Annotated in this window: 192 protein-coding genes, 7 tRNA genes, 1 pseudogene and 2 riboswitches (2 of these 202 cut by a window edge); of the genes and pseudogenes, 109 read left to right on the top strand and 91 right to left on the bottom strand. The window is 62.7% G+C overall.

Annotated elements, in window-relative coordinates; all coding sequences use genetic code 11:
• Positions 1 to 2,402 carry the 5' portion of an AAA family ATPase gene (locus NFI08_RS11715; RefSeq protein WP_108449696.1) on the bottom strand. Its footprint begins 913 nt before the window's first position, so the window shows 2,402 of its 3,315 coding nt (coding positions 1-2,402); it begins with the start codon at positions 2,400 to 2,402; its stop codon lies off the left edge, out of view.
• Positions 2,399 to 3,724, bottom strand: coding sequence for an exonuclease SbcCD subunit D C-terminal domain-containing protein (locus NFI08_RS11710; protein WP_108449695.1), 1,326 nt, complete (start codon positions 3,722 to 3,724; stop codon positions 2,399 to 2,401). The genes NFI08_RS11715 and NFI08_RS11710 overlap by 4 nt, the downstream gene beginning before the upstream one ends.
• A gap of 124 nt (positions 3,725 to 3,848) precedes the next feature.
• Here NFI08_RS11710 and nfi point away from each other — a divergent pair, with 124 nt between their 5' ends.
• Both nfi and NFI08_RS11700 read left to right on the top strand, forming a co-directional pair.
• Positions 3,849 to 4,529 carry a deoxyribonuclease V gene (gene nfi / locus NFI08_RS11705; RefSeq protein ID WP_045991905.1) on the top strand — a complete coding sequence of 227 codons (681 nt, stop codon included), beginning with the start codon at positions 3,849 to 3,851 and terminating at the stop codon, positions 4,527 to 4,529.
• 33 nt (positions 4,530 to 4,562) lie between these two features.
• Positions 4,563 to 5,123, top strand: a complete 561-nt coding sequence (locus NFI08_RS11700) for a DUF1415 domain-containing protein (protein ID WP_108449694.1) — start codon at positions 4,563 to 4,565, stop codon at positions 5,121 to 5,123.
• Between the two features lie 40 nt (positions 5,124 to 5,163).
• Here the strand turns inward: NFI08_RS11700 and NFI08_RS11695 are convergent, their stop codons facing one another.
• On the bottom strand, positions 5,164 to 6,039 hold the full coding sequence (locus NFI08_RS11695) for an aldo/keto reductase (protein ID WP_108449693.1): 876 nt from the start codon (positions 6,037 to 6,039) through the stop codon (positions 5,164 to 5,166).
• A 249-nt stretch (positions 6,040 to 6,288) separates the two neighbouring features.
• Between NFI08_RS11695 and NFI08_RS11690 the strand changes: the two genes are divergently transcribed.
• The gene (locus NFI08_RS11690; protein ID WP_045991908.1) at positions 6,289 to 6,717 is read left to right on the top strand and encodes an OsmC family protein; all 429 of its coding nucleotides are present in this window, start codon (positions 6,289 to 6,291) and stop codon (positions 6,715 to 6,717) included.
• 112 nt (positions 6,718 to 6,829) lie between these two features.
• On the opposite strand, the gene NFI08_RS11685 is transcribed toward NFI08_RS11690, so the two are convergent.
• Positions 6,830 to 7,558: a gamma-glutamyl-gamma-aminobutyrate hydrolase family protein gene (locus tag NFI08_RS11685; protein ID WP_349589513.1), complete on the bottom strand. Its 729-nt coding sequence runs from the start codon at positions 7,556 to 7,558 to the stop codon at positions 6,830 to 6,832.
• The gene (locus NFI08_RS11680; RefSeq protein ID WP_108131539.1) at positions 7,551 to 8,546 is read right to left on the bottom strand and encodes an amidoligase family protein; all 996 of its coding nucleotides are present in this window, start codon (positions 8,544 to 8,546) and stop codon (positions 7,551 to 7,553) included. The genes NFI08_RS11685 and NFI08_RS11680 overlap by 8 nt, the downstream gene beginning before the upstream one ends.
• Before the next feature lie 105 nt (positions 8,547 to 8,651).
• Between NFI08_RS11680 and NFI08_RS11675 the strand changes: the two genes are divergently transcribed.
• Positions 8,652 to 10,997 carry a mechanosensitive ion channel domain-containing protein gene (locus tag NFI08_RS11675; RefSeq protein WP_213230335.1) on the top strand — a complete coding sequence of 782 codons (2,346 nt, stop codon included), beginning with the start codon at positions 8,652 to 8,654 and terminating at the stop codon, positions 10,995 to 10,997.
• A gap of 259 nt (positions 10,998 to 11,256) precedes the next feature.
• Positions 11,257 to 11,532, top strand: coding sequence for a glutaredoxin family protein (locus NFI08_RS11670; protein ID WP_052704282.1), 276 nt, complete (start codon positions 11,257 to 11,259; stop codon positions 11,530 to 11,532).
• 226 nt (positions 11,533 to 11,758) lie between these two features.
• Here the strand turns inward: NFI08_RS11670 and NFI08_RS11665 are convergent, their stop codons facing one another.
• Entirely contained in the window at positions 11,759 to 12,163 is a 405-nt protein-coding gene (locus NFI08_RS11665) for a VOC family protein (protein WP_108449691.1), read from the bottom strand.
• A 566-nt stretch (positions 12,164 to 12,729) separates the two neighbouring features.
• Between NFI08_RS11665 and NFI08_RS11660 the strand changes: the two genes are divergently transcribed.
• The 3 genes from NFI08_RS11660 (at position 12,730) to NFI08_RS11650 (ending at position 16,730) form a co-directional block, all read left to right on the top strand.
• On the top strand, positions 12,730 to 15,309 hold the full coding sequence (locus tag NFI08_RS11660; protein ID WP_108449690.1) for a hypothetical protein: 2,580 nt from the start codon (positions 12,730 to 12,732) through the stop codon (positions 15,307 to 15,309).
• 501 nt (positions 15,310 to 15,810) lie between these two features.
• Positions 15,811 to 16,257: an Xre family toxin-antitoxin system antitoxin gene (locus tag NFI08_RS11655; RefSeq protein ID WP_045991913.1), complete on the top strand. Its 447-nt coding sequence runs from the start codon at positions 15,811 to 15,813 to the stop codon at positions 16,255 to 16,257.
• Complete coding sequence (locus NFI08_RS11650) at positions 16,257 to 16,730, top strand: RES family NAD+ phosphorylase (RefSeq protein ID WP_108131542.1); 474 nt, start codon at positions 16,257 to 16,259, stop codon at positions 16,728 to 16,730. The genes NFI08_RS11655 and NFI08_RS11650 overlap by 1 nt, the downstream gene beginning before the upstream one ends.
• A 110-nt stretch (positions 16,731 to 16,840) precedes the next feature.
• Here the strand turns inward: NFI08_RS11650 and cdd are convergent, their stop codons facing one another.
• The 6 genes from cdd to NFI08_RS11620 form a co-directional block, all read right to left on the bottom strand.
• Positions 16,841 to 17,281 carry a cytidine deaminase gene (gene cdd, locus NFI08_RS11645; RefSeq protein WP_349589506.1) on the bottom strand — a complete coding sequence of 147 codons (441 nt, stop codon included), beginning with the start codon at positions 17,279 to 17,281 and terminating at the stop codon, positions 16,841 to 16,843.
• Positions 17,278 to 18,024, bottom strand: coding sequence for a purine-nucleoside phosphorylase (gene deoD / locus NFI08_RS11640; protein ID WP_045991916.1), 747 nt, complete (start codon positions 18,022 to 18,024; stop codon positions 17,278 to 17,280). Before deoD ends, cdd begins: the two co-directional genes overlap by 4 nt.
• Positions 18,025 to 19,281 carry a phosphopentomutase gene (locus NFI08_RS11635; protein WP_213230322.1) on the bottom strand — a complete coding sequence of 419 codons (1,257 nt, stop codon included), beginning with the start codon at positions 19,279 to 19,281 and terminating at the stop codon, positions 18,025 to 18,027. It lies immediately after the preceding gene.
• Complete coding sequence (gene deoA / locus NFI08_RS11630; RefSeq protein ID WP_108449686.1) at positions 19,278 to 20,618, bottom strand: thymidine phosphorylase; 1,341 nt, start codon at positions 20,616 to 20,618, stop codon at positions 19,278 to 19,280. Before deoA ends, NFI08_RS11635 begins: the two co-directional genes overlap by 4 nt.
• Positions 20,618 to 21,406 carry a deoxyribose-phosphate aldolase gene (gene deoC / locus NFI08_RS11625; protein ID WP_108131547.1) on the bottom strand — a complete coding sequence of 263 codons (789 nt, stop codon included), beginning with the start codon at positions 21,404 to 21,406 and terminating at the stop codon, positions 20,618 to 20,620. Before deoC ends, deoA begins: the two co-directional genes overlap by 1 nt.
• Positions 21,407 to 21,486: 80 nt before the next feature.
• Positions 21,487 to 22,752 (bottom strand): NupC/NupG family nucleoside CNT transporter, encoded by a 1,266-nt coding sequence (locus tag NFI08_RS11620; protein ID WP_045991920.1) that lies wholly within the window; start codon positions 22,750 to 22,752, stop codon positions 21,487 to 21,489.
• Between the two features lie 392 nt (positions 22,753 to 23,144).
• On the opposite strand from NFI08_RS11620, the gene NFI08_RS11615 reads away from it, so the two are divergent.
• The 7 genes from NFI08_RS11615 (at position 23,145) to NFI08_RS11585 (ending at position 30,409) form a co-directional block, all read left to right on the top strand.
• Positions 23,145 to 23,909, top strand: a complete 765-nt coding sequence (locus NFI08_RS11615; RefSeq protein WP_253029265.1) for a DeoR/GlpR family DNA-binding transcription regulator — start codon at positions 23,145 to 23,147, stop codon at positions 23,907 to 23,909.
• Between the two features lie 814 nt (positions 23,910 to 24,723).
• Positions 24,724 to 25,701, top strand: a complete 978-nt coding sequence (gene cyoA, locus NFI08_RS11610) for a ubiquinol oxidase subunit II (RefSeq protein WP_045991922.1) — start codon at positions 24,724 to 24,726, stop codon at positions 25,699 to 25,701.
• Between the two features lie 3 nt (positions 25,702 to 25,704).
• On the top strand, positions 25,705 to 27,687 hold the full coding sequence (cyoB, locus tag NFI08_RS11605) for a cytochrome o ubiquinol oxidase subunit I (RefSeq protein ID WP_045991923.1): 1,983 nt from the start codon (positions 25,705 to 25,707) through the stop codon (positions 27,685 to 27,687).
• A 2-nt stretch (positions 27,688 to 27,689) separates the two neighbouring features.
• Positions 27,690 to 28,319 carry a cytochrome o ubiquinol oxidase subunit III gene (locus NFI08_RS11600; protein WP_045991924.1) on the top strand — a complete coding sequence of 210 codons (630 nt, stop codon included), beginning with the start codon at positions 27,690 to 27,692 and terminating at the stop codon, positions 28,317 to 28,319.
• A 1-nt stretch (position 28,320) separates the two neighbouring features.
• Positions 28,321 to 28,647, top strand: a complete 327-nt coding sequence (gene cyoD / locus NFI08_RS11595; RefSeq protein WP_045991965.1) for a cytochrome o ubiquinol oxidase subunit IV — start codon at positions 28,321 to 28,323, stop codon at positions 28,645 to 28,647.
• 14 nt (positions 28,648 to 28,661) lie between these two features.
• Positions 28,662 to 29,561 carry a heme o synthase gene (gene cyoE, locus NFI08_RS11590; protein WP_261394999.1) on the top strand — a complete coding sequence of 300 codons (900 nt, stop codon included), beginning with the start codon at positions 28,662 to 28,664 and terminating at the stop codon, positions 29,559 to 29,561.
• A gap of 242 nt (positions 29,562 to 29,803) precedes the next feature.
• Positions 29,804 to 30,409 carry a Yip1 family protein gene (locus NFI08_RS11585; RefSeq protein ID WP_083970270.1) on the top strand — a complete coding sequence of 202 codons (606 nt, stop codon included), beginning with the start codon at positions 29,804 to 29,806 and terminating at the stop codon, positions 30,407 to 30,409.
• 217 nt (positions 30,410 to 30,626) lie between these two features.
• Here the strand turns inward: NFI08_RS11585 and NFI08_RS11580 are convergent, their stop codons facing one another.
• Positions 30,627 to 31,754: an aminotransferase class V-fold PLP-dependent enzyme gene (locus tag NFI08_RS11580; protein ID WP_045991926.1), complete on the bottom strand. Its 1,128-nt coding sequence runs from the start codon at positions 31,752 to 31,754 to the stop codon at positions 30,627 to 30,629.
• A 463-nt stretch (positions 31,755 to 32,217) separates the two neighbouring features.
• Between NFI08_RS11580 and NFI08_RS11575 the strand changes: the two genes are divergently transcribed.
• The gene (locus tag NFI08_RS11575; RefSeq protein ID WP_349589497.1) at positions 32,218 to 33,168 is read left to right on the top strand and encodes a hypothetical protein; all 951 of its coding nucleotides are present in this window, start codon (positions 32,218 to 32,220) and stop codon (positions 33,166 to 33,168) included.
• Between the two features lie 192 nt (positions 33,169 to 33,360).
• Here NFI08_RS11575 and NFI08_RS11570 read toward each other — a convergent pair whose 3' ends face one another.
• The 8 genes from NFI08_RS11570 to NFI08_RS11535 all read right to left on the bottom strand — a co-directional run bounded on the left by NFI08_RS11570 (position 33,361) and on the right by NFI08_RS11535 (position 42,127).
• Complete coding sequence (locus NFI08_RS11570; protein ID WP_045991928.1) at positions 33,361 to 34,182, bottom strand: IclR family transcriptional regulator; 822 nt, start codon at positions 34,180 to 34,182, stop codon at positions 33,361 to 33,363.
• Between the two features lie 227 nt (positions 34,183 to 34,409).
• Positions 34,410 to 35,189, bottom strand: a complete 780-nt coding sequence (locus tag NFI08_RS11565) for a GntR family transcriptional regulator (RefSeq protein ID WP_162197827.1) — start codon at positions 35,187 to 35,189, stop codon at positions 34,410 to 34,412.
• A 202-nt stretch (positions 35,190 to 35,391) separates the two neighbouring features.
• Complete coding sequence (locus tag NFI08_RS11560) at positions 35,392 to 35,874, bottom strand: universal stress protein (protein ID WP_045991929.1); 483 nt, start codon at positions 35,872 to 35,874, stop codon at positions 35,392 to 35,394.
• A 161-nt stretch (positions 35,875 to 36,035) separates the two neighbouring features.
• Positions 36,036 to 37,574, bottom strand: a complete 1,539-nt coding sequence (locus NFI08_RS11555; RefSeq protein ID WP_205254724.1) for an AMP-binding protein — start codon at positions 37,572 to 37,574, stop codon at positions 36,036 to 36,038.
• An 11-nt stretch (positions 37,575 to 37,585) separates the two neighbouring features.
• The gene (gene sauS, locus NFI08_RS11550) at positions 37,586 to 39,028 is read right to left on the bottom strand and encodes an acylating sulfoacetaldehyde dehydrogenase (RefSeq protein ID WP_213230308.1); all 1,443 of its coding nucleotides are present in this window, start codon (positions 39,026 to 39,028) and stop codon (positions 37,586 to 37,588) included.
• Between the two features lie 124 nt (positions 39,029 to 39,152).
• Positions 39,153 to 40,130: a tripartite tricarboxylate transporter substrate binding protein gene (locus NFI08_RS11545; protein WP_108449683.1), complete on the bottom strand. Its 978-nt coding sequence runs from the start codon at positions 40,128 to 40,130 to the stop codon at positions 39,153 to 39,155.
• Between the two features lie 13 nt (positions 40,131 to 40,143).
• Entirely contained in the window at positions 40,144 to 40,590 is a 447-nt protein-coding gene (locus tag NFI08_RS11540) for a tripartite tricarboxylate transporter TctB family protein (protein WP_045991932.1), read from the bottom strand.
• On the bottom strand, positions 40,577 to 42,127 hold the full coding sequence (locus NFI08_RS11535) for a tripartite tricarboxylate transporter permease (RefSeq protein WP_045991933.1): 1,551 nt from the start codon (positions 42,125 to 42,127) through the stop codon (positions 40,577 to 40,579). Before NFI08_RS11535 ends, NFI08_RS11540 begins: the two co-directional genes overlap by 14 nt.
• Positions 42,128 to 42,739: 612 nt before the next feature.
• Here NFI08_RS11535 and xsc point away from each other — a divergent pair.
• The 3 genes from xsc to NFI08_RS11520 all read left to right on the top strand — a co-directional run bounded on the left by xsc (position 42,740) and on the right by NFI08_RS11520 (position 46,566).
• A complete protein-coding gene (xsc, locus tag NFI08_RS11530) occupies positions 42,740 to 44,560 on the top strand; it encodes a sulfoacetaldehyde acetyltransferase (protein ID WP_045991934.1) in 1,821 nt (606 codons plus the stop codon).
• 182 nt (positions 44,561 to 44,742) lie between these two features.
• Positions 44,743 to 45,750 (top strand): phosphate acetyltransferase, encoded by a 1,008-nt coding sequence (gene pta, locus NFI08_RS11525; RefSeq protein WP_108449680.1) that lies wholly within the window; start codon positions 44,743 to 44,745, stop codon positions 45,748 to 45,750.
• Positions 45,751 to 45,777: 27 nt separating this feature from the next.
• Positions 45,778 to 46,566, top strand: a complete 789-nt coding sequence (locus NFI08_RS11520; RefSeq protein WP_205254722.1) for a TSUP family transporter — start codon at positions 45,778 to 45,780, stop codon at positions 46,564 to 46,566.
• A 44-nt stretch (positions 46,567 to 46,610) separates the two neighbouring features.
• Here NFI08_RS11520 and NFI08_RS11515 read toward each other — a convergent pair whose 3' ends face one another.
• Entirely contained in the window at positions 46,611 to 47,543 is a 933-nt protein-coding gene (locus NFI08_RS11515) for a LysR family transcriptional regulator (RefSeq protein WP_108449679.1), read from the bottom strand.
• A 142-nt stretch (positions 47,544 to 47,685) separates the two neighbouring features.
• Here NFI08_RS11515 and NFI08_RS11510 point away from each other — a divergent pair, with 142 nt between their 5' ends.
• Both NFI08_RS11510 and NFI08_RS11505 read left to right on the top strand, forming a co-directional pair.
• Positions 47,686 to 49,098 (top strand): sodium:solute symporter family protein, encoded by a 1,413-nt coding sequence (locus NFI08_RS11510; RefSeq protein ID WP_197037056.1) that lies wholly within the window; start codon positions 47,686 to 47,688, stop codon positions 49,096 to 49,098.
• Positions 49,099 to 49,286: 188 nt separating this feature from the next.
• Entirely contained in the window at positions 49,287 to 50,567 is a 1,281-nt protein-coding gene (locus NFI08_RS11505) for an NAD(P)/FAD-dependent oxidoreductase (protein WP_108449678.1), read from the top strand.
• Between the two features lie 207 nt (positions 50,568 to 50,774).
• Here the strand turns inward: NFI08_RS11505 and NFI08_RS11500 are convergent, their stop codons facing one another.
• Positions 50,775 to 52,520: a cobaltochelatase CobT-related protein gene (locus NFI08_RS11500; protein ID WP_205254721.1), complete on the bottom strand. Its 1,746-nt coding sequence runs from the start codon at positions 52,518 to 52,520 to the stop codon at positions 50,775 to 50,777.
• Positions 52,517 to 53,566: an AAA family ATPase gene (locus tag NFI08_RS11495; protein ID WP_108449677.1), complete on the bottom strand. Its 1,050-nt coding sequence runs from the start codon at positions 53,564 to 53,566 to the stop codon at positions 52,517 to 52,519. Before NFI08_RS11495 ends, NFI08_RS11500 begins: the two co-directional genes overlap by 4 nt.
• 213 nt (positions 53,567 to 53,779) lie before the next feature.
• Between NFI08_RS11495 and thiO the strand changes: the two genes are divergently transcribed.
• The 3 genes from thiO to NFI08_RS11480 all read left to right on the top strand — a co-directional run bounded on the left by thiO (position 53,780) and on the right by NFI08_RS11480 (position 56,966).
• On the top strand, positions 53,780 to 54,970 hold the full coding sequence (thiO, locus tag NFI08_RS11490; protein ID WP_108449676.1) for a glycine oxidase ThiO: 1,191 nt from the start codon (positions 53,780 to 53,782) through the stop codon (positions 54,968 to 54,970).
• A gap of 121 nt (positions 54,971 to 55,091) precedes the next feature.
• Positions 55,092 to 55,484: a nuclear transport factor 2 family protein gene (locus NFI08_RS11485; RefSeq protein WP_045991941.1), complete on the top strand. Its 393-nt coding sequence runs from the start codon at positions 55,092 to 55,094 to the stop codon at positions 55,482 to 55,484.
• A 33-nt stretch (positions 55,485 to 55,517) separates the two neighbouring features.
• On the top strand, positions 55,518 to 56,966 hold the full coding sequence (locus tag NFI08_RS11480) for an NAD(P)/FAD-dependent oxidoreductase (RefSeq protein ID WP_108449675.1): 1,449 nt from the start codon (positions 55,518 to 55,520) through the stop codon (positions 56,964 to 56,966).
• A 102-nt stretch (positions 56,967 to 57,068) separates the two neighbouring features.
• On the opposite strand, the gene NFI08_RS11475 is transcribed toward NFI08_RS11480, so the two are convergent.
• Complete coding sequence (locus NFI08_RS11475; protein ID WP_108449674.1) at positions 57,069 to 57,971, bottom strand: LysR family transcriptional regulator; 903 nt, start codon at positions 57,969 to 57,971, stop codon at positions 57,069 to 57,071.
• A 117-nt stretch (positions 57,972 to 58,088) separates the two neighbouring features.
• On the opposite strand from NFI08_RS11475, the gene NFI08_RS11470 reads away from it, so the two are divergent.
• From NFI08_RS11470 to NFI08_RS11460, 3 genes are read left to right on the top strand one after another with little or no spacing between them, the layout of a single operon-like run.
• Complete coding sequence (locus tag NFI08_RS11470; protein WP_108449673.1) at positions 58,089 to 59,603, top strand: sodium/glutamate symporter; 1,515 nt, start codon at positions 58,089 to 58,091, stop codon at positions 59,601 to 59,603.
• Complete coding sequence (locus NFI08_RS11465) at positions 59,603 to 61,222, top strand: amidohydrolase (RefSeq protein ID WP_108449672.1); 1,620 nt, start codon at positions 59,603 to 59,605, stop codon at positions 61,220 to 61,222. Before NFI08_RS11470 ends, NFI08_RS11465 begins: the two co-directional genes overlap by 1 nt.
• Positions 61,212 to 62,192 (top strand): CobW family GTP-binding protein, encoded by a 981-nt coding sequence (locus tag NFI08_RS11460; RefSeq protein WP_162816515.1) that lies wholly within the window; start codon positions 61,212 to 61,214, stop codon positions 62,190 to 62,192. The genes NFI08_RS11465 and NFI08_RS11460 overlap by 11 nt, the downstream gene beginning before the upstream one ends.
• 17 nt (positions 62,193 to 62,209) lie before the next feature.
• On the opposite strand, the gene pdxR is transcribed toward NFI08_RS11460, so the two are convergent.
• Positions 62,210 to 63,703: a MocR-like pyridoxine biosynthesis transcription factor PdxR gene (gene pdxR, locus NFI08_RS11455; protein ID WP_108449670.1), complete on the bottom strand. Its 1,494-nt coding sequence runs from the start codon at positions 63,701 to 63,703 to the stop codon at positions 62,210 to 62,212.
• A 288-nt stretch (positions 63,704 to 63,991) separates the two neighbouring features.
• Between pdxR and NFI08_RS11450 the strand changes: the two genes are divergently transcribed.
• The 4 genes from NFI08_RS11450 (at position 63,992) to NFI08_RS11435 (ending at position 67,664) form a co-directional block, all read left to right on the top strand.
• Entirely contained in the window at positions 63,992 to 65,080 is a 1,089-nt protein-coding gene (locus NFI08_RS11450; RefSeq protein WP_240184288.1) for a TRAP transporter substrate-binding protein, read from the top strand.
• Positions 65,081 to 65,202: 122 nt separating this feature from the next.
• A complete protein-coding gene (locus NFI08_RS11445; protein WP_213228486.1) occupies positions 65,203 to 65,754 on the top strand; it encodes a TRAP transporter small permease in 552 nt (183 codons plus the stop codon).
• A gap of 3 nt (positions 65,755 to 65,757) precedes the next feature.
• Positions 65,758 to 67,098: a TRAP transporter large permease gene (locus NFI08_RS11440; RefSeq protein WP_349589477.1), complete on the top strand. Its 1,341-nt coding sequence runs from the start codon at positions 65,758 to 65,760 to the stop codon at positions 67,096 to 67,098.
• An 83-nt stretch (positions 67,099 to 67,181) separates the two neighbouring features.
• Positions 67,182 to 67,664 carry a universal stress protein gene (locus NFI08_RS11435; protein ID WP_162816514.1) on the top strand — a complete coding sequence of 161 codons (483 nt, stop codon included), beginning with the start codon at positions 67,182 to 67,184 and terminating at the stop codon, positions 67,662 to 67,664.
• A gap of 107 nt (positions 67,665 to 67,771) precedes the next feature.
• Here NFI08_RS11435 and NFI08_RS11430 read toward each other — a convergent pair whose 3' ends face one another.
• From NFI08_RS11430 to NFI08_RS11415, 4 genes are all read right to left on the bottom strand, one after another.
• Complete coding sequence (locus NFI08_RS11430; protein ID WP_108449666.1) at positions 67,772 to 68,545, bottom strand: IclR family transcriptional regulator; 774 nt, start codon at positions 68,543 to 68,545, stop codon at positions 67,772 to 67,774.
• A 95-nt stretch (positions 68,546 to 68,640) separates the two neighbouring features.
• Positions 68,641 to 69,918, bottom strand: coding sequence for a TRAP transporter large permease (locus NFI08_RS11425; protein WP_045991950.1), 1,278 nt, complete (start codon positions 69,916 to 69,918; stop codon positions 68,641 to 68,643).
• 10 nt (positions 69,919 to 69,928) lie between these two features.
• Positions 69,929 to 70,516 carry a TRAP transporter small permease gene (locus tag NFI08_RS11420; protein ID WP_349589472.1) on the bottom strand — a complete coding sequence of 196 codons (588 nt, stop codon included), beginning with the start codon at positions 70,514 to 70,516 and terminating at the stop codon, positions 69,929 to 69,931.
• Positions 70,516 to 71,748: a TRAP transporter substrate-binding protein gene (locus tag NFI08_RS11415; protein ID WP_197037057.1), complete on the bottom strand. Its 1,233-nt coding sequence runs from the start codon at positions 71,746 to 71,748 to the stop codon at positions 70,516 to 70,518. Before NFI08_RS11415 ends, NFI08_RS11420 begins: the two co-directional genes overlap by 1 nt.
• A 225-nt stretch (positions 71,749 to 71,973) precedes the next feature.
• Between NFI08_RS11415 and NFI08_RS11410 the strand changes: the two genes are divergently transcribed.
• Positions 71,974 to 73,605, top strand: coding sequence for a GMC family oxidoreductase (locus NFI08_RS11410; RefSeq protein ID WP_349589469.1), 1,632 nt, complete (start codon positions 71,974 to 71,976; stop codon positions 73,603 to 73,605).
• 183 nt (positions 73,606 to 73,788) lie between these two features.
• On the top strand, positions 73,789 to 74,838 hold the full coding sequence (locus NFI08_RS11405; protein WP_108131570.1) for a YeiH family protein: 1,050 nt from the start codon (positions 73,789 to 73,791) through the stop codon (positions 74,836 to 74,838).
• Between the two features lie 93 nt (positions 74,839 to 74,931).
• On the opposite strand, the gene pta (NFI08_RS11400) is transcribed toward NFI08_RS11405, so the two are convergent.
• From pta (NFI08_RS11400) to NFI08_RS11375, 6 genes are all read right to left on the bottom strand, one after another.
• A complete protein-coding gene (gene pta / locus NFI08_RS11400; protein WP_349589465.1) occupies positions 74,932 to 77,094 on the bottom strand; it encodes a phosphate acetyltransferase in 2,163 nt (720 codons plus the stop codon).
• A complete protein-coding gene (locus NFI08_RS11395; protein ID WP_349589462.1) occupies positions 77,091 to 78,305 on the bottom strand; it encodes an acetate/propionate family kinase in 1,215 nt (404 codons plus the stop codon). The genes pta (NFI08_RS11400) and NFI08_RS11395 overlap by 4 nt, the downstream gene beginning before the upstream one ends.
• Positions 78,306 to 78,589: 284 nt before the next feature.
• A complete protein-coding gene (thiC, locus tag NFI08_RS11390; RefSeq protein ID WP_349589459.1) occupies positions 78,590 to 80,542 on the bottom strand; it encodes a phosphomethylpyrimidine synthase ThiC in 1,953 nt (650 codons plus the stop codon).
• 77 nt (positions 80,543 to 80,619) lie between these two features.
• Positions 80,620 to 80,754, bottom strand: a riboswitch (TPP riboswitch).
• A gap of 154 nt (positions 80,755 to 80,908) precedes the next feature.
• Positions 80,909 to 81,577, bottom strand: a complete 669-nt coding sequence (tenA, locus tag NFI08_RS11385; protein ID WP_349589456.1) for a thiaminase II — start codon at positions 81,575 to 81,577, stop codon at positions 80,909 to 80,911.
• Between the two features lie 81 nt (positions 81,578 to 81,658).
• A riboswitch (TPP riboswitch) is annotated at positions 81,659 to 81,811 on the bottom strand.
• A 63-nt stretch (positions 81,812 to 81,874) separates the two neighbouring features.
• Entirely contained in the window at positions 81,875 to 83,776 is a 1,902-nt protein-coding gene (mdoH, locus tag NFI08_RS11380; protein ID WP_349589453.1) for a glucans biosynthesis glucosyltransferase MdoH, read from the bottom strand.
• Positions 83,776 to 85,362 carry an OpgD/OpgG family glucan biosynthesis protein gene (locus tag NFI08_RS11375; protein ID WP_349589450.1) on the bottom strand — a complete coding sequence of 529 codons (1,587 nt, stop codon included), beginning with the start codon at positions 85,360 to 85,362 and terminating at the stop codon, positions 83,776 to 83,778. Before NFI08_RS11375 ends, mdoH begins: the two co-directional genes overlap by 1 nt.
• A gap of 351 nt (positions 85,363 to 85,713) precedes the next feature.
• Here NFI08_RS11375 and NFI08_RS11370 point away from each other — a divergent pair, with 351 nt between their 5' ends.
• Positions 85,714 to 85,968 (top strand): AbrB/MazE/SpoVT family DNA-binding domain-containing protein, encoded by a 255-nt coding sequence (locus NFI08_RS11370; protein WP_349589447.1) that lies wholly within the window; start codon positions 85,714 to 85,716, stop codon positions 85,966 to 85,968.
• The gene (locus NFI08_RS11365; RefSeq protein ID WP_349589445.1) at positions 85,965 to 86,306 is read left to right on the top strand and encodes a type II toxin-antitoxin system ChpB family toxin; all 342 of its coding nucleotides are present in this window, start codon (positions 85,965 to 85,967) and stop codon (positions 86,304 to 86,306) included. Before NFI08_RS11370 ends, NFI08_RS11365 begins: the two co-directional genes overlap by 4 nt.
• Before the next feature lie 38 nt (positions 86,307 to 86,344).
• Here the strand turns inward: NFI08_RS11365 and NFI08_RS11360 are convergent, their stop codons facing one another.
• The 4 genes from NFI08_RS11360 to NFI08_RS11345 form a co-directional block, all read right to left on the bottom strand.
• Positions 86,345 to 86,701, bottom strand: a complete 357-nt coding sequence (locus tag NFI08_RS11360; protein WP_349589442.1) for a DUF4870 family protein — start codon at positions 86,699 to 86,701, stop codon at positions 86,345 to 86,347.
• The gene (locus NFI08_RS11355) at positions 86,698 to 87,639 is read right to left on the bottom strand and encodes a lysophospholipid acyltransferase family protein (RefSeq protein ID WP_349589439.1); all 942 of its coding nucleotides are present in this window, start codon (positions 87,637 to 87,639) and stop codon (positions 86,698 to 86,700) included. Before NFI08_RS11355 ends, NFI08_RS11360 begins: the two co-directional genes overlap by 4 nt.
• Position 87,640: 1 nt before the next feature.
• Positions 87,641 to 88,033: a DUF4870 family protein gene (locus NFI08_RS11350; RefSeq protein WP_045994904.1), complete on the bottom strand. Its 393-nt coding sequence runs from the start codon at positions 88,031 to 88,033 to the stop codon at positions 87,641 to 87,643.
• A 98-nt stretch (positions 88,034 to 88,131) separates the two neighbouring features.
• Positions 88,132 to 88,518, bottom strand: coding sequence for a VOC family protein (locus NFI08_RS11345; RefSeq protein ID WP_108131577.1), 387 nt, complete (start codon positions 88,516 to 88,518; stop codon positions 88,132 to 88,134).
• A 41-nt stretch (positions 88,519 to 88,559) separates the two neighbouring features.
• On the opposite strand from NFI08_RS11345, the gene NFI08_RS11340 reads away from it, so the two are divergent.
• On the top strand, positions 88,560 to 89,198 hold the full coding sequence (locus tag NFI08_RS11340) for a class I SAM-dependent methyltransferase (RefSeq protein ID WP_349589437.1): 639 nt from the start codon (positions 88,560 to 88,562) through the stop codon (positions 89,196 to 89,198).
• Between the two features lie 198 nt (positions 89,199 to 89,396).
• Positions 89,397 to 90,887 carry an MFS transporter gene (locus NFI08_RS11335; RefSeq protein ID WP_349589434.1) on the top strand — a complete coding sequence of 497 codons (1,491 nt, stop codon included), beginning with the start codon at positions 89,397 to 89,399 and terminating at the stop codon, positions 90,885 to 90,887.
• A 101-nt stretch (positions 90,888 to 90,988) separates the two neighbouring features.
• Here NFI08_RS11335 and NFI08_RS11330 read toward each other — a convergent pair whose 3' ends face one another.
• Together NFI08_RS11330 and NFI08_RS11325 are read right to left on the bottom strand one after the other, a co-directional pair.
• The gene (locus NFI08_RS11330; RefSeq protein WP_156088597.1) at positions 90,989 to 91,141 is read right to left on the bottom strand and encodes a hypothetical protein; all 153 of its coding nucleotides are present in this window, start codon (positions 91,139 to 91,141) and stop codon (positions 90,989 to 90,991) included.
• 175 nt (positions 91,142 to 91,316) lie between these two features.
• Positions 91,317 to 92,651, bottom strand: coding sequence for a replication-associated recombination protein A (locus tag NFI08_RS11325; protein WP_349589431.1), 1,335 nt, complete (start codon positions 92,649 to 92,651; stop codon positions 91,317 to 91,319).
• A 226-nt stretch (positions 92,652 to 92,877) separates the two neighbouring features.
• Between NFI08_RS11325 and NFI08_RS11320 the strand changes: the two genes are divergently transcribed.
• The 4 genes from NFI08_RS11320 (at position 92,878) to NFI08_RS11305 (ending at position 100,813) form a co-directional block, all read left to right on the top strand.
• The gene (locus tag NFI08_RS11320) at positions 92,878 to 93,420 is read left to right on the top strand and encodes a hemerythrin domain-containing protein (protein ID WP_045994910.1); all 543 of its coding nucleotides are present in this window, start codon (positions 92,878 to 92,880) and stop codon (positions 93,418 to 93,420) included.
• Positions 93,421 to 93,745: 325 nt separating this feature from the next.
• The gene (gene murI, locus NFI08_RS11315) at positions 93,746 to 94,558 is read left to right on the top strand and encodes a glutamate racemase (RefSeq protein ID WP_045994899.1); all 813 of its coding nucleotides are present in this window, start codon (positions 93,746 to 93,748) and stop codon (positions 94,556 to 94,558) included.
• A 93-nt stretch (positions 94,559 to 94,651) separates the two neighbouring features.
• Positions 94,652 to 95,758 carry a tRNA (uridine(54)-C5)-methyltransferase TrmA gene (trmA, locus tag NFI08_RS11310; protein WP_253555700.1) on the top strand — a complete coding sequence of 369 codons (1,107 nt, stop codon included), beginning with the start codon at positions 94,652 to 94,654 and terminating at the stop codon, positions 95,756 to 95,758.
• Between the two features lie 213 nt (positions 95,759 to 95,971).
• Positions 95,972 to 100,813 carry an NAD-glutamate dehydrogenase gene (locus tag NFI08_RS11305; protein WP_349589427.1) on the top strand — a complete coding sequence of 1,614 codons (4,842 nt, stop codon included), beginning with the start codon at positions 95,972 to 95,974 and terminating at the stop codon, positions 100,811 to 100,813.
• 175 nt (positions 100,814 to 100,988) lie between these two features.
• Here NFI08_RS11305 and NFI08_RS11300 read toward each other — a convergent pair whose 3' ends face one another.
• Complete coding sequence (locus tag NFI08_RS11300; RefSeq protein WP_045994896.1) at positions 100,989 to 101,360, bottom strand: hypothetical protein; 372 nt, start codon at positions 101,358 to 101,360, stop codon at positions 100,989 to 100,991.
• A gap of 396 nt (positions 101,361 to 101,756) precedes the next feature.
• The gene (gene mgtE / locus NFI08_RS11295) at positions 101,757 to 103,109 is read right to left on the bottom strand and encodes a magnesium transporter (RefSeq protein ID WP_108131584.1); all 1,353 of its coding nucleotides are present in this window, start codon (positions 103,107 to 103,109) and stop codon (positions 101,757 to 101,759) included.
• A gap of 101 nt (positions 103,110 to 103,210) precedes the next feature.
• Here mgtE and NFI08_RS11290 point away from each other — a divergent pair, with 101 nt between their 5' ends.
• Together NFI08_RS11290 and NFI08_RS11285 are read left to right on the top strand one after the other, a co-directional pair.
• The gene (locus NFI08_RS11290) at positions 103,211 to 103,501 is read left to right on the top strand and encodes an encapsulin-associated ferritin-like protein (RefSeq protein ID WP_045994894.1); all 291 of its coding nucleotides are present in this window, start codon (positions 103,211 to 103,213) and stop codon (positions 103,499 to 103,501) included.
• Positions 103,502 to 103,629: 128 nt separating this feature from the next.
• Positions 103,630 to 104,646, top strand: coding sequence for a quinone-dependent dihydroorotate dehydrogenase (locus NFI08_RS11285; RefSeq protein WP_349589422.1), 1,017 nt, complete (start codon positions 103,630 to 103,632; stop codon positions 104,644 to 104,646).
• Between the two features lie 81 nt (positions 104,647 to 104,727).
• Here NFI08_RS11285 and rmf read toward each other — a convergent pair whose 3' ends face one another.
• A complete protein-coding gene (gene rmf / locus NFI08_RS11280; RefSeq protein WP_045994893.1) occupies positions 104,728 to 104,934 on the bottom strand; it encodes a ribosome modulation factor in 207 nt (68 codons plus the stop codon).
• Positions 104,935 to 105,230: 296 nt separating this feature from the next.
• Between rmf and rlmKL the strand changes: the two genes are divergently transcribed.
• Positions 105,231 to 107,531, top strand: coding sequence for a bifunctional 23S rRNA (guanine(2069)-N(7))-methyltransferase RlmK/23S rRNA (guanine(2445)-N(2))-methyltransferase RlmL (rlmKL, locus tag NFI08_RS11275; RefSeq protein WP_349589418.1), 2,301 nt, complete (start codon positions 105,231 to 105,233; stop codon positions 107,529 to 107,531).
• A complete protein-coding gene (locus NFI08_RS11270; RefSeq protein ID WP_349589415.1) occupies positions 107,531 to 107,890 on the top strand; it encodes a glutaredoxin family protein in 360 nt (119 codons plus the stop codon). Before rlmKL ends, NFI08_RS11270 begins: the two co-directional genes overlap by 1 nt.
• A gap of 91 nt (positions 107,891 to 107,981) precedes the next feature.
• Here NFI08_RS11270 and NFI08_RS11265 read toward each other — a convergent pair whose 3' ends face one another.
• Together NFI08_RS11265 and NFI08_RS11260 are read right to left on the bottom strand one after the other, a co-directional pair.
• The gene (locus tag NFI08_RS11265) at positions 107,982 to 108,332 is read right to left on the bottom strand and encodes a hypothetical protein (RefSeq protein WP_349589412.1); all 351 of its coding nucleotides are present in this window, start codon (positions 108,330 to 108,332) and stop codon (positions 107,982 to 107,984) included.
• Positions 108,333 to 108,334: 2 nt separating this feature from the next.
• Complete coding sequence (locus NFI08_RS11260; RefSeq protein ID WP_045994908.1) at positions 108,335 to 108,616, bottom strand: hypothetical protein; 282 nt, start codon at positions 108,614 to 108,616, stop codon at positions 108,335 to 108,337.
• Positions 108,617 to 108,802: 186 nt separating this feature from the next.
• Here NFI08_RS11260 and pdxB point away from each other — a divergent pair, with 186 nt between their 5' ends.
• Positions 108,803 to 109,987, top strand: coding sequence for a 4-phosphoerythronate dehydrogenase PdxB (gene pdxB / locus NFI08_RS11255; RefSeq protein ID WP_349589408.1), 1,185 nt, complete (start codon positions 108,803 to 108,805; stop codon positions 109,985 to 109,987).
• Between the two features lie 165 nt (positions 109,988 to 110,152).
• On the opposite strand, the gene ggt is transcribed toward pdxB, so the two are convergent.
• From ggt to msrB, 5 genes are all read right to left on the bottom strand, one after another.
• On the bottom strand, positions 110,153 to 111,892 hold the full coding sequence (ggt, locus tag NFI08_RS11250) for a gamma-glutamyltransferase (RefSeq protein ID WP_349589405.1): 1,740 nt from the start codon (positions 111,890 to 111,892) through the stop codon (positions 110,153 to 110,155).
• Positions 111,893 to 112,111: 219 nt separating this feature from the next.
• Positions 112,112 to 113,011, bottom strand: coding sequence for a protease HtpX (gene htpX / locus NFI08_RS11245; protein WP_045994888.1), 900 nt, complete (start codon positions 113,009 to 113,011; stop codon positions 112,112 to 112,114).
• Positions 113,012 to 113,196: 185 nt separating this feature from the next.
• Positions 113,197 to 114,426, bottom strand: coding sequence for a pyridoxal phosphate-dependent aminotransferase (locus NFI08_RS11240; protein WP_045994887.1), 1,230 nt, complete (start codon positions 114,424 to 114,426; stop codon positions 113,197 to 113,199).
• A gap of 108 nt (positions 114,427 to 114,534) precedes the next feature.
• On the bottom strand, positions 114,535 to 115,569 hold the full coding sequence (gene ylqF, locus NFI08_RS11235; protein WP_349589401.1) for a ribosome biogenesis GTPase YlqF: 1,035 nt from the start codon (positions 115,567 to 115,569) through the stop codon (positions 114,535 to 114,537).
• 271 nt (positions 115,570 to 115,840) lie between these two features.
• Positions 115,841 to 116,239, bottom strand: coding sequence for a peptide-methionine (R)-S-oxide reductase MsrB (gene msrB / locus NFI08_RS11230; protein WP_045994885.1), 399 nt, complete (start codon positions 116,237 to 116,239; stop codon positions 115,841 to 115,843).
• Between the two features lie 305 nt (positions 116,240 to 116,544).
• Here msrB and NFI08_RS11225 point away from each other — a divergent pair.
• The 12 genes from NFI08_RS11225 (at position 116,545) to NFI08_RS11170 (ending at position 121,745) form a co-directional block, all read left to right on the top strand.
• A tRNA-Glu gene (locus NFI08_RS11225) sits at positions 116,545 to 116,620 on the top strand.
• Between the two features lie 40 nt (positions 116,621 to 116,660).
• Positions 116,661 to 116,735: transfer RNA gene (locus NFI08_RS11220), tRNA-Gly, on the top strand.
• Between the two features lie 4 nt (positions 116,736 to 116,739).
• A tRNA-Glu gene (locus tag NFI08_RS11215) sits at positions 116,740 to 116,815 on the top strand.
• 27 nt (positions 116,816 to 116,842) lie between these two features.
• Positions 116,843 to 116,917, top strand: a tRNA-Gly gene (locus tag NFI08_RS11210).
• Positions 116,918 to 116,920: 3 nt separating this feature from the next.
• Positions 116,921 to 116,996, top strand: a tRNA-Glu gene (locus NFI08_RS11205).
• A gap of 53 nt (positions 116,997 to 117,049) precedes the next feature.
• Positions 117,050 to 117,124: transfer RNA gene (locus tag NFI08_RS11200), tRNA-Gly, on the top strand.
• A 394-nt stretch (positions 117,125 to 117,518) separates the two neighbouring features.
• The gene (locus tag NFI08_RS11195; protein ID WP_124802432.1) at positions 117,519 to 118,463 is read left to right on the top strand and encodes an ABC transporter ATP-binding protein; all 945 of its coding nucleotides are present in this window, start codon (positions 117,519 to 117,521) and stop codon (positions 118,461 to 118,463) included.
• Positions 118,460 to 119,233 (top strand): ABC transporter permease, encoded by a 774-nt coding sequence (locus NFI08_RS11190; protein ID WP_045993708.1) that lies wholly within the window; start codon positions 118,460 to 118,462, stop codon positions 119,231 to 119,233. The genes NFI08_RS11195 and NFI08_RS11190 overlap by 4 nt, the downstream gene beginning before the upstream one ends.
• 68 nt (positions 119,234 to 119,301) lie before the next feature.
• A complete protein-coding gene (gene queF / locus NFI08_RS11185) occupies positions 119,302 to 120,156 on the top strand; it encodes an NADPH-dependent 7-cyano-7-deazaguanine reductase QueF (RefSeq protein WP_349589396.1) in 855 nt (284 codons plus the stop codon).
• Positions 120,157 to 120,278: 122 nt separating this feature from the next.
• Complete coding sequence (locus NFI08_RS11180) at positions 120,279 to 120,839, top strand: nitroreductase family protein (protein ID WP_045993706.1); 561 nt, start codon at positions 120,279 to 120,281, stop codon at positions 120,837 to 120,839.
• Between the two features lie 51 nt (positions 120,840 to 120,890).
• Positions 120,891 to 121,493 (top strand): YiiD C-terminal domain-containing protein, encoded by a 603-nt coding sequence (locus NFI08_RS11175; protein WP_349589392.1) that lies wholly within the window; start codon positions 120,891 to 120,893, stop codon positions 121,491 to 121,493.
• Positions 121,494 to 121,657: 164 nt separating this feature from the next.
• Positions 121,658 to 121,745: transfer RNA gene (locus NFI08_RS11170), tRNA-Ser, on the top strand.
• Positions 121,746 to 122,062: 317 nt separating this feature from the next.
• Here the strand turns inward: NFI08_RS11170 and NFI08_RS11165 are convergent.
• Genes NFI08_RS11165 through NFI08_RS11145 form a run of 5 tightly spaced genes read right to left on the bottom strand, consistent with a single transcriptional unit; the run spans position 122,063 to position 127,986 of the window.
• A complete protein-coding gene (locus NFI08_RS11165) occupies positions 122,063 to 122,989 on the bottom strand; it encodes an SMP-30/gluconolactonase/LRE family protein (RefSeq protein ID WP_349589391.1) in 927 nt (308 codons plus the stop codon).
• A complete protein-coding gene (locus NFI08_RS11160) occupies positions 122,986 to 124,890 on the bottom strand; it encodes a TRAP transporter permease (RefSeq protein ID WP_349589389.1) in 1,905 nt (634 codons plus the stop codon). Before NFI08_RS11160 ends, NFI08_RS11165 begins: the two co-directional genes overlap by 4 nt.
• A 27-nt stretch (positions 124,891 to 124,917) precedes the next feature.
• Positions 124,918 to 125,922, bottom strand: coding sequence for a TAXI family TRAP transporter solute-binding subunit (locus NFI08_RS11155; protein WP_349589387.1), 1,005 nt, complete (start codon positions 125,920 to 125,922; stop codon positions 124,918 to 124,920).
• Positions 125,923 to 125,968: 46 nt separating this feature from the next.
• The gene (locus NFI08_RS11150; protein ID WP_349589386.1) at positions 125,969 to 126,814 is read right to left on the bottom strand and encodes a citryl-CoA lyase; all 846 of its coding nucleotides are present in this window, start codon (positions 126,812 to 126,814) and stop codon (positions 125,969 to 125,971) included.
• Positions 126,811 to 127,986: a CaiB/BaiF CoA transferase family protein gene (locus tag NFI08_RS11145; RefSeq protein WP_349589383.1), complete on the bottom strand. Its 1,176-nt coding sequence runs from the start codon at positions 127,984 to 127,986 to the stop codon at positions 126,811 to 126,813. Before NFI08_RS11145 ends, NFI08_RS11150 begins: the two co-directional genes overlap by 4 nt.
• 117 nt (positions 127,987 to 128,103) lie before the next feature.
• Here NFI08_RS11145 and NFI08_RS11140 point away from each other — a divergent pair, with 117 nt between their 5' ends.
• Positions 128,104 to 128,766 (top strand): IclR family transcriptional regulator, encoded by a 663-nt coding sequence (locus NFI08_RS11140; RefSeq protein WP_286984826.1) that lies wholly within the window; start codon positions 128,104 to 128,106, stop codon positions 128,764 to 128,766.
• A gap of 115 nt (positions 128,767 to 128,881) precedes the next feature.
• Here NFI08_RS11140 and NFI08_RS11135 read toward each other — a convergent pair.
• The 3 genes and pseudogenes from NFI08_RS11135 to NFI08_RS11125 form a co-directional block, all read right to left on the bottom strand.
• Positions 128,882 to 129,151: pseudogene (locus tag NFI08_RS11135) on the bottom strand (tripartite tricarboxylate transporter permease); the annotation flags it as partial.
• 146 nt (positions 129,152 to 129,297) lie between these two features.
• Positions 129,298 to 129,495 carry a tripartite tricarboxylate transporter TctB family protein gene (locus NFI08_RS22880; RefSeq protein WP_502881069.1) on the bottom strand — a complete coding sequence of 66 codons (198 nt, stop codon included), beginning with the start codon at positions 129,493 to 129,495 and terminating at the stop codon, positions 129,298 to 129,300.
• The gene (locus NFI08_RS11125) at positions 129,492 to 130,478 is read right to left on the bottom strand and encodes a Bug family tripartite tricarboxylate transporter substrate binding protein (RefSeq protein ID WP_349589381.1); all 987 of its coding nucleotides are present in this window, start codon (positions 130,476 to 130,478) and stop codon (positions 129,492 to 129,494) included. Before NFI08_RS11125 ends, NFI08_RS22880 begins: the two co-directional genes overlap by 4 nt.
• A gap of 670 nt (positions 130,479 to 131,148) precedes the next feature.
• On the opposite strand from NFI08_RS11125, the gene NFI08_RS11120 reads away from it, so the two are divergent.
• Entirely contained in the window at positions 131,149 to 131,481 is a 333-nt protein-coding gene (locus NFI08_RS11120; protein ID WP_349589378.1) for a gamma-glutamylcyclotransferase family protein, read from the top strand.
• Positions 131,482 to 131,871: 390 nt separating this feature from the next.
• On the opposite strand, the gene NFI08_RS11115 is transcribed toward NFI08_RS11120, so the two are convergent.
• Both NFI08_RS11115 and NFI08_RS11110 read right to left on the bottom strand, forming a co-directional pair.
• A complete protein-coding gene (locus tag NFI08_RS11115; RefSeq protein WP_348827782.1) occupies positions 131,872 to 133,524 on the bottom strand; it encodes a thiamine pyrophosphate-binding protein in 1,653 nt (550 codons plus the stop codon).
• An 18-nt stretch (positions 133,525 to 133,542) separates the two neighbouring features.
• Positions 133,543 to 134,283: a FadR/GntR family transcriptional regulator gene (locus NFI08_RS11110; RefSeq protein WP_348827783.1), complete on the bottom strand. Its 741-nt coding sequence runs from the start codon at positions 134,281 to 134,283 to the stop codon at positions 133,543 to 133,545.
• Positions 134,284 to 134,418: 135 nt separating this feature from the next.
• On the opposite strand from NFI08_RS11110, the gene NFI08_RS11105 reads away from it, so the two are divergent.
• The 5 genes from NFI08_RS11105 to NFI08_RS11085 are packed head-to-tail and all read left to right on the top strand — an operon-like array spanning position 134,419 to position 138,568.
• Positions 134,419 to 135,357 (top strand): NAD(P)-dependent oxidoreductase, encoded by a 939-nt coding sequence (locus tag NFI08_RS11105; RefSeq protein WP_348827784.1) that lies wholly within the window; start codon positions 134,419 to 134,421, stop codon positions 135,355 to 135,357.
• Positions 135,358 to 135,414: 57 nt separating this feature from the next.
• A complete protein-coding gene (locus NFI08_RS11100) occupies positions 135,415 to 136,386 on the top strand; it encodes a TRAP transporter substrate-binding protein (protein ID WP_124802376.1) in 972 nt (323 codons plus the stop codon).
• 58 nt (positions 136,387 to 136,444) lie between these two features.
• Positions 136,445 to 137,731: a TRAP transporter large permease gene (locus tag NFI08_RS11095; RefSeq protein ID WP_349589371.1), complete on the top strand. Its 1,287-nt coding sequence runs from the start codon at positions 136,445 to 136,447 to the stop codon at positions 137,729 to 137,731.
• Positions 137,728 to 138,225, top strand: coding sequence for a TRAP transporter small permease (locus tag NFI08_RS11090; protein ID WP_253028975.1), 498 nt, complete (start codon positions 137,728 to 137,730; stop codon positions 138,223 to 138,225). The genes NFI08_RS11095 and NFI08_RS11090 overlap by 4 nt, the downstream gene beginning before the upstream one ends.
• A gap of 1 nt (position 138,226) precedes the next feature.
• Positions 138,227 to 138,568: an NIPSNAP family protein gene (locus tag NFI08_RS11085; RefSeq protein WP_124802370.1), complete on the top strand. Its 342-nt coding sequence runs from the start codon at positions 138,227 to 138,229 to the stop codon at positions 138,566 to 138,568.
• A 509-nt stretch (positions 138,569 to 139,077) separates the two neighbouring features.
• On the opposite strand, the gene NFI08_RS11080 is transcribed toward NFI08_RS11085, so the two are convergent.
• Positions 139,078 to 140,523, bottom strand: coding sequence for a sulfatase family protein (locus tag NFI08_RS11080; RefSeq protein WP_253028973.1), 1,446 nt, complete (start codon positions 140,521 to 140,523; stop codon positions 139,078 to 139,080).
• Between the two features lie 135 nt (positions 140,524 to 140,658).
• Here NFI08_RS11080 and NFI08_RS11075 point away from each other — a divergent pair, with 135 nt between their 5' ends.
• The 5 genes from NFI08_RS11075 (at position 140,659) to NFI08_RS11055 (ending at position 144,999) form a co-directional block, all read left to right on the top strand.
• Positions 140,659 to 141,663, top strand: a complete 1,005-nt coding sequence (locus NFI08_RS11075; protein WP_286984833.1) for a LacI family DNA-binding transcriptional regulator — start codon at positions 140,659 to 140,661, stop codon at positions 141,661 to 141,663.
• A gap of 440 nt (positions 141,664 to 142,103) precedes the next feature.
• Positions 142,104 to 142,769: an amino acid ABC transporter permease gene (locus NFI08_RS11070; protein WP_253028971.1), complete on the top strand. Its 666-nt coding sequence runs from the start codon at positions 142,104 to 142,106 to the stop codon at positions 142,767 to 142,769.
• Between the two features lie 4 nt (positions 142,770 to 142,773).
• Positions 142,774 to 143,430 carry an amino acid ABC transporter permease gene (locus NFI08_RS11065; RefSeq protein ID WP_124802362.1) on the top strand — a complete coding sequence of 219 codons (657 nt, stop codon included), beginning with the start codon at positions 142,774 to 142,776 and terminating at the stop codon, positions 143,428 to 143,430.
• A gap of 66 nt (positions 143,431 to 143,496) precedes the next feature.
• Complete coding sequence (locus NFI08_RS11060; RefSeq protein WP_221621126.1) at positions 143,497 to 144,243, top strand: transporter substrate-binding domain-containing protein; 747 nt, start codon at positions 143,497 to 143,499, stop codon at positions 144,241 to 144,243.
• Between the two features lie 21 nt (positions 144,244 to 144,264).
• Complete coding sequence (locus NFI08_RS11055; protein ID WP_124802358.1) at positions 144,265 to 144,999, top strand: amino acid ABC transporter ATP-binding protein; 735 nt, start codon at positions 144,265 to 144,267, stop codon at positions 144,997 to 144,999.
• A gap of 130 nt (positions 145,000 to 145,129) precedes the next feature.
• On the opposite strand, the gene NFI08_RS11050 is transcribed toward NFI08_RS11055, so the two are convergent.
• Together NFI08_RS11050 and NFI08_RS11045 are read right to left on the bottom strand one after the other, a co-directional pair.
• Positions 145,130 to 145,615 (bottom strand): hypothetical protein, encoded by a 486-nt coding sequence (locus tag NFI08_RS11050; RefSeq protein ID WP_286984834.1) that lies wholly within the window; start codon positions 145,613 to 145,615, stop codon positions 145,130 to 145,132.
• A gap of 48 nt (positions 145,616 to 145,663) precedes the next feature.
• A complete protein-coding gene (locus NFI08_RS11045; RefSeq protein WP_286984835.1) occupies positions 145,664 to 146,539 on the bottom strand; it encodes an SDR family oxidoreductase in 876 nt (291 codons plus the stop codon).
• A 263-nt stretch (positions 146,540 to 146,802) separates the two neighbouring features.
• On the opposite strand from NFI08_RS11045, the gene NFI08_RS11040 reads away from it, so the two are divergent.
• Positions 146,803 to 147,690, top strand: coding sequence for an AraC family transcriptional regulator (locus NFI08_RS11040; protein ID WP_349589362.1), 888 nt, complete (start codon positions 146,803 to 146,805; stop codon positions 147,688 to 147,690).
• 191 nt (positions 147,691 to 147,881) lie between these two features.
• On the opposite strand, the gene NFI08_RS11035 is transcribed toward NFI08_RS11040, so the two are convergent.
• From NFI08_RS11035 to NFI08_RS11025, 3 genes are all read right to left on the bottom strand, one after another.
• The gene (locus NFI08_RS11035; protein ID WP_349589359.1) at positions 147,882 to 149,471 is read right to left on the bottom strand and encodes an ABC-F family ATPase; all 1,590 of its coding nucleotides are present in this window, start codon (positions 149,469 to 149,471) and stop codon (positions 147,882 to 147,884) included.
• A gap of 223 nt (positions 149,472 to 149,694) precedes the next feature.
• The gene (locus tag NFI08_RS11030) at positions 149,695 to 150,339 is read right to left on the bottom strand and encodes a GntR family transcriptional regulator (RefSeq protein WP_213228402.1); all 645 of its coding nucleotides are present in this window, start codon (positions 150,337 to 150,339) and stop codon (positions 149,695 to 149,697) included.
• A gap of 104 nt (positions 150,340 to 150,443) precedes the next feature.
• The gene (locus tag NFI08_RS11025) at positions 150,444 to 152,027 is read right to left on the bottom strand and encodes a BCCT family transporter (protein ID WP_349589356.1); all 1,584 of its coding nucleotides are present in this window, start codon (positions 152,025 to 152,027) and stop codon (positions 150,444 to 150,446) included.
• A 382-nt stretch (positions 152,028 to 152,409) separates the two neighbouring features.
• Between NFI08_RS11025 and NFI08_RS11020 the strand changes: the two genes are divergently transcribed.
• From NFI08_RS11020 to NFI08_RS11005, 4 genes are all read left to right on the top strand, one after another.
• Complete coding sequence (locus tag NFI08_RS11020) at positions 152,410 to 154,068, top strand: GMC family oxidoreductase (protein ID WP_349589353.1); 1,659 nt, start codon at positions 152,410 to 152,412, stop codon at positions 154,066 to 154,068.
• Positions 154,069 to 155,178, top strand: a complete 1,110-nt coding sequence (locus tag NFI08_RS11015) for a mandelate racemase/muconate lactonizing enzyme family protein (protein ID WP_286984839.1) — start codon at positions 154,069 to 154,071, stop codon at positions 155,176 to 155,178.
• Positions 155,175 to 156,662, top strand: coding sequence for an aldehyde dehydrogenase family protein (locus NFI08_RS11010; RefSeq protein ID WP_349589350.1), 1,488 nt, complete (start codon positions 155,175 to 155,177; stop codon positions 156,660 to 156,662). The genes NFI08_RS11015 and NFI08_RS11010 overlap by 4 nt, the downstream gene beginning before the upstream one ends.
• A gap of 460 nt (positions 156,663 to 157,122) precedes the next feature.
• Positions 157,123 to 158,061, top strand: a complete 939-nt coding sequence (locus tag NFI08_RS11005) for a LysR substrate-binding domain-containing protein (protein WP_349589347.1) — start codon at positions 157,123 to 157,125, stop codon at positions 158,059 to 158,061.
• Between the two features lie 187 nt (positions 158,062 to 158,248).
• On the opposite strand, the gene NFI08_RS11000 is transcribed toward NFI08_RS11005, so the two are convergent.
• The 4 genes from NFI08_RS11000 to NFI08_RS10985 form a co-directional block, all read right to left on the bottom strand.
• Entirely contained in the window at positions 158,249 to 159,886 is a 1,638-nt protein-coding gene (locus NFI08_RS11000) for a BCCT family transporter (RefSeq protein ID WP_349589343.1), read from the bottom strand.
• Positions 159,887 to 160,056: 170 nt separating this feature from the next.
• Positions 160,057 to 160,644, bottom strand: a complete 588-nt coding sequence (locus tag NFI08_RS10995; protein ID WP_213228390.1) for an HD domain-containing protein — start codon at positions 160,642 to 160,644, stop codon at positions 160,057 to 160,059.
• Positions 160,645 to 161,787, bottom strand: a complete 1,143-nt coding sequence (locus NFI08_RS10990) for a TauD/TfdA family dioxygenase (RefSeq protein WP_349589339.1) — start codon at positions 161,785 to 161,787, stop codon at positions 160,645 to 160,647.
• A gap of 207 nt (positions 161,788 to 161,994) precedes the next feature.
• Positions 161,995 to 162,900: a LysR family transcriptional regulator gene (locus NFI08_RS10985; RefSeq protein ID WP_349589336.1), complete on the bottom strand. Its 906-nt coding sequence runs from the start codon at positions 162,898 to 162,900 to the stop codon at positions 161,995 to 161,997.
• Between the two features lie 181 nt (positions 162,901 to 163,081).
• Between NFI08_RS10985 and cuyA the strand changes: the two genes are divergently transcribed.
• The 14 genes from cuyA to NFI08_RS10915 all read left to right on the top strand — a co-directional run bounded on the left by cuyA (position 163,082) and on the right by NFI08_RS10915 (position 179,316).
• The gene (cuyA, locus tag NFI08_RS10980) at positions 163,082 to 164,125 is read left to right on the top strand and encodes a D-cysteate sulfo-lyase (protein WP_286984844.1); all 1,044 of its coding nucleotides are present in this window, start codon (positions 163,082 to 163,084) and stop codon (positions 164,123 to 164,125) included.
• A gap of 283 nt (positions 164,126 to 164,408) precedes the next feature.
• Entirely contained in the window at positions 164,409 to 165,602 is a 1,194-nt protein-coding gene (locus NFI08_RS10975) for a DegT/DnrJ/EryC1/StrS family aminotransferase (protein ID WP_286984845.1), read from the top strand.
• Between the two features lie 96 nt (positions 165,603 to 165,698).
• Complete coding sequence (locus NFI08_RS10970) at positions 165,699 to 166,664, top strand: TRAP transporter substrate-binding protein (protein ID WP_286984846.1); 966 nt, start codon at positions 165,699 to 165,701, stop codon at positions 166,662 to 166,664.
• Positions 166,665 to 166,739: 75 nt separating this feature from the next.
• Positions 166,740 to 167,303: a TRAP transporter small permease gene (locus NFI08_RS10965; RefSeq protein ID WP_349589331.1), complete on the top strand. Its 564-nt coding sequence runs from the start codon at positions 166,740 to 166,742 to the stop codon at positions 167,301 to 167,303.
• A complete protein-coding gene (locus NFI08_RS10960) occupies positions 167,303 to 168,583 on the top strand; it encodes a TRAP transporter large permease (RefSeq protein WP_286984848.1) in 1,281 nt (426 codons plus the stop codon). The genes NFI08_RS10965 and NFI08_RS10960 overlap by 1 nt, the downstream gene beginning before the upstream one ends.
• Positions 168,584 to 169,235: 652 nt before the next feature.
• Positions 169,236 to 171,650 carry an FAD-dependent oxidoreductase gene (locus tag NFI08_RS10955; protein ID WP_349589327.1) on the top strand — a complete coding sequence of 805 codons (2,415 nt, stop codon included), beginning with the start codon at positions 169,236 to 169,238 and terminating at the stop codon, positions 171,648 to 171,650.
• Between the two features lie 55 nt (positions 171,651 to 171,705).
• Positions 171,706 to 172,458: an electron transfer flavoprotein subunit beta/FixA family protein gene (locus NFI08_RS10950; RefSeq protein ID WP_349589325.1), complete on the top strand. Its 753-nt coding sequence runs from the start codon at positions 171,706 to 171,708 to the stop codon at positions 172,456 to 172,458.
• Positions 172,459 to 172,469: 11 nt separating this feature from the next.
• The gene (locus tag NFI08_RS10945) at positions 172,470 to 173,399 is read left to right on the top strand and encodes an electron transfer flavoprotein subunit alpha/FixB family protein (RefSeq protein ID WP_349589322.1); all 930 of its coding nucleotides are present in this window, start codon (positions 172,470 to 172,472) and stop codon (positions 173,397 to 173,399) included.
• A gap of 32 nt (positions 173,400 to 173,431) precedes the next feature.
• Complete coding sequence (gene purU, locus NFI08_RS10940; RefSeq protein WP_349589319.1) at positions 173,432 to 174,289, top strand: formyltetrahydrofolate deformylase; 858 nt, start codon at positions 173,432 to 173,434, stop codon at positions 174,287 to 174,289.
• A gap of 16 nt (positions 174,290 to 174,305) precedes the next feature.
• Positions 174,306 to 175,259, top strand: a complete 954-nt coding sequence (folD, locus tag NFI08_RS10935) for a bifunctional methylenetetrahydrofolate dehydrogenase/methenyltetrahydrofolate cyclohydrolase FolD (protein WP_349589316.1) — start codon at positions 174,306 to 174,308, stop codon at positions 175,257 to 175,259.
• Positions 175,246 to 176,910: an electron transfer flavoprotein-ubiquinone oxidoreductase gene (locus tag NFI08_RS10930; protein ID WP_349589312.1), complete on the top strand. Its 1,665-nt coding sequence runs from the start codon at positions 175,246 to 175,248 to the stop codon at positions 176,908 to 176,910. Before folD ends, NFI08_RS10930 begins: the two co-directional genes overlap by 14 nt.
• Positions 176,911 to 176,993: 83 nt before the next feature.
• Positions 176,994 to 177,266, top strand: a complete 273-nt coding sequence (locus tag NFI08_RS10925; protein WP_349589308.1) for an aspartate/glutamate racemase family protein — start codon at positions 176,994 to 176,996, stop codon at positions 177,264 to 177,266.
• Between the two features lie 145 nt (positions 177,267 to 177,411).
• Positions 177,412 to 177,957 carry a MarR family winged helix-turn-helix transcriptional regulator gene (locus NFI08_RS10920; protein ID WP_349589305.1) on the top strand — a complete coding sequence of 182 codons (546 nt, stop codon included), beginning with the start codon at positions 177,412 to 177,414 and terminating at the stop codon, positions 177,955 to 177,957.
• Between the two features lie 87 nt (positions 177,958 to 178,044).
• Positions 178,045 to 179,316 carry an NAD(P)-binding domain-containing protein gene (locus NFI08_RS10915; protein ID WP_286984857.1) on the top strand — a complete coding sequence of 424 codons (1,272 nt, stop codon included), beginning with the start codon at positions 178,045 to 178,047 and terminating at the stop codon, positions 179,314 to 179,316.
• 210 nt (positions 179,317 to 179,526) lie between these two features.
• Here NFI08_RS10915 and NFI08_RS10910 read toward each other — a convergent pair whose 3' ends face one another.
• Together NFI08_RS10910 and NFI08_RS10905 are read right to left on the bottom strand one after the other, a co-directional pair.
• A complete protein-coding gene (locus NFI08_RS10910) occupies positions 179,527 to 179,961 on the bottom strand; it encodes a hypothetical protein (protein WP_045990950.1) in 435 nt (144 codons plus the stop codon).
• 276 nt (positions 179,962 to 180,237) lie between these two features.
• The gene (locus NFI08_RS10905; RefSeq protein ID WP_286985647.1) at positions 180,238 to 181,143 is read right to left on the bottom strand and encodes a LysR substrate-binding domain-containing protein; all 906 of its coding nucleotides are present in this window, start codon (positions 181,141 to 181,143) and stop codon (positions 180,238 to 180,240) included.
• A 381-nt stretch (positions 181,144 to 181,524) separates the two neighbouring features.
• Between NFI08_RS10905 and NFI08_RS10900 the strand changes: the two genes are divergently transcribed.
• The 5 genes from NFI08_RS10900 (at position 181,525) to NFI08_RS10880 (ending at position 186,766) form a co-directional block, all read left to right on the top strand.
• On the top strand, positions 181,525 to 183,219 hold the full coding sequence (locus NFI08_RS10900; RefSeq protein ID WP_349589300.1) for a hypothetical protein: 1,695 nt from the start codon (positions 181,525 to 181,527) through the stop codon (positions 183,217 to 183,219).
• Between the two features lie 515 nt (positions 183,220 to 183,734).
• A complete protein-coding gene (locus tag NFI08_RS10895) occupies positions 183,735 to 183,881 on the top strand; it encodes a hypothetical protein (protein WP_349589297.1) in 147 nt (48 codons plus the stop codon).
• Positions 183,881 to 185,302, top strand: a complete 1,422-nt coding sequence (locus NFI08_RS10890; RefSeq protein WP_286985650.1) for a CaiB/BaiF CoA transferase family protein — start codon at positions 183,881 to 183,883, stop codon at positions 185,300 to 185,302. The genes NFI08_RS10895 and NFI08_RS10890 overlap by 1 nt, the downstream gene beginning before the upstream one ends.
• Positions 185,303 to 185,476: 174 nt before the next feature.
• The gene (locus NFI08_RS10885; RefSeq protein ID WP_502881066.1) at positions 185,477 to 186,316 is read left to right on the top strand and encodes an enoyl-CoA hydratase-related protein; all 840 of its coding nucleotides are present in this window, start codon (positions 185,477 to 185,479) and stop codon (positions 186,314 to 186,316) included.
• A gap of 81 nt (positions 186,317 to 186,397) precedes the next feature.
• Positions 186,398 to 186,766: a tautomerase family protein gene (locus NFI08_RS10880; RefSeq protein WP_045990948.1), complete on the top strand. Its 369-nt coding sequence runs from the start codon at positions 186,398 to 186,400 to the stop codon at positions 186,764 to 186,766.
• Between the two features lie 219 nt (positions 186,767 to 186,985).
• Here NFI08_RS10880 and NFI08_RS10875 read toward each other — a convergent pair whose 3' ends face one another.
• Positions 186,986 to 187,720 (bottom strand): FadR/GntR family transcriptional regulator, encoded by a 735-nt coding sequence (locus NFI08_RS10875; protein WP_108449868.1) that lies wholly within the window; start codon positions 187,718 to 187,720, stop codon positions 186,986 to 186,988.
• A gap of 290 nt (positions 187,721 to 188,010) precedes the next feature.
• On the opposite strand from NFI08_RS10875, the gene NFI08_RS10870 reads away from it, so the two are divergent.
• Positions 188,011 to 189,357, top strand: coding sequence for an APC family permease (locus NFI08_RS10870; RefSeq protein ID WP_108449869.1), 1,347 nt, complete (start codon positions 188,011 to 188,013; stop codon positions 189,355 to 189,357).
• A 118-nt stretch (positions 189,358 to 189,475) separates the two neighbouring features.
• On the top strand, positions 189,476 to 190,414 hold the full coding sequence (locus tag NFI08_RS10865) for an acetamidase/formamidase family protein (protein WP_045990938.1): 939 nt from the start codon (positions 189,476 to 189,478) through the stop codon (positions 190,412 to 190,414).
• A gap of 96 nt (positions 190,415 to 190,510) precedes the next feature.
• Here NFI08_RS10865 and NFI08_RS10860 read toward each other — a convergent pair whose 3' ends face one another.
• The 8 genes from NFI08_RS10860 to NFI08_RS10825 form a co-directional block, all read right to left on the bottom strand.
• The gene (locus NFI08_RS10860; protein WP_108449870.1) at positions 190,511 to 191,200 is read right to left on the bottom strand and encodes a DsbA family oxidoreductase; all 690 of its coding nucleotides are present in this window, start codon (positions 191,198 to 191,200) and stop codon (positions 190,511 to 190,513) included.
• Positions 191,201 to 191,342: 142 nt separating this feature from the next.
• Positions 191,343 to 192,143, bottom strand: coding sequence for an SDR family oxidoreductase (locus NFI08_RS10855; protein ID WP_349589291.1), 801 nt, complete (start codon positions 192,141 to 192,143; stop codon positions 191,343 to 191,345).
• A 253-nt stretch (positions 192,144 to 192,396) separates the two neighbouring features.
• Positions 192,397 to 193,266 (bottom strand): ABC transporter ATP-binding protein, encoded by an 870-nt coding sequence (locus NFI08_RS10850; protein ID WP_108449872.1) that lies wholly within the window; start codon positions 193,264 to 193,266, stop codon positions 192,397 to 192,399.
• Positions 193,266 to 194,306 (bottom strand): FecCD family ABC transporter permease, encoded by a 1,041-nt coding sequence (locus NFI08_RS10845; protein ID WP_349589287.1) that lies wholly within the window; start codon positions 194,304 to 194,306, stop codon positions 193,266 to 193,268. The genes NFI08_RS10850 and NFI08_RS10845 overlap by 1 nt, the downstream gene beginning before the upstream one ends.
• A gap of 74 nt (positions 194,307 to 194,380) precedes the next feature.
• The gene (locus NFI08_RS10840; protein ID WP_349589284.1) at positions 194,381 to 195,397 is read right to left on the bottom strand and encodes a FecCD family ABC transporter permease; all 1,017 of its coding nucleotides are present in this window, start codon (positions 195,395 to 195,397) and stop codon (positions 194,381 to 194,383) included.
• Between the two features lie 73 nt (positions 195,398 to 195,470).
• The gene (locus NFI08_RS10835) at positions 195,471 to 196,466 is read right to left on the bottom strand and encodes an iron-siderophore ABC transporter substrate-binding protein (RefSeq protein WP_045990933.1); all 996 of its coding nucleotides are present in this window, start codon (positions 196,464 to 196,466) and stop codon (positions 195,471 to 195,473) included.
• Positions 196,467 to 196,590: 124 nt separating this feature from the next.
• A complete protein-coding gene (locus tag NFI08_RS10830) occupies positions 196,591 to 198,813 on the bottom strand; it encodes a TonB-dependent siderophore receptor (protein ID WP_349589281.1) in 2,223 nt (740 codons plus the stop codon).
• 422 nt (positions 198,814 to 199,235) lie between these two features.
• Entirely contained in the window at positions 199,236 to 200,582 is a 1,347-nt protein-coding gene (locus NFI08_RS10825; protein WP_349589278.1) for an MFS transporter, read from the bottom strand.
• A gap of 1,174 nt (positions 200,583 to 201,756) precedes the next feature.
• On the opposite strand from NFI08_RS10825, the gene NFI08_RS10820 reads away from it, so the two are divergent.
• Positions 201,757 to 203,406 (top strand): sodium:solute symporter family protein, encoded by a 1,650-nt coding sequence (locus tag NFI08_RS10820; RefSeq protein WP_483234338.1) that lies wholly within the window; start codon positions 201,757 to 201,759, stop codon positions 203,404 to 203,406.
• Positions 203,407 to 203,460: 54 nt separating this feature from the next.
• Complete coding sequence (locus NFI08_RS10815; RefSeq protein WP_213228344.1) at positions 203,461 to 203,589, top strand: putative transporter small subunit; 129 nt, start codon at positions 203,461 to 203,463, stop codon at positions 203,587 to 203,589.
• A 124-nt stretch (positions 203,590 to 203,713) separates the two neighbouring features.
• Here the strand turns inward: NFI08_RS10815 and kdgR are convergent, their stop codons facing one another.
• Positions 203,714 to 204,499, bottom strand: a complete 786-nt coding sequence (gene kdgR / locus NFI08_RS10810; protein WP_108449877.1) for a DNA-binding transcriptional regulator KdgR — start codon at positions 204,497 to 204,499, stop codon at positions 203,714 to 203,716.
• Between the two features lie 357 nt (positions 204,500 to 204,856).
• On the opposite strand from kdgR, the gene NFI08_RS10805 reads away from it, so the two are divergent.
• The 11 genes from NFI08_RS10805 to NFI08_RS10755 all read left to right on the top strand — a co-directional run bounded on the left by NFI08_RS10805 (position 204,857) and on the right by NFI08_RS10755 (position 222,215).
• A complete protein-coding gene (locus NFI08_RS10805; protein WP_108449878.1) occupies positions 204,857 to 205,630 on the top strand; it encodes an SDR family NAD(P)-dependent oxidoreductase in 774 nt (257 codons plus the stop codon).
• A gap of 112 nt (positions 205,631 to 205,742) precedes the next feature.
• Entirely contained in the window at positions 205,743 to 207,920 is a 2,178-nt protein-coding gene (locus NFI08_RS10800) for a heparinase II/III domain-containing protein (protein WP_108449879.1), read from the top strand.
• 65 nt (positions 207,921 to 207,985) lie between these two features.
• Positions 207,986 to 210,079, top strand: a complete 2,094-nt coding sequence (locus NFI08_RS10795) for a heparinase II/III domain-containing protein (RefSeq protein WP_162816531.1) — start codon at positions 207,986 to 207,988, stop codon at positions 210,077 to 210,079.
• 198 nt (positions 210,080 to 210,277) lie between these two features.
• Positions 210,278 to 212,050, top strand: coding sequence for a sodium:solute symporter family transporter (locus tag NFI08_RS10790; protein ID WP_108449881.1), 1,773 nt, complete (start codon positions 210,278 to 210,280; stop codon positions 212,048 to 212,050).
• A 316-nt stretch (positions 212,051 to 212,366) separates the two neighbouring features.
• Entirely contained in the window at positions 212,367 to 213,074 is a 708-nt protein-coding gene (locus tag NFI08_RS10785) for an oligogalacturonate-specific porin KdgM family protein (protein ID WP_162816532.1), read from the top strand.
• Positions 213,075 to 213,262: 188 nt separating this feature from the next.
• A complete protein-coding gene (locus NFI08_RS10780) occupies positions 213,263 to 214,981 on the top strand; it encodes a sodium:solute symporter family transporter (protein WP_108449884.1) in 1,719 nt (572 codons plus the stop codon).
• A 160-nt stretch (positions 214,982 to 215,141) separates the two neighbouring features.
• Positions 215,142 to 217,334: an OsmC domain/YcaO domain-containing protein gene (locus tag NFI08_RS10775; protein ID WP_108449885.1), complete on the top strand. Its 2,193-nt coding sequence runs from the start codon at positions 215,142 to 215,144 to the stop codon at positions 217,332 to 217,334.
• A gap of 414 nt (positions 217,335 to 217,748) precedes the next feature.
• Positions 217,749 to 219,422, top strand: coding sequence for a BCCT family transporter (locus NFI08_RS10770; RefSeq protein ID WP_349589268.1), 1,674 nt, complete (start codon positions 217,749 to 217,751; stop codon positions 219,420 to 219,422).
• A gap of 48 nt (positions 219,423 to 219,470) precedes the next feature.
• Positions 219,471 to 220,847, top strand: a complete 1,377-nt coding sequence (locus NFI08_RS10765; RefSeq protein WP_108131703.1) for an NAD(P)/FAD-dependent oxidoreductase — start codon at positions 219,471 to 219,473, stop codon at positions 220,845 to 220,847.
• Positions 220,848 to 220,970: 123 nt separating this feature from the next.
• Entirely contained in the window at positions 220,971 to 221,402 is a 432-nt protein-coding gene (locus NFI08_RS10760; protein WP_124802286.1) for a nuclear transport factor 2 family protein, read from the top strand.
• 183 nt (positions 221,403 to 221,585) lie between these two features.
• Positions 221,586 to 222,215, top strand: coding sequence for a helix-turn-helix domain-containing protein (locus NFI08_RS10755; protein WP_185696352.1), 630 nt, complete (start codon positions 221,586 to 221,588; stop codon positions 222,213 to 222,215).
• Between the two features lie 234 nt (positions 222,216 to 222,449).
• Here NFI08_RS10755 and NFI08_RS10750 read toward each other — a convergent pair whose 3' ends face one another.
• The 7 genes in view from NFI08_RS10750 to NFI08_RS10720 are tightly spaced (at most 42 nt apart) and all read right to left on the bottom strand, a layout consistent with a single transcriptional unit that may run on beyond the window.
• Positions 222,450 to 223,412, bottom strand: a complete 963-nt coding sequence (locus NFI08_RS10750; RefSeq protein WP_124802282.1) for a C-terminal binding protein — start codon at positions 223,410 to 223,412, stop codon at positions 222,450 to 222,452.
• Between the two features lie 12 nt (positions 223,413 to 223,424).
• Positions 223,425 to 224,201 (bottom strand): SDR family NAD(P)-dependent oxidoreductase, encoded by a 777-nt coding sequence (locus NFI08_RS10745; protein ID WP_124802280.1) that lies wholly within the window; start codon positions 224,199 to 224,201, stop codon positions 223,425 to 223,427.
• Complete coding sequence (locus NFI08_RS10740) at positions 224,198 to 225,217, bottom strand: zinc-dependent alcohol dehydrogenase (RefSeq protein WP_124802278.1); 1,020 nt, start codon at positions 225,215 to 225,217, stop codon at positions 224,198 to 224,200. Before NFI08_RS10740 ends, NFI08_RS10745 begins: the two co-directional genes overlap by 4 nt.
• Positions 225,218 to 225,259: 42 nt before the next feature.
• Positions 225,260 to 226,402, bottom strand: coding sequence for a mandelate racemase/muconate lactonizing enzyme family protein (locus tag NFI08_RS10735; RefSeq protein WP_124802276.1), 1,143 nt, complete (start codon positions 226,400 to 226,402; stop codon positions 225,260 to 225,262).
• Between the two features lie 7 nt (positions 226,403 to 226,409).
• Complete coding sequence (locus NFI08_RS10730) at positions 226,410 to 227,390, bottom strand: ABC transporter permease (RefSeq protein WP_045995138.1); 981 nt, start codon at positions 227,388 to 227,390, stop codon at positions 226,410 to 226,412.
• A 1-nt stretch (position 227,391) separates the two neighbouring features.
• Positions 227,392 to 228,405, bottom strand: a complete 1,014-nt coding sequence (locus NFI08_RS10725) for an ABC transporter permease (RefSeq protein WP_349589261.1) — start codon at positions 228,403 to 228,405, stop codon at positions 227,392 to 227,394.
• Positions 228,402 to 229,204: the 3' portion of a sugar ABC transporter ATP-binding protein gene (locus tag NFI08_RS10720; RefSeq protein ID WP_221621124.1), read on the bottom strand. The gene runs 784 nt beyond the window's last position; only the last 803 of its 1,587 coding nucleotides appear in the window; its start codon lies off the right edge, out of view — the gene reads right to left on this strand; the stop codon is at positions 228,402 to 228,404. The genes NFI08_RS10725 and NFI08_RS10720 overlap by 4 nt, the downstream gene beginning before the upstream one ends.

Below are 229,204 nucleotides of genomic sequence, written 5' to 3'. Positions count from 1 at the left end.
GCGTCCAGGCGGGTCTTTTCGTCCTCCAGCACCGAGAGCGCCTTGCCCTCGTGCTCGATCCTCTGGGTCAGGCTCAGCACCTGACGCTGGGCCTGGTCATGGGCCTGGCGGGCCTGCTCGTGGTCCTGACGTGCCTGGCGGACCTGGGCTTCGAGGCGCTCGAGCCAGGCATCCGCCGAGCGGTCATCGCCGAGCGCCTCGGCCAGGCGTCGTCTGTGCTCGTCGATGCTGCGGGTCAGCTCGGGACGCTGGTCGTCGAGACGCTTGAGTTCCTCGTCGAAGGTGGTGGCGCGCAAGGTGAGCGCCTGACGCTCTCGCTCGTCTTCCTCGATGGCCTCTGCCAGCGGGGCAAGCTGGCGTTCGGCGTCGTCCAGTGCCTGGAGGCGCTCGCGAGCCTGTTGCTGGCGCTGGCGGGCCTTTTCGCTGTGCTCGGTGAGCCAGGCTTGGCGGGCCTCAGCGTCGAGGGCGCGCCACTGCTCGGCGAGCGCCGGGTCGTCGAGCCTGGCCTGGGCTTCTTCGAGACCGGCCTGGGCCTCGTTCCTTCGAGGTTCAAGCGCGAGCAGGCTGGTCTCGGCCTGTTCGACGCTGGCCTTCAGCGCCTGAAAGCGACCGAACAGGGCGTCACGCTGCTCGCGCAGCTCGCCGAGTCGGCTTTCGGACTCGGCGAGCTGATCATCCTCCAGTGCGATCTGGGCGGCGAGCTGGGTGGCCTCCGGGGTGGCGGGGGGCGAGTCGCGCCAGGGGTGATCGTGACTGCCACACACCGGACAGGCGGTGTCCGGTTCCAGGGTGGCGCGCATGTCGGCGACGCTGTCGCTTCGGGTGGCGCGGGCGCGCTGGATAAAGCGCGTGAGCTGCTCGTGCTCCGCCGAGGCGTGGTCCAGGCGCGCCCGCGCCTGCTTGCCCTGGTCCAGCAGTTCGTCGCGCTGTGCGCTGTCGCGGCGGCGCTCGGCGTCGAGCCGGCGCTGCTGCTCATCGAGCTGGCGCAGCAGACGCCAGCGCTGCTCCAGCTCGGACAGCGCCAGCAGGCGATGGCCGGCGTCCTCGAGGTGCTGCTGGGCCTCGGCCCTGGCCGTTGCGACCTGCTGATGCTGGCCCAGATGGCGTGACAGGGTGCGGGTGGCGGCGTCGCGCTGCTCCAGATGGCGGCGATGGCGCTCTGCCAGGGCTCGCTGCTGCCCGTCGAGATCCTCGCGCTGGCGTTTGCGCTGGTGGTGTTCGTCCTCCAGCTGTCGATGCTGCTGTTCGCGGCCCTTGAGCTCGCTGGCAATTTCACGGGCCTGGGCGATGGCGGGACGGGCCTGCTCGAGCGCCTGCTCGCTGTCCTCCAGGGTCTGGCGGCGACGGCTGGTTTGCTGGTGCTGTTGTTCCAGGGCGGTGCGTGCCTGGGCCAGGGCTGACGTGGCTAGTTCGAGCTGCTGGCGCTGGTCCGGCAACTGTCGGGACAGGCTACGCTGGCGCAGCAACTGGGGGCGCCAGGGTGCGACGCGCTCGAGCATCTCGCACTCACGGCGCTGGTCGCTCAGTGCCTCCCATCGGGCCTCTGCCTCGACCAGGCTGGCGTCGGCTTGTTCGCAGCGCTGGCGCCACTGGGCGTCCTGGGCGAGCCACTGGGCCTCTTCGTCCAGCGCCTTCATCTGCCGCTGGCAGGTGTCCAGCTCGCCTTCGGCCTCGGCGAGTTCCTGCTCCATGGCCTGGCGTGCGGTGTCGTCGCTGGGCGCGTCCTCGGCGAGCAGCGCCTGCTGGCGGGCCACCGCGTCGCGGGCCTCCTTGGCCCGGGCGTAGCTTTCGACCGAGATGCGCGAGTATTCCTGGGTATTGGTGAGCTTCTCGAGCAGGTCCGAGCGGGCGTTGTCGTCGGCCTTGAGAAAGGCCGCGAACTCGCTCTGGGCCAGCAGCACGGCGCGGGTGAACTGCTCGAACGATAGCCCCAGGCGCTCGGGGATCAGCTCGGCGAATTCGCGCTTCTGGGCGGTCAACAGGCGTTCGTCGTCCAGGTCGGTCAACGATTGCTCCACCGCCTGCAGCTTGCCGTCGGCCTTGTCCCGGGCGCGCCGCACGGCCCATCGCGCGCGGTAACGGCGAGCGTCGCGGCCGATGAAGTCGACCTCGGCGTAGCCGCTGGCGGCGCCGCGCCTCAGCAGGCTGCGGGGGTCCGCGGTGGCGATCCGAGAGCCGTCCAGGTCGTCCAGATGGGAGTCGCGCCCCGGGGCGTGGCGAAGCCTGGGCGTATTGCCGAACAGCGCCAGACACAGGGCGTCGAGCAGGGTGCTCTTGCCGGCGCCGGTGGGGCCGGTGATGGCGAACAGGCCGGCATCGGCCAGTGGCGCCGCGGTAAAGTCCAGCTCGACTGGACCGGGCAGGGAGGCCAGTTGGGACAGGCGCAGGGCGAGAATCTTCATGGCTGCGTGCCCCCTTCGGTGGTGTGCTGGACTTGCGCATCCGCGCTCTGGTCTTCGGCATCCGCGTCCTGGACGCGCTGGCACAGCCAGTCGAAGTCGGCGATCACGCTGTCGTCCGGCGCCTCGCCCCAGCGCTCTTTCCAGGTGCGCGAAAACAGCTCACGGGGTCCGATGTCCTCGAGGCGCTCGCCACCTCCGGGTGCCTGTGACTCAGTGATCGGCAGCTCGCGCTTCAGTCGCAGCAGGCGTACCGCCCGGTCGCCCAGCGCCTGCTCGATGCGCGAGCGCAACTCCGGCATCGGGGCGTCCAGGCGCACGTTGATCTCGAGCCAGTCCCAGCGCTCGACCGGGCCTGCCCCGTCGCGGGCCGGCAGCGCCTCGATCGCGCCCAGGATCTCTTCCAGCGGGGCAGGGCCGAGGCGACGCATGGCCACCGCCCGCGGCACGCTGATGGGCTCGACATGGGCAAGGGCGCCATCGGCGAAGTCCGCCATTAGCACCTGGTGGGGGTAGTCGACCTCGCTGAAGTCCAGCGGCAGCGGGCTACCGCTGTAGCGTATGCGCTCGTCGCCGACCCGCTGGGCGCGGTGCAGGTGCCCCAGGGCGACGTAGTCGATGTCCTCGGGAAACAGCGAGGCCGACAGCGATTCCTCGCCGCCGATGACGATAGGGCGTTCGCTGGCCTCGGAGACGGCGGCGCCACGCAGGTGGGCGTGGCTCATGGCGATCAGCGCCTGGCCAGGCTCGCGCTTTTCCCGGGCGGCCGCGATCAGTTCGCGATGGACCCGCTCGACGCTGGCCACATAGTCGTCGCCGGCGTTCGTCTCTCCTCCTGCTGCGCCCGCCGCTTGTCTGCTCTGCCGGCCACGACCGGTGATCTCCGCTGGACGCAGGAAGGGCAGCGCCAGGCACCAGGCGCGGACCTCACCCTGGGCATCGCTCAAGGGCACCAGCAGGCGATCGCTGTCCAGCGCGCCGTCATCGACGAAGCGCACCCGGCCAAGGGCATGGGTGCGCAGGTGCTGCATCAGCGGGGCGGGCAGCTCGATGCGGCTGCCGCTGTCGTGATTGCCGGCGATCAGCGCAATGGTCAGGTCAGGGCAGCGCTGGTGGACCCTGACGATAAAGTCATAGAGCAGCTCCTGGGCGCGCAGCGACGGATTGACCACATCGAAGACGTCGCCGGCGACCAGCAGCGCGTCCACCTGGCGTTCGGCGAGGATGTCGACCAGCCAGTCGAGGAAGGCGCGATGTTCCTCGTGACGTTCCTGGCCGTGAAAGCTCTGGCCCAGATGCCAGTCTGCGGTGTGGATGATCCTCATCCGTCCTCCCTGATGGAGCGCCAGGCCCTGCGGCCGGCAGCTTGTTGATCCCCGTGACTGGCGCGTAGTCTACCGCGAGCGGGTGGTGTCTTCAGCCACCGCAGGTCATCAACAGGGAGGTGACATGACCCAGCACCCCAGGACACGAGAGACTGCGCTGCACGACTGGGACCTGGCACCGAAGGAGGCCATCGCCTTGCAGCGTACCCTGGCAGGACGCCTGATACGCGAGGACGCCCTCGGTGAAGTGGAACACATTGCCGGAGTGGATATCGGCTTCGAAGATGGAGGCGACACCACCCGCGCCGCGGTGGTGGTGCTGTCCTGGCCGGGGCTTGCGCCGATCGAGCAGGTGGTGGCGCGTCAGCCGACGCGCATGCCCTACGTGCCGGGGCTCCTGTCCTTTCGTGAGATACCGGCGGCCCTGGCGGCCTTCGAACGACTCGACAGCCGCGTGGATCTGGTCATGGTGGATGGCCACGGCATCGCCCATCCCCGGCGCCTCGGGGTGGCGGCGCACCTTGGACTGTGGCTGGATCTGCCCACCCTGGGCGTGGCCAAGAAACGCCTGACCGGGCGCCATGGCGAGGTCCCCGAGGGGCGTGCGGAAAGTACCGACCTGATGGACGGCGACGAGCGCATCGGGGTCGTGCTACGCTCGCGCGCCGGCGTCAAGCCGGTGTTCGTGTCGCCGGGCCACCGGCTGTCGGTGGATTCGGCCAGGGCCTGGGCGGTGGCCTGCCTCGGCCGCTACAAGTTGCCCGAACCCACAAGGCTGGCCGACAGGCTGGCGTCACGGCGCTGAGCCGGCCTTCACTCAAGCATCCGAGAACTCGCCATGTCCGACACAGAGGTATCACCCGGCGTTGCGGCCACCGCAGCCTGGGTCGAGGAATTCGTGGTTGGCCTCAACGTCTGCCCCTTCGCCGGGCGTGAGGTCACACGCGGATCGATTCGCTATATCGAGGTCGACGGGCGCAGGCTCGAGGACGCCCTGGTGGCGCTGATGGAGGCCTGCCACCACCTCGAGACGACACCCGAGGTGGAGACCAGTCTGCTGGTGTTCACCCGAGGGCTTGCCGACTTCGACGACTATCTCGACGCCCTGGCCATGGCCGAGGCATTGCTCGCCGACCGTGGCTACGAGGGCGTCTTCCAGCTGGCGAGCTTCCACCCTGACTATGTCTTCGACGGCGTGGATGATGATGATCCGGCCAACTTCACCAATCGTTCTCCCTGGCCGGTCTGGCATCTGCTGCGTGAAGAGGGTCTGGAAAGGGCGCTGGCCCACTATCCCGACCCCGAGGCTATCCCCGAGCGCAATATCGAAAGGTTGAGGGAGATCGGCAGCGACAGTCTGGCCGAGCGGCTGGCGGAATTGAAAGCGCGCTTTCGCTGAGCCGAAGGCGCACTCAGCTCTCTCATCAGGTTGGACCCACCTAGACGATATCCAGCGGCACCTTACGCTGTGGCGCCGGATACAGGGCGTCGAGTCGCGCAAGTGTTGCCTCGTCCAGGGTTACCTCCAGCGCCCTGGCGTTGTCGTCGACGTGCTCGGGGGAGGCGGCCTTGGGAATCGCGATGACCTCGTGCTGGCCCTCGACCGGTCGGATGGCCCAGGCCAGCAGCAGTTGCGCCGGGGTCAGGCCGAGGTCCGCGGCGAGCTCACCAAGTTGCGGGTCGGCCAGGGGATCTGCGCCGACGGCGCCGGCCTGGGCCAGCGGACAGTAAGCCATCAGCGGCATCCGTTGCCGGCGTTGCCATGGCCTCAGGGCAATCTCGATTCCCCGCGACGCCAGATGGTAGAGGACCTGGTTGACCGCGCAGTCGCCGCCACCGGGCAGGCGAGCCAGCGTCTGCATATCGTCCACGTCGAAGTTCGACACACCGAAGCGACGAATCTTGCCGGCAGCGACCAGGCGATCGAAGGCCTCCAGCGTTTCGTCCAGTGGGATGCTCCCCGGCCAGTGCAGCAGGTACAGATCCAGGTAATCGGTGCCCAGGCGCTCAAGACTCGCTTCGCAGGCGGCGATGGCGCTGTCGCGACCGGCGTTCCAGGGGTAGACCTTGGAGACCACAAACGCCTGGTCGCGGCGACCCTGGATGGCCTCGCCGACCAGGCGTTCGGCGGCACCGTCGCCGTACATTTCGGCGCTGTCGATCAGCCGCAGACCTCGCTCCAGCCCACGTTGCAGGGCGGCGATTTCCTGTCGCCGGGGCGCACGCCCTTCACCCATGTACCAGGTGCCCTGGCCCAGGGCAGGCAGGGCCTCGGCGGTGCTTCCGGTTTCCAGCAGAACCTTGGCAGTCGTCATGTCGCACACCTTTGCGGAATAGTTTTCCAGAGATGCGATCGACTATCGCAGCCATGACCGTCGGCGCGCAAGACGAGGCTGGACAGACCTCGGTACAAGATGCATGGTGAAGTCATCAGTTGTCCCGCCAGGGATGATTGGCCCCGCAGGTACCGCCCATCGATGGGAGGTGGCGGGGCGAGCGCCTCAGGAAGAGGCGCCACCGTAGTGTGTTTACCAGCCCGTGTATCTCAACTGGAAGGAGTCGTCATGAGTATCACCAACACCGCATCCGCGCAGTGGAAGGGCAGTCTCAAGCAGGGCAAGGGCGTTGTGTCCACCAACAGCGACGCGCTCAGCGATGTTCCCTATGACTTCAAGCAGCGCTTCGAAGGCCAGGCCGGGACCAATCCGGAAGAGCTGATCGGTGCGGCCCACGCCAGCTGCTATTCCATGGCACTGTCGATGATTCTGGGCGAGTCCGACCTTGAAGCCGACAGCATCGACACCAGCGCCGAGGTGACCCTCGATGAGGTCGACGGTGGCTTCGCCGTGACCAAGGTGCATCTGACCACTCGCGCCAGCATCCCCGGCGCCGACGAGTCGGTGTTCCAGGAGGCCGCCGAGAAGGCCAAGGCCGGCTGCCCGATCTCCAAGCTGTTGAACGCCGAGATCAGCCTGGACGCCAAGCTGGCCTGATCCGGCCGGGTCGCGTCAGCGACGTCGTTGCCACGATGTTGTTGCCACATGGAAAAGCCCGCCGATTGGCGGGCTTTTTCGCGCAGCTGCATTGACCCTCGAAGGCTCGTGCTCAGGAGGCGTTTTGCGTGGGACGTTCGGCGCGGGGTTCCGGTGGCACCTGGCGCTCGGCGTGGGGCTTTCTCGCCGCGTCGACCAGAGCGCGGATGAGTCGTTGCTGGGGGCGATTGAAGATCAGGAATTCCGGGTGCCACTGAACCCCCAGCAGGAAGTCGTGCTCACGGGACTCGATCCCCTGAACCAGGCCGTCCCGGTCACGTGCCACGATATCGACACCGCGACCGGTGTGTTCCACCGCCTGGTGATGAAGGCTGTTGATGCGACACCAGCTGACCCGCAGCAGCTGATGTAGTCGGCTACCCTCGACGATGTCAACGGTCTTGCGTGGCAGCACGGTGCGCCGGCGCTTGAGCCCTTCGTGGGTGGTGTAGATGTCGCTGTCCAGGGTGCCACCCAGGTGGACGTTGATCAGTTGCGAGCCGCGGCAGATACCGAGTACCGGTGTATTGCGCGGGATCTCGCGGGCCAGCAGCTCGAGTTCCAGTTCGTCACGTTCTGGATCGACGCGCACGTCGAGCTGCATCTCGCCGCCGTACAGATGCGCCTGGATGTCATCACCTCCGCCGACGATCAGGCCATCGAGCCGGTCCGGTCGTGGCCGCGACGGCGATAGCCTGAGCGGTTTGCCTCCATGGCGCCACACCGCGAACCAGTCGAAGCACCAGGCCAGCAGGCTCTTGTGGTCGGAGGTGGAAATACCGATCACCGGGCGTTCAGCCATCCTTGGAGTCTCCCTTGAGCTTGTGCTTTATCTTTTGCCACAGCGAGCTGTCGAGGTGACGGGCTCGATACTCCGCCATACGCTCATGCAAGGTCTCGGGCGCGCAGGCCAGGCGTTCTACCTCGAGCCAGCGGTTCCATTCGGTCACCGCGCCCCAGTCGGCTTCGGAAAGCTGAGCGTTGGGCAGACGGTAGTGAAAGGTGGGTCGCGGCTGGACAAGTTCCTTGCGAAACAGCTCGTGGGGATGGTCGGGCCTCAGGTGGGCGAACAACGGCAGCATGTCCAGATCGCGGTTGCGAGTGTCGTTGTCGGCCAGATAGTCATCGATCAACTGGTCGATATCGGGAGCATAGTCCTCGTCGAACAGCTTGAGGCAGTAGCGTTTGTGGAAGGGATTGGCGTGGGGCAGCACCTCCCGGGTGATATCGACCCGGATCTGTTCGCGCAGCCAGTCGGCGGACAGCAGGTAGGCGCGCAGATAGCGCAGGATGTCCTCGGCCTCGAGACTCGGGAGCTCCGGATTCAGATGCAGACCGAAACCGTACATCAGGCTGGCCTCGGTGCCCTTGGCGCCGTGCTCGCGCAGTCCGTCGAACAGCGCGTCGAGCTTGTCGAGCTCATCCCAGGGGACCGGGGGGCAGACGATCTCCGTCGGCACCAGTCCGGTGACCATGTCGCCAAGCAGCTCGCGAGAGCGACGGTCGAGGTCGCGGCGCATGCGATCCCAGTCGTCGCCGGGTGTCTTGGCCGCGTCCTCGGGTGATTCGGGGTGGACGTACTGAGAGTCCAGTTCGATCTTGAAGTCGCCCCACTGGGTGTCGCTGACCTTCATCCGGTGGGCGCTCTGGACCTCGATACGACCGTCGAACAGGGACTGGACCATCTCTGCGGTGGCCATGGGGTCCAGGCCGGCGAACTCGATTTCCACTCCCACCTTGCGGATGTCTCCGTCGGCGGTGGTGGGCTCGGGTGGCGCTTGAGCTTTCATGGCGGCATCCTGATAAGGCATTAGTGGGACGTTACTTCGCAGACTACCATAGGCGGTCACTTTTCATCGGCGGCGGCGCCGAGTCCTCACCGGCAGGGAGCACGAATGTTGCTGCATAGAAGTAAAATAGTTCACATATTTCAATGGTTTGTGCTTCTCTTTCTCATTGGGGCATGTATTTTGCCCGTTCAGGCGTCGGCCCAGGGCCTGGCGCTGGAGGCCCTGGCCGGGGGCGGTGAACAGGCCCCACAGGAAGCCTCCTCCGAAGAGCTGCAGCGATCCCTGGATACCCTGATCCAGACGCTGGAAAGCGACCAGAGCCGTCAGGAGTTGCTCGATAGCCTCAGGTCACTGCGCGACGCGGGCCAGGCCGCAGCGGAAACCGGCACCAGTTCCCAGGGACTGCTGGGGGCGCTTGCCGATACCTTCACCGAGCTTGGCGAGCAGGCCGAAGGGGCCGGTTCGCCCATGGCCCAGTGGCGCGCCAAGCTGGCGGAGGGCTGGCGCGATATCAATGGCCTGATCGCCGACACCAGCCATAGCGAGCTGGCCCAGTTCGCCGTGGAGTTCAGCATCCTGCTGACGATCTGGGGTGGCATGGTGATCATCCTGGTGGCGCTGGGGCGTTTGATCGGGTCCCGCCGGGGCTGGCCGATGGACCTGCCGAGAGAGCCCAAGGCGTGGCTGCTGGCGGCTCACTTTCTGCGCCGCATGCTGCCCTGGGCGCTGGCCTTTCTGGCGGTGCTGGGGGTGTCACAGCTGGTGCCCGGCAGCGCCGGGCGCACCGTCGTATCGGTGATCGCCTACGCCGCACTGTGCGGGCGCATCCTGTCGGTGGTGGTCGAGATCGTCATCTCGGTGTTCACCCGCGGGCATCGCTATACCGCGGTCAAGCTGCTGCAGCAGCGGGCTCTGCGTCCGCTGTTCGTCATCGGCGCACTGATCGCCCTCGGCGACGCCTTCAAGACCGAACGTCTGGTGGACCTGCTGGGGGTCGACCTGTCCTCGCTAGCCTCGGTGCTGGCCAATATCCTGGCCGCGGTGCTGACCTTCCGCTTCATCGTTCGCTTCAAGCGGCCGATCAAGCATCTGATTCGCAACCGCACCTACACCATCCGCAGCGATTGCTCGAGTCCCACCGAGGTCACTCGGGTGATCGGTCGGCTGTGGCATATTCCCGCGTTGCTGCTGGTGGGGGCCTCGCTGGTGGCGATCTTCGTCACCGGAGGCGATGTCGGTACCGCACTGGCCCGTTCGATCATCAACGCCGCCCTGCTGGTGCTGACGCTGGTGGTCACCGCGCTGCTGCGCCGCCAGAACGAGCGTCATGACCACAGCCGGGGTCGCCACCGCCACCACAGCGAGTATCGCCGCCGGCTCGAACGTTTCGCCTATACCCTGGGGCATGTGCTTGCCTGGCTGGTGTTCGCCGAGCTGTCGCTGCAGGTGTGGGGCGGCTCGCTGGTGGGCATCGGCCGCGAAGGGGTGGCCAGCGTGCGCATCGGCCAGGCGATCCTGGCGATCGCCTTTACCGTATTGCTGGCCTGGCTGGTGTGGATCTTCGCCGATACCGCCATCCAGCGGGCGCTGACCTCCTCGGCGCGCTCGCGCGGGCGTCGGGTCAACCAGGCGCGGGCCCAGACCATCACCCCGATGATTCGCAACGTGATCTTCGCAGCCATCGTGATCATCGCCTCCATCGTCGGCCTGGCCAATCTGGGGGTCAACGTGACGCCGCTGCTGGCCGGTGCCGGGGTGATCGGTCTGGCCATCGGCTTCGGCGCCCAGACCCTGGTGCAGGACCTGATCACCGGCATCTTCATCCTGATCGAGGACTCCCTGGCGGTGGACGACTTCGTTCAGATCAATGGCCACATGGGCACGGTGGAAGGGTTGACGCTCAGGACCGTACGCCTGCGTGACCTGGACGGCATCGTGCATATCCTGACCTTCTCGCGTATCGACTCCATTCATAACATGTCGCGGCAGTTCGGCGTGGCGCTGATGAAGATCCGCATTCCCTTCGACATGAAGATCGACGACGCCACCACCCTGATGCAGGAGACCGCCCGGGATCTGCGCCAGGATCCGATCATGCGCCACCACATCTGGTCACCGCTGGAAATGCAGGGTATCGATCGTTTCGAGGATGGCTGCGCGATCCTGCGGATGCGCTTTCGCACCTCGCCGGAAATGCAGTGGGACGTGGCCCGTGCCTTCAACATGCTGCTCAAGCAGCGCATGGAGGAGATGGGCGTCGAACTGGGCGCGCCGCGCCTCAGCGTCAGCATGGAAGGCCGTGGCGGCGGGCGTCTCGATGGTACCACCAGCGAGGGCGAGGCCGACCACCAGGGGCGCGATGCCAGCGGGCGCGCCCGAGGCCAGGCCGGGGTGGCAGACCCCCATCATCAAACCAGTGCTACCGGCGCCTCGCCCGATCCGGGGACCTGACGGCGTTGTGCTGTACCCCGCATACATTGCACTGAGGTGAGAAAAGTCGGGAAAGGCTGTCAGGAACTCGTGAGTGTCGACACCAAGTTAGCAAGTCGGGCGGCGGCAAGGTCTGGTACCAAGGCTCAGCGCCAAGGTTGAACCTCCGGAACGCGCCGTCGCCTGCACCAACTGTTTCGGGTGTCGTCGACTCTTGAAGGGAGTGACGTCACCGACCACATCGTCAACGAGCGGTATCACCCACGAGGGAGTCGTCACCATGACCGTTGCCAAGGATCTCGCGCTTTACCATTTCGCCCACTGCCCGTTCTGCGCCTTTGTGCGCCGTGAACTCGACAAGCTCGGCGTCGAGGTGGATATCCGCGACGCGGGCGCCAACCCGGCGCACCGCAAGGCACTGAAGGAAGGCGGCGGCAAGATTCAGGTGCCGTGCCTGCTGATCACCAATGAAGACGGCAGCGAGACCTGGATGTACGAATCCATGGACATCGTCGCCTACCTGAAGAAGCGCTTCAGCAAGGGAAAGGTGGCCTGAAGCAAAGCGTCTGACGTCGTGGGGCTCATGAACCCAAAGCGGCCTGAAGCAAGCGCGGCCACCACTTGGGACAAACGAGCCTTCGAATCGCGTGGCGTCACCGCCAGTCTCGCCACGCGAAAGACACTACAGCACGTCTGATGGAACCGATCTCAGGCAAGTCCAGCAAGCCTTGTGGCCACCAGTGGTGGCCTTTTTTGCGTCCGGCTGGCTGCGGCAGCTGCAGTCAATCGACTCCGTTTTCCAATCTCACATCGTCGGGGGGCGAGTCATCGGCGGGTGACACCAGGTGGATGATATTGCAGGGGCTGGTGATCCAGAACGAGTTGAATTCTTTCGGCAGCTGCTCGATCTCGTCGCAGCGCTGACAGCCACGCTGTTCGAGGTAGCTCGAGGCGGCCTGGATGTCGCTGGCCAAGATCTGAAGCCAGATCTCCGCCTGGCTCAAGTGCGGCTCGCGATCCAGCCACAGTATCTTGTCGCCGAAGGCAAAGCGTGGCGTCTCCCGGTCACCGGGGGGCGTCAATTCCTCGAACTTCAGGATCTCGCGGTAGAAGGCAACGGTCGCCTCGTACTCGTGGGCCGGAATCTTCATGGCGATATTTTCGCCGGGAGAGAAGTTGGCATTCATCTGTGAGACCTCGATGCCAGCAGCGGGCGTGGGTGAGATCTGAACACGGCTGGCCCCTACCCGGGTGGCGATGGGGAACTCCCAGGTAGCAGTGCTTCAGAGATCGCCCGGCGGCGCCCCATCGCCACAGGATGGTCGGGGCAGATGAAGCTGCTGCAGGCGGTAGGCAAGGACATTGGTGAGTATAGCCCTGTCGGGCCATCGAGACTCGGCGGGGCGTCTTTGCGGAGAAGCGTTCTTGAAAGGAAAGGAGGCTGCAGAGAATCTGGCCCATAATTTCCGCTACCTAGTAGGCAAAGGTAGCGATGGACGCAATTTCATCTTCGCTGGTGCATCGATTGTAAGCCTAGACTTTGTCGGTGATTCCCCGGCATGACCGAGCCCGGCGAGCACTGTCAGGCTGGGCAGGTCGTCGTGCAAGTAACTGCAATGCCTTGGTCAACGACTATGAGGTGGAAGGCGGAAAAGTCCGTGGACGAGCTCCAGCGGATGTTGGATGACGCTAAACTTCATGAAAGCTGACGGAAACGGCTGCCCGTTCGAGCTTCAACTCAGGAGTGAGGCCTATGGCAGATAGACGCGAACTGCCCTCAGAGATTTCTTTCTCGCCTACAGACACTCTGTCTGGGCTGGGAAGTGCAAACCGTGAGCTTCTCGCTACCTGCTTAGCATTGTTCGATGACAGTCATTGGCAACGCCGTCTGGCTAAGCGCGCTGAACAGAATAGCGAACGCGCGGGAGCTATCGGCCGGCAGCTTGGCCAGTGGGTTAAGCGGAGGCGCGGAAGCCAGTCCCAAGACGTGCTGCCACGCTTGAGCGCGCCTGAGGCAGTGGAAGGGGCCAGAGAGCTCAGCGAACGTCAGCGCTACTGGCTAGAATCCGAGCACAATGATCATTTGCTTAGGCTGCTGCTATGGGTTCGCTTGCGAAATGCGTTGGGTCTGCCCGCGCGGCTGACCACTACTTTCCGAGGCTGCGGTTTCCTGGCGGATGATCTGACGGCGCGATTGATTCATGTGTTGGACCCACCCAAGTTGGTTGACTCGGGGCGTCGTTGGCTCCAACAGCGGGGCTGGTTGGCGAAGGGGCAGCACGCCATCACCCTGGATGATGTGGTTTTTCCGGTCTTGGACGAACTGCTTGAGCAGACGCTTACGGATGAGGAAGCTCCGCCCACCGCTGAGCAGCGTCGTGAACTGCTTAGACGCGCTGTCGCTTCGCTCGATGCGCTGGATGAACAAAGTCACCAGCGGCTTTTGGACGAGACACAGGCAAATCGTCATAACGATGCTGCGCTCCGCAAGGCGCTGCTGCTTGGAGGCTCTCTTGGCACTTTTGGTGCCGGCGTTAGTGCGGCGGGCTTTTCGGCCTACATCTTGGCCGCTCAGGCCTCAGCCTTTATTCCTCTGGCCAGTGGGCCTCTCCTGGTCTCGATCGTTTCTGTGCTGTCCAACCCGATCACCATTCTGACCGTTGCGGGTGGGGGCGGGTGGTTGTTCCTGCGCTCTGCACGCGACAAGATCAGGGCTGCGGTGGCGGCAAGAGTGGTCGCTATGCTCACGCTGCAGGGTAAGCTGCAAGGCCCATCCGGCCTCGACTCCGCCAGGAGTTGCTTTGCTCTGGCGCCGCATCTGTCCAGCGTTGTAGGAATCCGTGATGAGGAGTTCCAGCGCTATCGCGATGAGTGGCAGCGCCTAGCTGTCGTAGCCACTCACTCTGTCGCATTACCGCCCGATGACGTACTTGAGGCCATGGCCCAGCCATTGCCATCGTTTATCTCTGATGATGATATCGCCATTGACCCTCGGATTAGCGGGGAAACGCACCAGGTAAGCGAGCGCTCGACAGTAGCCGCGATGGCAACGCTCACGGTGGGTGATGTGCTCTATTCGGTAGCAGCCGTTGATCCCACTGTGCTCGAGGCGGCCAACTTTGTGCGCAGTGAGGATATTGATGGAAGCCTCAGCTTCGCTGAGATGGCTGTTCAACTGCTTTCTGGCGGTGAGAGGGAAGTATTGGGTGGTGTCAGCCAGCTCAAGGGCTACGTGGCAGAGCGGGCTGTCGCTGCCCAGTTGACGGCCGCAGGTCATACCGTCAGCCTACCGGAGACCGCCAATCAGCCGGGCTGGGATATCTTGGTCGATGGTCAGCCATTTCAAGTCAAGTTTCATGCCACCTTGGATGGCTTGAGAGAACACTTCGAACGGTATGACTATCCTGTTATCGCAAATGCTGAACTGGCCTCCCAGATACCCGAGGAGTGGGCAGACAACGTCTTTTTCATCGAAGGCTTGAGCAACGAGGTGGTTAATCAGGTCACCCGCGACTCCTTGGGCGCCGGTGTGGAACTGCTCAACCCCAGTGTAATCAGTCTCGCCGGCACAATCAGCGTCGCAAGGGGCCTCATCGCTTACCGGCGCGGTCAGCTTACCGGAAAGCAGGCCGTGGAGCAGGTGCTGTTCGACGGTATGGTACGTACGGGACTAGCCGCTGGTGGAAGCGTGGCAGGTGCTTCCCTGGGTATGCTGCTGTTCGGCCCTGCCGGCGCTTTGGTGTTTGGATCAGGGTCGCCCGCGCTGGCACAGATGACGGCCCCCCAGTTGACCGAGCAACTGCGGCGGATCAAGGCGAAGGCCCACCGTGAGTGGGAGTTGCAAGCTCACCGGGACCTGGATGCCCTTCAGCAGCGCGTCGTGAAAGCATTGGCTGATAAACAAACTCAGTTGAACCAGAAGCTTGGTTGTCTGCCTGATAGCCGGGAGGGAGGCTACTTGGCTTGGCGCCTTGAGGATGACCACGCCTTTTGCGGTGAGTGCCTCCAGCGACTGAGTCTTCTTGCTGGCTCGGGTAGGCTGTATCCAGAGCAAAGGTTAGCCGACACTTTGCGAGTAATAGCCATGTGCGGTGTACACCCGGCGATCTATCAGACCGAACTCCACGCCGTAAATGACAGGCTCAAGGTGCGCCCTGGCATGATGGAGTGGTTGAGCAAGCAGCAACTTGTTGAGGTCGCTAATGCAAGCCGAGGCCTTGCCGAAGGAGCATGGCAGTCTGCCAAGGGCATGGCAGAGGAGCACGAGTTGCGTGGAAAGGTGCAAGAGATTTCGAATGGGTTGTCGGAACGCCTTCGTCGTAGGAGAAAGTAGCGGGATGGGTAGACGGTGCTGACACCAGTGAGCGAAGACGCAATCAAGTGATAGAGAGCGCAAGCCGAAGTGCGTGATGTCGCTGCCAGTCTCGCCACGCGAAAGACTCCACCGCACATCTGATAGATCCGATCTCAGGCTAGTCCAGCAAGCCTTGTGGGCCACCCGTGGTGGCCTTTTTTGCGTCCGGTGGGCTGTGGCAGCCGCATGCGGTTGGCTCAGTTTTCCTTTGTCATATCGTAGGGGGGCGAGTCATCGGCGGGTGACACCAGGTGGATGATATTGCAGGGGCTGGTGATCCAGAACGAGTTGAATCCCTCGGGCCGGTGCTGCCCGCTGGCGGTGACGCGTTCAGCTGTGCGGTGGCGAGTCGGCGAGGGGGCACCCTTGCTGGGCTTAGGTCATATTGATGTTGGTAAAACTTCGATCTGAGGTATGCTGAAGCGTACAGGTGGGAACGTTGCTGGCGCCGTGCCAGCGAGTGAGCGCCGGGAGACCGCGATGGAGCTTCTCGAAAAGGACCGTGCAGCGGGTGGCGGGGTGATGGCGCAGATCGACCTGCCCCGCGAGGTGTACACCGATTCAGCCGCTTTTATCAGAACCGTCAGGCAAGGGCTGCCGGGAAGCGTGCTCAAACAGGCGATTGATGCACTGTCGGCCGACCGCGATCTCTTTGTACGACTGCTGGAGACGGACTCCGGCAATCTGCATCGCTTCTACAAGCGCAAGGCGCTGGGGCGTGCGCAAAGCGAAGAAGTGCTCGACACGCTGAAGTTGTTTGTCGAGGTAGGTGAGGTGTTCGCTGACGAAGCGGTCGGTCATCAATGGCTGCACGCCGAGGTACCCGCACTCGCCGGCTCGCGCCCGATCGAACTCCTGGATACCTTTGCTGGCCGTGAACTGGTACGACAGGTGCTGCGCAAGATCAGTCACGGCGACTTCAGTTGATGAGGCTGTACCGTATCGCTCCTGAGCGTTTTCTGGCCAACCTGTCCGGGCGCGGTGCCAGCTATCACGATGGAGCGCGCTGGAATGACCCCGGCCATCCGGTGCTGTATTTCGGTACCAGCGCCTCCGTCGCCATGCTGGAAATGGGTAACTATATTCCAGACCCGCGATTGGTCCCGAAGGATTTTCGCCTGGGCATCTATGACGTACAAAGCAGCGCCGTCGAGAAGGTCGGAGTCGATGAATTGCCTGATGGCTGGGACCTGTTTCCCCCTCCTGAACACACGCGGCGACTCGGTACCGCGTTCCTGTCGGCGGCCCGCAACTTGATACTGCTGGTGCCAAGTACCGCTGCTGCGGGTATTGATCAGGTGGCGGTGGTGAATCCGCTGCACCCGGACATGGATAAAGTCTCGCTCATCGACATCCGGGCACGGATCTACAATCCGAGGTTGTTTCAGGGCATCCAGTAGGGCTCCGGTTGCCGAGTCAGTTCGTTTGGCGCTCCGGCAGGTCTGCCAGGCAAATCGAGCCGATTCGGCAATGCCAGAGCGGACAACTCCGAGGAAGTGAATTCGCTCGCCTAGCTGGCGAAGGCGGAGTCCTTGCCCAGGTTTTCCGGCCCGAAGGAGTCCGGCAGCAACTCGTCCATGGTGTAGCGCTTGAGCAGTTGGCCGTCCGCGTCCACCACCCGGATCAGGGTCTCGGGGGAGGAGAACTCGCGCAGGCGCTGACGGCAGTCACCGCAGGGGGTGCACAGATGCTCGCCGGGACCGATGACGTAGACCTCCTTCAGCCGGGTCTCGCCGCTGGTGACCATGGCGGCGATGGCCGAGGCCTCGGCGCACAGCCCCTTGTAGTGGGCGACCTCGACGTTGGCGCCGACGTAGCGGGTTCCCGAGTCACTGATCAGCAGGGCGCCCACCGGGTGGCTGGAGTAGGGCACGTAGGCGCGGCCGCGTACCTCGATCAGCGCCTTGACGATATCGGCGTCGACGGTCTCTGGCGTCCTTGGATCGCTCATCGGGTAGTCTCCTGGCGGCTGGTTTGCTGGCGGTCGTCCTCGAGCACGGCCTCGAGGGCGATGGTCATCATCTCGTCGAAGCTGGTGGCGCGCTCGTCGCTGGAGAGGCTGTCGCCGTTGACGATATGGTCCGATACCGTGCAGATGGTCAGGGCGCGGGCGCCGAATTCGGCGGCGACGCCGTAGAGCCCGGCGGCCTCCATCTCGACGCCGACGATGTCGAACTTGCGCAGGCAGTCGATTAGCGCCGGGTCCGGGTGATAGAACAGGTCGGCAGAGAAGATGTTGCCGACCTTGACCGGGGTGCCCTGAGCGCCGGCAGCGTCCACGGCGGCGCGGGTCAGGTCGAAATCGGCGATGGCGGCGAAGTCGAGGCCGCGAAAGCGCGAGCGGTTGACGCCGGAGTCGGTGCTGCCGCCGAGGCCGATGATCAGGTCACGTACCTTGACGTCGTCGCGCACGGCGCCGCAGGAACCCACGCGGATCAGCCGTCTGGCGCCGAATTCGGTGATCAGTTCCTTGGCGTAGATCGATACCGAGGGGATGCCCATGCCGTGGCCCATGACAGAGATCTCGCGTCCCTTGTAGCGGCCGGTGTAGCCGTACATGTTGCGCACCTCGTTGACCAGGCGCGCATCCTCGAGAAAGGTCTCGGCGATGTATCTGGCGCGCAGGGGATCGCCGGGCATCAGCACGGTGTCGGCGAAATCACCACGTTCGGCCTTGATGTGGGGGGTAGCCATCTAAGCTCCTCGTCTATCCAATGCTCGTTTGCGCTCGATAAAGCTCTCACCGTCGGCCATGGGGGCAAGACCGAAATAGCTCGCCAGGCTCTGGCCGATGTCGGCGAAGCTCTGCCGACGCCCCAGCGATCCCGCCGGAAGCCCGGCGCCGCTGGCCAGTACCGGGATGAACTCGCGGGTGTGGTCGCTGCCTTGCCAGGTGGGGTCGCAGCCGTGGTCGGCGGTGATCACCAGCAGATCGTCGTCGGTCAGCCGTTCGAGCAGCGCCGGCAACTGTCGGTCGAAGGCTTCCAGCGCCGCCGCATAGCCGGAGACGTCGCGGCGATGGCCGTAGACCATGTCGAAGTCGACGAAGTTGGTCATGATCAGGCGCTGGGTGTCGCTCGCCACCGGTTCATCCATGGCCGCCAGGGTCGCCGCCATCAAAGCGTCATGGCCCGACGCCTTGATCAGACGACTGATGCCGCAGTGGGCGTAGATGTCGGCGATCTTGCCGATGGCCACGACCTCGCCGCCGGCGTCGTGAAGCTTCGACAGCACCGTGGGCGAGGGCGGCTCGACGCTGTAGTCGCGACGATTGCCGGTGCGCTGGAAGCTCGCGGCGTCGTCACCGACGAAGGGGCGCGCGATCACCCGACCGATATTGTAGGGCTCGAGCAGCCGCCGGGCGGTCTCGCACAATGACAGCAGGCGCTCAAGGCCGAAGCTGTCCTCATGGGCGGCGATCTGGAAGACGCTGTCGGCGGAGGTGTAGACGATGGGCTTGCCGCTGGCGCAGTGTTCTTCACCCAGACGGGCGATGATCTCGGTGCCTGAGGCGTGGCAGTTGCCCAGCACACCGGGTAGCGCCGCCTCCTCGATCAATGCCTTGAGCAGTAGCGGCGGAAAGCTCTGCTCCCTGTCCTCGAAGTACCCCCAGTCGAAGCGCACCGGGACCCCGGCGATTTCCCAGTGCCCGGACGGGGTGTCCTTGCCCGAGGACACCTCCATGGCGTGGGCGTAGGCGCCGTCGACCTCGCCCAGCTGGATGCCTGCGGCGCTGGCGCCGGTGGCCTCGCGGTGGGCGTGATAGAGCCCCAGGCGGGCCAGGTTGGGAAGTTGCAGCGGGCCGCGGCGGCCACGGTCGTCGGCCTGCCCGCGGGCACAGGCCTCGGCGATATGGCCCAGGGTATCGGCGCCGGCGTCGCCGAAGCGCTCGGCGTCGGGGGCAGCACCGATGCCGAAGGAATCCATCACCAGCACGATCGCGCGGCTCATGGTGTCTCTCCCGTTATCGAAGGATCGCACAAGGTCTCGTGCACCAGTGGCGGGGGCGTGCCCTCGTCGCCGAAGGTGAAGGCCTCGCGTACCCGTGCCGCGAGTCTGTCAGCGTCCGCCTGGCTGGCGGCGTGAATGCGCGCCAGCGGGGTGTGACGGTCGACCGTCTGGCCGATGGCGGCGATGGCGTCCAGTCCGACACGATGGTCGATGGCGTCGCCGGCACGGCGGCGCCCGCCGCCCAGCTCGACCACCGCCATGCCCAGCGCCTTGACGTCCTGGCGTGCCACCCGTCCCGGATGCTCGGCCAGGACGTCCTGGATCACCGGGGCCGGGGCGGGCAGGGCGCCTGCGTTTTCCAGCAGGTCGGTCGGTCCGCCAAGACCTGCCACCATGCGCTCGAAGCGCTCGGCCACGTCGCCGCTGGCCAGGCGTGCCTCGAGCTGGCGTTCGGCGTCCTCTTTGGACGTCGCCAGTCGGCCGGCCAGCAGCGCTTCCACCGCCAGGCGGCGGGTCAGCGTCAACAGCCGCGAATCGCGCTGCTCACCGCGCATGATCGCCAGGCACTCGCGTACCTCGATGGCGTTGCCGGCGCTTTCGGCCAGGGTCTGGTTCATGTCGCTGAGCACCGCCGTGGTCGGGGTGCCGGCACGTCGGGCGACGTCGGCGATGGTGGCTGCCAGGGTTCGGGTCTCGTCGTCGTTCGCCATGAAGGCGCCGTTGCCGATCTTGACGTCCATGACCAGGGCATCGAGGTTTTCGGCGAGCTTCTTGCCGAGGATCGAGGCAACGATCAGCGGCAACGAGGCAACGGTGGCGGTGACGTCGCGCACCGCGTAGAGGCGCTTGTCCGCCGGCGCCAGATCGCCGCTCTGTCCGACGATGGCCACACCGACGTCCTTGAGCAGGCGCTCGAAGGTGGTGCGCCGAGGAGTGACGTCATAGCCGGCGATGGCCTCGAGCTTGTCCAGGGTGCCGCCGGTGTGGCCCAGACCACGACCGGAGATCATGGGCACGTGGGCTCCGCAGGCGGCGAGCCAGGGGCCGAGGATCAGCGATACCGGGTCGCCCACGCCGCCGGTGGAATGCTTGTCGAGGATAGGCCCCGGCAGGTCCAGCTGTCGGTAGTCCAGCACGCTGCCGGAGTCCCGGGTCGCCTCGGTCAGCGCCACCGTCTCATCCAGCGTCATGCCGTTGAGATAGGTGGCCATGGCGAAGGCGCCGATCTGCTCCTGACCGGCGCTGTCATCGGCGATGGCCATCACGAATTGGCGGATGGCCTCGCTGGACAGCGCCTGGCCGTCACGCTTGGCGGCAAGAATATCCTGCAACAGCATCAGTAGCCTCCGGACTGGCCCCCGCCGTCGACACCGACACCGGCGGTCATCAGCAGGTTGTCGAGCAGGCCCGAGGCGCCGAAACGGAAGGTCTCGGGACGGGCCCAGTTGGCACCCATGATCTCGGCGGCAAGCTCCAGATAGACGGCGGCGTCCTCGACGCTGCGAACGCCCCCGGCGGCCTTGAAGCCGACCGGGCGGTCCGCGTCGCGGATGACTTCCAGCATCACTCGGGCGGCCTCGGGCGTCGCGTTGACGGCGACCTTGCCGGTGGACGTCTTGAGGAAGTCGGCACCACCGGCGATGGCCTGCTCGCTGGCCCGGCGGATCAGCTCGGCGTCCTTCAACTCGCCGGTTTCCAGGATCACCTTGAGGGTGCGGCCGCTGGCGGCGGCCTTGCACATCTCGACCAGCTCCTGGCCGATCTGATCATCGCCATTCATGAAGGCGCGGTAGGGGAAGACCACGTCCACTTCGTCGGCACCGGAAGCCACCGCTTCGCGGGTAGCGCGGGCGGCTGCCATGACATCGTCTTCGCCGTGGGGGAAGTTGGTCACGGTGGCGATCTTGACCTGGCCGCTGAGGTTGTGGGCGGTGAGGGCGCGCCGCGCCGGCACCACGAACTGCGGATAGATGCACACCGCAGCAGTGTGGCCCAGCGGCGTCTTGGCCCGCTGGCACAGGGCCTCGACGACATGGTCGGTATCGTCATCGTTGAGGCTGGTCAGATCCATCAAGGACAGTGCCTGGCGAGCGATCACGGAGGGGTTGGTCGACTGGGGGGACATGGGAGGCTCCTGGAGTGGGACAGGCCGCCGCCTCGGGCGGCCGAAGATATGAGGGCGGGCGCTGGATCCGCGACGTGGGATCAGGCGCCCAGGGTCATGAAGAAGCCGGCGATGCAGGCCGACATCAGGTTGGACAGGGTGCCGGCCAGTACCGCCTTGAGGCCATAGCGGGCGATGTCGTGACGACGGCTCGGGGCAATGCTGCCGAGCCCGCCCAGCAGGATGGCGATGGAGGACAGGTTGGCGAAGCCGCACAGCGCGAAGGACAGCACCGCGGCGGTATGGTCGCTCATCACCTCGCCGGTGGCGGCCACGAGCTGCTCGCCGTCGATATAGGGGGCCAGGTTGATGAAGGCGACGAACTCGTTGACCACCAGCTTCTGGCCGATGAAGGACCCCGCCAGGGTCGCCTCTTCCCAGGGAATGCCGAGCAGGAAGGCCAGCGGCGAGAACACCCAGCCCAGGATCAGCTCGAGGCTGAGATCCTCGAATCCGACCCAACCACCGACGCCACCGAGGATACCGTTGAGCAGGGCGATCAAGCCGATGAAGGCCAGCAGCATGGCGCCCACGTTGGCCGCCAGCTTGAGGCCAGACGAGGCGCCACCGGCGGCGGCGTCAAGCACGTTGGCCGGCTTGTCCTCGTCCTCGATGACCTCGGAGACGCGGTCGGCCTTGTCCGCCTCGGGATCGGTCTCCGGCATGATCAGCTTGGCGAACAGCAGGCCGCCGGGGGCCGCCATGAAGGAGGCGGCCACCAGGTATTCCATGGGGATGCCGAGTGCGGCGTAGCCGGCAAGCACCGAGCCCGCCACCGAGGCAAGGCCACCGCACATCACCGCAAATAGCTGGGAGGCGGTCATGCGGGCGATAAAGGGCCGCACGACCAGCGGCGCCTCGGTCTGGCCGACAAAGATATTGGCGGTGGCGGACAGCGACTCGGTGCGTGAGGTGCCGAGCAGCTTCTGCAGCGCGCCGCCGAGCAGCCGCACGACCCATTGCATGATGCCCAGGTAGTAGAGCACCGCCGTCAGCGACGAGAAGAAGATGATGACCGGCAGCACCTTGACCGCGAACACGAAGCCGACGCTGTCGGCGTTGGCCAGGCCGCCGAACAGGAAATCGATGCCGTCGTTGGCGTACAGCACCACCTGGCTGACGGCGTCCGATACGGTCTTCAGGACCTTCTGGCCAAAGGGCACGTAAAGGACGAAGGCCCCGAGACCAGCCTGGATCAGGAAGGCGCCCCCCACGGTTCTCAGGCGAATGGCACGGCGGTTGTAGGAGAACGCGACGGCGATGGCGATCAGGGTGGCCATGCCGACCAGGCTCATCAGGAGTGTCATAGGTTCCTTCGCCTCATCAAAATATGAACGTTGAAGAATAGATCATCGCACTTCGGGCCTGGTCTGGCGTCCCGCATCGCGTTGATAGCGGGCAATTGCCTCGAACGGGGCGGAAATCTCTTATGCCGAATGGGGTATCAGAACAGGAATTATAGAGGTGATGGGGCATGGCGGCGGCTCGTGTCGAGTGATTGTTGTCGAGCGGAATTGGCCGGCACGGGCTGGGCCCATCCGTCAATGAGTGTATAGTAACACTTGATGTGAGAAAAATAACATTTGTGCAGTGGCGTTTTCTTACCTGCCCGGGCACTGGCTGAACCCGGTAGTTCAGGGCATGCTTATTGAAAAACGACGGCAGCAAGCCATGACCGTCGAGGCGCGGGGGAGAATCCATGAATCAGCGCAGTATTCAGCGACAGGAGCGCCTTTTGCAGGCGCTCGCCGGAGGCGGCAGCCTGAGGCTGGCGGACGCCGCCATCCTCTGCGGTGTGTCAGAGATGACCCTGAGGCGCGACGTGTCCACCAAGGACAGCCCTCTGATGCTGATGGGCGGGCATCTGGTTCGCCGCGACGACCCCCACTTCACGCCAGTCTACGACCTGGAAACTCAACAGGATCGCGGCGCCGATATCAAGGCGCGTCTGTGTCGCCGCGCCAGTGGCTACGTGGAAGACGGCGATACCCTGTTTATCGATTGCGGCACCACCCTGGTGCCGATGATCGCAGAACTGGCCAGCCGACGAGACCTGACGGTGGTGACCTACGCCCTTAACGTGGCCAATGCGGTCAGCCATTTCGATGGTATCCGACTGATCCTGCTGGGCGGCGTCTATCAGGGCGTCTCCCAATCCTTCGACGGCGAGGATATCGCCCGCCAGGTCCGGGGACTCGGCATCAATCGCGCCTTTCTCTCCGCCGCCGGGGTGCATGCCGCACGGGGCCTGAGCTGCTTTCACTTTCATGAAGTGGCGCCCAAGCAGGCCGCCATCGAAACCGCCGCCCAGCGGATCCTGGTATTCGACGACAGCAAGTGGGGCGTGCTGCGTCCCGCCTTCTTTGGCGCCCTGATGGACGCCGATGTCATCATCACCCACGGCGAGGGTGCCGCAGGCCTGTCACGTACGCCGGAAGTGGCGTCTCGGCTGGTTCATCCCTGATTCCCCGGTTTCGGTTTCTTGCCCAGCGTGGATCCTTGGCTTGTGGATTCTTGGCTTTTCAGTCACTGACGGCCTTACTCGATAGCGGTCCCCTGGGCGCACGGTTGCGCCTCTCGTTGTGGTCTATCCCTTCTGCTCGAGCCTTCCCTTGGCCCCCTTGCTGATCTGGCCCTCGTCGCCGATTCGCTCTTTCATGACCAGGCCCACGGTGAGCCGGCCCTTCCTTATCTGACACTTCACAGTCTGGCTCTCTCGGCATCGTCATCGCTTTCGTCCTGGCGTTGGGTCGATGGCGTCTGGTAGATGGCGTCGGGGGAGATAACGTCAGACGATAGCGCGGCGCAGCTTATCGTTTTTTTCCATCAGACCGCCTTTCCCATGGGGGCGAGGTCGGGCCTCGCTGATACGGTTCCTGGTGGTGCTTGCTGGGTGTGGTGTTGGGTCGCAGGGCAGGTTCTGCTGGCTCAGGCAATTGGCCATTTGTGCACTGTTGCGACGTCTGGGTGCGACAGATCAAGGAAAGGTGCGACACCCCTGCGGCAAATCGTCGCTTCTCAAGTCTGGTCGCTCTGTCGACAATACGCCCCGGTCGCATTCCATCTACTTCTTTTGTTCAGGTGTCGACGTCTTGTCGTGGTACCGAGGCAGGGTAGGGGATGCGAAATTTTGCGGGTCTAGTCCGTGGTTCGGCACATTTCATGCAACTTTTGCCAAAGGTGCATGCAATGTTCCACCTCAGCGGCCCCTGCACATCGCGCGAGCCTGAGCTCGTAATCTCTGGTATTCCGCCTCCAAGCCCTGACGAGGTTGCTACATGAGAAGAAAGTCGTACCTGCGCGTGCTCAGCGTTGTGCTGATGCTGGCGCTGCCCCTGTTGCTGGCGGGCTGCGAATCGGCGCTGCTCGACCCCAAGGGGGAGATCGGCCGTGAGCAGCGTACCTTGATCCTCACCGCCTTCGGTCTGATGCAGATCGTGGTGGTGCCGGTCATCGTGCTCACCCTGTGGTTTGCCTGGCGCTATCGCCGTGGCAACACCGATGCCACCTATTCACCCGACTGGGCCCATTCGACCAAGATCGAGGCCATCGTCTGGTTCATTCCCTGCGTCATCATCGTCTTCCTGGCGCTGTTGACCTGGTACACCTCCCACAGTCTCGACCCGCACCGCAGTCTCGAGGCCAAGGAAGGACAGAACGAGCCCATGGAAATCCAGGCCGTATCGCTGGACTGGAAGTGGCTGTTCATCTACCCGGAGCAGGGCATCGCCACGGTCAACGAACTGGCCTTCCCCGAGGACACTCCGGTGCGCTTCCGGGTGAGCTCCGGTTCGGTGATGAACTCTTTCTTCATTCCGCGCCTGGGTAGCCAGATCTACGCCATGGCCGGCATGGATAACGACGTTCACCTGATCGCCGAAGAGCAGGGCGTCTATCCGGGCCGCTCCACCAACTACAGCGGTGCAGGCTTCTCCGAGATGACCTTCGACGCCCACGTGGGTTCCGTCGAGGACTTCGAAGAGTGGGTGGAGAAGGTGCGTTCCTCGTCCGATACGCTGACCTTCCCCGAGGAGTACTACGATCTCGCCACGCCAAGCGAGGACAACGAGGTCCAGTACTTCTCCGAGATCACCCCGGCGCTCTATGAGCGCATCATCAAGAGCTTCCTGGCCGGCGGCAAGCATGCCGAGTTCGTCGAGACCTACGGCGGCGTGGTCAACGGGCACGGCGCAGGCGGCCATGGCGACGAGAGCGAGTCTCACGGCGAGTCCATGAGCGCAGAGGCAGCGGAGTAAATCATGTTTGGAAAACTGACGTTAGACTCGATTCCGATCCAGGAGCCCATCATCATGGTGGTGGCGATCGGTATCGCCCTGGGCGGGATCGCCGTGGTCGGCGGCCTGACCTACTTCAAGAAGTGGGGCTATCTGTGGCGCGAGTGGATCACCTCCGTCGACCACAAGAAGCTCGGTATCATGTACTTCCTGGTCGCGCTGGTGATGCTGATCCGTGGCTTCGCCGACGCCATCATGATGCGTACCCAGCAGGCCATGGCCTCGGCCGGAGCCGAGGGCTATCTACCGCCTGACCACTATGATCAGATCTTCACCGCCCACGGTGTGATCATGATCTTCTTTGTCGCCATGCCCATGGTCATCGGTCTGATGAACCTGGTGGTGCCGCTGCAGATCGGCGCGCGCGACGTGGCTTTCCCCTTCCTTAACAACTTGAGCTTCTGGCTGTTCGTTGCCGGTGTCATCCTGGTCAACGTCTCGCTGGTGGTCGGTGAGTTCGCCGCGACCGGCTGGCTGGCCTACGCGCCACTATCGGGGATAGAGTACAGTCCCGGCGTCGGGGTGGATTACTGGATATGGGCGTTGCAGATATCGGGGATCGGTACGACCCTGACCGGTATCAACTTCTTCGTCACCATCCTGAAGATGCGCACCAAGGGCATGACCCTGTTCCGTATGCCCATCTTCACCTGGACGTCGCTGTGCGCCAACGTGCTGATCATCGCGTCCTTCCCGATTCTGACCGCGACCATCGCGATGCTGACGCTGGATCGTTACCTGGGGACTCACTTCTTCACCAACGATTTTGGCGGCAACATGATGATGTACGTCAACCTCATCTGGGCCTGGGGCCATCCTGAGGTGTACATCCTTATCCTGCCGGCATTCGGGGTGTTCTCCGAGGTCATCGCGACCTTCGCTCGCAAGCGGCTGTTCGGCTACGGCACCATGGTGTGGGCGACCATCGCCATCACCTTCCTGTCGTTCATCGTCTGGCTGCACCACTTCTTCACCATGGGGGCCGGGGCCAACGTCAATGCCTTCTTCGGCATCATGACGATGATCATCGCCATCCCCACCGGGGTGAAGGTATTCAACTGGCTGTTCACCATGTACCGCGGTCGTCTGGAGTTCACCTCTCCGGTGCTGTGGACCATCGGCTTCATCATCACCTTTACCCTGGGTGGCATGACCGGTGTGATGCTGGCGGTACCGGCGGCCAACTTCGTGCTGCACAACAGCCTGTTCGTCATCGCCCACTTCCACAACGTCATCATCGGCGGCGTGGTGTTCGGCATGCTGGCGGGTCTGACCTACTGGTTCCCGAAGGCCTTCGGCTTCACCCTCGACGAGAAGTGGGGCAAGCGCTCCTTCTGGTTCTGGCTGACCGGCTTCTACGTGGCCTTCATGCCGCTGTACGTTCTCAGCTTCTTCGGTGCCGTGCGTCGCATGCAGTCCTATGACAACGGCGCCTGGCAGCCGTGGATGATCATCGCCTGGATCGGCGCCGTGCTGATTCTGTGTGGTATCGCCTGCACCGTGATCCAGTTCTACGTCAGTATCCGTGATCGCAAGAAGAACCAGGACGTCACCGGCGATCCCTGGGATGCGCGTACCCTGGAGTGGGCGACCTCGTCTCCCGCACCGTTCTACAACTTCGCGCATCTGCCCGAGATCAAGGACATCGACGACTTCTGGAACCAGAAGCAGGCCAACGGCGGCAAGGCCGGCGTGTCCAAGGGACCGTACAAGGACATTCACATGCCCAAGTACACCTGGGAAGGTCCGGTGATCGGTCTGATCTCCGCGGTCTTCGGCTTCGCCCTGGTGTGGCATATCTGGTGGCTTGCCATCGTGACCGCACTGGGCATGTTTGCCACCTTCATCGCGCGTATCTTCAACGATGACGTCGACTACTACGTGCCGGCCGCGGAAGTCGAGCGTATCGAGCGCGAACACCAGAACCGTGTGGAGATGCAGGCATAACCATGGCAACCGACACCCTCAACCAGCAAGGTCATGCCCACGGGCATGACCATGATCACGACCACGACCATCATGATGCCGCGGGCACCAAGGTCTTCGGTTTCTGGGTCTATCTGATGAGCGACCTGGTGATCTTCGGGTCACTGTTCGCCACCTACGCCGTGCTCCTTCGGGGCACGGCCGATGGTCCGACCCCGGGCGAGATCTTCCAGCTCCCGTTCATCCTGGTCGGGACCTTCCTGCTGCTGTTCTCGAGTTTCACCTACGGCATGGCGGTGCTCGCCATGAACGCCAATCAGGCATCCAAGGTGATGAAGTGGCTCGGGATCACCTTCCTGCTGGGCGCGGCCTTCGTGGCGCTGGAACTCTATGAGTTCCGTCACCTGATCCATGAGGGCTTTGGTCCGGATCGTTCAGGCTTCCTGTCGGCCTTCTTCCTGCTGGTCGGTACCCACGGTCTGCACGTGACCGCCGGTCTGATCTGGATCCTGGTGATGATGATCCAGGTGAAGCAGCGTGGTCTCGACGATATGGTGCGTCCGCGCATCATGTGTCTGAGCCTGTTCTGGCACTTCCTGGACATCGTCTGGATCTGCGTCTTCTCCTTCGTCTACCTGATGGGAGCCCTGTGATATGAGCGGACACGCCAACGACCATCACAGCCATGGCAGCGTCAAGTCCTATGTGATCGGCCTGATCCTGTCCATCGTGCTGACCGTCATTCCCTTCGGGGCGGTGATGACCGGCGCCTTCGACACCTTCGCGACGTTGATCGTGATCGTCGGTACCGCGGTGGCTCAGGTGCTGGTGCAGCTCGTGCTGTTCATGCACATGAACACCAAGGCCGATGAAGGCTGGAACTTCATGTCCTTCGTCTTCACCGTGGCGATCCTGGTTCTGGTCATCGGAGGTTCCCTATGGATCATGTACCACCTGCATCGCAACATGATGATCGGCTGACGCCGACTCGCATGATGTTCAGGGACACTCTCAGGGACTACCTCACCATCACCAAGCCGGGCATCATCGGCGGCAACGTGATCTCTGTTCTGGGCGGCTACTTCCTGGCCGCCCAGGGCCAGTTCGATGCCATGGTGTTCCTGTCGGCGCTGTTGGGTCTGGCCCTGGTAATCGCCTCGGGCTGCGCCTACAACAACGTCATCGACAAGGACATCGATGCCTTGATGGAGCGCACCCGCAACCGCCCGCTGGTGCAGGGGCGGGTCAGCGAAGCGGCGACACTTCGGTTTGCCACCCTGCTGGGCATCGCCGGCTTCGGTCTGCTGGCGCTGGGGACCAATGCGTTGACGGTGGGTCTGGCGGCCTTCGGCTTCGTCATCTATGTAGGGGCCTACAGCCTCTACATGAAGCGCAATTCCGAGTTCGGCACTCTGGTCGGCAGCCTCTCCGGGGCAGTGCCGCCGGTGGTGGGCTATTGCGCGGTGACCGGCAGCTTCGATACCGGCGCCTTGACCCTGCTGGTGATCTTCAGCCTGTGGCAGATGCCGCACTCCTACGCGATCGCGATCTTTCGCATGGAAGATTACCGCGCCGCCAACATTCCGGTGCTGCCGGTGGTTCGCGGTATCGGTACGGCCAAGCACCATATCCTGGGCTATATCCTGGCCTTTATCGGTGCGACGCTGTCGCTGAGTCTGGCCGGCTACGCTGGACCCGGTTACTTCATCGTTGCCCTGGTGCTGGGCGTCTACTGGCTGTATATCGCGGCCAAGGGCTACCGTACCGACGACAACGTGCGTTGGGCGCGACAGGTATTCGGCATCTCGATCCTCACCATCACGGCGCTGAGCCTGATGATGTCACTGGACGCGACGCTGATGCCAAGCACGCCGATGTGGACCTCCATGTCCTGATCGGGTGGCGCTGAAACCGAAACCCCGCATCTTCACCGATGCGGGTTTTTTTTTGTGTTTATCAGTCGTATGGGTGAAGCGTGACTAGAGGTCAAGTGTTGTACAGGACTTGTATAGTATGTACGGTAACGTTGGTAGCGAAGCGAAAAATCGCTTCTATACTGCAAGTTAAGGACAACGGAGTCGCGGGCGCCGAGTGCCGGTCTCGGGACTTACTTCAGCGGTAGCAGGAGGGAGTCAGTATGCTGACACACGTCTGGGGATTGATGGCCCACCCGAATCGCGAATGGAAGCAGATCAAGCAGGAAAGGGAGACGATAACGCACCTGTACGCGCATCACGTGTTGTTGCTGGCCGCCATACCGGTGATCTGCTCGTACATCGGTACCACCCAGGTCGGCTGGAGTCTCGGCGGCGGCACGACCATCAAGCTCAGTTATCTAGACGCCCTCGGGGCGGGGATCGCCTTCTATCTGGTGATCCTGGCGGCGGTCTACATTGTCGGCAAGACCATCCGCTACTCGGCCAAACGCTTTCCCAAGACACCCAGCCAGAGCCAGTGCATCATCTTTGCCGGCTATGTGGCGACCCCGATGTTCCTGAGCGGCATCGTGGCGATCTACCCGATCATCTGGCTGTGCCTGCTGGCCGGCGTTATCGGCCTCTGTTACACCGCCTACCTGCTGTATCTGGGCATTCCCTCCTTTCTCGATATCAGCGAAAAGGAAGGCTTCGTCGTCTCCAGCACCACCCTTGCGGTGGGGGTACTGGTGCTCGAAGGCCTGCTCGGCATGACCGTCCTGCTGTGGGGCTACGGAGAGCGCATCATTCTGTCGCTGCTGGGGTGACTAGAGGGTGACTGGAGGGTGACAAGAGGTCGATTAAAGGTCGGCTAAAGAGTGACAAGTCGACGGGGATGACCCGAGAGCACTGAAACTCGAGGCGTGCAGGACTTGGCCGTTCAGTCCGACAACACGGGTAAGACAAAAGGGGCGACGCTGATGCGTCGCCCCTTTTTCTATCTGGGCCTTTCTGTGCGGCCCGATCTGGTGGGTGTCAGCCCGTTTACCCCTTGATACTGTCCAGCGCCTTGCGCAGGTGGTCGATGCTGCGCTCGGGCTGATGCAGCTTGTCCAGGCCGAACAGGCCAATGCGGAAGGTCTGGAAATCGTCGCCTTCATCGCACATCAGTGGGACCCCGGCGGCGACCTGGACGCCGGCTGCGGCGAACTTGCCGACCAGCCCCGGGTCGTTGTGGTAGCAGACCACCACACCGGGCGCCTCGTAACCCTCGGCGGCGACGCTCTTGAAGCCGTACTCGGCCAGCAGGCTGCGCACTCCCTGGCCCAGGGCCCACTGTTCCTGTTTCACCTTGTCGAAGCCGTAGGCGTCGGTCTCGCGCATGATCTCGCGTAGCTCGCGCAGGCTGTCGGTGGGCATGGTCGCGTGGTAAGCGTGGCCGCCATTCTCGTAGGCCTCCATGATCTCGAGCCACTTCTTGAGATCGGCGGCGAAGCTGGTGCTGGTGGTTTCCTTGATGATCTCTCGCGCCTGGGCCGAGAGCATCACCATGGCGCAGCAGGGTGAGCCGCTCCAGCCCTTCTGGGGGGCGCTGATCAGCAGGTCGACGCCAGTGTCCTGCATGTCCACCCAGACGGTGCCCGAGGCGATGCAGTCCAGCACCATCAGGCCGCCGTGGGCGTGCACCGCATCGGATACGCGACGGATGTAGTCGTCCGGCAGGATCATGCCGGACGAGGTTTCTACGTGGGGGGCGAAGACGATGTCCGGCTGCAGTCGCTCGATGGCCTGCTCGACTTCCTCGATGGGGGGCGGGGCGAACGCTGAGGTCGGATCGCTGTCCTGCTGACGTCGGGCCTTCTCCACGCACAGTTCGGCCGGGATCTTGCCCATCTCGAGGATCTGGTGCCAGCGGTAGCTGAACCAGCCATTGCGGATGACCAGGGCGCTGCGGTTCTGGGCGAACTGGCGGGCTACCGCCTCCATGCCGAAGGTGCCGCTCCCGGGCACGATGACCGCGCTGTGGGCGTTGTACACCTGCTTCAAGGTGGTGGAGATGTCGCGCATTACGCCTTGAAAGCTCTGCGACATATGGTTCAGGGCGCGGTCGGTATAGACCACGGAGTATTCCAGCAGGCCATCGGGATCGACGTCCGGGAGCAAGCCAGGCATGAGGCGCATCCTTACAGTGGGCGTTGAACAAGCCGAAGACGCGGACTGCGTCAGCGACGACGGCGCCGAGCGGCTAGGGCTCGGCGCTCATTATTCTCTACAGCATAAGGTCAAAGGGCGGTGGCGGCCAGAGGACGGCGGCTCGCGCGTGGCGCGGTCATTTTCCTTGTGTGACTGTCGTTACATCCGAGTCCGTCGTGATATGTGTTTTTGTACTGATTCGAGTAAAAAACGGCCTAACCCGCCAATAAGGATTTTCATGAGACTTATCAGCCATTTCGCGTAGAGGTCTTCTCAGTAGCTGAAGCAGCGCGGTATGACCGATGGCTGGCAAAGCAAACTTTGACCATGCTGAGAAGACCGCTGCCAATAAGGCGTCGCAGCGTGTTTCGTCTAACGCCGTCGGTGACGCCGGGCGGTCCGGCCGGCGGAGCACGATCTTCCCAGGTGGAGGACGTCGATCATGAACGAACCATCATCATGTACGTGTCAGGCCGCTGGACTGAGGCCTGAGCAGCTCGACGCGCTGCTGGCGCGAAACCCGCAATTGGCACAGGAACTGGCGGCACGATATCAGCAAATACTGGCTGAGCCGGCAGAGCTGGATAGGCCAGATGACCTGGCCGCGGTGGGACTGGGGCCGGATGGGGCGCCGCTGGTCAGCGGTCCTGCGGAGCCCATGCCGCTGGCCCGTTTCGATCTCAGCAACGGCAACCGCATCGAATTCGTCGGGCTTAGAGGCGACGACAAGGAGGCCCAGGTAGGCATGCGGGAGTTGGGCGTGAGCGATCGTGCGACCCCGCGAACCTTTGCAAGCGAAGTTGGCAAGTCCGCGCTGGATCACTACCTTATGCTCGCCCCGCAGGAGGTGCCCATCCCGAAGATGCTGCTCGAGCTGAATCCCGACATCGACCGCAAGGCGTTCAAGAATCGCACCGTGGAGCGGGTGGAAGAACCCATCGAGGTGGATCTGGACGAGTTGGGCATAACGCCGGACACTGCCAGGGCAGGGTCCTCGGCAGGAGGCGGACCAGGCCAGCAATACTGTGTTTCGGGCGATGGTTATCATCTGTTTCGCAACCACAACTGCGAGACCGTCTCCTTCCCGAGCAACACCTGGTGGTGGTGTGACCCGGAGGCCCACTATTCCTTCCGGGATCGCTGGACCTCTGACCACAAGCGTCGCAACTCTCTTGGTGTCACCACTGCCTGCCATGGGCCGGCGGCCACCCTGCACTACTACAAGAATGTCTTTGGCAACTGGAAGCATCTACATACCTTTCACCTGCCTTCAGGCTACTGGCAGTGGACCCGGTATGAGGGGCTATCCAAGCGAGACCGCTGGATACGACATCGCTGTGTGACCGCGGGAGGCAGCAGCTTCGTGCGCTGCGTCAGCTTCTTCTACAACTGAGGCCTGTGTCATCTGCGCAGCGCTCGCAGCTTTCGTTGCAGGAGGGGGGGCAGGGCAACAGGGTCGGCGATCAAGGGAGCGACTCGTCGAACCATCTCGGCGCCATCACCGTTGTCGCGGTGGTGGCGCCTTGCTGTTTGGCGTCTGGTTTGGTGAGGGTTCCGGCCATGCGGGGTTGCTGCGGCTAGGGCGTCAGGCAGAGGTTTCGGACTCTGCGATGGGCTCGGGCAGGGCGCCCTGGTTGATCCGCGCGATGGCGGCGGCGGCGCGCTCCAGCGCGGGCAGGCAGTCCAGTGCGCGCTGTTTATCCATGCGCATCACCGGTGCCTGGATCGCCAGGCCGACGTTGGAGACCCCGGTGGGGTTGGGGGCCAGCACCGCGATGCACAGAAGCCCCGGCAGGAATTCCTCGTCGTCGAAGGCGTAGCCGTCGCGCTTGACCTGCTCGATCTCCGCTTCCAGGGCGTCGATGTCGGTAAGCGTGTTTCGGGTGAAGGCCTCCAGGGTGGCATCGGCGAGCAGCCGACGGCGCTGGGAGGCACTCATCTGCGCCAGAAACAGCTTGCCGCTGGCGGAGCAATGGGCAGGCACCCGGGAGCCGGGGTGAAGATAGAAGCGCAGCGGTGCCGACGTCTCGACGCGGTCCAGATAGAGCACCTCGCTGCCGGATAGGGCAGTGATGTTGCAGCTTTCCCCGACCTCACGCACCAGCTCAGCCAACACGCCGTGACGTGCGCCCTGAACGGTGTCGTTGAGCAGCAGGGTCTCGGCCAGCCGGCGCAGGCGGCTGCCCTTGCTGTAGTGGCGGTTGTCCGCTTCGCGCTGCAGCATGCCGGAGTTCTCGAGCTGCTGCAGCATCCGGTGCAGCGTCGGCTTGGGCAGGCCGGTCTCGTCCACCAGGCTCTGCAGGGTGAAGTACTGGTCCTTCTCCGCGATCACCTCGAGCAGCGCCAGCAGGCGCTGGGCCGGGGTGTCGCCCTCGATGATCCGGGTGTCAAAGCTTGCTGTGCTCATGGCGGGGTCTCCTCGATACTACAAGCCTATACGTATCTAAAAATTAATCAATGTGTATCGGAAAACGGAATTCGCCGAGATCACTGTCGTCTCTGACTGAAGCACGTCGGCGTCGGGAACCGGGCGGCGGACGTGAGTGGACAGGCACCCATGAGCCAGGACTCGGCCATGGCCAACCGGTTGTCGCGGTATCCGGCATAGGCTGCCCTGTCTGAGCTTGCACCGAGTCAAAAGTCCGAGCGGATTTCGGCACGGTAGCTGAAGCGGTCGGCCCTTCCCTTGGTGGTACGGACTTCCACGATACGGTCGTGGCTGGTGTAGGTCATCCGCTTGAGCACCACCACCGGGGTGCCGGGAGCGATGTCCAGCAGGGCGGCGGTGTGGGTATCGGCGGCTTCTGCGGTCAGGGTTTCGTCGGCCCGGACGACGGGGATGCCGAATCGGTCGAGGATCAAGGCATAGAAGTAGTCGGGAATATAAAGCTCGGAATCTTCCAGCCCCGGCACCAGTACGCTTGGCCACCAGCTGTACTCCACCAGGGTCGGGGCGTCATCGACCACTCCCAGGCGTTCGATATAGGTGACTGGACTGGTCTGGCTCAGGCCGAGGCGGGTATATACGTCATCGGGAGCCTGGCGGATAGCGCGATCGGTGGTGGTCTTGTGGATACGCACGTCCTTGCCGTCGGCGTCCCCGTAGCTGACAAAGCGAAACAGGGTTTCCTCGAAGTCGGTCCGCGAGACATAGGTGCCCTTGCCCTGATGGCGGAACAGCAGTTTTTCCCAGACCAGATTGGAGATGGCCTTCTTGACCGTTCCCTGACTGATCTGCAGCCGGTCGGCGAGCTGCCATTCGGGTGGAATGAGGTCGCCCGGGGCCAGGTCCCCCCGTTCGATCAGGCCGCGAATATGGTCCTGCAGCAGTCGGTACAGCGGTTTCCCCGGCTGTGCCACCATCACCTCGGGGGAGAAGAGGCCAAGGCGATCAGATTCGTTTTCACTGGTCATTCGCAAGATCCCGCTGCTGGCAAGGTCGGAAGGGGAGGCTGCTCGGGTCAGGCGCTTGTCTGACTCGCCGCTGCCCTGCAGCAGCGTGACGGCGCTCGCCTCTTTCACACCTTGATTCATCCGTTTCATTCTTAAGTGGTATTTCATCAATCTATCACGGGGCTCCTGTGCAGACACCTTTCCGGCCGTGTGACCCCTGGCCTCAGACCGGAAAGAGAAACAGCGGGCGGCGGGTGCGACGACTGATCTTGCGCGCCACCGAGCCAAGCACCATATGACCCAGCCCGGACTGGCGCTGTGTTCCCATGACGATGCAATCGGCATCGATTCTGTCGGCCTCCTGCAGGATGATTCGGGATGGCTTGCCAATGCGGACGTGAATCTCCTTCAGAGAGGCGTGGTAGCTGTCTTCCGAGGCCAGCGTCGAGTGGCCGAAGTCTTCAAGGCGGCGCTTGATTTCGTCGATGGCCTGCCGGGTCGCTCGTTCGCGATAGTTGTCCAGCGGGGAAACGGCGGTATAGCGGCTGGCCAGGCTGTCTTTCAACAGTGCCGGATCTTCGATGACGTGCAGCAGGTGGACCGCGGCGCCGAAGCGTTCGGCGATACCGATGGCCTTGCGGAAGACGTCGGGGCTGTGGGCGCTGAGGTCAGTGGCATACAGCAGCCGGGATATCTGGAAGCTCATGGCTTCATCCTCACAAAGGTTGGATGGCGCAGGCGGTGAGCCGACGTGGCCGAGGCACCTTCGACGCCAAGGCCGGGCTCGCCGGCGCCAGGCCCGGCCGAAACATCGATCAGGCAGGACCCTGGGTACCGCGAGCGCAGGCCAGGGCATCGGGCGCCAGGCTAGGCCGGTGCTTGATGCAGATGGTCGATCATCTCCGCAATCTTGAGGCGCTGGACCTTGCCGGAGGGCCCTCTGGGCAGCCATTTCACGATGTGAACATGTTCAGGCGCCTTGTAGTCACCGACCTCCTCGCGACAGTAGTCGAGAAGTTCTTGCTGGGTCGCCCGATGGCCTTCCTTGAGCACCACGACGGCCTCTACGACCTGCCCGTAGTGCCGGTTTTCCATGGGATAGGCGGCTGCCTCCAGCACCGCCTCATGGGCCAGCAGGGCGTCATCGATCTCGCGCGGGGCGATGTTCTCGCCACCCTTAATGATCAGCTCCTTGATGCGGCCCGTGATGAAGAAGAAGCCTTCCTCATCGCGATAGCCAAGGTCGCCGGTGTGCAGCCAACCCTCGTTATCGATGGTGTCTGCTGTGGCCTCGGGATTCTTGTAGTACTCCTTCATGACGTTGTCGCCGCGGACCACGATTTCACCGGTCTGGTGGCAGGGCAGTACCTGTCCTGTCGAGTCGAAGACACTGACCTCGTTGCGGTAGGCGATACCGGGGGATCCGTAGCGAGATTCGAAAGGGGGCAAGGGGTTGGACAGGATCTGGGCCGCGGTTTCGGTCAGTCCCATGGTTTCCACCAGGCTGACACCGAAGGTGGTCTCGAAACGGCGGTGGCTCTCCGCCGGCAGTGCCGAAGAGGCAGATCGCCCGAAACGCACCTGACGCATGCGCGGATCCTCGCGCAGGTCCTTCGACTCTGGCTTCTCGGCATGCTCCAGCAGGTAGGCGACAATCGTCGGCACGATACTGAACCAGGTGCACTGGTTGTCGAGCAGCCAGTCCCAGAATGCCGAGACACTCAGCTTCTCCGGCAGCACCACACTGCCGCCACTGATCAGTGGCGCCATGATGGTGACCACCTGGGCGTTGATATGGTAAAGCGGCAGAACGCAGAGGGCGCGATCCTTCTGGCACAGCGAGTGGGCCTCGATGGTGCACCTTCCCCCCGCGATCAGATTGGCGTGGGTCAGCACGACGCCCTTGGGCTTGCCTGTTGTGCCCGAGGTATACATCAACAATGCCGTGTCGTCGGGCGCTACCACGGGCAAGGGCGAAGACGCGATACGCTCTTGCTGCCGCGGCCCGTTGCGAGGACAGGCGACCAGAATTTCCTTCTCGCTCCCGTCGAGCAGGCCATCAAGGCGCTGCTCGTAGTGGGGCGATACGATGACAGTGGTGGCATCACAGTGCTCCAGCACGTAGCGCAACTGGGCCTCCCCTGCGATGGCGTTCAAGGAGACCGCGACACGACCACTGGCCATGATCGCCAGCAGCAGTGAGGCGGTCCACAGTCCGTTGTCCATCAGCATGGCCACATGGTCGCCGGGCTGGCAGCCGCGCGCCTGAAGAAGGCCATGCACCCACTCGACGCGCTCCTGGAGTCGGGACATCGAGACCGTCTCGCCAGTGTCGGGACAGATCAGGAAATCAGTGGCGGGTTGGCGTTCACACTGATGCTTGATGGTGTCTTGAATGGTCATCATCTGGCCGGCCTCTAGAAGGGATTGGCGATGCCGTGCTTGTCGAAAAAACCGGAAAACAGATCCTGGGGCAGAGGGGGAGAGGCCTCGATGGTTCGCACGATGCGGGTCGTGTTGAGGTAGTGGCGGTAGTTCATGTTGTCGGAAATGCTGTTCTTGCCCCAGCTACCGCAGCCCATCGACAAGGAAAACGGAAGGGCGTTGTCGAAGTTGCCACCATTGCCGAAGGCGTGGGCCTGATTGACGATCACCCGGCAGACCGGCATCTCCAGTCCCAGCTTCTCGATGTGCTCATCGGTGGTGCTGTGGATACCGCAGGAGTGCCCCTTGCCCTGGTATTCGAGCAGTTCCCTGGTGATCGCAAAGGCACCCTCGAAGTCTCTGGCCCGGTAGAGGGTCAGCACCGGTGACAGCTTTTCGCCCGAAAAGGGGTAGTCCGCCCCGATGCCGCTTTCTTCCACCAGCAGGATCGAGGCGTCGAGACACGCCGGACGATCGAGCCCCACGGTGCTGGCGATACTGCCGGCATCCCGGGCGATCACGTCACGACTGAGGTTGCCATCCGTCCACATGCGACCTTCGAGAATCCGCTTTTCCTGTTCGGTCAGCAGTACCGCCGCGTGGTCTCGCAGTGCCGAGACCATGCTGTCGTAAACGCTGTCGAGGATGACCAGGCTGTTCTCCGAGCTGCAGCTGGTCGCATTGTCGAAGGTCTTGGAGGCAAGAATCTTGCGCGCGGCATCTGCGATATTGGCGCTTTCATCGATGATGACCGGGACATTGCCTGCCCCGACGCCGATGGCCGGGGTGCCACTGGAATAGGCGGAGCGCACATTGTTCTGGGAGCCGGTGACGACGATCAGGTCGACCAGTTGCATCAAGGCATGGGTGCTCGCCTTGGTCACCGGGTCCGGTAGCAGTTGCACCAGATCCCGGGGGGCTCCGATACGGGCGAGCTCGTCCTGCATGTAGTTCACCAGCCGTTCGCACACGGCGTAGCCCTTGGGCGAGGGAGCCAGCACGATGGCGTTGCGACCCTTGAGTGCGTTGATCGTCTTGTTGGTGGGCGTAGCCGCGGGGTTGGTGGAAGGCACCACGGCGCCGACCACGCCGATCGGGCGGGATATCTCGACGATACCTGTGCTCGGGTCTTCGGAGACGATACCCACGGTGCGCTTGCCCTCGAGGTTGGCCAGCAATCCAAGGGTCTTGCGGTGGTTCTTGGCGATCTTGTCGGAAACCTTGCCAAGCCCGGTGGTGGCCACCGCGAGTTGTGACAGCTCCTCATTTCGCGTGGGCTCCATCAACGCCCAGGCGGCGGCCAGCACGACTTCATCGACTTGCTGCTGGTCGTATTGCTCGAACCGTCGCTGGGCTTCTCGGGCTCGTTCGACAATGGGGGCTACCAGCCGGTAGGCGCTATTGTCGTCAGAAGAATGCTTATGGTTGGTGTTCATGTTGCTACCTCGACGTGTCGATGGGGTAAGCAAGGGCGGCTCCCGGCGGTGCAGGGGAATGAGGCCTGAGTTCCACGCGTCGCTACCCTTGCTTTCGTTGCCGTTGGCCTGAAATCCGCAGAGGTCACGGTGTCTCGAGCTGAGCGAAGAGTTCAGTCAGGTACGCTTGCTGTTGTTTCCACAGCGCCTCGAGGTCGGACGCTTCCATGACACGAAGGGTCGATCCGCCTTCTTTCATCTGCTCGGCGATTCCCTCGTCCTGGAACATGTCGATGAAGTTCGAAGAGAGGTAGTCGACCGTTTCCGCGTCGACCCCTCTGGGAACCATGATCCCCCTGAGGTTGAGGCTGGTGTCGTCGACGTCGTATCCCGCCTCGATAAAGGTGGGCACATCCGGCAGGAAATCGTCGCTTCTTTCGAGATCGGCAATGCCGAGGATCTTGATGCGGTCCTGGTTGCGGAAGGCGTCGGACAAGTTGTTGAATCCCGCCATCACCTGACCACCGACAACAAACCTGAGGGCGTCCACTCCTCCTGAGGTAGGAAGGTACTTCAGGGTCACCTCGGCGCTTTGCTGAAGCTGAAGGGCAGCAATATGGTGTCCGACGTAGAGCCCGGCGCCCGAGACCGTCAACTTTCCAGGATTGGCTCTGGCGTACTCCACCACGTCATCGATGGAATCGAACTCACTGTCCTTGCCGACGATGAGTACGGCAGGGTCTGCGCCCCAGTTTGCAATGGGCTGCAGGTTCTCGATGCTGTAATCGGTGTCGTACATGATCGACTGAGCGATGAAGTGCGGCACGTTATAGGCCGCAATATCGTAGCCATCGGTGGCGCCGGTACTGACAAACTGATTCCAGCCGATCTGTCCGCCTGCACCCGGGCGGTTGATCACCGTGACCGGCTGCCCGAGGTACTCATCGCCCTTCGAGGTGACGATCCTGGCCTGGAAGTCTGTCGCACCACCAGCCGAATAGGCGACCGTCAGATTCAAGGGCTTTTCCGGGAAGTCCGCCAGGCTGGGGAGGGGAGCAAGCAACAGACAGACCGCGAGGGTTGACGCTGTTTGACGCTTTACTGAGGTGGCGTGAATAGTCATTGTTTTATGCCTTCTACAGAAGTAGGCCTTTGGGAAACTGCACCTTTAACAGGGCAGTGAATACGCCGAAGAGCACCGCCAGAAAGCCGGTACCGATGACGATGTTGAGAAGGATCTTTCGGCTCGAGGAAAGCCCGGGCATATAGACGCTACTGATGACGACGAACCCCACCAGGGTGGTGACGTAGAAGCCGAGAATTCGTAGTGCGAGCAGCAGCAGGAAAAAGATGGCAAGCGCCGGGATGATGCTGCCCCAGGGGATGGAGATGGCGCCTTCCTCGGCCTGGCCTGGGGCCAGGATTTCCACCGCGAGCAGCACGACTGCCAGAGTCAGTACGATCAGTGACACCACTCGGGGAAAGCTGTAGCCGTATGCCCCGCCTGCCCAGGAGGCGGCTACCAGGCCAAGTGCAATGATCAGTGCGCCGAGGGCCACCTGACGCGGTTTAGTGAGCATCATGGTTGGCCTCCGGATGTACCTGGACTCGATGATCGGGCGTCGCACGCTGGCGGGTCTTGCGGGCCTGCCAACTGGCGTAGAGGCTGTAGGCCACCGACAGCAGGCACAGCGAGACCAGCAGGATATTGAGCCAGCCACCGAACATGTAACGCAGCATGCCGTCGCCGGCCTGGGCCAGCATCTGACTCTGCAGGAAGTTGGTTTCGGCAATAGGGCCGAGAATGATGCCGAGTACGATGGGCCCGGGGGTGAAGCCGTACTGCATGCCGAAGTACATCAGGGAGCCCATGGACATCATGATGATGACGTCGGAGAAGCTGTTCTGGACGCTGTAGGTGCCGAAGATGGCCAGCGTGGTCACCGCCGCCGCCATGATGTGGCGAGGAATCCGAATGACGTACTTGCCGATCCCGCTGATCCACAGCCCACACACCACCAGCAGAATCTGGCTGATCAGCAGTGCTCCCATGAAGGTCCAGGCGACCGAGGCATGCTGGGTGAACAGGTCTGGTCCGGGAAAGAGGCCTTGAATCAACAGGCCGCCGAGCAGCACCGCGGCGGTGGGGCTGCCCGGTATGCCAAGCGACAGCATGGGCACCAGTGACGCCCCGACCATGGCGTTGTTGGCACTTTCTGCAGCGATGATGCCCTCCGGCTCGCCCTTGCCGAAATTGTCCTTGTTGTGACTGAATTTCTTGCACTGGTCGTAGGCAATCAGCCCGGCAATCTGGCCACCGGCGCCGGGAATGATGCCGACGATGATGCCGGACAGGCTGCCGATCACCAGCGCCTTGACCTTCTTCAGGTTGAAGATGATCGCCTTGATCACGGAGGTGGGTGCCATGTCGAAGCGTTCGCCGCCGTTGGCACCCTTGGCGCCCTCTACCATCTGCAGCACCTGGGGTATCGCAAACAGGCCGATCAGGGCCGGGATGATGGTGATGCCGCCCTGCAGGTGCTCGCTGAAGACGAAGCGTTCGGTGCCGGTCACCGGGTTGAAGCCGATCAGCGAGATCCAGACGCCGATCGCACCGCCGAGCAAGCCCTTGAGTACCGAGGCGCTGCCCAGAGAGCCGATGACGGTGATGCCGAGGATGGCCGTCCAGAACAGCTCCGGGGGGCCAAACTTCAGCGCCACATTGACCAGGTAAGGGGTCAGGAAGATCAGCACCAGGACCCCCAGCACGCCCCCGACGGCGGAGCTGATAAAGCAGTAGTACAGCGCCTGGGTCGCCTTGCCGGCCTTGGCCATGGGGTGGCCATCCAGCATCGTTGCAATGTTGGCGGGCGCCCCGGGGATGTTGATCAGGATGGCGCTGACCGCGCCGCCGGCGACCGTCGAGGTATACAGAACGCCGAGCAGGATCAGCCCCGAGGTAGCGTCCATCTTGAAGGTGAAGGGGATCAGTAGCGCCACCGCCATCGTCGGACTGAGCCCCGGCGTCGCCCCCAGAATCAATCCGACGATCGTGCCGCCGATCAGGATAAGCAGGTTCCAGCCGCTGAGAACCTGCGGAAGGTAATGCAGTAGTTCCACCTTGAGCCTCCCGTGACGCCACAGGGGCGGGCGTCTGTTGTCGTTGTCATTCAGTTGGGATAAGCGCGTTTGCCTTTGGCGTGCTTTCTTTCACGGGCTTGATGGCGGTCGCATCAAGGTTGGTGAGCGTGTAGAGGGTCTGGATCAAGTCATTTAACAGATGTACATGAGTTGTATGTCTAGAAGTCTCCCGCGGGGCTGTCAACGTATTTTTCCCTCCGAAATGCCGCTGCAATGCAGCAATGGCGGGCCTTTCAGCGGGTGCGGGTGTTCGGCAAAAGGCGCGTGATCGATCCTGCAGGCAAGGGTGCAAGGGGCGCGGATGGAGGGGCGGGCGAGCGGCGGGAGGCGCTGCAGGGGCTTGGCGGAGCAAACAGGGTGGCACGACGACGGTCTGTTTTTATAAAAAACGAACCGTAACGTATCAAATAATGAAATTCGTCTTGACCGGGCACGAATCGGCCGCTACCTTTGGATCAAGTTTCGCAAATCGGAACTTATGGTATCGAAAAGCTTGAGGCGACCGATCCGGAGCGGCTCAAGCCAAGACAAGGCCCGAGGCCCTGATGGCCGACGCCGCCAGCATCCGCTTTTGTTCCCTGGAGGAGCCCCATGAGTCACAACGACAACACCAACAAGCGCCAGGTCGTGAAGGGTAAGCAGAAGATGACGCCCTCCGAGGCCTTCGTCGAAACCCTCGTCGCCAATGACGTCACCGACATGTTCGGGATCATGGGCTCGGCCTTCATGGACGCCATGGACATCTTTGCCCCTGCCGGCATTCGTCTGATTCCGGTGGTACACGAGCAGGGCGCGGCCCACATGGCCGACGGCTATGCCCGTGTTTCCGGCCGCCATGGTGTGGTCATCGGCCAGAATGGCCCCGGCATCTCCAACTGCGTGACCGGCATCGCGGCGGCCTACTGGGCCCACAGCCCGGTGGTGATGATCACCCCGGAAACCGGCACCACCGGTATCGGCCTGGGCGGCTTCCAGGAGTGCAACCAGCTGCCGATGTTCCAGGAGTTCACCAAGTATCAGGGCCACGTCACCCACCCGGCGCGCATGGCCGAGTACACCGGTCGCTGCTTCGAGCGGGCCATGTCGGAGATCGGTCCGACCCAGTTGAACATTCCGCGTGACTACTTCTACGGCGAGATCGAGGCCGAGATTCCCGAGCCGCGTCGCATCGACCGCGGCCCCGGTGGCGCTCAGTCACTGGACGAGGCGGCGGCCCTGCTGGCCGAGGCCAAGTTCCCGGTGATCGTTTCCGGTGGTGGCGTGGTCATGGCCGACGCGGTGGAAGAGTGCAAGGCCCTGGCCGAGCGCCTCGGCGCGCCGGTGGTCAACAGCTACCAGCACAATGACTCCTTCCCCGCCAGCCATCCGCAGTGGTGTGGTCCGCTGGGCTACCAGGGTTCCAAGGCCGGCATGAAGCTGATCTCCCAGGCCGACGTGGTGCTGGCGCTCGGCACCCGTCTCGGGCCCTTCGGTACCCTGCCGCAGCACGGCATGGACTACTGGCCGAAGGACGCCAAGATCATCCAGGTGGATGCCGACCACAAGATGCTCGGTCTGGTGAAGAAGATCTCTGTCGGCATCTGCGGCGACGCCAAGGCCGCCGCGGTCGAGCTGAGCCAGCGCCTCGAGGGTCGCGACCTGGCCTGCGACGCCTCCAAGGACGAGCGTCTTGCCAAGATCAAGGCCGAGAAGGACGCCTGGGAGAAGGAACTCGACGAGTGGACCCACGAGCGTGATCCGTTCAGCCTCGACGCCATCGAGGAAGCCAAGGACGAAAAGCCGTTCTCCGGCGGCGAGTACCTGCACCCGCGTCAGGTGCTGCGCGAACTCGAGAAGGCCATGCCGGAAGACGTGATGGTCTCCACCGATATCGGCAACATCAACTCGGTGGCCCACAGCTACCTGCGCTTCGAGAAGCCGCGCAGCTTCTTCGCCCCGATGAGCTTCGGCAACTGTGGTTACGCCTTGCCGACCATCATCGGTGCCAAGACCGCCGCGCCGCATCGTCCGGCCATCGCCTACGCCGGTGACGGTGCCTGGGGCATGAGCCTGATGGAGACCATGACCGCCGTGCGTCATGGCATCCCGGTCACCGCGGTGGTGTTCCACAACCGCCAGTGGGGCGCCGAGAAGAAGAACCAGGTCGACTTCTACAATCGCCGCTTCGTGGCCGGCGAGCTCGACAACGAGAGCTTCGCCGAGATCGGCCGCGCCATGGGTGCCGAGGGCATCACCGTGGACCGTCTGGAAGACGTGGGCCCGGCGCTGAAGAAGGCGGTGGACATGCAGATGAACGAAGGCAAGACCTGCATCATCGAGATCATGTGTACCCGCGAACTGGGCGACCCCTTCCGCCGTGACGCCCTGAAGAAGCCGGTGCGTCTCTTGGAGAAGTACCAGGACTACGTCTGATACCGGCGGCGAAGGACTCCCCTGTCTGACTCGCCACGCAAGACTCTCTCGTCCGGTATGACGACATTGCCCTGGCCTGGTGCCAGGGCTTTTTTCATTCGCCAGAGGGTTACAAAGAGCCCAGGCCGAGTGAAGGGATGGGCGGAGTCTCCGATAACAATGACCCCGGGAGAGCTGTTCCGATGAAAGCGCTCAATCATATACGCGACATGGCCCGCCAGGACCCCAGACGTATCGTGCTGTGCGAGGGCGACGATGCGCGGGTGCTCAAGGCAGGACTGGCGGCAAGCCAGGCCGGCTATGCCCGCATCTTGCTGGTGGGGGATCGTCAGGCGATCGACGCCCGGGCCGAGGCCGAAGGGCTCGAGCTTGGCGCGATCGAGCTGATCGATCCCGCCGACTCCGAGCACACTGATCGCCTGGCAACGCTCCTTCTGGAACTGCGCGGGCCCAGGGGCATGACGGCCGAGGATGCCGCCCAGCGGGTACGTGAGCCGCTGATCTTTGCCAACCTGATGGTCCGCGACGGCCTGGCCGACGGCTGTGTGGCCGGGGCGGTGCACACCACCGCCGACGTCGTCCGCGCCGCGATCCAGTTGATCGGCAAGGCGCCAGGGGCGAGCCTGGTGTCGAGCTTCTTTCTGATGATGTTGTGCAAGGAGTTCCATAGCCTGAAGGGAGGCATGATCTTCTCTGACTGCGGGCTGGTGGTGGACCCCGACGCCGAGGCGCTGTCGCAGATCGCCATGGCCGCCGCCGACAGCGCCGAGGCGCTGCTCGACGAACCGGCACGGGTGGCGATGCTGTCGTTCTCCACCAGCGGCAGCGCTCATCACGCCTCGGTGGACAAGGTCGTGGAGGCGGCGCGCAAGGTCAAGAACGCGCGCCCGGGCCTGGCCATCGACGAGGACGTGCAGCTCGACGCCGCCATCGTCGCCGAGATCGCCGAGCGCAAGCTGCCGGACTCCAGGGTCAAGGGCAACGCCAATGTGCTGATCTTCCCGGACCTTGAGGCTGGCAATATCGGCTACAAGCTGGCCGAGCGGATCGGCGGCGCCGAGGCTATCGGTCCGCTGCTGCAGGGCCTGGCGCGGCCTGCCAATGACCTCTCGCGGGGCTGCAGCGAAGAGGATATCGTCAACGTGATCGCCGTCACCACGGTCCAGGCCCAGCGCCTGTCGGTGGCGTAACATTCATCTGGCCGGCCGGGAGGGAAGATGACACTGGTACCCGAGGGAATGGAGCTGTCTGGCCTTTTGGCGGTGATACTGATCACCGTTCTGGCAGGCTACCTGCACACGGTGTCCGGGTTCGGTATCGGCATGATCATCATCGGCGTGGCCAGTGGCTTCGAGCTGGTCAGCGTCGCCACCCTGGTGGCGGTGGTCAGTCTGGTGACCCTGGTCAACAGCGCCGTGGCCCTGCCCGGCAAGCTGCATCATCTCGACCGGCGCCACCTGCTGGCACTGGGGCTCGGCATCGTGCCGTCCATCGGCCTCGGGGTGTGGGCGCTGAACTGGCTGAGCGTCAGCGCCGAGGCGCTGTTGATGCTGATGCTGGGGGCGCTGGTGTTCTACGGCGGGCTCAGCGTGGGCCTGCGGCCGCGCCCACGCGCGGCCGTATCGTCCTCGGCAGGCTTCGCCGCGAACGGCGTCATGACTGGGCTGCTGGCCGGAATGTTCGGCATGCCGGGGCCGCCGGTCATCTACCACTGCTATCGCCAGCCGCTGCCCACCGAGACCATCCGGCTATTGCTGATCGCCTGCTTCGCCATGACCTCGGGGGTGCGCACCCTGTATGTCGGCGCCGCCGGCGGGCTCGATGCCCAGGTCTGGCTGCTGGCGTTGTGGACCCTGCCGGCGGTGGCGCTGGCCACCTGGGCCGGACGCCGCTATCCGCCGCCCTGCAGCGCCGTGCTATTGAGACGAGTGGCCATGCTGACGCTGATGGTGATAGGCGTGGGGCTGATGCTCGACGGCAGCCTGGCGCTGTGGACCAGGGCGTGAGGCCGAAGCAGGGAGCGAAGGTCGGCCGTTTACCCTTGTACGATTCACAGCGTAATCGGTGACAGGGCCCGTTCGCGCCAGCGTTCGAGCCCCGCCTCGAGATAGGGCAGAAAGTGCTGACCTTGCCTGGATAGAGCGTGAAAGCGCGAGGTGATCACGGCGATATCGAGGTCGATGGCGGGAACGAAGGGTAGGATCGCTACGGCGCAGTCGCGACGCATCAGAAAGCTCCAGGCCGAGACCGGGTCCACCAGGGCATGGCCGATGCCGGCATTGACCAGGCTGATGGCGGAAGGGAACAGGTGGGTTTCGGCGGCGATCTGCCAGTCGGCGCTGGCCTGTCTGAGCGCCTGCTTCAACTTGAGTGTGCTCTGGTGGTGCTCGTCCAGGGTCACCAGAGCCTTGCCGTCAAGATCCGCCGCCTCTACCTGAGCAAGGCCCGCCAGCGGGCTGTGGCGCGGTACCGCCAGGTGCATGCGCAGGGACAGGTGGCGGGCATCGAGGTCGTTAAGGTCATCCTGGCGTTCAATCACGCCGACATCGAACTGGCCCTCGGCCACCCAGTCCCGGATCTTGCGCGAGCTGAAGGTCTGCAACGACAGCCGGGTATCGGGATAGTCGGCCAGGTACTCGGCCATGATCCCGGGCATGGCGGTGGGCGAGAGCCCCGGCATGCAGCCCAGGATCAGCTTGCCCGCGCGGCCCTGGCGCAGGCCATCGGCGAGTTCGTCCAGATGTGACACCGACGCCAGTACCTTGTCGACCCCCTCCATCAGATAGTGGGCCTCGGGGGTCAGCTCGGTGCCGTAGTTGTTGCGGCGAAACAGCAAGAACCCCACCTCCTGCTCGAGATTGGCGATGGCCGAACTGACCGCCGGCTGGCTGAGCTCCAGACGACGGGCGGCCTTCGACAGGCTGCCGGTGTGCACAACCTCGCGAAATATCTGGAGCTGGCGAAGCTGGTGACGAACCTTCATGGGCGTCCCTCCGGGCGCCCTCAGGAAGTGAGCGAGCGCCTCTAAATTGTATTTATGGTTTCATAGTTATCTCAAAGTTGTCTTTATGGCAATGGCGGTCGATGCTGACACCACCCCCAACAACCATAACGAGGGTAGTTCCATGAATCCCATCGACCTCGGCGGTCTGCTTCTGTATTTCGCGATACTGATCTACATCGGCTATCGCAGCGCCAAGAAAGTGTCCGGCAGCGCGGACTTTGCGGTGGCCGGCAACAAGATCATCTGGCCGGTGCTGTTCGCCACCCTGGCGGCTTCCTTCCTCGGCGGCGGCGCCTCCATGGGGCGTGCCGGCAAGTCCTTCGACGAAGGCTACGCCTTCATGGTCGCCGCCTCGGCCTTTCCCCTGGCCACGGTACTGGCGGGTCTGTTCATCGCCCCCCGGCTCAAGCGCTACGTCAACGCCCAGACCGTAGGCGACATCATGGCGCAGCACTTCGGTGCCAGCGCGCGACTGTTCACCGGCATCTTCTCGCTGGTGTTCTGCATCGGCATCCTCGGCGCCCAGGCCCTGGCGGTAGGCACCGTGTTCCACGCCATCCTCGGTATCGAGGTCTCCACCGGCATCCTGATCGGCATGGCGGTGGTGCTGTTGTATTCCACCGTGGGTGGCATGTGGGCGGTGATCCAGACCGACGTGGTGCAGTTTCTGATGCTGGCGGTGTTCCTGCCGGTGACCATGCTGATCGGCATCCATGATCTGGGCGGCCCCCAGGCGCTGGTGGAGCGGTTGCCCGAGGGCCACTTCAGCCTGATGGGCGACTATTCGGTGGGCATGTTCCTGTCGATCTTCATCGCCTTTCTGCTCGGCGAGACCCTGGTGCCGCCCTACACCCAGCGCGCCCTGTCGGCCCCTGACTCGCGCCACGCCCGCATCGGCTATTCGGTGGCCGGCGGCTTCGGCTTCCTGTTCTATCTGGTCAGCGCCACCATCGGGCTGGTCGCGCTGGTGCTCTATCCGACCATCTCGCCCGACCAGGCGATGCCGACCCTGATCCGCGACGCCCTGCCGGTGGGCATCACCGGATTGGTGCTGGCCTCGCTCCTGGCCGTGGTGATGTCCACCGCCGACTCCTACCTCAACTCGGCGGCGGTGATCTTCGTCGGTGACATCTACAAGCCCTTTATCGAGCCTGACGTCAGCGAGAAGAAGCGGCTGTGGATCGAGCGACTGGTCAACCTGCTGATTGGCCTCGGTGCGGTGGTCTTCGCCCTCTACGCCACCTCGATCATCGATGCGCTGCTGCTCAGCTACGCGCTGTGGGCGCCGACCATTCTGCTGCCCTTCGTGTTCGCGGTGCTGTTCGATCTGCGCTGCACCCGCTCGGCGGTCGCCGCCATGCTCGCCGGCGCCCTGGTGACCATCCTGTGGAAGTGGGGGCCCTTCGACCTGCAGGCGGCGACCGGTCTGACCGCGCTGATCGCCGGCGTCATCGCCAATGTGCTGGTGTTTGTACTGGTCTACCGGCTGTTCCGCTCGGTCCCCGACGCCCCTGTCGCCGCCAAGGCTCAGTGAAGGAGATTCCCATGACTCTGTACGCTCTTGCTCTGTATACCGTCAGTGCCGTCAGCATCCTTACCGCGGTGGGGGTGGGTATCGCCTCCTGGCGCTTCTACCGCGACAACTGAACCCACGATATCGCCCACAAGACGCGGCTGGCCCCATAGACGGGCCGGCCGCCCTCGTCCAACAGGAGACAGTGCATGAATACCATCGCCGTCGTGGGTGCCGGCATCGTCGGGCTGGCCGTGGCGCGTTCGCTGGCGGGACGTGGCCACCGGGTACAGCTTTTTGACCCGGGCCCGCCGGGGGAGGGCACCTCCTTCGGCAATGCCGGCCTGATCGCCAACTACGCCACCTCGCCCATGGCCAGTATCGATACCTTGAGGCAACTCCCTGGAGAGCTGTGTCGGCGTGACGCCTCGCTGTCGGTTGACCCTCGCTATCTGGCCCGCCTGGCGGGCTTTGGTCCGCGCTTTCTCAAGGCGGCGACGCCGTCGCGTTTTGCCCGCCACAAGTCGGATCTGGTGGCGCTGATTCAGGATGCGGTCAAGGCTCAGCACGCGTTGCTGGAGTCGCTCGAGGCGCCGGATCTGTACGCCGACACCGGCTGTCTGCAACTCGCCCGCCAAGGCGACCCCCTGGCCGCGACCCTGGAGGCGTCGGCCCGTGCCAAGCGGGCCGATGGGGTGGCCTGTGAGGCGCTTACGGCGCAGGAGGTGCGCGATCTGGAACCCGCGATCCATCCCGCGGATCTCGTCGGCGGCCTGTACTTCCCCGAGACGCGCCACCTCAAGGATTCCCTGGCGGTGAGCCGAGCCCTGTGGCAGCGCCTGGAAGGCGAGGGCGTGGTGCAGCATGGTACCCGCATCAAGAGGCTGGTGCCGCTGGCCGCGGGGGGCTGGCGCCTGATCGGTGAGGACGGCGAGAATGGTGAGAACGGCGAGAATGGCGAGAATGGCAAGCCCCGTGAGTACCAGGCCGACCAGGTCGTGCTGTGCGCGGGCATCGCCAATGATGCCTTGCTCAAGTCGCTCGGTGTGTCGCTGCCGGTGGTGAGCGAGCGCGGCTACCACGTGCGGCTTGAAACGCCGCTTTCGCTGTCGCGCCCGGTGGGCTGGCTGGCCCGCCACTTCTATGCCACCCCCATGCATGGCGGCGTTCGCCTGGCCGGCACCACCGAGTTTACCGCTCCTGACCGCGCCGCCGACGAGCGCCGCTGGGAAAGGCTCAAGGGCTGGGGGGAAGCGCTGTTCGGACGGCCCCTGAGCCTGGCGGAGCGCTGGATGGGCGTGCGCCATTCGACACCGGACGGCCTGCCGGTAGTGGGGCAGGTGACGGGCAGAGAAGGGCTCTTTGTGGCCTACGGCCACGGCCACCTTGGGCTGACCCAGTCCGCCCACACCGGCGAATTGATCGCGGCCATGATCCACGGCGAAGCCTTGCCTGACTACGTCGCTAGCCTGTCCCCCGCACGGTTTTAGCAAAGTCGATTCTAGACGAGCAATTCTAGACGAGCACTTTGAGATCAGCACTGATAGACGAGCGCTAGGCTCAGTCCGAAAAGTCGGCGAGCGAAGGTTAGACAAGGCAAAAATCGGTGAGACAGCGCAGTTTACGGGGTGTAAATGAGCATGTTGATCCGATTTTTAACGCCGTATTGCCGAGCGTAGGCACTTTTCAGACAAGCCCTAGTAACGACGCCTCGACAGCATCAGCTCCACCACTTCGTCGAGCAGGGCGTTGTCGAGGGTCTGGTCCAGGGCGATGACCCGGTGGCGGGCGTAGTAGGGACTCAGGTCCAGGCCGACGCCGAGGCCGATGATATCGATGGGGCCGGGGCGACGGCCGTTGCCACCGCCGAAGGTCGCGACCACCGAGCGCAGGTGGTTGTCGAGGTAGTGGCGGTCGTTGGCCAGGTTGGTGGCGCTGTCCGAGGGGCTGCCGTCGGAGATCACCACCAGCAGGCGGCGATTGACGTCTGCCGCCATCAGGCGCTGGCAGGCCCACTCGACCGCTTCACCGTCTATCCCTTCCTTGTACAGGTCGGCCTTGAGCAGGGCGGCGAAGCGCTTCCGCGCGCGTCGCCACGGCTGCTGGGCGTCCTTGAAGATCAGATGACGGGCCTCGTTAAGCCGTCCCGGCGCGGCGGGACGCCCGGCCTTGAGCCAGTCGCGCTGGGCTCGGCCGCCGTTCCAGGCGGCGGTGGTGAAGCCCAGCACCTCGCTGTCGACGCCGGCCATGTCCAGCGCCCGGGTCAACAGCTCGACCAGCATGGCGATGGACTCGCCGTGGGCCTTCATCGAGCCGGAGCAGTCGATCAGCAGGGTCACCTGGGCGTCGCTGACCGGACGGTAGCGCTCGCGCCGAAAGACGCGCCGCTCCTGAGGGGAGGAGACGATCTGGGACAGCCGGCGGCCGTCGATGACGCCGCTTTCCTCGCCGTCCTGCCAGCCATCGCGATCGGCCACCGACAGGTGGCGGCGAAACTGACGGGCCAGACGACGCACATTGACCTTCTGGGCGTGCAGGCGCTCGTCCAGGCGCGCCCGATACTCTTCCAACTGGGCCTGACGCACCAGGCTGTCGGCCTCGCGCTCGCTGTCGTAGGCGGTGGTGAAGGCGCGATAACGATGGGCGCCGTCGGCCAGGGTGCGGCTCTGGCCGGTGGCGGCCAGGGGCACCTCGTCGTCGAGCTCGTCCTCGCTGTCGAGTAGCAGTGCCAGCGCCCGGCGTGGGTCCTTGGCTTCGTCCTCGCGCTCGCCCTGGGGCTCGTAGCCTTCGAGCTGGGCACCGATCCAGTCGGTGATATCGCGGGCGTGACGCTGGAATCCTTGCTGGTCGTGGCGCTCGCGCCGCAGTCCCGCCAGGGCGTGGCCCAGCGCCGGTACGATATTGGCGCGGGTCGCTTCCAGCAAGTCCTCGAATTCCTCGAGCATGGGCGCCGCCATCAGCCGTGACCGGCTGATCTGGATCACGCAGAACAGCAACAGGCCCAGCGCGCTCTCGGTGAGCTGGGCGTGGTGATAGTCCAGCGACCAGCGCTCGAAGCGTGCCTTCAGGTTGCGCGCCATGCCTGGGGCAGGCCCGTCCAGCAGGGCCTCGACCCGACACTGCTCGAGCCAGTCGTAGATCAGTCGCGGCTCGGGTTCCTCGGGGCGCAGGCGCTGGTGCAGCCGGTCGTCGCTGAAGCGCTGGCGCAATGCCAGGGCGTCGCTGACGGCGCGATAGTCGGCGAGTGACAGGCAGTCCTCGGCAAGCTTGAGGTGAGGCGCGCGCAGGGCCACCCGGGACGCCCCTCGGTAGAGCCTGCGACCGGCGTAGAACCAGTCGTGCTCACCGGTATGGGCGCGCAGCACGGCGGCCTCCAGCTCCTCCAGGTACTGCTGGCGGCGCTGGCGGGCGAGCGCCAGCGCCGCCTCGCCCGCTGCGCTCATGGCGCCTCCCCGGCGTCTTCTTTCTTGTCCAGTGAATCGCTGGCCTGTGAATCGTCGTCTGACAGCACACTGGCCACGGATTCGCTGAGTTCGGCATCGAAGCAGCGCTGGTAGAACTCGGCGACCAGGGGCCGTTCGTGCTCGTCGCACTTGTTGAGAAACGATAGCCGGAAGGCCAGCGCCGGGTCGCGGAAGATCTCGCAGTTCTCGGCCCAGGTGATGACGGTACGCGGCGACATCAGCGTCGACAGGTCGCCGTTGGCGAAGCCCTTACGGGTCAGTTCGGCCACCGCCACCATGGCGTCGATGTGGCGTCGGCCACGTTCGTTGTCCTTGCTCGGCACCCGGGCGAGCACGATCTTCACTTCCTCGTCGCGGCGCAGGTAGTCGAGCTTGGCGACGATGTTCCAGCGGTCCACCTGGGCGTGGTTGAGCAGTTGGGTGCCCTGGTAGAGGCCGTCCTGGTTGCCCAGCCCCACGGTATTGGCGGTGGCGAACAGACGAAACATCGGATGCGGGCTGATGACCCGGTTCTGGTCGACCAGGGTGAACTGGCCGTCGCGCTCCAGAATGCGCTGGATTACGAACATCACGTCGGGACGCCCGGCGTCGTACTCGTCGAAGATCAGCGCCACCGGGCGCTGCAGCGACCAGGGCACGATGCCTTCCTGAAACTCGGTGACCTGGACCCCGTCGCGAATGACGATGGCGTCCTTGCCGACCAGGTCGAGGCGGCTGATATGGCCGTCCAGGTTGACCCTGACGCAGGGCCAGTTGAGGCGGGCGGCCACCTGCTCGATATGGGTCGACTTGCCGGTGCCGTGCAGGCCCTGAACCATCACCCGGCGGTTGCGGGTGAAGCCGGCCAGGATCGCCAGGGTCACGTCGGGATTGAAGCGATAGGCGTCATCGATGGCCGGCACATGGTCGTCGCGCGTCTCGAACACCGGGACTTGGAGGTCGGATTCGATGCCGAAGATTTCCCGGGCGCTGTGCCAACGCTGGGCGGGGAGGGCGTCGTCGAGCAGGGGTGAGGCGTCGGCCATGGTCGTCAATCCTGAAACGCGGTGGAAAGGTGTGACGTCACTATAGACCTGTTTTAAAAAATCACGCAAATTGTATCGAAAAATGAGATTTTGTGGATGTTGTGTCGCTGCGACGATTGGCCTTTGGCGGTGATAACAGCGGTGATAACGGTGGTGGCAGCGGTCGCGATAGCGGCGCTGAATTGACATGGGCAGACGAGCGAGGAGGCGAGCATGAGCGATGTAGTGGTGATAGGCGGCGGGGTCATCGGCCTGATGAGCGCCTGGCAGTTGGCCGAGGCGGGGCTTTCGGTGACCCTGGTGGAGCGCGGGCGCTGTGCCCGGGAAGCCTCCTGGGCCGGTGGCGGTATCGTCTCGCCACTCTACCCCTGGCGCTACAGCGCCCCGGTGTCGGCGTTGTCGGCACTATCGGAAGAGGTCTATCCGGGGCTCTGCGATGAACTCAGGGAGACCACCGGCGTCGACCCTCAGTTCAGCCGACACGGGCTTCTGTACCTGGCGGTGGAAGATGCCGACGCGGCGCGTCGCTGGGCCAGGTGTCAGGCCAAGCCGCTCGAGGACATCGACGCCGATGCCATCCGCCGGATGGAGCCGGCGTTGGCCGACACCCAATGGGTCCGCCAGGGCCAGGGCGGACTGTGGATGCCGACCCTGGGTAGTCTGCGCAATCCGCGCCTGGGCCGTGCCCTGCGTGCGCGGCTCGAGCGGCATCCGGGGGTCGAGCTGCGCGAGGGCTGTGAGGTGACCGGCTTCAAGGTCGTGGCCGGGCAGATCCAGGGCGTCGACACCGCCACCGGCGTGCTCACCGCGTCCAGGGTGCTGGTATGCGGCGGCGCCTGGAGCGGTGCCCTGCTCAAGCACCTCGGGGTCGGCATGGCGGTGGCACCGGTCAAGGGCCAGATGATGGTGCTGCGACCGGCTCCCGGCACGCCGCGGCCGCTGTCGCGGGTGGTGCTGGGCGATGGGCGCTACCTGATTCCACGGCGTGATGGCCGCATCCTGGTGGGGTCCACCCTTGAGCATCAAGGCTTCGACAAGCGCACCACCAGCGAGGCCCGGGTGTCGCTGTATCGCAGTGCCGTGCGCCTGCTGCCGGCGCTCGCCCGGGCGTCGATCGAGCACCACTGGGCGGGCCTGCGTCCCGGCTCCCCCGGGGGGATACCCTTTATCGGTGAGGTGCCAGGATGTCGTGGCCTCCACGTCAATGCCGGGCACTTTCGCAACGGCCTGGTGCTGGCGCCGGCGGCGGCGCGGCTGGGCGTCGAGCTGATGCTGGGGCGTACCCCTTGCGTGGATCCGGCCCCCTATCGCATCCAGCGCGAAGAGCCGGCGGGCCCTGTCTCTACCCCTGGCTCGATGTCCGTGTCGGGGCTGGCCCAATCGACGGCGGGCAACTGGTGCTAAGTGGCAGACGACCGGCCCCTATAGGCTCAAGGTGAGTCGAGGCGCGCTGCGCCTCGCCACCACTTTGCTGACACAGCGTGAGCGACACCCACCCGCGCTGCCAATAACAAGGAGTCTCACCATGAGCCAGCCCGACGCCCAGTTTCTCGCCGACTTCGCCGACGCCCTCAACCGTCACGATATCGATGCGGTGATGTCGATGATGACCGACGACTGCGAATTTCATGCAGTCGCAGGTCCCGACCTGCTCGGCAAGACCTTTCGTGGTCAGCAGGAGGTTCGCGCCGGGCTGCGTGCCGCCTGGGAAAACGCGCCGGACGCCCAATGGCTCGACGGCGTGCATCAGGTCGTGGGAGATCGCGGCTACAGCGAAAGCACCTATAGCGGCACCACCGCCGATGGCATGCGCTCCGAGGCGCGGATGATCGACGCCTTCACCTTCCGTGACGGCAAGATCGCGGTGAAGAACGCCTACCGCAAGCAGCGCCCCGCCACGCCGGTCAATAACGGCTGAGCGACCTCGGATACCTGACTCGGGAGCTTCGACATGCTGGATCTACAGACCCCGCTGGCCGCTTCGTCGGACGATGCCGCCCGGGCCACTCCGGCCCAGGCCCCCTATGATCCCGCCTATGATCCGTTGACCGCCAGGCAGGTCGGTACCGGCTGTGACTATGCGCCGACCTACTGGATCGCCACCGCCGGCGAGCCCCCGGCCGACGATGGCCCGATCGTGGCGGACACCGACGCCGACGTGGTGATCATCGGCTCCGGGTTCACCGGCCTTACGGCGGCGATCTTTCTGGCCGAGCGCTACGGCATCAAGGCCACGGTGCTCGAGGCCAACCGTGTCAGCTGGGGATGCAGCACCCGCAATGGCGGCCAGGCCCAGTGCGCCTCGGGGCGGCTCAAGCGGTCTCAGTGGATCCAGCGCTATGGCCTCGATACCGCGCTCAAGTTGCACCGCGAGTGTGTCGAGGGCATGCAGACCTTCAAGTCGCTGATCGCCGATATCGACTGCGACCCGCAGCCCGGCGGGCACCTGTATATCGCCCACAAGGATAGGGTGATGCCGAGCCTGGAGAAGGAGGCGCGGCTTCTGCGCGAGACCTTCGACTACGACGCTCGCATCATCGACGGCGACACCGTCAAGCGCGAGTGGGTGGGTGACAGCGAGGCGGCCGGCGCCATGCACGAGCCCGAGGGCATCGGTATCCACGCCGCCAAGCTGGCCTTCGGCTACCATCGCAAGGCGCGCGCCCTGGGGGTGAAGATCCACCCGGCGAGCCCGGTGCTGGGCTGGGAGACCCATGGCGACGTGCACCATCTGCGCACGCCAGGCGGCGTGGTCAAGGCGCGGGCGGTGGGCATGGCCACCGGCGGCTACGTCACCGGCCAGCTGAGCCCCCACCTCAAGAACCGGTTGCTGCCGATTCTGTCGAACTCCATGGTCACTCGGCCGCTGACCGAGGCCGAGATCGAGGCCACCGGTTTCCGCACCCGACAGGTGCTGACCGACACCCGAATCCTGCGCCACTACTATCGGCTGCTGCCGGACAACCGCGTGCAGATCGGCAGTCGCAGCGCCATCAGCGGCCGCGATGCCCCCAGGGAGCGCTACGCGGCGGTACTCAGGGGCGATCTGGAGCGCAAGTTCCCGGCGCTCGCCGGCATCGAGATCGACTACTCCTGGTGGGGCTGGGTCGACGTCAGCCACGACATGATGCCGCGCATCCATCAGCCGGACCCGAAGGAGAGCGTCTTCTACGCCCTGGGCTATGGCGGCAACGGGGTGATGTACTCGGCCCAGGCCGGCAAGCGCCTGGCCCAGTGGATCGCCGGGGAGGGCAGGTCGCTGGATCTGCCGATCTTCACCTCGAAGCTGCCCTTTCCCAACCTGCGCGAACGTATCGAGTCGGAGGCCTTCGCCCCCTTCCGCCGATTCGGCCAGCGCTTCCTCTATCGCTACTACTACTTCAAGGACGAGGTGCTCTGAACCTGATCGGTCCCGTTCTGGATATGGGTAACCCTCACGACGATGCCGCGACCTTGGGGTCGCGGCTTTTCAATGTCTGTGGTGCTGCGGCGGGTGCTGCGGCTACTTCACTTCCTCCGGTGGCAACATCTTGTCGAGGCGGTCGAGAAAGGCCTGCTGAACCGCTGTCACGCCGTCTTCCCGCCAGGCCACCTCGGTGACCAGGCACTCCTTTACCCCCTCCAGCGGCAGCAGGGTGACGCCCTTGCGCACATAGTTGGTGGCGCACTCCAGGTGCACGGTGACGCCGAAGTCGCAGGCGACAAAGGCAAACATGGTCTCGCTGTTGAAGGTCTCCTGGGCGACATGGGGTTCGAAGCCCGCCTGCCGACAGATCTGCTCGAGCATCTGGCGAAAGTGCAGCCACATGCTGCGGGCGCCAAGAATGAACGGCTCCCGGGCCAACTCCTCCAGCCGGATGCTCTTGCGCCCGGCCAACGGGTGGTTGTCACCGACCGCGGCGATAAAGTGATCTCGCTGGATGGGACGGGAACGCAGCCCCGGGGTCAGCACCGGGCCGGTAACGAAGCCGAAGTCCAGGCGTCCCTCGGTCAATTCGTCGAGCTGCTGGGCGGTGGAGCCGAAGCTCAGGTCGAAGTGGATGTCCGGATTCTGGCGGCGAAAGTCGTCCAATAGTGCCGGCAACTCACCGGTGATGGCGAAGTCGGTGTAGCCGATGGCAAGCCGGCCCAGTTCTCCACGGCCCGCTCGCTGGGTCTTGAGCACCGCATCATCGATCTGTCGCAGTATCTGGCGGCTCTCCTCGAGCATGATGCGTCCCGGATCGGTGAGGCGGACCTGGCGATTGTTGCGCACGAACAGCGCTTCACCGATGGCGTCCTCGAGCTGAACGATAGTCCGGCTCAGCGCCGGCTGGGCGACGTTGAGACGCTCGGCGGCGCGGCGAAAGTGCAGGCTGTCGGCCACGGCGACAAAGGCGTAAAGGTGGCGAAGCTCAATGCGCATTGATGCCTCACGGGTATCAAGTGAACGTTAAATGATATTATACGCGCAACGATGGCGTGCCTAGGCTGGAAGTGTTCGCTTCACTTCCAACAACGACAACGTCGAGGTGACTCCATCATGCAAGACTCCTTTCACGGGGTGATCGCCTTCGCGCTGCTTGCCCTCATGCTGTGGGTCGGCAGCCAGCTGCGAAGCCGGCTGAGCTGGCTTCGGGCCTCGCTGGTGCCGGCCAGCATCGTCGGTGGCCTGATCGGTTTTCTGGCGCTTTCGCTGGATCTGCTGCCGGGCTATTCACCCGCCGACTTCACCGCTTTGACCTTTCATTTCTTCACCCTGAGCTTCATGTCGCTGTGCCTTACCGGGGGTGGTCGCCAGGACGCGCCCGGTGGTGGCGGCAGTATCGTGCGCGGCGGGCTCTGGCTGACGCTTGCCTGGAGCATCAGCCTGGGCATGCAAGGTGCCATCGGCTTTCTGGTGGTGACCGGCTACGACGCCGTGACCGGCAGCGACGTCAGCGGATTTCTGGGAGCCATCGTGACCCACGGCTTTACCCAGGGGCCGGGCCAGGCGCTGACCTACGGCACCATCTGGGAGACCGAGTACGGCATCGCCAATGCCGCCCAGGTGGGGCTGATCTATGCCTCTCTGGGATTCTTGATGGCGTTTGCCCTGGGCGTGCCGCTGGCCCGGCGCTACCTGACCAAGGGGGTGAACGCCAATCGTGCCTCGCGCCTGGATGACAACTTTCGCCTGGGCTTCTTTACCCGGGCGGGCGACGACGAGGGCAACCAGCAGGCTCCCGGGATGGGGCGCATGGTGTCGCACCCGGGCAATCTGGATTCGCTGGCCTACCATCTGGGCCTGCTTGCCATCGCCTACGTGATCACCCACCTGTGGCTGACCTTCGTGCAGGGCATCATCGGCAATGCCTCGCCGTTCGGCATCAACGTCGGGGTGCTGTTCAGCCACAACCTGTTCTTTCTGCACGGGCTGGGTGTCTGCGTGCTGATGCGCATGGTGATCGATCGGCTCGGGCTTTCCCACCGTGTCGATGACGAGACGCTCAAGCGGATCACCGGCAGCGCGGTGGACTTCATGGTGGTGGGGACCCTCATGAGCATCCAGTTCGCGGTGCTCTACGCGCTGCTGGCGCCGATCCTGCTGGTGACCGTGACGGTGACGATCGCCACCCTGGTGGGCTGTCTGTTGATCGGGCGGTTGAGCGGCAATCTGGGACCAGAGCGTACCGTGACCTCCTTTGGCTGCTGCTGCGGCTCCACCGGTACCGGGCTCTTGCTGCTGCGCATGATGGACGCCGACTTTTCCACCTCGGTGCCCAAGGAGCTTGCCTTCTTCAATCTGGCCATCGTGGTGGTCAACCTGCACATCCTGATGATCTTCGCCCCCATCGTGCCGTCGCTGACGCCGGCGATCTATCTGCTGGTATTCGGCGGCACCGCCATCGCCCTGATCGCCTGCATCCCGCTGATGCTGATGTGGGGGCGGCACGGCAGAGCCTCATCGCCCTCGTCGGGCTGGGCCGAGGGGGTTCCCACCCAAGGCCATGCCGCCGCCCAGTCAGACTCAGCCTCCGCGTCTTCGCCCACCATCAGCAAGGGAGCTGCCTCCTGATGAGCATCACCGTCTATCCCGCTCGACGCATCCTGACCATGAATCCGTCCCAGCCCGAGGCGACCCATGTCGCGGTGCAGGGAGATCGCATCCTGGCGGTGGGGGATGCGCAAGCGATGCCGCCCGACGCCCGCATCGATGATCGCTTTGCCGACAAGGTGATCCTGCCGGGTTTCGTCGAAGGCCACAGCCACGCTCTGGAAGGCGCCATGTGGGACTACCTCTATCTCGGGTATTTCAGCCGGGTCGATGCCGAGGGCAAGGAGTGGCCGGGGCTGAAGAGCGTCGCCGAGATGCAGGCCCGGCTGCGCCAGCATGCAGATAGCCTGCCGCCAGGCGAGCCGCTGGTCGCCTGGGGCTTTGATCCGGTCTACTTTCCCGGCCAGCGCCTGAGTCGCCACCAGCTCGACGAGGCGGTGGGAGATCGACCACTGGTGGTGCTGCACGCAAGCCTGCACGTGATGACCGTCAATTCGGCCATGCTGGCACTGTCCGGCATCAGCGAGGGGCCGCGGGTCGAGGGCATCATGCTCGACGAGGACGGCCAGCCCAATGGCGAGCTCCAGGAAATGGCCGCCATGTTCGTGGTGTTCGATGCCCTTGGCAGGAATCTGTTCGAGGCGGTGGCGTCACCCGAGGTGCTCAGGCGCTACGGCGCCATCGCGGCGGCCAAGGGCGTCACCACCATCACCGATCTGTACAACCCCTTGAGCGATGACGCCATCGCCTCGATGGTCGAGGTGACCCGGGAGGCCGATTTTCCGGTGCGGCTGGTGCCGGCCATGGGGGTGCTGGCGTGGTCGGCCGAGGAGGGCATCGCGCGGCTCCAGGCGGCGATGGGCCACAGCCATGAGCGGCTGGTGTTTGGCCCGGCCAAGCTGATGACCGACGGCTCGATCCAGGGCTACACCGCGCGGCTGAAGTGGCCCCACTACCATGACGGTCATCCCAACGGGCTGTGGAACGCCGAGCCAGAGGGACTGGTGGCGCTGGTACACGCCTACCACCAGGCGGGGCTTCAACTGCACATTCACACCAACGGTGACGAGGCCGTGGAGTTGATGCTGGACGCCCTGGAGGAGGCGCTGACCCTGTGGCCGCGCTTCGATCACCGCCATACCCTGCAGCACTGCCAGATCATCGACCATGCTCAGCTACATCGCGCCGCCCGTCTTGGACTGTGCCTGAACATGTTCGCCAATCATCTCTACTACTGGGGCGATGTGCACCTGGAACGCACCCTGGGACCGACGCGCTGCCAGCGCCTGGAGCCGCTGGCCTCGGCCCGCCGACTGGGCATCGTCACCGCTATCCACAGCGATGCGCCGGTGACCCCGCTGGGGCCGCTGTTCACCGCCTGGTGTGCGGTCAATCGCCAGAGCGCCAGTGGTCAGACGCTGGGCCACCACGAGGCGGTGAGCGTGGAAGATGCACTGGAAATGATCACCCTGGGCGCTGCCATCACGCTGGGTATGGACGACCGTGTGGGTAGCCTGGACGTCGGCAAGTTTGCCGATATGGCGGTACTGGATGACGACCCATTGCAAGTTTCAGCACAGGATTTGCGACACATCCGGGTACACGCCACGGTGTCGGGAGGACAGGTGCATGAGGTGTGATGATCGGGTGCCGGTGACGGTGATCGCAGGTTTCCTGGGGGCGGGCAAGACCAGCTATCTCAACCGTCGGCTGGCGTCGGGGGATATCGAGGATGCTCTGATTCTGGTCAACGACGTCGGCGAGGTGAACGTCGATGTGGCGGCGATCGACTACCGCGACGATCGCGTGCTGTCGCTGTCCAACGGCTGCGTCTGCTGCACCCTGGGGGGCACCCTGGCCGAGCAGCTGTCCCAGGCGCTGCGACTCAAGGCCAGGCCAACGGAAATTCTGATCGAGGCCAGCGGCGTGGCCAATCCTCAGCGGATCGCCGATATCGCCAGGCTGGCGCCGGGGCTTGAGCTTGCCGACATCGTGGTACTGGTGGATGCGAGCCAGGCTGGCCGTCTGGCGCTGGACGCCCAGGTGGGGGAGCTATGGCGCGCCCAGGTGCACGCCGCCCATCGTCTGCTGGTCAATCGTCTGCCTCAAGAGGACAGCGCGCGCGACCAGCTGCTCGGATGGCTGGGACAGCTCGCCCCAGGTGCGGCGGTGGTGACAGAGCCGGTCCAGGTGGCTCCCGCGTCGTCCAGGACGACGTCCTCTGGCCCGGCCTTTTGGCAAGCGAATGGCGCCGGGCCATCGGCGGAGCCGTTCGCCGAGCGTGCCCGACACTCGGGGCTGACCGATGCCACCCTGCACCTTCGCCACTCCCTGGTGGCCGAGGAGCTGCAAGTGCTGCTCGAGCGCTACCGCGACTGCCTGTTTCGCGCCAAGGGTTTTGTCCGCTGTCGGCTGGCGGACGGGGAAGAATGGCGAAGTCTGCAGTTGAGCGGGCAGCGCCTCGCCTGGCAGAGCCACGGGCCGCCCGCCACCGGCGCCGTGCTGGTGTGCATCGGTCGCCGGGGCGAACGCTTTACTCGGTTGATGGAGGAGCTTGCGCAGCTCGACAGCGAGACTGATACGGCGCCGATGGCACCGATCGGGCGCTAGCCCAGTGCCTCCCGGATTCAGCTGGTGCGACGTGCCTGGGGCAGCAGGGCCGCCAGGCGTTCGATGCCGCGCTCGATGCGGGTCTCGTCGATGGCCGAGAAGCCGAGCCTCAGGGTGGGGCGATGCGCCGGGGTCAGGAAGTGCACCTCGCCGTTCTCGATCAGGATGCTGTGCTCCTCGGCCAGCCGTTTCAGCAGTGCCACGTCGGTGTCGGCGGGGGCCTCCAGCCAGAAGCAGGAGCCGCCGAAGGTGGAGCGGATACGCAGCTCGGGCAGGTGGGATGCGAGGGCGTCACGCATCAACAGCCAGCGGCGCTGGTAGGTCTGGCGAATCTGGCGCAGCAGGGCGTCGTGGTAGCCACGGTCGAGAAACAGCGCCACGCTGCGCTGGTTGTTGGTGGCGGGGTGGCGCAGCATCAGCCGGCGCAGGGCGCGCGCCTCGGCGATAAAGGCGGGGGGCGCCACCATGTAGCCGAGCCGAAGGCCCGGCGCCAGGGTCTTGGACAGGCTGCCCACGTAGATCACCCGGCCATCGCTATCGAGGCTCTTGAGTGCCGGCGTCGGGTTGTCGACGAAGTTGGTCTCGCTCTCGTAGTCGTCCTCGATGACCAGATAGTTGTTGGCGCTGGCGCTGTCGAGCAGGTCGCGGCGGCGCTGCATCGGCAGGGTCACGCCGGTGGGCGACTGGTGGCTCGGGGTGACGTAGGCCAGGTGGCAATCGGCCAGGCGCTGGTCGATCACCAGGCCCTGGTCGTCCACGTCCACCGCGACGATATCGTCGGTGAAAGTGCGGGCGATATTGACCATGTCGACGTAGCCAGGGTTCTCCATGGCGAAGCGTCGCCCCGACCCCAGGATCAGCATGGCGGTGATCCATAGCGCCTGCTGGGCGCCCACGGTTATCAGGATCTCCTCCGGTCGGGCCCAGACGCCACGGCGGGGCAGCAGTCGCTGGTGGATCTGTTCGATCAGCAGCGGGTCGTCTTCGCTCAGGTGATCTGCCGACCAGCGGCGGATGGCCGGCACGCTGACCGAGTCGCGGCTGCACTCCCGCCAGTGCTGGGTGGGAAACAGGTTGGGATCGATCTGGCCGTAGAGGAAGGGGTAGTCATAGTCGAGCCAGTTGGCCGGCTTGACGATGGTCGGCTGGCGCGAGGGTCGCATCGTCAACAGCTCGTCCCAGGGCGTCGCTGTGCCGGAGTGGGAGGTGGCGCTGGCGGCTGGGAGGGCGATGTCGGCCGGGGGCGTGACGCGTCCGGCGAGGATATCCGGATTGACGAAGTAGCCGCTGCGCTCCCGGGCGACCAGGTAGCCGTCGTCCAGCAGTTGCTCGTAGGCGATCATCACCGTGTTGCGGGCCACACCCAGCTCCTTGGCGAGCTTGCGGCTCGAAGGCAGCGCCTCACCGGTGGGCAGGTGCCCCTCGAGGATGGCGTGGGCGATCTGCTCGCGAAGCTGGCACTGAAGGCTTTCCTGACGCTTTGCGTCGAGTCGAAACAGGGGGGCGCTCATACCGACGACGGGTTCCCGGATGTTGGTTGTTGGACGAGTTCCGGCGTGGCCCAGGCCTGGCGGCCACGCCCGCCTACGATCTTACAGCGTCGACGTCTTGTCGAGGGCTCGCGGGTGCCTGGCCCAATCGATGTGGGGCCACTGGTCCTATGGCGTCGATGCTCGACGGGGGAGAGTGAGTCACATGGCGGGTCGGACCTGACGGCGCTCGCCAGCCAATGACGATCAAGATGTGACACCCGCAACAAGATTCCGCTTAAAGCGGCACAACAATGATGGGAGTTCCGCATGCACACCAAGTCCCCTTTTCTCCGTACCATGCCCCCGCGCAACATGACTCCTGCGGCTCTCGGCGCTGCCGCCTCGGCCCGGCGCTTCGGCCCACGCCCGCTGGTGGCGGCGGTCGCTCTGGCGCTGCTGGGCGCCGCTGGCTCGGCCCAGGCGGCAACCTGGAAGATGGCGCTGGGCGACGCCGCCGGTGGCACCCAGCACGAGATGGGACAGACCTTCGCCAAGTTGATCGAGGAAAAGTCCGGCGGCGACGTCAGCGTGGACCTGTTTCCCAACGGCCAGCTGGGCAGTGAGCAGGACACCGTCAACAACGCCAGCATGGGCCTGCTCGACCTGTCGGTACTGGCGATCAACAACATCACGCCGTTCTCGCCCACGGTCGGGGTGATGACGCTGCCCTACGTGATTCAGAGTCCCGAGGACGCCCGCACCCTGACCCAGGGCGAGATCGGCCAGGAGATGGTCGACAACACCATCCGTGACGCCGGCGTGCGGATACTGGGCTGGGCCTACTCCGGCTGTCGCCGTCTGACCAACTCGGCGAGGCCGGTGGCGAGCCCCGAGGATCTGGATGGCCTGGTCATCCGGGTGCCCAAGAACGAGATCATGATCTCCGCTTACCAGTCCTGGGGCGTCAACCCCAACCCGCTGGCCTGGTCGGAGACCTTTACCGCCCTGCAGCAGGGCGTCGTCGACGGCCAGGACAACCCCTACATCACCATCGACGCGATGAAGTTCTACGAGGTCCAGGATCACGTCACCGACAGCTGTTATGTGTTCTCCATGGAGCCGTTGATCATGGGTGAAGGCATGTTCCAGAGCCTGTCCGAGGAGCAGCAGCAGTGGGTACTGGAGGCCGCTCAGGAGGCCACCGATCACAGCTACGAGTATCTGCTGGCCCAGGAAGACGCGATCAAGACCCGGCTGGTGGAAGAGCACGGCATGGAGATCACCGAGCCCGCCGACGGCGAGCAGGCGTGGATCGAACAGGCCACCGCCATCTGGCCCGACTTCTACGACAGCATCGGCGGCAAGGCCAAGCTCGACGAGGCGCTCGCCGCGCTGGGACGTGAGCCAGCTCCCTGATCTGTCACGACATCGCTATCGTCTTGAACCCTCCCGGCGCCTGACTCCAGGCGCCAAGAATCATGGCACCGCCGGACGTCTGCCATTGGACGCCAGGTGGTGCCTGCTCAGAGGTCGTCGTGATGAATCGTCTATGGAAGCTCGTGGACAACCTCGAGAACTGGCTGTGCCAGCTGTTGCTGGTGACCTTCGTGGCGCTGCTGTTTGCCCAGATCATGCTGCGCAACCTGTTCAGCTATTCGCTGCCCTGGGCCGATGAGCTGGCTACCTACGCCTTCGTCTGGTTCGCCTACCTGGGGGCGGTCTACGCCGCCAAGAAGTCGGCCCATAACCGTGTCACCTTCCAGTTCCGTTTCTTCCCGCGCTGGGTGGAGCTGGCCTGCGGTGCGCTGACCGACCTGATCTGGATCGGCTTCAACCTGGTCTTCATCTGGCTCAGTTACGACTTCGTGTTCAACAAGATGAATACCTTCTGGAAGTCCCAGACCCTGGGCATCCCGATGAAGGTGTTCTACCTGATCCTGCCGCTGGCCTTTGTGCTGATGACCCTGCGCATCCTGCAGAACAACTACCTGCGCTTCGTCAAGCATCGCGAGCCCGTCGATCCCGAGGCCGAGGCCATCGCCGAGGCCAAGTCCTCGACGCTGTCGTCATCCAACGAGAAGGGAGACTGACCCATGGAGACGACCATCATCTACGTGCTGTTCGGCGTATTCTTTCTGCTGCTGGTGCTGGGCGCGCCGATCACGGTGTCGCTGGGGGTGGCCGCGCTTGCCACCTATCTGTCGCTGGGGGAGAACCCCATGGCCTTCGTGCAGATCGCCTTCACCTCGGTGGGGTCCTTTCCGCTGATGGCGCTGCCGGCCTTTATCCTCGCCGGGGCCTTGATGGAAGCCGCCGGCATCTCGCGACGCCTGGTGGATATCGCCGAGGCCTTCGCCGGGCCGGTGACCGGCGGTCTCGCCGCCGCCACGGTGTTCGCCTGCATGTTCTTCGGCGCGATTTCAGGCTCAGGGCCCGCCACCACCGCGGCGGTGGGCATGCTGATGATCCCGGCCATGGCCAACCGCGGCTATGATCGCGGCTATGGCTCTGCCATCACGGCGTCCTCCGGTGGCCTCGGCGTGGTGATACCGCCGTCCATTCCCATGGTCATCTTTGGTATCTCGGGGATGGGGCTGCAGCCACCGGCGGAGGCCGTGGCCGCTCACGGCGCCTTCCAGACGCTGTCGATTCCGAAGCTGTTCATCGCCGGCATCCTGCCCGGCATGGTGATCGCTGGCTGCCTGTTGACCGTCAACTACATCATCTCGCGCCGGCGCGGCTACAGCGGGCTGAGCGACAGCTGGTCCTGGGACACCATCGCCAGGAGTCTGAAGCGTGGCGTGTGGTCGATCCTGGCGCCGCTGATCATCCTCGGCGGTATCTACAGCGGTCTGTTCACGCCCACCGAGTCGGCCATCGTGGCCATCGCCTACACCCTGATCGTCGGCATCTTCCTGCACCGCGAGCTCAAGTGGAAGCCGGCGCTCAAGACTCTGGAGACCACCACCTGGATCACCGGACGGGTGCTGTTGATCCTGTTCACCGCCACGGTATTCGGCCGCTTGCTGGTCGAACAGCGGGTGCCGGCGGTGATCGCCGAGGGCATGCTGGGACTGACCGATAACCTGTACTTGATCTGGGCCATGGTTATCGCATTTCTGCTTTTTGTCGGCATGTTCATGGAAACCCTGGCGGCTATCATGATCCTGACGCCGGTATTGCTGCCGATCATGTACATGCTGGGCATGGACCCGGTGCACGTCGGTATCGTCGTCGTCTGTGCCCTGGCCATCGGTTTCCAGACGCCGCCCCTGGGGGAGAACCTGTTCGTGGCCTCGGGCATCGGCGGCGCCTCCATCGAGGAGATATCGGTCAAGGCGCTGCCGTTTGCCGCAAGCTCGGTGTTCGCGCTGTTCGTTATTGCATACTTTCCGGAAATATCGCTGTGGCTACCCCGTATGCTGGGGTATTGATTGCGCACCATCAGCGCACCGAAAAAAAGGCCGGGTGTCTCCGCATGTCGCGGCGACCCGGCCTCTCGCCAAGGAGTCACGCCATGCCTGTTTCGATCTCGCGTCTTCTCTGTTGCCTGGGGCTGAAGGACGATTGCCGCCAGGTGCTTGCCCACACCCTGACGCTGGCCCAGGCCACCGGGGCCGAGGTTCACGTGCTGCACGCGGTCAAGTCGCTGTCCGACGACGTCATGCATACCCTCAAGGCCAACATCGGTGAACGTGCCACCCTGGATGACCTGATGGAGCAGCGCCTGCGTCTGGCGCGTGAACGTCTCGACGAATTTGTTGAATCGTTCTGGAAAGAAAACGAAAGTTGCCTTCCTGGGCGTGAGATCGTTACCGCCAAGTCGGTGCTGGAGGGTTACCCGGCGTCGGAGATCACCCGCTATGCGGTGCGCCATGACTGCGGCATGATCATTGTAGCCACCAACAAGCGCGGCTTCGCCTCGTCCTATGCAGGCCGGGTGACCAAGGGCGTGATCAAGCGTGCCAGTGTGCCGGTGGTGGTGGTGCCACCGATGTAGCCACGAAGAACGTCAGTCTGGCTGGCCGAGCGTGTCCTGACCCGATCGGTCAGTCAGCGTACCTTGGCAATGCGTTCGTGCGTTCGTGCGTTCATGCGTTCGTATGCTCAGTGGTCGAAGGTATCCTGCAGCTGCCCTGCGATACGCCGCATCAAGGGTGCCCACTCCATCAGCGAGTCGATGCTGTGGCGCAGCCGGGGCGCGTGGATCGCCAGCGTCGCCTGGATGCGCCCGGTCTGGTCGTACACCGGCACGGCGATGGCCACCATGCCCTGGATGAACTCCTCGTCGTCGGTGCTCAGCTCCTTTTCGGCGATGTCCGCCAGGCGTCGCTCCAGGTCATCTGCCTCGGTGGCGGTGTAGGGGGTATAGGCCTCCAGCGGCAGGTGCTTGAGCAGCTGGCGGCGTTGGGCCGGCCCCATCAGCGCCAGAAACATCTTGCCGCTGGCGGTGCAGTGCAGCGGAAGACGCGAGCCCGGCGGCAGCTGTATGCGTACCGGCCAGTTGGTCTCCACCCGTTCGTAGTAGAGCACCTCGTGACCTTCCAGCAGGGTCAGGTTGCAGGTTTCGTTGACCTCTTCGGCCAGGCGCTTGAGCAGCATACGGCGCGGCGCCTTGAGGCTCTCGTTGGCGAGCACGCCCATGGCCATGCGGTGCAGTCGTTCGCCGGGAAGTAGATGCCGTCCTTCCACGTCGCGCACGATCAGATCCTGCTCCTCGAGTTGCTTGAGCAGGCGATGCAGGGTGGGCTTGGGAATGTCGAGCTGACGCTCCAGGTCCGAGGCGCTGACGCCGTGGATCGAGGTGGCGATGGTTTCCAGCAGTACCAAGCCTCGTTGCAGCGTCGAATTGGTCGTGGTCCGAGTGCTTGCTGTAGACATACGCGATCCTTGACGACGGAAAATGGTGGCAGGCACTCATGATAACGCGGCAAGCCCGGTGAGGCTTGCCGCGTGCTCCTGCTTGCCTGCCGGTGTTACAGGTTCACCAGCATCAGTGACAGCGCCGGCCACATCGAGATGGCGATCCAGCAACTGATCAGCGCAATGAAGTAGGGGATGACGAACTTCACCAGGCGCAGGTAGGGGATCCCGGTGATGCTCGAGGCCACGTAGAGGTTGAGGCCGAAGGGCGGGGTGACGAAGCCGATGGCGGCGCCGACCAGGAAGATCACCGCGAAGTGGATCGGGTCGACCCCGGCGTTCTGGGCGATGGGCGCCAGGATCGGTGCCAGGATGATGGTCACCGGCAGGCTCTCGAGGATCATCCCGGCCAGCAGGATCATCAGCATGCAGGCCCCCAGGATCACGTAGTAGTTGCCCAGACCACTGAGCAGGTCCTGCAGCGCCTGGCCCGCGCCCAGCACCGACAGCAGTTGCTGCATCACCACCGAGATCGCGATCAACGGCGCCAGCATGCCGGCGATCTGGCCCGAGCGCAGCATGATCGAGGGCAGTGCGGTGAAGCGGATCTCGCGGGTGATCAGAAGCCCCGCGATCAGGGTGAAGCCCACGGTGATGGCGGCGGCCTCGGTGGGCGAGAACTTGCCCGAATAGATACCGTAGATCACCACCCCGATGGTAGCGAAGCCGAGATAAGCGCGCCTGGCGAAGCGCGCGCTTTCGCCCGCCTTGAACGGAATCAGGGTACCCCAGCCGTGACGTCGCGCCACCAGGTGACAGGCCGCCATCATGCCGAACACCATCATCGCCCCGGGGATCATACCGGCGATGAACAGGTCGCTGATCGACAGGTTCATCATGAAGCCGTAGACGATAAAGATGATCGACGGCGGGATGATGATGCCGACGGTACCGCCGGAGGCGGCGGTGGCGGCGGAAAAGCGCTCGTCGTAGCCGTTCTTGACCATCTCCGGCTGCATGATCGAGCCGATGGTGGCGGTGGTGCCGGCGTTGGACCCGGAGATCGCCGCGAACAGGCCGCAGGCGCCGAGGGTGGCCATGCCCATGCCGCCACGCAGCCAGCCCAGTACCGAGTAGGCGAAGTCGGACAGTCGCTTGGCGATGCCGGCGGCGTTGATCAAGTCGCCGGTCAGGATGAACAGCGGCAGGGCCAGCAGGCCGAAGAAGCTCAGGCCCTGGAACAGGGTGACCCCGATATTGGCCAGGGTGAAGTCGATGATCAGGCTGGTGCCGACCACCCACAGGCCGATCACCAGGAAGATCGGTACCCCCAGCAGAAAGATGGTGGTGCAGCCCGCGGTGACCAGGCCGATAAGCATGCCGTCGGTCATGACGTCTCTCCTAGTCCATGATGGACGGTTGCAGGTTGAACGGCTCGCGGCGCCGGAAGCGTGCGATGTCGCTGGCCAGGTTCTGCAGCACCCGGAAGATGATCAGGGCCCAGGCCAGCGGCGTGGCCAGGTAGAACCACCACTGCATGACGTTGTCGGTGCCCGGCACGATGGCGAAGTTCATGTGCGCCAGTTCCACCTGGGCGATGGTGAAGTGGATGACCAGGGCGCCGAAGCCGATCCACAGCACGGCGTCGAGTACCTGGCAGGCGAACTGACCGGCGTAGGGCAGGCGCATGCGAATCTCGTTGAGCGACAGGTGGGTGCGCTGCTTGACGTTGAGTGAGGCGCCGAACCAGGTCAGCCACAGAAACAGCAGCACCGGAATGCTGGTGCTCCAGGGCGCCTGCAGGCTGAAGAAGAAGCGGCGGATGACCTCGACGAAGATGATGCCCGCCATGCCGCTGTAGGAGATCAGGATGATCACCTTCTCCAGATTGGCGTCGAGCCACTTGAGTGGCGAGAGCCAGGCGGGGGTCGGCCGATCGGCGACGTCGTTCGACGTCGCCTGGGCCGCGGTGGCCTTGTGATCGGTCATTACGCCCTCCACCAGCGCTTCGGCGCCACGTTGACCGCCGCCATCTCACGCGGGATCTCCCGGGCGATGGTGTGGATTTCCTTGTAGATGTCGACGTCGCCGGCCCAGGCATTGAGCCGCTCGCGCCACTGCTCCCAGGGCTCTGGGTTGAACTCGGGGGCGCACAGCTGCTCGGCCTGGGCACGGATCTCGTCGGACAGCGGGGCCACCCGCACGTTGTTCTCGGCGAACACGGTACCGGCGGCGGGGTGTTCGGTGGCGCCGACGATCTGGTAGCGGCCGGCCTCGTTCATGCCCTGTGTGAAGATCTGGGCGGCGTAGGCCGACTCCATCACCTGATCCTGCAGCTCGGCATCCAGCGCCTCGAACTTCGACAGGTTCATGGCGGTGTGCTCGGTACCGGCGAAGAAGCGCAGGTCGACCGCCTGGGACACCACCGGCGCCATGCCGGCATAGGCCACCGCGCTCATCCAGGTCTCGGCGCCGTCCAGCAGGCCCTGGCGCAGGCCGTCCAGGGTCTCTTCCCAGGCCACCGGCACCGGGTTGAGGCCAAGCTGTTCCATGGCGATGCGGCCAAGCTGGGTGCCGGTGACGCGGTTCTTGGTGCCCTGCAGCACCTCGAGGCTGTCCACCAGCGGCTTGTCGGCCCAGCTCTGGCCCATCATCAGCCCGCGCAGGTCGCAGTGGGTGAACAGGAACTGCAGGTTGTGGCGTTGGCGCATCGGCTCGCGCAGCAGGGCCTCGCTGCGAGGGTCGTAGAAGAAGTGAAACATCGAGGCGACGCTCGGGAACATGTAGGCGAAGTCCAGCACGTTCAGGTAGGGCGCGCCGCCGGCGGAATTCTGGGTCGAGGCCGAGAAGATGTCGACGATGCCCTGCTGGGCCTTGCTGACGCAATCGAGCTGGTTGCAGACCTCGTTGGAGCCCATGAACTCGACGCGGATGGCGCCGTTGGTGCGCTCCTCGACGTCACGGGCGAAGAACAGCTGCCCGGACTTCTGGATATCGAGATTGCGCTCGTTGAAGCCCGAGGCGCCAAAGCGCAGCTGGAACTTGGGTTCGGTCTGATAGCGGCGTTGCTGCTCGGCGTCGGCGGCTCGGGCCAGGCTCGAGGCGGTGAGGCCAGCGCCCAGACCACTGGCGGCCAGCAGCGTGGAGGTCATGCCGAAGCGACCCGAGATATTCAGGAAGTCGCGGCGCGACACGTCTGATGAGAAGAGGCGTGAACTCATGGAAGGCTCCCAGTCTTGTGTTTGGTGTAGGGATGCAGGGGAGTGCCGGGGCGTTCGCGCTTGGCGATCGTCGCCTGGCACCGGGCCCGACAAAGGGCCTTGACCACACCTTAGAAGTCTCTCGGGAATAGATCAATAAAAATGAGTTTTTTTGTCTCGATATTGATCTTTTGAGAAAACTGTCTAGCATAAATTGAGACAAAACGTCTCTATTGAGTGAGCGACATGACAACCACAACACCACCGCCAGAGGCTTTCGACTACATCATCGTGGGGGCGGGCTCCGCCGGCTGCGTGCTGGCCAACCGCCTGAGCGAGGATCCCAAGGTGTCGGTACTGCTGCTCGAGGCCGGCGGGTCCGACTGGAATCCGTGGATCCACGTGCCCGTGGGCTACTTCAAGACCATGCACAATCCGGCCACCGACTGGTGCTACCTCACCGATCCCGACGAGGGCATCGACGGTCGCCGGCTGCAGTGGCCCAGGGGCAAGGTGCTGGGAGGGTCAAGCTCGCTCAATGGGCTTCTGTACATCCGCGGTCAGCGCGAGGACTACGACGATTGGGCGCAGCTTGGCAACGACGGCTGGGACTACGACTCGGTGCTGCCCTACTTCAAGAAGTCGGAGTGCCAGGAGCGGGGCGCCGATGACTACCACGGTGCCGACGGCCCCTTGAAGGTCTCGGATCTGCGCCTGCGCCGCGAGATCGCCGAACGCTTCATCGAGGCGGCCAAGGCCTCGGGGATTCCCGAGAACCGCGACGTCAACGGGGCCAGGCAAGAAGGCGTGGGCTACTTCCAGCAGACCTCCTACAAGGGCTTTCGCTGCTCGACCGCCAAGGCGTTTCTGCGTCCGGCGCTCAAGCGCCCCAATCTCACCCTGGTCAAGCGTGCCCACTGTCAGCGGCTGCTGCTGGAGGGCAAGCGCGTGGTCGGGGTCGAGTACCGCCAGGGGCAGAGCACCCATCGGGCGAGCGCCAGGCTCGAGGTGCTGCTGTCCAGCGGCGCCATCGGCTCGCCGCAGATCCTGCAGTGCTCCGGCATCGGGGACCCCGACCACCTGGCCGAGGTCGGCGTCGACTGCCACCACGCACTACCGGGCGTCGGCGAGAATCTGCAGGACCATCTGCAGATCCGGCTGGTGTTCAAGACCTCCTGTCGCACCCTCAACGACGAGGTGCGTCATCCGCTGAGAAAGCTGGCGGTAGGCACCCAGTACGCCCTGACCCGCACCGGACCGCTGACCCTGGCGGCCAGTCAGGTGTGCATCTTCACCCAGTCGCGGGAGGGCCTGGATCGCCCGGATATCCAGTTCCACATGCAGCCGCTATCGGCGGACAAGCCGGCCGAAGGGGTGCATCCGTTCTCGGCCTTCACCTCCTCGGTGTGCCAGTTGCGTCCGACCAGCCGGGGGCGTATTCGCATCACCAGCGCCGACCCCGCCGTCTATCCCTCGATCCAGCCCAACTACCTGAGCACCGAAGAAGACTGTCGCGTGGCGGTGGACGCCATCAAGGTGGCGCGACGCATCGCCGAGCAGGCACCGCTTGCCGAGGTGATCACCGATGAATACGTGCCGGGGCGGGAGTATCAGAGCGACGAGCAATTGCTCGAGGCCGCCCGGCGCTACAGTCAGACCATCTACCACCCGGCGGGCACCTGCAAGATGGGCCACGACGACCTGGCGGTGGTCGATGACCGACTACGGGTGCACGGCCTCGAGGGACTGAGGGTGGTGGACGCCTCGATCATGCCGATCATCGTCTCGGGCAACACCAACGCCCCGACCATCATGATCGCCGAACGCGCGGCGGACATGATCAAGGCCGATCGCCGTGACCAGGCGCGCGTCGCCTGACGTGCAGCGCTGGAATCTCGACAGCGGATCGATGCCATCGGGGCCTGGCCTTACTCGAGGCCGCGCTCTGGCCCTAACGTCGCGGTAGCGGGCTGGGCCAGGATCAAATCAATAGCGCGTCATCGGCTGACCCGCTGAGCGCGCCCCCTGATACGCGAACAACGAATAAACGAGAGGACGCCCATGTCCCAGCCAACGACACACGCCAAGCCCGAGACGCCCGTGACCGGATGGCGTCGCCATCTGGAGCCCGCCCGGGAGCGCATGCCGGGGGTGCTGATCTGCATCACCATTGCCCTGGCCACCACCTTTATCGCCGATCACTACGGTGGCCCGACCCTGCTCTACGCACTGCTGTTCGGCATGACCCTGCACTTTCTCAGCGAGCAGGGCCCTTGCCTGGTGGGGGTGGAGTTTGCCGCCCGCACCATCCTCAGGCTGGGTGTTGCCCTGCTGGGTGTACGTATCACCCTGGAGCAGGTGGCGGAACTCGGTATCGGTCCTGTGGTGACGGTGGTCGCCGGGGTGGTGCTGACCATTCTGGCGGGAAGCGTGCTGGCGCGACTGCTGGGGCTGAAAAATGACCTGGGGCTGCTGACCGGCGGGTCGGTGGCGATCTGCGGCGCCTCGGCGGCGCTGGCACTGTCTGCGGCGATGCCGCGCAACGAGATCGCCGAGCGCAATACCATCCTGACCGTGGTTGGCGTGACGACGCTGTCCACCGCCGCCATGGTGCTCTACCCGCTGCTGGTCGGCGCGCTGGGACTGACCGACACCCAGGCCGGTATCTTTCTTGGTGGCACCATCCATGACGTCGCCCAGGTGGTCGGTGCCGGCTACATGATTTCCGACGAGACCGGCGATATCTCGACCTTCGTCAAGCTGTTGCGGGTCGCCATGCTGGTGCCGGCGGTAATGGTGTTCATGCTGCTGTTTCGCCGCGCCCGTGGCGGTGAAGGCGGCAAGGTGCCGATGTTCCCGAGCTTCCTGGTGGCCTTCGTGGTGCTGGTGCTGATCAACAGCCTTGGCGTGATCCCCCAGGTGATGGTCGAGGGCATGACCGACCTGTCGCGCTGGTGTCTGGTCACCGCCATCGCCGCACTCGGTATCAAGACCTCCTTCCAGAAGCTCGCCGTGGTCGGCTGGAAGCCCGTCATCTTGATGGTCGCCGAGACCGTCTTCCTGCTCGGACTGGTGCTGGTGTGCCTGTATACCGGCATCGCCGAGTGGTAGCGAGCGTTTTCGGGCTAAAGCCCACACAAATGCCAAGGCCCCGGTTCTCCGGGGCCTCGGCGTTTCTGACGGTCTGTGGCGCTGTGCTGGTCGTTACTGACCGGCCTGGATCGCGGTCAGCGCAATCGTATAGACGATATCCTCCACCAGGGCGCCCCGGGACAGGTCGTTGACCGGCTTGTTGAGGCCCTGAAGCATGGGGCCGATGCTGACCACCCGGGCGCTGCGCTGGACCGCCTTGTAGGTGGTGTTGCCGGTGTTCAGGTCGGGGAACACGAACACCGTGGCGCGGCCGGCCACCGGTGACTCCGGTGCCTTCTGCCGGGCCACGCTGGCGATGGCCGCCGCGTCGTACTGCAGCGGGCCGTCGATGGCCAGGTGTGGCGCCCGTTCTCTGGCGATGCGGGTGGCCTCGCGGACCTTGTCGACGTCGGCGCCGCTGCCGGATTCGCCGGTGGAGTAGCTGATCATGGCGACCCGCGGCTCGATACCGAAGGCTTCGGCGCTGGTGGCGCTCTGCAGGGCGATCTCGGCCAGCGCCTCGGCGTCGGGGTCGGGGTTGACCGCGCAGTCACCGTAGACCACCACCTGGTCGGGCAGCAACATGAAGAACACCGACGACACCTGGCCGTAACCGGGGGCGGTCTTGATCAGCTGAAAGGCCGGGCGCACGGTGTTGGCGGTGGTATGCACGGCGCCGGAGACCAGGCCGTCGACCTCGCCTTCGGCAAGCATCATGGTGCCCAGCACCACGCTGTCATGAAGCTGGGCCTCGGCGGTCAGCGGGGTCAGCTTGCCCCGTCGGCGCTCGACCATGGGCGCGACAAAACGACCACGCTCGGCGTCCGGGTCGAGGATCTGGAGGTCATCGGGCAGTTCCAGACCGCGCGCCTTGGCCACCTCGAGGATGGCGCGACGCTTGCCCAGCAGCACGCAGTTGGCGATGCCACGACGCTGGCACAGGATGGCCGCTTCCAGGGTGCGTGGCTCGTCGCCTTCGGGCAGCACGATTCGCCGACGCTTGTGCTGGGCCATGCTGACCAGTTGATGGCGGAAGGCCGCCGGAGACAGGCGGCGCTGGGCGTCGTCGTGAATCAGTGCCAGCAGCCAGTCACGATCCAGGTGATCGGCGACGAAGGCGCAGATGGCCTCGGCGCGCTCGTGATCATCCACCGGGATGCCGCCGGACATCTCGGTAAGCCGGGCCACGGTGGCGTAGCTGTCGGTGTCCACCGAGAGTACCGGCAGCCCCGAGGCCAGCGCCGGGCGACAGACATCGATCAGCTGCTGGCTGGGTGACTCGCCGTGGGTCAGCAGGAGGCCCGCCAGGGGCACGCCATTCATGGTGGCCAGGGCCGCCGCCAGCAGGGTGTCGTCGCGGTCCCCGGGGGACACGATCAGCTCGCCGGGACGCAGGGCGTAGAGCAGGTGCTCGGCGCTGCGGGCCCCCAGCGTCGAGTGGGCGACGCGGCGGCGATCGGCCTCGCCATGGTGCAGGATCCTGGCATCGAGGGCGCGGGCCACGTCTACCACTCGCGGTGCGGTCAGGGAGGCCCGGTAGGGCACCGCCGCGACCACCGGCAGGGTCAGATCGGCGCCGCTGGCGAGCTGCTGCTGCCAGTGCTGGCGATGGGCGCGGGCCTCGACCTCGCTGACCGAGGCCAGGGTCTGGTCGATGGCCGAGCCGTCGCCGTCCCCCGGCAGGCGCATCAGCATGGCACCCAGAGTACGGACCGAACCCACCGCGTCGATGCTCTGGCGATGGAACTGCAACTGCTTGGCCAGCTCCTGGGGATCGGCGATCTGGCCGTCGGCAACCAATACCACCTGGGCGTCGAGGGCACTGGCCAGGCGCACATTGAGGTCGAAGGCGTAGGCGTTTCGCGGCAGTGGGCGAACGCCCTCCACCACGATCAGCGCCGGTGCCTTGCCGGTGGCAGGGCGGGCGACGCGGGCGTGGCGCTCCACGGCGAGTTCCAGCAGACCATCGCGATCGTCGCGGCCGAGATACTGCTCCAGTGTCTGGCGAGAGATCGGACGCGGCGAACCTATGCCCAGGGTACTGGCCACCAGCGAGCGGGCGCGTTCGTCGTTGTCACTTGCCTGCTCGCCACCTTCGGACTGGCTGAAGGGCTGCAGAAAACCCGCGTCCAGCCCTAGCGTATCCAGTGCACGAAGCAGGCCGAGGCCGGCGGAGGTGAGGGCGACGCCGTCGTCGATGGGGATCAGCAGCAGCGTGCGGGACTGGGTGCTCACAGAACCTCCTCGAGCTTTGGCGTGGACGTCAGGCTCGCGATCAATTCCCGGGTCTGGCTGGCGATATAGCCTTCTTCGTCGGTGGGGATGACGCGGATCTCCGGCGCCGAGCTGGCGCCTCGGTCGTGGATCTGGCCTTCCTCGCCACGCGGGAGGCTCTCGTTGGCGTCACCGTCCAGGCGTACACCGAGGGCCTCCAGGTGGCCCAAGGTCCGGGCGCGCACCAGGGCAGAGTTTTCGCCGATGCCGCCGGTGAAGGCGATGCCGTCGATCCGGGGCAGGGCACAGGCCAGGCCCGCCAGGGACTTGGCCAGGCGGTAGCAGAACACCTCGATGGCCAGGCTCGCGCCGGCGTGACCTTCACTGGCGGCCTGTTCGAGCTCACGCATGTCATTGGTCAGCTCGGACAGCCCCAGCAGTCCGCTCTTCTGGTTGAGCAACTGATCGACGCCCTCCAGCGACATGCCCAGCTGGCGCGCCAGGTGCAGGTGCAGGCCGGGGTCGACGTCACCGCTGCGGGTGCCCATCACCAGGCCTTCCAGCGGGGTCATGCCCATGCTGGTGTCCAGGCTTCTGCCGGCCCATACCGCAGTAGCGGAGCAGCCATTGCCCAGGTGAGCGATCAGCCAGCCGCCCTCGCCACGGGAGCTGACCTCTGCCAGACGGCTGGCCACGTAGGCATGGCTCGAGCCGTGGAAGCCGTAGCGACGAATACCGTGTCGGCTGTAGAGCTCTTCGGGGATGGCGTAGCGATAGGCGTGGGGCGGTAGGGTCTGGTGGAATGCCGTGTCGAACACCGCCACCTGAGGCAACGCCTCGAACAGCCGGCGAGTGGCAACGATGCCGTCGAGGTTGGCTGGATTGTGCAAGGGGGCCAGGCTGATGGTCTGGCGAATGGTGCGCACCACGGCGTCGTCGAGCAGGGTGGCGGCGGTGAAGCGCTCACCGCCATGCACCACCCGGTGGCCGATACCGATGGGCCGGTGGACGTCAAGGTGCTCGAGGATGGTCTTGAGCGCCAGGGCATGAGTCGCACGGGGAAGCGAGATATCACGGGCGCTGCCGTGTTCGTCTGTCAGCTTGAGGCGAGCCTCGTGGCTGCCCAGGCGCTCGGCGATGCCGGACAGTCTGGGAGCCTCGGGTGCTTGTTCGATCAGCGCGAACTTGATCGAAGAGGAGCCGCAGTTGATCACCAGAATCGGGGCTTTCATGCCATCTCCAGAAAAGACGCCTTGGTGAGGCGAGAATGCGTGGGATGGCGGCGAATCTAGCACCGCCCCGGGGCGCGAATAATTGGCCTGGGGAGGTAGTCGAATGGCTTTGCTGGTGGATCCGACGAAGCCGTGATGAGCGTCAAGTGCATGAATCTTTGGATTAGACTTTTGTCTAACTTTGTGCGGCGGGACTAAGCCTGAGCGTACAAGACGTGGATCCCCGGGCAGTCGAACGCTGCCCGGGGATGCGCCGGGGAATGGCTTGTCTCAGACCTCCTTGTTCAAACCTCCTTGTACAGCTCAGCGCCTTGTTCACGGAAGACCCGGGCGCGCTCCTCCATGCCGGCCATGACGGCGTCGCCGTCACCCTCCAGGCCGTTGTCGCGGGCGTAGTCGCGGACCTCCTGGCTGATCTTCATGGAACAGAACTTGGGGCCGCACATGGAGCAGAAGTGGGCCACCTTGGCGGAGTCCTTGGGCAGCGTCTCGTCGTGATAGGCGCGGGCGGTGTCAGGGTCGAGGCCCAGGTTGAACTGGTCCTCCCAGCGGAACTCGAAACGCGCCTTGGACAGGGCGTTGTCGCGGCGCTGGGCGCCGGGATGCCCCTTGGCCAGGTCGGCGGCGTGGGCGGCAATCTTGTAGGTGATGATGCCGGTCTTGACGTCGTCCTTGTCGGGCAGGCCCAGGTGCTCCTTGGGGGTGACGTAGCACAGCATGGCGCAGCCGTACCAGCCGATCATCGCCGCTCCGATGCCAGAGGTGATGTGGTCGTAGCCCGGGGCGATATCGGTCACCAGTGGCCCAAGGGTATAGAAGGGCGCCTCGTCGCAGTACTCGAGCTGCTTGTCCATGTTCTCCTTGACCAGGTGCATGGGCACGTGGCCGGGGCCTTCGATCATCACCTGGACGTCGTGCTTCCAGGCGATATGGGTCAGCTCACCCAGGGTCTTGAGCTCCGCCATCTGGGCCTCGTCGTTGGCGTCGGCCACCGAGCCCGGGCGCAGGCCATCGCCCAGCGAGAAGGCCACGTCGTACTGCTTGCAGATCTCGCAGATTTCCTCGAAGTGGGTGTAGAGGAAGCTTTCTTGGTGATGGTAAAGGCACCACTTGGCCATGATCGAGCCACCGCGGGAGACGATGCCGGTGACCCGGTTGGCGGTCAGCGGCACGTAGCGCAGCAGCACGCCTGCGTGGATGGTGAAGTAGTCCACGCCCTGTTCGGCCTGCTCGATCAGGGTGTCGCGGAACACCTCCCAGGTGAGGTCCTCGGCCACGCCCTTGACCTTCTCCAGCGCCTGATAGAGCGGCACGGTGCCGATCGGTACCGGCGAGTTGCGGATGATCCACTCGCGGGTCTCGTGGATGTTCTGGCCAGTGGACAGATCCATGATGGTATCGGCGCCCCATCGGATGCCCCAGGTCATCTTCTCGACCTCTTGCTCGATGGAGGAGGTCACCGCCGAGTTGCCCAGATTGCCATTGATCTTCACCAGGAAGTTGCGCCCGATGATCATCGGCTCGGCTTCCGGGTGATTGATGTTGGCGGGGATGATGGCGCGCCCGGCGGCGACTTCCTGGCGCACGAACTCGGGGGTGATCTCCTCTGGCAGACGGGCGCCGAAGCCCTGCCCGGGATGCTGGTGGTCAAGGATGCGCTCGACCTCGTCGCTGCCTCGATAGCCATCGGCCAGGGCCTGTCGACGCTGGTTCTCGCGGATGGCGATGAACTCCATCTCCGGGGTGATGATGCCGCGGCGGGCGTAGTGCAGCTGGGTAACATTGCCGGCGCTGCCGTCGGCGCCACGACGTGCGCGGCGCGGCGTGCGGGTCAGTTCGAAACGCAGCGGGGCGAGCGTTGGGTCGTTGGCACGCCGGCGACCGTAGTCCGAGGTCGGGCCATCGAGCCATTCGGTGTCGTCGCGCTCCTCGATCCAGGGCCGGCGCAACTCGGCAAGCCCGCGGCGCAGGTCGACCTCGACCTGGGGATCGGTGTAGGGGCCGGAGGTGTCGTAGACCAAGAGCGGCGGGTTGGCCTCATCGGCCCCGGAGGTGCGGGTCGCTGACAGCGAAATCTCGCGAAACGGCACCCGCAGGTCGTCGCGGGAGCCCTTTACATAGACCTTGCGCGAACCCGGCAGGGGCGTAACCGCGGCCTGGTCGACCTGGGCGGTCTCGGCCAGGAAGTGCGCACTATGGCGGGGTTTGTTTGAGGAAACGGGTTGATCGAGCGGCATTGGCTTGTCCTTCTCACGGCACTGGGTGCTGGCGTTTGAGTGGGCATGGCGTGAGGAAGGAGGGGGCGTCGTGGCCGGGGCCGTGAGCGCTTGATCCCTACGCTGGTCCTCACCGCGATGCCATGGCATCGGGGTTACCCCCAGATCAGGTTCAACGGGTCCCATGCGCTGCATGATCTCAGCCGCCTCTTACGGCCCCCCGTCAAGCGTGGTGCTAGGGCTTGTCTGAAAAGTGCCTGCGCTCGGTAATACGGCGTTAAAAATCGGATCAAAATGCTCATTTACACCCCGTAAACTGCGCTTTCTCACCGATTTTTGCCTTGTCTAACCTTCGCTCGTCGACTTTTCGGACAGCGCCTAGTCGTGTTAGTCGCTTAGATCGAGTCCCATCTGCCAGAAGTCGATCTCGAGTCGTGTTGCGTCGGCGAAGATCCGTGACAGTCGCGCAAAGCGCTCGCCGGATACCTGGCCAAGCTGATCATCGAGCCAGGCCTGCTCCTGGCGTGCGGCGGCCTGGAAGTCGTCGCTTTCGTACATGGCGATCCAGGCGTCGAAGGGGTTGTCGGCACCGCGCAGGGTGTCCGGGCGGGCGTTGAGGTTTCGTGCGATATCGGCGTAGCCGACCATGCAGGGGGCCAGCGCCACGTGCAGGTCCAGGAGGTCGCCGCGGCTGCCGGCGTCCAGCACGTAGCGGGTATAGGCCAGGGTGGCGCGGGCTTCGGGCAGCTCGGCGAGTTCGGCCTCGCCGATGCCCCAGTCGCGGCAGAAGGCGAGATGCAGGCCGAGTTCCACGTCGAGGATGGTCTTCATGCCGTCGAAGGCGCCGCGCAGCTCGTCGAGGCTGTGGCTCTTGTAGGCCGCCAGGGCGTAGGCCCGGGAGAACTGCAGCAGAAACAGATAGTCCTGCTTCAGATAGTGACGGAAGCTGGCGTCGGCCAGTTCACCACGGCCAAGGGCGAGCACGAAGTCGTGTTCGATGTAGGCGTGCCAGTCATCGCGGCAGGCGTCGACAAGATCGGTAAAGCGGTAGCCCATGTTGCCTCCGGTTGTTGCGGATCCGGAGGGCGGCGGCAAAGGACACGGCGACGAGAAAGGAGGGAGGTGCGCGCGCAGGGGCTGGCACCACCGCCTGATTCCCTACGCCGGTTCAAGGTGTGAGGCCACACCGCACCCGGATCAGGTTCCACGGGATCGGCGCTGGCGGCCGGTGGTTCATCACCTGGCCCTGCGCCATCTCAGCCGGATTCACCGGCACCCCGTCAAGCGAGTCTGGATCGAGTCTAGCACGGCTTGCCGGGGTGTCCACCAGGGTGAAAGCGGGCGGGATCCGGCTCAGTCGATGGACTTCTCGCCGGAGACCTCCGGCGCCGATTCCGTGCCGTGCTCGCGAAAGGACTGCACCGGCATCTCGCGGGGGATTTCCCGTGGCGGCTCGGCCGGGGTGGCCGGCGGCGGTGGTGCCTCGGCGACGCGAAGCTCGCCTACCACCGCCGGGGGGTGGGTCTCGCTCGGGACCAGCAACAGGCCGGCGCGCCTCAGGGCCCGGCCGATGCTCAGGCTGGAGCTCCAGCGGACCAGCGGGGCGGCCATCACCAGGCCGAGCCACACCGGCGTCAGCCAGATGAAGAAGCTCGGGGTGAAGGCCCAGGTCACCAGCGCCCACAAGGCGCCGATCAGTGACCATAGCCAGGTGTGGCGAAAGGCTTCCTTCCAGGGCAGGGCGCGTCCCTCGCGGGACTGTGGATCCCAGGCCACGGTGCGGCCGCTCAGTACCTGAATCACGAAACGACTGTGGAACACCATCATCAAGGGCGCGATGAGCATGGCAAACAGCGTCTCCAGCAGCATGCTGGCGACGAGCCGGGCCCGTCCGCCGTAGGCCTGCGGGTTCTGGATCAGGCCCAGCACCAGCCCCAGCACCTTGGGCATCAGCAGCATGCCCAGGGTGCCGATCAGCAGCGGCATGATCAGGTTGGGCGGGGCGATCGGCCAGTCGGGAAACAGCTGCGAACTCGAGGTGAAGAAGTTGGTCGGCACCAACGCCCGGATCAGGGCGTCGATGGTGCTGATCACCAGGATCGCCAGCCACACCAGCGACGACAGGTAGGCGAGGGCACCGAAGAAGAAGTGCAGACGGCTGAGCACGTGCAGTCCGCGTCCGCCAAGCAGGCGCATATGCTGCAGGTTGCCCTGGACCCAGCGGCGGTCACGCTTGGCGTAGTCGAGGATATGGCTCGGCATTTCTTCGAAGCTGCCGCCCAGGTCGGTGCGCATGCGCACCTGCCAGCCGGCACGGCGCAGCAGCGCCGCCTCGACGAAGTCGTGGCTAAGGATATCGCCTCCCAGCGGCGGCTTGCCGGGCAGCTCCGGCAGGCCACAGGCATCGGTGAAGGCGTCCACGCGAATGATGGCGTTGTGGCCGAAGTAGTTGGCCGCGGTGGCGTGCCAGAAGCTCAGACCGCTGGCCAGCATCGGCGAATAGAGTGCAGCAGCGAACTGGTTGGCGCGGCCAAACAGGCTGTCCTGGCGCACCGGAATCGGCACCGTCTGCAACAGGCCAAGGCGCGGGTTGGCCATCATCTCGTCGATCAGCTCGATGACGGTCGTGCCGCTCATCAGGCTGTCGGCGTCGATCACCAGCATGTAGTCGTAGTGGCTGCCCCAGCGGGTGCAGAAGTCGCCCAGATTGCCTGCCTTGCGCCCGACGTTACTGTCACGGTGGCGGTAGTGCAGTTGGCAGTGGCCTTCCAGACGCTTCTGCAGCTCGGCCATGGCGGCCTTTTCCTCGGCCACCACCTCGTCGTCGGTGCTGTCGCTGAGCACGAAGGCTTCCACCTCGATGCCTTGCGGCAGGTCATCCAGATCCTTGCAGGTGGCCTCGAGTCCGGCGGCGACTCGCAGCACGTCCTCGTTGTGGATCGGCATCACCAGGGCGGTGCGGGAGTGGGAGCCTTCGGGCCGCATGGGATAGGAATGGCGCGGCTTCAGGCTCAGCGGGTCACGCCCGGTCAGGTTGAGCACGAAGCCGATCAGCGCGCTCCAGAAGGCCATGGTGATCCAGCCGAAGGTGATCGCGAACAGGCCGATGATCGCCATCTCGAGCGGACTGATGCCCTCCACGTAGAGGATCCTGAACATGGTCCAGACCCCCAGCGCCGTGGTGGCGGCAATGGCCAGGCCGACGCCAAGACGTCGCAGGCGTGGCCAGGGTACCTCGGGAGTATGGGCGTTCATCAGGGGCTCCAGATGCTGTTCCAGGTTTCGCTCAGGCGCTCGCCACGAAGCATGAGGGTCAGGCGGATATCAGCGGGCTGGTCGCCGTCGGGCAGCAGCGTGAAGCTGGCGCGCCAGGTGTCATCGTCCGGCAGCGGTGTGACCTTGGCCTCGGCGGTCTCGCCGCTGGAGGTGGTCAGCGTCATCTCGACCGGTTGGCTGGGGTCGAGTCCCGCGAGCTCACCGCCTCGGAAGTCGATGATGAACTGGCGCAGGCGCTCGTCGGGGGGGGCGCTCTGTCCCGGCACACCGCCCCAGCCCTGGCGCGAACGTACCACTCGAGCCAGCGGTTCGGCCGTGGGGGTGTCGCCGAAGGTCCAGGTACGGTAGCGGTAGGTGCGGGAGTCGCCGGCCATCAGCGGGGTGGCGGGCACCCAGTAGGCGGTGATGTTGTCGTGGGCCTCGCTGTCGGTGGGGATCTCCACCAGTTCGACATGGCCTTCACCCCACTCGCCCTGGGGTTCGACCCACTGACTGGGGCGACGCTCGTAGCGGGCCTCCATGTCCAGGTAGGCGTTGAAGTGCTGGGGCCGCTGGACCAGGCCATAGCCCTTGGGCGAGGTGTCCTGCAGCCCGGAGATCTGGAGGCTTTCGGGGTTTTCCAGCACGCGCCAGGTCCACTCGCCGGTGCTGGTGGCCATCAGCAGGCCGCTGGAGTCATGTACCCGGATGCGGTAGTCGTCCTCCTGGCGGCGATCCATCTCGCCATGCAGGAACATGCTGGTCAGCGGTGCGACGCCGAGCTTCTCGACGTCTTCCCTGGCAAACAGGCGTGCCTCGGTGTCGACCTGGGTGCGCTTGCCCGGGGTGATGTCGAAGCGGTAGGCGCCGGCCAGAGACGGGCTGTCCAGCAGCGCCAGCACCGTCATGTGGGTATCGCCGGGCTGCGGCTTGACCAGCCAGTATTCGCGAAAGGCGGGAAACTCCTCGCCCTGGGGCAGGGCGGTGTCGATGGCCAGGCCACGGGCCGACAGGCCGTAGCCCTGGTCGCGGCCGACCAGGCGGAAGTAGGACGCGCCCAGAAATACCGCGAACTCATCCTTGTAGTCGGCGCGGTTGAGCGGGTAGTGCAGGCGAAAGCCGGCATAGCCGAGCCCACTCAGGTCGAGCTCGGCGAGGTCGGCGGCATCGTCGTCGTAGCGAAAGCGCTCAGGCTCGAAGGGCAGCGAGCGTACCTCGCCATCCTCCAGCAGGTGGATATCCACCGGCTGGTCATACAGAAAGCCTGGGTGGAAGAGCTCCACCTCGAAATCGCCATCATCCTTCCACAGTGCCCGCTCATCGCGGTAGCGAATCTGTCGGTAGCGATCGTAGTCCATCTCGGTCAAGGCCTCGGGCAGCTCGGCCGAGGCCTCTTCATAGGGGGACGCGGCCAGTTCCTTGGCCCGGTTCGTGACCTGTTCGAACAGCGCGCCGGTCTCGACGGCCATGGCCGGCGTCGTCAATGCGGCGCTGGTGATGACGCCGACGAAGGCGAGCGCCAGGTTGCGCGAGCCAGGTCGCCGCCGTGCAAGGGTGTGTCGTGCTCGAGATATTGCCGTGTCCAAGTGCGCTCTCCTTGCGAGCGGACGAACGCCCGGTGGCTCGGGTTCGCCCGCTGGGGGTGTAGGGGATCCTTCTGCCGTTCACATCGATGGCATGTTCTATGCGACTTTCTATGCCACTTTCTATGCCAGATCGAGCCAGCCTTTAATCTAGCCTATTGGCCGAGACAAAAGTTGCAATAGATGTCATCGGAGTGCATTTGAGGATTTGTGCCAGTTCGGGTTCCGTGTCGCCGATTAGCGACGGCGTTGGGGTGGGCAGGTTACTGAGCGGTAACAGGCGAAGTTGACGCACGAGCTTGCGGTCGAGGCAGCGCGTATCTACTGTGTAGATACGTACAGGAGGGGAGTGATATGGAACTCAAGATTCAGAAGTGGGGCAATAGTGCCGCCATCAGGTTGCCAGTTGAATTGCTTCGACAGCTGGGCCTCAGCGATGGGGATTTGCTGGAAGTCGAGGAAACTTCCCACAGGTTGGTGTTGAAGCCTGTGGCGTCAAAGCCAAAGTATTCCCTGGAGGAATTGCTGGCACGCTGTGATCCCGAGGCTCCCGAGCCTGAAGACCTGGCAGGCTGGCAGGAAATGGCCCCGGTAGGGCGTGAAGAATGAAGCGTGACAAATATAGCCGTGGCGATATTGTGCGAGTTCCCCTCAATCCGACCGAAGGACGCGAGCAGCGAGGTGACTTTCGCCCTGCGCTAGTGTTGACGCCAATAGCTTTCAATCATTTTGGTACGGTGGTCGTGGCACCCATCACCCAAGGTGGCAACTTCGCGCGCTACGCAGGCTTTGCGGTACCTCTGAGCGGGACCCGTACGCAGGGGGTAGTGCTGGTCAATCAGATCAGGACTGTCGATCTTGAAGCGCGCGGAGCGCGCAGAGTTGAGTCTGCCCCGGATCACGTCGTCGATGATGCTTTAGCGCGTGTTCGTACGTTATTTGAATAGGCCGTGCTCGCAAATTCTTAGTGCTGGCATTGCCGCGCCTACCATAGCCAGCTGGATGGTCTGGGCGGCGGCAGGCGCTGGTGCAGGGCACGCCAGCCGATGATGCAGCGGATCACGAACCAGGCGGTGACCAGCAGCGGGGGTAGCGCCAGGCCGATGATCAGCACCGACAGTACCACCGCGGCGACCATGTAGAGCAGGCCGATCCAGAAGGTGCTGATCAGAAACTGGTAGTGGGCACGCAGCCAGGGGGCGGCGTCGGTGCGATAGACATAGGCGACGACTAGCGCGATCAACAGCGTCACGAAACCGCTCACCAGTCCTGCCAGGTAGAGCAGATAGAGGACGTGGCCGACGCGGGTCTCCGGCGGCGGCGACACTGACGCTGTCGTCACTTCATGTTCCTCGAGCTGTAGAGGCGGTAACGGCGGAAGTCGGGATCGCCACGTTGTTCTTCCAGGGTCTTGGTGTAGCGCTTGTATTCCCACTGGTACTGGGCCGGGTCGAGTGCGATCACCGCCTCGATGCTGGCATTGACCCCGCTGCAGGAGATGGTCTCGTCTTCATCGTAGACGCGCTCGTCGGCGGCCAGGAAGTACAGCGCGAAGCCCCGCCCGGGACGGCGCAGAGCGACGCCGGTCACGACCCTTGCATTGGTGCGCGACACCAGCTTGGGTAACAGGGTGGCGGTGTAGGCGGGGCGCTCGAAGAACGGCGCGAACACGCCGCTGCCCCAGCTGGGTTCCTGATCGGGCAGGATGCCGACGGCCTCGGATCGCTTGAGCGCCTTGAGCAGCGCCGCCACGCCTCGCGGGTTGGTCGGCACCAGGCTGGCGCCGCAGCGCTCGCGCCCGGCGCGGATGATCGGGTCCAGCGGTGCCAGCTTGGGCGGCTCGTACATGGCGGTGAAGGAGAAGTGGCTCGACAGCCAGAAGTTCAGCACCTCCCAGTTGCCGAAGTGAGGCGCCAGGATGATCACGCCCTTGCCCTCGGCGCGGGCATCATCCAGCAGTTCGCGGCCATGTACCTCGACGATGCTGTCGGCCACTCGGTCTGGGTCGCCCTGCCAGGCAAAGCCGAGTTCCAGCATGGTGGCGGTGGAATGCTTGAGGCTTTCGCGCCCCAGGGTGGCGCGACGGGCCTCGGTAAGGTCGGGATAGACCACTTCCAGATTGAGCCTGGTCACCGCGCGTTCGCGCTTGAGCAGGGGGTAGGCCACATTGACCAGGGCGACGCTGAGTCGCCATAGGGTCGTCGGTGACAGACGTGACAGTATCCGCCACAGGCGTGATATCGCGGTAGCCTGGAGTCGCTGTTGCCAGGGGACGTTCATATCAGATCAACCAACTTTCCACATTGTCCGGAGCGCGCTTTTCCTGCAGTGCCTTGAAGCCTTTGACGCAGCGCACGATCAACCACACCGCCAGGGCCAGCAGCAGCGGCAGGCCGATCACGATCAAGGTCAGGATCGAGGCCACGATGCCGTAGAGCAGGCCTATCCAGAAGGTACGGATCTGGTAGCGATAGTGCTCGTCTAGCCACTCGGGGCCCTTGCCACGGTAGACGTAGGCGATGATCACCCCGATCACCGCGGTGAAGCCGGTGACCAGGTTTGCCAGCAGCAACGCGTAGCCCACCAGCGACATGGTGGTGTCGGCGGGGGGCGTGTCGCCAGGTGAGGGAGGCTCGACAGTGGGTCGTTGAGGCGTAAGGTCGTGTTGGCTCATCCATGGTCCCTTGGGTGCATGTCATACGGCCCCGTTATCATACCCAGCCTGTGCCGCATTGCCATGACAGGCGAAGCGACCCGCAGGGACGACCGACGTTACTCCTGTTTGAGCGGACGGCTGATCTCCAGCAGGTTGCCGTCCGGGTCGCGAAGATACAGCGACTCGATCTTGCCGGTGGCACCCTGACGTTCCACGGGGCCCAGTTCCACCTCGACCGACAGGGCATCGAGGTGAGCCTTCACCTCAGCCAGCGGCAGATGGCTCTTGAAACAGACGTCGAGGCTGCCTGGAGTAGGGGTGGCGGCCCTGGGGGTCACGTCGGTGGCGGTCCAGTGCAGGCGCAGGGCCAGCTCGCCGAGCATCAGGTCGACCCGCTCGGTATCGCGATAGCGGACGTCCAGGCCCAGAACGCGGGTGTAGAAGTCCACGGCGCGGGAAATATCGGTCACGGTGATGACCAGGTGATCTAGACCTGACAGCATGCCTCTCTCCACAAATGATCCAAGTCCCAGAGAATACGACGATGCCAAGCTGTCCGCTATGCGCAAACCCGACGACGCACCACTTTCATGCGGACGGGCGCCGCGACTATTTTCGCTGCTCGGTATGTGACCTGGTGGCGGTGCCTCCCGAGCAGCGCCTGGGACCGCAGGCCGAGAAGGCGGTCTACGATCAGCACGACAACCGCCCGGATGATCCCGGCTATCGTCGTTTTCTGAGTCGTCTGTTTGATCCCCTGAGCGATCGTCTGTCGCCGGGTGCCGAGGGGCTCGATTTCGGTGCGGGGCCCGGTCCGACGCTGTCGCTGATGTTCGAGGAGGCGGGGTTTCCCACTCGGATCCATGATCCCTACTACCATCCCGCGCCGGAGAACCTGAAGCGGTATTACGATTTCATCACCGCCACCGAGGTGGTCGAGCACCTGTTCGCACCCGGCCCGGTGCTGTTTGCGCTGGCCCGACAACTGCGACCCGGTGGCTGGCTGGGGCTGATGACCAAGCGCACGCCGGAGGACTTTGCCCGCTGGCACTATATTCGTGATCCCACCCATGTGGTGTTCTTCAGCGAGACGAGCTTTCGCTGGTTGGCCGAGGCACTCGGCATGAGTGTCGACTTCCCCGCGGCCGATGTGGTTCTGATGCGCCGTGACACGAGTCACTGAGGCCGGATTTATGCTTGACCAACAATGCGTTACAGATGCATGGGTGACGCCCTTCGAAAGACATTGACAGGCGCGAAAAGGGGGGTATATTCGCCGCCCAAGAGTCGTCGATACGCACCGTGACGGACGGACTCGAAACATCAACACCCACCCGCCGCCGCCGTCCGCGTCGTCCGCATCGCTGGAGCCCGACTCCTCATGTCTCCCCAACTCCTGGCCATGGCCCTGCCCCCCGTTCTGGGGCTATTCATTCTGGGCATCGGCAACGGTTTTCTGTCTTCACTTATCACCCTGCGCCTGGACGCCGCCGGTGAATCGCCGGTGGTCATCGGCTGGGTCTCCGGCGCCTACTTCATCGGTCTTGGCCTGGGTGCCCTGTTCAACGACCGGCTGCTGCTCGCTATCGGCCATATTCGTGCCTACGGCAGCTTCGCCTCGCTGGTGGCGGTGACGGTGTTGCTGCAGGGGCTGATCCTGGATCCGGTGGCCTGGTTCGGGCTGCGTCTGGTAGGTGGCTGGGCCACGGTCGGGGTCTTCCTGGTGATCGAGAGCTGGCTGCTGGCCTCCGGAGACTCCAAGGTGCGCGGGCGTCTGCTGGCGCTGTACATGATCGCCCTGTACGGCTCAGGTGTGCTCGGTCAGCTGCTTTTGGGCATCACCCAGAATATGGGCGAAACGGCCCCCTTCATGGTCATCGGTGCCCTGGCCTCGCTGTCGGTGCTGCCGATGGCGATGATTCCGCGGGTCACGCCACTGCTCGACAAGGTCGAGCCGCTGTCGCCGCTGCGCCTGATGATCCTCACCCCCACCGGGGTAGTGGGGGCCTTCGGTTCCGGCATGCTGGCGGCTGCGGTGTACGCCCTGATGCCGCTGTATCTGCAGCGTACCGGCTTTGATCTGGCCGAGGTCGGCCAGCTGATGGCGATAACGGTACTCGGCGCCATGCTGCTGCAGTATCCGGTGGGCCGCTGGTCGGATCGTCACGACCGCCAGCTGGTGCTGATCCTGATCGGTCTGTTCTGCCTGGCCATCTCGCTGGCGGTGCTGCTGCTGCCGTTGCCGAGCTGGGGGCTGGCCGCGCTGCTGTTCCTGCTGGGCGGTGGCGTCTTTTCGTTGTATCCGGTATCGGTCAGCCACTCGGCGGACCGTGCCCCCGCCGGCGCCCTGGTGCCCATGAGTCAGGGGCTTTTGCTGATCAGCGCGCTTGGCTCCTCGGTCAGTCCGCCGCTGGTCAGCCCGGTGATGGCGGCGCTTGGCGATACCGCCCTTTTCATGGCCTTCGGCGCCCTCGGTGGCGCCCTGGTGCTGTTCTTCGCCTGGCGTCGCCTGGTGCGTCCGGCGCCGGTGCCGGTGGTGCCGTTCTCCCCGGCGACGCCGTTGTCGTCGGTGGGTGCGGAATTCGTGGTCACCGACGAGTGGGTGGCGGGCGCCAAGGAGCACGAGCATATGGAAGACCTGTCCGACGTGGTGCCGGACGTGGACGTGGCCGAGCCCATGGTGGGGCCGCCAGCGGAGGAAGGTCAGTACGTGCCTTACTTCGATGAAGACGGCTACCACGATGGCGTGCTCGAGGTGAACCATCACGAGTCTGATGAAGACGCCGCCGCTATCGAGCCAACGCCCGTCGAACCCGGCTGGGAGCAGGAGTCGCCGTCGGCGGCTGAGCCGGGCGAGGCACCCAAGGGCTGATCAACGTGGCCGGCGAACTTGTCCCTTTGGGTCGGCGTGGGCGGCCCAGACCTGGCCAGAGGCGCCGGCCTGAGCGGTCAACATGTGGCAGACAGTGGGCCTCAGTTCGGTCCGAACAGCAGCTTGAACAGCGCACGACGTACCGCGGGTGTCGCCTGCTGGCGGGCGTAGGCCAGCAGCACGTCGTGATGGTTGGGGTGACGGGCGTTCTGTACCAGGATCTGACGAGCTTGCTGTAGCTGGGTGGCCGACATGACAGTCCCTCCGGAGCATCGGGTGCCCACCATGGGCACTTGAGTCCCACAGTAGTCGCGGTCCTGGCTCGCTCCTTACGATGCCTGGTTGTGCTGCAGCGGCCTATTTCCTTCCCACGTCGAAGACAGATGGTTTTTCTCAAGTGGTATCTGAGCTGCCACCTCCGCTGCTATCTCATCCGCTATCTGCGGCCTCATCGAGCTGCGCCCGCCAGGCCATGATGCGAGCGAAACGCTCTTCCTGGCCGTGATCGGTGGGGCGGTAGAAGCGCTCGGTCGGCACTGCCTCGGGCCAGCAGTTGTGGGCCGACCCCGCCGGGTAGCCGTTGGGCTCGGCGTGGGCGTAGCGGTAGCCATCGCCGTGGCCCAGGGAAGCCATCAGCTTGGTCGGTGCGTTGCGCAGGTAGGTCGGTACCTCCAGGCTCGGCTGGGCCGCGACAAAGGCCTGGGCCTTCTTCCAGGCCTGGTCGATGGCGTTGCTCTTGGGCGCTACCGCCAGGTGGATGGCGGCGTGGGCGATGGCGCGCTGGCCTTCGTAGTCGCCCAGACGCAGGTAGGCATCCCAGGCCGACATGACCAGTGGCAGGCAACGCGGGTCGGCGTTGCCGACGTCCTCCGAGGCGATGGCCGCCAGGCGACGGATGACGTCCAGCGGATCGCCACCGCCCTGGATGAAGCGGGCCATGTACAGAAGGGCGGCGTCGGGGCGCGATGAGCGTACCGACTTGTGCAGTGCCGACAGCAGGTCGTAGTAGTGATCGCCCTGCTTGTCGAAGGCGCTGGCGGTGTGGCCGATGACGTCCTCGAGCGCCTCGCGGGGCAGACGCTCAGCACCGCCTTCCGCCTGGGTGAAGTCGCAGGCGGTCTCCAGAAGGCCCAGGGCGCGCCGGGCGTCGCCGGCCGAGGCGCGCGCCAGTATCGCCAGCACCTCGTCGTCGACGCGGATGTCGCGGTGACCAAGGCCGCGCTCGGGGTCGGCCAGGGCGCGGCGCATGACCTCGATCAGCGCGGCCTCGTCCAGCGCCTTGAGCACATGGACACGGGCCCGGGACAACAGCGCCGAATTGACCTCGAAGGAGGGGTTCTCGGTGGTGGCGCCGATCAGCGTCAGAAGGCCTGACTCGACGTGGGGCAGCAGGGCGTCCTGCTGACTCTTATTGAGGCGGTGGATCTCGTCGAGAAACAATACCGTGGTCTGTCCCTGGCCCTGGGCCACCCGGGCGCGCTCCACCACCTCGCGAATGTCCTTGACCCCGGCCATGACCGCCGACAAGCGCTCCAGCCGTGCGCTGGAGGCGCTGGCGAGGATATCGGCCAGGGTCGTCTTGCCGACGCCGGGTGGCCCCCACAGGATCATCGAGCGTACCTGGCCGGCTTCTACCATGCGCCGCAATGGTTTGCCTGGCCCCACCAGCGACGGCTGGCCCACGTAGTCGTCCAGGGACCTCGGGCGCATGCGCCAGGCCAGGGGCGCGGCGTCTGCCTGGTGGGCCTGTTCGAACATGTCCATCGACGACTCCTGAGAAGAATGAATTGAGCGCCAGACGTCAACGCTCAGGCGGTCTGTAGGAAATCAACCCTTCTGAATGTGGCAATTTTCGTCGGGCAAAAACTCGATTATGCGTCTAGGGTGATACATTCCGGTTCCCGCACGATCCGGAACCTGACCCGAGAAGGCCAGTCTAAGCTAGGGTGCCTTCAGCTCATGCTGACCACAGGAGGTTTCCGTCATGCCCATGCTAAAGCAACTGCGACGGGATCATGCCAACATGGCGCGCATACTGCACGTCCTGCAACTCAAGCAAAAGACCCTCGCGCAGGGAGAGCGGCCCAACTTCCAGCTCGTCAGGGAGGTGGTTGACTATATTCTCGACTACATGGCGGGTTTCACCCTGCCCCTGGAGCAGATCTGTACCGACCGTCTCAAGGAGCTGGCCCCCGAAAGCGAGGCAGTGGCCGAGCAGCTGTCCGGCGACTACCGCAAGCTCAAGGCCCGGCTGACGCGCCTGTCCCGTGACATCGACATGATCCTGATGGATGTCGCCATCCCCATGGACCAGTTTGCCGATGACCTCAAGCAGTACCTGGACAGCCACCGTGCTTACCTTCGCCAAGAGCGTGAGGAACTGTTCCCGCTGATCAGCGAGCACTTCTCGGACGAAGACCTCGATCGCCTGGCCCACGCCCTGCCGGAGAACGCCACCGCCGAACTTGAGCGACTCCAGGCCGCCTACCCTGAACTCTATGCCGAGCTACGCGAGGAGCCGGTACCCGCCTGATCGGTTTTTCCCTTGTTTTCCCCTTGCTTCTCGAGCATCACGTCGTCGGCCCGAACTCCGGTTCGGGCCGCATGACGTCTGCGCTCACCTCGGCGCGCTGGCGTATCCGTGGGCGCCCTTGCTGCGCTTATGCAGGTCCGCCAATGTCGGGTAGAATGGCGCCCATGTTGATTCAGGCGCCGTTTCCCTTGCTCAGCCTCTTGCCCCACCTCCTTCCCCGTCTCCGGTCGGCCTCGATGGCGGCCCGATCCGATCGTGGGGGATATCTCCCCGCCGTCCGGCAGTGGCGGTGGGCATGGGCTTTGCCCGTCAGGGAGGAGGCTTGATGGCCGGACCTGTGCTGGTGTTCGACTCCGGCGTGGGCGGGCTTTCCGTGGTGGCGGCGCTCAGACGCCATCTGCCCGATACGGCGCTTGCCTACTGCTGCGACAACGCCATGCTGCCCTACGGTACGCGGCCGGACCCTTGGTTGGTCGAGCGGATCGTCGCGGTGTGCGAGGCGGCGGTGAATCGTACCGGTGCCGATACCCTGGTGGTGGCCTGCAATACCGCCAGCACCCTGGCACTGGAGGCCTTGCGCGAGCGCCTGGACGTGCCGGTGGTGGGCACGGTGCCGGCGATCAAGCCGGCCGCCCAGGCCAGTCGCAGTGGGCATCTGGCACTGCTGGCCACCAGCGCAACGGTCGCCCGGCCCTACACCCAGCGGCTGATCGACAGCTATGCGCCGCACTGTCAGGTCGAGAAGGTGGCCGCCGACGCGCTGGTGGCCGAGGCGGAGCGCGCCATCCAGGGGCACGCTATCGATCCTGCGGTGGTTCGCCAGGCGCTGGCAGCGCTTGTGGAGGATGCCCGTATCGATACGGTGGTGCTGGGGTGTACCCACTTTCCCTTGTTGCGTCGCTGGCTCGACGAGGCCATGCCGCGGGCCGTCACCTGGGTAGACTCCGGCGACGCCATTGCCCGACGGACGGCCCAGGTGGCGGTGGGCCCGGATGCCCGACAGGGCCTCGATGCGGCCTGGGTCACGAGTCTATTGCGGGATTCGTCAGGTGCGACGGACGCCTCGGAAAGGCTGACGCGAGGGCTTGCGTCCTTCGGCTTTGCGGCCCCTTGTCTGCTGGACGTGCCCAGCGCTTGACCCACCTCTTGTACACCGTTCGGCAGCGGCGTTGACCACGCCGTCATCGCCCACGTCATATGTTTATTGTTCATCGTTTTTCCAGGAGTTTCCGTGGCCATACCCGTCGTTGAACCCGAACGCTATGCCGAACAGCTCGCCGCCAAGCGTGATCGCCTGGTCGAGCAGTTTGCGCGGTTTTCTCCGCCCGAGCTCGAGGTGTATCCGTCACCGCCGAGTCACTACCGGCAACGCTGCGAGTTTCGCGTCTGGCATGAGGGCGACGATCTCTACTATGTGATGTTCGAGGTCAATCCCGAGGACCCCGACGACAAGCGGCTGGTACGCATGGACCAGTTCGCGGTGGCCAGTGAACGCATCAATGCCCTTATGCCGGCGCTGCTCGACGCCATCCGTGACAACCCGGTGATGCGGCGCAAGCTGTTTCAGGTGGAGTTTCTGACCACCCTGGCGGGTGAGACGTTGATCAGCCTGATCTACCACCGCCCGCTGGAAGAAGACTGGGAGCGGGATGCCCGGGAACTCGAGCGCGAGCTTGGGGTGATGATCATCGGCCGCTCACGCAAGCAGCGGCTGGTGCTGACCCGCGACCACGTGTGGGAACGTCTCGAGGTGGACGGACAGGTACTGCACTACCAGCAGGTGGAAAACAGCTTTACCCAGCCCAATGCGCGCATCTGCGCCTCCATGCTGTCCTGGGCACGGGAGGTGACCGCGGGCAGCCAGCAGCAGGACCTGGTCGAGCTCTACTGCGGCAACGGCAACTTCACCATCGCCCTGGCAGAGAATTTTCGCCGGGTTCTGGCCACCGAGATCTCGCGCACCTCGGTGGCAAGCGCCAGGGTCAATCTCGAGGCCAACGCGGTGACCAATGCCTTTGTCGCGCGGATGTCTGCCGAAGACTTCTCTTCTGCGCTCAAAGGGGAGAAAACAGGCCGGCGAGTGGACGAGATGTGCCTGGGTGACTATGACTTCTCCACAGTGCTGGTGGACCCACCGCGGGCCGGTCTGGACGCCGACAGCTGTGATCAACTGAGTGAATACCCGCGTATCGTCTATATTTCATGCAATCCGGACACCCTGGCCGTCAATCTCGAACAGCTCACCAGGACGCACCGCATCGTTCGTTTCGCTCTGTTTGACCAGTTCCCCTTCACCCATCACTGTGAGTGCGGGGTCTTGCTGGAACGGCGCTCCTGAGGCGCCAACGAGCCTAACGCAAGCGTGCTGTCAAGGGGGGATGCGTAACCGTCATGCTCCATGAGAAGGCGGGCATCTGGATGGGGGTGGGGTGGGGATTGGCGTAAGCTTGCCGAATGCGCCGGGAGCGCCGGATGCGTAGCGCCGCGCAGCACGCTCGTCACTACCTTTACACAGGCCACAGTGAAGTGGCCGCCGCCAACCGAGGTGAGGATGTTACACGTCGCACAGGATGACAGTCGCGAGGATCTGCTCAAGCAACTCGAGGAAAAGCTGGAAGGACGCCTCGATCAGGAAAAGGCCGGTCTGGTGGGTGACTTCGCTCGCCATTTCTACTCCACGGTGCCGCTGGAGGATCTGAGCGAGCGGCGCCTGGATGATCTGTACGGCGCCACCCTGTCGGTGTGGCACTTCCTGCAGCAGTTCGATCCGGCCTCACCCAAGGTCAAGGTCATGAACCCTGACTTCGAGGAGCACGGCTGGCAGTCGACCCACACCTTTGTCGCGGTGCTGCACGAAGACATGCCGTTTCTGGTCGACTCGGTGCGCATCGAGCTCAACCGTCGTGGCATGACCGTCCACGCCATCCACAATTCAGTCCTGTCGGTCGCTCGTGACAAGCAGCACCGGGTCGAGCGTGTGTCGTCTCCGGGTGAAAAGGACGCCCCCGAGCATCGTGAGTCGCTGATCGCCATCGAGGTGGATCGTCACTCCGACCCCGAGGAGCTGGCGGCCATCGAGCAGAGCATCCACGAGGTGCTGAAGGAAGTGCGCACGGCGGTGGCGGACTTCGATCCGATGCGCGCGCGCATCCGCGAGACCATCGACGAGCTCAATAGCTGCTGCCCAGGCCCGATCGACAAGGCCGATCATGACGAGGCGGTGGCCTTCCTCGAATGGATGCTGGAAGACAACTTCACCTTCCTCGGCTATGACGAGTTCACCGTCGACAAGGACAACGGTGGCCAGAGCCTCAATCAGGTCGACGGCAGCGAGCTCGGTCTGTTCCGTCTGTCCGATGCTCAGTATCGCCAGCGTATCCGCACCGACCAGGGGGTCGAGGGCGATCGCTACGTGCTGGTGCCGCAGCTTCTGTCATTCGCCAAGAGCGCCTTCCACGCCCGCGTCCACCGTCCCACCTATCCGGATTACGTGACCATCGATCGCTATGACGACAAGGGCAACGTCATCGGCGAGCGTCGCTTTCTGGGGCTGTTCACCGCTGGGGTCTACAACGACTCGCCGCGTCATATTCCGATCCTGAGGCGCAAGCTCAAGACGGTGATGGATATCGCCGGCTTCAACCCCAAGGGCCACAACGGCAAGCAGCTGACCCAGATCCTCGAGGTCTATCCCCGCGACGACCTGTTCCAGATCGACACCGACGAGCTGGCCCAGACGGCGCTGGGTATCCTCGATATCCGTGAACGTCGCCGGGTGCGGCTGTTCATCCGCGAGGATCGCTTCGGTCGCTTCTATTCGTGCCTGGTATTCGTGCCGCGCGACGTGTTCTCCACCGAGCTTCGTCTGCGTCTGCAGAACCTGCTGTGCGAGGAACTCGACGCCACCTTCGGTGACTTCAACACCTACCTGTCCGAATCGGTGCTGGCGCGGATCCAGTTCATCCTGCGCTTCAACGGCGACACGCCGACCGACTACGACATCAAGGCGCTGGAAGAGAAACTGGCGCGGCTCGCCCGCAACTGGCGTGACGATCTGCTCAATGCCGCCATCGAAGGCTTCGGCGAGGAACACGCCAACCAGCTGCTGGATCGCTTCCGCGACGCCTTCCAGGCCAGCTACCAGGAAGACTTCAGCGCTCGCACCGCGGTGTACGACCTGCAGCACATCGGCGAGCTGGACAACGGCAAGCCGCTGGCGCTGTCGCTGTACCGACTGATCGAGGAAGAGGGCAGCGGCGTCAACCTCAAGCTGTTCCACAAGCGCAAGCCGATTCCGCTGTCCGACGTGCTGCCGATGATGGAAAACCTGGGGCTCAGGGTCATCGGTGAACGCCCCTACGAGGTCGAGGCGGTGGACGAGAGCTACTGGATCCACGACTTCGATCTGGAGCATCACACCGACACCGAGGTCAACCTGCAGGAGATGCGCAAGCCGTTCATCGAGGCCTTCCAGCGCATCTGGGCCGGCGAGGCGGACAATGACCGCTTCAACCGCCTGATCATCGGCGCCAACCTCGACTGGCGTGAAGTGGCGATGCTGCGCTCCTACGCGCGTTATCTGAAGCAGATCCGCTTCGGCATCTCCCAGAACTTCATCGCCAATGCACTGGTGGCCCACCCGCAGATCACCCGCGAGCTGGTGACCCTGTTCGAGCTGCGCTTCGATCCCGAGGATCGTCCCGCCGAGGGTGAGATCGAGGCCTGTGTCGAGCGCATCAATGGCCTGCTCGACGACGTCGCCAGCCTCAACGACGACCGGCTGCTGCGTCGTTACGTGGAGCTGATCCAGGCGACCCTGCGCACCAACTACTATCAGAAGACCGAAGACGGCGGCTTCAAGGACTACCTGTCGTTCAAGCTGGAACCGTCCAAGGTCACCGGCATGCCCAAGCCGCGCCCGATGTTCGAGATCTTCGTCTGCTCTCCGCGGGTCGAGGGTGTTCACCTGCGCGGTGGCAAGGTCGCCCGTGGCGGCCTGCGCTGGTCGGATCGCCACGAGGACTTCCGTACCGAGGTGCTCGGGCTGGTCAAGGCGCAGCAGGTCAAGAACTCGGTGATCGTGCCGGTGGGGGCCAAGGGCGGCTTCGTGTGCAAGCGCATGCCGGAAGGTGCCGATCGCGAGACCACCCAGAAGGAAGGCATCGCCTGCTACCAGACCTTCATCCGCGCGCTGCTGGACGTGACCGACAATCTGGTCGGTGGCGAGGTCGTCGAGCCGAAGAACGTGGTACGCCACGACGAGGCCGACCCCTACCTGGTAGTGGCGGCCGACAAGGGCACCGCCACCTTCTCCGACATCGCCAACGAGATTTCCATCGAGTATGGCCACTGGCTGGGTGACGCCTTTGCTTCCGGCGGCGCCAACGGCTACGACCACAAGAAGATGGGCATCACCGCCAAGGGCGCCTGGGAGTCGGTCAAGCGTCACTTCCGTGGCCTCGGCATCAATACCCAGTCCGACGAGTTCAGCGTGGTCGGTATCGGTGACATGGCCGGTGACGTCTTCGGCAACGGCATGCTGCTGTCCGAGACCATTCGCCTAGTCGGTGCCTTCAACCATATGCACATCTTCGTCGATCCGACGCCGGATGCGGCCAGCACCTTCAAGGAGCGCAAGCGCCTGTTCGAGATGCCGCGCTCCAGCTGGGAAGACTATGACACTTCGTTGATCTCCGAAGGCGGCGGCGTCTTCTCCCGTGCGGCCAAGTCGATCAAGATCACGCCGCAGATGAAGGAGGTCTTCGGCATCAGCGAAGACAAGCTGCCGCCCAATGAGCTGATCCAGGCGATGCTGCGCTCGAAGGTCGACCTGATCTGGAACGGCGGCATCGGCACCTACGTCAAGGCCAGCACCGAGACCGACGCCGAGGTCGGCGACAAGGCCAACGACGTGCTGCGCATCGACGGCAAGGAACTGAACTGCCGAGTGGTAGGAGAGGGCGGCAACCTTGGCCTGACCCAGCGCGGGCGCATGGAGGCGGCGGCGCGTGGTGTGCGCGTCAACACCGACTTCATCGACAACGCCGGCGGGGTCAACTGCTCCGACCATGAGGTCAACATCAAGATCCTGATCGATGAGGTGGTGGCCAACGGTGACATGACCGACAAGCAGCGCAATCAGCTGCTGGCGGACATGACCGAGGAAGTCAGCGAGCTGGTGCTGACCGACAACTATCGTCAGACCCTGGCGCTGGATCTGTCCGAGCGGCTGTCCCACCAGGGGATCGGGCCCTATCGCCGCTTTATCAGCGAACTGGAAGCGGCCGGTCAGATCGATCGCGAACTCGAGTTCCTGCCCTCCGACGAGGAGCTCCAGGAGCGTTCCGCCAATGACCAGGGCATGGTGTTGCCGGAGCTGTCGGTGCTGATCTCCTACGCCAAGAGCACGCTCAAGGGCGACCTGATCGCCTCCGACGTGCCCGACGACGAGATCATCGCCCAGCACGCCACCCGGGCCTTCCCCCAGAGCCTGGTGGAGCGCTACCGCGACCAGGTCCTGAGCCACCGCCTGAAGCGCGAAATCGTGGCGACCCAGCTGGCCAACGATCTGGTCGACCACATGGGCATCGTGTTCACCCGCCGGCTGATCGACTCCACCGGCATGGGGCGTGCGGACATCGCGCGGGCCTACGTCATCGCCCGTGACAGCTTCCAGCTGCCCAAGCTGTGGGAGCAGATCGAAGCGCTCGACAATCAGGTCTCGACCGATATCCAGTACGGAATGATGCTCGACCTGATGCGCATGATTCGCCGCGCTTCACGCTGGTTCCTGCGCCATCGTTCGGGCCAGGCTGCCGGTGACTGCATCGAGTACTACCAGCCGCGTATTGCCCAGCTGCAGGAGAATATCGGCAAGCGTCTGCGTGGCGAGGAGCTCGAGGCCTGGCAGGCCCGCCGTGACGAACTCGTCGACGCCGGGGTGCCCGAGGCGCTGGCCTCCACCGTGGCCGCGGCCGATAGCCTGTACGCGGCGCTGGGCATCATCCAGACCGCCCGCCAGGTCAACGAGAAGCCGCAGAAGGTGGCCGAGGTCTGCTACGAGATCGGCGCCCGTCTGGAGCTGCCGTGGATGATCCAGCAGGTTACCGCCTTGCCGGTGAAGGATAGCTGGCAGGCGCAGGCGCGGGAGACCTTCCGCGACGACATCGAGCGTCAGCAGATGGCGTTGACCGCCAGCGTGATGAAGATGGAGAGCGGCGCCCGCGATACCGCCGGACGTGTCGATCAGTGGCTCAAGCACCACGAGTCCATGCACAAGCGCTGGTGCCGCCTGATCAACGAGGTCGACAGTGGCGCCCAGGGCGGCTTCCCGCTGTTTGCCGTGGCGGTGCGTGAGCTGGTGGATCTGGCCGAGAGCAACAGCGAGGTCTAGACCCCGGGTCAGTGAGTCGACCACGCGAGGACGCCCGACGGGCGTCCTCGTCGTAGCCGACACCGATCGAGTGAATCCGTGACGTTGGTTCACACAACGCAAGAAGGGCGCCCCCAGGGGCGCCCTTCTTGCGTCTGGCCTTCGTAGGCCTTGTCGGCAACCAACGGACCGGGGCTTAACGGCAGCTGATGCTCCAGATCGCCTTGAAGCCTTCGCTGTCGTCGTTCAGCGCCGCCAGGTTGGTGTCTTCGTTGACGGTGCCGCCTTCGACCATGGCCTCGGCGCGCTCACGCTTTTCCGGGCTGGTGTTGGGGCCAAGCACCTGTTGCTCCTCGATGATGAATTCGTCGCGATCCTGGGCCTCGCACTGCTCCAGTGCGCGTTCCTTGGCCTCTTCCAGGGCTTCCTGGCGATCGTCGCCGAGCCCGGTGACGATGTAGTCGGTGCTCTCTTTCTCCATCGAGGCGCTGTCGCTGGCGCAGCCGGCCAGGCCGAGGGCGGCAACGGCGCCGAGGGCAAGCATCATGGGGCGAGTCTTGATCATCATGCGGTCTCTCCTTTTCCGTCTTGGGGATCCCTGTTTCCAGCAGGGATGGGCGCTTGTCACCCGCGCCTTGCTGACCATGCTAACGAATCAGCACAGCAGCACAAGAGTAGCGTACCGGCGACGGGGGGTGTCGCAGACAGGAGACGGCAGGCAAGGGATGGCAAACAAGAGCCGGTAGATAAGAGACAGCAGACGAGGGGCGCACCAAGCGGGAGACAAGAGTCGGTAGACAAGCGCCGGTAGATAAGCGATAGCAGACGAGGGGCGCACCAAGCGGGAGGCAGGTGCCGGCAGACTAGCGACGCAGGTGGCGGGAGCACCGATCGGCCACCAGTGCCCGTGGGGGCAGTGATGGCCGGTCGTGATGGCCGAGCGATGATGCCGCTCAGCGAAGCGCTACAGCAGGAAGATCGTCGCCAGGCCGAGGAAGGACATGAAGCCGATCACGTCGGTGACGGTGGTCAGAATGACCGAGCCGGACAGCGCTGGATCGATGTTCATGCGCTTGAGCACGAGGGGAATCACGATGCCGCAGACCCCGGCGGCCAGCATGTTGATGACCAGGGCGGCGGCGATGATCACGCCGATCGCCACGCTCTTGAACCAGAGCACCGCCAGCACCGCCACCACCAGGGCCCAGACGACACCGTTGAGCAGGGCAATGCCGACCTCCTTGCGCAGCAGCCAGTTGCTGTTGGTCTTGCTGATCTGGCCAAGGGCGAGGCCGCGAATGGCCAGGGTCAGGGTCTGGCTGCCGGCGATGCCGCCCATGCTGGCGACGATCGGCATCAGTACCGCCAGCGCCACCACCTTCTCCAGGGCATCCTCGAACTGACCGATGACCCAGGCGGCGAGAAAGGCGGTCAGCAGGTTGATACCGAGCCATACCGCACGGCGCTTGGCGCTGGGCAAAACCGGCGCGAACAGGTCTTCCTCCTCGTCGAGGCCGGCCATGTTCATCAGCGCCTGTTCGGAGTTCTCCTGGATGACGTCGACGATATCGTCGATGACGATACGGCCGATCAACATGCCGTCGTTGTCCACCACCGGGGCCGACGTCAGGTCGTGGGTCTGGAACAGGGTGGCCACGTCGCGGGACTTCATGTCGCCCTGGATGACGTCGACGTCGGCGTCCATCAGCTCCGCCACCGAGGTCTCCTGGTCGTGGGAAACCAGCCGGGCCAGCGGCAGCACGCCGACGAAGTGGCCGATGCGGTCCACCACCATCAGGTTGTCGGTGTTGTCCGGGATCGACTCCTTCCAGCGCAGAAAGCGCTGTACCGTCTCGAGGGTGACGTCGGAGCGCACCCCGATGGCGTCGGTACGCATCAGGCGCCCGGCGCTGTCTTCCTCGAACGACAGGGTCTCCTGCAGACGAGTGCGCTGCATCTCGTCCATGGTGCGCAGCATGTCCTCGGCCACCTGCTTGGGCAGGTCCTCGAACAGCTCTGCCAGGTCGGCGGTGTCCAGGCTTGCCGTGGCGGCGACGATCTCCTCGGGGTCCATGTCCTCGAGCAGGGTGCTGCGCACCTCGTCATGGACGTGCAGCAGGACTTCGCCGTCGTCCTCCGCTGGTACCTGTTCCCATAGCCTGATGCGCTCGCTCAGCGGCAGCGATTCGAGCAGCAGGGCGACCTCGGCGGGTTCGAGATCCTCCAGGGCCTCGGAGACCTCCTGGGGGTTCTCGTCTTCCAGGGCCAGGTGGATGCGCGACAGCTGGCTTTCAAACGTCTCGGTCACTTCTGTCATGGGCCCTCCCGGCATATGTCGCTGACTGACAAGACAACGATCGTGTCCTACGTTGATGGAGTTAGTAGAACACAACTATTTACAAAGAAAAGGAGTGGCGAATGGCTGGATCGAGCGAGGGCTACCACGAACCGGTGGAAGAGTTGACGGCGCAGACCCGGGATTATCATCGCGCCATCGTGTCGTTGATGGAGGAACTGGAGGCAGTCGACTGGTACAACCAGCGAGTTGACGCCTGTCAGGACGAAGATCTACGCAAGATCCTCGAACATAACCGTGATGAGGAAAAGGAGCACGCGGCCATGACCCTGGAGTGGCTGCGCCGCAAGGATCCCGCCATGGACAAGTATCTACGCGAGTTTCTGTTTACCGAAGGGGACATTGGACACTGACGACCTGGGATGAAAGCCCGTTTGGGCAAAACGGCTGAGGTCTGATTCAGGAAGTCGTCGTGGCGTCGCGGCTGCGCTATACTCGCGCCCGGCCGCGCGCCCTCGTCCTTTTTCGCCTCGGAGACGCCATGTACGATCTCGCCCGCTCCCTGTTGTTTCGCCTGGATCCCGAACGGGCCCACGGCCTGTCCTTGACGTCGCTGGACTGGGCGGCGCGCGTGAAGGCGACGCGGTTGCTGGCAGGTGCCCGCGTGGACGATCCGGTCAACGTGATGGGCTTGAGCTTCCCCAACCGTATCGGCCTGGCGGCGGGGCTCGACAAGAACGCCGATCACCTCGACGCCCTGGGGGCGCTGGGCTTCGGCTTCGTCGAGGTCGGCACCGTGACCCCCAGGGCCCAGTCCGGCAACCCCAAGCCCCGGCTGTTCCGCCTGCCCGAGCGTGGCGCCATCATCAATCGCATGGGGTTCAACAACCTCGGCGTGGATCACCTGGTGGAGCAGGTAAAGGCCAGCCGCTACCGCGGGGTGATCGGCATCAATATCGGCAAGAACCTGACCACCTCGGTGGAGGACGCCGGTGACGACTACCTTTACTGCCTGGAGCGGGTTCACGCCCACGCCGACTACGTGGCGGTCAATATCTCGTCACCGAATACCCCGGGGCTACGCAACCTGCAGTTCGGCGACCACCTCGATGAGTTGCTCGGACGCCTGCGCTCGACAGGCACTCGCCTCGATGAACAGAGTGGGCGTCGTGTGCCGCTGGCGGTAAAGATCGCCCCGGACATGGACGAGGAAGAGGTCGTCCTGGTGGCGCGGGCGCTGGCGGACAATGGCATCGACGCGGTGATCGCCACCAACACCACGGTATCCCGTGAAGCGGTGCAAGGGCTTGCGCACGCCGATGAGCAGGGCGGACTGTCGGGTTGCCCGGTGTTCGACGCCTCCAACCTTGTGATCGAGCGGCTGCGCCAGGCGTTGCCCGACATGCCGATCATCGGCGTCGGCGGCGTCGACAGTGGCCAGGCGGCGGTGGCCAAGCGTCAGGCAGGGGGGGATCTGGTGCAGGTGTATTCGGGCTTTATCTACCGCGGACCGGGGCTGGTCCGGGAGTGCGCCAGGGCGCTGGCGTCGGCGCGCTGAAAGGGCGGGCAGCAAAAAGCCCATGGCGTCTTGTGCCATGGGCTTGGCGGGTCTTTCCTTTACCTCGACAGTACTGCGTTATCAGAGCACCATGGGGTTCTTGTGAATGCCGGACACTCCCGTCATGCCCGACCACTGGTCCCCACGACCTTCACGCCAACCGCTCATCCAGTATTCCCGTAGATTGATGTCCTGGCTGGGGCAGTCATCGCGGGATCTACCCGAGAGACCGGCCTTGTAGCCATGTACATAGGCACGCTGGAAGCGATCACGTTTCTGTCGTTTCATGGGTCTACCTCGTGACAAAGGTACCAATCTGACCTGCCCCTGCGGGAAATTCGGGGGATGCAAGCGGCAGGCCCGTGATGCCCAAGCCCTGCGATGTGCAGGCTCTCCCGAGTCGCACGAAATGAAGGCTTGTTGACAGGGACACATGTGTCGTATCTCGTAGCTACCATTCCATTGATAGCGTAAGCCGCTCGGCATTGTCGACTGTTGTTTTGTAACAACCTGTTCACCTTGTCGTCATGAAATGGTTAACCGAATAATGGCTTTCGCAGTCATCATTAATGTAGGAGAAGCAAGTGCCTGAGAAGCTTGACCTTCTGGCAACCTGTCCGCGGGGCATCGAACAACTGTTAGCCGACGAGCTAGTCACATTCGGCTTGACACCGGGCAAGACCACCGTGGCAGGCGTGAACGCCGAGGGCGATCTCGAGGGTGCCTACCGGGCCTGTCTGTGGTCGCGCCTGGCCAACAGGGTCATCCTGTGTCTGTCGCGGACGGAAGGCGTCGAAACGCCGGATGCCCTGCACGATGCCGCCGCCGCCGTCGACTGGCAGCGCCATCTGCCTGCCGGTGCCAGCATTGCGGTGGACTTTCATGGTCGCAGTGACGAGATTCGACACACCCGCTTCGGCGCCCAGACGGTCAAGGATGGCGTGGTCGACCGTCTTGGTGCGGCCGGCCAGGCGCGTCCCGATGTCGACGTCCGTCATCCCGACGTGCGCCTGTATGCCCACCTGCACCGTGGCCGCTTGACGCTGGGCATCGACCTGTCCGGCGACAGCCTGCATCGGCGCGGCTATCGTCGCGATACCGGCCACGCCCCGCTCAAGGAAAATCTGGCGGCGGCGCTGCTGGTGCGCGCCGGCTGGCCGGAGTTGGCCAAGCAGGGGGCGCCGCTGGTTGACCCCATGTGTGGCTCGGGCACGCTGTTGATCGAAGCTGCGCTGATGGCCGCCGACATGGCGCCCAACCTGAACCGGGAGCGCTTCGGCTTTGCCCGCTGGGCCGGCCACGACCCGGCGCTGTGGCGCGAGGTCCTGCGCGAGGCCGAGGCCCGGGCGAGCATCGGACGAAAACGCGCGCGCTCGGTGATCTTTGGCTTCGACCAGAGCCCGCCGGCGCTGTCGGCGGCCAAGACCAACGCCATGCGCGCCGGCATCCCGGCGCTGATCCACCTCGATGGCGCCAGCGTGCATCGCCTGGCGCGGCCGCGGGTGCTCGACCCCGAGCTTGCGGGGCTGGTGATCAGCAACCCGCCTTACGGCGAGCGTATCGGCGAGCTGCCGGAGCTGGTGCGGCTCTATTCGGACCTGGGCGAGCGGCTCAAGGCAGACTTCGGTGGCTGGCGCCTGGCGCTGTTCACCGGCAATCCGGACCTTGGCCACCGTCTCGGCATGCGCGCCCACAAGCAGTACGCGCTGAGAAACGGCCCGCTCGAGGCCAAGCTGTTGCTGATCGATATCGCACGCCGCGATGGCCAGAGCCAGAACCAGGATCAGAACCAGGATCGGAGCCAGGGTCGCCGCCATGACGCTGAGGCAACGTCGGCGGTCGACGGCCATGCTAGCCCGGCCACCGGGGCAGGTGAAGGGTCGGCATCCTCCGATACCCAGGCAACATCCACGGCACCTCGTAGCGAGGGCGCCCAGATGTTTGCCAACCGTCTGGAAAAGAACCAGAAGAAGCTGCGCAAGTGGCTCAAGCGCAGCGGCGAGAGCTGCTATCGGCTGTACGACGCCGACATGCCCGAGTATGCCCTGGCCATCGATGTCTACGGCGATCACGTCCACGTCCAGGAGTACGCCGCGCCCAAGTCCATCGACCCGTCCCAGGCCCAGCGGCGTCTGTTCGATGCCCTCGGGGTGATTCCCGAGGTGCTGGAAGTGGACCCCGGCAAGGTGGTGATCAAGCGGCGCAAGCGTCAGCAGGGCAAGTCCCAGTACGAGAAGCAGGGGCGCAGCGGCCAGCGCTTCCAGGTCACCGAAGGTCGCGCGACGCTATGGGTCAACCTGCGTGACTATCTGGACACAGGGCTGTTTCTCGATCATCGCCCGGTGCGCCGTATGCTCGGCGAGATGGCTGCCGGCAAGCGCTTTCTCAACCTGTTCTGCTACACCGCCACGGCCACGGTGCAGGCAGCGCTCGGCAGCGAGGCCGAGGGCGGCGCCAGTGACAGTGTCAGCGTCGACATGTCCAACACCTACCTGGAGTGGGCGCGGGACAATTTCGCGCTCAACCGGCTCGACCCGTCGCGCCACCAGGTGGTGCGCGACGACTGCCTGCGCTGGCTGGAGACCGCAGGCGGCGAGTTCGACCTGATCTTCATGGACCCGCCGACCTTCTCCAACTCCAAGAAGATGGAAGACACCCTGGATGTCCAGCGGGACCACCCGCGCCTGGTGCGCCTGGCCATGGCTCGGCTGGCGCCGGGCGGTACCCTGGTGTTCTCCAACAACCAGCGGCGCTTTCAGATGGATGACGAGCTTGCCGTCGACTTCGAGGTCAAGGACATCTCGCGTCAGACCTTCGACCCTGACTTCAGCCGCCGGCCGGACCTGCACCACTGCTTCCTCATCCGCCATCGGCAGGCGTCGTGATGGTACTGACGCTCTACACCACCCTGGGCTGCCATCTGTGCGAGCAGATGGAAGCCCTGGTGCGTGCCCTTGCCCGGGTGGAGTTCACCATCGAGCGTATCGAGATCAGCGAAGACGACACCCTGCTTCGCCGTTACGGCGAAAGGATCCCGGTGCTGATCGACGCTGAACGTCCCGATGACGTCCTGGAGGGGCGGGTGGAGCCGGATGCCGTCATGCGCTGGCTGGCGACACGCGGGTGGTTGAGCGAGCAAGCGGTCGCTGTGCAAGCCGAAGCGGACTCGGCGAGCCAGGGGAGGGAGGCTCCCGCAGTAACAGCGTCCCGGGTGAAGGGACGCCGCGTCTTCGGCAAGCTCTGAGCGGGTGCTGGGATGGCTGTAGGATGACTGTAACAAGGGCTATGGCGAGAGCGCCCGTAGTGGTGGCCTCGTCGCCATGGCGGCCACCGCGTTAGCGGCGGGTCGCCAGGGCAGCGGCCAGCTCTCGCTGGTAGGCCTCGAGATGTGAGGTCGGCTCCTCGTCAAGACGCCCAAGTGCCACCGCCAGTTCGAAGAAGCCAGGGCCCGGCAGTTGCGGTGCCTGGCGGCTGACCACCAGGGCGGCGATCAGCGGTCGTTCGGCCGCGACATCCTCGCGCATGGTGATTTCCAGGGCTTCGGCCACCCGGCGGATGGTGCGTGGCGGGGTGAGTCCGAGGGCCTCGGCGGCCTGCTGGTAGGTGATCGGCAGGGCGCTGTCGGGCAGGCTCTCCAGCAGGGCACGCAGTCGGGGGGCCAGGCTGGCAGGGGAGGTGCCCGCCATGCTCAGTGCTCGTCCAGCAGTGACAGTTGCCCCATGGCTTCACGGCCTTCCGGGCTATGGTCGTCGGCTTCCAGGACCTTGGTGAAACCTCGCGATCCGAGGATGGTCTTCTCGTCTTCCAGCCACATCATGGCCTGACCGTAGTCATCGGCCAGCTGATGCTTGAGCCCGCCGAACTGGGTACCGATCTGGCCCCAGGCACGGCTGAAGATCCAGTCGCCGAACATGTCCTGGTGCACGTGCACGAGGACATAGTCATGGTCGGTTTCCCAGCGGACGATCACGGCGACTCCCGTCATATCACTTGGTGGCTACGGAGGGCGGGCGCCGGCTCCGTGTCTGGAAACGCTGATAAAGCCTTTGCAGTGTTTCCATTATGGTTATCATGGGCATTGTAAGCCCTTGAGGCTAATCCACAAATAGCCCGGTTGCATGACCGGGAGCCCGATACCTGCGACCCGGGGAGCCCCATGAAGATTCTTGTCGATGCCAACGTGCCCGCCGCCGATGCCTGCTTTGCGCCGCTTGGCCAGGTCAGCCGTCGGCCGGGGCGCGAGATCGACGCCGACAGCCTGGCCGATGTGGATGCCCTGGTGATTCGCTCGATCACGCGTCTCGACGCCGATTTGATCGAGGCCACCAAAGCCAAGGGCTCGCCGCTGTCTTTTGTCGGCAGTTGCACCATTGGCACCGACCACGTCGACCAGGCCGCCCTGGCGCGCCATGCCATCACCTTCGCCAGCGCCCCTGGCTGCAATGCCGAGCCGGTGGTGGACTACGTGCTGTCGGCGTTGATGCTGGCCTGCGAGCGTCGTGGTCAGTCGCTGCTCGAGCGTCGCGTGGGTATCGTCGGCGTCGGCAATGTAGGCGGCCGGCTGGCGGCCCGTCTGGCCGCCATGGGCATCGAGCACCGGCTGTGCGACCCGCCCCGGGCCGAGAGGGAAGCCAGCAGCAGAGCCGGTCGCGAGAACGGCCAGGACTTTGTCGAGCTGGACGCCCTGATCGACAGCTGCGACGTGCTGTGCCTGCATACCCCGCTGGTGCGCGAGGGACGCCACGCTACTCTCCACCTGCTCGACGCCCGGCGCATCGAGTCGCTGGCGCCCGGTACGCTGCTGCTCAATGCTGGACGTGGCGACTGCGTCGACGGCCAGGCGCTGAGCCGACGCCTGGCTCGCGGTGATGACCTCACCGCACTGCTCGACGTGTGGGAGGAAGAGCCCTCCATCGACCAGGTACTGGCGCACCAGGTCGCCCTGGCCACGCCCCATATCGCGGGGCATAGCCTGGATGGCAAGCTGCGCGGTACCCATCAGATCCATCAGGGGCTGGTGGCCCATCTGGGGCTGGGGGAAAGGGTTTCCCTCGCGGAGCTGTTGCCCGCTCCCGCGCTGTCACGCCTGGTGCTCGATGGCGGCTTGTCGCCGGAGGAGGCACTGGCGCTGTGCATGCGGGCAGTGTATGACCCGCGGCGCGATCATGACCGACTGCTGCGTGCCATGGCCGTCGATGACTCGGGCAAGGGCTTTGATCAGTGTCGGGCGAGCTATCCGCTGCGTCGTGAGTTTTCGACCCTGACGCTGGAGCTTGTCGGCCAGGCGCAGGAGCTGGCGCCCCTGCTGTCCGGGGCCGGCTTTCAAGTGGATTGCCGCTGACACAGACGGCACCGCCGTCCAAGTGGTCTTTCCCGACCAGCTACATGGACACCCCAAGGGCCCGACGCCATGCGCCGGGCCCTTTTCTGTTGTGGCGGACATCCTCTACCGCGACTTCCATCGCGTGTCGCGGCCAAGTCTTGGCGTTGCCTGCACGTCAGCAGGTTACAGCCCCATGGCCGAGGAGGTGGAACGGCGCGGATCGGCACCGCCGTAGAAGACGCCGTCCTCGATCAGGATCGACTGGGCGGCACCCATGGCCTCCTGCTGGCTGACGGTGTGGCCCATGCTCTCCAGCAGGTCCAGGGTGTCGGGGCTGACGCCCTGTTCGATGCGGATTTCGTCGGGCAGCCACTGATGGTGGATGCGCGGCATGCTGACCGCTGCCTGGATGTTCATGTCGTGGTCGATCACGTTCATCAGCACCTGCAGGGTGGTGGTGATGATGCGCGAGCCACCGGGGCTGCCGGTGATAAGGTAGTTCTTGCCGTCGCGCTTGACGATGGTCGGCGTCATCGACGACAGCATGCGCTTCTCCGGCTCGATCTTGTTGGCTTCGCCGCCGATCAGGCCGTAGGCGTTGGGTACCCCCGGCTTGGCCGAGAAGTCGTCCATCTCGTTGTTGAGCAGGAAGCCGGCGCCGTCGACCACGATGCCCGAACCATAGCTGAAGTTGATGGTGTAGGTGTTGGACACCGCCAGGCCGTTGCCGTCGGCGATCGAGAAGTGAGTGGTTTCGTTGGACTCGTAGGGCAGCGGGTTGCCTGGCGCGATATCGGCACTTGGGGTGGCCTGGTCGGCGGCGATATCGCTGCGTAGCTCGGCGGCGTACTCCTCGGAGGTCAGCCCGGCCAGGGGCACCTCGACGAAGTCGGTGTCACCCAGATACTGGGAGCGATCGGCGTAGGCCCGCTTCATTGCCTCTGCCATCAGGTGGATGGTGCGGGCCGAGTTGAAGCCCAGCTCACCGATATCGTCGTCCTCGAGGATGTTGAGGATCTGCACGATATGGGCGCCACCGGAGGACGGCGGGCTCATCGCGTAGACGTCGTGGCCACGGTAGCTGCCATGCACCGGTTCGCGCACGGTGGCCTCGTAGCTGGCCAGATCCTCCAGTGTCATCAGGCCGTCGTGACGCTCCATCTCGGCGGCGATCAGCTCGGCGGTCTCGCCCTCGTAGAACTCACGGGGGCCCTTTTCGGCGATGCGCTTCAAGGTGGCGGCCAGGTCCGGCTGGCGGTAGATGTCGCCGACCTGGTAGCGCGAGCCATCCTCCTTGAAGAACTTGGCGCGGCTGGCCTCCCAGGGCTCGAAGCGTTCGCTGGCGCTGTCGATGCCGTCGACGAAGCGCTGGGGCACGGCGAAGCCCTCTTCGGCAAGCTTGATGGCCGGGGCCAGGGTCGCGGCCAGGCTCATGGTGCCGTAGCGCTCCAGCGCCAGTGCCAGCCCTGCCACGGTGCCGGGTACGCCGGCGGCGTTGTGGGTGTAGCGGGACAACTCGGCCACAGCGTCGCCGTTGTCGTCCTGGAACATGGTCTCGTAGGCCGCCTTTGGGGCCTTCTCGCGGTAGTCGATGGCGATGACTTCATCGCTGTTCTCGTCGGAGATCAGCATGAAGCCGCCGCCGCCGATATTGCCCGAACGCGGCTGGGTGACCGCCAGCGCAAAGCCTGCGGTGACGGCGGCGTCCACGGCATTGCCGCCGTTGGCCAGCACCTCTCGGGCCACCTCGGAGGCCAGGAAGTGGCTGGTGGCGACCATGCCGCGGGTGCTGACCTCAGGATGGAAGCGTTCACCTTCCAGGATCGCCTGACTGTCGGCCAGCGCCGAGGTCGAGACGAGACCCAGAGCGAGCCCTAGCGCCGAGCCTGCGATTGCCCCGCGCAGGGAGTAGGAGACTGACATGGCATACCCTCGTGTTTTCGGTAGATCGTTGCAGGCCGCTGGCCGTGCGGCCAGAACACCTCGTTGTACGCTGCTTAACTATTGTCGTGACGAGGCGTACGCGCAAATGGCGAAGCGACCCTGGGTGTGCCGAGAGGAGTAAGTGAAAGCCGGCTCCAACGACAACGCCCCCACCAGGCAGGGCCGGGCGGGGGCGTTGCGAGCGCATCAAGTGTGCGCTTACTGGCGGTAGGCGGCTTCCTTCAGCGCGCGGATGCGATCATCCAGCGGCGGGTGGCTGGCAAACAGCTTTTCCATCAGCTTGCGGGTCTGGCCGGTGGTGATGGCGAAGGCGGTCAGGGTGTCCGGCATCTGGTCGGGCATCTGGGTCTCGGCCTTGAGTCGAGCCAGGGCATTGATCATGGCGCCGGAACCGGCGAGCTTGGCCCCGGCGGCGTCGGCGCGGTACTCGCGGAAGCGCGAGAACCAGGCGGCGATCATCGAGGCCAGGATGCCAAACACGATCTCGGCGACCATGACCACGGCGATGTAGCCGAAGAAGCCGAGGCCCTCGTTGTCGTCACGCCGCAGGAAGCTGTCGACCACCTGGGCGACCACCCGGGCGAAGAACATCACGAAGGTGTTGAGCACGCCCTGAATCAGGGCAAGCGTGACCATGTCGCCGTTGGCGACGTGGCCGATCTCGTGGGCCAGCACCGCCTTGATTTCTTCGGGCTGCATGCGATTGAGCAGGCCGGCGGACACCGCGACCAGGGCATCGTTCTTGTTCCAGCCGGTGGCAAAGGCGTTGGACTGCTGGGCCGGGAAGATGCCGACCTCCGGAGTCTTGATGTTGGCCTCGCGGGCCAGCTCGGCGACGGTGTCGACCAGCCACTGCTCGGTGGCGTTGGAGGGATTTTCGATGATCACCGTGCCGGTGGAGCGCTTGGCCATCCACTTGGAGATGAACAGCGACACCATGGAACCCGCCATGCCGAACACGAAGCAGAAGATCAGCAGGCTGTTGAAGTTGATGCCCTGGGCGTTGAGGTAGGGCTCCACGCCGAGCAGGCGCAGGGTGATACTCGCCACCAGGATCACCGCCAGGTTGGTGCCCAGGAAGAGCAGGATTCTCATCATTGCCGACATTCTCCGTAAGGAAGGAAACCTGCCGAGCCAATTGGCTCGACGGGAGGAATCAGATGCTTAGATAAGCCCTGGAGCGACAAGTTTCAAGCGCCCGGGCGCGGATGACGCTATCGCCGTGCCAGCGTCGAGATAGCGGATTCGATGCTGGCACCCGGCGATGACGTCGGCGTGACCGCTTACTGGCGATAGCGCGAGAGGAAGCGGGCGAAGCGATCCAGGGCGTCGCCGAGCTGATCGGCCCAGGGCAACGTGACGATGCGCACGTGGTCCGGGTCGGGCCAGTTGAAGGCGGTACCCTGGACCAGCAGGATCTTCTCCTGCAGCAGCAGGTCCAGCACCAGTTGCTGGTCGTCCTGGATATTGAAGACCTTGGGGTCCAGGCGCGGAAAGGCGTAGAGCGCGCCCTTGGGCGTGGTGCAGCTGACCCCTGGGATGGCGTTGAGCTTTTCCACCGTGATGTCGCGCTGGGCCAGCAGGCGCCCGCCGGGCAGGATCAGGTCGTTGATCGACTGGTAGCCCCCCAGTGCGGTCTGGATGGCGTGCTGGGCGGGCACATTGGCGCACAGGCGCATCGAGGCCAGCATGGTCAGGCCCTGGATAAAGTCGTTGGCGCGCTGGCGTGCCACCGCCCCGGACAGGGTCATCCAGCCGCTGCGAAAGCCGGCGCAGCGGTAGCTCTTGGACAGACCGTTCATGGTCACCACCAGCTGGTCTTCGCTGGCCAGTGCCCCGGTGGCCACGTGCACGGTGTCGTCGTAGAGGATCTTGTCGTAGATCTCGTCGGAGAACACCACCAGGTTGTGCTCACGGGCGATGTCGAGCAGCTCGCGCAGCACCTCGGGGGGATAGACCGCCCCGGTGGGGTTGTTGGGGTTGATGATGACGATGGCGCGGGTGTGGCTGGTTACCTTGGCGCGGATATCGTCCATCGCTGGCGCCCAATCGGCCTGTTCGTCGCACAGATAGTGTACGCCACGCCCACCGGACAGGTTCACCGCAGCGGTCCACAGCGGGTAGTCGGGGGCCGGGATCAGCACCTCGTCGCCGTCGTTGAGCAGCGCCTGCATGGCCATCACGATCAGCTCGGAGACGCCGTTGCCGATGTAGATGTCCTCGATGCCGACGCCAGGGATCTCCTTGCGCTGGCATTCCTGCATGATCGCCTTGCGCGCCGAGTAGAGCCCCTTGGAGTCACAGTAGCCCTGGGCGGTAGGCAGATTGCGCATCACGTCCTGCAGGATCTCTTCCGGCGCCTCGAAGCCGAACGGCGCCGGGTTGCCGATATTGAGCTTGAGGATGCGCTGTCCTTCGTCCTCCAGCCGCTTGGCGTGCTCGAGCACGGGCCCGCGGATGTCGTAGCAGACGTTGTCGAGCTTGTGAGACTTGGAAAGGGTGGGCGTGTCCATGGCGCGGGTCTCGCTGGGTCCGTGTGTCCGTGCCCGCCGTGGCGGGAGTGTCGTTATTGGTGAGTCCTGTCGATGCGTTGCCGGGGCGGCGGTGGCCGGGCGTGCGGCCTAGTCGTCGCTCGCCGCTTCGCCCTGGGCACCCTGGTGAGGTGCTGCCTTCGAGGCGCCTTCTACGACATCCTGCGAGCCGTCTTCCGAGGCATCGTCTGCGGCGTCGACAGCGGCTTCCTCAGGCGCCGGGATGTCCTCCGGGGTCTCCAGGGTCAGGCGCCCGAGCTTGCCGTCACGCAGTTCGTGCAACAGCACCTCGCTGCCGCGGTGCAGGTCGATCTCGCCACCGGCGCGCAGGCCACCGCGCTTGGCGGCGATCTCGGCGAGGATGGCGTGGCCATCAAAGCCGGCCAGCGCCATCAGGTCCGGGCGAGCGTCTCCGTCGGCCTCGACCTTGTCGGCGTCGGGATTGGCCTCGTAGGCCGGCAGCGCCTTGAGTTTATAGCGTGCCTTGAGCGCCTCTGGATAGCGTTTGGCCAGCTCGGCGGCGGTGATCAGGGCCACATCGACATAGTCGATGGCGGTATCGCGGATGGCGCCGCTGGCCGCCAGACGATAGGCACTGGCCTGATCCTCGATCTTTGGCCACAGCACGCCCGGGGTGTCGGTCAGCGCCACGCGACCCTGGATGCGTACCTTCTGCTGGCGCTTGGTCACCGCCGGTTCGTTACCGGTCTTGGCGATGGTGCGTCCCGCCAGACCATTGATCAGCGTCGATTTGCCGACATTGGGGATGCCCATCACCATCACTCGCACGTCGCGATCGGCACGCACCTGGCCAGCCAGTTCATGGCACAGCTTGGGAATGCGCTTGAGCTCGCGGGTATTGGTGGTGGTCACCGCCAGGGCGCGGGTGTCTGGCTGGGCGTCGAAGTGGGCGGTCCAGGCGCGGGTACCCTCAGGATCGGCCAGATCGGCTCGGGACAGGATCTTGAGTACCGGCTTGTGGCGGGTCAGGCTCGCCAGCATCGGGTTGGCACTGGAATAGGGCAGGCGCGCGTCCAGCACCTCGATGACCACGTCGATTTCCGGCAGCGCCTCGAGAATCTGGCGTCGCGCCTTGTTCATATGTCCCGGAAACCAGCCCAGCATCTCGTTCTCCTGCCTTTTCTAAAGGGTGTTGCGCAAATGGCTCCCCATCTTATGGAAATGCGAGGCAAATGTCGCGAGCGGTGGATGACAAGGCCGCAGATGATGGAGGGCAGGGTCGCACACGGCGGGAGGCGAGGTCGCAAGGTCCGGGCGACAAGCGCGCCAGGCCCGCCGAAAAACACCTGGCGGCGGGCACAGGGGCTTGCAGCGAGAAGGAAAGGGGCAAGGGGAGAGAGACGTCTGAGGCGTAGGCCAGGGGATGGCTCAACGCCTACTCCCCCTCATGAAAGTCGATGGCCAGCGAGTTGATGCAGAAGCGCTCTCCGGTGCTGGTCGGCCCGTCGGGGAACACATGGCCCAGGTGGGCATCGCAGCGATGGCAGGTGACCTCGATGCGGTGCATGCCGTGGCTGGTGTCCTCGTGGCGCTGCACGCTTTCGCAGGACAGCGGGCGGTCGAAGCTGGGCCAGCCGCAGCCAGCGTCGAACTTGTGCTCGTTTTCAAACAAGGGGGCGTTGCAGCACACGCAGTGATAGATGCCGTGCACCTCGGTGATCTGGTAGTCACCGGTAAAGGGACGTTCCGTGCCTTTTTCGCGGGTGACGTGGTACTGCTCCGGGGTAAGCTGCTCTCGCCATTCGGCGTCGGACTTCTCGATCTTCTTGCGCATGGACGGTCTCCCGTGACGTTCGGTCGAGGCTTGCGCATCGTGGTTCGCGTCGATGCGGCACCCACGACTGCATCAAAGTCGCAGCCTCGGTATTCAAGCTAAGACGTTTGCTGCAGTTTGACCAACTCCTGCGTTCCACGATGCAGGGGAGGGTGGCTAAAGCGTCGATGGAGAGCGAATGCGTATAGAAAGAGCCTATATAGAGAAGGGCGCTGAATCGAGCAGGAAATCCTTCAGCCGGGGTTGACACTTTTGAGGGTGCTCAGTAATATACGCGCCACCTCGAGATGAGACGAGGCGGATGCGTCCCATTCGTCTAGTGGTCCAGGACACCGCCCTTTCACGGCGGGAACAGGGGTTCGAACCCCCTATGGGACGCCAACTCGAATCTCGAGGCCGGAATGCGGCAGTAGTGCGCAGCGCGGGAATAGCTCAGTGGTAGAGCACAACCTTGCCAAGGTTGGGGTCGCGAGTTCGAATCTCGTTTCCCGCTCCAATGCGTCCCATTCGTCTAGTGGTCCAGGACACCGCCCTTTCACGGCGGGAACAGGGGTTCGAACCCCCTATGGGACGCCACTTTCCGGTACAATTTGCGATGCGTTTGCGGGAATAGCTCAGTGGTAGAGCACAACCTTGCCAAGGTTGGGGTCGCGAGTTCGAATCTCGTTTCCCGCTCCATGCGTCCCATTCGTCTAGTGGTCTAGGACACCGCCCTTTCACGGCGGGAACAGGGGTTCGAACCCCCTATGGGACGCCACTTCGCAGCGCAGGCAGGACACGATGAAGACATCGTCGGACTGCATCGATCAAGCGGGAATAGCTCAGTGGTAGAGCACAACCTTGCCAAGGTTGGGGTCGCGAGTTCGAATCTCGTTTCCCGCTCCAGTATCGAGAAGCGTCTCAAATACCTGTGGAAAGCACATCGCCAGAAGCAGCAACAGTCGCCTGAGCGACGCGAATCATCGCGTTGATCGGCGATTTTTTTGTGCTTGCGCGAAGCGAGTCCGGCGTAAGACCATCGAGTGCCCCTTGCGTCGACGCCGCATTTGCCGCTTTGTCCGGTTGAAGATGCTCCCGACCGACCCCATATGCTAAGCCTTCTATCGAATAGCGAATCCCGTCGCTCGGCACGGCGCGATCGCGACGGGTTGGGCAAGCCGATGCCAACCGTCAACGTCGAGTCACCCGCGACAGGCAAGCTAGCGAAGGCGTGCAGCGCTTGGCGTCCGATCTCATGCTTCAAAGCCCAAGCTTTCAACCCTGACACCAAGGATCCCTCATGGCCGAACCGGCTCTGTCCATTCGAGGCCTGACCAAGGTCTACGGCAATGGCTTCAAGGCCCTAAAGGGCATCGACCTCGACGTCCAGCAGGGCGACTTCTACGCCTTGCTTGGCCCTAATGGGGCGGGCAAGTCCACCACCCTGGGCGTGGTCTGTTCGCTGGTGCAGAAGACCGCCGGCCAGGTAAAGATCTTCGGCATCGATATCGACGAGGACTTTGCCCGGGCCAAGTACCATCTCGGGGTGGTGCCGCAGGAGTTCAACTTCAACCAGTTCGAGCGGGTCATCGATATCGTGCTGGCCCAGGCCGGCTACTACGGCATGCCTCGCCGTGAAGCCCTGCCTCGGGCGGAAAGTCTGCTCAGGGACCTCAGCCTGTGGGACAAGCGCAACGGTAGTGCGCGCATGCTGTCCGGCGGCATGAAGCGCCGCCTCATGATCGCCCGCGCGCTGATGCACCGTCCCAAGCTGTTGATCCTCGATGAGCCCACCGCCGGGGTGGATATCGAGTTGCGTCGCAGCATGTGGGAGTACATGCGGCGTATCAACCGCGAGGAAGGCACCACCATCATCCTGACCACCCACTATCTGGAAGAGGCGGAGAGCCTGTGCCGCAACGTGGGCATCATCAACCACGGCGAGATCGTCAGGAACACCAGCGTACGCGAGCTACTGAGTGAGCTCGACACCGAGACCTTCCTGCTGGATCTGGCCGAACCCATCGATCATGCCCCCGCCATCGAAGGCTTCGAGGTCAAGCAGGTGGACAGCGCCCAGCTATCGGTGATGGTGCATCGCGGGCAGTGCCTCAACGACGTCTTCGATGCCCTCAAGGCAGACGGCGTGCGGGTGCTGTCGATGCGCAACCGGGCCAACCGGCTGGAGGAAATGTTCGTGTCCATGGTGGAAAGCGGCAACGCCGACAAGGAGCTGAGAGGATGAACCCGAGTCAGATCGCGATCGCCCTGTGGACCCTGGTGGCCAAGGAAGTCCGGCGCTTTACCCGGATCTGGCCGCAGACCCTGTTGCCGCCGTCGATCACCATGACGATGTACTTCATCATCTTCGGCAACCTGATCGGCTCACGCATCGGTGAGATGGACGGCTACAGCTATATGGACTTCATCGTCCCGGGGCTGATCATGATGTCGGTGATCACCAACAGCTACTCCAACGTGGCCTCGTCGTTCTTCTCCAACAAGTTCCAGCGCAGCGTCGAGGAGATGATGGTCTCGCCGATGCCCAACTGGGTGATACTGGCGGGCTTTATCCTCGGCGGCATGGCGCGCGGGCTCGGTGTCGGCATCATCGTCACCGGGGTGTCGCTGTTCTTTACCCGCATCGAGGTGGCCCACCCGCTGTTGACCATCGGGGTGGTGATCCTGACCGCGGCACTGTTCGCCACCGGCGGCTTCATCAATGCGCTGCTCGGCAAGAAGTTCGACGATATCTCCATCGTGCCGACCTTCGTGCTGACGCCGCTGACCTACCTGGGTGGGGTCTTCTACTCGATTTCGCTGCTACCGGCCTTCTGGCAGGGCGCCTCGATGCTCAACCCCATCCTCTACATGGTCAACGTCTTCCGCTACGGTTTCCTTGGCGTCTCCGACATCCCGGTCGGCTGGGCGCTCGCCGCTATCTTCGGCTTTATCGTGGTGCTGTTCGCCATTGCCCTGTGGATGCTGGAAAACGGCAAGGGCATTCGCAGTTGATCGCACCGGCCGCCTCGGGCGGCCGGTAGCCGTTTGTCTCTCGGACTCTCTCTTGTTCAGGTATTGCCATGTCCACTATCCCTCGGGATCCCCACCACCGCCCCGTCACCCTGACCGATGCGCCCCTGGGGCGGGAATCGGACTATCCCGAGCGCTACGATGCGCAGCTTCTGTTTCCCATCGAACGCGCCGCCAACCGCAAACCGCTGGGGATCGAGGAAGGCGCGCTGCCCTTCGTCGGCGAGGACGAATGGCACGCCTTCGAGCTGTCCTGGCTGACGCCCAGGGGCAAGCCCTGTGTCGCCGTGGCACGCTTTCGCCTGCCGGCAAGCTCGCCCCGGTTGATCGAGTCCAAATCCTGGAAGCTCTACCTCAATAGCCTGAATCAGACCCGCTTTGCTGGCCACGACGAACTGATCGAAACGCTGAAGCGCGACCTGAGCGAGGCCGCCGGTGCCGAGCTCAGCGTGGAGATCCTGGCGGTGGACGACGCCGAGCTCAACCCGCGCCCGTTGCCGGGGGAGTGCATCGACGATCAGGACATCGAGATCAGCGACTATACGCCGAGCCCGGAGCACCTTGCGGTCAGTGACGAGATCGTCGAGGAAACGCTGACGTCCCACCTGCTCAAGTCCAACTGCCCGGTGACCGGCCAGCCCGACTGGGGCAGCGTGATGATCCGCTACCGCGGTCCCCGGCTCGATCGCGAAGGTCTTCTGCGCTACATCGTCGGTTATCGCCAGCACCAGGACTTCCACGAGCACTGCGTCGAGCATATCTTCATGGACCTGATGGACAAGGCTCGCCCAGAACGGCTCTTGGTGCTGGCACGCTACGTGCGCCGCGGTGGTCTCGATATCAGCCCCTGGCGCGGTACTCCCGGCGAGACACCGCCCACGCCGCTGCGCCTGGCGCGCCAGTAGTGGCAATGGCTCAGGGCGATAGCGATAGCGCCACAGACAATACCCGAGTGATCTGGTAGGGTAATGCGAAGAATTCTCGATCGCTGAACAGTGACAGGGCTCGGACCCTCTGGAGTGACACGATGGATGCAATGACACTGCTGCACGAGCGCAGCTCCATGGGCAAGCTGATGGGACCGGCCCCCAGCCGCGAACAACTTGAGGCGATCTACTGCGCCGCCCTGCGCGCACCGGACCACAAGGAGCTCAGACCCTGGCGGTTTATCGAGTTCTCCGGCGAGGGACTCGACCGCCTGGGTGAATTGTTCGCCGAGGCCGAATTTCGTGAAGACCCCAAGGCGACAGACGAGTGCCTCAACAGCGCTCGAATGAAGCCCAAGCGCGCACCCATGATCATCGGCGTCGTCGCCAAGGTGGACCCGGACGTACCCAAGGTGCCGAAGATCGAGCAGGTCATCTCCGCTGGCTGCGCTGCCCACGGCATCCTGCTGGCCGCCCACGCCCTGGGGCTCGGCGCCATGTGGCGCAGCGGCAAGTACGCCTTCGACGACACCGTGCGCAAGGGCCTGAGGCTCGGCGACGACGACGAACTGGTCGCCTTTATCTACATCGGCCAACTTGGTGGTCGTCACAAGCCCATCGCCTGTCACGATAGTGAGGACTTTGTCGAGCGCTGGGACTAGAAAGGAGCCGAGCGCTGGGACTAATAGAGAGCCGAGCGTTGGGACTGAACCATGGATGAATTGATCAGACGCGTTGGCACGGCCCACCCGCGGCCCGTCTTGCCGCCCGAGGGAGGCGAGGACGACCCCGGGGCCTTTCTCGACTGGCTGGGTGAGGCGATCCCCCTGGTCGGATCGCTTGGTATCACCTGCATGGCGCGCGACAAGGAGTCGCTGCGTTGGGAGCTTGCCCTGACCCCGAACCTCAACGACAAGGGCACCGGCTTCGGCGGCTCGCTGGCCGCTCAGACCACCTTGCTCGGCTGGTGCTGGACCACCCTGTGGCTGCGTCGTCGAGGCTACAACCGCGACGTGGTGGTGGCCGAGGCCAGCCAACGCTTTCTCGCACCGGTCACCAGCGACTACCGCCTGATCTGCCGACCCGAGGCGAGCGGCTCCGCAGACGTTGATGCCAGTGGTGCGGCAGGGCAGGGTAGTGCCGGGCAGGTCAGCAGAGAAACAGGCGCCGAAGCGGCACTGGAGCAGCGCCTGGCGGAACGCGGCAAGGGCCGCATAGCCCTGGTCCAGCAGCTGTGGTGCGGCGACACCCTTTGCCTGGAAGCGAGGGGGGACTACGCCGTGCTGGCCAGCGAACCTCCCATCGCAGCACGCTGACGCCATCGCGCCGCTTCGCCATCAGACCCCGAACTGCCACGCGACGAATCTGATGCAAGCCGAAAAACGGCTTGCAATCGAGAACTTAAGGCGATAAAGTATGCGCCGTCTTGAGGGATAAGCACCGCGCAACGCGGGCATCATGTTTCTCGGGATGACAATGCGGAGGGGTGTCCGAGTGGTCGAAGGAGCACGCCTGGAAAGTGTGTAAGTCGAAAGGCTTCGAGGGTTCGAATCCCTCCCCCTCCGCCACAGAATTTGAGAAAGCCGCTGAAAAATCAGCGGCTTTTTCTATGTTCGCAGATTGGCGTAGAACGGGCGGGGAGTGATGAGGGGGCAGAGGGAGCGAGAATTCCCCAATACCAAGGTTATCAACTATCTCTTCCACTCAGTAGCCTTGAACGGATGTGAGGTGATGGGTCGAGGTTGCGGCGACTGGGCCAACCAGCGCCGAGACAAAGTGGCCCTCAAGGTCATCAAGCAGATGGACTAAAAGTATCGCGACACAGGGTGCTTCTTCCCGAAGATCTGTGCCGCATTTCCCGGCCAAGCGCGATGAACCACTCGTTTTAGTAATACATGTTCTTTTTTCCGGGAGTGTCTACCCGAATTTTTAGTACTGAACCGGTTGCTGATTCCGTCATATATAAAGTGCGCCTGTCTGTGCCACCAAATGCCAAATTAGTGAGTGTTCGACCTTCGGTTGGAGATTGCAGGCGCCAGAGCGGCACTCCATGCGGGTCAAATACCCACACACAGCCATTGCCCGCATCGCAGACGAAGAGGTTGCCGGCCTCATCCAGAGACAGGCCATCGGCTCCGGACACTCCTCCAGCGAGCGCAACAAACATGCCCACTTTGCCGATGGGACCATCGTCACGTAGCGGCAGGCGCCAGACACCGTTGCCGCGGGTCATGGCCACAAAGAGAGACGTTTCCTCAAGATCGCAGACCAGTCCATTGGGACTTATCCCGTTCTCCAGTAGTCGATCCAGGCGTCCTGTGTCGGGCTCGAAGCGGTACACCCTACCGGAAGGATCCTGCAGCCCCGTCTGTCCCTGATCGGTGAAGTAAAGACGCCCGCGTCGGTCGAAAAAGAGGTCGTTGACGCCCTTGAAGCTCTCGCTGCCGCAATGAGCGAGGATAGGCTGCGGAGAGTCCCCCTCTGTCGATAGCGCCAGGATGCCGTGGCGGTAGTCGGCAATCCACAACCGACCATCCGGCCCGAAGGTCATGCCATTCGGCCAGCCATCATATTGGCAGACAACTCGCCAGCAGCCATCGGGTGACACGCACAGGATTCGACCATGGGGAATATCGGTGAGATAGAGGTTTCCATGTTCATCGAACACGGGTCCTTCCAAAAAGCTCGGCACCTGCTGCCCAGGCTTGTTGGCATCGATCCATCCGGAAGGCGCGTCGAAGAGCTTTAGCTCTTCCGGTACCTTACTGAACACTTCGCAATAACGGGTTTCAGGGGGAGCGTACAGACTCACGATGGTGCCTCCGAATCGGGTTTCGCAATCATTGCCGAATGGCGTACCTTGGCGGTGATCAGCAGTATGATCAGGGTGGCTGCCAACGAGATTGTCATCCCTTGTGTTAGCGCAGCAATGCCGGCCACCGCCAGCACGAGACGTTCCCAGCCCTTGAGTGATCGCTGGAAGAAGCCAACGTTGGCGGCGCTGATCGCCAGGGTGGCCAACGCCATCATCGCAACGGTCAGGACAAGCATGGGTAGGTTGTTAGCTGACAATGCCTCAAGATTGATCTCGGGATGGAACACCCAGGCGAACGGCAATAGGAAGGCGACCACCGACAAGCGAAGGGCGCTGAGGGCGATACTGATCGATCGATCTCCGGTGATCGCGGCTGCGGCGAACACGGCAAGCGCCACCGGCGGCGTAATCGCCGAGAGCACGGCATAGTAGAAAACGAAAAGATGTGTTTGGAGCAAGCCGACACCCAGGTCCAAGATCGCAGGTCCGGCGACGAAGATAACCATCAGATAGGAGGCAGCTGTCGGCAGCCCCATACCCAGCAGGATTGAGCAGCAGGCTGCCAGAATCAGCGCCAATACCAGATTGTCTTCGCCTAGGCTGACGATGGCTTGGTTAAGCGTTACGCCGAGACCGGTTACGCTGACGGCGCCAATGACGATACCGATGGCAGCACAGGAAACCAGCACCGCGAGGCCGTCTCGACCGCCATCCACCAGCACATCCCGCAGTCCGCTCAAGCTGAGCCGTGTACCAGGCAGCAGCATGGCAACCACGAGCACTACAGCGGCTGCGCTCATGCCGCACCAGGTGGGAGAATAGCCCGCCAACAGCAGTCCGATCAGGGCCGTGAAACCGGCGACCAGCACCAGGCCTTGTGAACGACGCTTCGCATCGAAGGGCTCGTCACCGCTTTGCTCGGGCTTCAGGTTGAGCCGCCCGGCTTCGAAGGCAACAGCCCCGGACAGCGCCAGCAGATACAAAAATGCAGGTATCACCGCCGCCAGCACGATGCTCGGATAGGGAATACCGGTGATCTCGGCCATGATGAAAGCACCAACTCCCATAATGGGTGGCATCAACTGTCCTGAGCAGGAGGCCACTGCCTCCACGGCACCGGCGAATCGGCTTTGATAGCCGGCACGTTTCATCATGGGGATAGTCAGCACACCGGTTGACATGACGTTCGCTGGGGCCGACCCATTGACTGAACCGAACATGGCCGAACCGATGATGGCGGCCTGGGCTGCCCCGGAGCGCTTGCCCTTTGCCAGGCGAAGGGCCAGGAAGTTGAAGAAGTCTCCTGCCCCAGTGTGCCGAAGCGTGGCCCCGAGAATCACGAACATGAGCACCACATCGACTACCGCCGCCAAGGCGATACCGTAGATGCCCTGATAGCTGTAGCTGACCTCTAGGACCTCATCTAGCCAGAACTCGCGGTGTCCCAGGACGCCAGGGAGCCAATGACCATAGAGTAAGTAGAGGATGGCGCCACCGGTAATAGCGACCAGAGTCCAGCCTTCCACTCGACGAGCGCCCTCTAGGACCAGTAGCGTACCGACTGCGTAGCACAGCATGTCGTGTCGGTTGGGAAGCCCTTCACGAAAAGCAGCAATATCTTGATATTCAACCAAATAGTAGCCACTACTGGCCAATGTCAGGATGATCAGCAGCCACGACAGTGCCTGGTCCGACGCGGGAAAGCGTTGCGCGAGCGGCCCGGGCTTGAGGGCGAAGGTTGCCACCAGGCCGAGCATCAGGCTGATGCCGTACATGATTTGACCGGGATAGCGGACACCAACGGTTGTCCAGATAATGAAAGCTGTTAGTGCCGCACAGGCGGTCAGACCGAGGGCCCGCAGTGCGGGCCCAGGAGTGTGTGAAGGAGATACCGACATGAAAACCTCCTGACCCTTGGGCCAGTGTTATTCGATCAGACCGATCTCGCGGAAGTAGCGTGCCGACCCCGGATGCATATCGGCGGTCAAACCTGAAGTCGCTTCGTCCAGACGCAATAGGTTCAAGGCGCTGCTGGTTTTCTTGATCTCATCCAAGTTTCCCCAGAGGGATTTGGTCAGTTCATAGGCGGTATCGTCATCTAACTCGGCATCGACGACGAACATGTATGGGAAGCTCCAGAAGTGGATGTCTCCGTCCGCACTGACACGCCCCTGATAGGCTTCCTCGATCTCCTCGGTGGAGATCGTTTTCAGACGATAGTGCTCACCGGCCGTGATGTGATCTCGGAAGGCTTCCAAGTGAGCTTCATCCGGTGAAATGAACTGTAGATCCATGGTGCGTGAAGCATTGTCGATGGCCGCCTGAGGCAGGCCGCCCCACACGAAAGTGCCGTCCAGGCGATTGTTGGCCATCTGATTGAAGGCGTCGCTGTAATCAATGAACTGGGTGTCCACGTCCTCCCCAGCGCTCAGGTCATGGGCCTCGAGAAAGGCGCTGGAAACACGCCCGGCATTGCCGCCCGGCCGACCTATGGCGATGCTATGGCCACCTAGATTGCCGAAACCTTCGATACCGGCATCGGCACGTACTACGTACTGACCAGCGCTGGTGCTGATGGCGAATAGGCTCTTGAAGCCCTGATAGGCGCTGGTAAAACGCTCCGGGTCCTCGCTGAAGTTGCCCTTTCCCTCAACCGCATCGAGATAGTGAGGGGCGCCAATGACGGCGATGTCCACGCGTGAGGCTGCCAGTTGCCGAAGCCCCTTGACGCTTCCGTTATCCACCACCGTCAAACGCAAGTCACCTTCGGCATCGGCCAGCTGGTTCGACCAGGCCACGGCCAGCGCGTAGTCATCAGAGGTCTGGGAGGTGGCGCTGACGACCAGGTCTTCGGCAAAGGCGTTGCTACAGGCCAGGCATGAGGTGATGGCAGTAAAGCCGACCAAGTGTTTGAAAGAATTGTTATTCATGATGTCATCTCCATTTCGAGGATGGCGTGCTACGTTGGTCAGCGGCCTAAGCTGACGTTTCGGGAGTCGTGTCATCGACGCTGCGAGGAGGATGGCCGCCGTACTGCCATAGCCATCCCTTGGGCATGGGGCCTTTGTTGCGTCCTCCCTGACACTTCTGTTCCCACGCATGGGCGAGGATGCCCACGGAACGGGACAGGCAGAACAGCCCTCTGGCGAGCGGTGCAGGAAATTCCAGTTCGGCATAGATCGCTGCCGTGGCCCCATCGATATTGAGGGGGATCGGTTTCCCTTTCGCTTCTGTCAGTTGGCGTTCGATCTCTCGAGCGATATCGGCGTAGCGACCGTCGATCTCATTGCGTTCGGCGGCCTCATCGATCAACTGCAAGAGACGTGGTGCTCGAGGGTCGATGGGGTGAAAGCGATGCCCGAAACCTGGCACGATTTTGCCGTGGCAATCACTCCAAACAGACAGCCCGGCTCTTGCGGCCTCGGCCAAGGACATGCCGCTCGTGAGGCGCTCATCGATTGACTGGTAGAGCTCTACCGCTTGCTCGCCTGCGCCACCATGGATATCGTCGAGTACATTGACGGCCGAGGCCATCGCGTTGTTGAGGCTACTGCCACAGGTCATGGCCATGCGTGCGATGGCGATGCTGGGAGCCTGAGGGCCGTGATCCACTGCGCTCATCAGCGCCGCTTCCAGCAAAGTCGATTGGGGTTGAGTCGGCAGCTCGCCACGGGTCATCAGCCAGACCATCTCGGCAAAACCAATGCGACCGATCAGCTCCTCGATGGGATAGCCGCGATAGCGGATCTCCCCTGGCGTCATGTCGATGATCTCGGTGTGCCACCACTTAGCGGCCTGAGTATCTAGAGTGTCCTGGGTCATGCGTCTGACTCCTCAGAGCGGTTGGAGTGGTGTGGCCCGAACCAACGATCGTTATCGGCGCCAAGATAGGGTGGAGGCGTTGGTACGCGAGGGGCCTTGCCATCAAAGCGGTAACCGCCGCTCACGATCTCGAGAGGTCGGCCAATGCCGGCCTCATCGAAGCGCTCGATAAGTCCCCTGTCGCGGACCTGAGGATGGTTGAGTGCTTCCTCTACGCTGTAGACAGGGCCGGCTGGCACACCTTCATCCACGAGGGCGTGCCACCAGTGTTCGGTGGTGTTCTCGCTCAGCGCGGCTTCGATCAGGTTCTTCAGCTCCTGACGATGCTCGAGCCGTGCCTGACGCGCTGCGAAACGCGGATCCTCGATCCACTCAGGATGCTGGAGCAGTCGACTCAGGGCTTCGAATTGCTCCTGTTTGTTGGCGGCGATATTGAGCAGGCCATCGCCGGTGCGAAAGGTCCCCGAAGGACTAGCAGTGACGTTGTCATTCCCTATCGGGGTTGGAGCGCGGCCTGCAACCAGCAAGTTGGAAACCGCCCACCCCATGGTCGCGAGCACGGACTCAAGCATCGAGATATCGATAAACCTGGCTTGGCGTTCGGCCTCTGCCAAGGCGGCATTGATTGCCATGGCTGCCGTCAGCCCTCCAATCGTATCAGCCAGTGGATAGCCAACCCGGTAAGGTGAATGATCAACGTCCCCCGTAATGCTCATCACCCCCGACATGCCTTGAATGATCTGATCATAGGCAGGGAAAGTAGATAGAGGTCCGTCCTGCCCGAACCCGGATATGGCGCAGTAGACGAGGCGAGGGTTGACGTCCTTGAGCTTGTCGAACTCGAGGCCTAGCCGTGCCATTACACCAGGGCGAAAGTTCTCCACCAACACGTCGGCGTCCTTGACCAGGGTGATGAATTTTTCGCAGTCTTCAGGTTGTTTCAGATCCAGGGTGACGGACCCCTTGCCTGCGTTCTGTGCCAGGAAGGACACTCCCATGTGCTCCCGATTCAGTACGGCATCAGCGCCCAGCTGCCTGGCTAGGTCGCCGCCGTCGGGCCGTTCGACCTTGATCACTTCGGCGCCCAGGTGGGCGAGTTGGTGACAGCAGAATGGCCCTGCCAGGACATTGGTTAGATCGAGGACTCGATAGCCCTTGAGTGGCGTTGACATGGAGTTGCCCCTAGTAGAACAGATTTCCCTAGAGAGAATAGTTAGCTCTTTGCAGTGTTGCAACCTGGTTTCGCCTGTCGCAACATCATGCTTTGGTCGCACACAATGGAGGCATCAGTGGCCACAAGACGCGTAGAGGCGGTAGAACGCGCCCTGACTCTGCTGGAAAGCTTCGATGAAACTCGCCGTGAGTTCTCACTAACGGAACTGTCCAAGGCGACGGGCTATCACAAAAGCACCATCTTGCGCCTGATGGCGTCTCTCGAGATCTTCGGCTTCGTGGTCAGGGATGAGCGAGGGATTTACCGTATCGGCCCCGCTTGTGCACGTCTCGCGCCGCTGGCCGGAGAGGGAGTGCGCCTCGAGGGCTTGGTGCGCCCAATACTCGACGCATTGCGCGATGCCAGTGGTGAAACGGCATCGTTCTATATCCGGGACGGCGATGAACGAGTGTGTCTATATCGGGAAAATGGGCGGCACGAGCTTCGTCATCACCTGGAGCAAGGCGCGCGTCTTCCCCTGGATCGAGGGGCTGCGGCACGCGTGTTACGTGGGGATAGTAAGCCCGACGACGTCCAAGTATCGATGGGAGAACGAGAACCTTCGGTGGCGGCCGCTGCTATCGCTATTTGCCATCCTAGTGGCGAGTTGCTGGGCGCCCTGGCACTATCCGGACCTCGCGAGCGCTTTACCGAAGCGCTTGAACGACACCGCGACGTTTTGAGAGAGAAGGCAAAAGCGCTAGAGGCATGTCTCCCGCGCGGTCCACTTTCCTTTTAACTCCTCTCACAGGGGGCGCTGATAAAGGTGCGGAACGTCGGCCCAAGACTAATCACGACGAGGCCCGGTTTAGGATGTAGCTGCTAAGCCGGGCCCTCCTGCATGATTCCAAGCCTCAATCGCCTTTGCTGACGGCCTTCGTCTCGGATGCCATCCGGTGTCTCATCAGAGGTCCCATGATATAAGGCTGCACCAATCCAAGCCCGGCGAATATCCACAGGCCGATGGCCAGGCCGCTGTCCCACAGGATGGTCCAGTCACCGCTGGAGATGTCCATGGCGTGGCGCAGGTTCTTCTCCATCTCCGGCCCCAGCAATAGGCCGAGGATGATCGGAACCAGCGGAATCTCCAGCTTGCGCAGCAGATAGTCCGCCACGCCGAGGGTTAGCATGGGCTCCAGGGCGACGCCACCGGAGGCATAGGCTTTGAGCGGTAGGGCGCCCACCGCCAGAAGGGGGATCAGGATGAAGCCAGCGGCTGCAGCAGTGCGCTGTAGATGATCAGCAGTTCGACGCCGGTACGTCCCCAGGGCTAGGTGTTATCCGGGTCGGGGCGCACGATCAGGTAGAGGCTGGATACTGCCAGTACTGCGGCCAGCAGGTGGGGAAAGGTCTCGGGGCCGACGGCCTCGGCCCCGCCGAACGGTTCGGGTAACTGGGTGGCGCCCCAGCCGTACGCGACGGCCAGGGTGATCAACAGCGCCCCGAAGGTGCGGTCATTGAAGGTCATTGCGGAATCAGCCCGATATCCTTGGAGAGGGTCTCGATGTCGTCGATCTGTTCCTTGACGAAGGTTTCGAACTCGCCAGCACTCATGTGGAACGGCATCAAACCGTTCTGCCGCATGACCGTTTTCCATTCCTCACTCGCGTACAGGCTGTCCATGGCGTCAATCCAGTACTGCTCGGCTTCGTCGGAGATGCCTGCAGGCATGTAAAAGCCGCGCCAGTTGGGGCCAACCACATCGATGCCCTGTTCCTTAGCGGTAGGAAGGTCGCTGAATTCGCCCGGCAGGCGCTCGTCGGACAGCACCGCCAGGACCCTCAGGTCACCGGATTCCAGGAAGCCCTGAGCCTCGGAGATGTCGCCGGTGAAAGCATCGACATGCCCGCCGACCACTTGGGTCATGGCCTCCCCGCCGCCGGTATAGGAGAGGTACTTGATATGTGGCAGGTCCGAGATATCGGCTTCCTGGGCCATCATCAACACCTTGAGGTGGTCCCAGCCACCCTTCGAACTGCCACCAGCGAACGTGACTGCCTGTGGATCGTTCTGCAACGCATCCACCAAATCCTGCAGGGACTGGTAAGGCGCGTCGTCGGCCACCGCGATGACGCCGTAGTCTGCCCCTAGAGCACCGATCCAGTTGACCATCTCGACATCGAGCCCCCGGAACTGTCCCTGTGCCAGGCGGGTAGTCGTGGCGGTAGAAGCGGCAACCAGCAGTTGGTCGTCGCCCTCACGCTTGCTGACGACGTGGGCGTAGGCCACGCCACCGCTAGCCCCTGGCATATTGACCGTCTGTACGCTGCGGGGCACCAGATCCAGATCTTCCATCACGTTGCCGACACTCCGGCAAGTGAAATCCCAGCCACCGCCAGGATCAGCAGGTGCCAGGCACTCTACCTTTCCTTCCGGTTCAAAAGCATGGGCTTGGGGGAAGCCTGCTGCAGTGAACGATGCAGCGATGAGGAGACGTCGAGCTGTTCTCATGGTAATACCTCAAGCGGTTGTGTTTCTCTTGTTAGAACTTGTTTTGCCTGAGGGAACCTAGGTGTGCGATTGACATCCGTCAATATCGGACTGTATAACCAAGACCAAAGTCTAAAGTTTCTGTGCTATTTCAATTCTTGGAGCGTTTCCCGAAATTCGGACTAAGTACCTAGCTCTGGTTGGATTGATAAGGTCCCATCTTCATGAGCGAAAGACGCCTGGGTGACTGAGTCATCTGGGCTATAAAGACGCCTCCAAGCCCGGACGAAGGCATCAAGGAGATCTCACGAGCACCGGTGAATTTCTGGATCGAAACCGAAGCTGGCAAGCGGGTGACGGAACGCGGGCATACTGTCACGAAGGACGCTGCCTGGTTGGGGGGGGGCGGTTACTATCTCTGCCTGTGAACGTTCTACGAATCGGATGCGGCCGTGGGACGTCGATTTACGGTGGGGTGCCGGCGGCGTTTCATGCAGTGCCAAACGGGTGTCTGAAATGCTGGAGGATTCAACCTTTGCCGCTGTACCTTCCCGGTTCGATGCTAACTCCTGCTTGCAGGGGGCAGTCCTCCCTGAGGAGTGTTGTGGCATGTCATCGTCTTTACAGGGTTGCCCGATCCGGAGTATCGCCGACAAAATTAGCCGTTTAACTATTGAGAGGGAGGTGCGTTTTGGCACACCTGTTTATCTACGGGACCTTGGGGCCGGGCGGACCCAACGAACACGTCATGCAGGCCATCGGCGGCCATTGGCAACCGGGCAGCATCAAGGGCCGCCTGCGCCAGGCGGGTTGGGGCGCCGAGATGGGCTTCCCTGGCCTGGTGCTGGAAGACGCCGGCGACGATATCCGAGGCCACGTCTTCGTGTCCGACGCACTACCGGAACACTGGGCGGCCCTGGACGAGTTTGAGGGGCCCGAGTACCAACGTACCCCGGTCACCGTCAGCCTCGATGATGGCGGTAGGGTCGAGGCCTACGTCTACGCCCTGCGCAGAGAGGCCTGACGAGGGGGCTGATCTCACCCCGCGGTGGTGTGGAAAGGCGCGTCAAACCGGCCTGATGGTGCGTATTGCCCGTACCGCAAGATCACCGGCTATCGAAATACGTGTGGCGAGCTTTTCGCCTTGGCGGTGGATCACTTACCAGTGAAAGGTCTGTGAAATACCATCCTCGCTCGCCGCATTGCCATAGCCCAAGTTGTGCATCAGATGCCATCAAGCTAGCCGATCCCGGGCCGCGAGCGCAGCTTTCTGCGCGAGCAGCTGGTTCCTATTAAGTGCAGCTTGATACTGAGATGCTGCTGCGGCCCGGCAGGGGTGTCGGGGTGAATCAAGCCTACCCTGGCGATGGCAGGGCAGCTTCCTGTCCGTGCGGGTATCTCTTGGCTACTGCCTTCATGGACGGGCCAGGGTCAGCTTGGGCGACAGGGCGTGTGGGTCTACCTTCAAGTCTAGGATCGCGGGAACCCCTGCCTCTCTGGCTGCCTGCAGTGCGGCTGGAAATTCGCTATCGCTTGTCACGGTTGCGCCAAAGCCCCCGTAACTTCTGGCGAATGCAGCGAAGTCGGGATTGTGCATTCGTGTTCCCGAGGGGCGGTCCGGATACTTTCGTTCCTGATGCATGCGAATGGTGCCGTACATGCCGTTGTTGGACACCAGAACGATGACATTTGCGCCGTACTGACAGGCAACACCAAACTCTTGCATCACCATCTGAAAGCAGCCATCCCCTGCCAGGCAGACCACGTCTCGCTCGGGGTGGCGCAATTTGGCGGCGATCGCTGCCGGCAAGCCGTAGCCCATTGAGCCACTGGTGGGGGCAAGCTGGGTGGGCCAGTTGCGATAGCGATAGTAGCGATGAAGCCACGCGGAGTAGTTCCCGGCACCATTTGTCAGGATGGCATCCTCACCGAGCGCCTCGTTGAGGTGAGAGATGACTTGTTCCATCTTCAGGTCACCGGGGCTCTGCTGTAGTTGCTGCCACTCCTCGTAGTCCGAGCGCGCGCCGGTGATCCATTGATCACGCGGTGACTCCGGCGACCTTGCTGCATCGGCCAGCTGACAGACGAGCTCGGCAGCGTTCGCGACGACGCCGAGGGCCGGTCGATAGACACGACCAATTTCCGCAGCGTCTGCGTGGACGTGTATGAGGGTCTGTCGCGGCAGGGGAGGCGTCAGCAAGGTGTAACCGCTGGTCGTCATTTCACCCAGTCGAGCACCGAGTGAGAGAATGACATCGGCATTCTTGACGCGTTCCGCGAGCTTGGGGTTGATGCCGATACCAACGTCGCCAACATAGTGTGAATGTCGGTTGTCGAGATAGTCCTGGCAGCGAAAAGAGGCTCCCACCGGTAGCGCGGCCTTGTCGGCAAATCGTCCGAGCGCATTGGCGGCTTTCTGGGACCAGGGCCCACCGCCGACGATAACCAACGGGCGTTCGGCCTTCGCCAGCATGTCGACAATGGCGCCGACATCGCTCTCAGCCGCCTTGCCCGAAGGTAGCGTGGCAGCCGGTACAGCCGGGGCGCCAGTGTAGTCTGATGAGAGGATGTCCTCGGGAAGTGCGAGCACAACAGGACCCGGACGGCCGCTTTGAGCGACATGGAAGGCGTGGCTTACGTACTCAGGAATCCGGTCGACGCGATCAATTTCCGCGACCCATTTTGCCAATGGATTGAACATGGCCCGGTAGTCGACTTCCTGGAAAGCTTCTCTGTCGCGCTGATCGCTCGCCACCTGCCCAATGAAGAGAATCATGGGCGTCGAGTCCTGGTAGGCGACATGTACGCCACAGGAAGCGTTGGTGGCGCCGGGGCCCCGCGTGACGAAAGCGATGCCAGGACGCCCGGTAAGTTTCCCATCGGCTTCGGCCATCAGCGAGGCCCCGCCTTCGTGTCGCGTCACGATGGTGTCCACGCCGGAATCGAAAAGCCCATCAAGAGCGGCCAGGTAGCTTTCTCCAGGCACACAAAATACCCGCTCCACCCCTTGTGCCTCGAGGGCTTCGACGAGAACTTTTCCACCATGACGTGACGGTTGTTCACTCATAAATCTAGACCCTTGTTCTTATAGAAAGTCTTCGCGAGCTGCCAGACGCTCAGCCGCGCGTTCGAAGCGTAGGCGTGTCGCGCTGCGAGCTAGCGATGCGTCTTGTATTGCCAGTGCATCTCTCACCGCGCGGTGTTCATCCAGAATGGAAGGGCCGAATTCAGAAGCCGCTGCATTCTTCAGAAAGGCCGAGCGCAGGTTGCTCTGTATATTCCCCTCAATCATGCCGATAACCTCGACATAATATTCATTGTCAGAAGCTTCGGTAATGCGCCGATAGAATTCGAGCTCGGTGTCGACTCTTTGCTCAAGCGCTCCATCTGGACCGAGTGCGTCAAGTCGCTCGATTTCTGCAAAGAGATCTTCTAAAGCCTGCATTTGCTCAGCCGTGCGTGTTCCAGCGGCAAGCGCCGAGGCCCCTGCCTGCACCTCTGCTCTAAGCTGAAGCAACTTTATGATCTGCTTGCGTTTTTCGAAACATCCCGGGCTGATGCGAAACGCCGAACGATTGGTGGTTTCCGTAATAAAAGTGCCGACGCCACGTCGAGAGTCGACGACGCCATCGTACTTGAGAAGCGAAATCGCCTCGCGGATCACCGTGCGCGCAACGCCAAATTTCTTGGAAAGTACCGCCTCGGTGGGAAGGCGGTCGCCAGGCTGAAGCTGGCCTCCTTCGATCGCCTTGGTCAGGGCTACCGCGACCTCATCAGGTAGCCGGCGAGGGCGATCAATACGCCCATAGATTTCAAAATCCTGCATTGGGATGTCTTCCTGATCGTCTGAACAGCTCAAGCCGCGACGCGTCGTTGAAGCGTAGGCCATGCGACCTGCAAGGGGCTAGTGCGACAAAGGTAGCACTAAAAACAGTTGTCAGACAAACAGGCTTGAACTAGCTTGAGGTCCACAGAACACAAGAGCAACAAGGAGAAGGTAATGGCAGGGCAACGTATCGGGTTTGTCGGTCTGGGTGGCATGGGGAGAGGGCTCGTCAAGAATCTCTGCCTCAAGGGCCACAGGGTTACGGTCTACGATCTGGATCCGGAAAGGGTCGCCAGAGCGGTCAATGAAGGCGCGGTAAAAGGAGGCTCGGTCGGCGAGATCGCCTCAGAGTCCGATATTCTTGCCGTCTGTATCACCACCGCAGAAGCGGTCCAGGCGCTCGCCCTCGGACCCGATGGCGCCTTGGCCAAGTTGCCTAAGGATGCCATCTTTCTGGACCACACGACGGTCTCGGTCGAGCATGTCGAGCTGATGCGCAAAGCGTGTGAGCAGGCCTCTGTTCAATACGCAGAAGCCCCAATGACCCGCACTCCCGCTCATGCTGAACGTGGTGAGGTCAACGTCTTGTTTGGTGGCGATGAGGCACTGCTGGAGCGACTGCGCCCCGTCTTCGGTGCTTATGCAGAAAACATTTTTCATGTGGGTCCCGCCGGACACGCGACACGCTTGAAGTTGATCCATAACTACATTGCCTTCGCCAATGTGGCGTCCTGGTGCGAAGGCTTTGCCCTTGCCGCGAAAGAGGGGCTCGATATGTCAAAGGTCATCGGGATTATCTCGGCGGCTGGTGGCAAGTCGGGGATGATGGACCTTTATGGCAACCTGACGCTCCAGCGTGATTTTACGCCACACATGTCGTTGGAAAATGCTCAGAAAGACGTTCGTTATTATGCCGAGTGGTTGGAACAGGCAGGTCTTCCGGCTTTCATGGCGCAGTCGGTGCACAACACCTATGCCCTCGCTTCGATAATGGGGCACGGTAACGAAGGTTGCACAGCCGTGATCAAGGCATATGAAGAGCTTTCTGGCATCGAAGCTTGCCTGAAGGAGTAGGCGCTCACTGATGTAATGAAACAGCACTGATAGCTATAATGAGAGGAAGATTGTACTATGTATTATAATAAAATCCTTTTCGGCACGCTCGCTTGCATTCTGTCAGCCTCGGTTGAAGCGCAGGATGTTACGTTACGAATGGCACATTTTGCTGCAGAATCTCATCCTGCCCATCAGGCGGCGTTGGCATTCGCAAAAAATGTTGAAGAAAGAACAGAGGGTGCGGTATCTGTCGAGCTATATCCCGCAAACGAGCTTGGCTCACCTCCCGAGCAGCTTGAGCAAACCGTTCTCGGTGTCGTCGATATGAACTTGCCGACTCAGGGGGGATTGGACAAGTATGTAAAAGCATTTGGTACGGTAATGACTCCCTTCGCCTTCGGCAGTTACGAAGAGGCTCACAACGTCCTTGACGGTCCCTTCTTTGAGTGGGTTGCGCCACAGCTCGAAGAGGAGGGGCTGGTCATGCTGTCAAACTGGGAGTACGGGTTCAGAAATATCACCAATAGTGTCAGGCCGATCGAGAGCCCCGAAGATGTGGACGGCTTGAAGTTGCGCACCCCGCCAGAATTGCAGATCGTCGCAGCGCTTGAGGCACTTGGTGCATCAACCGCGCAGATTGCCTTCCCCGAGCTTCCCAATGCTCTTAATCAAGGGGTCGTTGACGGGCAGGAAAATCCCATCAGCGTTATCTACCACTTCAACTTTGACGAGTTGCAGGACCATCTGGCTCTGACACGCCATGTCTACAACTCCATGGTCCACGTGGTCAATAAGGACACCTGGGATTCTCTTTCCGAAGATCAGCAGTCCATTGTCCGTGAGGAAAGTGTCGCCGCCTCGACGATGATGCGGGACGCCGTCATCGCACAAGAGGAGAAAGATATTGCTGCCCTCAAGGAGCGAGGCATGCAAGTGACGGATCCCGACTCGGCGATGTTTGTTGAGCTGATGGGGCCGGCCAGAGATCGCGTTTCAGAGTATGTCGGTCAGGAAAACATGCAAACATTCCTGAGCTTCCTGGATTAATCTCTACGGCACGGATTGGAGCGCTGGACTGCGCTCCAATCCGTATGGGGTGTGCTATATGCTGACATTCGTCATCCTTGGAGCTCTTGTCTCTTTGATTGGTATCGGGCTTTCGGTTGCTGCTGCGCTGGGTCTGATTTCCGTTGGTTTTTATTCCCTGCAGGGGGACTTTGATATTCTGGCGATGTTGCCGCAACGAATGTTTTCGGCAACCACCGGTTTTACGCTTCTAGCGATACCGTTTTTCATCCTGGCCGGTAATCTCATGAACACGGGAGGGATTACTCACCGGATCTTTCGTTTCGCCGATGCGTGTGTCGGACATATTCGTGGTGGACTTGGGCAGGTAAACGTTCTGGCGTCACTCTTCTTTTCCGGCATGTCTGGTGCCGCTGTGGCGGATGCGGCCGGGCTTGGGCAGGTTGAGCTCAAAGCGATGGCGGATCGAGACTACGATCCGGACTTTTCTGCGGCAATCACGGCGGCCTCATCCACCATAGGGCCAGTGTTTCCGCCATCCATCCCCTTCGTCTTGTATTCATCGATCACTGGGGTGTCGGTAGCCCAGCTTTTTCTTGCAGGCGTTGTGCCAGGTGTCCTGATGGCGCTGGCCTTGATGCTGGCGGTTTACGTTCACGCCTTGCGCCACAAGATGTCCCGACGGGACCATGTCGATTGGGCCGAAATCGGCCGTAGTTTCCTGTCTGCACTTCTATCGTTGCTGACGCCGGTGATCATTATTGCGGGGATATTTGGTGGCGTGTTTACACCGACCGGGGCGGGGGTCATGGCCAGTGCCTATGCCATGTTTTTATCAATGGTTGTCTATCGTGAAGTGAAGGTAGCCGACCTTCCCGAGATAATCTGGGAAACACTGGTCCATACGGTACGGGTCATGTTCGTTATTGCTGCCGCCGGCTTCTTTGGCTGGCTGTTGATACACCAACGCATTCCCAATCAGTTGGTGGAGACCATGCTTTCCTTCTCCGAGAGTCCAGCAATAATAATGGCTATTATCGTTGCTATCTTGCTGGTCCTGGGGATGTTTCTGGAAGGTATCGCGGTCATCGTACTAACCGTGCCTTTGTTTCTTCCTGTCGTAACACAGATTGGCGTTGATCCGGTGCATTTCGGCGTGATCATGATCATGTGTTCAATGGTCGGTTTGCTGACGCCTCCCGTGGGTATGGTTCTCTTTGCAACATCGTCGATTGCCAAAATCAGCGTCGGCCGCTTGTCGCGTGCCTTGACGCCTTACTTGATTGGTCTTTTCGTGGTGTTGATGGCCGTCGTCATGATTCCAGCGATATCGACATGGCTGCCTGATCTGGTGATGAACTCATGAATAAACTTGATCGAGTGGTGGGCCAACTCCTGCGCGCGATTGCCTCGTTCTGTTTGGCAGCGTTGTTCATCCTGCTGTTTTCAAGCGTCATTGCGCGCAGCTTTCAACTTGCGAGCTTCGCATGGCTGGATGAGGTGGTAAGGGGCTTGTTTTCCTGGATGGTATTCATGGGCTCCGCTGCCTTATGGCGAGAGCGGGCACACTTCAGAGTAGATTGGCTCGAGCAGGTGATAGGGCAAAAGCGTGCGGCCCCTTTGCTCAGGGCCTTTCTGGCATTTCTATCCCTTGGGTTCATGCTCGCCATGACGTGGTACGGATGGGAGCTGACGGCACGGAGCAGTGCAGTAACGCCTGTACTGAACCTTCCGACGGGGCTTTTCTATGCCGCTATCCCCATCTCGGGAACATTGATGATGATTTACTCATTGCGTGATCTGTTTGAATCGATCGCGGACGTTAAAGCGCCATTTTCTACCATGATGAAGGAGAAGTAAGATGATCTACGATCTAAGAACATACACCTGCCGCCCGGGTACCATCAAGAAACACATGAAGCTCTATGAAGACCACGGGTGGAAGGTACAGAGTAAACACCTGGGTTATCCCGTTGTTTATGGGGCGGTTGAAACGGGTGATGTCAACTCCTATGTTCATGTGTGGATGTACGAGGATGCGGCCGACCGCGCAGCCAAGCGCCAGAAGCTACAGGCAGACCCGGAGTGGAAAGAATATCTCGCGAAAAGCGCCGAGGCGGGGTACCTGGTCAGCCAGGAGAACAAGATACTCGTCGCCGCGCCTTTCTTTGATCCCTTTCATGTAAAGAAGGTCGAAGGGTAGTACATAGGAAATAGTGACTTTTGATGTGATCGACTTTTGATGGAAATACTTTCTAGTCGATTCGAATATATGTTTCGATATGGCAATGGGCTCCTTTTCTCACCGAGATAGGGAGCTTTTTGTCGAACTGGGGAATTGATGTCGGGGACCGTGGGTCGATGAAGCGGTTTCACACTACGTTTTATTTCCTGGCTGTGCCCGCCGACGAACTGCCAGAATCTCCCAGTGAGCTTCGTGTCGGGATGACTGCGTGTCCTCGCATTGCGGGCGGGGTCGATCGCCAAGGGGGCGCGCCATGCAATGCCATCGATCCAAAGACGTGAGGCGCTCCACCATGACAGCGGACTCAATGAGCCAACAGATGGTGGTGTCGTTCCCTTGTCTGGCTGAAGCGGCAATCAGGCTGAACCGGTTGCGTGAGCCTGACCGCCGTTGTCACCCAGTTTCGGCCCGATGGCCAAGCACCGAGTGAGTGATTCGCCCTGGTGCCCTGGTGTTTCAGCCAGTGGTTAGAGTGTCGGCCCGGAATCCTCGCCACCGCTGCTCTGGTAGAACCAATCATCGGCGAAGGGTGCGCCATCGGTATCGTTGGCATCGACGCGGGCAATCTGACCGCGGCCGAATACCGGCTGTTTGGTGCCATCTCTGGCCGGGTCGACGTACTGCTCGAACCACGCAACCATGCGCTGCTCCAGCTCTGCCGCGATATCGGCATGCTCGGGGGAGTGGATGAGGTCGTTGAGTTCGTCCGGATCCTCGGTCATGTCGTAGAGTTCGTTGGGCCAGTCACCCACGCGCCAGATAAACTTCCAACGGCTGTCGCGGAGCATTCGCACGGGTCCATATTCGTCGAACACCACGACATCCCGGTCTTGCGTGTCATCTGGCCCCGTCAGGATGGGCAGAAATGACCTTCCAGGCAGATTGTCGCCGACCTTCGCATCGATGCCGAGGTACTCGAGCAAGGTCGGGCAGAAATCGTAGTGACTGACGAGTGCCGTCGAGGCTCTTGGTGTGATCTTGCCGGGCTGGGCCATGATGAAGGGCACGCGAACCGCCTGGTCGTACATATTCTGCGGGTAGGTCGCGTTGCCTTTGCCGTAGATGCCGTGGTGGCCAAGGCTCATGCCGTTGTCGCTGGTGAAGATGACCAGAGTATCTTCGGTGAGACCGAGATCCTCGAGCCTGGCCAGGACCCGTCCGATCGCCGCGTCGGCTGCGGTCAGTGAGGTGCAGTAGCCCTGGATCATCTCGTTGACGTCTTCCTGGGGATAGACGCCGTTGTTGATCTGATCGGGATGGCGCGGCTGGCGAGGGAAGGTGGAAAACTCACAATCGTCGTACTGGCTCCAGACCTCGCGTGGATGCTGTGACTTGTGCCAGGGCCGGTGGGGAGCGGAAAAATTCAAGGACAGGAAGAAGGGACGGTCTTCTCCGGCACGGGACTCGAGATAGTGGGTCGCCTCGTCGGCCAGGAAGTCCGTAAGATAACCCGGGACTATCTCTTCGACGCCGTTGCGGTACATTCTGGCGCCGTAATAGCTGTCGGAGCCTTTCGGCATGGTGATCCAGTGGGTGAATCCTTTCTGGGGATGTGCGCTGTCACCCAGATGCCACTTGCCGATCAAGGCGCAGTCGTAGCCGTTGTCATGAAGCACGTCACTGAATCCCAGCATGCCTTGCAGGTATTCGACGGACCTGTCGCCATTCTTGTCCTCGGAGCCCTGGCGGATCCAGTCGAGCACACCGTGCTGCGACGGGATGCGTCCGGTGAGTAGCGAGGCGCGGGCAGGGGAGCACACCGGAGAAACACAGTAGCAGTTGACGAAATCCACTCCGCTACGCGCCAGAGCGTCGATATGGGGGGTCTGGACTTCCTGATTGCCGCGCGTTCCCAGGCTCCAGAAGCCCATGTCGTCGGCCAGGATCATTATCACGTTGGGTTGCTTATCCATATTGTTCTCCTCGCATGCGTGATGGATGACTGTAGAGCGAGATTTGGATAGACGTAAATAGAACGATCTAACTAGGTGTTAAGTGAGCTAGTATTTGCGGCAGGACAGCGGCATGATTGAGAAAAAGGAGGTCCGATGCGTAAGAAAGTGACGATGGAGATGGTGGCCAAGGCGGCCGGTGTGTCTCGGGCGACCGTTTCGCTTGTCGCGCGAAATTCGCCACTGGTGTCGGATGCGACTCGCGAGCTGATCACCAAGACCATGAAAGATATGGATTATGTCGCTGATCGTGCGGCCGCTCGACTGCGCAGCAACAGCAGCGGTACGGTGGGGCTGATCGTTCCAAACCTGATTAATCCGTTTTTCATTGATTTCCTGGCGGGCGCCGAGCGGACCATGGCCGACGAAGATCGGGTCATCCTGTTGGCCAACAGCTATGACGACACGGAGCGTCAGGAGGATATCCTGCAGAGGTTCCGGGAGCATTCGGTCGATGGCATCATCCTGTGTCCGGCCGTAGGCACCCCACCGGAGCTGCTTTCACGCATCGCCAACTGGGGCATTCCGGTGATCCAGGCCATGCGCGCGGTCTCTCCGACCGAGTCTGACTATGCCGGGACCGACAACGCCAGCGGAATGCTTAGCGCCGTTCGGCATCTGACCTCCCTTGGACATCAACGCATTGTTTTTGTGTCTGTTTCGTCCAGGTCGTCGGCGCGGGCCGAGCGGGTTGGCGCCTTCCATCAAGGGTTGGCCGAGGCCGACGGAGTCGAGGGAACCATCATCGAGACCGAGTTCTCGCTCGACGGCGCCATCGAGGCGGGGGGCCGCATCAAGGACGAAGCCGCTGACGCCACCGGCATCATCTGCTTCAACGATATCGTCGCTGCTGGGGTGATGCAGGGGCTACGCCAGAGCGGCGCAGTACCAGGCGAGACGCATGCCATCATCGGCTTTGGCGATCTGCCCGTGGCGCGGATGGCGTATCCGCAGTTGACGACGGTGGCAACGAATCCCGGCAACACCGGATCGAGCGCATCCACTCTTTTAGCGCGCCGTCTGGGCAAGCCGGATGCGCCTTTCGAGCGTGTTCTTACCGTTCCCTCCCTGGTGGTTCGCGGTAGTACCTTCGCCCTGTAGTGGACAGTCGACGGTAGTGCTTACAGGCTACTTCGCTGTTTCTGCTTGCTATTTTTCGTCTAAATCACTCTCGCTGGAGCGGCTCGGTGCTACCGGCGAGTGGTGGTGCGATCCTCCTTCGCCCTCCCGGTAGTCTCCCCTTGTCGGCGCTTGCTGCGGTATCGCCGACCCAAGCGCCAGGAGGCCTGAGATCTAGGCTTCTACGACTATTGATATCAAGCCTGGCGCCCGGCGAGTTTCCTGCTGTTCCGGCGTCGAAGAAGTTCTCTAATACGCCAGAAATAACCATGTTTAACAGTGCTGTAGGTTCATATTCGACAACGCTAACGGATTGCTTGACGAAGGTGCCGGCAGCGATGGCCCTTGGCGTGAACCGGCCTCCTACCTTGACATTGTGTAAGGTGCAATTTAGAACGATATAAACAACAAGGAGGACAAACATGTACGATTTCAATTTTCAGCCAGTCTTCGCGAGCTGGGATGCGCTGCTCGTCGGTGCACTGCTGACCATTCGGCTATCGGCCACCGCGATGGTGTTCGGGCTGGGGATCTCGATTCTCGGTGCCGTCGCCCGCACGTCACATGTTCGACCCTTGCGAATGATCGTGGCGTCCTATGTCGAGGTCATCCGCAACACGCCCTTCATCGTACAGATCTATTTCATCTTCTTTGGCCTGCCGGCGGCTGGCATCACGCTTTCCCCGAACACCGCGGCGCTAATGGCGCTGACGATCAACGTTGGCGCATACGGCACCGAGATCGTACGATCCGGTATCGAAGCGATTCCGCGCGGCCAGATCGAAGCGGGGCGGGCGTTGGCACTCAGCCCGTTCAACATCTTTCGCCATGTGGTCATCAAGCCTGCGCTTCGCACGATATATCCCTCGCTGACCAGCCAGTTCATCTATCTGATGCTGATGTCGAGTGTGGTCTCGGTCATCTCGGCAAGCGACCTCGCTTCTGTCGGCGCCGACATCAACGCTGCGACCTTCGCAAGCTTTGAGGTCTATCTGGTGCTGACCGCCGCCTACCTGGCGATGGCGCTGGGCTTCTCGGGCGTATTCGCGCTCATCCGTCGCAAACTCTTCACCTACCCTGTGAGCTGACGCCATGATTCGTGAATTCTCGACCGCCGACATACTTTTCATGGCCTCCGCCGTGCGCTGGACGCTCTTGCTGTCGCTTATCGCCTTTGGATGCGGCGCGATTGGGGGCTTGCTGATCGCCGCCATGCGTACCTCCGGCTACAAGATGGTGAGCACTGCTGCAGCCTTGTATATCCAGTTGTTCCGGGGCACTCCGCTGCTCATGCAACTCTTCCTGATCTATTTCGGTTTCTCGGTGTCCAGCTTTCCGGTCAGCCCCCTCACCGCTGCCGCGGTGGGCCTCACCCTGCATGCCAGCGCCTTCCTTGGTGAAATCTGGCGAGGCGCCATCGAGGCCGTGCCGGGTGGGCAGACCGAAGCGTCGAAGGCCCTTGCGCTCAGCTACGTCAACCGGATGCGTCATATCATCCTGCCCCAGGCGATCAAGATCGCCACGCCCGCCACCGTCGGTTTTTCGGTACAGCTGATCAAGGGCACCTCGCTCGCCTCGATCATCGGCTTCACCGAGTTGACCCGCGCCGGACAGATCGTCAACAACGCCACGTTCTCGCCGATTCTGGTCTTCGGCACGATTGCCATTTTCTATTTTCTGTTGTGTTGTCCGCTGTCGATGTTCGCCAAGCGACTCGAAGCGCGGATGAGACTCTCAACCGTTCGATAATCCCCTAAGGAGCATAAAAAGATGATAAAAATAAAACATCTTGTCGCCAGCACCGCCTTGACCCTCATGGCCGTCGGGACACAAGCATCCGCCGTCGCTGCTGAACTCACCGACATCCAGGAGTCCGGCAAGCTACGTGTCGGCATGCTGGTCGATTTCCCCCCCTTCGGTGTGCTCGATACATCAGGCAATCCCGATGGCTATGATGCCGCCGTGGCAACCGAACTGGCGGAAAGCCTCGGCGTCGATTTGCAGATCGTGCCGGTGACAGGGCCTAACCGTATCCCTTACCTGCTGTCTGGCCAGGTCGACGTTCTTGTGGCGTCCCTTGGCATTACACCGGCTCGTTCTGAAAAGGTGGATTTCTCTGACCCTTACGCGGCCATCAGTATTGCCGTGTACGGCGATGCGTCCAAGGAAGTCGAATCGAAAGCGGACCTGGCCGACTACATCGTAGGCGTAGCCCGGGGCTCCACCCAGGAGAAGGGCGTCGTCGAAGCGGCCCCGGAGGGCACGGAAATCCGTCGCTTCGATGATGGTGCCGGTGCAGTACAGGCGCTGATGTCGGGCCAGGTCGACCTTCTAGGCGCCTCCAACGTAGTGATGGGAGAAGTGATCGCCGTCACCGGTGGTCGTTTCGAGAAGAAGCTCGATCTGTCCAACCAGCTCCAGGGTATCAGCGTGGCGCCTGGCTCCGACGAGCTGCTGGAGCAGATCAACAGCTACCTCGCCCAGATCAAGTCCGATGGCACCCTGAACGACATCCACCAGGAGTGGCTGGGTGAGCCGCTTCCGGATTACCTGAACAAGTAAGCCAATAATTGGGGACTGCCAATGTCTGCACAAGCTGTCGTGATGCAGGATGTCGTGAAGTACTACGGCGAGTTTGCCGCCCTGACTGACGTCAACCTGTCCGTCGAGTCGGGTGAGCGTATCGTCATCTGCGGCCCATCCGGGTCAGGGAAGTCCACCCTGATCCGCACCATCAACCAGCTCGAAGAGATACATTCGGGCACGATCGTCGTCGACGGGATCGAGCTTACCGCGGGAGGCAAGAACGTTGCCAAGGTACGCGAAGACGTCGGCATGGTGTTTCAGAGCTTTAATCTGTTTCCTCATATGACGGTGCTGGAGAACTGCATCCTGTCACCGATGAAGACCAAGAAGGTCAGTCGTGCCGAAGCCGAGAAGACCGCTCGTCACTACCTCGAACGAGTCAAGATCCCCGAGCAGGCCGACAAGTATCCGGCGCAGCTCTCCGGTGGGCAGCAACAGCGCGTGGCCATCGCTCGGGCTCTGTGCATGAAGCCACGGATCATGCTGTTTGACGAGCCGACCTCTGCGCTCGATCCGGAGATGGTGAAGGAGGTACTGGATACGATGATCGATCTGGCCGGGGAGGGCATGACGATGATGTGCGTGACCCATGAAATGGAATTTGCCAAGGCCGTGGCCGATCGTATCGTCTTCATGGACGCGGGCAAGATCGTCGAGATCAACGAACCGACCGGGTTCTTCACCAACCCGCAGAACGAACGGCTACAGAACTTCCTGGGTCAGATCACCTGAGCTGACAAAGGGCCAGGCCTCCCTGCCGGTGCGTCGGCAGGGGGCGTCCTGCTTGGAGCAGAGGGACGCATGGCCTTCCATGCAAGGTGAGTGCTTTCTCTCCGGTTGAATACTCGCCATGGCAAGGGTGTCAGTACACGTAGTAGCGTATTCCCGATGTGAAGATGCTTTCATACTCTTCATCCGGGGAAAATACGTAGCTCGGGACGACCTCCGAGAAGACCGAAATATCGATCGGCGTCATCAGCTCAATGCCGATGGGAAGCCTGACTCCCCAGCGTTCGTTGGTATTGTTGCTCTTGTTCTCGAAGCCGTAGTCTTCTTGTCCTTTGAGCAACATGATCCCTGCGCCGGCGTAGAAGATGGGAGTTATACGTGCTAGCAGGTCCTTGGGTGATGTGTACAGGTGCGCATTCAGATGAAGCATGAATGAGTCGTCAAAGTCTGTGTGGGCGCCAAGCTCTGCACTGAAGTTTTCGTAAAATGCCTTGTCCGAGTAGTGTAGCTGTTCGTTGTTGTAATTTGCGATGCCGATGCCAAAGTGTAGCGTATCGCTGGCCCCCATGGTTGGCGCAAGGAATAGAACCGTCGCGATCGGAAGGGTCATGATATGCATTGCTTTTGCTCTCTTGTTTTTTCTGGTTTTTTCGTCTTGTCGAGATTTTTATATTTGCCATCCGATAGATGTTTCTTTTTCTGAGACTGCCCATAATTTCTCGGCGACGGCCCTGTCCCAGACAAATGGTTTGATCTCACATTTTCCGACTGGCCCTATCCAGTTAAATAAGCCGGAAGGACCATAATAAGCTTGCTGTTCGAGGTTTTTAGTGGTGGCACACATCACTTCCGGGTAGGCGCCTCTTTCCGCTGTTTGCACCATCGGTGATTTTGCCATCAACGAAAAGATCAAACGTGACGCCACATTGGCCTTTTCGTTTATCAGGGAAGTCCGGGATGCACCAGGATGGCACACATATACTTTTATGTTTTTCCCTGCCTCTGTTGTTCTTCTCTGTAACTCGTAAGCAAATATCATCTGAGCTAGCTTGCTATGGCAGTAAGTGCTGTTTGGGTGGTAATTCTTGTTCCAGTTCATATCATCGAACTGGATGGTTTTTAAGCCCATCTTGTAGCCTTCACTGCCAACTACGACTATGCGCCCGTTCGAATCATCGATTCGCTGGTAGAGCAGTCCACAAAGAAGGAAATGGCCGTAGTGGTTTACGCCGAGATGACTTTCAAAACCATCCTGAGTAAATTCCTGCCTGGCGACCTGTGCAATAGCACCGTTGCAGATAAGGGCATCAATTCGGGGGAGCGTTGCCAGTACTTCTGCCGATGCTTTACGCACCGAGTCAAGCGAAGCAAGATCCAGTCGAACGAACGTTGCTTGTACCTCTCTACCGAATTCTTGTTTCAGTGCTGCTATCGCTGCTTCCGATTTTTCGACACTACGATTCATCATCACCACCCCGGCGCCTTTGGACACCAGAATGCGCGCCGCCTGAAAGCCCGTACCTGAGTTGGCTCCAGTAATCACATAGGTGTTTCCCTGCAGGGACTCGAGTTGATCTGGTGTCCAGCCCTTCGCTAGGGATTTTTTTGTACACATTTTCGTGTCTCCAATTCTAGCCAGACCGACTAGTCAAACAGTGTCTGAAGTTTGTGGTGCCAATGATAACTCTCGGCCATGCGTGAATGTAGACCAGATAATCTCTAAAACATGCCTATTCGTATCACTTCGTTGACTTTGTCTCTTTTGGTTGATAGTTTTCTTCCACTAAGTTATTCGAGTTTTGTCGAATGAGCAGGCACAAGATAAAAGCGCTTGTCGAAAGCAAGTTTCACGAAGATGGGGTGATGGAAACGGGGGTATCGGGCGTTCAGATATTCCGTGTTACTGAGGCGCTTCATTGTACTCCTGCCGTCTACGAACCTAGCGTGATCGCGATCGTAGGCGGTTCCAAGGAAGCCATCGTGAATGGCAGGCGATATGTGTATGACAGCAGCCAATACATGTGTTGCCCCATTTCGTTGCCGGTCGAGGCAGGTACCCCGGCTGCCTCCCCAGAAGATCCCTTGTTGGGTGTGTCTATTTCCCTGAATACGAAAGTGATGAAAGAAATAGTTATTCAGGTAGAAAGCACTGCAGCGGGGGCTGAAAAACCTCGTGGGGATTCTTTGTCGCAAAGCGTATCGCTTGCCCGATGGGATGATGGATTTTCTGAAGCACTGTTACGCTTGTTGCAATTAGGTGATAGCAAGACGCAGACCGAGGTTCTCGGAGAAGGGCGCCTTCGCGAGTTGTACTATGCTGTTTTGATGGGAGATGCCGGGGCTTCGGCGAGGCTCGCTTTTGGAGTCGGCAACGAGATTGCCAGAGCCATCGAATATTTACAGTCCCGCCTCGATGAAACTATCACCATTGACGAAATCGTTTCGTATGTGGGGATGAGTCGTGCTGTTTTTCATCGAAAATTCAAGCAGGCGACCACGATGTCACCCATTCAGTTCGTGAAAACGATGCGGCTGAACAGCGCCGCCATGAAGATTGCTGCGGGAATGAACGTGAGCGAAGCGTCAATGGCGGTCGGGTACGCAAGTGCTTCGCAATTCAGTCGAGAGTTCAAACGACTGTATGGAAAGTCCCCCAAGCAGTGGAGCCAATACCAGGCGCTTGCCAGGGGCTAGAGAAGTGGCAGGCATTCAGGTTTCAGGAGGAGAGCCCCAAGCGAGAGCGCCGAGCGCGTAATACCTGCTCGCCATTGTCTTGCCCGCTGCGATGGGTATCGATATTGGGTCGACCACGAGGTGATCTCGCTGAAGGCGGTAAATCCGGCTCGCAGGGCAGCACGTGCTGCCCTGCGTGTGTGAGTGGTAACTTATCCGAACACGCCCTGGCTACGCAGGTAGTCGTCGTAGCTGCCGCTGAAGTCGACGATGCCATCGTCCTTCATCTCGATGACGCGGGTGGCCAGTGAGCCGACGAACTCGCGATCGTGGCTGACGAAGATCAGGGTGCCGGGATAGTGCTCGAGCGCCAGGTTGAGCGCCTCGATGGACTCCATGTCGAGGTGGTTGGTGGGCTCGTCCATCACCAGCACGTTGGGGTTCTGCAGCGAGAGCTTGCCGAACAGCATGCGTCCCTGTTCGCCGCCTGAAATCACCTTCACCGACTTGCCGATATCATCATTGGAAAACAGCATCCGCCCGAGGGCGCCGCGCACGATCTGCTCACCGGCGGTGGTCCACTGCTGCATCCATTCGAACAGGGTTTCGCCCCCCTCGAAGTCCGCCGCGTGGTCCTGGGCGAAATAGCCCACTTCGGCGGCGTCGGTCCATTTGACCTCACCGGCGTCGGGCTCCATCGCGCCGACCAGGCAGTTGAGCAGGGTGGTCTTGCCGATGCCGTTGGGGCCGATGATGGCGACCCGCTCTCCGGCTTCGATGCGCAGCCCAAAGCGCTCGAACAGGACATTGTCGTCCCAGGCCTTGGACAGCGCTTCCACTTCCAGCGCCTGGCGGTGGATCTTCTTGTTCTGCTCGAAGCGAATGAACGGACTGATCCGTGATGACGGCTTGATCTCGTCGAGCTGGATCTTGTCGATCCTGCGCTGGCGTGAGGTCGCCTGCTTGGCCTTGGAGGCATTGGCCGAGAAGCGACTGACGAACTGCTTCAGCTCGGCAATTTCTGCCTTTTTCTTGGCGTTTTCGGACTGCAGACGTTCACGCGCCTGGGTGGCCGCGGTCATGTACTCGTCATAGTTGCCGGGGAACAGCTGCAGCTCGCCGTAGTCCAGATCCGCCATGTGCGTGCACACACTGTTCAGGAAGTGGCGATCGTGGGAGATGATGATCATGGTCGACGAGCGCGCACGAAGAATGTCCTCGAGCCAGCGAATCGTGTTGATGTCCAGGTGGTTGGTCGGCTCATCGAGCAGCAGCACATCGGGGTCGCTGAACAGCGCCTGGGCCAGCAGTACGCGCAGTTTCCAGCCCGGTGCCACCACACTCATCGGCTGGTCGTGCTGTTCAAGCGGAATCCCCAGGCCCAGCAGCAGCTCACCGGCACGAGCCTCGGCGGTGTAGCCGTCGAGCTCGGCGTAGCGGACTTCGAGGTCTGCCACCGCCATGCCGTCTTCTTCGCTCATCTCGGCCTGGGAGTAGATGCGCTCGCGCTCAGCGGTCACGTTCCAGAGTTCTTCGTTGCCCATGATGACGGTGTCGATGACACGTTCGTCCTCGAAGGCGAACTGGTCCTGGCGCAACTTGCCCAGGCGAGTGGTGGCGTCCTTCATCACCTGGCCGCTGGTCGGCTCGAGGTCGCCCCCGAGGATCTTCATCAGGGTCGACTTGCCACAGCCGTTGGCCCCGATCAGACCGTAGCGGTGGCCCTGGCCGAATTTGACAGAAACGTTTTCAAACAGCGGCTTGGGGCCAAACTGCATGGTGATGTTGGCGGTAGAGAGCACGGCGGAGTATCTCGCGGGATGAACATGAATGAGAGACTTGGGCCGGCACGGCAAGGGGCTTCGACCAAAGTGGAGGGCGCATTGTACGCGTCTGACCCGGTGGCTAGCTACTCGAGAACCGGGCGGCACCGTCAGCTTCCGGCCGGCGGGGCAGGGAAGGCCTTTGAAACGTGGAGTGAATCTTGGCGGTACGTCGTGAGTGGGGAGGGTTGGCAGGCTCGGTTTAGCCTCGTGTGTTGGTGGGCGTGTGTAAACGGGTGAAGCGGTCCCGTGATACCGTCAAGTGCTTGTCCAGCTCCCGCTCGGCCAGGAAGGTGTTGCGCTTCAGGGCGTTGGCAATATCGTAGTGCCCAGCGTTGGATAGATCGAAGGTGCGGGTCATGTTGTTGCGAGCGAGGCGGATCTTGTCTGCCACCAGGCGATAGGAGTCGATGAGATATTGATTGCCGGAAGATTCGATCAAGGTCATGTGGTATTGGTAATCGAACGCTTCATAGCTCAGCCAGTCTTCTTTCGAGATGGCCTCATCCATCTGATGGCACAGGGTCAACAGACTGTCTGAGAGGGATAGCACATCTCGAGACATGTGCAGGGCGCCAATCTCCATCATCTTTCGGTACGCCATGAGCTGTTCAAGCTCGGTCAGCGTGGGGTTCCAGATCCTGTTGCCGCTCTTGGGTGAAATGGTGATCAGTCCTTCATGCTGCAGGCGTTTCAACGCCTCGCCTACCGGGCTGCGTCCAATCCCGAGGCCCTCGGTCAATTCCTTGATCGAGATCTTCTGGTCCAGGGCATAGGTGCCTTTCAGGACGCGATCCTTGATGATGGTATATGCCTGCTGCGACATCGACTCGGCACCGTCGGCCATCCTTCTTCTCCTGTTCTTGCTCTTCAGACCGTATCCGTTCCGCCGTGACAACGGGCGAGGTGCCAATGACACCAAGCCCGTGTGTTTTACTGTCGATCGTGGACTTAGTCCAGTTCGGGCGATACTGCGCCGGTATTGACTGGTGCATCGATGCCAGTGGTGGTCGGCGTTAGATACTTCTTGCCATCGATATCTCGCACCGCCGTTTCGTTGAACAGATCCCGATTCAGCATCAGCATGAAGCTACGTCCGACGATGGCGATGACGAAGCACAGCGGGAACCCCGTCAGGATCGATATCGTCTGTAGTGGCGTCAAGCTTTCTGGATTGAGGAAGTAGAGCGCTGTGGAGACCAGCCCGACCAGCACCAGCCAGAACGACGCGTTATAGCGTGACGCCTCCTGCTCGGGAAGCAGGGTCTTTTGCGTCGCCGAGGCTAGTGAATAGCCGACCGCACATTGACCGCTGACATAGGACAGCAGGGCTACCAGGCCGAACACCACGATGAACAGTCCTGCGGCAGGCAGTTGCTCGAGCATGGCCTTCACCACCTCGCCGCGACCCGCCTCGTTCATCACCGCGATGAGGTCCAGTTGGCCGCTGGTCTGGAGGTGGATGCCGAATGCCGGAAAGACCATGTAGAACACCATGCAGCCTAGCGACCCGGCCACCAGGCCGGCGAAGACGATTCCCCGAATGGTCCTGCCACGCGATATCTTGGCGATGAAAAGTCCGTAAGGCAGGGCGTAGACGACCCACCAGGAGAAGTAGAAGATCGTCCAGGCTTGGGGAAAGCCGGTATTGCGAATAACGTCTGTGGCGAAGCTCATGTAGACGAAGTTCTGGAGCATCAGGCCCAGCCCGTCTACCGATTGGTTGAGCGTGAAAGACAGCGGGCCACACGCCAGGACGCCCACCAGCAAGGCAATATCCAGGCGGACGTTGAAATTGGACAGGCGAGCGACGCCTTTCTGCAGGCCGAGGATCAGCGCCATCATCGGAATGGCGGTCCACAGAAATATCACGAAGACGTCGAGTACCGGGTTGCCTGCCTGTATGCCAAATGCGTAGGCGAAGGTGCTCGAAATAAGCGGCGTGCCAAGGGCGATCGACGTCATGACGCCGCCGATGATGCCGAACATATACAGAAAGTTGATGGCGTGACCGACCAGGCCATCGGCCCAGCGCCCTAGCACCGGGCGAGTCAGTTCACTGAGTTTCAGGTTGCGTTGCTTGCGGACGTACATGGCATAGCCGATCGGTATCGCGCAGGCGATATACCAGGCCCATGCCGAGGGGCCCCAGTGAAACATGCCGAACGCGCTGGCCCAGCGTGCCGCCTCTGCACTACCGGGCTCGGCGCCGAAGGGAGGCGACTGCATGATCCAGATCCATTCGGCGGCGCTGAGGTACAGCAGGCTACCGCCGGTGCCCGAGGTGAAGATCATGCCCAGCCAGGTGAGGGTCGAGAATTCTGGACGAGTGTCGCGGTCTCCCAGAACCACCTTGCCGTAACGCGACATCGCCAGATACAGGCAGAAGCTGATCGCGCCGATGGTGGCCAGCAGGAAGAACCAGCCAAGTTCGTTGGTGGTGAAGGCGTGAATCTGATGGAGGAGGCTCCCGCTCTGCTCGGGCCAGAGGGAAAAGACCAGAGCCAGTAGCAGGGTGAGGAGGAGTGCAGGCATGAACACCGCTGGATCGATGCCGGCGATTTCCTTTGTTATTTTCTGATAGCGCATGGGCGAAGCCTTTGCAGGTGAAAACAAAAACCCTGTCGAAGCAGGGGGCAGGCGTGTTGTGGCTATCTAAAATGCTAGTTTAGGGGTTGTCTTTCAACTGCTGTGCGAGGGTGATGTCGTGTCAGAGCGAGAGATGTCACTGAGTGGGCCCTTGTATTTCCATAAAAAACAAACATATGAAGGTTTGTTGTGTTTTGGTTAAAGGTTTTTCGCTACGACAAAAGTCTATGCTGTTGTGATGCGTATGACTATTTCGCGTCTTCACAACACCAAATCTAGAATGTTAGATTGTGGTCAGTCATCACCTTTCCTGGCTGGAGCAGCCCGCATGGTTTCAGAGGTCGACATCATCATCATTGGAGCAGGCTCCGCCGGCTGTGTATTGGCGGAAAGGCTGTCACAGGATTGCGATCGACAGGTGCTGGTGATTGAGGCAGGAGCACGCGGCAAGACGCCGACAATCTCGGTGCCGGCGGGGTTCGTCCATCACTTCAACAGTCCTCGCTACAACTACTGCTATCGCTCCGAACCTGAGCCCGAGCTGGGGCAGCAGCGGGTTTACCAGCCCCGGGGGAAGGGGGTTGGTGGCTCCGGTGCGATCAACGCCATGATCTACGTGCGTGGTGATCGGCGAGACTTCGATGACTGGGCTGCGGTCAGCTCTCCACGTTGGTCCTATGACGCTGTCCTGCCCTATTTTCGGCGCCTGGAGCGACACCATAGCGAGGACACAAGGTATCACGGTCGTGATGGAAGCATTGGGGTCCTTTCCACCCGGGATAGTGCCCCCGAGCTTTGCCATGCCTTCTTCGCTGCCTGTGACGCGACCGGACTGCCGAATAATCATGACTTCAACGGCGAGCGCCTGGATGGCTATGGCTTCTACGACATGAATGTTCGGGCCGGTCTGCGTTCATCGAGCGCTCGGGAATACCTGACCCCGGCGCTGAAGCGCTCGAATCTGTCGCTGATGACGCAGACCCAGGCGAGGCGACTGGTGTTCGAGGGGCGACGTGCCGTCGGTGTCGAGGTCGCGTGCGGTGGCGAACGACGCACGATCAAGGCCCGTCAGGAGGTAATCCTGTGTGCCGGAGCGGTGGATTCCCCGAAGTTGTTGCAGCTTTCTGGCGTTGGTGACGCCAAGGCGTTGGCGCGACTGGGCATCGACAGTGTCATCGACAACCCCAGGGTTGGGCAGAATCTGCAGGATCATTTGTGCGGCAGTCTGTTCTTCGAGAGTCGCGAGCCGACACTCAACGTGACGCTTGGCCGGCTGACGGGCAAGTTGCGGGCTGGCTGGGACTACGTGAGTCGCCGCCAGGGTCCCTTGGCCTTTGGCGTCAAGCACGCTGGTGCCTTTGTCCCCCTCGAGGGGACGGGGGTGTCGGGTCGCGGGGAGCACCCGGTGCAAGAGAGTGGCGATGGTCACGCCAAGGCGCAGGTGTTCTTCAATCCCATCTCCTACGCCCTGCCGGAGGAGGCCGGGGGGCGCCTGGTGTTGCATCGGCACGCCGAGGTGTCGCTTTTCTACAATGTCTGCCGACCCTACAGTCGCGGCTCCGTGACGCTGAAGAGCGCTGACCCCGACGATGCGCCGGCAATTCACAATCGTTACCTGTCCGATGCTCGTGACAAGGCAGAACTGCTCGCGGCCTTTCGTCAGGTTCGCAGTCTGGCCAGCGCGGGGCCGCTCAAGGACATCCTGGTCGATCACCGCGGATACGCCGATATGCACAGTGACGAGGCCATTCTCGACGACTTCCGGGCGTCGTGCGGGTCGATCTACCACCTCTGTGGAAGCTGCGCCATGGGTACCCGGCTCGAGAATTCGGTCGTCGACCCGTCACTCAAGGTTCACGGAGCCGAGGGCCTGAGGGTCGTCGATGCGTCCATCTTTCCCAACATTACCTCCGGCAATACCCAGGCCCCCACCTTGATGGTGGCCGAGGTGGCCGCCGACATCATTCGCCAGTCCTGGAACACTTAGATGAAAATCAAGAAGGTCGAATCTTTCTACAGCGAGGACGTTGGTATCGTCCGCGTCACCATGGCCGACGGCAGCCAGGGCGTGGGCCAGGTGTCCACCTACAACGCCGACATCAGTGTCGAGATCATGCATCGTCAGGTGGTTCCCTGGTTCGAGGGGCGCGATATCAACGGGATTGATGATATCGCTGACAGCGTGGCCCTGGTGCTGGAACGCCAGCACAAGTTTCTGGGCTCCTATCTCTATCGCGCGCTGTGCGGTGTCGAGACGGCGCTGTGGGACTGGCTCGGCAAGGCTCATGACAAGACGGTCTGCGAGCTACTCGGTGGTACGGTTCGACCGCTCAGGGTCTATGCCTCCAGCATGAAGCGCGACATTACCCCCGAGCAGGAAGCTGAACGCTTTCTACGCTTGCGTGATCGCCACGGCTATGACGCTTTCAAGTTTCGTGTGGGCGCCGAGTGCGGTCGTAACCAGGATGAATGGCCGGGGCGCACGGAGGCGATCATCCCGACCATTCGTCGAGCCATGGGGCCTGACGTCGACCTGCTGGCCGACGCCAACAGCTGCTTTCGCCCAGAGCGCGCCATCGAGGTAGGGCGTCTTCTGCAGGACAATGGCATCCAGCATTTCGAAGAACCCTGCCCCTATTGGGAAATGGAGTGGACTCGCCAGGTCACGGCCGCGCTGTCGCTGGACGTCACAGGGGGCGAGCAGGATCACTATCTGCCGGCCTGGCAGAAGATGATCGATGACCGCGTGGTCGACGTGCTGCAGCCAGACATCTGCTACATGGGCGGCATCACACGCACCCTTCAGGTGGTGGAAATGGCCCGCAAGGCTGGGCGTGTCGTGACCCCTCACACCGCGAATCTCAGCCTGGTGACCATCTTCACCCTGCACCTTCAAGGGGCCATCGACAATGCTGGCCCTTATCTCGAGTTTTCCATCGAGGAAGACGACTACTATCCCTGGCAGTACGGCATCTATGACAACTTCCCGGTGGCCAAGGATGGCAAGGTTGCCATCCCCGACGAGCCAGGCTGGGGCATCCGCGTGCGCCAGGACTGGCTGGAATCCGCCCACTACCGAGCGAGCGAATTGACATGACAGCACTCAAGACTCTTTGCGAGAAAGCCGGCGTGATCGATCCGACGCCGCACCTTACGCCGCAGCACTTCATTGACGGGCGGTGGCATACGTCTACCTCGGGCGAGACTATCGAGGTTACCGATCCCGGCAGCGAAAGCACGATTGCACACATCGCCAGGGGCACCCCGGAAGACGTCGAGGCTGCGGTAAGCGGCAGCCAGCGTGCCTTCGAACACTGGCGCCGCCTTGCGCCTGCCGCGCGGGCCGAGCACCTCTTTCGTCTTGCCGACACGGTGCGGCGTAATAGCGAACTGCTCTCGGTCATCGAGTGTCTGGATTCGGGCAAACCCTACGCCGAGGCCGAAGCCGATATTCAAGGGGCGGCATCACAGCTCGCCTACTATGCAGGGCTAGCAGACAAGATCGAGGGAAGCACCACCCCCCTGGGCGACGGGTTTGTCTCGATCAATCGCCGCGAGCCGGTGGGGGTGACCGCCCACGTCGCTCCGTGGAACTTTCCGCTGTTGACCGCCGTACGCGGGATCGCCCCGGCACTGGCGGCCGGCTGTACCGCGGTCGTCAAACCGTCCGAGCTGACGTCGCTGTCCACGCTGGTCATGGCGTCCTTGTTCAGCGAAGCCGGCCTGCCCGACGGTGTGGTCAATGTCGTGACCGGCTATGGTCACGATATTGGCGATGCCCTGACGTCCCATCGTCTGGTTCAGCACGTGACCTTTACCGGTTCGGTTGCGACCGGGAAGCAGGTAATGAAGTCGGCTGCCGACAATGTTTCCAGCGTGCTGCTGGAGCTTGGCGGCAAGTCCCCTGCCGTGGTGCTGGCCGACGCCGATATCGACAAGGTCGCCGAGGACATGGTCTGGGCGATCTACTACAACGCAGGCCAGGTATGCACCGCCGGTTCGCGCCTGGTGATCCATGAGTCCCAGCACGAAGCCTTCATGCAGGCCTTTCTGCCACGCGTGGCGGAGCTGACATTGGGACATGGCCTCAAGGGACGAGACATCGGCGCTATCAACTCCGCCGGCCACCTGGCCAAGATTGCCTCCTTCGTCGACGACGCCAAGGCGCGCGGCTTGACCATCCGCTGTGGCGGAAATGTTACCCGTGACCCTGAGAGCGGCAAGGGGCTCTTCTTTGAGCCCACCGTGATTGATCGACTGGAGCGAGATGATCGACTGGTGCAGGAAGAGATTTTTGGTCCGGTCCTGGCGGTGCAGGTGGTCGCCAGCGATGAGGAAGCCCTCGCGATTGCCAATGGCACCGACTACGGCCTTGCCGCCTGTGTCTACAGCCGCGATGTCGCCAGGGCGCTTAAACTTGCCGCCGAAATCGATGCAGGTCAGGTCACCATCAACCAGTACTTTGCCGGCGGAATATACGCACCGGTCGGTGGCACCAAGCACTCAGGGTTTGGCCGAGAAAAGGGCCTTTTGGCACTCGACAATTACCTGAGGAACAAGAACGTGACGGTCAAGCTCTAGGGCTTGTCTGAAAAGTGCCTGCGCTCGGTAATACGGCGTTAAAAATCGGCTGGTGCGCCAGCCCGGTCAAAATGCTCATTTACACCCCGTAAACTGCGCTTTCTCACCGATTTTTGCCTTGTCTAACCTTCGCTCGTCGACTTTTCGGACAGCGCCTAGCGTCCCTGGACGGCTGAATGATACCGCGCCACCCGTGTGGTGGTGCGGTATCGAGCTCTGTTCACCCGTCTTCCCCATGCCAAACGCTCGGCCGGGTGATACTTGGCCGAGCGCCCCTCTTGCCTGGCATCTGCCTGCCGATTCCCTCACCATATCCCCTTCAGATCACCGCACCCTTCGCGGTGCGCTCGCCAACCGCCTGCCTTGCACTGGATGGCTGGTGCTATCTGCCGTTGTCTGCCGCTGTCTGTCACCCCAGGGGCGTCCCTGCAAACTACCCGGCCCATCACATCTTCTGCCTATGAACCCCAACCCCGCTTCCATGAAGTCGCTGATCGCCTTCGAGGCCACGGTCCGGCTCGGCTCCATGACCGCCGCCGCGGAGGCCGAGCGAACCACCCAGCCGACCATCTCCCAGCGAATCCGGGGGCTGGAGGAATACCTGGGGTTGGTACTGTTCGACCGGCACGGCGGCCGGCTGAGCCTGACCGTCGAGGGCGAGCGCTTCTACCGCGAGATGGCGCCGAGTCTCACCACTCTCAGAGACACCTGTGATCGCTTCGTGCGCCACGGCCAGGGGCCAGCGCCAACGGTCGTCATCGCAGCCGACGCGGGTTTTACCCACCTGTGGCTGTTGCCTCGGCTACCGGCGCTCAAGCGGGCCTTTCCCGACTTCAGCTTTCACCTGATGCCGATCGACCGCTCGGACGATCCGCAGCTGCTGGCCGCCGACATCGCGATTCGTTTCGGGCCTTATCTGCCCCAGGAAGAAGGGCGGCTGGTGGCCCGGGAGGCGGTCTTTCCGGTGTGCAGCCCTGACTACGCGCAGGCACATGGGCTATCCGGCCCCCTGTCAGCACAGGACCTGTCACGGCTCTCGCTGTTGCACCAGGACATCAGGAATCCGCGCTGGCTGGACTGGGCCCAGTGGTGCCGCCATGCGGGGCTCACTCCACCCCCGGCGGAGGATATCTTCGCCTACCACAACTACGCGCTGTTGCTGAACGCGGCGCTGGCGCATCAGGGCGTGGCGCTGGGCTGGTCGAACCTGGTCGAGGAGTATCTGGTCACCGGCCAGCTCACTGCCCTGGGACCGCAGGTTACGCGGGAAGACTATGGCTACTGGCTGAGCGTCAAGCACCAGCGCAGCGCGGTCACGGAGCCGGTCAGGGACTGGCTGCTGGACGCGGTGCATCGTGGCGAGGGTGCCACCTCGGGAGATCCGGGGCGGTTGCGCTGAGGGGGCGCCAGATCGGGGCTGATAAGACGCACTGACGCAAAGCAGGGCATGCGTTGGGCGTGGATGCGTTCGCCATGGTGATGGCAAAGGTGCAGAGAGGTAGAGAGGGGCGAGGAGAAAGAGCGGGCGAGAATAGAGAGGGGCGGGGCACAGGACCCCGTGCCCGATGTGGGCACGGGGTGACCTGTCAGCGCCGGCGCGGGCGCAGTCGGAAGCCTTGGCGATAGGGATCGCCCGGTTCGCGGAACAGCGAGAGCAGCACGCCGAGGGTCATGACCAGGATGACCACGCTGACCGGCAGGGCGGCAGCGATCAGGGCGGTCTGCAGGGCGGAAAGCCCACCGACCACCAGCAGCACGGCGGCCACCAGGCCGATCACCACACCCCAGAAGACGCGGAACAGCTTGGGCGGATCATCATCGCCCAGCGACAGGATGGTGGTCAGCACCAGGGTGCCGGAGTCTGATGAGGTGATGAACCAGCTCATCAGCAGGAACACCATCATGGCCGACAGCACCCAGCCGAAGACGCCAGAGCCGACGATCCCGTCCGCGGTGGCGAACAGCGCAGACGGCAGATCCCAGGCGCGCACCATCTCCATGATGCCGGCAGTGCCAGCGCCACCGGCGGCGTTCAGCTCCTGGTGGATGGCGTTGCCGCCGAAGATGACCAGCCAGACAAAGGCCAGCAGCGTCGGTACCAGCAGCACACCGAGGACGAATTCGCGCAGGGTGCGGCCCTTGGAGATGCGAGCGATGAACAGCCCGACGAAGGGAGCCCAGGCGAGCCACCAGCCCCAGTAGAAGATGGTCCAGGCCTGTTGCCACTGGCTGGTACCGGATTGTTCGGCGTACCACAGGCCCATGGGAATGACCTCGGTGGCGTAGTCCGCCAGCGTCTCGCCGAAGGTCTGGATCAGCCACAGGGTCGGCCCGCCGAACAGGAAGATGCCGATCACGACCGCGGATACCCAGATGTTGAGCACCGAGATGATGCGGATGCCCTTCTGCACGCCGCTGACCACCGAGATGATCGACAGCGTCGAGATCACCGCGATCAGCACCAGTTGGGTCGGCAGGCCATCGTCGATGCCGAACAACTTTTCCAGTCCCACGCCCATCTGACTGACGCCGAGTCCCAGCGAGGTGGCTACACCGAACACGCAGCCGAGCACACCGAAGATGTCGAACAGGTGCCCGGCAGGCCCGAAGATGCGATCGCCGATAAAGGGGTAAAGCGCCGATCTTAACGCCAGCGGCAGGCCCTTGCGGTAGGCGAAGTAGGCCAGCGACATGCCGACGATGACGTAGATCGCCCAGCCGTGCAGCCCCCAATGGAAGACCGTCACCCGCAGCGCGTCGATGGCGCGCTCATGCCCGATGGCGGTGGCCCCGGCCATGTCGGCGTGGGGGTTGTTGGGGTAGCCGAAGGAGTCGGTATTATCGAGATAGAAGATCGGCTCGGCGACACCGAAGAACAGGATGCCGATACCGATGCCGGCGGAGAACAGCATCGAGAACCAGGCGAAGTTGCTGAACTCCGGTCGGCTGTCGTCGGTGCCCAGGCGGATGCTGCCGTAGCGACTGCAGACGATAAAGGCGCAGACCACCAGCAGGGCGACCACGGTCACCAGGTAGTAGCCGCTGAAGGTGCCCTCGATCCAGGCGCGTGCGGTGCCGAAGACCACGGCGGCGGTGTCGGAACTGAGACCGGTGAACAGTACGAAGAGCAGGATCAGCGCCCCTGACGTGATCGTCATGCCGCGGTGCATGCCCTGGAAGGGGCCGCGTTGTTCGAGTTCGGTCACCTTGTAGTCGGTGCCCATTACCGCGTGGGGATTGTCGTCGGGGGGAGACCCCGGGGAAGATGATTCTGGAGTAGCGATAGTCTGTGTCCTCTTGAGCCGGACCTCGGGCCGGCGATCCCGCTGCCGCTACCGTGAGCGGCCTTGTCGGCGCGGCGGCTCGGGGCGAGCCGCCGCGTCAGACCTGTGGCTCATGGCTCCAGCGGATGCTCCTCGCCGATCACCTCCGGATCGAAGGGCTGGCGAGCGAAGATGCGCCGCAGCATGGGCTCGAAGTGTTCCAGTGGTGGCGTCGGATAGTCCGGATCGAACGCCGCCTGATCGTAGCGTTCACAGAAGTCCACGCAACTCTGGTACCAGGGATGGTCCCGGTAGCGATCGCGTTCGTGCGGATCCTCTCCGAAGTGGTGCGCATAGTACACTTTTTGGAACAGTCCGTGGTGATGGATCACCCAGGTCACTTCGGCGCGCACATAGGGCCGGATGATGGCGGCGGCCAGCTGGGAGTGGTTGTAGGGCGCCAGGTCGTCACCGAGATCGTGCAGCAGCGCGGCCACGATCATGTCCTCGTCGGCACCGTCGGCTTCGGCCCGTGCCGCCGACTGCAGCGAGTGTTCCAGGCGCGTCACCTGGTAGCCGCTCAGGCTGTTCTCGAGTCGGCGCAGCGCGTCCAGCAGGCGGTCGACCAACCCCTGGTTGAAGTTATCTTCGAGTTGCTCGAGAAAGACGTATTCCTCCCGAGTCCCGTCCTTCATCTGGCGAAACGTGACCTTTTCCATTCAGGCGATCTCCTCGATGGACGCATGTTGTTTCAAGAGACTGGCGAAACGCTCCCGCGGGCCGTCGGTATCCAGGTAGCAGCCCTGCAGGTGGCGCTGTCCTTCGTTGCTGTCATAGCTGGTGCGGCCGTGTAGTACGCGACTGTTGTCGAACAGCATCAGTTCGCCGGCGCCGAGCGCGAAGCGTACCTCGTAGGTCGGGTCGGCAAACAGCTCGCCAAGGCGCTGGCGGGCGCGGTGGAACAGCCGTGTCTCGGCGTCGGAGAGCAGCGGCAGGCCATCCAGGCGCGGGCTGTAGTGAACGCCGGTGGGGCGACCGTCGTCATCGGTCTGGATCATGGTGCGCTGGGTCACCAGCTGGGTGCCGGCGTCGACGAAGCGAAAGCGTACCGGGGTATGTTTCAGTAGCTCGTAGCCCTCGGGGGTCTCCTGGCGTAGCCGCTCGAGTACCTTGAGGCTGTCGACCAGGGTGGACAGGCCGCCGCTGGTCTCGTTGACCAGACAGTGCAGCAGCTGGATACCCGGCACCGGGTTGCGGTAGGGGTTGTCGGTGTGGGGACCAAGCGCCACGCTGCGATAGGCCAGGTCATTGCCGCTGGGGCGTGAATAGACCTCGAAGTAGCGACCGAAGTTGGTTTCCTTGACGTAGCCATAGTGGCTGCCGACCTGAAGGATGCGTTCCGGGTCGGTGGGTACCTTGTAAAGCACCAGGTAGCCGAAGCGCAGATAGGCATCCAGTGACTCGCGAAAGACGTCGGGGTCGTCAAGCACCTGGGTCCAGTCAAAGCGCACCTTGTTCTGATCGAGCGAGGCGTCCCAGGGTTCGGCGGTCGGAAACAGCTCGCTTTCACCGAGTTCCTCGGCCAGGACGCGCAGATCGTAGGTCTCGCGATGGCCGTCGCTGAAGGCCAGCGCCACATGCTGCTCATCGACCTGGGTGGCCTGGGTCAGCGTCAGATTCGCGTCGATGGCGTGGGAGTCGAACAGCCGTTGCTGGGTCATCGGCTCCAGTTGATCCGGCGCCTGGGTACGTTCGCGCAGCCACAGCGGGCTGATCTCGCGTGACTGCTGGCCGTCGACGACAACGACGGCCGGGGGCTGTTCGTGGATGACGAACTCAGGGCGGGAGGTTGGCTTTCGCATCGCGGGTCTCCGGTGTCTGGCAAGCGTTCGGCGCGCATGCTGAGCCATCTCCCGGCGAAGGAGTAGAGGCGCTGGCTTATCCTCCACCATGCATTTTTCTTATACCCTCCAGTGCATGCCCAATCTTGCTGCTGGCCCTATCGCCTGTCGCAGGCGAGGCGCAGAAACCGCGAGACTTGAGTGTGATATCCATGCTTCAGCCATCTCCTAGACAGGAGGGGGCTGGTCATTGATCAGCGCCCACAGACGGTTGGCCGATATCGCCTCCTCAGAGATGCGTCGGTAGCAGGCGACGACCAGCGTCGGCCCGCCGAGGTATTCGTGCAATGACACCAGCTTGCCGGTCTCCAGATCTTCTTCGATAAGGCCGTGGGGTAGCCAGCCGACCCCCATGCCGGCCAAGGCAAGTTGGCGGATACCGACAGTGAAGGCCGTCTCGCAAACCAGTTCGACGTCATAGCGGCGCTGCAGGTCGAGTTGGTAGGGAGTGGCGAGCACTCCACCAAGAAAGCTGTCAGGGTCGTATCCGATCAGCGGCAGGTGGGTCTGACTGCCAAGATCGAACATCGGCTCGCCGAGCCGATCCGCGGCACAGACGGGTACCACTTGCTCCTTGCCCAAGGGCACGCGCTCGATATGCGAGTGTTCAAAGAAGAGCGGAGATCCTTCCAGTTCACTGCAAAGCAGCAGGTCCGCCTCGCCACGCGTGAATTCGCGGATACAGATGGGGCGATCGGCGGAATTGACCTGCAGTCGTGCCTCTGGTGCGAAGTTGCGAAAATATCGTAATAGTCGCGGCAGATAGCTGATCGTTAACGTGTGCTGAGTGGTCAATATGGCCCGAGGACCTTGCAGCGCGTCTGCCCTCATCCGTCCGCGCATGGCGTACAGCCGGGCCAGCCAATCTCTCAATGGCATTTCATAGGCGCGCCCGTGAGTGGTGAGTGACAGCCGGGTTGTGCTGCGGTCGATCAGGTCGACGCCAAGCCACTCTTCCAGCTGACGGATACGACGCGAAATTGCCGGCTGGGTGACATGCCTGAGTTCTGCAGCTTGAGAAAACGAGCCAGCCTCAATCAGCACAAGAAAGTCTTCTATCCACTCAATTTTCATATATATCGTCTGGAATAGTTCTTTCGGTGGGTCGAATATCCTGCCTATGCGGGAAAGTAACCGCTTCTGAGCATCTTGGCATTGGTCGCGTGGAAGCTCCAGGTTTAGCTTTAGTGCAGGCCGTTGTTGGCGAAACCTGATTCGCTGTCACTTTGACGATGGTCATCAAGAGAGCACGCTTATGCAAAAGATTTCTCGCTTGGAGGCCCGTATGCACCTCTCTCGTTTCCCTCGTATTCGGCTCGGTCATCTGCCGACTCCGCTGGAGCCCATGGAGAACCTCAGCAAGCTATTGGGAGGGCCGCACCTATGGATCAAGCGCGATGATTGCACCGGTCTATCCACGGGGGGCAACAAGACCCGCAAGCTTGAATTCCTGATGGCCGATGCGTTGGAAAATGGGGCCGATACCATCATCACTCAGGGGGCGACACAGTCGAACCACGCCCGCCAGACCGTTGCCGCCAGCTGCAAGCTTGGACTGGAATGCTACATCCTGCTCGAGGACCGCACTGGCGATAGCAACCCGGCATACAACTACAACGGCAATGTCTTTCTGGATCAACTCCACGGCGCCACGGTCGAGAAGCGGCCTGGAGGGGCCGACATGCAAAGCGAGATGGAAGGCCTTGCCGACAGGCTCCGGAGCGAAGGCAAGAAGCCTTACATCATTCCAGGTGGTGGCTCGAACGAGATCGGAGCTCTGGGGTACGTCAATGCCGCGCTCGAGCTGCTGTCTCAAGCCAACGACATGGGCCTCAAGGTCGATCACCTCGTTCACGCTACCGGCAGCGCCGGTACCCAGGCTGGGCTGGTGACAGGATTGGCCGCCTGCAATGCAGGTATTCCCGTACTCGGTATCGGCGTACGGGCACCGCAAGACAAGCAGGAAGCCAATGTGTTCGCCCTGGCCCAGAAGACGGAAGCCAAGTTGGGCCTTTCTGGCGTGGTAACTCGCGAGCAGGTGGTCGCCAACTGCGACTACGTGGGCGAGGGATATGGCATACCGACCGAGAGCATGGTGGAAGCGGTAACGCTGCTGGCTCGTCAGGAAGGCATCCTGCTCGATCCTGTCTATTCGGGAAAGGGCATGGCGGGACTGATCGACCTGATCCGCAAGGGCCATTTCAAGCGAGGCGAGAACGTCGTGTTTCTGCACACCGGCGGGAGCGTTGCCCTGTTTGGATATCCCGATGCCTTCGGGTTTCCGGATTACCAGGCCTGACCGTCGAATTCTGGCGTCATGGGAGCCGACCGCGATCTCGGCTGTGGCGCGGTGTTCCCAAGCAGCCTCGAGTGGGCTGTCTTGCGGTGAGGTCATTGTCGTTGACACCCGTGAACGGATCGTGAGGCCAATCACATCTTTTTCGCCGTTGGTTCGAGGATCTCGCGAATCGAGGGCATGGAAGGCCATGCACGGGCCCGTGACTGGCGTTTGACGAAGTATTTCCCGGACGAAAAGTGGGATTTTCCGGTTCATTGCCAGCAACGCTACTGAGGGAAAGCCGATGCGTCGATTCTCCAAGTCCTTCACACAGCAGGAGCCGATATCCGACGCTGCCATCGAGGCGGCGGTGGAAGTGATGCGCACTGGTCGTCTGCATCGCTACAACCTGGCAGAGGGGGAGCAAGGCGCTGCCGCTCTGCTGGAGCAGGAGTTTGCGACCGCCCTAGGGGTTCCTTACGTGCTGGCCTGCGCATCAGGCGGCTACGCGCTGCAGCTGGCATTGCGCGCCTGCGGCCTGACGCAAGGTCAGAAGGTGCTGTGCAATGCCTTCACCCTGTCGCCGGTGCCAGGCAGCATCCACGCAGCCGGGGGTGACGCGGTGCTGGTAGATATCAAGGACGACACCACCGTCGACCCGGAGGATCTGGCGAAAGCGGCCCAGGAAAGCGGAGCAAGGTTCTTTGTGCTTTCGCACATGCGCGGCCACATCGGTGACATGGACGCCATCATGGCGGTGTGTGAGGCGCAAGATATCACCTTGATCGAGGACTGTGCCCACACCATGGGGGCTAGCTTCGGCGGCAGGCCTAGCGGGAGCTTCGGAAAGGTGGGGTGCTTCAGCACCCAGACATACAAACACTTGAATTCCGGCGAGGGCGGGCTGTTGAGCACCGCAGACCCTGATGTGATGCGTCGAGCGGTGATCATGTCCGGGTCCTATATGCTCTTCGACCGACACCTGGCCGCGCCTGCGCCTGACAGCTACGGCGAAACGCGATTGGTGACGCCAAATATGAGTGGCCGCATGGACAACCTTCGTGCGGCGTTGTTGCGACCTCAGCTGGCAGAACTCGAGGCCCGCCAGGTTCGATGGAACCGGCTGTATCGGCGAATGGAGCAAGGCCTCGAGGCCTTGCCTCAGGCGAAGCCGACACCCCGCCACGCCAAAGAAGATTTCGTCGGAAGCTCGATCCAGTTCAACCTGACGGATCTCGAACAACAGCAGATCGCGCGCTTCATCGACGGCTGTGAAGCGCGAGGTATTCCCCTCAAGTGGTACGGAAAAGCACAGCCCGAGGACTACACCAGTCGTTACGACAGCTGGGGGTACCTGGCTTGCAGACGTCCTCTCCCCAATGCCGACCGCGTACTCGCCACACTTTGTGATCTACGACTGCCGTTGACCTTCGATGAAAGTGATTGCGATGACATCGTGGAACTGATGAAAGACGCCATGAATGCGGCAACAAACTGACCGTGCAAGATGTAGAAAGTAGGGTATGCAGCGACCGTTAGATGGTAGTAACCACCGAAAGTAATTGGAGTCATAACAATGCTCAAGAAAACTCTCATGACCAGCGCCATTCTCGCCACACTGACAGCCCCGGCCGTGCAGGCCGATACGTTGCGGCTGGGGATGGGGGATGCGATTGACTCGGATGGCTGGGCGTTTGCACAACAGTTCAAGAAACTGGTCGAGTTCTATTCCGACGGCGAATTGCTGGTGGATGTCTTTCCGAACGGCCAGTTAGGTTCGGAAACTGAAATGGTACAGGGCACCCGCATCGGCAAGCTGGACTTCGCCCAGGTGGGGATCGGCAATCTTACTCCCTTCGCTCCCCGTCTTGGCGCCTTGACCATGCCCTACGCCATGCGCAGCCACGCCGATGCCGTCAACGTGACGACGGGCGAGTTGGCAGAGCACTGGAACACCATCGCGAGAGAAGAGGCCGGTGTACACATAGTGAGCTGGATCTACACCAACTTTCGTCACCTGACCAATTCGCAGCACGCCGTGACAGAACTGGCGGATCTAGAGGGGCTGAAAATCCGCGTACCCCAGGATGAGATCATGCTGGCCACCTACGAGGCCTGGGGCGCAAGCCCGATCACCATGTCCTGGCCAGAGGTGTTTACCGGTATGCAGCAAGGGGTCATCGATGGTCAGGACAACCCCTACATCGTCAACTACACGAACCGGTTCCATGAGGTACAGGATTACCTTACAGAAGTGCATCACCAGTATTCATTGCAGCCGATCATGATGGGGCTGAGAACCTACGAGGGGCTGTCGGAAGAAGAGCGAGAAATCATCGATCGCGCGGGGATGGAAGCAAGGCTCTACGCCCTGCAATTTCAGTTGACCGAAGCTTCAAAAGCCAAGGCAGCGATGGAGGAGGCGGGGGTAGAGGTGTCGACGCTTAGCGACGAAGATGAGTGGATCCGTATTGCCCAGGAAGAGGTCTGGCCCCAGTTCTACGACAAGGTTGGTGGGCAGGAAGCCTTTGAAGAGATGCAGGCGGCTCTAGGTCGTTAACTCAGGTCTGGCCGGCCCCATAAGATGGGCCGGCCTGCCGCTTCCACATTCTCTTTGAAAGAGAAGGAGGCTGTCGTGCTGAAGATAATAAATAATATTGAAGACTATGCTTGTCGTTTTCTCCTCGGACTTTTCGTTACGCTTCTCTTCGTCCAGGTTGTCCTGCGAGTAACACTTGGGTTCGGAATGGCCTGGGTAGAGGAACTTTCTCGTTATGCATTTGTGTGGTTCGTGTTCCTCGGAGCTGCCCACGCCGCTCACCTTGGTGCTCACAACCGGCTAAGGTCACATATAGATCTATTGCCACGCGTGGTGGCAAATAGTGTGCTCTTGTTCGTAGATCTCATCTGGGTGACGTTTTCCCTGGTCCTGGCGTGGAAAAGCCTTGAGCTGATAAGCCTTCTTCTTGAATTCCCCTATGCCTCTCCAGCCCTCGGCTGGTCATTGGCGTACGTGTATTTCATCTTTCCTATCGCTTTTACATTGATGGCATTTCGCGTGCTGCAGGTACAGTATATGAAACTTGTGATGGGTATCGAGCCAGGGGATGTTGAGAAGCAGGAAATTGACAATATTATTGAGGAGGGTTCTCGTAACAAGGGTGAACCTGCCGACGATGGAAAAAGGAGCGAAGTCTAATGGCTGCTACACTTCTGTTTTCCATGTTTGCTGGCTTGCTGTTGCTCGGATCGCCTATCGTAGTTTCACTTGGCATCGCCTCAATGGCTGTATACGTTCTCAATGGCGATGACATTAGCTCGCTCGTCGAGTTGGCATTTTCGTCGATCAACTCCTTCCCACTGATGGCAATTCCTGCGTTCATCATGGCTGGCGTACTGATGGGAGACGCTGGTATCGCTCGGCGCCTGATACATATTTCCGAAGAACTGGCAGGGCCCGCTGCGGGCGGTCTCGGGGCCACAGCGGTGGTGGCCTGCATGTTTTTTGGTGCTATTTCTGGATCAGGTCCGGCCACCACGGCTGCAGTAGGCATGCTGGTTATCCCGGCGATGATAGAGCGCGGGTATGGGCGAAGCTATCCCGCCGCCATTACAGCGACGGCCGGTGGGTTAGGGGTGGTAATAGCGCCGAGCATCCCACTGGTGATTTACGGTATTACCGCAAATGTTTCCATATCGGCTCTTTTCATTGCAGGGATGATTCCTGGTGTGCTTCTTGGAACAGGGCTGATGGTGGTGAATTATATTACCGCCAAGCGAAACGGCTACCAGACTGAAGGTGGAAAATATGATCGCCAACGGCTGAAGAAAGTACTCAAGGAAGGCTTCTGGTCGCTGATGGCCCCCGTTGTTATTCTAGGTGGGATCTACTCAGGCATGTTTACTCCCACAGAGGCAGCGGTGGTCTCGATATTTTACGCGCTGTTTGTTGGTATTTTTATTCATAAGGAATCTTCCCTTAGTGGTGTGGTTGAGGCTTTTCAGAGCACAACCTGGTTGACCGGACGAGTGCTGATCATCGTATTTACCGCTACTGCATTTAGTCGGATTTTTGTCGAAAACCATATTCCTGATATGATAGTTGCTGGAATATTGAACTTCACAGATAGCCTATGGGTTATCTGGCTAATGGTGATCGGCTTTCTTCTGATTGCAGGTATGTTCATCGACATACTCGCAGTGATAATGATCGTTACCCCTGTGCTGCTCCCGGTGATGGTGCAGTTTGGTGTCGACCCGGTCCATTTCGGTATAGTGCTGGTGGTCAGTCTCGGCATAGGTTTCTCTACACCGCCGCTGGGAGAAAACATGTTTATCAGCTCGAGTATCGCCAATGTCTCAATTGAGCAAATATCGGTAAGAGCGTTGCCATTGGTAGGAAGTATGGTGTCAATCGCACTGCTGTTGGCATTCTTCCCACAAATTTGTATGTGGCTGCCAACGATCCTGGGTTTCTAACGAGCGAGATTGAAGTTTCAGAGTGAGAAGTAGTAGGGGAGTCAATGGCCGTTGGTAACGGTTGTTGACTCCCCATTTTTATACTGCCTCGCTCAGTTTTCGTCGCGACGTGGTAAATACGCATTGAGACCTTGCAGGAAAGGCAATAAATCATCATTTTTACCAACATACATCCCATCCGGGTGTTCTTGCGTGTCGTAGAAGTTCGCGTTGATTTCCCATTAAAGATTCATAAGAATAATCAGTTTTTTCGTGAGAAGGAACAGGCTTTCTTATCCTGGTTAATTTTTCTTTGCTTTTGTCGAGCATGCACTATCGACTCATAGGATCGTCGCCTTGAGCAGGCTCGTTGTGGAGGGGGGTGCCTGAAAATCGCACTCATAAATAATAGGAAAAAATGCCACGTTGAAAAAAACGATGGTGCATTCTGCTGGATTTTTCGTCGTGGGAGGTTCTTTTGTTTTCGTGATGAGCGGTTTGGGAGAATCCACTATCAAAGCCTGAGAAGGTGGCGGTGTGGCGTATGCGAAAAGCTAACGAGCAGTGTAGAAAACGGCATTGGACGATGGTTCACAGGGGCTGATATTTTTTTAGTGTTGGAAAGATTTATCGCGTCTTTCATATCAAAAATAGCAGCGGACGAGGTGGTGAGATGAAAGAGTATGCTCGAGTTGTTGTGATCGGCGGTGGTATCGGTGGTTGTAGCACGCTGTACCATTTGACACAGGAAGGGTGGACCGACGTAGTCCTGGTCGAGCGCGATGAATTGACCTCTGGCTCCACCTGGCATGCGGCCGCTCAGATTACCAACTTTGGTGCTTTACAGACCATGGTGGGTCTGAAATCTCACTCCATCAAGCTGTACAAGGAACTTTCAGGAGATAGCGAGTTTCCTGTCGACTACCATATCACCGGCGGACTTCGTCTTGCCCATACCGATGCGGAAATGGATGGTTACAGACATTTTGCCTCCATGGCGAAAGGGATGGGCGTTGACTTCGAGGTGATTGATGCAGAAGAAACCTGCCGGCGTCACCCCCTATTGACCAAAGATGGTATCAAAGGTGCGCTATGGGATCCGCTGGATGGTGATATTGATCCAAGCGGAATCACCCAAGCGCTGGCTCGTAAAGCCAGAGAGGCCGGGGCTGAAGTATATAGATTCAATCCGGTAGAAAGTATCACCAAGAAATCCAATGGTGAATGGATCGTTCATACGAAGAACGGGGATATCACCTGTGAGATTGTTGTGAACGCAACCGGCTACCGAGTCAATGAAGTTGGCAGCATGCTGGGTGTCGAGCACCCGGTCACCTCAATGGAGCATATGTATTTTCTGACCGAACCGTTGGAAGAGCTCAAGAGCATGGATAGCCGTGTGCCTATCATCAGGTGCCCGGGTGACGACTTTTACATGCGCCAGGAGAAGAAGGGGCTGCTCGTGGGGGTCTATGAGCAGAACTGCAAGACGTGGGGAATGGACGGGATTGATCCTGCCTTCACCATGGATCTGTGTCCCAATGATCTTGATCGATGCCTGGACAACATGGAGCGCATCTTCGAGCGCGTCCCCAGCCTGATGAATACCGGCATTCACACCACCATCAACGGACCCATTACCTATACATCCGATGGCCTTCCTCTTATCGGCAAAATCCCGGGGCTGCATAACGCCTATTCCTGCATTGGATTGAGGGCGGGGATCGGTGAAGGAGGTGGGCACGGAAAAATGCTTGCTCAGATCATCGTCCATGGACAAGCAGAATTCGATACCTGGTGTCTCGATCCAAGGCGATTTACGTCTCACTGTACGACGGAATTCACCTCACTGAAGGCGATCGAAGACTATCAGAACGAGTTTCGCTTCCACATGCCTCACGAGTTCCGGCCCGCCGGGCGTCTGGCCAAGACGACTCCGATTTATCCGGTGCAGAAGCAGCTGGGGGCGACCTTCGGAACGGTCAATGGTTGGGAGCGAGTGCTTTTCTACAAGCCTGATGCTGATTTTGTCGATGAGCATAGCTTTCGCTATACCCCGACCAAGGAAGTGGTGGCCGAGGAGGTGAAAGCCGTACAGGAGCGGGTTGGCCTGATGGAGGTCTCGGGTTTTACGCGTTTTGAAGTGTCAGGGCCTGGTGCCGAGCAGTGGCTCGATGGTCTCTACACGGGGCGTATGCCCAAGACGGGAAGGGTAACGCTGACCTATACGGTGACCGGCCAGGGAAATGTATTGAGCGAGGCGACCATTGCCAGGGTAGCTGACGATGTCTTCTGGATAGGTGCTGCCGCGGCTGCAGAGTGGCATGACTGGGATTGGCTGGCCAGTCGCCTGCCTGACTCGGGCGTTACGATGAAGAACCTGACCAGTAGCCACACTATTCTGGTGGTGGCAGGGCCCAGGTCTCGGGAGCTTCTGCAGAGCTTGTCACCCCGTTGTGATTGGTCGAAAGAAGCCTTCCCCTGGTTGTCTGCTCGAAAGGTCTTTGTAGGACAGTCCCGGGTCCAGGCCCTCAATATCAGCTTCTCCGGCGAGCTTGCCTACGAGTTGCACGTAGCAAACGAAAATCTTTACCTGGTGCACAGTGAGTTGATGGAGGCAGGCGAGCGGTTTGGCCTTAAGCAGTTTGGTTCCTACGCGACGGAATCCATGAGGCTCGAGAAGGGTTTCCGGCACTGGAAGGCCGATCTGATCGACGAATTTACGCCCTTTGAGGCTGGTTTGAACAGGTTTGTCAACCTCAATAAGGGTGAGTTCGAAGGAAAAGATGTCTTGCAGGATCTGGCTGACAGGAAGCTCCGTCAGCAATTTGTTGTCATGACGTCGTCGGCCGAGCATGCGGCTCCTCAGTCAGGCGACTCCGTGTGGTCAGGCGATAAGGTGGTAGGAACGGTTTCTTCTTCGGGTTGGGGGCATCGTATCGGGAAGACCATCATGATGGCGTATATCCATCCTGACCATGCTTCCTGCGGAACCTCGCTGGAGGTGGATATCATCGGCGAAAGGTACCCGGCCGTTGTCACTGAAGAATGTCTATATGATCCGGAATTTACACGGATGAGATCTTGATGACCTGACAGGAAACAGCATTCAAATTTCGATGATTCATTTAGGAGTTGATGTCATGAAGATCCTGGTAGGTGTCAAGAGAGTTATCGACTATAACGTTAAGGTCCGTGTCAAGCCTGATGGGTCCTCAGTCGATCTGGATAATGTAAAGATGGCGATGAATCCCTTTGACGAAATTGCCGTCGAGCAAGCCATTCGTCTCAAGGAGTCAGGCGTAGCTGATGAGGTCATCGCCGTCAGCATCGGCCCAGACAAGAGTCAGGAAACCTTGCGGCAGGCTCTTGCAATGGGCGCTGACCGGGCGATTCTGATGCCGTATGAAGGTACGACAGAGCCTCTTTCGGTGGCGAAAGCATTCAAGGCCCTTGTCGAGAAGGAGGAAATCAACCTTGTCCTTCTGGGCAAGCAGGCCATTGATGACGACTGCAATCAAACCGCTCAGATGCTGTCGGCCTTGCTGGATTGGCCGCAAGGGACCTTTGCCTCCGGTTTGACAGTCGAGGGGGAGGCCTTGGAAGTCACACGGGAGGTCGACGGTGGCCAGGAATGTGTCCAGTTGGAGCTGCCAGCGGTGATAAGCGTTGACTTGAGGCTTAACGATCCCCGCTTTGCATCATTGCCGGCGATCATGAAAGCAAAGAAGAAGCCAATAGATCGAGTCGAAGCGGAAAGTCTTGGGGTAGACCTGGCTCCTCGTCTGGAACTTCTCAAGGTTTCCGAACCACCGGCGAGACAGACCCAGTGTGTACTTGTCGACACCGCCACAGATCTTGTGGAAAAGCTCAAGAACGAAGCCCAGGTACTTTGAGGAGGTCCATCATGGCAACACTTGTCATTGTCGAGCACGATCATCAGCAGATCTCTGATAGCTCCTTCCCTACCATGGGTGCCGCTCGCGAGATTGGTGGTGATGTTGATCTTCTGGTGATGGAGCAAGAAGGCTCCACCATCAGTGAGCTGGCAGCGTCGATCCCGGGCATTCGCAGAGTAATGGCGATCGCGTCACCGGATTTCGCCAATCCGCTGCCTGAGGACATGGCGCCGTTGGTGGTGCGTTGTGCAGAGGGCTACAGCCACCTGCTTGCGCCAGCCGACACATTTGGCAAGAACCTGATGCCCAGGGTGGCCGCGTTGCTCGACGTGCCTCAGGTCTCCGATATCAGCGCGGTGATCGATGCTGACACCTTCGAGCGGCCGATCTATGCGGGGAATGCCATCGCAACGGTGCGCTCCACAGAGGCGGTCAAGGTCATTACCGTACGGCCAACCAAATTTCAGCCAGTCGCGGCCCAGGGCGGTGAGGCCGAGAAGGTCGTGCTGAACGAAGGCTCGTCGCAGACAAGAGCGCGTTTCGTCAGTCGTTCGTCCGGCGCCAGCAAGGGGCCAGAGCTGACATCCTCTCGCATCGTCGTCTCTGGCGGCCGAGGGATGGGCAACGGCGACAACTTCGTCATGCTGGATCGACTCGCGGAAAAGTTGGGCGGTGCGGTAGGGGCGTCCCGTGCGGCGGTTGATGCAGGCTTTGTGCCCAATGACTACCAGGTGGGGCAGACCGGCAAGGTAGTGGCGCCGGATCTCTATATTGCGGTCGGTATCAGTGGTGCAATCCAACACCTTGCAGGCATGAAAGATTCCAAGGTGATCGTGGCAATCAACAAAGATGTAGACGCTCCGATCTTTCAGATTGCTGACTACGGCATCGTTGGTGATCTCTTTGAAGTGCTTCCGGATCTAGAAAAAGCACTGTGATTCTTTCTTCCTGACATGGTGTTGATGAGAAAATGAAAAAACAGACTTATGTTCTAAGGGTGTCCTGTCCAGGCAGGGTGGGTATCGTTGCAGCGATCGGGAACTTTATGGCCGATAGGGGGTGCTTCATCACTCAACTGAATCAGTTCGATGATCTGGATTCCGGTCGTTTCTTCTCGACTATCGAGTTTGTATTCGAAGGGCAAAAGCAGCCTAGCGTGGAGCAAATGAGGGCAGCTTTCGAGGTAACCGCTCTTCGGTTTGATATGGAATGGGAAATTTACGATACGACGCAGCTCACCAAAGTTCTGGTCATGGTGTCTAAATATGACCATTGCCTGCGCGACCTGATATATCGTCAGGCCACCGGTGAGCTTTACATAGATATTCCAGTTATCGTGTCAAACCATGAGGATTTGCGTCCCATGGCCGAGCAGGCTGGGATCGAATACATTCATTTGCCAGTCACCAAGGACAACAAGGCTCAGCAGGAAGAGCGACTGCTGGAAATCATGGAGTCAACGGGAAGTGAACTCATCGTACTGGCGAGGTACATGCAGATTCTATCTGAGTCAATGTGTCAAAAACTCGCCGGAAGATGCATCAATATCCATCACTCTTTTCTACCTGGCTTCAAGGGGGTAAAGCCTTACAACCAAGCCTACGAAAGGGGGGTAAAGCTGATCGGGGCCACTGCTCATTATGTGACGGGGGATCTGGATGAGGGCCCCATTATCGAGCAGATGGTCATGCGAGTCAGTCACGCTCATAACCCTCAGCACCTGATCCAGGTCGGGAGAGACCTGGAAGCGCAGACGCTGGCAAGAGCAGTGAAGTATCACGTTCAACATCGTGTCTACCAAAATGGACTGCGTACTGTCGTTTTTTAACGGGGGGCTATGAGTAGTGAAAGAATTCAATGCACAGGAGCAATCTTCCGCGACAGTCATCGACGGTAAGGCATTTGCGCAAAAGCTTCGTCACGAAGTGGGCTCTCAGGTAGCCTCCTTCGTCGGCGCCCATGGACGTCCTCCGGGCTTGGCGGTCGTGCTGGTGGGGGAAGATGCTGCCAGCCAGGTCTATGTGCGAACCAAGATGCGCCAGGCGGAGGAAGCTGGCATCGCTTCGTTTGCCCACCGACTTCCCGCGGTGACGACCGAAGCCGAGCTTCTCGAGCTGATTGTTGCCCTCAACGCCGATGAGCGCGTCGACGGCATACTGGTGCAGCTCCCGCTACCGGATCATATTGACGAAGGGGGCGTCATCGAGGCGATTGCGGCCGACAAGGATGTCGATGGTTTCCATCCACGTAACGTTGGCCGCCTAGCCACTGGTGAATCGGCGCTGGTGCCCTGTACGCCTCTTGGTTGCTTGCTGCTGCTGCAGGATCGCCTGGGTGACTTGACCGGTCTCAAGGCGGTTATTGTCGGGCGCTCGAACATCGTCGGAAAGCCGATGGCACAACTGCTGCTGAAGGCTCATTGCACGGTGACGATGGCGCACTCTCGGAGCCGAAATCTGGCCGACGAATGCCGACAGGCGGATATCCTGGTGGTCGCCGTAGGCCGCCCCGGAATGATCGGAAGCGATCATGTCAAACCGGGGGCCACGGTGATTGATGTGGGCATCAACCGCGAGGAGCTTGGCGAAGGTCAGTCACGGCTCGTTGGAGACGTCGATTTCGCGGCGGTTGCCAAGGTGGCCGGAGCCATCACCCCAGTGCCGGGAGGGGTAGGTCCGATGACCGTCGCATGTCTGCTGCGCAATACACTGTACGCGGCGCAGCGCAGAGAGAGCGCTCGACAAAAGGCCTCCGAGCTCGATGTTTCAACGAAGGGGGTGGCAGGTGAGCCAGGTTGAACGGGAGTTTCTGGAATTCGACGTGGTCATTGTCGGCGCAGGCCCTTCTGGCCTCGCTGCCGCCTGTCGTTTGATGCAGCAGGCCAACGAGGTCGGGCATGAATTGTCCGTGTGCGTGGTGGAGAAGGGCTCCGAGGTCGGTGCCCACACGCTGTCCGGGGCCATCCTCGAGCCTCGAGCGCTCGAGGAACTGTTTCCTGACTGGGCCGATCGAAGGGCACCGTTGACCGTCCCGGCCAAGCGAGACGAGGTCTATCTGCTCCAGGATGCCCAGAAGGCCGTGAAGCTGCCCAACGCGCTGGTACCTCCGAGCATGCATAACACCGGCGGAGATATTACGCGTTACGTGATCAGCGCTGGCAATCTTTGCCGCTGGTTGGCTGAACAGGCGGAAGATCTTGGCGTCGAGGTATTTCCGGGGTTTGCCGCGCAAGAGGCGCTGGTCGATGACGGCGGAGTGGTGCGTGGGGTTGTCACCGGCGACATGGGCGTGGACGCCGATGGAGAACCGATGGACGGCTATACGCCTGGTCTGGAACTGCGAGCCAAGTACACCTTGTTTGCAGAGGGGGCCCGCGGTCATCTGGGCAAACGCCTGATCGAGACGTTTGATCTGGCGAAAGGCAGGGACCCTCAGCATTACGGGATCGGGCTCAAGGAGTTGTGGGATGTCCCCGCAGATCAACATGAGCCGGGTCTGGTGCTACACGGCTCTGGTTGGCCGCTGGACAAGCATACACATGGTGGCTGGTTCCTGTATCACGCCGACAACTCCCAGGTCGTGGTCGGATTGATTCTTGATCTTGCTTATCAGAATCCCTGGTTGTCGCCCTTTGACGAATTTCAGCGTTTGAAGCACCACCCGGTATTGGCCAAGCACCTGCAAGGTGGCAAGCGCGTTTCCTATGGGGCGCGTGCCATCGCCAAGGGTGGACTGAACTGCCTGCCGAAAATGACCTTCCCTGGTGGGTTATTGATTGGCTGCGACGCTGGCACCCTCAATTTTGCCAAGATCAAAGGGCTGCACACAGCCATGAAGTCAGGGCTGGTCGCCGCAGAAACGGTCTTCGAGGCCTTGAGCAAGGGGGATCCAGGGGGGAGTGAGCTTGCCGCGTTCGAGGACAAGTGGCAGGCCAGCTGGGCCTACGCTGAACTCGACAAGAGCCGTAACTTTGGTCCGGCGATTCATAAGTACGGCACGGTGGCAGGGGGGGCATACAACTTTCTTGACCAGCTTGTCGGTGGCAAGTTGCCGCGTGTTCACGATACCAGGCCGGACCATGCTCGCCTGTTGAAAGCTGAGGAGTGCGAGAAGATCGACTATCCCAGGCCGGACGGCGTGTTGTCCTTCGACAAGCTCTCCTCGGTGTTTTTATCAAATACCAACCATGAGGAGAACCAGCCTTGCCATCTTCGACTGAAGGATCCTGAACTACCGATCCGCGAGAACCTGCCCGATTTCGCGGAGCCGGCCCAGCGCTATTGTCCGGCGGGAGTCTATGAGGTGCTCGAAGATGCCGATGGGCAACCGCGGTTTCAGATCAATTTTCAGAACTGTGTTCACTGCAAGACGTGCGATATCAAGGATCCGGCTCAGAATATCACCTGGGTGGCACCTCAAGGTGGAGGGCCCAACTACCCGAATATGTAACTCAGCGGAGTCTCCGCATTGCAGGATGCGGGCTCTTTGGCCCGCGTAAGCTCGTATAGGCCCGTGTAAGCCCGTGTAGGCCCGTGCAAAAGGATCCGTGCATTCACCGGCGTCCGCCAGGCGCTCTGCCGCCGCAGCCAGGGGCTCATGCTCTATGGCGCGGCGGTGTGATTCCTGGCGCGTTTCCCGTCTTGGCGGGAGCAGCCGACAAACTCGCCGAGCGCGGGGCCGAAGTACTGGTGCTGGCCTGCACCGAATTGTCGGTGATCGGTGGTGCGCTCGATGCCCCTGTTGCGGTGGTGGATAGGGTACTGATCTTGGCAGAGCAGGTGGTGCGGGCGGCGAGCGATCAGTAAGCAACGCAATGGGACGAGGGCGAGCGCTTCCCTCAGATGGCCATGTCGTCTGTCAATCTCAGCAAAGGTGGCCAGTAGAGTACGGCTTGACCCGGCCCGGACGGTCATTTACGTTGCAAATACCAACTAAATTGCCAAAGACCCGATGCCTCTCCCAAGCGATAGCGACAACCAAAGCGATAGCAACAACCCTCGTGACCTCCCGAGCGGCGGGAATCTCGATCGGGATGCCCGAGCACTCTACGACGCGCTCAATCAACTGATTCGAGTCCATCAGTTTCGAGATCGCGATCGCATCTGCGGCTATGACCTTTCGGTGGCCCAGTGCTATGCCCTGGAGACCCTGGTTCATCAAGGGCCGTTGCGCCTGCAGGGGCTGGCAAGCGAAATGTACCTGGACAAGAGCACGGCGAGTCGCGTGGTGGACGCCCTGGTGCGCAAGGGACATGTCGACCGGGTTGCCGATCCAGTAGATCGACGTGCCGCGCTGATTCGGCCCACGGTGCAGGGAGAAGCGCTGTACCAGACGATACGCGCCGACCTGATCGATGAAGAGCGGGCGATGCTCGAAGGACTCACCCCGGATATGCGTCAGGCGGCGCTGACCCTGATACGGCAGTTGACCCAGGCCGCGCAACGGCGCTGTGGTCCGGGGCCTGGGACCCTGAGTGCTGTCGAGGACGAGACCTGAGTTTTTTTGCCTATATCGTTGGTACTAACAACTTATGTCGGGTTCGAGGCACTCCCGCCTAGATGCCACTCATTGAAGGAGCGATAGATGAATCAGACAAGCGGCAGGATCGCGATTATCGGAGGTGGCCCCATCGGGCTCGCCGCCTGCGCCCATGCGCTAGCGCATGGACTCGATCCGGTAGTCATCGAAGCGGGTACGGGCGTCGGTGAGCATCTGCGGCAGTGGGGGCATGTGCGAATGTTTACGCCCTGGGAATGCAATCTTGATCATCACGCTGCCGCACTGTTGAAGGCTTGGGGTTGGCAGCCACCAGGCGGCAATGCTTGCCCGACCGGCCAGGAGCTTGTGGAGTACTATCTGGAGCCGCTGGCGAACTTGCCTGAGCTCCGAGACCGCGTACACCTGCAAAGCAGAGTTGTGGGCGTGAGTCGGTCCGGTATAGATGTGCTGAAGGACAAGGGGCGCTTCGAGGCGCCGTTCGTCCTGAGGATCGAAGCCCCCGATGGCGAACGGGACCTGCTGGCCGATGCGGTCATCGACGCCTCCGGTACCTTCGGCCAGCCCAACTGGATGGGGGCCCACGGCATGCCAGCGCTGGGGGAAGCGCGACGGGCACCGCGAGTGACCTACGGTCTGCCGGCGGTGCTGAAGGAAGGGCGCGATCGCTACGCCAACCGTCGTGTGCTGGTGGTCGGCGCCGGGCATTCGGCCTTCAATCTACTCCGCGATCTGGCCGAGCTTGGCGAGGCAGCCCCGGATACCAGGGTGCTATGGGCGATCCGTGGTGATTCACCGGCCAGGATGTTCTGCGGGTGCGCCGACGATCCTCTCGAGGAACGTGGTCGGCTCGGGCTGGAGGTTCAGCGCCTGGTGAGCGATGGCAGGATCGAGGTCTATCCCGGGGTCAGGATCGAGCGACTTGAGGAGGGGGCCGATGGTCTGCTCATCCACGGGGAAGGTCTGAGCCTGCCGCCGGTGGACGAGGTCATCGTCGCTACCGGCTTCCGGCCGGATCTGGCGCTGTTGACCGAGCTTCGCCTCGAGCTGGATCCGGCCACCCAGAGTCCGGTTCGTCTGGCGCCGCTGATCGATCCCAACGTACACAGCTGTGGCTCGGTACCCTCCCACGGCGCCGAGGAGCTCCGCCATCCGGAGCAGGGGCTGTATATCCTGGGCATCAAGAGCTACGGCCGTGCCCCCACCTTCCTGTTGAGGACCGGTTACGAACAGGTGCGCTCGGTGGTGGCAACGCTGGCGGAAAGGGCGGCACGAGGTAGCCTCAGCCATTGCTGGAAAGACGGTTCCTGCAAGGACGGCGGGGCTAGGGCTTGTCTGAAAAGTGCCTGCGCTCGGTAATACGGCGTTAAAAAAGCGGATCAAAATGCTCATTTACACCCCGTAAACTGCGCTTTCTCACCGATTTTTGCCTTGTCTAACCTTCGCTCGTCGACTTTTCGGACAGCGCCTAGGGGGGCGTGCCCGAACGAATCAACCTGCCTGACATAGACGGCCCCCGGTAGGTGAGGCATCCCTTACCGGGGGCGCGTCTGTTCTGGCGACGTTGCCTCAGGCGGTGGCGAGGGGCGCCGGGCGTTCCAGGGTCAGCAGGGTGTCGTGGTCGCGCAGTCGATAGAGGGTGTAGCAGGCGGCCAGCATCGGCAGGGCGGCGAAGAACAGCATATGGCCGAAGGGATCGGTCACCATCGCCGGGATAGTCACCAGTGTCGAGACGCCGTGTACCAACAGCACGCCACCATAGCTTATGCGCTTGAAGCTGCCGCTGACGAAGGCCAGGATCAGCACCAGTTCGAGCACACCTAGCGCCACCACGACGGCGGTGCCGACGCCGGCGATGCCGAAGTACTTGTCCATGATCCCGCTACCCTGGCTTGGGTTGATGAACTTGCTCAGGGTCCAGACCAGCAGTACCAGAAAGATGCCGATACGCATCGCCAGCAGCCCGCCCTTGAGGCCCGCCATCTCGTTTCCTTCAGTGTGCATCTGAGCTTCCTTGGTCGTCTTCTAGGGGATGGCGCTCGATGGGCGAGCGCCGTGGGAGGCTGTGTCGCATCTGAAAGCGGGACCTTACAACCAGAAGAAAACTTTTCGTGCGGGAGCAGGGAAGAGGCCAGGCCATGTGCTGAGCCACCGAAAACGGAGGGTCTCAGCCGGCTGCCCCCCTGGGAGCTACTCGGGCGGGGCTTACTCGGATGGGGCTTACTTGGGCGGAGCTAGCTCGGACGGGGATTACTCGCGCGGGGACTACTTTGACCGGGCCTACTCGGTTAGGGCCTGTGGCGCGGCGCAGCCTTTGAGGTGGTCGACGAACTGGCGCACCTTTGCGAGCTCTCCCAGGTGCTCGGGATAGACCAGGTAGTAGGCGTTGGGACCGCGCAACAGGGTGGGCCAGGCGGGGACCAGGGCGCCGGCTTCTAGTTCATGGTCGATCATGAAGCGTGGAATCAGGGCAAGGCCGCCGCCGGCCATGACCGTGCGAATCAGCGTCTGAAAGGTTTCGAAGCGGATACCGTGGTAGCTGCGATCGGTGCGAATGCCCTGTTCATCGAACCAGCGGTGCCACGCGTCGGGGCGGGTCGACAGGTGCAGCAGCCGGCAGTTGGCCAGATCGGCGGGGCTGACGATGCGCTGGCGCGCCAGATAGCCGGGTGCGCCGACCGCCATCACCTCTTCCTCGAACAGCTTGTGACACTCGAGGTTGGGCCAGCTGCCGTGGCCGTGGAAGATCGCTACGTCGATGCCTTCGTTTTCCAGATCGAAGGTCTCCACGCGGTCGGACAGGTGCAGGGTGATACCGGGGTGAGCCTCGAAGAAGGCCGGTAGCTGCAGCGACAGCCAGCGCGTGCCGAAGGTGGGAAGCGTGGCCACTTTGAGCACGTCACCGTGGCCGCTGTAGGTCATGATGGCGTTGGCCGACATCTCGAGGTGGGCCAGGATCTTGCGCACCTCGGTCAGGTACAGCGAGCCTTCCGGCGTCAGCACCAGGGTGCGCCTGAGTCGACGGAAGAGCTTGTGCTGCAGGTAGTCCTCGAGCTGGGCCACCTGCTTGCTGATGGCGCTCTGGGTGATGCTCAGCTCATCCGCCGCCCGGGTGAAACTCAGGTGCCGGGCAGCGGCTTCGAAACACTGAAGCGTGGTGGTCGAGGGGAGATGACGGGCCTTCATCGAACGCTGACTCCAGCGTAAAAAACGCCATTCTAGCGCAGTCGAGGCACTACCGTTGAGGCCGATACCGTCTGCAGATATACGCCAGCAATGGCCGGTCAGATGTTTTTCAGGCCATTGCCAGGGCACCGTTCGGGCACATCTACGCAGCAATAGACACTGGTTCGGGCATGGTGGTCCGGTAAAACTCACCGTCTTGATAGCTCGTAAAATACAAGAAGGATGGGAGGAATCTTCTTTCCATATCGCTTCTTTTTTCGACGCTTTATCGCAGCAGCTTTGCCTGAAAAGTCGGTGAAGCAATGATGGGGTCGGAAAGCGTAGAAACTGGGCTAGGCTGTTGTCTTTTCTTGTGCTGAAGTTCACAGGTGAGGATGTTCTATGCCACTTTTTACGATCTCCGGGCTTGACTCGTCGGCCTCTGCCGAGCTCGCTGTCACCTCGCATGCGCTGGCGACCTACTCGCAGACAGACCGTGCGCTCGGGCTTCCCCTTGGACAGATGCTGGTGACCCTGGACAACATCGCAGGACCGGGGACCTTTTCAGCCAATCAGGTCACCAGTGGTCTGCCGGGTGGCTGGCGAGAAGTCTCGGCCAGCGAACTGGGGTTGCCATCCTCTCTGGTGGACGTCGATGGCTACATCACGCTTCAGAGCCCCTTGCTCGGCAATGTCTCCCGTGGCCCCCAGCTCAAGGTCCTGGCCGAGCAGGACGCCCTGGGCAACATCAGCCGCGTCAGCGTGTCCTATGCCGGTACCAATGCCCCGGTAGATATCGTCGACTACTCCTTTCTGAATTCCGGCAAGGAGATCGCGAAGACCATGGCACCCGTGCTGTCCGGGGTGGCGTCGTTCATGGACCAGCATGGGCTTGAGGGTGATGACGCCATCATTACCGGCTACAGCCTGGGTGGGGCGCTGGCCAATATCCAGGCGCGCTTCTCGGATCAGTTGGCGGGCGGGTTCTTCGCTGACAGTCACTATCTTGGCCATGCGTCACCGCTGATCTTCGAAGCCGACAATGTGCTCAATATCGGTTTCGAGAACGACGTCATCCATCGTTTCGTCGGTGACCACGAGGATCTGAAGTCGGCGCTAAAGGGCTTCGATGGCTTTCTGGAGAACAGCGATGAGAACTACTCAAGCTCCGTGGACAATCTGGTGCTGTTCGATGCTGTCTACAGCAAGTCGCCCTGGCTGTTGGCCAGCGACAGCGGCCTGAATCCCTTCGCCTGGGGCGCACATCTTGGTGGCATCACGTCGGACGCGGTCGCGCGCATTGTCTCCTCATCGTTTTATGAGCTGATGAGTCAGGACAGCGTAGTGGTGGTGTCCTCGCTTGGTGCTGCCGGGCGCGCGATACACTGGGTGGGCGACGTCGACTCGCCGACATCCAATCACGCCGGCCAGCCGGCCTTTATTGTCGGCAGTGTCTTTGACGACCTGCTGCGTGACGGCACGTCCGATGATTACATCGAAGGCTTTGCCGGAGAAGACCAGATCCGGGTCTCGACCGGCACCAACCAGGTCGAAGGGGGGCAGGGCACCGACACCCTGTTATTCGAGGGAGAGGCGGACGACTACGAGGTCTACCGGCTGGATGATGGCCGGATTGGCGTGTCCGGCCATGATTCCCTGACCCTGGCGAGCGGCATCGAGCGCATCGAGTTCGAGTACGGCGGCGGCTTTCGCGGTGCCGGTCCCGGCCTGCGCTACGTTATCGAAGACGATCGTCTGGAAGACGAGTTTCGATTCGATTGGTTCGATCGCGATATTGCCTTCGTCGATGCACCTCAGGACGGCCAAGGCGGCGAGTGGTCGAGGGAAGAGGTCGCGCTTGCCGATACCGGCGATAGCGTCTTCTCGGCCGGGGCCCGTGATGACGCCCTTCACCTTGGTGACCTGTTCGATGACGAGGCTTCCTTCAGCGCTGAATCTTCTCGGGACACCGGCGACGGCATCTTCGGCTGGCATGGTGGCGCCATGGCGCTGGCCGGACTCGAGGCTGCCGCCTCCTTTGTCGGATCGGCACTGAGTGGGCATGTGGAACTGCCGGAGGCATGGCAGGCGATTTAAGATCTGCAACAGGGCGCGGCTGGGGCCTGAAAGCGATTCTTCAGGCCGTCCGCGCCCGTTTTCAGGCCGTGACGCCTCACCGGCCTGCTCGACCGACCCCAGCTTAAGCCCCTTGCGGTAGTTGTCCGCCCCCTGCACGCCGATGGCCACGCAACGGCGCTCGAACACCATCCCCAACCCGTGCACGCCCAATACTGCCCGGTCCCCCGGGCCTCGTTGTTTGTGGCTTCAACTTTAGATGCAACGCCAGGACGTGATCGCCTGCTGAGGATGTCGTCGTGATGTCGATCGGCTGGGCACACCATCGTGATGCTGGCGCGCCTCGGGCGGTGAGTACCGTATCGGGTTCTCACTTAGTGGGTTTTGATATTTTCAAAACTTATATCTGGGTTGCGAATAACTGAATTGTACTGGTCTGTAGTCACCATATTCTGAGGCATAACCAAGAAGGAGCCCCGCCAAGGGTCGATTCCCCTCGGTGCAGATTAAATAAATTTTATAAAGGGCCGATCCCCATGACCGCTATCGCTTCCCATCTCGTCGCTGGCCAGATCGCTGAACGTGCCTCTTCGGGCCATCAGCACGCCTGCCACCGTGCCTCCGGTGTGGCCAGTCGCCAGCTGACGCTGGCGCTCGATACAACAACACAGGAGACAAGTTGATGGCCAACACTCCACTGGACGAACCAAAGAAAGGGCCTCTGGACGGCGTGACGGTACTGGACTTCTCGCGGGTGCTTGCAGGGCCCTACTGCACCATGGTCCTGGCGGACCTTGGCGCCCGCGTCATCAAGGTCGAAAAGATCGGCACCGGTGACGACACACGAGAGTTCGGCCCCTTTGTCGAAAACGAAAGCGCCTACTTCAGTTGCTTCAATAGAAACAAGGAAAGCATCGTACTGGACATCAAGTCGCCGCGTGATCGCGAGTTGCTGGAGCGCCTGCTGGACGAGGCCGATGTGCTGGTGGAGAACTTCAGACCCGGGGTCATGGAGCGTCTTGGCTATGGTCCGGAGCGCCTCGCCCAGACCCATCCTCACCTGATCTATTCCTCGATTTCAGGCTTCGGTCACACCGGCCCGTTCAGTGAGTTGCCAGGCTACGACATGGTGGTGCAGGCCATGGGCGGCGTGATGAGTCTGACCGGTTGGCCGGACGGTGAACCGGCCCGAGTCGGTACCAGCTTTGGCGACCTGAGCGCGGCCCTGTTTGCGGCGGTGGGCATCATTTCTTCGCTGTATAGCCGAACCAAGGACGCCCAGGGGACCCGTGTCGATATCGGCATGCTGGACTGCCAGGCGGCGATGATGGAAACGGCGCTGGCACGCTACGACATCGAAGGCGTCGTACCGAATAGAACCGGTGATTGCCACCCGTCGCTGGCGCCTTTCGAAAGCTTCAAGGCCGAGGATGGCAAGCTGGTCATCGCCGCCGGCAACGACACCCTGTTTCTGCTGATGGCCGATGCCATCGGGGCCTCGCGACTGGCCTTCGATCCCCGGTTCATCACCAATGATCTTCGCTGCCAGAATCGCCCGGCGCTGGTGGAGGAGATGGAGCGCATCCTGACGACCAGGCCCGTGCAGCACTGGGTCGACCTGCTCAACGAGGAAGGCGTTCCCTGCTCGCCGATCAACACCATCGACAAACTGCTCGATCATCCCCAGTTGAAGGCGAGAAACATGATCGTCCAGGTCCAGGGAAGCGCCGGGAAGCCCTTCAGGACAGCGGGCAACCCGATAAAGATGACCGGCAGGGTGGACCTTGGCAGCGACACACCGCTGGTGGCGCCAGGCCTGGGTCAACATCGACAGGCCATTCTCGATGAGTTGATGGCGCGTCACGGTTCCTATTGCCTGCCTTCCACGCCAGGGCAAGCCGGCAAGGCGCGGTCGGCCAAGGCCGACGCGACATCCTCGGGGCAACGTCGAGGAGCCCAGAGCGATCAAGCAGCGATGGCCAGGCAAGACTCGCGCAAGGCGAGTGGCAGCGCCGCCACCCGGATAAAGGGTGGCCAGTCGGCCTCCGACAAACAGGGTCAAGAACCCGCTCGAGATCTGGGCAAGCGGGTCGGAAAACCATAGTCGTCAGACGCGTTTTTTCATCAGATGTACGCCGCTTGGCGATACCGGGTCGTGAATATCCGGTGTGGCGCGGCGCTGTCAGGTCGCATCACGACCGGGCGAGGTGGTGGCCGCAGGTGGGAGCGTATCGAACCGATACGCAGCTGGTTTACGGGTAACGTCAGGAGACAAGAGATGAACAAGAAGGTCGAAGAACAAACACAGAATGTCGCCTCGGAGGCTTCGCTTGAGGCAGGTAACGGTGAGCCAGAGATGACCGTGGTGGAACGCCGTGAACGGGTCGGGCTGATCATCCTGAATCGCCCGAAAAGCTTGAACGCACTCAATCGCCAACTGGCGGAAGAAACGCTCGCGGTACTGCGCGAGCTGGACGCCGACCCCGGCATCGGTGCCATCGTGATTACCGGCAACCCGAGAGCCTTCGCGGCCGGCGCCGATATCGAGGAGATGGCCGAGAAGTCGTTCACCGATTTCTACATGGATGACTTCCTGGCCCCCTGGGACGAGGTGCGCCAGATTTCCAAGCCCATCATCGCTGCGGTGGCCGGCTTTGCGCTGGGCGGAGGCTGCGAGCTGGCCCTGCTGTGCGACATGATCATCGCCTCAGACGATGCCCAGTTCGGGCAACCCGAGATCAAGCTGGGGATCCTGCCCGGCATCGGTGGCTCCCAGCGACTGGCACGTTCGGTCGGCAAGGCGATGGCGATGGACCTGGTGCTGACCGGTCGCAACATCGGCGCCCAGGAGGCCAAGGAGATCGGGCTGGTGGCGCGAGTCGTGCCGAAGGATGAGCTGATGCAGATTGCCCTCGAGGCGGCGCACACCATCGCAGGCTACAACGCGCCAGCCGTCAAGATGGCCAAGCGAGCGGTCAACGCGGCCTTCGAGACCCCGCTGGCAGAAGGCCTGCGACAGGAGCGTCTACTGTTCCAGGCGGCCTTTGCCACCGAGGGGCAGAAGGAAGGCATGAATGCCTTCGTCAAGAAGCGTGCGCCGGTCTTCCGCCATCGCTAGACGTCGGCCGAGCTCGCGACGATAAACGACCAACAGCGTCGAATACAGAGCGTCAATCATCGACCGGGACAGGAGGGGTGGATGCCGTTTGTGACGATCAATCTAGTGAAAGGGAAGTCGAGAGACTACGTCAGGGCCGTGGCGGATCAGGTTAACGCCGCCGTCATCGATACCATGGGCTTCCCCGACGACGATCGCTATCAGGTGATCAATGAGTGCGAGCCGGAGAACCTGCAGTTGCAAAGGCGTGATTCGGATCGCGTCATGATGCACCTGGTGATGCGAAGTGGTCGCCCGGACGCCGACAAGAAGGCGTTCTACGCCAGGGTCGTCGAGTCACTTGCCGAAAACCCCGGCATCCCCCCGCATAACGTCATGATCACCATCACCGAGAACCAGGACATCGACTGGTCGTTCAGGGATGGTGTGGCGCAGTTCTGTGAAACCTGAAAACGGATGCACCGAGACGACCATGGCCCGCGAATAGCGGGCCATTTTTTAGGCGAATCAGAGGGCCTGCCCGGCTCGTTCGTCCACCGGTTCTCTTCCTTGATTTCTGAACTCTTTGCCAAGGCACTTCAGCAAAGCCCCTCATCAAACCCCTCGCCAAAGCCGCTTGCAAAGCCCTTCATCAAACCCCTCACCAAAGCCGCTTTCCCGGGAGTCGGGCTAGAGCGGTCGCCCATCCAGTGAATGTTCCATGATCGCAAGCGTCAGTGTGAAGTGATGCTGGGCGACGCTGAAGGCGTCGTCTGCGCGTCGCTCGAGGATGGCTTGGACCAGTTCACGATGTTCCCGTCTTGCCCTTGGCAATGATTCGGCGGGGTAGGGTTCGGAGCCGAATCCCAGAGTAGCGCGCGCCGTCAGTTGACGTGACTGGGCGACCAGATGGTGATTGTCGGCCATCGCCATGATGCAGTCGTGAAGGCGCTCATCGAGTTGGCGGGCGACGGAGGCGTCGTCGGTGTCGCAGAAGCGGTCCAGCAGCGCCTGCAATGTTTTGGCCTGGGCCTCGTCGTGACGCTCGGCGGCGGTTCTGGCCACCAGCCCCTCCACCAGACAGCGATAGTCGAAGAAGTCCCTGAGCTGGGGCAGCTCCTGTCCGAGGATACGCTGGGCGGTGTTGGGCGAGGCCTCGTCGACCCGTTTGAAGGTGACAAAGGTACCGCCATCACGACCACGGCGGGATTCGATCAGGCCAAGCTCGCCCACGATCTTCAAGGCGCCGCGGACGGTGACGCGACTGACCCCCTGGCGCTCCGCCAGGTCGCGCTCCGGCGGCAGGCGATCCCCGGGGGAGTAGGCGCCAATGGCGATCGCCGTCACGATCCGGTCCGCCAGCTCCTGGGTGGCCGAGCGGGCGCCGCCGGCGCCTGGCAGGTCGGTTCGAGACGGTTCAAGCATAGGGTTCTCTCCAAAAGGTATTGTCACAATACCTTTAAGTGTGATTTTCTAAAAATGAAGCGGCCAACGTCGCGGTGTCCGGCGCACTGTCGCAGGTCGCGAACCGCGTCCGGGTCTGCTGGCGGGTTCGAGTATACACGGCGCCGTCAGATTCTTGACCGGCCAAGGGAATGCACAGCAAGAGGCCGCCCAGTGTCGCCACGCAGGCAGCCTCGCCCCCGGTGGACGTCTTCGACCGCTCGATGGCGGGAGATCCCCGCCTTGCCAACTAGAACAAGAGGAAATCACCGATGAGTGACAATACCCTGGAGAGTCTGGGCTACACCCAGGAACTCTCACGAACGCTCAAGCTGAGAGATCTTGTGATCTACGGCCTGATCTTCATCGTGCCGATTGCTCCCTTCGGTATCTTCGGTCACGTCATGAGCGCCAGCGGTGGCATGATCGTCACCGCCTATGTCATCGGCCTTGTTGGGATGCTGTTTACCGCCATCTGCTACTCCCAGATGGCCAAGGAATTCCCGGTAGCAGGCTCGGTGTACTCCTACGTGTCCCGCGGGGCGGGCAGCTTTGCCGGCTTCGTCGCGGGCTGGATCATGCTGCTGGACTACATCCTGATTCCGGCGCTGCTGTACGTGGTGGGGGCGCTGGCGATTCACGACATCTTCCCGTCACTGTCACCGATCCTGCTGGTGGTGGCCTTCGTCGTATTCAACACCTACATCAATATTCGCGGCATCAGCTTCACCGCCGCCTTCAACCGCTGGATGCTGGTGGCCGAACTGCTGGTGCTGGCGGTGTTTCTGGTGGTGGGGGTGGTGGCCATCAGCAACAACGTCAACGGTGCCGTCTTCTCGATGGCCCCGGTCTACGATGCAGATGACTTCTCGCTGGGGCTGATCATCTCTGCGGTGCCGATCGCGGTGCTCAGTTTTCTGGGCTTCGATGGCATCTCCACCCTGGCGGAAGAGGCCAAGGGCGGTGGCAAGGCGGTCAGCAAGGCGATCTTCCTGGTGCTGTTGATTATCGGTGGCCTGTTCATCGCCCAGACCTGGGTGGCGGCGCTGATCCAGCCCGATCCCGCCTCGTTCAACAATCTCGACACCGCCTTCTATGAAACCGCACGTATCGCCGGGGGCGGCTGGCTGGCGGTGCTGACCGCCGCGACCACCGCTATCGCCTGGGGCGTCGCCGACTCCCTGGTGGCTCAGATCGCGACCGCGCGAATCCTCTACAGCATGGGCCGTGATCGGCTGCTGCCGGCGCCGCTGGCTCGCGTTCACCCGCGCTTCAAGACGCCCTACGTCAGTGCGCTGCTGGTCGGTGCCGTGTCCATCGTCGCGGGGATCGCCTTCATGCAGCAGCTGGCGTTGTTGACCTCCATCGTGACCATCGGCGCCCTGACCGCCTTCATCATTCTGAACATCACCACGCTCTACTACTTCGTGTTCAAGAAGAAGGCCGCCAATCCCTTCCTGCATATCCTGTGTCCGCTGCTCGGCCTGGCCGTGGTCGGCTACATCTGGAGCGGGTTCGAGTCCTATACCGTGCTGATCGGGTTGGCCTGGGCGGTTGTCGGTGTCGGCGTCTACGCCTTTGCCAAGCGCGGTGGACGTGCCGTGCAGATGGAAATCTAAGGCTTGCCTGAAAAGTGCCTGCGCTCGTCGATGTTGAGAACAGCGCCCAGGGCCAATTGAAAACACTCGAGGCGCCGGTCGGCGAAGACGATCGGCGCCTCGAGGTGGAGACGCAAGAATGAAGATCAAGACGATACACGACGTTCATCACTGTTTTGACCACGCCCTCGAGCCGCAGGAAACGATCAGTTCCGGTGATACTCGGCGCTTCGATATTCTCGATGCCAGCGGTGGCTTGATTACCCGACACAGCCAGGCCGACGCGCTGACCCGACTGCCGGCAGGGGAGCTCAATCCGGTGTGTGGCCCCCTCTATATGGAGGATGCCGAACCCGGCGATGTGATCGAGGTGGAGCTGGTCGACTTCGAGCCGGGGCAGTGGGGCTGGACGGGGCTGATCCCGGGTTTCGGGCTGCTGGCCGACGATTTCACCTCGCCCTGGCTCAAGGTGTCGGAGTACGACAGCGAGTCGGTGTACTTCGACGAGGACATCGTGATTCCGTTTCGGCCCTTCGCCGGTACCATCGGGCTCGCGCCTGCTGAGCCGGGGCAGCACTCCATCGTGCCGCCGCGCATCTGCGGCGGCAATCTCGACATCCGTGACCTGGTAAAGGGAGCTCGGCTGTACCTGCCGGTGCAGGTCAAGGGAGGGCTTCTGAGCATCGGCGACACCCACGCCTGCCAGGGCGACGGTGAGGTCTGCGGAACGGCGGTAGAGACCCGCATGGCCGCCACGGCAACCTTGCGTCTGCACAAGGCAGGCAATATTCCTGCGCCGATGTTCGACGTGCCGCCGGGAGCGTCGAGCGAGGAAGATGCGGGCTTTCTGGTCACCACCGGGGTGGGGCCGGACCTGATGCAGGGCGCCCGTGACGCGGTGCGCTTCATGATCGATCGGTTGCACCGTCAGGCCGGCATGGATGAGCAGCTGGCCTACGCGCTTTGCAGCGTGGCAGGGCGGCTACGGGTCAGCGAGATCGTCGATCAGCCCAACTGGGTGGTGTCCTTCTACATGCCTCGGTCGATCTTCCGCTCGAAGAGTCTCAGAGCCATCTAGGGCTGAGCTGAACTGACCTTTCCGTTCGTCAGAACGTAGGGTCAGGCCCGCGGGCCTGACCAATAACGCCGGGTGCTGTGGCACCCGGCGTTGTCGTCATGACGTCACTTCGGCTCGCTCGGCGGCCACCTGCGCAAGGACTTCCTGGTAGTTCTCAACGCCCTGGGCGCCGGTGACCAGGTAGCGGCGGTTGAACACCATGGCGGGTACCCCGCTGATGCCCTGCTGTTGCCAGAAGGCCTGGCGCTGTCGCACCGATTCGCTGCGCTCGCCCGACTCGAGCGTCGCCACGACCTCGTCGCGGTCATGGCCGAGACTCTCCGACACATCGGCCAGCACATCGATCCGGTGGAGGTCGCGGCGCTCGGTGAAGAAGGCGCTGAACAGGGCCTGCTTCATGCGGTGGCCTTCGTCTGGAGAGCGCTGCTCTGCCCAGTCGATCAACTGGTGGGCGCGGAAGGTGTTCACCATGCGCATGTCATCGGCGTAGTTGAAGGTGAAGCCGAGGTCGGCGCCCATCCGGGTGAGCCGTTCCCGTGCGCTGCGCGAGTCCTCATCGCTGGTGCCGTACTTGGCGGCGATATGCTCGCGCAGGTTTTCGCCTTCCTCGCCCATCTGCGGATTGAGCTCGAAGGGGTGCCAGTGCACCTCGATGTCGATCCCGCTCTGGCGCGCCGCCTCGGCGAGCTGGCGGTAGCCGATGATGCACCAGGGACAGACGACGTCGGAGACGATGTCGACGGTGATGGTGGTGTCGCTGTCGCGGCTATCTTGGGGTGTGGGCATGTCAGCCTCTACTCCTGAAGAAAGGTGTCCCGGGTTGGTCGTTAGCAGGGCAACCAACCTTACAGGCCCCGGGACACGATCAACAGGGGAGCCCAGGCTTTATTCGAAAAGTCGGCGAGCGCAGGCACTTTTCGGACAAGCCTCAGATGAGTCGATCCCACAGCCCCTCCTGATATTCCTTGGCACTGGCCTCGAAGCTGTCCGGGTAGACATTGCGGAAGCGGTGCTCGTCCAGCGGGATCAGTCGTGCCATCTCGTCGATCATCGCCGCCGGGTCCTGCTGCAGGTCGTCGCCGGCAAACTGCTGCTGCACAGAGCGAATCGGTTTTTCAGGGGTGAAGCAGGCGTCGGGGTCGTACCACTGGTCCAGGGTGTTGTACATGCGGTCGTTGAAGCCGGTGCGGAAGGGGCCGGGGTTGATGGTGGCCACCTTGACGCCCAGCGGGGCGAGCTCTTCGTAGAGCAGTTGCGCCATGCCTTCGAGGGCGTGCTTCGAGGCGACGTAGGGACCGAGGTAGGGGAAGGTGGTGAAACCAGCGATGGAGGAGGTCAGTACGATCTTGCCCTTGCCTCGCTCGACGAACTCGCGGGCGTAGGGCTGCACGAATTCCAGGGTCGAGAAGACGTTGGTCTCGAACACTCGGCGTACCCGGTCCACCGGGATCTCGGCCAGCGGGCCGGTCTCGCCGATGGCGGCGTTGGCCACCACGATATCGACCTGGTGTCCGTAGCTGGAAAACACCGCGTCGCGGTCGCGCTTGTCGGTGATATCGAGCTTTTCGACGGTGAGCGTCAGTTCCTGCTGCCGGGCCTTTTCCTTGAGCGAGGTGACCTGGGGCCAGATCTCCGTGGTGGCGATGACCTTGTGTCCCGCCCTGGCCAGGGCCAGTGCCGTACCCTCGCCGAGTCCGCTGCCGGCGCCGGTGATCAGAATGGTCTTCATCATCGTGCTCCTGTCTGGGAAAAGGAACGGTCGCGGCACGCCTGGGCATAGCGCCTGACAAGGCCTCTGGGCGCTTGCCTCTGGGTGCTTGCCTCTGGGCGTTTGACAATCCGGGACCCTAACGTGCCGCGACGGCGCTGCTCAACCATCGCGCCAGCATCGCGTCGGCACCCTGGCCCGTATCCTGGCCAGCATCGTGATCAGGGCGGCCGACCGTCGCCACCGCGAGTCCCAGCGTGCTGCCGAGGTCATGTCACGATGATGACGCTTCGGTGTCGGGGACCGTCGATCGACGATCCTTGTGCACTGCCCTTGCCTGCGAGTGTGGCCTGCGGTCCTGTCGACCCAGCGGGACCATCATCGGACGGCCGCTGACGGGGTCTGCGAAGACGTGGCTGTCCAGTCCGAATACCTCCCTGACCATGGTGGTGGTCATCACCTCACTGGCTGGGCCGCTTGAGTAGACCTTGCCGGCGGCCATGGCGATCAACTCATCGGCATAGCGCGCGGCAAGGTTGAGCTCATGCAGCACCATGACGATGGTGGTGCCGCGCTGGCGGTTGAGGTCCTCGAGCAGATCGAGCACCTCGACCTGGTGATGGATATCGAGATAGGTGGTGGGTTCGTCGAGCAGCAGCACCTCGGTGCGCTGGGCCAGGGCCATGGCGATCCATACCCGCTGGCGCTGGCCGCCCGACAGTTCCTCCAGCACACGCTCGGCGAGGCCGGTGGTGTCGGTGGCTTCCAGCGCCTCGCTGACGGCGTCATCGTCGTCGCGGCTCCAGCGTTGAAACATGCCCTGGTGAGGGTGGCGGCCACGGCTGACCAGCTCCAGCACGGTGATGCCTTCAGGGGCGAGTGGCGCCTGAGGCAGCAGTCCCAGGCGCTGGGCCAGGCGCCTGGCGGGCAGCCGGTGCAGGTCGTGGCCGTCGAGCAATACCTGGCCGCGCTGCGGCGCCAGCAGGCGTGACAGCGAACGCAGCAGGGTCGACTTGCCGCAGGCGTTGGCGCCGACGATGGCGGTGATACCCGCTGGCTTGACCTCCAGATCGATGTTGTCGAGGACCGCTCGGTCACGGTAGCCGGCGGTCAGGCCTCGGGCACTGAGTCGGGTAGGCGTCATCAGGTGGATCCTCGGGCGTTGTCGCGCATGACGAGGGTAATCAGGTAGGGGGCGCCGATCACGCCGGTGACCACCCCCACGGGATAGCGGGCCGGCAGCAGATGCTGGCCGATAAAGTCACCCATCAGCGCGAACAGGGCGCCGACCAGGGCAGCGGGGATCAGCACCGAGCCATTGTGACGGATCAACCAGGCGGCGACCGGGCCGCTGAGGAAGGCGACGAAGGCGATCGGCCCGGTCACCGCGGTGGCAAAGGCGACCAGCCCCACCGCCGCGATCACGATGCCCAGGCGGGTGAGCGACAGCCTGACACCGAGCCCCCGGGCCATGTCATCGCCCAGGCGCATCGCCTCCAGGTCCCTGGCGAAGTGAAGTAGCGGCAGGCCAAGCACGACCAGCGCCAGCAGCAGGGGCAGGCTCTGATCCAGGTGCACGCTGTTGAGGCTGCCGGTCATCCAGCGCATGGCCTCCTGCAGTGGCCAGGCCGGGGCCTGGGTCAGCAGGTAGGCGATGGCGCTCTGGAGCATGGCGGCGAGGCCGATGCCGGTCAGAATCAGGCGGGTATCGGCGACGCCGCGGCGCCATGACAGGGCATAGATCAGCACGGCGACGCCAAGACCGCCGACGATGGCCACCAGTGCCACCGGAGCGCCACGCAGCGACAGCATGACGATGGCGAAGACCGCCGCTGCGCTGGCGCCAGCGCTGATACCGATCACGTCGGGACTGGCCAGCGGATTGCGCAGCATGGTCTGGAAGGTGGCGCCGCCTAGGCCGAAGCAGGCCCCGGCCAGTACGGCAGTCAGCGCCCGGGGTAGCCTCAACTCCATCAGGGTGAAGGAGGCGCCGGGTACCTGCTCGCCGGACAGCACCGCGATCACCGTGGCAGGGTCGATCCACGACTGGCCCAGCATCAGGGTGAGGCAGACCCCGGCAAGCAGCGCACACAGCAGCAGCGCAATGATCCGCCGGCGCTGGCGTTGGCGTTGCCGTCGCAGTTGCCTGACGGTCGACGGCGTGGACTTTGCTTGGGGGGACATGGCTTGAGAGGACGTCGCTCGGCAGGACATGGCTTGAGTGGCCGTCGCTCGCTGGGAGGTGGTCGGTGTCGTCGTCACAGTGACCTCAGCGTGTGGCGGCGGACGATCCAGATGAAGACCGGACCGCCGAGCAGGGCGGTGACAATACCGACGTCGAGTTCTGCCGGTCGGACCAGCACCCGGCCCAGAGTGTCGGCAAGCATGACCAGCAGGGCGCCGCCGAGGGCACACAGCGGCAGCAGGCGGCGGTAGTCGGCACCGACCAGCAGGCGCAGCGCGTGGGGCACTACCAGGCCGACGAATCCGATGGGACCACAGGCCGCGGTGGTCGCCCCGCACAGCAGGATGGCCCCCACCGCGGCCAGCGCTCGGGCCAGGGCCACGCGCTCGCCGAGGCCGGTCGCCGCCTCATCGCCCAGCGCCATCAGGTTGAGCTTGCGCGCCGCCAGCAGCGACGCGGCAAGGCCCAGGGCCAGGAAGGGCAGCACCGGGGTGATGCGATCGAGGGTAGCGCCGCCGACGCCGCCGATCAGCCAGGAATGGATCAGCCCGGCGATGTCGGCGTGGGGCAGAATCACCGCGGAGGTCAGCGAGGTCAGGGCGGCGGTCACCACCGCGCCGCTCAGCGCCAGCCTGAGAGGGGTGGCGCCGCCTCGTCCGAGGTTGGCCACCAGGTAGACCAGCAGTGCACTGGCGCCGGCGATGGCCACCCAGATGTAACGAGAGGCCTGCTGCATATCGAACCAGGCGATGCCGATGACGACTGCCAGCGCGGCGCCGGCGTTGACCCCGAGCAGGCCTGGATCGGCCAGAGGGTTGCGGGTCAGGCCTTGCATGGTCGCCCCGGACACGGCCAGCGCGGCCCCCGCCAGCAACGCCAGCAGGGTGCGGGGCAGACGGCTGGCGATTGCCGCTTCGTCGATGGAGTCGATACGCCCATCCAGCAGACCCATGAGCGCGGTCAGATCCGTCGGCCTGGCGCCGATGACCACCGACATCATGACGCTGGCGGCCAGCGCCGCCAGCAGCAGATAGACGCCGGTCGGGCCCGAATGGCCTGTCCTGCCAGGCGCCAGCGGCCTTGCCTTCATATCCTTCCCTTCCTGCTCATTTGTACGTATCCATCCCGTCCAGACGCTCCAATCAGGGTTGCTGACGCTTGATTCAGGGTTGCTGACGCTTGCGAGCGGCTTCGGCCAGTCGTTCGACGTAGTCGTCGAGTACCCAGGGAATCGACAGCGGCGTCGGGTTGGCCGCGGTTCCTGTGGGATTGTTGCCGAGCAGCACCAGCGAGCCCTGTTCCACCGCGGGCAGGCGCGAGGTCAGCATATGCTCGTTGAGTCGCTCCACCAGCGGCTCGCCACCATAGGTGATGATGATGTCGACATCGGCAATCTCGTCGATACGCTCGGCGCTGATGGAGCCGGCGAAACGGCCGTCAACGGAGCTGTCGGTGACGAACTGGGGCGAGGTCAGGCCGATCTCGTGCAAGAAGCGCACCCGGGCGTCGTTGTCGTTGTAGAAGTTGATCTGACTGAGGTCGGTGGGCTTGATATGGCTGATCAGCATGGCGCTCTTGCCGGCGAGTTCCGGGTGCTCGGTGATCTGCTGCTCCACCTGGGCCTCCAGGCGTGCGATCAAGGCCTCGCCTTCCTCGGCCATGCCCATGCCTGCGCTGTTGAGCCGGATCATGTCGCGCCAGCCCGACGACCAGGGGGCTTCGGGGTAGGCCACCACCGGGGCGATCTTGCTGAGGGTGTCGTAGTCGGAGCGGCTGAGGGCGGAATAGGCCGCCAGGATAACGTCGGGCTGGCTCGCGGCCACCGCCTCGAAGTCGATGCCATCGCCTTCGTCGAACAGGTTGGGAGGGCCGGCGTCGAGCTCGTCAAGGCGCTGCTCCACCCAGGGCCAGAGGCCATCGCCATCGTCATCGCCGAAGGTGGTGGCGGGAAACCCCACCGGCACCACTCCGAGCGCCAGCGGCACCTCGTGGTTGGCCCAGGCCACCGTGGCGACCCGTTCGGGCTTTTCCTCGATCACGGTGACGCCGAGCGCGTGCTCGATTTCGATCGGATAGCCATCGTCGCCAGCGGCGAGGACAGGCTGGACGGCGGCGAGTAACACAAGGCCGAGCGGCCAGCGTGGGTGGATCAGGGGCATGGGATCTTCCTTGTAGAGGCGATGACCGGCTCTCGCAGGAGAGCCGGTTTGACAGTGGTGTCGCGAGTGCCAGTCGGGCGCACAGCGCCCGACGCGGATGTCGAGGTTTCGGCGTTCCAGGGCACTAGAAGTCGTAGGTCAGGCTCAGCAGCGCGCTGCGCGGCTCGCCATAGATACCCTGGCTATAGAAGCCGAGCTGCGAGTAGTACTCCTCGTCGAACAGGTTGGTGACGTTGAGCTGGGCGCTCATGCTGTCGTTGATGCGATAGCGGGCCATGGCATCGGCGACAAAGACGTCACCCTGACCGATCTTCTCGGTGCCGTTGGGGGTGTCGTTGTCGCGGTAGGTGTCACCCTGCCAGCGCGCACCGCCGCCGAGGGTCAGGTTCGACCAGCGGCCAGGCAGCTGCCAGCTGGCGAACAGCTTGGCCTGCTGGCGGGCATAGCTGGTGTTGAGCTGCTCACCGTCGGCGTCCTCGGCGTCCACCAGGGCGTAGCTGGCGGACAGGTTGACGCCGTCGGCCACCTCGCCTGCGATCTCGAGCTCAAAGCCTTCGACCTCGGCGCCGTCGGTGGTGGTGTAGGCCTGGTCGGTGGTGCCCGCCACGAAGACCCCGGGGATTTCCACCGCCAGATTGTCCTGCTGGCTGTGGAACACCGCGAAGGACACGTCGGCACGGTCGTCGAACAGCTCGGCCTTGAGACCGGCCTCGTAGTTGATGCCTTCCAGCGGATCCAGCAGGGCGCCGCTGGGCGAGCGCTCGCTCTGGGTGTTGAAGATCTCGGTGTAGCTGGCGTAGGCGCTGAGGTCGTCGGTGATGTCGACGATCAGACCCGCGTAGGGGGTGAACTCGTTGTCGTATTCGTACTCACGCTCGCCGCGATAGTCCTGGTCGATCTTCCAGTCGGTCATGCGCGCGCCGACGATAAAGTGCACCGGGTCTGCCAGCGAGAAGCGGGATACCGCGTAGTAGCCCTGCTGTTCGGTCACGGTGTCATCGGTCAGGCCCCACTCGCCCCAGACCGGTTCTGCCAGGGCCGGGTCGTTGCGGTCGCTGAAGCTGCCCAGCGCCGGCACGTCGCCGGCCGGGCCGCGACTGTTGATCTGGTAGTCCTCGTGCAGGTCCATGTAGCCGAAGCCGAGCTGATGCTCGCGGCCGAACAGGGTGAAGGGACCTTCGGCGCTGACATGCAGATTCTTCTGGGTGCGATCGCCGCGATAGTCGACCAGGTAGGATTCGGTGGCGTAGCTGGGCGTGTAGTAGAGCACACCGGTCTCGCGATCCGGATAGCCGCCGCGGTAGTTGTAGGTCAGGCCATAGTTGGCGTCGCCGTAGCTGTAGGCGGCGCGGGCGGACCAGCCATTGTCGAAGTGGTGGGTCAGGTCGACGAAGGCGCGGGTGTTCTCGGTGAAGAAGTTGGCCCAGTCGGTGTTGTTGGCGGTGGAGCGGTCGAAGTCGGTACGGCCACCGTCCAGGTAGTACTGCGGCACGCCAATGTAGGCGCCGTCCTGGTCGTAGTGCTGGTACTCGATGCCCACACTGAGCTCGGTGTTGTCGGTCAGCTCGGCGGCGATCACCCCGTAAAGGGTCTCGCGGTCGTTCTCGACGCCGTCCATGAAGCTGTCCGAGCTGTCCTTGGCCGCCACGAAGCGCACGCCGACGCGCCCTTCGCTGTCCAGCGGAGTGCTGACATCGACCACGCCGCGCCCCCGGTCCCAGCGGCCCACCGCGGCAGTCACGCTACCTGCCGCCTCGTCCAGCGGCTTCTTGCGCACAAAGTTGACGGTGGCGGAAGGATCGCCGACCCCGGTCATCAGGCCGGTGGCGCCGCGCACGACCTCGACCCGGTCGTAGATGGCGGTGTCCCACTCGGCGTCGCCGAACGGCCAGAACGCGCTGGTATTGCTCTGCAGGCCATCGAACTGGAAGTTGCGAATGGTGTAGCCGCGGGACTGGAAGCTGGTGCGAGTGCCGTCCAGACGGATCGCCGAGACGCCGGGCAGCCGTTCCACCGCCTCGGTGGTGCTGGTGATGGCCTCGTCGTCCATCTGCTGGCGGGTCAGGAAGCTGACCGACTGTGGCGTCTGGCGCGGCGTCAGCGTCAGGCCGTTGGCGCTGGTGCTGGAGGCCACCTGGTAGCTCTCGGTCGATTCGGTGGTGGCACGCAGATCGTCACCGACCACGGTCATGCTGGCGAGTTGCTCGGCGTCCTGGGCCAGCACCGGGGTCGACAGGGCGGCACCGGAGGCCAGGGCAATGGCGATAGCCAGGCGGCCAGGAACGAGGTGGCCAGGAACGAGACGGCTTGGAACAAGGCAGGTGAGGGGAGCGGAATGGTACGGCACGAAAGGGGTTCCCTGTTTATGTTTTAAGAATGCAAATTATTCACGTTTCTATTGGCGGGTGTTTATGAGCGCTGCCAAGTTGTCTATGCGAGATGCCACAAATGCACAAAACGGCAGAACTTTTTGGCGAAGTGGCACCATTGGCCTGGTGCTGGGGCCGAGCAAGCGGAGAAGGTCAGGAACCAAGAGCAGGCCAGGCAAGAAGCAGAGAGGCAGAGAGGCAGGCAAGCAGCTGATGGCTAACGACCAGGCGCGGCGACGACCAGGCAAGACGACGATCTGGCAGAAGGCGGCCGGCGGTAGAAGACGCCGCTGGAGGTGGGAAGGGACATTGGCGGTGATGCGAGGCCCGCCAGCGCAAGGCGCTGGCGGGGAAAGACGACGGTAGGCGTGTTCTGGCGGGCGCGTTCGGCAGGGGCCTGTCAGCTGCGCCCGGGTTCGGCGGCGCTCGCCGGGCCTTCCTCCAGGGAGGACTCCTCGTCCGCGTCCATGAGTTCCAGGTCGAGCTGCACCGGATCGTCGGCCGCTTCCTCGACCCAGGTCGCCCCCAGGGAGGCGGTGCCGGCGGGGACCGCGACATAGTGGCCGTGGGTGTCCGACGGCTGGTTCGGATAGCGCCACAGGCAGTAGCCGCCGAAGACCACGATAAGCGCGTGGATCAGCGCCAGGTCCCACAGAAAGCCGGCAGAGCCCAGCAGGTCCATCAACAGCCCCGTGCTTAGCGGGCCGAGGATGGCGCCGATGCCGAGCGCCAGCACCAGACTGCTGCTGGCGGACACCGTCTGCTGCGGTGTCAGGACGTCATTGGCGCAGGCGAGAAACAGCGAATAGAGCGTCAGGGTGGTGCCGCCCAGCAGCACGCCGAGCAGCGTCAGCGCATGGCTTGCGCCCTGGTCGAACAGCAGCCCGGCCAGCGAGAAGGCGGTGGCCAGGGCGGCGACGATGAGGATCACCCACTGGCGATCGGTCTTGTCGGAGAGCTTGCCCAGGGGCCATTGAAACAGCGCCCCACCGAGGATGAACGCCCCCATGAAGGCGGCGATCTGGTGGGTTTCCAGCCCATGGTTGGCGGCAAACACCGCGCCCATGCCAAACACAGTACCGTTGGCGATCCCGGTCAGCAGGCAGCCGAGGGTGCCCAGCGGCGACAGTCGATACAGGCGCAGCAGGTTCATCGCCTCGGGCTGGCTGGTGTCCGGCTGCGGGGTGTAGCTCAACAGGATCGGCACCAGCGCCAGCGACATCAGTATCGAGACGATCAAGAACAGCAGGATGCCGCTGGGGTCCGCCACGTTCAGCAGCAACTGGCCGCCGCCCATGCCGAGATAGCTGATGACCATGTAGAACGCCAGCAGACGCCCGCGCAGGTGGTTGCTGGCGTGGCCGTTGAGCCAGCTTTCGGTCACCACGTAGAGCCCGGCGTAGGCGAAGCCGGTCATTAACCGCATCGCCGCCCACACCCAGGGGTCGATGAACATGACGTGGACCAGGATGGCGATGGAGGTGATCGAGGCCAGGGCGGCGAACACCCGGGTATGGCCGACGTCGCGAAGCTTGCGTGGGGTCAGGGTGGAGCCGGCCAGAAAGCCGACGAAGTAGGCCGACATCACTAGACCGGTGACCGTGTTGCCGAAGGATTCCTCGGCGGCGCGCACCCCGAGCAGGCTGCCCTGCAGGCCATTGCCGAGCATCAGCAGGCCTACGCCGAGCAGCAGCGCCCAGAGGCTCCAGGCCGCCGACAGGGTGGAAGTGGGAGTCGATGTGGTCACGGCGGCCTCGCTTGTCCGGGGGAGGGGGCGACGGAAGTCTGTTGTCGGATGGGGTACCGCGGCGCCAGTCCATCGCCGCCGCTAATCGTCAGTGTGTCCGGCGTACCGCTGATCGGCAAGGGGCGCCATGTTGTTGCCGGCAAGGCATCGTTTGACGCTCTGCCACGAACGCCCGAACTCATCTTGGCCGTCCAGCACGCTGACCCGACGACGACTCCATAGCATCGTAGTTGGTCGAACTCGCGGCCGTAACCGACGCGTACCAGGTCCAAGCGGGTATTCTGTCGCGTGCGAGAAATCGTTCTGGGAGCATCGAATTCAACGCTATCGTTCGCTTGATTTTTTCTGGTGTATCCGTCTATTGCCGAAGCAGATTCAGGGGGGGCGTTACTGGGTTTAATGCAGGAAAGGTTACGCCGCGAGCCGCGGGAATTTCGCTATCTTGACGTCTGGTCGAAAATGGGTAAATTATCCTTCGTCCGTCAGGTTGGACATTTTCTGCACAGCACAGTAGGGTATGTGCGCCGCAGCGATGGTTTTATCCCGTTTTTTACAGGCCTCACGTCGCTCTGGACGCCGAGCCCTTATCCTGGCTCGCGATCCGATGCCAAGCTGGCGTTATACCGCCAGGAGAAGTGCCATCGCTGGATGGATATGGCACCTTCCCGACTGGATTACCCCGGGGCCAATGGCCCGGCGGGGACCTGTTTGTCTTGTCTAATGCTGTTCCTGCGTTGTCGCTGGAGAGGACCGAGATGTCGCCCCACTACACCGACCAGGGCCGCTGCATGCCGCGCCGCCCGCCTCCCTGACCCACCAGTGGTCTGCTGGCGTCTTCGATACGCCCCGCCGGTTGTCGCAATATCGGCCCGCCTGCCCCTGCTGCAATGGCTGGCCATGTGCTGCGGCGCGTCCCGACGCCTTTCTGTACCGAAAAAGCGGCAGTAATCCGTTTTATTTCGGCCCTTGAGACTTCGATGATCCTGAGGAAGTTTCGTCCTTTTCGTGGGCGGTATTCCTTTGGCGTTGTCGTGCTCGTCTAGTGAGTTTTTCGCGGTGAAGTGCCGGCATGCGTTCGCATGAACCGTCGCTCGCCTGTGTTCCACCAACAAGAGAATTGCCCTTGAATAGCGCCTCCCTCCACCAGTTTTCGACCCTGACGGTCATCCTGTTGATGATCGCTTTTTATGGCGGCACCTACCTGCTGACCCTGAGCATCCGCAAGAAGAAGGAAGACGCCGACGCCTTCATGGTCTCGAACCACCGGGTCGGCTTCGGCATTGGTGCCGCCAGCATGACGGCCACCTGGATCTGGGCCGCTTCTTTCTACGCCGCTGCCACCTCCGGCTATACCTATGGTGTGTCCGGCCCGATCCACTACGGGCTGTGGGGCGCGCTGATGATCCTGTTCATCTATCCGTTCGGCCGCCGCTTCCGGCGGCTGGCGCCCAACGCCCACACCCTGGGCGAGCTGATCCACGCGCGCCACGGCTCCTCCAGCCAGCTGATCCTGGCGCTATCGAACCTGCTGGGCAGCATCATCAGCCTGATGGTCAACTTCACTGCCGCCGGGGCGCTGGTATCGGTGCTTTCGCCGCTGTCGTTCCAGGCCGGCGTCATCATCGCCGGTGTCGGGGTGCTGCTGTACACGCTGTGGTCGGGCTTCCGCGCCTCGGTGTTGACGGACTTCGCCCAACTGGTGGCGCTGATGGCGATCGCCGTGGTGATCATCCCGGCGGTGTTCTTCGCCATGGGCGGGCCCACTGAACTGGTGGCCGGGCTCGACAACCTCACCGCCGAGCAGGCCAACTTCTTCTCGATGGACGCCATCCTCAATCAGGGCGCACCCTTCTTCGTTGCGGTACTGGCCTATGCCATCGGTAACCAGACCATCTCCCAGCGTCTGTTCGCGGTGAACGAGGACCACATCAAGCCGACCTTCCTCACCGCCACCGTGGGCTACGGTGCCATCGTCATCGGCCTTGGCATGATCGGCCTGATGGCGCTGACCCTGGGGGTCGAGCCGCTCAACGGTGACATGAACAACCTGATCCCACAGATGGTGTCCAGCTACCTGCCGCCGGTGTTCATCGCTGCCTTCTTTATTCTGGTGATCGGCTCCCTGTCCTCGACCGCCGATTCCGACCTGTCGGCGCTGTCGGCGATCATGATGGCCGACGTCTACGGCAAGAACATCGCTCGAGGCAAGGCCGACCCCCGCCGCATGCTGCTGGTAGGGCGCATCACCATGATCGTGGCCACCGCCATCGGTATCGTCTTCGCCAGCTTCTCGCTGGATATCCTGGTGATGCTGGTCTTCGTCGGGGCACTGTGGGGGGCCATCGTTTTCCCGGTGATCGCCAGCTGCTTCTGGAGCCGGGTCACCAACGCGGCCTTCACCACCTCGGTGCTGGTGGCCATGGTGACCTTCTGCGTGGCGCGTTTTGAATGGCTGCCGATGACCGGTGTGGCCGGTCTTGGCTTCGAGTTCCTGGCCAGCATCGGTGGCGGCATCATCATCGCGCTGATGGTGTTCGGCTTCCTCGGTCGCGTGGCCGGTGCCGTCGCCGGGCTCGCTGCCTTTGTCGCCATGCTGGTGTTCGCCACTGGTTTCCTCAGGGAGTACACGGTGCTGCTGGCGTCGCTGACCGCCTACGGCACCAGCACCCTGGTGTGCGTGGTGATGAGCCTCGCCAGCCGCGAGCGGTTCGACTTCGACACCATCGCCGAGCGGGTCGGCAACTATGATGCCGCCGAGGCCGTGACGGTAGCCGACGAGCGCCCGTCCAAGCCCGCCCCGGCAGGACTTGCGACCCAGCGCTGAACCCTTGTTTGACGGGCGCCGCAGGCTGGTGGCGCCCACCGACGGAGATTCCCCATGACCCTGCTTTTTGGCTTTTACGTATTGATCTGGCCTGCGCTCACCCTGGGCGTGCTGCTGCTGATCTGCCGCGCCGTTGCCCGCGATCGTCGTGAGGCGAAAAAGGGCCACCGCACCCTGGTGTGAGACGCAACTCGCACTGACCCGTTGCGATACCTGCCCTCGATGCGAGGGACAGGCCGCAACCAAAGAAGCCGCCCCAAGGGGCGGCTTCTTTCGTCATGGCAGGCGGCAGGGCAGGGAGGTCGCGTCAGCGCCGCGCCAGGTAGCCCAGGTTGCCCGAAATGTTGCGACCGGCCTCGACCAGAATGCGCTTGTACTCCGAAGTCTTGTCTTGGTGGTAGCGGATGCTCGGGATCGACATGCTCAGGGCGGCGATGGCGCGCCCGGTGTGATCGAAGATCGGGGTGGCGAAGCAGCAGACGCCTTCATCCATCTCTTCGAGATCCTCGGACAGCTCGCTCTCGGCGATCTCGGCCAGCTCTTCGCGCAGTGCCGCTTCGGTGGTCACGGTGTTCTGGGTGCGTGGTTCGAACTTGACGTTCGCGAGCAGGGCGTCGAGCTGTGCTGGGGGCAGGTGGGCCAGCAGGGCCTTGCCGATGGAATTGGTGTAGGCCGGGCTACGGTCGCCGATGCGGGTGTGCATGCACAGGTTGAAGTGAGAGTTGTACTTGTGCACGTAGATCACTTCGGCGGTGGAGGTGTCCAGGGTGCCCAGGTGCACGGCTTCGCGGGTCAGCTCGGACAGTGCCGCCATGTCGGGATCGGCCATCTTGATCAGGTCGGCCTTGCCGAGCGCCGAACTGCCAAGCGCAAAGACCTTCATCGTCAGCCGGTATTTCTCGCTTTCCGGATTCTGGGCGACGTAGCCCAGGTTCTTGAGCGTCTGCACAAAGCGATAGGCGGTGCTCTTTGACATCACGGCGCGTTGGGACAGCACCGCCAGGCTGGATTCTCCGCCCTCATCCAGAGCCTCCAGGATCGCCATGACCTTGAGTACCGCTGTGACGTTGTCGACCTTCGCTTCAGTAGCCATAGGGCCAAGATTCCAGAAATTGTGAAATAGGGTTTTATCTCTTGGTTTCGAGTTATACGTCTTTTGTCGTATGTCTGCAATCTCCTACAACGGGAACCCGCGCAAAATCTACAAATTCGTTTTTCGAATAAGCTTATAGTCAAATAGTATCTGAAATAGCGTTTTAAAAAATATGCATCGTTGCTAGCGTTGCTGAAACGCTATCCAAATATTTACAAATCGAGCTTCTGGCGACTGCCGCTAAATGCTTATTTACAGACGATCTTGGCGGGTTTGGCGATTTTTGCACGACACTTGATGACAAATATTGGCAATGGCGGCCGACCGTCCTCCCATGACAACCCATGAGGCAAGTCCATGTTTGACGATCTGAAAGGCAAGAAGATTCTGGTAACCGGCTCGACCGCTGGCATCGGACTGGAAGCCGCCAAGTCGCTGGCCAGCGCCGGCGCCAGGGTGGCGATCCATGGCAGCCGCTCTGCCGATACCGCCCAGGCGGTGCTGGAGCAGTTCGAGGCAGGCGCCGATGTGGCCTATTTTCAGGCCGATGTGCGCTCAAGCGATGCGTGCAAGTCGCTGGTCGAGTCTGCAGCGGAGCACCTCGGAGGCATCGATGTACTGATCAACAATGCCGGTGGCCTCGGGGGACGCAACGGACTCGAGAGCATCGACGATGCCTTCTTCGATCAGGTGCTGGATCTCAATATTCGCTCGGTGGTGATGGTGACCAAGTACGCCATTCCCTACCTGCGCCGGTCCGCCGAGCAGAGCGGGGAAACCAGCAGCGTGATCAGCACCGGCTCCATCGCCGCGCGTGAAGGCGGCGGTCCAGGAGCATCGCTGTACGGTGGCAGCAAGGCCATGGTCCACAACCTGCATCGCAACTGGGTCAAGGAGTTCACCAAGGACAACATCCGCTTCAACACGGTGGCGCCCGGGACCATCGATACCGCCTTCCACGAGGACAAGGACCAGGGCACGCGGGACAAGATCAGCAGCACCATCGCCATGGGGCGCTTCGGCTCCTCGGCGGAGCTGGCCCCGGCCTATGTCTTCCTGGCCTCCCACACGGCGAGCGGCTACGTCACCGGTCAGGTGCTCGACGTCAATGGCGGCCAGATGTGCCCCTGACGGCAGCCGCCATCCAGGCCGAGTCGCCTTCGTCAGACGGCGTAGCGACTCGGCGACCCTTTGCCCCCGCGTTACACCGTCACCCTGCGAATAGATGAAGTGAGTCGAGAACATGGATAACGCCTTGCTGTTTACCACAAGCGAGATTCAGGAACTGCGCGAAGCGCTCGAAAGCAAGCGCCTGCCTGCGCTGTATCAGGAGCAGATCATTCTGGATCAGGTAAGACTGCGTCCATGTCTTGGCGAGCCCCCCCAGATCCCCGGGCAGGGGGAGGCGGGGGGCGCCGAGCACACCCGGCACAAGCAGAACTACCAGCAGCTGCATCTTGCCTCGCAGTTGTGGCTGTTGACCGAACATCCCGACTATCTGGCCTTTGTCAGGTCGATGCTGCTGGGCTATGCCGACATCTACGAGTCGCTGCCGTCCCATGTGTCGAAGGACAGCAATCCGCCCGGTCGGCTGTTTCATCAGTGTTTGAACGAGAGCATGTGGCTGCTGTACGGCAGTGATGCCTACAGCAACGTGCGCGACGCGCTGAGCGAAGAGGAACGACGGCATATCGAACAGCGCCTGCTGGTGCCCATGGTCCAGTTGATCGCCGATCACAACGCCGACGACTTCGACGTCATCCACAATCATGGCATCTGGTCGGTGGCCGCAGGCGCCTTCGCCGGTCTGGTGCTGGGCGACAAGGAGCTGGTCAATCGCTCCTTGTACGGTAACGCCGGTGACGGAGTGTCGGGCGGCTTCTACGCCCAGCTCGACCGGCTGTTCTCGCCGGACGGCTACTACCTGGAAGGGCCCTACTACCACCGCTTTGCCCTGCGCCCGATGATCCTGCTGGCCGAGGCGCTCTATCAGAGCGGCAACGACACCGGCATCTTCGGCTATCGCGACGGTATCATCGGCAAGGCGATCGCCTGTCTCAATGAGCTGACCTTCGAGGACGGACGATTCATCGCCATCAACGACAGCTCCAGGACGATGGGGCTTGCCGACGAGGGCGCCATCCTCGGAGCGATGACCCTGGTCGGTCGCTACCGTCAGAGCGATCTGCCGCTGGCCCTGCGCGAGATCCTGCTCGACCAGTCGACACCGCTTTCTTACCTCGCCACGCTGCCGCAACTCGCGAGCTACCTGGAGAGCGGCGGCCAGGCGCATGCCCCGCGCGACAGCCTGTTCATCACCGATGGCAGCGACGGCGGCCTGGGCGGCATCGGGGTGCTGCGCGCCGCCACCGAGTCGGGGCACGAGGCCATGGCCTATCTGACCTTCGGTCAGCACGGCAGCGACCCCAACTTGCACAGCGCCCTCGATCACGGCCACTTCGACGGCCTGCATCTGGGCTTCTACAACGGACGCCGCGAGACCCTCACCGACTACGGCTTCTGTCGTTGGGTCAATATCGAGCCCAAGTTCGGCGGGCGCTATACCGCCGAGAACAAGAGCTACGCCAAGCAGACGGTGGCCCACAACACACTGGTTGTTGATGAGCGCTCCCAGCACGGCTTCAGCACCTCCAGGGCCTGTGACAACCACGGCGAGCTGGTGTTTTTCGAGACCTCCCGGCCGGAGGTTCAGGCCGTCAGCGCGCGCTTGAGCGGCTACTACGAAGGCGTCGAGCTGCAGCGCAGCGTGGCGCTGGTGAGCCTGCCCGAGATCGCTGAACCGCTGCTGGTCGACATCCAGTGCGCCGACAGTGACCAGACGCATCGCTACGACAGCCCGCTGCACATCAATGGCCAGCTGATGACCACACGCCCGACACTCGAGCCGGTCCCGGCGCCGGCGGCGCTGGGCAGCGCCAACGGCTACCAGCACCTGTGGAAGCTGTCCGAGAGCGCGACGATCGAGCCCGACCAATGTGCACATGTCACCTGGCTTGACGGTGACACCTTCTCCACCGCCCACCTGGCGGCCAGCAACCGCTTCAGCGTGGGATACGGGCTGATCGGCGCGGCCGACCCCGACAATAACCTGCGCAACGAACCCTACCTGATGGCGCGTTCCTCGGGGCGTGGGCATATCTTCGCCACGGTCATCGAGACCCACGGCTACTTCAACGAGGCGCGCGAGATCTCGCGCGGAGCGCGGCCGAGCCTTGCGCGGGTGGCCATCGCGGCCGCCGACGAGACTCACCTGGTCGTGACCCTGACGCTGGACTCGGGCAAGGCCTATTACCTGGCCTGGGCGCGACAGCAGGGTGGTCATCACCAGGTCAGCATCGACGGGAACAGCCTGGCCTGGGATGGCTGGGTCAGCCTCAGCGCCGTCGAGAACGCCCCCTGATGTGCGTCAGGAAGTCTGACCGGCGAGACGCATCGCCGCGGCAACAATCAGTGAGAAGTCAGAAGATGTCGAAGACGATGATGGGACTACTGTGGACACGGAACGATCTGGCGCGGATGGCCGAGCACATCGGTAGCACGAGCCGGCTCGGCGTGACCCTGGACGAGCTTGGCGAGCGGGTCGATGACGCCCTGGCCGCAGGGATCGTGGTGCCCGGGCAGGGCGAAGCGGGCAGTTTCGAGCACAACACCCACAAGCACAACGGCAAGCTGATCGAGCAGGCCGCGCTGGTGGGGCGGGTGAGGGAAGATTCCGCCTGTCTGGACGTTGCCCGGGACCTGCTGCTGGCCTACGCCGAGATCTATCGGGGCATGCCCTATCAGGTGGCCAGGAACACCAACCCGCCGGGCAAGCTGTTCCACCAGATTCTCAACGAGCAGATGTGGCTGCTGGGGGCCTCGCTCGGCTATTCATTGCTGCGCGACGACCTGAGCGACGACCAGCGCACACGCATCGAGCAAGGGCTTTTCGAGCCCATGCTCGAGATGTTCACCGTCACCTACGAGCACGACTTCGATCGCATCCACAACCACGGCCTGTGGGCGGTGGCCGCGGCGGGTATCTGCGCGCTGGTCATCGGCCGCCAGGACGTCGTCGACAAGGCGATCCTCGGCAATGATGGCAGTGGAGAAACCGGCGGCTTTCTGGCCCAGATCGACACTCTGTTCTCGGCCGATGGCTACTACGTGGAAGGGCCCTACTACCACCGCTTTGCCATCCACCCGCTGTGTCTGTTCGCCGAGGCGCTGGCGCTGCATCGGCCCGAACTGGCGATCCATGAATGTTCTGACGGACGAATCAGCAAGTCCATCCGGGCGCTGCTGGCGACTGCCTACCCGGACGGGACCTTTCCCGCCCTCAATGACGCCTCGCGCACCATGGACATCGACGACGAAGGCGTGCGGATCGCGCTGGCGGTGCACATTGGCCGCCACGGTGCCGACCCGGAACTCGTCGCCATGGCGGCCCAGCAGCGTGGCACCTGGGCCCATGGTTTCGGCGTGGATCTGGCCGAGGCCGTCGCTCGGTCGTCGGCCTCTGCCACGATCCCCAGCGCACTTCTGAGTGATGGCGCAGGGGGACAGGCTCACCTCAAGCAGGGGGAGGGGGCGCAGCGCCACCATCTGGTGGTGGCGGCGGGCCAGCACGGCATGGGGCATGGGCACTTCGATCTGCTGGGCCTGTCCTTGTTCAGCGCTGGGCGCGAGCGCCTCAACGAGTATGGCTATTGCCGCTGGGTCAACGTGGAGCCCAAGTTCGGCGGGCGCTACCTGGCCGAGAACGAGGGCTACGCCAAGCAGTCGGTCGCCCACAACCTGGTAGTGGTGGACCAGGCCAGTCAGCACCGGGGCGACCATCGCCTGGCCGATCAGAGCGCCGGGCGCATCGAGCAGTTCGTCGATCGCAGCGACGTGGATGGTGTCACCGCGGTGTGCTGCTCGACCGATGACGCCTATCCGGGAGTCAGCCTGCGTCGCCACTGCCTGCTGCTGACGACCGAGCTGAGCGAGCATCCGCTGCTGGTCGATATCGTCGAGACCAGCGGCCATGAGCGTCACTGCTACGACTACGTGTTCAACTTCACCGGCCAGGTCATCAAGTGGTGGGGGGGCTACGCCGCCCGCGACACCCTCGAGGTGCTGGGAGAGGCCGATGGCTATCAGCACCTGTGGGTGGTGGGCGAGCAGCGGGGCTCCCAGGAAGGCCCCAGCAGCCACGCGATGACCTGGCTGGATGGCGATCGTTTCATCACCTGGCACCAGCGCTCGCAGCACCCATCGAGCGCCATGCAGCTATTGGTCGGCGCCAACGATCCTGAGCGCAATCTGCGCCACGAGAAGAAGGTCATGGCGAGAAGCCACGCCGAGGCGACCGTGTTCGTCAATGTCTTCGAGCAGCACGGTCACTTTGATGAAGCCCATGAAGCCTGTCTGAATGCCAGGCCGACCCTCAAGTCGGTGGAGTTCGACCGCCGGGCCGATGAGCGGATCGAGGTAAGGCTTACCTTCCCCTGGAGGCGCGAGACGCTGGTCATCGACCCGAACGCTGCCTCCGGCTCCGACTACGTCAGTCTGAAGGGAGGGGGATATATGAAATGATCGTTCTATGTTGAGGCAATAACGCCTCACTCCGTTCAGTAATACCTCGAAATAAAAGCGTTAATGGTTCGGAAAGCTGAAATTTCGGCTCTCCGGGCATGGCCCCCTTATGCCCGAAATTCAGGCTGCGCCATGTCCCGGAAGTGATTGGCTCCAGTTTTCCGAGTGGAAGTACAACGACAACACGAGTTCGCCAACATGAGTCTAGATATCGATACGGTCATCATAGGGGTCTATTTCCTCTTTCTGATTGCGATTGGCTGGATGTTCAGGACCTTTACCTCGAATACCAGTGATTACTTTCGCGGCGGCGGCAAGATGCTGTGGTGGATGGTCGGCGCCACCTCCTTCATGACCCAGTTCAGCGCCTGGACCTTTACCGGTGCTGCCGGCAAGGCCTATGACGATGGCTTTGCGGTCGCCATCATCTTCATGGCCAATGCCTTTGGCTATCTGATGAATTATCTGTATTTCGCACCGCGCTTCCGTCAACTGCGCGTGATCACCGTGATTCAGGCCATTCGTCTCAGGTTCGGCAAGGTCAACGAGCAGGTGTTCACCTGGTCAGGCATGCCCAACAGCGTCATCTCGGCGGGTATCTGGCTCAACGGTCTGGCGATCGTGGCGTCGGGCCTGTTCGGCTATGACATGGAGACCACCATCATCATCACCGGTCTGGTGGTGCTGTTCATGTCGGTGACGGGTGGGTCCTGGGCGGTTATCGCCTCGGACTACATGCAGATGGTGATCATCATGTCGGTGACCATCACCTGCGCCATCGTCGCCGTCTATCAAGCCGGTGGTGCCACCAATATCGTCGAAAACTTCCCGGTCGACTTCTTTGTCGGCGACAACATCAACTATCTGTCGATCTTCGCCATCTGGGGTTTCTGTATCTTCATCAAGCAGTTCAGCATCACCAACAATATGCTGAACTCCTATCGCTACCTGGCTGCCAAGGACTCGAAGAACGCCAGGAAGGCTGGCCTGCTGGCCTGCGTGCTGATGACCATGGGGCCCTTCATCTGGTTCATGCCGAGCTGGTTCATGGCCAGTGAAGGCGTCGATCTGGGGGCGCTGTATCCCGAAGCCGGCGCCAAGGCGGCCGACTTCGCCTACATGAGCTTCGTCGAGCTGTACATGCCGGCGGGTATGCTCGGGCTTCTGATCTCGGCGATGTTCGCCGCCACCATGTCCTCCATGGACTCCGGTCTGAATCGCAACTCCGGCATCTTCGTCAAGAACTTCTATGAAGTCATCCTGCGTCCCAACGCCAGCGAGAAGGAGCTGGTACTGGTCTCCAAGATCTCGTCCACGGTGTTCGGTCTGGCCATCATCGGTTTTGCCTTGTTCATCAATTCGCTCAAGGGACTCAGCCTGTTCGACGCCATGATGTACGTCGGCGCCCTGATCGGCCTGCCGATGACGATTCCTGCACTGCTCGGCTTCTTTATCCGCAAGACCCCGGACTGGTCGGCCTGGGCCACCCTGATCGTCGGCGGCATCGTGTCCTACCTGGTCGGCGTGGTGATGACGGCGGAATTCATCCAGAACACCTTCCAGCTCGACACCGCTCTGACCGGACGTGAATGGGCCGATCTCAAGGTCGCGGTGGGCATCATCTCCCACGTCGTGATCACCGGTGGCTTCTTCGTCTCGACCTGCCTGTTCTACCGCGGCCACAGCTCCGAGCGTCAGGTCGAGGTCGACACCTTCTTTACCAACCGCGACACCCCGGTGGTCACCGGAAAGGACGAACAGGTCGAGGTGGACAACCGTCAGCGCAACATCCTTGGCTACCTGATCATCGTCGCCGGCCTCGGCGTGACCCTGATGTTCCTGCTGCCCAATCCGTTGTGGGGACGCGTCACCTTTGTGGTGTGCGGCGGCATCATCCTGGCGATCGGTCTGGTACTGATCGGCTCCATTCAGAAAACCACCAACAGCAGCAAGAAGGAGGAATACGCCTAGCACCCTTGAAGACACAACAAGCAACAAGGAGATCCATCATGCCACTCAATATTGACCACAGCAGGAAGACCGGACTTCTGCTGTCGGCGGTCCTGGACCCGAGCCTCTGCGAGGCTCGGTACCCCGCCCATCACTTTCTCGAGACGCTGGACCATGGCCGCTTTCGCTTCCCTCAAGAGGGTAGGCCGTTATCCAGCGGGCCTTGTATCGATCGTCTGAACATCGGCCCCTGCGGGGCGCCAGATACGTTCAGGACCGATGGGCCATCTCTGCCGAAAAAGCCGACGTCAAAGCAACAAGTACAATGAGTGAACCAATGAGCAAGAAATTTATCCTCGGTGTTCTGTCTTCCGCTGCGTTCATGTCCACCAGTGTCATTTCTACCAGCGTTGAAGCGATCACCCTCGACTATCGACACGAGTACAAGCATCACACCGAACAGCACGCCAACCGGGTCAAGGTCAGCGATTCCATGGGCATCTTCTACTACGGACTTGAGGCCAAGTTCGCTGGGCAAAGCGAAGATGATGGCACCCAGGGCGCCTTTTCCGACCTCGGCCGTGGCGACAGCGAGATCGACTGGGGCATCAAGTACCCCCTCGATGAAAACTGGTACATCCAGCCCGGCATGCCGATCACCTTCGGTGACGGCAACAACAGCCTCAAGCCGCAGTTTCGCATCGGCTATCGTGCCAGCAGCCTGCCGCTGACCACCACGCTGCGTTATCGCCGTCAGTACACCAGCTACAGTGACGACGATCGCGAAGACTATGTGCAGAACAAGATCACCTTTGTGATGAGCTATAGTCCCGGGGATTATCGCTACTGGCTGGAGTTGAACTACAACCACAACGAGGACCGGGACATCTTCGACAACGGCCGGGAGGCCTACGATGCGATCTTCGGCGCCGGACGGCGCTTCGGCTCCTGGATGCCGTATTTCGATCTGTCCGATGTCGGCGTCAGCTCCGATTCCGATACGCGTCAGCTACGCACTCGGGTGGGCCTCAAGTACTACTACTGAAACGCTGTCGGGCGAAGTGAGCACTCGCTTCGACCAGTCCTCGATCATGACCGACAACAAGGCGGCCTTGACCTCACAAGGCCGCTTGCCGTCCTGGGCCGACCCTGTAGAGGAGCCTATCTTCCGGGAACCGACATCTCGAGGAAGTTTTGGCTAGGGCGGCCTTTTTTTTAGCGGAGAATTACCCGATGCCTACCCTCGACAGGGTCGCACTGTTGCTCGCCTTGATGGTCATCGTCGGCACGGTGATCGCCTATCGCCGCCGTACCGAGACGCCGGACGGCTTTGTCCGTGGAGGAGGTCGGGTACCCTGGTGGATGGCGGGCAGTACTGCCTTCATGACCCAGTTCTCCGCCTGGACCTTTACCGGCGCCGCCCAGAAGGCCTACGAGGATGGCTTTTCGGTGCTGATGATCTTCTGGGGCAACGCGCTTGGGTTTCTGCTGGCGGCGCTCTATTTTGCACCACGATTTCGGCGTCTGCGGGTGTCCACCTACTCCGAGATCATTCGGATGCGCTACGGCAGGTTCACCCAGCTCTTCTATGTGGCGAGCCAGATCCTTCTCACCCTGATGACCGCCTCCATCGCGCTCTATGGCGTGTCGCTGTTTCTCGGCGCGGTGTTCGATGTTCGGGTGGCCTTCGTCACCCTGGTGATCGGTGCTGTCATCATCTGCGTGACGCTGATCGGCGGGGTCTGGGTGGTGTCCGCCAACAACTTCATCCAGATGGTCCAGCTGGCGGTGCTGACCTTCGTCATCGGTGGCTTCGGCCTGTGGCTTGCCGCCGATACCGACATGAGGGTGATCGGCGACGGCCGTGACTTCTGGATCGGCGGCGACGACTACAGCCTGGGCATCATGGTCGTGTGGTCGGGGGCGATGCTGGTCAAGCAGTGCATCAGCATCAACAACGCCACCTCCAGCTATCGCTTCCTTACCACCAATGGTGATCGCGATGCGCGCAAGGCCGCCTTCCTGGCCTCGATCCTGTTCGTGGTGGGGCCGGTAAGCTGGTTTATCCCGCCCTGGCTGATCGGGCAGGCGGGCATAGATCTGGCTGCGCTCTATCCGGCGCTTGGCGAGGACGCCGCCAACGCCGCCTACGTCCACTTCATCCGTGACTTTCTGCCGCCGGGGGTGCTGGGGCTGGTGGTGGCGGCGATGCTGGCGGTCACGGTGGCGCCGATCACCACCTCGCTCAACCGCGACGCCGGGGTGATCATCAGCCTGCTGACGCCGCTGCTGGGGGTAAGCGAACGGCTCGGCCAGCGCCTGGTGGCCATCGGGCGTAGTTTCGGGGTGCTTCAGGGCAGCATCATCGTGACGCTGGCCATCGCCCTGGGCCAGGTCCACCACCTCAGCCTGTTCGACATCATGGTGATGTTCGGGGTGATCTTCCAGATGCCGCTGGCGCTGCCGGCCATGCTGTCCATCGCCAGGACCGGCGCCCCTGACTGGGCCGGTTGGGGCGGGGTACTGGTGGGTATCCTGGTGACCACCACGAGCTATCTGTGGCTCGACGTCGAGGCGTTCAGCCAATGGCTCGGCCTGCCGTCGATCCATCCCTCCCAACTGGTCGATATCAAGCTCGCGGTCTCGCTAATGCTGCAGGTCGTCAGCGTGGTGGGTTTCGTCTACCTGGCGCGTTTCGTCCATGCACCGCCCAGAAGCACCGCCCGCCAGGCAGAGGTCGACGAGTTGTTTGCCCGGCTGGAGCGCCCGGTGGCCGCGGACACCACGCCGGACAGCGGCGGGCCGTCGCGCAAGCTGGCGCCGAGACTGGTGCGGTACGTCGCGCTGGTATCGCTGCTGTTGGCGGTACTCGCCGATACCTGGCTCGGCACCGGCTTCTTTTTGGTCGTGGCCGTGTGTCAGTTGATAATCTCGCGACTCCTCAGGCGTTGAGGGGCAGGGGGCGGCAGGAGGTCGACTCGCCAGGTCATCACGAGCAAATTTCATCCGGCGGGCCAAGACGTCGCCGGGGGAAAACTGGATAATGCGCTCCAAAGGCGTTGTCGGTGGCGAGTGTCCGACGACCCAAACCCATTACTCCGGTGCTGACTCCATGGAAATCAAGGTCAATTTTCTCGACAACCTGAGGCTCGAGGCCAAGTTCGACGACTTCACCGTCGTCACCGACCAGCCCATCCGCTACAAGGGTGACGGCTCGGCGCCGAGCCCCTTCGACTATTTCCTGGCGTCGTCTGCCCTGTGTGCCGCCTACTTCGTCAAGGTCTACTGCGTCGCCCGGGATATCCCCACCGAAAATATCCGGCTGTCGCAGAACAACATCGTCGACCCGGAAAACCGCTACAACCAGATCTTCAAGATCCAGGTAGAGCTGCCCGAAGACCTGTCCGACAAGGACCGCCAGGGCATCCTGCGCTCTATCGAGCGCTGCACCGTGAAGAAGGTGGTGCAGACAGGCCCCGAGTTCCAGATCGAGACGGTGGAGAACCTCGACGAGGACGCCCAGGCGCTGCTGATGGCGGAGCCGGAAGAGGGCCAGAGCACCTGGATCGAGGGCAAGGATCTGCCGCTGGAGCAGACCATCGCCAACATGACTGCCATGCTGGCCGAGCTCGGCATGAAGGTCGAGATCGCCTCCTGGCGCAACATCGTGCCCCACGTCTGGTCACTGCACATCCGCGACGCCGCCTCGCCCATGTGCTTCACCAACGGCAAGGGCTCGACCAAGGAGAGCGCACTGTGCTCGGCGCTGGGCGAGTTCATCGAGCGGCTGAGCTGCAACTTCTTCTACAACGACCAGTTCTTCGGCGAGGAGATCGCCTCGAGCGAGTTCGTCCACTATCCCTGTGAAAAGTGGTTCAAGCCCGGGCCCAACGACGAGCTGCCCAAGGGCATCCTCGACGATTACTGCCTGGAGATCTTCGATCCCGACGGCGAGCTTCAGGGCTCCCACCTGATCGACACCAACTCCGGCAATGTCGAGCGCGGCATCGTCGCGCTGCCCTTCGTGCGCCAGTCCGATGGCGAGGTGATCTACTTCCCCTCCAACCTGATCGAGAACCTCTACCTGTCCAACGGCATGAGCGCCGGCAACACCCTGGCCGAGGCCCAGGTGCAGTGCCTGTCGGAGATCTTCGAGCGCGGTGTGAAGCGCCAAATCCTCGAGCAGGAGCTGGCCCTGCCCGACGTGCCCGAGGAGGTGCTGGCGAAGTATCCGGACATCGTCGAAGGGGTGAAGGCGCTGGAGGCCCAGGGCTTCCCGGTGCTGGTCAAGGATGCCTCCCTCGGAGGCCAGTTCCCGGTGGCCTGCGTGACCCTGATGAACCCCAAGACCGGCGGCGTGTTCGCCTCCTTCGGCGCCCACCCGAGCTTCGAGGTCGCCATCGAGCGCAGCCTGACCGAGCTGATGCAGGGGCGCAGTTTCGAGGGGCTCAATGACTTCATGCCGCCCACCTTCAACTCGCTGGCGGTGACCGAGCCCAACAACTTTGTCGAGCACTTCATCGACTCCTCTGGGCTGGTGTCCTGGCGCTTCTTCAGCGCCAGGCCCGACGTCGAGTTTGTCGAGTGGGACTTCTCCGGCAGCAACGACGAGGAGGCGGCGACCCTGTTCGGTATCCTCGAGGAGATGGGCAAGGAAGCCTACATGATGGTCCACGAGGACCTGGGCGCGCCGGTCTGCCGCATCCTGGTGCCGGGCTATTCCGAGGTCTATCCGGTCGAGGACCTGGTGTGGGACAACACCAACATGGCGCTGGACTACCGCGAGGACATCCTCAATCTGCATCGTCTCGACGACGACCAGCTCGCGGATCTGCTCGAGCGGCTGGAAGAGAGCCAGATCGACGAGCACATGGACATCATCACCCTGATCGGTATCGAGTTCGACGAGAACACCGTTTGGGGCCAGCTGACCATCCTCGAGCTCAAGCTGATGCTCCACCTGGCGCTCGGCCAGCACGAGGAGGCGCTGGATCGGGTCGAGATGTTCCTGCAGTACAACGACAACACCGTCGAGCGTGGCCTTTACTACCAGGCGGTGCGGGCGGTGCTGGAGATCACCCTGGACGACGAGCTAGAGCTCGACGACTTCCTCTACAACCTGCGCCGCATGTTCGGGGACGAGACCATGGACAGCGTGGTCGGTGTGGTCAGCGGCGAGTTGCGCTTCCCCGGCCTTACCCCGACCAGCATGGCGCTCGAAGGGCTGGAAAAGCACCAGCGCCTGATCGAGAGCTACAAGAAACTGCACGCGCGCAGGGCTCAGCTGGCCAAAGCCCAGAGCTGATCAGCCCAGCCCAGCCACCGGCGCCGGTGTAACGGCCAGGCCCTGTGACGGCCTTCAATACCAACGCCCCCGACGGACTTCGTCGGGGGCGTTTTCGTCTGCGCTTCGTACAACGCTCGGGGACAGACGCCCCTGTCTCGCCAAGGTGCTGATGTTCCGGCATATGGGCCGCTTTCCTGGCGCGCTGGACGGCATCTGAGCGATGGATACCAGGCTAGAACTTTGGTCTAGAATCTTGAAATAAATCCGCGTCGTTTCTTGTTGGTGAAAAAATAGCTGCTATTTTTCATTTTCGTGAAGTCAAAGCGTTTTACGCCAGCTATTGCTCGAAGTCGGCGGCGTTGTCGCGGGGGCCGGGGTTGCGGCTTGGCGGCGTGTCACCGCCTTCGGGTGTCATCCACCAAGGAGTTTTCGATGACCCAACAATCGATAACGAATGTCGAAAGCCATCCGCCAGCGGGACCGGTCAGCCGCATCTTCGGCCAGTATGATCGCTCGCTGTTCTGGCCTGTGCTGCTGATCTACGGCTTGATCATGGCTTGCGCGCTGTTCTTTCCGACCCTGATCGGTCAGGTGTTGTCCTCGACCCGTGACTTTCTGATCTTCAACTTCGGCTGGGGCTTTTTGCTGGGGATGGGGGGTGCGCTGCTGTTCTGTCTCTACCTGGTGATCAGCCCCTATGGTGATCTGAAGCTTGGCGCCGACGATGAGGTGCCGGAGTTCTCCTACGGCGCCTGGATCTCGATGCTGTTCAGCTGCGGCTTTGGCATCGGCTTTGTGTTCTTCAGCGTGGCCGAGCCGTTGACCCACCTCTATCAGTCCTCCCACGTCATCGACATGGGGGCGACGGGAGAAGCCGCCGGGGTCGCCAAGGCCGTCCAGCTGACCTTGCTGGACTGGGGCATGCACGGCTGGGCGGTGTTTGCCATCGCCGCCTGGGCGATCGCCTTTCCGGCCTACCGCCTGGGCCTGCCGCTGACGGTGGCCACCGGTCTCTACGGCATCCTGGGAGAGCGCTGCAACACCAGTGTCTGGGGGCGCCTGGCCAATGCCCTGGGGATCATCGGCACCATCGGCGGCAATGCCACCATGATCGGGCTCGGGGTGGCCTCCATCAACTACGGTCTGGCGACCTTGTTCGGATGGGACCTTGGTCCCGTTGGCCAGGCCCTGGTGATGATCGTGGTGATCGTGGCCTACGTGATTTCCGCAGCCACCGGCGTCGAGCGCGGCATCAAGGTGCTGAGCCAGGCCAATATGGTGATGGCTGGGGCGATTCTGCTGGCGCTGCTGTTCTTCGGCCATGCGCCCACTCAATATCTGCTGAACCTTGCCACCCAGCAGGTCGGCGACTACTTCGGCGAGGTCTTTGCGCTGCAGTTCTGGAGCGATGCCGGCAACTTCGAGCAGCGTGAATGGCTCGGTTGGTGGGTCGTGTTCTACTGGCTCTGGTACATCTCCTACATCCCTTTCTGCGGCGGCTTCATCGCGCGGATTTCCCGCGGCCGGACCCTGCGCGAGTTCATCGTCGGCGTGATCCTGGTGCCCATGCTGCTGGCAATCGGCTGGTTCAGCATCTGGGGAGGCTCCGCCGGCTACGTCGAGGTCACCGGTATCGCGCCTCTATGGGAAGGCGTGCAGCAAAAGCCCGAGTCGGGGATCTATGCCCTGCTCGAGAGCATGCCGGGTGGCTGGTGGCTGAGTCTGGGGGTGCTTTTCAATATCGTCATCTTCGCGGTGACGACCTCCGATTCGGCGTCCTTCTTTGCCGCCATGCAGGTCTCCAACGGCGATGAAAACCCCAAGGTGTCGATGCGCCTGCTGTGGGGCGTGGTGATCGGGTTTACCGGCATCATGTTCCAGTTGACCGGTGGCTTCGACGCGATCAGAAGCCTCGCCATCGTGGTCGGCGCTCCCTTCTTCGTGGTGGGTATCGCCTACATGGTGTCGGTCTACCGGATGCTCAAGTCCGCCAAGAAAGGCGGTGTGCACAACGACAGGATCGGCGTCTTCCACCGAGGCATGGTGCCTTACAAGATCGGCCGCCAGGGAGCCAATGGCGAGAGGCATAGTGATGATCGAGCTTGAACCCCGTGTCGTCGTCCTTTACCGCCAACCATCGAGGAGGAGTGTCTGATGTCAGTACTCACGCCGTTCGACCCCAGCTATGACCCGTTGAAAGACGCCACTCCCGGTGTCGGGCGGGACTACGCGCCGAGCTACTGGCGCCATCACGCCGGGCCTCCACCGCAGGACGACGGCCCGGTGGATCGCGACATGGACGTCGACGTGGTGCTGATCGGCGCTGGTTTTACAGGCCTTGCCACTGCGCTCTTTCTGGCGCGTGAGTACGGCATCAAGGCGACCGTGCTGGAGGCCAACCAGATCGGCTGGGGTTGCACCAGCCGCAATGGCGGCCAGGGGCATCTCGCCTGGGGCCGCCTGAGTCGCAGCCAGTGGGTGAAGCGCTGGGGCCAGGACGTCGCCCGGCGTCTTCACGCCAATAGCCTCGAGGGCTTCGAGGTGTTCCAGTCGATGGCCGAGGACCCCGAGATCGACTGCGAGCCGCAGAACCACGGCAACCTGTTGATCGCTCACAGCGCCAAGGCACTCGATGGACTCAAGGAGGAGTCACGGCTGTGCAATCGGCTGCTGGGCTACCCGACTCGAGTGCTCGGCCGCGATGATGTGCTCGAGGGTTACATCGGCGACCAGGAGGCCCAGGGCGCCATGCTGGAGCCGGTGGGAATCGCCGTTCAGCCGCTCAAGCTGGCCTACGGCTACGCCCGGGTGGCACGGCGGCTCGGAGCCAGGATTCACACCGCAAGCCCCGTCCAGGGCTGGACCACCGAGGGTGGGGTGCATCACCTCAGGACCCCGGGGGGTGTGGTGCGGGCGCGTGCCGTGGGCATCGCCACCGCGGGTTATACCAGCCCCCAGCTGCACCGAGTCACGGCCTACCGCAATATGCCGATCATGGCCAACTCGGTGTGGACCCGGACCTTGACCGACGACGAGGTCGAGGCCTGCGGCTTTCGTTCCACTGTGCTGACCACCGATACCCGCAAGCTGCGCTACTACTATCGCTTTCTGCCGGAAAGGCGCCTGCAGATCGGCACCCGTAGCGCGATCAGCGGTGCCGACGCCCAGAACCCGCGACACCTCAAGGTGGTCCACGATGCCATCGCACGAAAGTTCCCGGCCATCGCCGGTATCGAGACGCCCTGGTTTTCCCACGGCTGGATGGATATCTCCCACGACATGATGCCGAGGATCGTGCAGCCGGACCCCGGCAGCAGCATCTTCTACGCCCAGGGATACAGCGGCAATGGCGTGGCATTTTCTGCCTACGCCTCAAAAAAGATGGCGGCGCTGATCGCCGGCGAATCGCTCAAGGAGGCCGACCTGCCGATCTTCAATTCGCCCTTGCCCGGGCACCCGCTGAGGCCGGTGCGTCGTCTGGGCCAGCGTGCCCTTTACCGGTACTTCCAGGTGCTCGACAGCCTGCGATAGCCATGGCAATGGAGGGCGCCGCTTAGGCCTGGCGTCCTCTTCACCACCAGGATTCACGACGACCGCTACACACAGCGACCGCTACACACAGCGGCCAACATGTCCCGACAGGAGACACACCCCATGACGACAATGACAAACGAGACACTCAATCGCCTCTTCGCGGCCTTCAACGCCCACGATATCGACGCGGTGATGAGCTACTTTGCCGACGATATCGTCTTCGATACCGTCGCCGGGGACCAGGCCCATGGCACCCGCATCGTGGGCAGGGAGGCCGTCAAGGCGGCCTTCGAGAACACCTGGGGGACCATGCCTGACGTGCAGTGGATCAACGGCAGGCACTATTTCGTCACGGGCGGTGTCGCCGACGGTGGCAGCGATGGGCCAGGCGCTGGCGGCGAGCGTATCGTCTCCGAGTCGACCTTCGTCGCCACCCAGCCAGACGGCAAGCGAGTCGAGGCGGACGGGGTCGATCTGTTCAGCGTGCGAGATGGCAAGATCACCCGCAAGCAGGCGTTTCGCAAGCAGCGTCCCGCCTTTGACCCTAGTTGACGGCTTAGTCGTCGTGCGATGCCTTAGCCCCCGTGCGATGCCTTAGCCCCCGGGCGATGCGTCAGAGCCCGAGCGACGCGTGAGTGCAGCAGGCCAGGGAACGCCGGCGTTTATCACCTCGGCATCCGATCCCGGTCGAGCCTCTGGTAGTCTAGGTCCACGCCAATAATGATGGGAAAAGCGATGGCCAGGACGAAGGACGCCAGCAAGGAGGCCAGCAAGGAGGCCACCCGGGATACCCGCGAGGGTCAGGACGCCCTGCGGCTCGGTCAGCAGATCCGCGATCTGCGCAAGGCGCGTCAGATGACGCTGGCCGAGCTTGCCGAACGGGTCAACCGCTCGGTGGGCTATCTGAGCCAGGTCGAGCGGGGCGCGTCGTCGCTGCCCATCGGCGTGCTGCAGGCGATCAGCGAGGCGCTGGGGGTGCGGGTGAGCTGGTTCTTCGAGGCCGACAATGACGTGCCCGAGCACGAGCGGGACGTGATCGTGCGCGCCTCCGGCCGCCGGGCCATGGAATTTTCAGGCATCGGCGTCCGTGAAGAGCTGCTGTCGCCGCGTCTCAGCGGCCAGTTGATTCTGATCATGACGCGGCTGGAACCGGGCGGCAGCGGCGGTGAGGTGCCCAGGCAGCGCAAGGGCGAAGAGGCCGGCTACGTCGAAGCCGGGCAGCTCGAACTCACCATCGGTGATCAATGCCATCTGCTGGAGGCGGGCGACAGCTTCTCCATCACCGGCGATCAGCCCCACCTTATCCGCAACCCCGGCGATATCGAGACCCGGGTGGTCTGGGTGATGACCGGGGTCGACTATTGAGGCTTGTCTGAAAAGTACCTGCGCTCGGTAATACGGCGTTAAAAATCGGCTGGTGCGTCAGTCCGGTCAATATGCTCGTTTACACCCCGTAAACTGCGCTGTCGCACCGATTTTTGCCTTGTCTAACCTTCGCTCGTCGACTTTTCGGACGACGCCGAAGGCGCCCGGAGCGGTCTCCGGGCGTTCACTCCACGCGTTCTCTCCAGGCAGACTTTTCGGTGGCCGGCGAGGCCTTCAGGCGGGCAGTCGGTTCACCGGCCACAGCACCTTCTCGCCACTGGCGAAGCGCACCGCTTCCTCGGCCACCTTGCGCTTGAGCTCTTGCGCGGCGTCTTCTGAATACCAAGCCATGTGCGGGGTGATCAGGCAGTTGTCGATGCCCCTGAGCGGGCTATCGGCGGGCAAGGGTTCCTGCTCGGTGGTGTCCAGGGCGGCGCCGGCAAGCCTGCCTTCCTTCAGGGCCTGGGCCAGGGCCGTCTCGTCGATGATGCCGCCACGGGAGGTGTTGATCAGATAGGCCGAGTCCTTCATCCGCTCCAGTGCCGCGGCGTCCACCAGATGGCGGGTTTCCTCGGTCAAGGGGCAGAACAGCCCGATCACGTCGGCCTCCCGGAACAACTCATCGAGTTCCAGGCAGCGAAGCTGGTCGGTGCCGTCTTCGGCGTTGGGCTGATGGTAGCGGTCGTGGGCGATGACATTGAAGCCCAGCGCCGCCATCTTGCGGGCGTAGAGCCGGCCGATGCGACCCAGGCCGACCACCCCGGCGGTCATCCGGGTCTGGCGTCGGATCGGCATGGCATCGGCGTACTCCCAGCGTCCGGCCTGGCAGCCGGCGTTCATCGGCACCAGCTTGCGAATCAGCGCCAGGCTCAGGGCCAGGGCGTGATCGGATACCTCGTGCATGCCGTAGTCCGGGACGTTGCAGACCTGGACCCCGGCGGCGCTGGCGGCCTCGAGGTCGACGTTGTTGACGCCGACCCCGTAGCGCACGATCTGCTTGAGATCGGGCAGGGCCTCGAATACCCGGCGGGTGAAGGGGGCGTACTGGTTCAGGGCGATATCGACGCCCTGGAGCTGTTCGATCAGCGCATCTTCGCTTTGGCATTCAAGCAGCGGGACATCGAAGCCCACGCGCTTGAAGATCTCGGTTTCCACGTCGTGGTTGGCGTGGTCGAGGTCGGTAAAGACGATCTTCATGCAAGTCTCCTGTCAGCGGCCGAGGTAGCCGCCATCGACGGGCAGGGTGACACCGTGGACATAGTCCGAGGCAGGGGAGGCCAGAAACAGCAGCGGTCCTTTCATGTCTTCGCCATTGCCCCAGCGCCCGGCGGGAATGCGTGCGGTGATCTCGGCGTTGCGGCCCTCGTCGGCCAGCAGTGCGCTATTCATGTCGGTGGCCATGTAGCCCGGGGCGATGGCGTTGACGTTGATGCCCTTGGCCGCCCATTCGTTGGCCAGGGCCTTGGTCAGCTGCATCACGCCGCCCTTGCTGGCGGCGTAGGCCGGCACCGTCATGCCACCGAAGAACGACAGCAGCGAGGCGATATTGATGATCTTGCCCTGGCCGTCGGGCCCTTCGACGTTACGCTTAAGCATATGCCGGGCGGCGAGCTGACACAGCTCGAACACCGCCGTCAGGTTGACCTCGAGCACCGCCTCCCAGTCATCGGCGGGGAAGTGCTCGGAAGGGTGGCGGCGCTGGACGCCGGCGGCGTTGACCAGGATGTCGAGGCGACCGCCGAGCTTGGCAAGGGCAGCGTCGAAGCCCTCGCTGCGCTGCTGGCGGCTAGCCAGATCGACGACCACGCCATGACAGGCGCTGGTCGACGTGGACAGGCCCGAGGCGACCTCATGGACCTTTTCCGACGAGCCCAGGATGACGACCTCGGCGCCTGCCTCGAGCAGGGCTTCGGCCATGCCGAGGCCGAGGCCCCGGGTTCCGCCGGTGACGATGGCCTTGCGGCCGTGTAGATCGAACAGCTTCATGATTGGCAGTCCACCAGAACCTTGACGGTGTTGAGGGAGGGCGTGGCGATCATCTCGAAGACACCGGCCGCGTCGGACAGCGGCACCACCTGGGTGATGGTCTGGCGCAGTTCATCGGCCAGGGTGTCGGCTAGAGTCAGGGCGTCGCCGAACTGCTTGTGGGTGTAGACCCGGGAGCCGATCAGGGTCAGCTCCTTGAAATTCACGTCGATCAGATTGACCGCGTGGGCCGCCTTGTGGGTGGCGGTCAGGCAGATGGTACCGCCGACGCGTACTACCTTGGTCATCTCCAGCGCCGCGCTCTCGACGCCGGAGCACTCGAACACGGCGTCGGCGCCGTCGCCGCCGGTGGCGCTGGCCACCCGCTCGACCAGGCTCTCGCTGCGCACGTCCACGGTATCGAAGCCGAGCTGGCGACACAGCCCCAGGCGGCCTTCGTCGACATCGGAGACGATCACCCGGGAGGCGCCGGCGTGGCGCAGCACGATGGCGGTCAACAGGCCGATGGGGCCGGCGCCCATCACCACTGCGCTGTCGAGCAGCGCAAAGCGTGCCTGGTGCAGGGTCCTGACCACCACCGCCAGAGGCTCCACCAGCGCCGCCACCTCATCGGACAGGCTGTCCGGCACCTTGAACAGCACGCTTTCGTCGATCCACTGATGGTCGGTCATGCCACCGTCACGATCGATGCCGATCAGGCGCAGGTTGGCGCAGACATGCGGGGTGCCGTTGCGACAGGGATGGCAGTCGCCGCAGGAGATCAGCGGGTAGGCCACCACTCGGTCGCCCACCGCGAAGCGCGAGTCCGGCGGCGTCTGCTCCACGCGGCCGACGAATTCGTGGCCCAGCACCAGGGGCGCTTGGGCGCGCGGGTGCTTGCCCGAGTAGATGCCGATGTCGGTGCCGCAGACACCGCAGTAGAGCATGCGAACCTTGACGGCGCCGGCCCGCTCGGTGGGCTCCGGCACCTCGGTGACCTCGACCTGGCGGGGGCCGGTATAGACCAGTGCTTCCATGGGGGTTCCTCGTGTCGTCGGGGCGTTGTGAAGAGGGAGAATTCAGGCGCTGTGCTGCTGGCGCTCGGCACCGCTGTCGCTGCCGAGCCGTGCACCGCCGGTGCGATGGGGGGCCATCCGGTCGCGGTCGAACTCGACCCCGATGCCGGGGCTGTCCGGGGCCACCGCGCGACCCTGGTCGAGGACCAGCGGACGTCGGGTGTAGTGATCGATGGGGAAGGAGTGGATCTCCATCCAGCCGGCGTTGGGCTGGGCCGACACCAGGCTTACGTGCAATTCCTGCATGCCGTGGCTGCAGATGGGCAGGCCGTAGTGGCGGCTCTGGCGGGCGACATCGAGCCAGCCGCTGATACCGCCGCAGTTGGAGGCGTCGGGTTGGATGAAGGATAGCCGCGCTTGTTCGAAGGCGTAGCCGAATTCGTGAGAGGTGTGCAGGTTCTCGCCCATGGCCAGGGGCATGCCGGTCGCCTCGGCGATGCGGGCATAGCCCTGGTAGTCATCGGGAAGGGTGGGTTCCTCGAACCAGGTGATGTCATAGGGCGCGAAGGCCCTGGCAGCCTCGATGGCGCCATCGACGCTCAGCGCGTAGTTGGCGTCCACCATGAAGGGACGTTCGGGGCCGATCAGCTCGCGTACCCGCGCCACCCGCTCGACATCCTCGGCAAGGGTCGGGCGGCCGACCTTGATCTTGATGGCCTCGGCGCCCTGGTCGAGGTAGCCCTGAACGTTGGCAAGCAGCCGCTCGAGGGAGAAGTTGAGGTCGATGCCGCCGAAGTAGGCCTGGCACTGGCGGCCCTGGCCGCCGGCCATCTGCCATAGCGGCTGGCCGAGGCGGCGGCCCTTGAGGTCCCACAGCGCGATATCCAGCGCCGAGATGGCGAAGGCGGCGATGCCGCCGCGGCCCACGTAGTGGATATGCCATAGCATGTCGTCGTAGCAGCCGGCGATGTCACCGGCGTCACGCCCCAGCAGCATCGGCGCCAGGTCGTGCTCGAGCAGTGCCAGGATGGCGTGTCCGCCGCGCCCGCCGGTATAGGTGTAGCCGGTACCGCTGTGGCCATCCGCGGTGGTGACGGTGGCGGTCACGACCTCGAAGTCGGTGTGCACGCCATGCTTGGCATCGCCCATGGGCTCGCTCAGCGGCAGTCGGTAGAGGTCGAGCTCGATGGAGGTGATCGTCGACATGGGAGGATTATCCTGTGTTGCGTGTGCGCGTGATCTGCACCTGGATCGCGATCACGACGAAGAGAAAGGCGCCGCGGATGACCATCTGCCAGTAGGCGCTGAGGTTGAAGGTGCCGAGTCCGTTTTCGAAGTTCAAAAGGTTGAAGATCAGACCGAGCATCAAGGCGCCGATCAGCGTCGCCACCAGCGACCCCTTGCCGCCGGTCAGCAGGGTGCCGCCGACGACGACGGCGGCGATGGCGGTCAACTCCCAGCCTAGTCCCTCCAGCGGCTGGCCGGCGCCAAAGCCCGAGGCCAGAAAGACCCCGGCGAGCCCGGCACAACCACCGCTGATCAGGTAGGCCAGGGTCTTCGCCTTGCGTGCGGGCAGGCCCATCAGGTGGGCGGCTTCCTCGTTGTCGCCCACCGCGAGCATGGTGCGGCCGATGGGGCGTTGTTCCAGCAGCCACCAGAGACCGGCGCCGACCACCAGGGTGATGGCGAAGCTCCAGGGCAGCAGGCCGCCGATCGACTCCATCCCCAGTCGGGTAAAGCCGCTGGCCCAGTCCACCGGCACCGTCTGGTTGCCGCTGATGATCAGGGCGGTGCCCTTGGCCGCCAGCAGGCTCGCCAGGGTGGCGATAAAGGGAGGGATATGCAGGCGCGTGATCATCACCGCATTGACCAGACCCGCCGCCAGTCCGGTGGCGAGCCCCGCCAGGAGCGCCGGGACCAGGCCGTAGGGGCTGACGTAGGCGGCGGTGACCGAGGACAGCGCCGCCACCGTGCCCACCGACAGGTCGATGCCACCGGTGATGATCACCAGGCACATGCCCAGGCTGATCAGCACGAACATGGCGTTGTAGTTGAGAAAGGACGAAAGATTGTAGGCGCTGCCGAAATTGTCGTAGCGGATCAGGCCGAGGCAGACCAGTGCCAGCAGGATCACGCAGACCCCGGTGGCCTGGCCATTGTCGGCAAGGCGCTGGCGCCAGGAGACGGTGGTCATGTCAGTGGGCTCCTCTGGGCGTCTGGAGGTACACCGCCAGCACGATGATGGCGGCCTTCACCACCAGCGCCACCTCGTCGGCGACGCCATTGGCGAGCAGGGTATAGCGCACCACCTGAATGATCGCGGCGCCGAGGATGACCCCGGCGATGGGGGCCTTGCCGCCCTTGAGCAGGGCGCCGCCGACCACCGCCGCGGCGATGGCGTCGAGCTCCATCAGGTTGCCGTTCTTGGCTGCGTCCGAGGCGGAATTGATGGCCACGGTGATCAGCCCGGCGAGGCCGGCGAGCAGAGCACAGCTGGTGTAGGCCGCGAGCTTGACGCGGGTCACCGGGACCCCGGCCATGCGTGCCGCCTGGGGGTTGCCGCCGGTGGCCAGCAGGTAGCGGCCGTAACGGGTGCGGGCGATGACCCAGGCCACCACCAGGGCGATGACCACCACCAGCCAGCCCTGGAAGGGCAGGCCGAGTAGCCGACCGGCGCCGAGGAACTCGAAGGCGGGATTGTCGAAGGTCTGCAGGTTGCCGTTGGTCAGCACCTGGGCCAGACCGCGGCCGGAGATGAACAGCACCAGGGTGGCGATGATCGGCTGCACGCCGAAGCGACTGACCAGCACGCCGTTGAACAGCCCACAGGCCACGGCGACCGCCAGGGCCACGACGATGGCCACCAGGGTCATCGCCAGCGGCGCCTGCTGGCCGAACTCCGACAGAAAGATCAGCGGCGCCAGGGCACCGGCCAGGGCCATCACCGCGCCCACCGACAGATCGATGCCACCGGTGGCGATGACCAGGGTCATGCCGATGGCGACGATGGCGATGGTCGACACCTGGGAGACATTGACCGACAGCGTCTGCCACTCGAGAAAGTTGGGGGTGATCGCGACATTGAACAGGATCAGTGCCAGCAGGGCGAAGAGCAGCGCCAGGCTGCGGGGATTCACCGGCATGGCCTGGCGCCATCGCGGGCTGGCCGACCGGGGCGTCGCCTGACGGGAGGAGTGGAGCGACGTCATGGTGCGGTCTCCTGGTGGTCGGTGGCGGTAGCAGACGGTGCAGCGTCGTCACGCGCCGCGCCGTCGGCTCGGTCGTGCTGGGCGGTGGCGATGGCGGTGACCAGGGCGTCTTCGCTGAGCCCGGGGTTGTCGAGCACCCGGGTCGAGTGGCCTTCGTGCATGATCACCACCCGCTGGGCGCCCTCGGCGAGTTCCTCGAATTCCGAGCTGATCATCAGCACCGCGCCGCCCTGGGCCTGATAGTCCTGGACGATGCGCTGGATCTCGCGCTTGGCGCCGATATCGACGCCACGGGTCGGCTCGTCGAGGATCAGCAGTCGCGGCTGGGTCGCCAGCCAACGCGCCAGCAGTACCTTCTGCTGGTTGCCGCCGGACAGCTGGCCGATGGGTTGTTCCATGGAGGCGGTCTTGATCTTGAGCGCCTCGATAAAGTGTGCGGCGAGTTCGCGCTCGCGCCGCCTTTGAATGACGCCACGACGGCTCAGCGTACCGAGCAGGGGCAGGGTCATGTTCTCGCGCACGCTCATCTCGGGGATGATGCCCTCGACCTTGCGGTCTTCGCTGAGCAGCGCCACCCCCGCAGCGATGGCGTCGCGGCTGTGGCGGGGGGCGTAGCGCTGGCCGGCCAGCCGCATGCTGCCCCGGGTGGTGCGATCGAGCCCGAACAGGGCGCGGGCAAGCTCGCTGCGACCGGCCCCGAGCAGACCTCCGAGGCCGACCATCTCGCCCTGATGCACCTCCAGCGAGGCGCCTCGCAGGCCCTTGTCGGTGGCCAGGGACTCGACCTCGAGCAGCGTCT

Origin of the sequence: Halomonas sp. EF61 (assembly GCF_040147045.1) — a bacterium.
In the GTDB taxonomy this organism is placed as follows: domain Bacteria; phylum Pseudomonadota; class Gammaproteobacteria; order Pseudomonadales; family Halomonadaceae; genus Halomonas; species Halomonas litopenaei.
This window is presented reverse-complemented; position numbering and strand designations above follow the sequence as displayed.

What these genes read in the sequence shown, in the direction of transcription:
- NFI08_RS11710 (WP_108449695.1), bottom strand. Translation starts at nt 3,724, where the DNA reads ATGAGGATCATCCACACCGCAGACTGGCATCTGGGCCAGAGCTTTCAC.
- nfi (WP_045991905.1), top strand. Translation starts at nt 3,849, where the DNA reads ATGACCCAGCACCCCAGGACACGAGAGACTGCGCTGCACGACTGGGAC.
- NFI08_RS11700 (WP_108449694.1), top strand. Translation starts at nt 4,563, where the DNA reads ATGTCCGACACAGAGGTATCACCCGGCGTTGCGGCCACCGCAGCCTGG.
- NFI08_RS11695 (WP_108449693.1), bottom strand. Translation starts at nt 6,039, where the DNA reads ATGACGACTGCCAAGGTTCTGCTGGAAACCGGAAGCACCGCCGAGGCC.
- NFI08_RS11690 (WP_045991908.1), top strand. Translation starts at nt 6,289, where the DNA reads ATGAGTATCACCAACACCGCATCCGCGCAGTGGAAGGGCAGTCTCAAG.
- NFI08_RS11685 (WP_349589513.1), bottom strand. Translation starts at nt 7,558, where the DNA reads ATGGCTGAACGCCCGGTGATCGGTATTTCCACCTCCGACCACAAGAGC.
- NFI08_RS11680 (WP_108131539.1), bottom strand. Translation starts at nt 8,546, where the DNA reads ATGAAAGCTCAAGCGCCACCCGAGCCCACCACCGCCGACGGAGACATC.
- NFI08_RS11675 (WP_213230335.1), top strand. Translation starts at nt 8,652, where the DNA reads ATGTTGCTGCATAGAAGTAAAATAGTTCACATATTTCAATGGTTTGTG.
- NFI08_RS11670 (WP_052704282.1), top strand. Translation starts at nt 11,257, where the DNA reads ATGACCGTTGCCAAGGATCTCGCGCTTTACCATTTCGCCCACTGCCCG.
- NFI08_RS11665 (WP_108449691.1), bottom strand. Translation starts at nt 12,163, where the DNA reads ATGAATGCCAACTTCTCTCCCGGCGAAAATATCGCCATGAAGATTCCG.
- NFI08_RS11660 (WP_108449690.1), top strand. Translation starts at nt 12,730, where the DNA reads ATGGCAGATAGACGCGAACTGCCCTCAGAGATTTCTTTCTCGCCTACA.
- NFI08_RS11655 (WP_045991913.1), top strand. Translation starts at nt 15,811, where the DNA reads ATGGAGCTTCTCGAAAAGGACCGTGCAGCGGGTGGCGGGGTGATGGCG.
- NFI08_RS11650 (WP_108131542.1), top strand. Translation starts at nt 16,257, where the DNA reads ATGAGGCTGTACCGTATCGCTCCTGAGCGTTTTCTGGCCAACCTGTCC.
- cdd (WP_349589506.1), bottom strand. Translation starts at nt 17,281, where the DNA reads ATGAGCGATCCAAGGACGCCAGAGACCGTCGACGCCGATATCGTCAAG.
- deoD (WP_045991916.1), bottom strand. Translation starts at nt 18,024, where the DNA reads ATGGCTACCCCCCACATCAAGGCCGAACGTGGTGATTTCGCCGACACC.
- NFI08_RS11635 (WP_213230322.1), bottom strand. Translation starts at nt 19,281, where the DNA reads ATGAGCCGCGCGATCGTGCTGGTGATGGATTCCTTCGGCATCGGTGCT.
- deoA (WP_108449686.1), bottom strand. Translation starts at nt 20,618, where the DNA reads ATGCTGTTGCAGGATATTCTTGCCGCCAAGCGTGACGGCCAGGCGCTG.
- deoC (WP_108131547.1), bottom strand. Translation starts at nt 21,406, where the DNA reads ATGTCCCCCCAGTCGACCAACCCCTCCGTGATCGCTCGCCAGGCACTG.
- NFI08_RS11620 (WP_045991920.1), bottom strand. Translation starts at nt 22,752, where the DNA reads ATGACACTCCTGATGAGCCTGGTCGGCATGGCCACCCTGATCGCCATC.
- NFI08_RS11615 (WP_253029265.1), top strand. Translation starts at nt 23,145, where the DNA reads ATGAATCAGCGCAGTATTCAGCGACAGGAGCGCCTTTTGCAGGCGCTC.
- cyoA (WP_045991922.1), top strand. Translation starts at nt 24,724, where the DNA reads ATGAGAAGAAAGTCGTACCTGCGCGTGCTCAGCGTTGTGCTGATGCTG.
- cyoB (WP_045991923.1), top strand. Translation starts at nt 25,705, where the DNA reads ATGTTTGGAAAACTGACGTTAGACTCGATTCCGATCCAGGAGCCCATC.
- NFI08_RS11600 (WP_045991924.1), top strand. Translation starts at nt 27,690, where the DNA reads ATGGCAACCGACACCCTCAACCAGCAAGGTCATGCCCACGGGCATGAC.
- cyoD (WP_045991965.1), top strand. Translation starts at nt 28,321, where the DNA reads ATGAGCGGACACGCCAACGACCATCACAGCCATGGCAGCGTCAAGTCC.
- cyoE (WP_261394999.1), top strand. Translation starts at nt 28,662, where the DNA reads ATGTTCAGGGACACTCTCAGGGACTACCTCACCATCACCAAGCCGGGC.
- NFI08_RS11585 (WP_083970270.1), top strand. Translation starts at nt 29,804, where the DNA reads ATGCTGACACACGTCTGGGGATTGATGGCCCACCCGAATCGCGAATGG.
- NFI08_RS11580 (WP_045991926.1), bottom strand. Translation starts at nt 31,754, where the DNA reads ATGCCTGGCTTGCTCCCGGACGTCGATCCCGATGGCCTGCTGGAATAC.
- NFI08_RS11575 (WP_349589497.1), top strand. Translation starts at nt 32,218, where the DNA reads ATGAACGAACCATCATCATGTACGTGTCAGGCCGCTGGACTGAGGCCT.
- NFI08_RS11570 (WP_045991928.1), bottom strand. Translation starts at nt 34,182, where the DNA reads ATGAGCACAGCAAGCTTTGACACCCGGATCATCGAGGGCGACACCCCG.
- NFI08_RS11565 (WP_162197827.1), bottom strand. Translation starts at nt 35,189, where the DNA reads ATGACCAGTGAAAACGAATCTGATCGCCTTGGCCTCTTCTCCCCCGAG.
- NFI08_RS11560 (WP_045991929.1), bottom strand. Translation starts at nt 35,874, where the DNA reads ATGAGCTTCCAGATATCCCGGCTGCTGTATGCCACTGACCTCAGCGCC.
- NFI08_RS11555 (WP_205254724.1), bottom strand. Translation starts at nt 37,574, where the DNA reads ATGATGACCATTCAAGACACCATCAAGCATCAGTGTGAACGCCAACCC.
- sauS (WP_213230308.1), bottom strand. Translation starts at nt 39,028, where the DNA reads ATGAACACCAACCATAAGCATTCTTCTGACGACAATAGCGCCTACCGG.
- NFI08_RS11545 (WP_108449683.1), bottom strand. Translation starts at nt 40,130, where the DNA reads ATGACTATTCACGCCACCTCAGTAAAGCGTCAAACAGCGTCAACCCTC.
- NFI08_RS11540 (WP_045991932.1), bottom strand. Translation starts at nt 40,590, where the DNA reads ATGATGCTCACTAAACCGCGTCAGGTGGCCCTCGGCGCACTGATCATT.
- xsc (WP_045991934.1), top strand. Translation starts at nt 42,740, where the DNA reads ATGAGTCACAACGACAACACCAACAAGCGCCAGGTCGTGAAGGGTAAG.
- pta (WP_108449680.1), top strand. Translation starts at nt 44,743, where the DNA reads ATGAAAGCGCTCAATCATATACGCGACATGGCCCGCCAGGACCCCAGA.
- NFI08_RS11520 (WP_205254722.1), top strand. Translation starts at nt 45,778, where the DNA reads ATGACACTGGTACCCGAGGGAATGGAGCTGTCTGGCCTTTTGGCGGTG.
- NFI08_RS11515 (WP_108449679.1), bottom strand. Translation starts at nt 47,543, where the DNA reads ATGAAGGTTCGTCACCAGCTTCGCCAGCTCCAGATATTTCGCGAGGTT.
- NFI08_RS11510 (WP_197037056.1), top strand. Translation starts at nt 47,686, where the DNA reads ATGAATCCCATCGACCTCGGCGGTCTGCTTCTGTATTTCGCGATACTG.
- NFI08_RS11505 (WP_108449678.1), top strand. Translation starts at nt 49,287, where the DNA reads ATGAATACCATCGCCGTCGTGGGTGCCGGCATCGTCGGGCTGGCCGTG.
- NFI08_RS11500 (WP_205254721.1), bottom strand. Translation starts at nt 52,520, where the DNA reads ATGAGCGCAGCGGGCGAGGCGGCGCTGGCGCTCGCCCGCCAGCGCCGC.
- NFI08_RS11495 (WP_108449677.1), bottom strand. Translation starts at nt 53,566, where the DNA reads ATGGCCGACGCCTCACCCCTGCTCGACGACGCCCTCCCCGCCCAGCGT.
- thiO (WP_108449676.1), top strand. Translation starts at nt 53,780, where the DNA reads ATGAGCGATGTAGTGGTGATAGGCGGCGGGGTCATCGGCCTGATGAGC.
- NFI08_RS11485 (WP_045991941.1), top strand. Translation starts at nt 55,092, where the DNA reads ATGAGCCAGCCCGACGCCCAGTTTCTCGCCGACTTCGCCGACGCCCTC.
- NFI08_RS11480 (WP_108449675.1), top strand. Translation starts at nt 55,518, where the DNA reads ATGCTGGATCTACAGACCCCGCTGGCCGCTTCGTCGGACGATGCCGCC.
- NFI08_RS11475 (WP_108449674.1), bottom strand. Translation starts at nt 57,971, where the DNA reads ATGCGCATTGAGCTTCGCCACCTTTACGCCTTTGTCGCCGTGGCCGAC.
- NFI08_RS11470 (WP_108449673.1), top strand. Translation starts at nt 58,089, where the DNA reads ATGCAAGACTCCTTTCACGGGGTGATCGCCTTCGCGCTGCTTGCCCTC.
- NFI08_RS11465 (WP_108449672.1), top strand. Translation starts at nt 59,603, where the DNA reads ATGAGCATCACCGTCTATCCCGCTCGACGCATCCTGACCATGAATCCG.
- NFI08_RS11460 (WP_162816515.1), top strand. Translation starts at nt 61,212, where the DNA reads ATGAGGTGTGATGATCGGGTGCCGGTGACGGTGATCGCAGGTTTCCTG.
- pdxR (WP_108449670.1), bottom strand. Translation starts at nt 63,703, where the DNA reads ATGAGCGCCCCCCTGTTTCGACTCGACGCAAAGCGTCAGGAAAGCCTT.
- NFI08_RS11450 (WP_240184288.1), top strand. Translation starts at nt 63,992, where the DNA reads ATGCACACCAAGTCCCCTTTTCTCCGTACCATGCCCCCGCGCAACATG.
- NFI08_RS11445 (WP_213228486.1), top strand. Translation starts at nt 65,203, where the DNA reads ATGAATCGTCTATGGAAGCTCGTGGACAACCTCGAGAACTGGCTGTGC.
- NFI08_RS11440 (WP_349589477.1), top strand. Translation starts at nt 65,758, where the DNA reads ATGGAGACGACCATCATCTACGTGCTGTTCGGCGTATTCTTTCTGCTG.
- NFI08_RS11435 (WP_162816514.1), top strand. Translation starts at nt 67,182, where the DNA reads ATGCCTGTTTCGATCTCGCGTCTTCTCTGTTGCCTGGGGCTGAAGGAC.
- NFI08_RS11430 (WP_108449666.1), bottom strand. Translation starts at nt 68,545, where the DNA reads ATGTCTACAGCAAGCACTCGGACCACGACCAATTCGACGCTGCAACGA.
- NFI08_RS11425 (WP_045991950.1), bottom strand. Translation starts at nt 69,918, where the DNA reads ATGACCGACGGCATGCTTATCGGCCTGGTCACCGCGGGCTGCACCACC.
- NFI08_RS11420 (WP_349589472.1), bottom strand. Translation starts at nt 70,516, where the DNA reads ATGACCGATCACAAGGCCACCGCGGCCCAGGCGACGTCGAACGACGTC.
- NFI08_RS11415 (WP_197037057.1), bottom strand. Translation starts at nt 71,748, where the DNA reads ATGAGTTCACGCCTCTTCTCATCAGACGTGTCGCGCCGCGACTTCCTG.
- NFI08_RS11410 (WP_349589469.1), top strand. Translation starts at nt 71,974, where the DNA reads ATGACAACCACAACACCACCGCCAGAGGCTTTCGACTACATCATCGTG.
- NFI08_RS11405 (WP_108131570.1), top strand. Translation starts at nt 73,789, where the DNA reads ATGTCCCAGCCAACGACACACGCCAAGCCCGAGACGCCCGTGACCGGA.
- NFI08_RS11395 (WP_349589462.1), bottom strand. Translation starts at nt 78,305, where the DNA reads ATGAAAGCCCCGATTCTGGTGATCAACTGCGGCTCCTCTTCGATCAAG.
- thiC (WP_349589459.1), bottom strand. Translation starts at nt 80,542, where the DNA reads ATGCCGCTCGATCAACCCGTTTCCTCAAACAAACCCCGCCATAGTGCG.
- tenA (WP_349589456.1), bottom strand. Translation starts at nt 81,577, where the DNA reads ATGGGCTACCGCTTTACCGATCTTGTCGACGCCTGCCGCGATGACTGG.
- mdoH (WP_349589453.1), bottom strand. Translation starts at nt 83,776, where the DNA reads ATGAACGCCCATACTCCCGAGGTACCCTGGCCACGCCTGCGACGTCTT.
- NFI08_RS11370 (WP_349589447.1), top strand. Translation starts at nt 85,714, where the DNA reads ATGGAACTCAAGATTCAGAAGTGGGGCAATAGTGCCGCCATCAGGTTG.
- NFI08_RS11365 (WP_349589445.1), top strand. Translation starts at nt 85,965, where the DNA reads ATGAAGCGTGACAAATATAGCCGTGGCGATATTGTGCGAGTTCCCCTC.
- NFI08_RS11355 (WP_349589439.1), bottom strand. Translation starts at nt 87,639, where the DNA reads ATGAACGTCCCCTGGCAACAGCGACTCCAGGCTACCGCGATATCACGC.
- NFI08_RS11350 (WP_045994904.1), bottom strand. Translation starts at nt 88,033, where the DNA reads ATGAGCCAACACGACCTTACGCCTCAACGACCCACTGTCGAGCCTCCC.
- NFI08_RS11345 (WP_108131577.1), bottom strand. Translation starts at nt 88,518, where the DNA reads ATGCTGTCAGGTCTAGATCACCTGGTCATCACCGTGACCGATATTTCC.
- NFI08_RS11340 (WP_349589437.1), top strand. Translation starts at nt 88,560, where the DNA reads ATGCCAAGCTGTCCGCTATGCGCAAACCCGACGACGCACCACTTTCAT.
- NFI08_RS11335 (WP_349589434.1), top strand. Translation starts at nt 89,397, where the DNA reads ATGTCTCCCCAACTCCTGGCCATGGCCCTGCCCCCCGTTCTGGGGCTA.
- NFI08_RS11330 (WP_156088597.1), bottom strand. Translation starts at nt 91,141, where the DNA reads ATGTCGGCCACCCAGCTACAGCAAGCTCGTCAGATCCTGGTACAGAAC.
- NFI08_RS11325 (WP_349589431.1), bottom strand. Translation starts at nt 92,651, where the DNA reads ATGGACATGTTCGAACAGGCCCACCAGGCAGACGCCGCGCCCCTGGCC.
- NFI08_RS11320 (WP_045994910.1), top strand. Translation starts at nt 92,878, where the DNA reads ATGCTAAAGCAACTGCGACGGGATCATGCCAACATGGCGCGCATACTG.
- murI (WP_045994899.1), top strand. Translation starts at nt 93,746, where the DNA reads ATGGCCGGACCTGTGCTGGTGTTCGACTCCGGCGTGGGCGGGCTTTCC.
- NFI08_RS11305 (WP_349589427.1), top strand. Translation starts at nt 95,972, where the DNA reads ATGTTACACGTCGCACAGGATGACAGTCGCGAGGATCTGCTCAAGCAA.
- NFI08_RS11300 (WP_045994896.1), bottom strand. Translation starts at nt 101,360, where the DNA reads ATGATGATCAAGACTCGCCCCATGATGCTTGCCCTCGGCGCCGTTGCC.
- mgtE (WP_108131584.1), bottom strand. Translation starts at nt 103,109, where the DNA reads ATGACAGAAGTGACCGAGACGTTTGAAAGCCAGCTGTCGCGCATCCAC.
- NFI08_RS11290 (WP_045994894.1), top strand. Translation starts at nt 103,211, where the DNA reads ATGGCTGGATCGAGCGAGGGCTACCACGAACCGGTGGAAGAGTTGACG.
- NFI08_RS11285 (WP_349589422.1), top strand. Translation starts at nt 103,630, where the DNA reads ATGTACGATCTCGCCCGCTCCCTGTTGTTTCGCCTGGATCCCGAACGG.
- rmf (WP_045994893.1), bottom strand. Translation starts at nt 104,934, where the DNA reads ATGAAACGACAGAAACGTGATCGCTTCCAGCGTGCCTATGTACATGGC.
- NFI08_RS11270 (WP_349589415.1), top strand. Translation starts at nt 107,531, where the DNA reads ATGGTACTGACGCTCTACACCACCCTGGGCTGCCATCTGTGCGAGCAG.
- NFI08_RS11265 (WP_349589412.1), bottom strand. Translation starts at nt 108,332, where the DNA reads ATGGCGGGCACCTCCCCTGCCAGCCTGGCCCCCCGACTGCGTGCCCTG.
- pdxB (WP_349589408.1), top strand. Translation starts at nt 108,803, where the DNA reads ATGAAGATTCTTGTCGATGCCAACGTGCCCGCCGCCGATGCCTGCTTT.
- ggt (WP_349589405.1), bottom strand. Translation starts at nt 111,892, where the DNA reads ATGTCAGTCTCCTACTCCCTGCGCGGGGCAATCGCAGGCTCGGCGCTA.
- htpX (WP_045994888.1), bottom strand. Translation starts at nt 113,011, where the DNA reads ATGATGAGAATCCTGCTCTTCCTGGGCACCAACCTGGCGGTGATCCTG.
- NFI08_RS11240 (WP_045994887.1), bottom strand. Translation starts at nt 114,426, where the DNA reads ATGGACACGCCCACCCTTTCCAAGTCTCACAAGCTCGACAACGTCTGC.
- ylqF (WP_349589401.1), bottom strand. Translation starts at nt 115,569, where the DNA reads ATGCTGGGCTGGTTTCCGGGACATATGAACAAGGCGCGACGCCAGATT.
- msrB (WP_045994885.1), bottom strand. Translation starts at nt 116,239, where the DNA reads ATGCGCAAGAAGATCGAGAAGTCCGACGCCGAATGGCGAGAGCAGCTT.
- NFI08_RS11195 (WP_124802432.1), top strand. Translation starts at nt 117,519, where the DNA reads ATGGCCGAACCGGCTCTGTCCATTCGAGGCCTGACCAAGGTCTACGGC.
- NFI08_RS11190 (WP_045993708.1), top strand. Translation starts at nt 118,460, where the DNA reads ATGAACCCGAGTCAGATCGCGATCGCCCTGTGGACCCTGGTGGCCAAG.
- queF (WP_349589396.1), top strand. Translation starts at nt 119,302, where the DNA reads ATGTCCACTATCCCTCGGGATCCCCACCACCGCCCCGTCACCCTGACC.
- NFI08_RS11180 (WP_045993706.1), top strand. Translation starts at nt 120,279, where the DNA reads ATGGATGCAATGACACTGCTGCACGAGCGCAGCTCCATGGGCAAGCTG.
- NFI08_RS11175 (WP_349589392.1), top strand. Translation starts at nt 120,891, where the DNA reads ATGGATGAATTGATCAGACGCGTTGGCACGGCCCACCCGCGGCCCGTC.
- NFI08_RS11160 (WP_349589389.1), bottom strand. Translation starts at nt 124,890, where the DNA reads ATGTCGGTATCTCCTTCACACACTCCTGGGCCCGCACTGCGGGCCCTC.
- NFI08_RS11155 (WP_349589387.1), bottom strand. Translation starts at nt 125,922, where the DNA reads ATGAATAACAATTCTTTCAAACACTTGGTCGGCTTTACTGCCATCACC.
- NFI08_RS11150 (WP_349589386.1), bottom strand. Translation starts at nt 126,814, where the DNA reads ATGACCCAGGACACTCTAGATACTCAGGCCGCTAAGTGGTGGCACACC.
- NFI08_RS11145 (WP_349589383.1), bottom strand. Translation starts at nt 127,986, where the DNA reads ATGTCAACGCCACTCAAGGGCTATCGAGTCCTCGATCTAACCAATGTC.
- NFI08_RS22880 (WP_502881069.1), bottom strand. Translation starts at nt 129,495, where the DNA reads ATGACCTTCAATGACCGCACCTTCGGGGCGCTGTTGATCACCCTGGCC.
- NFI08_RS11125 (WP_349589381.1), bottom strand. Translation starts at nt 130,478, where the DNA reads ATGAGAACAGCTCGACGTCTCCTCATCGCTGCATCGTTCACTGCAGCA.
- NFI08_RS11115 (WP_348827782.1), bottom strand. Translation starts at nt 133,524, where the DNA reads ATGAGTGAACAACCGTCACGTCATGGTGGAAAAGTTCTCGTCGAAGCC.
- NFI08_RS11110 (WP_348827783.1), bottom strand. Translation starts at nt 134,283, where the DNA reads ATGCAGGATTTTGAAATCTATGGGCGTATTGATCGCCCTCGCCGGCTA.
- NFI08_RS11100 (WP_124802376.1), top strand. Translation starts at nt 135,415, where the DNA reads ATGTATTATAATAAAATCCTTTTCGGCACGCTCGCTTGCATTCTGTCA.
- NFI08_RS11095 (WP_349589371.1), top strand. Translation starts at nt 136,445, where the DNA reads ATGCTGACATTCGTCATCCTTGGAGCTCTTGTCTCTTTGATTGGTATC.
- NFI08_RS11090 (WP_253028975.1), top strand. Translation starts at nt 137,728, where the DNA reads ATGAATAAACTTGATCGAGTGGTGGGCCAACTCCTGCGCGCGATTGCC.
- NFI08_RS11085 (WP_124802370.1), top strand. Translation starts at nt 138,227, where the DNA reads ATGATCTACGATCTAAGAACATACACCTGCCGCCCGGGTACCATCAAG.
- NFI08_RS11080 (WP_253028973.1), bottom strand. Translation starts at nt 140,523, where the DNA reads ATGGATAAGCAACCCAACGTGATAATGATCCTGGCCGACGACATGGGC.
- NFI08_RS11075 (WP_286984833.1), top strand. Translation starts at nt 140,659, where the DNA reads ATGCGTAAGAAAGTGACGATGGAGATGGTGGCCAAGGCGGCCGGTGTG.
- NFI08_RS11070 (WP_253028971.1), top strand. Translation starts at nt 142,104, where the DNA reads ATGTACGATTTCAATTTTCAGCCAGTCTTCGCGAGCTGGGATGCGCTG.
- NFI08_RS11065 (WP_124802362.1), top strand. Translation starts at nt 142,774, where the DNA reads ATGATTCGTGAATTCTCGACCGCCGACATACTTTTCATGGCCTCCGCC.
- NFI08_RS11060 (WP_221621126.1), top strand. Translation starts at nt 143,497, where the DNA reads ATGGCCGTCGGGACACAAGCATCCGCCGTCGCTGCTGAACTCACCGAC.
- NFI08_RS11055 (WP_124802358.1), top strand. Translation starts at nt 144,265, where the DNA reads ATGTCTGCACAAGCTGTCGTGATGCAGGATGTCGTGAAGTACTACGGC.
- NFI08_RS11050 (WP_286984834.1), bottom strand. Translation starts at nt 145,615, where the DNA reads ATGCATATCATGACCCTTCCGATCGCGACGGTTCTATTCCTTGCGCCA.
- NFI08_RS11040 (WP_349589362.1), top strand. Translation starts at nt 146,803, where the DNA reads ATGAGCAGGCACAAGATAAAAGCGCTTGTCGAAAGCAAGTTTCACGAA.
- NFI08_RS11030 (WP_213228402.1), bottom strand. Translation starts at nt 150,339, where the DNA reads ATGGCCGACGGTGCCGAGTCGATGTCGCAGCAGGCATATACCATCATC.
- NFI08_RS11025 (WP_349589356.1), bottom strand. Translation starts at nt 152,027, where the DNA reads ATGCCTGCACTCCTCCTCACCCTGCTACTGGCTCTGGTCTTTTCCCTC.
- NFI08_RS11020 (WP_349589353.1), top strand. Translation starts at nt 152,410, where the DNA reads ATGGTTTCAGAGGTCGACATCATCATCATTGGAGCAGGCTCCGCCGGC.
- NFI08_RS11015 (WP_286984839.1), top strand. Translation starts at nt 154,069, where the DNA reads ATGAAAATCAAGAAGGTCGAATCTTTCTACAGCGAGGACGTTGGTATC.
- NFI08_RS11010 (WP_349589350.1), top strand. Translation starts at nt 155,175, where the DNA reads ATGACAGCACTCAAGACTCTTTGCGAGAAAGCCGGCGTGATCGATCCG.
- NFI08_RS11005 (WP_349589347.1), top strand. Translation starts at nt 157,123, where the DNA reads ATGAACCCCAACCCCGCTTCCATGAAGTCGCTGATCGCCTTCGAGGCC.
- NFI08_RS11000 (WP_349589343.1), bottom strand. Translation starts at nt 159,886, where the DNA reads ATGGGCACCGACTACAAGGTGACCGAACTCGAACAACGCGGCCCCTTC.
- NFI08_RS10995 (WP_213228390.1), bottom strand. Translation starts at nt 160,644, where the DNA reads ATGGAAAAGGTCACGTTTCGCCAGATGAAGGACGGGACTCGGGAGGAA.
- NFI08_RS10990 (WP_349589339.1), bottom strand. Translation starts at nt 161,787, where the DNA reads ATGCGAAAGCCAACCTCCCGCCCTGAGTTCGTCATCCACGAACAGCCC.
- NFI08_RS10985 (WP_349589336.1), bottom strand. Translation starts at nt 162,900, where the DNA reads ATGAAAATTGAGTGGATAGAAGACTTTCTTGTGCTGATTGAGGCTGGC.
- cuyA (WP_286984844.1), top strand. Translation starts at nt 163,082, where the DNA reads ATGCAAAAGATTTCTCGCTTGGAGGCCCGTATGCACCTCTCTCGTTTC.
- NFI08_RS10975 (WP_286984845.1), top strand. Translation starts at nt 164,409, where the DNA reads ATGCGTCGATTCTCCAAGTCCTTCACACAGCAGGAGCCGATATCCGAC.
- NFI08_RS10970 (WP_286984846.1), top strand. Translation starts at nt 165,699, where the DNA reads ATGACCAGCGCCATTCTCGCCACACTGACAGCCCCGGCCGTGCAGGCC.
- NFI08_RS10960 (WP_286984848.1), top strand. Translation starts at nt 167,303, where the DNA reads ATGGCTGCTACACTTCTGTTTTCCATGTTTGCTGGCTTGCTGTTGCTC.
- NFI08_RS10955 (WP_349589327.1), top strand. Translation starts at nt 169,236, where the DNA reads ATGAAAGAGTATGCTCGAGTTGTTGTGATCGGCGGTGGTATCGGTGGT.
- NFI08_RS10950 (WP_349589325.1), top strand. Translation starts at nt 171,706, where the DNA reads ATGAAGATCCTGGTAGGTGTCAAGAGAGTTATCGACTATAACGTTAAG.
- NFI08_RS10945 (WP_349589322.1), top strand. Translation starts at nt 172,470, where the DNA reads ATGGCAACACTTGTCATTGTCGAGCACGATCATCAGCAGATCTCTGAT.
- purU (WP_349589319.1), top strand. Translation starts at nt 173,432, where the DNA reads ATGAAAAAACAGACTTATGTTCTAAGGGTGTCCTGTCCAGGCAGGGTG.
- NFI08_RS10920 (WP_349589305.1), top strand. Translation starts at nt 177,412, where the DNA reads ATGCCTCTCCCAAGCGATAGCGACAACCAAAGCGATAGCAACAACCCT.
- NFI08_RS10915 (WP_286984857.1), top strand. Translation starts at nt 178,045, where the DNA reads ATGAATCAGACAAGCGGCAGGATCGCGATTATCGGAGGTGGCCCCATC.
- NFI08_RS10910 (WP_045990950.1), bottom strand. Translation starts at nt 179,961, where the DNA reads ATGCACACTGAAGGAAACGAGATGGCGGGCCTCAAGGGCGGGCTGCTG.
- NFI08_RS10905 (WP_286985647.1), bottom strand. Translation starts at nt 181,143, where the DNA reads ATGAAGGCCCGTCATCTCCCCTCGACCACCACGCTTCAGTGTTTCGAA.
- NFI08_RS10900 (WP_349589300.1), top strand. Translation starts at nt 181,525, where the DNA reads ATGCCACTTTTTACGATCTCCGGGCTTGACTCGTCGGCCTCTGCCGAG.
- NFI08_RS10895 (WP_349589297.1), top strand. Translation starts at nt 183,735, where the DNA reads ATGACCGCTATCGCTTCCCATCTCGTCGCTGGCCAGATCGCTGAACGT.
- NFI08_RS10890 (WP_286985650.1), top strand. Translation starts at nt 183,881, where the DNA reads ATGGCCAACACTCCACTGGACGAACCAAAGAAAGGGCCTCTGGACGGC.
- NFI08_RS10885 (WP_502881066.1), top strand. Translation starts at nt 185,477, where the DNA reads ATGAACAAGAAGGTCGAAGAACAAACACAGAATGTCGCCTCGGAGGCT.
- NFI08_RS10880 (WP_045990948.1), top strand. Translation starts at nt 186,398, where the DNA reads ATGCCGTTTGTGACGATCAATCTAGTGAAAGGGAAGTCGAGAGACTAC.
- NFI08_RS10875 (WP_108449868.1), bottom strand. Translation starts at nt 187,720, where the DNA reads ATGCTTGAACCGTCTCGAACCGACCTGCCAGGCGCCGGCGGCGCCCGC.
- NFI08_RS10870 (WP_108449869.1), top strand. Translation starts at nt 188,011, where the DNA reads ATGAGTGACAATACCCTGGAGAGTCTGGGCTACACCCAGGAACTCTCA.
- NFI08_RS10865 (WP_045990938.1), top strand. Translation starts at nt 189,476, where the DNA reads ATGAAGATCAAGACGATACACGACGTTCATCACTGTTTTGACCACGCC.
- NFI08_RS10860 (WP_108449870.1), bottom strand. Translation starts at nt 191,200, where the DNA reads ATGCCCACACCCCAAGATAGCCGCGACAGCGACACCACCATCACCGTC.
- NFI08_RS10855 (WP_349589291.1), bottom strand. Translation starts at nt 192,143, where the DNA reads ATGAAGACCATTCTGATCACCGGCGCCGGCAGCGGACTCGGCGAGGGT.
- NFI08_RS10850 (WP_108449872.1), bottom strand. Translation starts at nt 193,266, where the DNA reads ATGACGCCTACCCGACTCAGTGCCCGAGGCCTGACCGCCGGCTACCGT.
- NFI08_RS10845 (WP_349589287.1), bottom strand. Translation starts at nt 194,306, where the DNA reads ATGTCCCCCCAAGCAAAGTCCACGCCGTCGACCGTCAGGCAACTGCGA.
- NFI08_RS10840 (WP_349589284.1), bottom strand. Translation starts at nt 195,397, where the DNA reads ATGAAGGCAAGGCCGCTGGCGCCTGGCAGGACAGGCCATTCGGGCCCG.
- NFI08_RS10835 (WP_045990933.1), bottom strand. Translation starts at nt 196,466, where the DNA reads ATGCCCCTGATCCACCCACGCTGGCCGCTCGGCCTTGTGTTACTCGCC.
- NFI08_RS10820 (WP_483234338.1), top strand. Translation starts at nt 201,757, where the DNA reads ATGATCGCTTTTTATGGCGGCACCTACCTGCTGACCCTGAGCATCCGC.
- NFI08_RS10815 (WP_213228344.1), top strand. Translation starts at nt 203,461, where the DNA reads ATGACCCTGCTTTTTGGCTTTTACGTATTGATCTGGCCTGCGCTCACC.
- kdgR (WP_108449877.1), bottom strand. Translation starts at nt 204,499, where the DNA reads ATGGCTACTGAAGCGAAGGTCGACAACGTCACAGCGGTACTCAAGGTC.
- NFI08_RS10805 (WP_108449878.1), top strand. Translation starts at nt 204,857, where the DNA reads ATGTTTGACGATCTGAAAGGCAAGAAGATTCTGGTAACCGGCTCGACC.
- NFI08_RS10800 (WP_108449879.1), top strand. Translation starts at nt 205,743, where the DNA reads ATGGATAACGCCTTGCTGTTTACCACAAGCGAGATTCAGGAACTGCGC.
- NFI08_RS10795 (WP_162816531.1), top strand. Translation starts at nt 207,986, where the DNA reads ATGTCGAAGACGATGATGGGACTACTGTGGACACGGAACGATCTGGCG.
- NFI08_RS10790 (WP_108449881.1), top strand. Translation starts at nt 210,278, where the DNA reads ATGAGTCTAGATATCGATACGGTCATCATAGGGGTCTATTTCCTCTTT.
- NFI08_RS10785 (WP_162816532.1), top strand. Translation starts at nt 212,367, where the DNA reads ATGAGCAAGAAATTTATCCTCGGTGTTCTGTCTTCCGCTGCGTTCATG.
- NFI08_RS10780 (WP_108449884.1), top strand. Translation starts at nt 213,263, where the DNA reads ATGCCTACCCTCGACAGGGTCGCACTGTTGCTCGCCTTGATGGTCATC.
- NFI08_RS10775 (WP_108449885.1), top strand. Translation starts at nt 215,142, where the DNA reads ATGGAAATCAAGGTCAATTTTCTCGACAACCTGAGGCTCGAGGCCAAG.
- NFI08_RS10770 (WP_349589268.1), top strand. Translation starts at nt 217,749, where the DNA reads ATGACCCAACAATCGATAACGAATGTCGAAAGCCATCCGCCAGCGGGA.
- NFI08_RS10765 (WP_108131703.1), top strand. Translation starts at nt 219,471, where the DNA reads ATGTCAGTACTCACGCCGTTCGACCCCAGCTATGACCCGTTGAAAGAC.
- NFI08_RS10760 (WP_124802286.1), top strand. Translation starts at nt 220,971, where the DNA reads ATGACGACAATGACAAACGAGACACTCAATCGCCTCTTCGCGGCCTTC.
- NFI08_RS10755 (WP_185696352.1), top strand. Translation starts at nt 221,586, where the DNA reads ATGGCCAGGACGAAGGACGCCAGCAAGGAGGCCAGCAAGGAGGCCACC.
- NFI08_RS10750 (WP_124802282.1), bottom strand. Translation starts at nt 223,412, where the DNA reads ATGAAGATCGTCTTTACCGACCTCGACCACGCCAACCACGACGTGGAA.
- NFI08_RS10745 (WP_124802280.1), bottom strand. Translation starts at nt 224,201, where the DNA reads ATGAAGCTGTTCGATCTACACGGCCGCAAGGCCATCGTCACCGGCGGA.
- NFI08_RS10740 (WP_124802278.1), bottom strand. Translation starts at nt 225,217, where the DNA reads ATGGAAGCACTGGTCTATACCGGCCCCCGCCAGGTCGAGGTCACCGAG.
- NFI08_RS10735 (WP_124802276.1), bottom strand. Translation starts at nt 226,402, where the DNA reads ATGTCGACGATCACCTCCATCGAGCTCGACCTCTACCGACTGCCGCTG.
- NFI08_RS10730 (WP_045995138.1), bottom strand. Translation starts at nt 227,390, where the DNA reads ATGACCACCGTCTCCTGGCGCCAGCGCCTTGCCGACAATGGCCAGGCC.
- NFI08_RS10725 (WP_349589261.1), bottom strand. Translation starts at nt 228,405, where the DNA reads ATGACGTCGCTCCACTCCTCCCGTCAGGCGACGCCCCGGTCGGCCAGC.